The organism is Bradyrhizobium sp. LB14.3, from assembly GCF_040547985.1.
Lineage (GTDB): Bacteria > Pseudomonadota > Alphaproteobacteria > Rhizobiales > Xanthobacteraceae > Bradyrhizobium.
The window spans coordinates 57,672-224,921 of sequence record NZ_JBEPQT010000012.1 but is presented as its reverse complement, the minus strand read 5'-3'; the positions used below and the strand labels follow the sequence as shown (position 1 = coordinate 224,921).

At 63.1% G+C, this 167,250-nt stretch carries 140 protein-coding genes and 3 riboswitches (1 of these 143 cut by a window edge); of the genes, 78 read left to right on the top strand and 62 right to left on the bottom strand.

The features are described from left to right. The coding region (locus tag ABIB00_RS22585; RefSeq protein ID WP_354105903.1) for a hypothetical protein at positions 1-289 on the top strand (289 nt) is incomplete at its 5' end. A 975-nt stretch (positions 290-1,264) separates the two neighbouring features. On the opposite strand, the gene ABIB00_RS22580 is transcribed toward ABIB00_RS22585, so the two are convergent. Beyond that, positions 1,265-2,224, bottom strand: coding sequence for a hypothetical protein (locus tag ABIB00_RS22580; RefSeq protein ID WP_354105902.1), 960 nt, complete (start codon positions 2,222-2,224; stop codon positions 1,265-1,267). 708 nt (positions 2,225-2,932) lie between these two features. Continuing rightward, positions 2,933-3,337, bottom strand: coding sequence for a hypothetical protein (locus ABIB00_RS22575; protein WP_247340864.1), 405 nt, complete (start codon positions 3,335-3,337; stop codon positions 2,933-2,935). An 853-nt stretch (positions 3,338-4,190) separates the two neighbouring features. Between ABIB00_RS22575 and ABIB00_RS22570 the strand changes: the two genes are divergently transcribed. The 3 genes from ABIB00_RS22570 to ABIB00_RS22560 all read left to right on the top strand — a co-directional run bounded on the left by ABIB00_RS22570 (position 4,191) and on the right by ABIB00_RS22560 (position 7,164). Next, positions 4,191-6,056 carry a caspase family protein gene (locus tag ABIB00_RS22570; protein WP_354105901.1) on the top strand — a complete coding sequence of 622 codons (1,866 nt, stop codon included), beginning with the start codon at positions 4,191-4,193 and terminating at the stop codon, positions 6,054-6,056. A gap of 117 nt (positions 6,057-6,173) precedes the next feature. Beyond that, on the top strand, positions 6,174-6,683 hold the full coding sequence (locus tag ABIB00_RS22565) for a hypothetical protein (protein WP_354105900.1): 510 nt from the start codon (positions 6,174-6,176) through the stop codon (positions 6,681-6,683). A gap of 136 nt (positions 6,684-6,819) precedes the next feature. Next, positions 6,820-7,164 (top strand): hypothetical protein, encoded by a 345-nt coding sequence (locus tag ABIB00_RS22560; protein ID WP_354105899.1) that lies wholly within the window; start codon positions 6,820-6,822, stop codon positions 7,162-7,164. Positions 7,165-7,188: 24 nt separating this feature from the next. On the opposite strand, the gene ABIB00_RS22555 is transcribed toward ABIB00_RS22560, so the two are convergent. The 3 genes from ABIB00_RS22555 to ABIB00_RS22545 are packed head-to-tail and all read right to left on the bottom strand — an operon-like array spanning position 7,189 to position 11,420. Continuing rightward, complete coding sequence (locus ABIB00_RS22555; protein WP_354105898.1) at positions 7,189-7,836, bottom strand: DUF4384 domain-containing protein; 648 nt, start codon at positions 7,834-7,836, stop codon at positions 7,189-7,191. Between the two features lie 17 nt (positions 7,837-7,853). Continuing rightward, positions 7,854-9,638 (bottom strand): caspase family protein, encoded by a 1,785-nt coding sequence (locus ABIB00_RS22550; RefSeq protein WP_354105897.1) that lies wholly within the window; start codon positions 9,636-9,638, stop codon positions 7,854-7,856. Positions 9,639-9,695: 57 nt separating this feature from the next. Beyond that, complete coding sequence (locus ABIB00_RS22545) at positions 9,696-11,420, bottom strand: NHL repeat-containing protein (protein ID WP_354105896.1); 1,725 nt, start codon at positions 11,418-11,420, stop codon at positions 9,696-9,698. Here ABIB00_RS22545 and ABIB00_RS22540 point away from each other — a divergent pair. Both ABIB00_RS22540 and ABIB00_RS22535 read left to right on the top strand, forming a co-directional pair. After that, on the top strand, positions 11,419-11,862 hold the full coding sequence (locus tag ABIB00_RS22540; RefSeq protein ID WP_354105895.1) for a hypothetical protein: 444 nt from the start codon (positions 11,419-11,421) through the stop codon (positions 11,860-11,862). The two genes, ABIB00_RS22545 and ABIB00_RS22540, sit on opposite strands and share 2 nt — an antisense overlap. A 98-nt stretch (positions 11,863-11,960) precedes the next feature. After that, positions 11,961-12,944, top strand: a complete 984-nt coding sequence (locus ABIB00_RS22535; protein ID WP_354105894.1) for a DUF4424 domain-containing protein — start codon at positions 11,961-11,963, stop codon at positions 12,942-12,944. Positions 12,945-12,953: 9 nt separating this feature from the next. Here the strand turns inward: ABIB00_RS22535 and ABIB00_RS22530 are convergent, their stop codons facing one another. Genes ABIB00_RS22530 through ABIB00_RS22490 form a run of 9 tightly spaced genes read right to left on the bottom strand, consistent with a single transcriptional unit; the run spans position 12,954 to position 26,555 of the window. Next, positions 12,954-14,759, bottom strand: coding sequence for a serine/threonine-protein kinase (locus ABIB00_RS22530; protein ID WP_354105893.1), 1,806 nt, complete (start codon positions 14,757-14,759; stop codon positions 12,954-12,956). Beyond that, positions 14,756-15,532 carry a PP2C family protein-serine/threonine phosphatase gene (locus ABIB00_RS22525; RefSeq protein WP_247340877.1) on the bottom strand — a complete coding sequence of 259 codons (777 nt, stop codon included), beginning with the start codon at positions 15,530-15,532 and terminating at the stop codon, positions 14,756-14,758. Before ABIB00_RS22525 ends, ABIB00_RS22530 begins: the two co-directional genes overlap by 4 nt. A 6-nt stretch (positions 15,533-15,538) precedes the next feature. Then, positions 15,539-16,240 (bottom strand): type VI secretion system-associated protein TagF, encoded by a 702-nt coding sequence (gene tagF / locus ABIB00_RS22520; RefSeq protein WP_345947003.1) that lies wholly within the window; start codon positions 16,238-16,240, stop codon positions 15,539-15,541. Further along, a complete protein-coding gene (gene tssM / locus ABIB00_RS22515) occupies positions 16,237-19,773 on the bottom strand; it encodes a type VI secretion system membrane subunit TssM (RefSeq protein ID WP_354105892.1) in 3,537 nt (1,178 codons plus the stop codon). The genes tagF and tssM overlap by 4 nt, the downstream gene beginning before the upstream one ends. Positions 19,774-19,816: 43 nt before the next feature. After that, positions 19,817-21,343, bottom strand: a complete 1,527-nt coding sequence (gene tssL / locus ABIB00_RS22510; protein ID WP_354105891.1) for a type VI secretion system protein TssL, long form — start codon at positions 21,341-21,343, stop codon at positions 19,817-19,819. Next, complete coding sequence (gene tssK / locus ABIB00_RS22505) at positions 21,340-22,677, bottom strand: type VI secretion system baseplate subunit TssK (RefSeq protein ID WP_247448080.1); 1,338 nt, start codon at positions 22,675-22,677, stop codon at positions 21,340-21,342. The genes tssL and tssK overlap by 4 nt, the downstream gene beginning before the upstream one ends. Before the next feature lie 48 nt (positions 22,678-22,725). Next, a complete protein-coding gene (tagH, locus tag ABIB00_RS22500; protein ID WP_354105908.1) occupies positions 22,726-24,105 on the bottom strand; it encodes a type VI secretion system-associated FHA domain protein TagH in 1,380 nt (459 codons plus the stop codon). A 12-nt stretch (positions 24,106-24,117) separates the two neighbouring features. Then, the gene (locus tag ABIB00_RS22495) at positions 24,118-24,681 is read right to left on the bottom strand and encodes a DUF6931 family protein (RefSeq protein ID WP_247340882.1); all 564 of its coding nucleotides are present in this window, start codon (positions 24,679-24,681) and stop codon (positions 24,118-24,120) included. Between the two features lie 5 nt (positions 24,682-24,686). Next, positions 24,687-26,555 (bottom strand): type VI secretion system Vgr family protein, encoded by a 1,869-nt coding sequence (locus ABIB00_RS22490; protein ID WP_354105890.1) that lies wholly within the window; start codon positions 26,553-26,555, stop codon positions 24,687-24,689. A gap of 347 nt (positions 26,556-26,902) precedes the next feature. On the opposite strand from ABIB00_RS22490, the gene ABIB00_RS22485 reads away from it, so the two are divergent. The 9 genes from ABIB00_RS22485 to ABIB00_RS22445 all read left to right on the top strand — a co-directional run bounded on the left by ABIB00_RS22485 (position 26,903) and on the right by ABIB00_RS22445 (position 38,983). Beyond that, the gene (locus ABIB00_RS22485; RefSeq protein ID WP_354105907.1) at positions 26,903-28,216 is read left to right on the top strand and encodes a type VI secretion system protein TssA; all 1,314 of its coding nucleotides are present in this window, start codon (positions 26,903-26,905) and stop codon (positions 28,214-28,216) included. Between the two features lie 127 nt (positions 28,217-28,343). Next, entirely contained in the window at positions 28,344-28,871 is a 528-nt protein-coding gene (gene tssB / locus ABIB00_RS22480; protein ID WP_247340884.1) for a type VI secretion system contractile sheath small subunit, read from the top strand. Positions 28,872-28,887: 16 nt separating this feature from the next. Then, the gene (gene tssC, locus ABIB00_RS22475) at positions 28,888-30,390 is read left to right on the top strand and encodes a type VI secretion system contractile sheath large subunit (RefSeq protein WP_247340885.1); all 1,503 of its coding nucleotides are present in this window, start codon (positions 28,888-28,890) and stop codon (positions 30,388-30,390) included. Between the two features lie 50 nt (positions 30,391-30,440). Continuing rightward, entirely contained in the window at positions 30,441-30,926 is a 486-nt protein-coding gene (locus ABIB00_RS22470) for an Hcp family type VI secretion system effector (RefSeq protein ID WP_247340886.1), read from the top strand. Between the two features lie 182 nt (positions 30,927-31,108). After that, on the top strand, positions 31,109-31,657 hold the full coding sequence (gene tssE, locus ABIB00_RS22465; protein WP_354105889.1) for a type VI secretion system baseplate subunit TssE: 549 nt from the start codon (positions 31,109-31,111) through the stop codon (positions 31,655-31,657). Position 31,658: 1 nt separating this feature from the next. Beyond that, entirely contained in the window at positions 31,659-33,626 is a 1,968-nt protein-coding gene (gene tssF / locus ABIB00_RS22460) for a type VI secretion system baseplate subunit TssF (protein WP_354105888.1), read from the top strand. Continuing rightward, a complete protein-coding gene (tssG, locus tag ABIB00_RS22455; protein WP_354105887.1) occupies positions 33,590-34,654 on the top strand; it encodes a type VI secretion system baseplate subunit TssG in 1,065 nt (354 codons plus the stop codon). The genes tssF and tssG overlap by 37 nt, the downstream gene beginning before the upstream one ends. A gap of 97 nt (positions 34,655-34,751) precedes the next feature. Continuing rightward, positions 34,752-37,391 (top strand): type VI secretion system ATPase TssH, encoded by a 2,640-nt coding sequence (tssH, locus tag ABIB00_RS22450; RefSeq protein WP_354105886.1) that lies wholly within the window; start codon positions 34,752-34,754, stop codon positions 37,389-37,391. A gap of 5 nt (positions 37,392-37,396) precedes the next feature. After that, the gene (locus tag ABIB00_RS22445; protein WP_354105885.1) at positions 37,397-38,983 is read left to right on the top strand and encodes a class I SAM-dependent methyltransferase; all 1,587 of its coding nucleotides are present in this window, start codon (positions 37,397-37,399) and stop codon (positions 38,981-38,983) included. Positions 38,984-39,071: 88 nt separating this feature from the next. Here the strand turns inward: ABIB00_RS22445 and ABIB00_RS22440 are convergent, their stop codons facing one another. After that, positions 39,072-39,701, bottom strand: a complete 630-nt coding sequence (locus ABIB00_RS22440) for a hypothetical protein (protein ID WP_354043939.1) — start codon at positions 39,699-39,701, stop codon at positions 39,072-39,074. Positions 39,702-40,011: 310 nt separating this feature from the next. On the opposite strand from ABIB00_RS22440, the gene ABIB00_RS22435 reads away from it, so the two are divergent. The 3 genes from ABIB00_RS22435 to ABIB00_RS22425 all read left to right on the top strand — a co-directional run bounded on the left by ABIB00_RS22435 (position 40,012) and on the right by ABIB00_RS22425 (position 43,142). After that, positions 40,012-40,776, top strand: a complete 765-nt coding sequence (locus tag ABIB00_RS22435; protein WP_354105884.1) for a hypothetical protein — start codon at positions 40,012-40,014, stop codon at positions 40,774-40,776. A 212-nt stretch (positions 40,777-40,988) separates the two neighbouring features. After that, the gene (locus ABIB00_RS22430; RefSeq protein WP_354105883.1) at positions 40,989-41,987 is read left to right on the top strand and encodes a hypothetical protein; all 999 of its coding nucleotides are present in this window, start codon (positions 40,989-40,991) and stop codon (positions 41,985-41,987) included. Positions 41,988-42,401: 414 nt separating this feature from the next. Continuing rightward, the gene (locus tag ABIB00_RS22425; protein ID WP_354105882.1) at positions 42,402-43,142 is read left to right on the top strand and encodes a hypothetical protein; all 741 of its coding nucleotides are present in this window, start codon (positions 42,402-42,404) and stop codon (positions 43,140-43,142) included. Between the two features lie 200 nt (positions 43,143-43,342). On the opposite strand, the gene ABIB00_RS22420 is transcribed toward ABIB00_RS22425, so the two are convergent. From ABIB00_RS22420 to ABIB00_RS22375, 10 genes are all read right to left on the bottom strand, one after another. Continuing rightward, positions 43,343-43,528 carry a hypothetical protein gene (locus tag ABIB00_RS22420; protein WP_354105881.1) on the bottom strand — a complete coding sequence of 62 codons (186 nt, stop codon included), beginning with the start codon at positions 43,526-43,528 and terminating at the stop codon, positions 43,343-43,345. A gap of 486 nt (positions 43,529-44,014) precedes the next feature. Continuing rightward, positions 44,015-44,650 (bottom strand): response regulator transcription factor, encoded by a 636-nt coding sequence (locus ABIB00_RS22415; RefSeq protein WP_247444830.1) that lies wholly within the window; start codon positions 44,648-44,650, stop codon positions 44,015-44,017. A 154-nt stretch (positions 44,651-44,804) separates the two neighbouring features. Continuing rightward, a complete protein-coding gene (locus ABIB00_RS22410) occupies positions 44,805-45,422 on the bottom strand; it encodes a response regulator (protein WP_247340904.1) in 618 nt (205 codons plus the stop codon). 111 nt (positions 45,423-45,533) lie between these two features. After that, complete coding sequence (locus tag ABIB00_RS22405) at positions 45,534-46,265, bottom strand: sensor histidine kinase (protein WP_247444832.1); 732 nt, start codon at positions 46,263-46,265, stop codon at positions 45,534-45,536. A 749-nt stretch (positions 46,266-47,014) separates the two neighbouring features. Continuing rightward, positions 47,015-47,680, bottom strand: coding sequence for an outer membrane beta-barrel protein (locus ABIB00_RS22400; protein WP_247445011.1), 666 nt, complete (start codon positions 47,678-47,680; stop codon positions 47,015-47,017). 357 nt (positions 47,681-48,037) lie between these two features. Further along, entirely contained in the window at positions 48,038-48,220 is a 183-nt protein-coding gene (locus ABIB00_RS22395) for a hypothetical protein (protein WP_247444833.1), read from the bottom strand. A gap of 151 nt (positions 48,221-48,371) precedes the next feature. Next, positions 48,372-49,619 (bottom strand): arginine deiminase, encoded by a 1,248-nt coding sequence (gene arcA, locus ABIB00_RS22390; RefSeq protein WP_247340908.1) that lies wholly within the window; start codon positions 49,617-49,619, stop codon positions 48,372-48,374. 23 nt (positions 49,620-49,642) lie between these two features. After that, a complete protein-coding gene (locus ABIB00_RS22385; protein WP_354105880.1) occupies positions 49,643-51,076 on the bottom strand; it encodes a basic amino acid/polyamine antiporter in 1,434 nt (477 codons plus the stop codon). A 66-nt stretch (positions 51,077-51,142) separates the two neighbouring features. Next, entirely contained in the window at positions 51,143-54,256 is a 3,114-nt protein-coding gene (locus tag ABIB00_RS22380) for an efflux RND transporter permease subunit (RefSeq protein ID WP_354105879.1), read from the bottom strand. Then, positions 54,253-55,362, bottom strand: a complete 1,110-nt coding sequence (locus ABIB00_RS22375; RefSeq protein WP_354105878.1) for an efflux RND transporter periplasmic adaptor subunit — start codon at positions 55,360-55,362, stop codon at positions 54,253-54,255. The genes ABIB00_RS22380 and ABIB00_RS22375 overlap by 4 nt, the downstream gene beginning before the upstream one ends. A gap of 385 nt (positions 55,363-55,747) precedes the next feature. Between ABIB00_RS22375 and ABIB00_RS22370 the strand changes: the two genes are divergently transcribed. The 7 genes from ABIB00_RS22370 to ABIB00_RS22340 all read left to right on the top strand — a co-directional run bounded on the left by ABIB00_RS22370 (position 55,748) and on the right by ABIB00_RS22340 (position 60,567). Continuing rightward, a complete protein-coding gene (locus ABIB00_RS22370; RefSeq protein WP_249803911.1) occupies positions 55,748-56,269 on the top strand; it encodes a Na+/H+ antiporter subunit E in 522 nt (173 codons plus the stop codon). Next, positions 56,262-56,552: an MrpF/PhaF family protein gene (locus ABIB00_RS22365; protein WP_247340912.1), complete on the top strand. Its 291-nt coding sequence runs from the start codon at positions 56,262-56,264 to the stop codon at positions 56,550-56,552. Before ABIB00_RS22370 ends, ABIB00_RS22365 begins: the two co-directional genes overlap by 8 nt. Then, entirely contained in the window at positions 56,549-56,839 is a 291-nt protein-coding gene (locus tag ABIB00_RS22360) for a cation:proton antiporter (protein ID WP_247340913.1), read from the top strand. Before ABIB00_RS22365 ends, ABIB00_RS22360 begins: the two co-directional genes overlap by 4 nt. After that, positions 56,836-57,774: a hydrogen gas-evolving membrane-bound hydrogenase subunit E gene (gene mbhE / locus ABIB00_RS22355; protein ID WP_354105877.1), complete on the top strand. Its 939-nt coding sequence runs from the start codon at positions 56,836-56,838 to the stop codon at positions 57,772-57,774. Before ABIB00_RS22360 ends, mbhE begins: the two co-directional genes overlap by 4 nt. A 2-nt stretch (positions 57,775-57,776) precedes the next feature. After that, the gene (locus tag ABIB00_RS22350; RefSeq protein ID WP_247340915.1) at positions 57,777-58,118 is read left to right on the top strand and encodes an NADH-quinone oxidoreductase subunit K; all 342 of its coding nucleotides are present in this window, start codon (positions 57,777-57,779) and stop codon (positions 58,116-58,118) included. A gap of 200 nt (positions 58,119-58,318) precedes the next feature. Then, complete coding sequence (locus tag ABIB00_RS22345) at positions 58,319-59,890, top strand: complex I subunit 5 family protein (protein ID WP_354105876.1); 1,572 nt, start codon at positions 58,319-58,321, stop codon at positions 59,888-59,890. 173 nt (positions 59,891-60,063) lie between these two features. After that, the gene (locus ABIB00_RS22340; RefSeq protein WP_247444838.1) at positions 60,064-60,567 is read left to right on the top strand and encodes a DUF1269 domain-containing protein; all 504 of its coding nucleotides are present in this window, start codon (positions 60,064-60,066) and stop codon (positions 60,565-60,567) included. A 224-nt stretch (positions 60,568-60,791) separates the two neighbouring features. Here ABIB00_RS22340 and ABIB00_RS22335 read toward each other — a convergent pair whose 3' ends face one another. Beyond that, positions 60,792-61,502: a Bax inhibitor-1/YccA family protein gene (locus ABIB00_RS22335; protein WP_354043987.1), complete on the bottom strand. Its 711-nt coding sequence runs from the start codon at positions 61,500-61,502 to the stop codon at positions 60,792-60,794. Positions 61,503-61,723: 221 nt separating this feature from the next. Here ABIB00_RS22335 and ABIB00_RS22330 point away from each other — a divergent pair, with 221 nt between their 5' ends. From ABIB00_RS22330 to ABIB00_RS22290, 9 genes are all read left to right on the top strand, one after another. After that, positions 61,724-61,918, top strand: coding sequence for a DUF6894 family protein (locus ABIB00_RS22330; RefSeq protein ID WP_354105875.1), 195 nt, complete (start codon positions 61,724-61,726; stop codon positions 61,916-61,918). Between the two features lie 193 nt (positions 61,919-62,111). Further along, complete coding sequence (locus ABIB00_RS22325) at positions 62,112-63,551, top strand: basic amino acid/polyamine antiporter (protein WP_354105874.1); 1,440 nt, start codon at positions 62,112-62,114, stop codon at positions 63,549-63,551. Between the two features lie 295 nt (positions 63,552-63,846). Next, complete coding sequence (locus ABIB00_RS22320) at positions 63,847-64,959, top strand: AI-2E family transporter (protein ID WP_354105873.1); 1,113 nt, start codon at positions 63,847-63,849, stop codon at positions 64,957-64,959. 8 nt (positions 64,960-64,967) lie between these two features. Then, positions 64,968-65,567 (top strand): hypothetical protein, encoded by a 600-nt coding sequence (locus ABIB00_RS22315; RefSeq protein WP_354105872.1) that lies wholly within the window; start codon positions 64,968-64,970, stop codon positions 65,565-65,567. After that, positions 65,568-66,053 (top strand): DUF992 domain-containing protein, encoded by a 486-nt coding sequence (locus tag ABIB00_RS22310; RefSeq protein WP_354105871.1) that lies wholly within the window; start codon positions 65,568-65,570, stop codon positions 66,051-66,053. It abuts the gene before it with no gap. A 35-nt stretch (positions 66,054-66,088) separates the two neighbouring features. After that, a complete protein-coding gene (locus ABIB00_RS22305; RefSeq protein WP_354105870.1) occupies positions 66,089-67,333 on the top strand; it encodes an efflux RND transporter periplasmic adaptor subunit in 1,245 nt (414 codons plus the stop codon). Then, positions 67,330-70,458, top strand: a complete 3,129-nt coding sequence (locus tag ABIB00_RS22300) for an efflux RND transporter permease subunit (protein ID WP_354105869.1) — start codon at positions 67,330-67,332, stop codon at positions 70,456-70,458. Before ABIB00_RS22305 ends, ABIB00_RS22300 begins: the two co-directional genes overlap by 4 nt. A gap of 149 nt (positions 70,459-70,607) precedes the next feature. Continuing rightward, a complete protein-coding gene (locus ABIB00_RS22295; RefSeq protein WP_354044012.1) occupies positions 70,608-71,180 on the top strand; it encodes an HdeD family acid-resistance protein in 573 nt (190 codons plus the stop codon). Positions 71,181-71,203: 23 nt separating this feature from the next. Continuing rightward, positions 71,204-71,470, top strand: a complete 267-nt coding sequence (locus ABIB00_RS22290) for a twin-arginine translocation signal domain-containing protein (protein WP_247444849.1) — start codon at positions 71,204-71,206, stop codon at positions 71,468-71,470. Between the two features lie 187 nt (positions 71,471-71,657). On the opposite strand, the gene ABIB00_RS22285 is transcribed toward ABIB00_RS22290, so the two are convergent. The 8 genes from ABIB00_RS22285 to ABIB00_RS22250 all read right to left on the bottom strand — a co-directional run bounded on the left by ABIB00_RS22285 (position 71,658) and on the right by ABIB00_RS22250 (position 79,998). Further along, entirely contained in the window at positions 71,658-72,785 is a 1,128-nt protein-coding gene (locus ABIB00_RS22285) for a mandelate racemase/muconate lactonizing enzyme family protein (protein WP_354105868.1), read from the bottom strand. A gap of 48 nt (positions 72,786-72,833) precedes the next feature. Beyond that, positions 72,834-73,871 (bottom strand): tagatose 1,6-diphosphate aldolase, encoded by a 1,038-nt coding sequence (locus ABIB00_RS22280; protein WP_354105867.1) that lies wholly within the window; start codon positions 73,869-73,871, stop codon positions 72,834-72,836. Further along, a complete protein-coding gene (locus ABIB00_RS22275; RefSeq protein ID WP_354105866.1) occupies positions 73,868-74,827 on the bottom strand; it encodes a sugar kinase in 960 nt (319 codons plus the stop codon). Before ABIB00_RS22275 ends, ABIB00_RS22280 begins: the two co-directional genes overlap by 4 nt. Beyond that, the gene (locus ABIB00_RS22270) at positions 74,824-75,897 is read right to left on the bottom strand and encodes an ABC transporter ATP-binding protein (RefSeq protein WP_247444853.1); all 1,074 of its coding nucleotides are present in this window, start codon (positions 75,895-75,897) and stop codon (positions 74,824-74,826) included. The genes ABIB00_RS22275 and ABIB00_RS22270 overlap by 4 nt, the downstream gene beginning before the upstream one ends. 6 nt (positions 75,898-75,903) lie before the next feature. Further along, positions 75,904-76,908 carry a zinc-dependent alcohol dehydrogenase family protein gene (locus tag ABIB00_RS22265; RefSeq protein ID WP_354105865.1) on the bottom strand — a complete coding sequence of 335 codons (1,005 nt, stop codon included), beginning with the start codon at positions 76,906-76,908 and terminating at the stop codon, positions 75,904-75,906. Positions 76,909-76,915: 7 nt separating this feature from the next. Beyond that, positions 76,916-77,743, bottom strand: coding sequence for a carbohydrate ABC transporter permease (locus ABIB00_RS22260; RefSeq protein ID WP_354105864.1), 828 nt, complete (start codon positions 77,741-77,743; stop codon positions 76,916-76,918). Positions 77,744-77,747: 4 nt separating this feature from the next. Further along, positions 77,748-78,587, bottom strand: coding sequence for a carbohydrate ABC transporter permease (locus ABIB00_RS22255; protein WP_247444856.1), 840 nt, complete (start codon positions 78,585-78,587; stop codon positions 77,748-77,750). Positions 78,588-78,696: 109 nt separating this feature from the next. Next, complete coding sequence (locus ABIB00_RS22250; protein ID WP_354105863.1) at positions 78,697-79,998, bottom strand: ABC transporter substrate-binding protein; 1,302 nt, start codon at positions 79,996-79,998, stop codon at positions 78,697-78,699. Between the two features lie 198 nt (positions 79,999-80,196). On the opposite strand from ABIB00_RS22250, the gene ABIB00_RS22245 reads away from it, so the two are divergent. The 22 genes from ABIB00_RS22245 to ABIB00_RS22140 all read left to right on the top strand — a co-directional run bounded on the left by ABIB00_RS22245 (position 80,197) and on the right by ABIB00_RS22140 (position 104,415). Next, complete coding sequence (locus ABIB00_RS22245; protein WP_247444858.1) at positions 80,197-81,231, top strand: LacI family DNA-binding transcriptional regulator; 1,035 nt, start codon at positions 80,197-80,199, stop codon at positions 81,229-81,231. 15 nt (positions 81,232-81,246) lie between these two features. Next, the gene (locus tag ABIB00_RS22240) at positions 81,247-81,981 is read left to right on the top strand and encodes an SDR family NAD(P)-dependent oxidoreductase (protein ID WP_354105862.1); all 735 of its coding nucleotides are present in this window, start codon (positions 81,247-81,249) and stop codon (positions 81,979-81,981) included. A 313-nt stretch (positions 81,982-82,294) separates the two neighbouring features. Beyond that, positions 82,295-83,545, top strand: a complete 1,251-nt coding sequence (locus ABIB00_RS22235) for an ABC transporter substrate-binding protein (RefSeq protein WP_354105861.1) — start codon at positions 82,295-82,297, stop codon at positions 83,543-83,545. Between the two features lie 130 nt (positions 83,546-83,675). Continuing rightward, the gene (locus ABIB00_RS22230) at positions 83,676-84,503 is read left to right on the top strand and encodes a helix-turn-helix transcriptional regulator (RefSeq protein WP_354105860.1); all 828 of its coding nucleotides are present in this window, start codon (positions 83,676-83,678) and stop codon (positions 84,501-84,503) included. Between the two features lie 200 nt (positions 84,504-84,703). After that, the gene (locus ABIB00_RS22225) at positions 84,704-85,714 is read left to right on the top strand and encodes a branched-chain amino acid ABC transporter permease (protein WP_247444862.1); all 1,011 of its coding nucleotides are present in this window, start codon (positions 84,704-84,706) and stop codon (positions 85,712-85,714) included. Position 85,715: 1 nt separating this feature from the next. Continuing rightward, entirely contained in the window at positions 85,716-86,849 is a 1,134-nt protein-coding gene (locus tag ABIB00_RS22220; protein ID WP_354105859.1) for a branched-chain amino acid ABC transporter permease, read from the top strand. Beyond that, a complete protein-coding gene (locus ABIB00_RS22215) occupies positions 86,842-87,624 on the top strand; it encodes an ABC transporter ATP-binding protein (protein ID WP_354105906.1) in 783 nt (260 codons plus the stop codon). The genes ABIB00_RS22220 and ABIB00_RS22215 overlap by 8 nt, the downstream gene beginning before the upstream one ends. Further along, positions 87,617-89,830 (top strand): ABC transporter permease, encoded by a 2,214-nt coding sequence (locus tag ABIB00_RS22210; RefSeq protein ID WP_354105858.1) that lies wholly within the window; start codon positions 87,617-87,619, stop codon positions 89,828-89,830. The genes ABIB00_RS22215 and ABIB00_RS22210 overlap by 8 nt, the downstream gene beginning before the upstream one ends. 3 nt (positions 89,831-89,833) lie before the next feature. Then, positions 89,834-90,667: a phosphoenolpyruvate hydrolase family protein gene (locus tag ABIB00_RS22205; protein WP_247340947.1), complete on the top strand. Its 834-nt coding sequence runs from the start codon at positions 89,834-89,836 to the stop codon at positions 90,665-90,667. A 25-nt stretch (positions 90,668-90,692) separates the two neighbouring features. Beyond that, positions 90,693-93,590, top strand: coding sequence for a flotillin family protein (locus ABIB00_RS22200; RefSeq protein WP_354105857.1), 2,898 nt, complete (start codon positions 90,693-90,695; stop codon positions 93,588-93,590). Between the two features lie 9 nt (positions 93,591-93,599). Beyond that, positions 93,600-94,037 carry an SRPBCC family protein gene (locus ABIB00_RS22195; RefSeq protein WP_247340951.1) on the top strand — a complete coding sequence of 146 codons (438 nt, stop codon included), beginning with the start codon at positions 93,600-93,602 and terminating at the stop codon, positions 94,035-94,037. Positions 94,038-94,042: 5 nt separating this feature from the next. Continuing rightward, complete coding sequence (locus ABIB00_RS22190; protein WP_354105856.1) at positions 94,043-94,492, top strand: SRPBCC family protein; 450 nt, start codon at positions 94,043-94,045, stop codon at positions 94,490-94,492. Continuing rightward, the gene (locus ABIB00_RS22185) at positions 94,489-95,307 is read left to right on the top strand and encodes an FAD binding domain-containing protein (RefSeq protein WP_247340956.1); all 819 of its coding nucleotides are present in this window, start codon (positions 94,489-94,491) and stop codon (positions 95,305-95,307) included. The genes ABIB00_RS22190 and ABIB00_RS22185 overlap by 4 nt, the downstream gene beginning before the upstream one ends. Positions 95,308-95,312: 5 nt before the next feature. Further along, positions 95,313-95,789, top strand: coding sequence for a (2Fe-2S)-binding protein (locus ABIB00_RS22180; RefSeq protein WP_354044079.1), 477 nt, complete (start codon positions 95,313-95,315; stop codon positions 95,787-95,789). Positions 95,790-95,800: 11 nt separating this feature from the next. Then, positions 95,801-97,390, top strand: a complete 1,590-nt coding sequence (locus ABIB00_RS22175; protein ID WP_354105855.1) for a xanthine dehydrogenase family protein molybdopterin-binding subunit — start codon at positions 95,801-95,803, stop codon at positions 97,388-97,390. Position 97,391: 1 nt separating this feature from the next. Continuing rightward, positions 97,392-98,414: a xanthine dehydrogenase family protein molybdopterin-binding subunit gene (locus tag ABIB00_RS22170; protein WP_354105854.1), complete on the top strand. Its 1,023-nt coding sequence runs from the start codon at positions 97,392-97,394 to the stop codon at positions 98,412-98,414. A 7-nt stretch (positions 98,415-98,421) separates the two neighbouring features. Further along, positions 98,422-99,303, top strand: a complete 882-nt coding sequence (locus ABIB00_RS22165; protein ID WP_279659800.1) for an AAA family ATPase — start codon at positions 98,422-98,424, stop codon at positions 99,301-99,303. After that, on the top strand, positions 99,300-100,421 hold the full coding sequence (locus ABIB00_RS22160) for a vWA domain-containing protein (RefSeq protein WP_354105853.1): 1,122 nt from the start codon (positions 99,300-99,302) through the stop codon (positions 100,419-100,421). Before ABIB00_RS22165 ends, ABIB00_RS22160 begins: the two co-directional genes overlap by 4 nt. Beyond that, a complete protein-coding gene (locus ABIB00_RS22155) occupies positions 100,418-101,302 on the top strand; it encodes an amidohydrolase family protein (protein ID WP_354105852.1) in 885 nt (294 codons plus the stop codon). The genes ABIB00_RS22160 and ABIB00_RS22155 overlap by 4 nt, the downstream gene beginning before the upstream one ends. Positions 101,303-101,344: 42 nt before the next feature. Then, the gene (locus ABIB00_RS22150; protein WP_247340972.1) at positions 101,345-102,193 is read left to right on the top strand and encodes an MBL fold metallo-hydrolase; all 849 of its coding nucleotides are present in this window, start codon (positions 101,345-101,347) and stop codon (positions 102,191-102,193) included. Positions 102,194-102,210: 17 nt separating this feature from the next. Further along, on the top strand, positions 102,211-103,785 hold the full coding sequence (locus ABIB00_RS22145; RefSeq protein WP_247444870.1) for an isochorismatase family protein: 1,575 nt from the start codon (positions 102,211-102,213) through the stop codon (positions 103,783-103,785). A gap of 3 nt (positions 103,786-103,788) precedes the next feature. Further along, positions 103,789-104,415: an FMN-dependent NADH-azoreductase gene (locus ABIB00_RS22140; RefSeq protein WP_354105851.1), complete on the top strand. Its 627-nt coding sequence runs from the start codon at positions 103,789-103,791 to the stop codon at positions 104,413-104,415. 175 nt (positions 104,416-104,590) lie between these two features. Here the strand turns inward: ABIB00_RS22140 and ABIB00_RS22135 are convergent, their stop codons facing one another. From ABIB00_RS22135 to ABIB00_RS22125, 3 genes are all read right to left on the bottom strand, one after another. Further along, positions 104,591-105,739: an ABC transporter substrate-binding protein gene (locus ABIB00_RS22135; RefSeq protein WP_354105850.1), complete on the bottom strand. Its 1,149-nt coding sequence runs from the start codon at positions 105,737-105,739 to the stop codon at positions 104,591-104,593. A gap of 984 nt (positions 105,740-106,723) precedes the next feature. Continuing rightward, a complete protein-coding gene (locus tag ABIB00_RS22130; RefSeq protein WP_354105849.1) occupies positions 106,724-107,749 on the bottom strand; it encodes a glycoside hydrolase family 5 protein in 1,026 nt (341 codons plus the stop codon). Continuing rightward, on the bottom strand, positions 107,746-109,056 hold the full coding sequence (locus ABIB00_RS22125; RefSeq protein ID WP_354105848.1) for an O-antigen ligase family protein: 1,311 nt from the start codon (positions 109,054-109,056) through the stop codon (positions 107,746-107,748). The genes ABIB00_RS22130 and ABIB00_RS22125 overlap by 4 nt, the downstream gene beginning before the upstream one ends. Positions 109,057-109,279: 223 nt before the next feature. Between ABIB00_RS22125 and ABIB00_RS22120 the strand changes: the two genes are divergently transcribed. Further along, on the top strand, positions 109,280-110,416 hold the full coding sequence (locus ABIB00_RS22120) for a GNAT family N-acetyltransferase (RefSeq protein WP_354105847.1): 1,137 nt from the start codon (positions 109,280-109,282) through the stop codon (positions 110,414-110,416). A gap of 30 nt (positions 110,417-110,446) precedes the next feature. Here the strand turns inward: ABIB00_RS22120 and ABIB00_RS22115 are convergent, their stop codons facing one another. Then, positions 110,447-111,670 carry an FAD-dependent oxidoreductase gene (locus tag ABIB00_RS22115; RefSeq protein ID WP_354105846.1) on the bottom strand — a complete coding sequence of 408 codons (1,224 nt, stop codon included), beginning with the start codon at positions 111,668-111,670 and terminating at the stop codon, positions 110,447-110,449. Between the two features lie 463 nt (positions 111,671-112,133). On the opposite strand from ABIB00_RS22115, the gene ABIB00_RS22110 reads away from it, so the two are divergent. After that, entirely contained in the window at positions 112,134-113,480 is a 1,347-nt protein-coding gene (locus tag ABIB00_RS22110; protein ID WP_354105845.1) for a lipopolysaccharide biosynthesis protein, read from the top strand. Positions 113,481-113,534: 54 nt separating this feature from the next. Here ABIB00_RS22110 and ABIB00_RS22105 read toward each other — a convergent pair whose 3' ends face one another. Further along, positions 113,535-115,628 (bottom strand): Wzz/FepE/Etk N-terminal domain-containing protein, encoded by a 2,094-nt coding sequence (locus ABIB00_RS22105; protein WP_354105844.1) that lies wholly within the window; start codon positions 115,626-115,628, stop codon positions 113,535-113,537. Between the two features lie 283 nt (positions 115,629-115,911). Between ABIB00_RS22105 and ABIB00_RS22100 the strand changes: the two genes are divergently transcribed. Continuing rightward, on the top strand, positions 115,912-117,087 hold the full coding sequence (locus ABIB00_RS22100) for a glycosyltransferase family 4 protein (RefSeq protein WP_354105843.1): 1,176 nt from the start codon (positions 115,912-115,914) through the stop codon (positions 117,085-117,087). A 30-nt stretch (positions 117,088-117,117) separates the two neighbouring features. Then, entirely contained in the window at positions 117,118-118,653 is a 1,536-nt protein-coding gene (locus tag ABIB00_RS22095; RefSeq protein ID WP_354105842.1) for a glucosamine inositolphosphorylceramide transferase family protein, read from the top strand. A 58-nt stretch (positions 118,654-118,711) separates the two neighbouring features. Here the strand turns inward: ABIB00_RS22095 and ABIB00_RS22090 are convergent, their stop codons facing one another. After that, positions 118,712-119,635, bottom strand: coding sequence for a LysR family transcriptional regulator (locus tag ABIB00_RS22090; protein WP_354105841.1), 924 nt, complete (start codon positions 119,633-119,635; stop codon positions 118,712-118,714). A 108-nt stretch (positions 119,636-119,743) separates the two neighbouring features. Here ABIB00_RS22090 and ABIB00_RS22085 point away from each other — a divergent pair, with 108 nt between their 5' ends. From ABIB00_RS22085 to ABIB00_RS22035, 11 genes are all read left to right on the top strand, one after another. Further along, positions 119,744-120,067, top strand: coding sequence for a Dabb family protein (locus ABIB00_RS22085; protein ID WP_247350212.1), 324 nt, complete (start codon positions 119,744-119,746; stop codon positions 120,065-120,067). Then, positions 120,064-121,143, top strand: a complete 1,080-nt coding sequence (locus ABIB00_RS22080; RefSeq protein ID WP_354105840.1) for a maleylacetate reductase — start codon at positions 120,064-120,066, stop codon at positions 121,141-121,143. The genes ABIB00_RS22085 and ABIB00_RS22080 overlap by 4 nt, the downstream gene beginning before the upstream one ends. Positions 121,144-121,147: 4 nt before the next feature. After that, on the top strand, positions 121,148-122,521 hold the full coding sequence (locus tag ABIB00_RS22075; RefSeq protein ID WP_354105839.1) for an amidohydrolase family protein: 1,374 nt from the start codon (positions 121,148-121,150) through the stop codon (positions 122,519-122,521). Between the two features lie 20 nt (positions 122,522-122,541). Then, positions 122,542-123,444, top strand: coding sequence for an NAD(P)-dependent oxidoreductase (locus tag ABIB00_RS22070; protein ID WP_354105838.1), 903 nt, complete (start codon positions 122,542-122,544; stop codon positions 123,442-123,444). A gap of 15 nt (positions 123,445-123,459) precedes the next feature. Next, complete coding sequence (locus ABIB00_RS22065; RefSeq protein WP_354105837.1) at positions 123,460-124,344, top strand: intradiol ring-cleavage dioxygenase; 885 nt, start codon at positions 123,460-123,462, stop codon at positions 124,342-124,344. 57 nt (positions 124,345-124,401) lie between these two features. Continuing rightward, entirely contained in the window at positions 124,402-125,796 is a 1,395-nt protein-coding gene (locus tag ABIB00_RS22060) for an FAD-linked oxidase C-terminal domain-containing protein (RefSeq protein WP_354105836.1), read from the top strand. Next, entirely contained in the window at positions 125,793-127,319 is a 1,527-nt protein-coding gene (locus tag ABIB00_RS22055; RefSeq protein ID WP_354105835.1) for a sugar ABC transporter ATP-binding protein, read from the top strand. Before ABIB00_RS22060 ends, ABIB00_RS22055 begins: the two co-directional genes overlap by 4 nt. Further along, positions 127,312-128,262 carry an ABC transporter permease gene (locus tag ABIB00_RS22050; RefSeq protein ID WP_354044164.1) on the top strand — a complete coding sequence of 317 codons (951 nt, stop codon included), beginning with the start codon at positions 127,312-127,314 and terminating at the stop codon, positions 128,260-128,262. The genes ABIB00_RS22055 and ABIB00_RS22050 overlap by 8 nt, the downstream gene beginning before the upstream one ends. Beyond that, positions 128,259-129,236, top strand: coding sequence for an ABC transporter permease (locus ABIB00_RS22045; protein WP_354105834.1), 978 nt, complete (start codon positions 128,259-128,261; stop codon positions 129,234-129,236). Before ABIB00_RS22050 ends, ABIB00_RS22045 begins: the two co-directional genes overlap by 4 nt. 41 nt (positions 129,237-129,277) lie before the next feature. Next, positions 129,278-130,264: a sugar ABC transporter substrate-binding protein gene (locus tag ABIB00_RS22040; RefSeq protein ID WP_354105833.1), complete on the top strand. Its 987-nt coding sequence runs from the start codon at positions 129,278-129,280 to the stop codon at positions 130,262-130,264. 75 nt (positions 130,265-130,339) lie between these two features. Next, a complete protein-coding gene (locus tag ABIB00_RS22035) occupies positions 130,340-130,627 on the top strand; it encodes a YciI family protein (protein WP_354044173.1) in 288 nt (95 codons plus the stop codon). On the opposite strand, the gene ABIB00_RS22030 is transcribed toward ABIB00_RS22035, so the two are convergent. The 3 genes from ABIB00_RS22030 to ABIB00_RS22020 all read right to left on the bottom strand — a co-directional run bounded on the left by ABIB00_RS22030 (position 130,599) and on the right by ABIB00_RS22020 (position 134,829). Then, positions 130,599-130,940 (bottom strand): hypothetical protein, encoded by a 342-nt coding sequence (locus ABIB00_RS22030; protein ID WP_354105909.1) that lies wholly within the window; start codon positions 130,938-130,940, stop codon positions 130,599-130,601. The genes ABIB00_RS22035 and ABIB00_RS22030 overlap by 29 nt on opposite strands. 63 nt (positions 130,941-131,003) lie before the next feature. Next, positions 131,004-132,473 (bottom strand): PepSY domain-containing protein, encoded by a 1,470-nt coding sequence (locus ABIB00_RS22025; protein WP_354105832.1) that lies wholly within the window; start codon positions 132,471-132,473, stop codon positions 131,004-131,006. Between the two features lie 10 nt (positions 132,474-132,483). Then, entirely contained in the window at positions 132,484-134,829 is a 2,346-nt protein-coding gene (locus ABIB00_RS22020; RefSeq protein WP_354105831.1) for a TonB-dependent receptor, read from the bottom strand. 113 nt (positions 134,830-134,942) lie between these two features. Next, a riboswitch (cobalamin riboswitch) is annotated at positions 134,943-135,144 on the bottom strand. A 70-nt stretch (positions 135,145-135,214) separates the two neighbouring features. On the opposite strand from ABIB00_RS22020, the gene ABIB00_RS22015 reads away from it, so the two are divergent. After that, on the top strand, positions 135,215-135,787 hold the full coding sequence (locus ABIB00_RS22015) for a histidine phosphatase family protein (RefSeq protein ID WP_354105830.1): 573 nt from the start codon (positions 135,215-135,217) through the stop codon (positions 135,785-135,787). Here ABIB00_RS22015 and cobT read toward each other — a convergent pair whose 3' ends face one another. The 8 genes from cobT to cbiT form a co-directional block, all read right to left on the bottom strand. Then, a complete protein-coding gene (gene cobT / locus ABIB00_RS22010; protein ID WP_247350189.1) occupies positions 135,788-136,840 on the bottom strand; it encodes a nicotinate-nucleotide--dimethylbenzimidazole phosphoribosyltransferase in 1,053 nt (350 codons plus the stop codon). It lies immediately after the preceding gene. Between the two features lie 15 nt (positions 136,841-136,855). Further along, the gene (gene cobF, locus ABIB00_RS22005; protein ID WP_354105829.1) at positions 136,856-137,605 is read right to left on the bottom strand and encodes a precorrin-6A synthase (deacetylating); all 750 of its coding nucleotides are present in this window, start codon (positions 137,603-137,605) and stop codon (positions 136,856-136,858) included. Between the two features lie 46 nt (positions 137,606-137,651). After that, positions 137,652-138,329, bottom strand: a complete 678-nt coding sequence (locus ABIB00_RS22000) for an energy-coupling factor ABC transporter permease (protein ID WP_247350185.1) — start codon at positions 138,327-138,329, stop codon at positions 137,652-137,654. 37 nt (positions 138,330-138,366) lie between these two features. Beyond that, positions 138,367-138,586: riboswitch (cobalamin riboswitch) on the bottom strand. Positions 138,587-138,631: 45 nt separating this feature from the next. Continuing rightward, positions 138,632-139,363 (bottom strand): uroporphyrinogen-III C-methyltransferase, encoded by a 732-nt coding sequence (gene cobA, locus ABIB00_RS21995; RefSeq protein WP_354105828.1) that lies wholly within the window; start codon positions 139,361-139,363, stop codon positions 138,632-138,634. After that, positions 139,360-140,670 carry a cobyrinic acid a,c-diamide synthase CobB gene (locus ABIB00_RS21990; RefSeq protein ID WP_247350182.1) on the bottom strand — a complete coding sequence of 437 codons (1,311 nt, stop codon included), beginning with the start codon at positions 140,668-140,670 and terminating at the stop codon, positions 139,360-139,362. Before ABIB00_RS21990 ends, cobA begins: the two co-directional genes overlap by 4 nt. Further along, complete coding sequence (cobM, locus tag ABIB00_RS21985) at positions 140,670-141,452, bottom strand: precorrin-4 C(11)-methyltransferase (protein WP_247350180.1); 783 nt, start codon at positions 141,450-141,452, stop codon at positions 140,670-140,672. The genes ABIB00_RS21990 and cobM overlap by 1 nt, the downstream gene beginning before the upstream one ends. After that, complete coding sequence (locus ABIB00_RS21980; RefSeq protein ID WP_247350178.1) at positions 141,449-141,817, bottom strand: cobalamin biosynthesis protein; 369 nt, start codon at positions 141,815-141,817, stop codon at positions 141,449-141,451. Before ABIB00_RS21980 ends, cobM begins: the two co-directional genes overlap by 4 nt. Next, positions 141,814-142,995 (bottom strand): precorrin-6Y C5,15-methyltransferase (decarboxylating) subunit CbiT, encoded by a 1,182-nt coding sequence (cbiT, locus tag ABIB00_RS21975; RefSeq protein ID WP_247350176.1) that lies wholly within the window; start codon positions 142,993-142,995, stop codon positions 141,814-141,816. Before cbiT ends, ABIB00_RS21980 begins: the two co-directional genes overlap by 4 nt. On the opposite strand from cbiT, the gene ABIB00_RS21970 reads away from it, so the two are divergent. Continuing rightward, the gene (locus ABIB00_RS21970; RefSeq protein WP_247350174.1) at positions 142,994-143,740 is read left to right on the top strand and encodes a cobalt-precorrin-6A reductase; all 747 of its coding nucleotides are present in this window, start codon (positions 142,994-142,996) and stop codon (positions 143,738-143,740) included. The genes cbiT and ABIB00_RS21970 overlap by 2 nt on opposite strands. Here ABIB00_RS21970 and cobJ read toward each other — a convergent pair. From cobJ to ABIB00_RS21935, 7 genes are read right to left on the bottom strand one after another with little or no spacing between them, the layout of a single operon-like run. Further along, positions 143,716-144,450, bottom strand: a complete 735-nt coding sequence (cobJ, locus tag ABIB00_RS21965) for a precorrin-3B C(17)-methyltransferase (RefSeq protein WP_247350171.1) — start codon at positions 144,448-144,450, stop codon at positions 143,716-143,718. The genes ABIB00_RS21970 and cobJ overlap by 25 nt on opposite strands. Beyond that, positions 144,447-145,178, bottom strand: a complete 732-nt coding sequence (locus ABIB00_RS21960) for a precorrin-2 C(20)-methyltransferase (RefSeq protein WP_247350169.1) — start codon at positions 145,176-145,178, stop codon at positions 144,447-144,449. Before ABIB00_RS21960 ends, cobJ begins: the two co-directional genes overlap by 4 nt. 2 nt (positions 145,179-145,180) lie before the next feature. Further along, positions 145,181-145,810, bottom strand: a complete 630-nt coding sequence (locus ABIB00_RS21955) for a precorrin-8X methylmutase (RefSeq protein ID WP_247350166.1) — start codon at positions 145,808-145,810, stop codon at positions 145,181-145,183. After that, positions 145,810-146,970 (bottom strand): precorrin-3B synthase, encoded by a 1,161-nt coding sequence (gene cobG, locus ABIB00_RS21950; protein WP_354105827.1) that lies wholly within the window; start codon positions 146,968-146,970, stop codon positions 145,810-145,812. Before cobG ends, ABIB00_RS21955 begins: the two co-directional genes overlap by 1 nt. Then, a complete protein-coding gene (cobN, locus tag ABIB00_RS21945) occupies positions 146,967-150,215 on the bottom strand; it encodes a cobaltochelatase subunit CobN (protein WP_354105826.1) in 3,249 nt (1,082 codons plus the stop codon). Before cobN ends, cobG begins: the two co-directional genes overlap by 4 nt. Next, on the bottom strand, positions 150,215-151,249 hold the full coding sequence (cobW, locus tag ABIB00_RS21940; protein ID WP_354044233.1) for a cobalamin biosynthesis protein CobW: 1,035 nt from the start codon (positions 151,247-151,249) through the stop codon (positions 150,215-150,217). Before cobW ends, cobN begins: the two co-directional genes overlap by 1 nt. Continuing rightward, positions 151,246-151,620, bottom strand: coding sequence for a DUF1636 family protein (locus ABIB00_RS21935; protein WP_247350160.1), 375 nt, complete (start codon positions 151,618-151,620; stop codon positions 151,246-151,248). Before ABIB00_RS21935 ends, cobW begins: the two co-directional genes overlap by 4 nt. Positions 151,621-151,715: 95 nt before the next feature. After that, a riboswitch (cobalamin riboswitch) is annotated at positions 151,716-151,935 on the bottom strand. 40 nt (positions 151,936-151,975) lie between these two features. Here ABIB00_RS21935 and cobO point away from each other — a divergent pair. Further along, on the top strand, positions 151,976-152,611 hold the full coding sequence (gene cobO / locus ABIB00_RS21930) for a cob(I)yrinic acid a,c-diamide adenosyltransferase (RefSeq protein ID WP_354105825.1): 636 nt from the start codon (positions 151,976-151,978) through the stop codon (positions 152,609-152,611). A 10-nt stretch (positions 152,612-152,621) separates the two neighbouring features. Beyond that, positions 152,622-154,070, top strand: coding sequence for a cobyric acid synthase (locus ABIB00_RS21925; protein WP_354105824.1), 1,449 nt, complete (start codon positions 152,622-152,624; stop codon positions 154,068-154,070). Here ABIB00_RS21925 and cobD read toward each other — a convergent pair. Both cobD and cbiB read right to left on the bottom strand, forming a co-directional pair. Then, positions 154,059-155,024 carry a threonine-phosphate decarboxylase CobD gene (gene cobD, locus ABIB00_RS21920; protein ID WP_354105823.1) on the bottom strand — a complete coding sequence of 322 codons (966 nt, stop codon included), beginning with the start codon at positions 155,022-155,024 and terminating at the stop codon, positions 154,059-154,061. The two genes, ABIB00_RS21925 and cobD, sit on opposite strands and share 12 nt — an antisense overlap. 11 nt (positions 155,025-155,035) lie before the next feature. Then, positions 155,036-155,977 (bottom strand): adenosylcobinamide-phosphate synthase CbiB, encoded by a 942-nt coding sequence (gene cbiB, locus ABIB00_RS21915; protein WP_354105822.1) that lies wholly within the window; start codon positions 155,975-155,977, stop codon positions 155,036-155,038. A 121-nt stretch (positions 155,978-156,098) separates the two neighbouring features. Here cbiB and cobU point away from each other — a divergent pair, with 121 nt between their 5' ends. The 3 genes from cobU to bluB are packed head-to-tail and all read left to right on the top strand — an operon-like array spanning position 156,099 to position 158,018. After that, positions 156,099-156,602 carry a bifunctional adenosylcobinamide kinase/adenosylcobinamide-phosphate guanylyltransferase gene (cobU, locus tag ABIB00_RS21910; protein WP_354105821.1) on the top strand — a complete coding sequence of 168 codons (504 nt, stop codon included), beginning with the start codon at positions 156,099-156,101 and terminating at the stop codon, positions 156,600-156,602. Then, on the top strand, positions 156,599-157,381 hold the full coding sequence (gene cobS / locus ABIB00_RS21905; protein ID WP_354105820.1) for an adenosylcobinamide-GDP ribazoletransferase: 783 nt from the start codon (positions 156,599-156,601) through the stop codon (positions 157,379-157,381). The genes cobU and cobS overlap by 4 nt, the downstream gene beginning before the upstream one ends. Positions 157,382-157,385: 4 nt before the next feature. Beyond that, positions 157,386-158,018, top strand: a complete 633-nt coding sequence (bluB, locus tag ABIB00_RS21900; RefSeq protein WP_354105819.1) for a 5,6-dimethylbenzimidazole synthase — start codon at positions 157,386-157,388, stop codon at positions 158,016-158,018. Between the two features lie 16 nt (positions 158,019-158,034). On the opposite strand, the gene ABIB00_RS21895 is transcribed toward bluB, so the two are convergent. Then, entirely contained in the window at positions 158,035-159,729 is a 1,695-nt protein-coding gene (locus tag ABIB00_RS21895) for a ShlB/FhaC/HecB family hemolysin secretion/activation protein (protein ID WP_354105818.1), read from the bottom strand. 11 nt (positions 159,730-159,740) lie between these two features. Continuing rightward, positions 159,741-167,250: the 3' portion of a leukotoxin LktA family filamentous adhesin gene (locus ABIB00_RS21890; RefSeq protein WP_354105817.1), read on the bottom strand. Its footprint extends 8,846 nt past the window's final position; the window shows 7,510 of its 16,356 coding nt (coding positions 8,847-16,356); the start codon falls outside the window, past its right edge; the stop codon is at positions 159,741-159,743.

Here is a 167,250-nt window from a genome sequence, read left to right as displayed (position 1 = left end):
TCGCCCATTGGGCGTCAGTCAAAACGAATCGGTCCATCCCAAGCTTGAATCACAACCAAGCCCCGATGAGAATCCTGAATCCCAACAGACCCTAGATCATTGGCGGCCGGTTCTAGACTATGACGCGTTCGTGGCGAACGCTGATCTTTTTGTTGCCGCAGACTTGCCAGGCCCCAACGACGTAGATGCTATGACGATGGAGCCACTAACAGCTGTCGACGACGCGAGCTTCATCCCGCGGATAAAGAACAATATGAACGTGCCGAAATGGCTTAAAGACCTCCTCTAACGCTCCCAGGAAAACAGGCAACGAGCGCAAAATCGGAACAACGTGCTCTACTCGTTGCGCCAACATGGTTGGCTGATGAAATCGCAAAACTACTGCCGCCAACTTTTCGCGATGCCTTGACCCTCGCATTGGGCGACGAGCTCAGGATACCCCGTGACGCCTCTTGATGCCATTGGCAACGTACATGTGGTCTCTGCCGTCCTTGATCGATTAGGCGCGCGATATTCGCAGCCTCCACCACCTCGATAAACGCGACAGAACGACACCTTCGTTCGAAGGAGCACAATCGCGCAGATTGGCGTAGTACGTTGCGCTGCGCGTGAGTGACCCAATGCACACCAAATTGCGACATCAATCGCCTGCGCACGCTGCTGAACCAGATCGGTACTGCATTTGGTACTGCATGGCGCCCAACGACCGTGCCTAAGCACTGATTGCGCTTCGCTTTTTGAGATGTCCCGGTCCAATCCATCATCGGGGCGCAAGAAAATTTCCAACGTAAGTCATTCATTTCGTTGATCTGTTTCGTCTTCACCCGGTCCTATGACGGATCGAGCCAATCTTTATTAACACTTAGTTGCTCGGCAAATCGGCGCTTCGTCACTGGAGCAGTTCTTTTCTCCATTCACATGCAACGCGAGCGCCCCAAAGAAGACGCTAAGAACATCCCACATTCAACCGAAATCAAGAATCAGCTTTGGCAAATGAAATCAATGTTGATCCAAGGCTTCGAGGGAGAAATCACATGCGCCGCAACATGAGCGTGGTCGGGGAAACTCCTCAATAGAGCGTGAGCAGCATGATGAAATTGGACCACATGGCCGGTCAACCCGCATCAAATCAAGCACGTTGGGCACGAGCACTCCATAACTGCGACCGGATTCTGCGCCCGCTCGGTCTGGAGACGTCATGCAACGCATCGAGCGAAAGCTCGCCTCGCCGATGGCGGCTAAAGGTTATGATGAGCCGGTTCACTCACGGCCCGCCAAACGGCTTCGGTCGCTCTAGCGGGACGAAAGCGCTCAAATGGGCTGGGTATGTCGACGCGCCGCCGCCTATGGTCGTGCCCGTGCTGATGCTCAAGTAGACGTCCTTCACTCCCCTGGGCGTTTCCAGCAGGATCCAGTTCTTGCTTACATCCCCTATGCCGATAGTCGTAAAGCGCATCGACTTGCCGAACTGCGAACAGGAGATTGGCTTTTCGGTCGTAAACGAATTCCAGGGGCCATGCAGGGTACCCGATCTGCCGCCGGTCTTCGGAAGGGTTAAGCCAAAGCCCAGGCCGACCGCCGCATAGACGTAGGTGCACTTCAAATTGTTTTCCGTGTCCCATATGGAGAACAACGCGCTGGCAAACGCAATCCCGGCTCCAGCCCTGCCCTTCACGATGCGCTTGATGGCCGCTCTCGCTGCAAACGAGATCGAACCGTCGACCTCAAGCAGCATGGCTATCTTGAAATTTCGACTGACCTTTGGTTTCGGCGGAACGGGCCGCGGCAAATCTGGCTTTATGATCGGTTCGAAATAGACCTTAGGCAGCACCCAAAGGACCACGGATCTATCGTTGTCTTCGTCCAGCCTGTGATTTGCCGTCTGCGTATTGCCGATCGCGTGCGTCTGCATTTGCTCCGGGTGGATGCCCATCTCGGACAGAGACTTCGCGACCGTAATCACGCGGTTGGCTGATGTCGTCATATTCCAATCAGCCGTACCGATCCGGCTCGCGGATCCCGTCATCCAGATATGACCAGCGTCGTGCTCCAGCAGGGGAACCACTTTGTTCTTCAGAAATTCGGAGTGCTCTGTCTTCAAGCCCCGAAACTGGTAGCCGGCAAAGTCATCGAAATCGAAATTCCAAAGCCGCGCGTGCAGAACCCCCACTCCCGAAAAATCCAGATCGACGTCAACCTTGCCCCGACCAGTTCTGTGGAACATGTCTCTTCAACCTGCAATCGACAAATAGGAACTCGTCGGTGATCGGCCGGACGGCGCAGGACCACCTTGTTTTTAGTGCTGGCAAGAAAAGAGAGGTTCATGAAATCGACAGCTGCAACGAAGGTTGTGATCTTGTTCCCATTTCGATCTGGCACCGAAGCAGTATGGGCTTGTGCAATACGCGACATCACTGTCGCGATCGGAGCAGCGACGATCTAAGAGAGTCGCGACAGGACGGGCCCTGGAATTCGCACAGCACGACGACTTCGCGGAATCGCCCGAGACTTGGAGGCCCCTACCCAACCGCTGTTAAAGCAGCGCATCTGGATAATATCTTTACCGGCTTGCTCTACGTCTGCCTGATCGCCCATCAAAATAGAGCGAAACAGTAAGCGTCGTCCAGCAACCGCAGCGCAATATCCCGGAAGCACTTGATATGGTCGTTGGTGATTTCATCGTTGGGGTCATTTGCGTATCAATTGCGGATGGCTTTTCGCAAAGCGGGCGAAGTGGTTACGAGCGTGAGCGCAATCATGGACTCTCGCGCTCAACGCCTGGATTGGAGCGACGAGGATCTCGCGAATAGGAACCTGGCGTCGTATCCTTGATCTGCTCCCTCTTTAAGGCTGTCGCCGCCATGGCCCGTTTCCCGCGGGCGCGCGATCTGCAGAACGACGGAGGTGACGACTTCTGCGGTCGGCCGCCGACTTATCCGCCAAATCGCTTGACCAGCTTTGAGCCCTTGGCTGCATCAATCTGCTGGCCCGTCAGGTCAGAGCCGACGCTCAATCCTATCGTCATGAGGTTCTTGACACGCTGCGCCGCCTGCTTCTCATTGGAATAGTCGATCTCGACGTGATCGAGGCTCATCAGATGGCCCAGCTCGTGAGCCCAGGCGCGTCCATTGGCGTGGTCATTGCCATACCATTGGACGAAGCTTGCCGGCTCCGGTTGGCTATTGGGGTATGAGCTTCCGCCGGCGGACAGATTTTCAATCGAATTGACGAGGTAGATGTGGACGGCATTGTCCGGATCGTGCCGAGAGGCAAGAACGCCCAGCAATCGCTGATCATTGCTGCGCGCGCTCTTTGCCATGTCGAGCGGCTTCTCCATCAAGCAATCGCTGATCACGAACGCGATCTTGGCCTTTGACCAGATCGTATTGACCACGTCGAGCGCCTTCTTGGCCGTCTCGCTGCTCCATTGCCCGGGCTCAACGTTCCCCCTCTCGGCAAATGGCGTGATGTAAACCCTCAACGGAATTGGCATCAGCTTCTCCGAAGTTCGGAATTGCGATTGTATCCCCGTGCGCCGTCCTTCGAGATGGACTTACATTCAGCGCTTTCTGATCAAGGCGACTTGTGCTCCTGCGACCTTCCGGTAGCGGCGATCGACTGGTTGACCATGGCCAGCCTTCGCAATTCGGAGGACCTTCATTTCAACTCTACCGCAGGAACAATTTCCGGGCCGAGCGCTCCGGCGAGAACATGAAGGTGACGATCGCCTGGGGAGATGGAAAGCCGAACTGACCGGCTCCTGACCTCCGTGCAAGCTGTAACCGAGACGATCGACCCGCAAGCCGGTCCCCCAAGACTTCACGTCCCCTCGATCTGCCGTCAGCGGAACTTTCGTTTGAACTAAGCCAGAGCCTTCTGCCGCGCTGTCGCGAGCGCACCATAGGATGCAATAATCGTGTAATTTCAAAAACTTAATTCATTCGCGCGAGACATAGGCACTGGCGGGTACCCATCATCCACACGAAACCGCCCACAGCGCCGGGCCGCGATTATCTTCCGTGCCTTTTGAACGCGTCCGCATTTCAAGACAACACATAGGAATGGATCGGGCTTGAGATTGGTACTGTAGGCCGATAGGTAGCCGCCACTAGCGTACGAATTCAGTAATTATTTCTTACGCGGCCGTCCTCGCGACGTTACCATTCTATGGGCATAGTTGGGTGTTCGCCATGAGATTATACAGGCGCCTTCGAATTTTGCTTCTCCTTGCCGCTTCGCTGTTACTGGCAGCTCAACCAGCCTGGGCGACCAAGCGCGTGGCTTTGGTGGTTGGCAATGCCAACTATCAGAACGCCCCTCTGCTCCCAAACCCGGCCAACGACGCTGCGGCCATCACCGCAACTTTGAAGGAGGCAGGTTTCGATGTGGTTGACTCAAGGCTCAACCTCGCCGCAACTGATATGCGGCGGGCCCTGAGAGAATTCGCCGATCAGGCTCGCAATGCGGACATAGCCCTGGTGTACTATGCTGGTCACGGTATCGAGATCGACGGGACAAACTATCTGATCCCGACCGACGCCAGACTCGAACGTGACACTGATATCTATGACGAAGCATTCTCGCTCGACCGCGTCCTGCTGGCAATCGAGCCTGCGAAACAGTTGCGCGTGGTGATCGTCGACGCGTGCCGCAACAATCCGTTTGCCGATTCGATGAAGCGTACAGTTGCCTCTCGATCAATCAGCCGCGGGCTGGCCAGGGTCGAACCCGCCGTCTCCAACACGCTGATCGCGTTTGCCGCGAAAGCCGGACTAACCGCACTCGATGGCAACAGCAAGAATAGTCCGTATGCGACGGCTCTCGTAAAGTATATCGCAAAGCCGGGGCTCGACTTGCGCAGGGCCTTCGGCTTCGTCCGCGATGATGTCTTGCAAGCCACGGGCAACCGACAGGAGCCCTATGTCTACGGCTCGCTGGGCGGCGAAGACGTTGCACTTGTTCCCGCTGCCAAGGCTGATGAGCCGGTGCAAGCAGCCAATCCCCAGGCAGAAATTCGTCGCGATTACGAATTGGCCTTGCAGCTACGCAACAAGCCCGCTCTGAACGCGTTCCTGGACCAGCATCCGGACGGATACTACGCAAATCTGGCGAAGCTGCAGCTTAATCAGCTCGATGCTGAGGACGCACGCGTCGCGGCAACAGCGAAGGCGCAGCAGGCTGAACAGCAGAAAACTCGCCTGATGTCGCAGGGCGCCCAGCGTGCCGACCAGGAGAAGGCGGCCGCGGATCTGAAGGCTGCGGAAGAGGCCCGAATTGCCGCCGAGAAGGCGAAGCAGGCGGCTCAGGAGCAGGCCACCGAGGCGGAACGGAAACGGACTGCGTCCGAATCTACAATCGTCGCTGCTCTCTCCGGGAATAAGCCGGCTGTTGGGAGTGCCTTCGCGGATAATCCTACAGCCGCTGCACCCGCTGACGACAATACGCCGCCAAAGCTTGCCGCACTCAGCGCCGAGCCGCGCCAGACCGATATCGCAAAAGCCGATATCACCAAGTCCGTACAAAGCGAATTGAACCGCGTCGGCTGCTTCACCGGTACCATAGATGGCCAATGGAATGCGGCCTCACAGCGCTCGTTGGCTCTGTTCAACCGGCACGCGGGAACGAAATTTGATGCCAAGCTCGCAAGTCTCGACGCGCTTGACGCAATCAAACTCAAGCCAACCCGGGTCTGTCCCGTGATCTGCGATCATGGCTACAAGGCTAACGGCGACCAGTGCGTCAGGATCACGTGTGCCGAGGGCTCGTTCCTCAACGATGACAACGAATGCGAGAAGCGGCGCGGAAAGAAGCCAGTTGCCAAGCGCAACACGGACGAAGGTTCGTCACGTGCCGATCGTTCGGCGCGCGAAAGATCTGAGCCCATGGCGGACGTTCCGCGGCGACAAGCCACTGCGAAGGCAAGTGGCGGAGGCGGCAGCGGCCAGGTTGTTTGTGACCAATATTTGTGCCGTCAGGTCCGTCGCGGCTGCCACCTCGACTACCGTGGCGGGGGAGGCCCGGGTGGCAACACCGGGAATGTCGAGGTATGCAATTAGCAAGGCGCGAGTTCGCCACGCCAATAGGAAGCCGTATCGAGGATATGGCGAACAATTGAGTGCAACATCGGGTCGGCCCAAGTCCACGTCCGATCTGGTCGACGCGGAGCGACCTTCGTGGTGGCGTGTGAGCTCGAACAGAAGGACGCCACCTCCTTTCCAGGGGTGACGCTCTTTACGAAGCGGCTAGCGCCCGGCATGAAGCCGACGGCGGTCTATCTTCCGCCAAAGCACGTAACCACTGCCACCAAGCTCGATATCGTAATCTGGCTGCATGGCTTCTACGTCAAAGACCACGAATTCCTGTTTCACAACAATCCAGCGCGGCTCCGCGAACAAGTTCGGGGTTCCGGCAAGGACGTCGTGCTCGTAGCGCCTTTTCTGGGCTATGAATATGCCGTTGGCGATACCTTTGCTGGAAATTACAGCGTCAAGGATCTGGCAACGTCGAACTGGGGGAACGCTACCTCGAGGAAATTCTTGGAGCTCTGGCCCAGTTCCTGGGAGGCTCTTCGACGTCCATTCCTCAACTCCAAATTGGCAAGCTCATCATTGCATGCCACTCCGGCGGTGGTAACGGCATGCGCAATCTGGTCGGAACCCTCGGAAAGTATCAGGCGAAGCTGACTGCTTGTTGGGGATTTGACTGTCTTTACGGCGCCAAGGCGCGGCCAGACGATGCGACCTTCTGGTATCAGGGCTGGCTGGACAGAGCGACCCTGCGCTTGAGATCGTGTATGGTCCGTCAACGCTGCCGCAGTCCGTGAAGTTGGATCTGATAGGACGCGGGCTGGCGATCTCCGACGGCAATCAAGCGCATCCTCAGCGCCCGGCCCTCAAGAACCTCCGCGTGACCGTAGGTCACTACGATCAGTTCCCGGCATTCGGTCAGATGGTCAGAGTCGCCGATCTGGACGAAGCTTTCGTGGATCGGTTCATGCTACCTCAGGTCGCCGACCAACCACGGTTGCATCAGAAGCCTGCGCCGGCGAGTGGTGAGTTCCACCAACACGCGATTTCCAATGCTCGCAGCGCGTTTCCCTTCCCCAGCGACATTCATTACATGATCGCCCGCGGCGGCTTCTTCAGCCGGCTCAGCAAGCTTTGAGCTGGGCGACTCGTCCGGACGAGTTCACCTGATGGAATAGGGTTTGACGTCGAACGACCAATTGTTCGGCAACAGCTTTCCGCTGGCGTTGTCCAGCACGCGCAGCTCACTGGTCCAGGCCGATAGATAGCTCAACGCGTCGGCCTGACCTTCCAGCTTGCGGGGCATGTCCGGCAAATCGAGCAATTGCACGCGCTGCTCGCTCAGGATGGCGATCATGACTGCGGACCCCGTCGGCGGTGCGACGACATATTCAAAACCACGCTGCCGCGCCGCCGGAGCAGGGACGACAAATTCGACACCCGGCTTGACGAGATTGATGTCGCGTTGGTTCGATTGCGCCAATAGCTCGGGGGTCGGAAAGATCTGGGACATCCGCCCTTCCGCGTCGACGTCGACCAAAATGAGATATCCAGGCTTCCTGGCGGTGACGCCGAACGAGACCTTGCCGCCGACGTTGACGGTCTGACTCGGCAGGATCTGAAGGGACACACTCGCGGTATTGGTCTGCCTGCGCACCGCTTGTACGGGCCAAAGCCAACGTGCGTACGTCGTGCCGACATGCAACGAGCCCGTCGGCAACGGTGCTGCGGACGCAGCTCCGCTACCCGCCAGTAGCAGCAGGAATGCGAGCCATGGTCGCTCCTGGCGGATCGGCTGCAATGACGGCATGGCCTGCCCCCTAAGAGTCAGGGAGCACTGAAGAAGCCGATCGAGGCGATTCGCGCGTCCGCGGGCAAGTAACGCTCGAGACTCCTGATCACCTGCCCCGAGGCGCGACGCCGGTTGAACTGCACCAGGGCTGTCTCAAGATCGACCATGCGTTGCTGCGAGGTCACCGCAACGATCTGTTCCGCACCGAACGGCTCGCCGACCCTGAGCGGTAGGCGCAAACTCGCCGATCGGGCCAACGCCGCATCAGCACCCACCGGATACAACAATTGGATGGTGCCATCGCCGGACACATTGAACAGCAGCACCGCCCTTGATGCCACATCAGACAGGTCAACTTCGATGGTCTGGCCAGCACGTTGTTGGCGATCGTCTGGCCAAATACGCATCACCTGCGGCGACCGGGTCGCAATGCGCTTGAGTTCACGAATTGCCGCAGTCCGATCAATCACCGTCGGCAGGCTGGCAACGTCCATCCCATAGGCGACCACATCACCCCAAGCGATCACGTCGTGCGACACTGGATCCCAGATCAGGTCGGGATTATCCGTCGGTTGAACAGCCTGCACGGGAACATCTTTTGGCTTCACGCTTACAAAATAACTCGTCTTGCTGTCGAGCGCCGCCAGCCGGATTGGTGCAGCGAGGCGGAGGGACCCCGGCGCGTCGCCAGTCGAAAGTTCCTTGGTCGCCCCGGCAAGGGTCGGAACGGCTGGTGCCTTGGCCGTGACAACCGACGGTGCGGGCGCCTGTCCCTCGACGGGCACGGGCACCCCGGCTCCGGCGAGACCCGAGGCCGCTCTCGCGGCCGGCCCCTGAATCAGCACGACACCGCGCGTCAATCCGAAGGCGACGTCGGTATCCGGCGTCTGAGCTGGCGATGATATGGTCACGATGTTCTGGCGCTGGTCCGAGAGCTGATAGACCACCTGCCGAACATTGCTGAAAAGCTCCTTAAGCGTCACCTTCCCATCGTGGTTGATGTCCGCGCTGCCTTCCACCGCACGCGCGACCGCATAGCTCAGAGCCCCGCGTAGGCCATCGATGCCAGGGATGCGGACTTCCGGCGCCTTGGTGTAGCGGTCCACCGCAGCCAGAAACGCCGTGTGGTCAAGGTCAAGTTCAGACTTCGGATCGTTGCTGTCCGACACCGGCTTCAGTTCATCGACCAGCAACGTGTAGCGCGGGACCTGCCGGAAGCTCATCTCAGCGGCACGCGGATCGATATCGCGCACCATACCGCCGCCGTGGCAGGTATCAGCCACGAAGATCACCCTCGCTCCGCGCAGCTCGAACTGCCGGATGAAATGGTTGAACTCGCTGCCCAGAACACGCTCAGCGGACCCGGTTGGCGTGATTTCAAAGCCTGGCAGCAGGAACACGTTCTCCATCCCGTCCGGCTCCGCGCCCTTGAGGCGCTCCGGCTCCTGGGTGCCATGACCGGCGATCGACAGAAAGATGAGGTCGTTGTTCTTGGTCCGCTCCACCAGTGCACTGATCTCGCGCAGGACGCCTGCCCTGTCGGCCTGGGCGTTAGTCAGTTCGATGACGTCGTCAACCCCCATGGATTTCAGGCTGGTCACGATGTCCGTGGCGTCAGCGACCGCACCCTTCAATTTGCGCACGTGCTGGTAGTCGTCGATCCCGATCACGAGCGCGCGCACTGCCGCCCCGTCTGGATTGCTGATCGACAAATCTCCTGCCGCATGCGCTTGCGGGATTGCCAGTCCGATCAACGCAGCGAGCCCGACGGTGGCGCATAGCCGCCCGATCCCGCAATCAAGTCCTCTGGGCATCCGCATCGTGATCCACCTCGACATCATGCCTACCCATTTTGTAGCTCTGGCGACACGCTGGGTTCAGCGCCTTTTGCTTGCCGTTTTGCGGCCCGCCGGCGGTTGTTCGGTCTCCTGATAGGCGCCCGCTGAAACCGTCGTCTGATCATCCGCGAACGCCCGAAAGCGGACCGGAACATAGCCGCGCGCGAGCAGGCTCGCCAACGGATAGACGTTGCGACAGACGCGGCCGTTGCAGCCACCGGTCGAGGACTCCATCACCTCAGCCTTGCGATCGGGCGTGAACCGCAGGAACAACATCACATGCGAGCCCGGCTTGTTCAGCGCATCACCGGGCCTCAGGTCCCAAGGATTTGCCACGGGCGCTGCGATCGCGGGGATGGCGGCAGTCGTGTAGTGGACGGAGAGCCCCCACGCGGCGCTGACGAATGCCGAACAGTCGACGCCAGCCACATCCGGCCGTGGCGCATTGCGAGTGCACACATTGCCAGCCAGCGTTCCGCTCTCGATCCGCTGCCGGAAGTTCGCGAGCGAACCGTGGCAGCCCCAGCAATAGGGTACGCCGCGCACCTCCTGGTTCACTTTTCCCTGCAGATACCACGGCCGACGAACACGGCTGAAGCCACTGCATTGGCTATCGGGATCGTTGCCGTAGTTCGCCTGCGTCAATTTCCACTGGATGCCTTCGAACGCAAACGCGGTCTCGATCGCCTGCTGGCGATTGGACGGCCTCACGGCGGCCGAAGCGTCAAATTTGACGTCGGATTGTGGTGCCGGCGCTGTTGTCGTTCGCGACGGCCGCACGTCGATAATCGAGGCATTGGTCAGAGGTCGGAACCCGACGCCCACCACTTCGATACCGTCCGGCTTGGTTCGCAGGAAATAGACGTCGCCATCACCCGAAACCGTGACGAACCGTCTGGTCAGCGGCGTATTTTCCAGAGGAAGCTCATAGATTCCCTCGAGACGCCCATTCGCGGCATAGCGTGCGACGAACGTGGAGGCGTTCTTTCCCGATGGCGGAACGTCCTCGGCCAGCACGTAGAAGCGGTCGCTGTTGTCGATCTCGAGAAACTCCACCGTGCCGAGTTGGTTGCGCACGCGCAGGCCGAGCTGGCCGATGGTCTCGTTGGTGACCATGGTCTGGATCTCGACCCGTACGCTGGCATTGCCCTTGTCAGGAATGATATCGGCGATCACCGAGCCCTTGCTTCGGGAAGCCACATATTGCCGGTCGGGCTGCCGAGTCATCTTGGTGATGGCCGCGCGGGTGTTCTGACCGAGCAGGTCTGCCGCGCTGCCGGGCGCCTGCGATCCCATCTGGGCGAAAGCGGAGACGGCGACCTGGTCGTCCGCCCCACGGCTCGAGACCTCCTCAAGCTGGATCACGTCACCACCGAGTCCGCGGGTGGATTGCCCCGGCGCTGCCTTCAGCGTCCGTACGCCGCCGTCCCAAACCATTATGTCGTCATCGTGGACGACGAGATCAGTCGGCTGGACGTCTTCAGGCATCTTGAGGACGTCAGGATAGGAATTTGGCTGTTTCGGGTCAAACTGGAGGATGCGACCGTTGATCTGATCGAGCACAAAAAGGTTGCCCTGCCCGTTGGCGCTGAGTGCTTGCGGTCCCGCGAGTTCCACGTCCTCGCTGGCCGGGACGATGCCGACCATGGAAGCAGCCGAACCGCCGGCAAAGCTGCGTACGACAATATCGTCGGCGTGCGCCTTGGTTCCGGAAAGGCCAGCGCCAACGATGAAGACCCAGATCCAATGATTTGGACGAAGCATGTTCGCCTCAATGTACCCCGAACCGATCGCCGCGTCGGATCGACTAATCCGAGATGCCGTTGATGCGGCGCGTCAATTAGTGGTGAGCAATCTCAATCACGTTCAATTCTATCACTGGACGGTGATCGTCCGAAATTTCCTCAGCTTGCGGTGGAAAACCATGGCCCGGAATAGATTTGAGCAAGTGAACGAAGTCCAGTCCGACGCGATCACGCTACTCCTGAAACGCGACAATGATGGCGCCTCCGGATCGATCGTGCTGCCTGCCGCCGCGAGCCAGGGACGGCTGACCACCGACCAGGTCAGCGCGCAATTGCCGGCTCAGGATGCTTTTCGCAGCGCGATCCGGCTTGCAAACGACGTCAAGCTCGCGCTCGTGGTGTGCGATCCAGACGGGGTCTGGAAGCCCGACTGGGGCGATCTTTATCAGCCGATCGATTGACCCGCATCGGATGGAGCCAGCATATGCTGCGACGCCGCATAGAGACCAGATTGCCGAACGGACCCTCCACCCGACTGTCGTTCCGGATACGGGCCCTGATGGTCGCGCTGCTGGTTGCGACAGGCTCGCCGGCACGCGCCAACGACTCGGCTGCGGAATTATCGATCGGTGGGCTCCAGTTGGTACGCACCAATGACGTGGCCATGGAGAGCGAGAACCTTCGTATCGCGCTCGACAGGATCAGCGTTCGCTACCAATTCGCCAACGTCACCGCCAAGCCAGTCACGCTTACTGTTGCCTTTCCGCTGCCCGACATCGACCTGTCGGAGGCTGAGAACGTTGCACTGCCGTCAAATGATCCGATCAACTTCGTCGACTTCGAGACCAAGGTCGACGGCAACCTAGCGCCGCTGACCGTCGATCAGCGCGCCGTGGTTGGCAACAGGGATGTCAGTGCCCTGCTCCGCGAACTCAAGTTGCCGCTGCTGCCGATTGGTGGCCGCGAGATCCGGGTGACCGATCTACCCGCGGCGACCCGGACCCGGCTCGTGGACGACGGACTTCTGGTGCCTGCCGGAATGAGCGACAACGGTCGCCAGCAGTACGCGCCGGGTTGGGTTATCAAGACCTCGGCTGTGCGCCAGCAGGTGTTTCCGCCCATACGCGCCGTCACGGTCGAACACCAGTACCGGCCGAGCGTCGGCTCCAGTCCTGACACCATTCTGCGCTCGAGCCTGCGCCGCAGCAGCGCACTCGGTCAGGAAGTCGCGCGTTACCGGAAAGAATACTGCGTCCAGGATACGTTCCTCGCCGAGCTCGATAAGCGCGCGGGCGGTAACCAGACCAACAGCGCGAATCTGCAGGAGCGGCGCATATCGTACGTGCTCAAGACCGGCGCGAATTGGGCTGGGCCGATCCGGTCATTCAAGCTGATTATCGACCCAGGCGGCAGCGACCGTTTGGTGAGCTTCTGTCCTGGGCGGCTAAAGGCCTCGTCGGCTACTGGAAACACGCTTGAATATACGGCAAGCGACTTCAAGCCGGATGCCGACCTGAAAATCCTGGTGATCGGAACATTCTGAGCGTGCCGGTCAATTGGTGAGCAGCACGTAGCGCGCGGCCGCGATGACAGTCACCTTGTTGCGCTGAGCCTCGCTTAGCGCCTGCAGGAAGAACGTGTCGGCCGCCATCGGTCGCGGCTGGCGCAATGAGTCCAGAACCTGCGGGACCGCCACGACCAACAGCAATTGCGGACCGCTCGCGCGCGCTGTCGGGAGCGTAAACGAAAGTGAGTCGATGCCCGGCTTCAGAAGATAAGACAGGCTCTGGACTTCGCCGCGATCCGACACCATGAGCAGCTCCACCACGCGGTTGGCAAAGTTCTCAATGGTCCCATTGAGGATTTCACCGCCCTTCAGCTCTGTCGCTGACAAGGTGATGCGTGGCATTCGCGCCTGATCGCTCCCGACCTGATTCAAGAACTTGACGGCTGGGCATTGCGCTTGGGTCACTTGCCTGACGCCGACCGAAGCCTCGAAACCCTGATCACGCCGAAACGCTTTGTCGAAGGTATCGAATGGGGCGGTCGAGGCACCGAACCCTTCGATGACAGCGGCATTTGGGCTCACGGCAATCGGCAAGACGAAGAAGCAGTCACCGCCGGAATATTGGGCCACGTATTTGCGGATGCGCTCAGCGCGCCCCGCCCCATCGAGTGCCGCAGACGGCGTCGCCGTCGGCTGCGCTGACAACTTCCCCGGCTCTTGGCGTTCGGGCTGTGGTCCAGCGGGCTCGATCGTCGGCGGCGCCATTGTTCCGGCGAGTTTCGGAGGTGGCGGCAAGACCGCGCGGCCTGGCGCTGACCAGACCAGCTTGTAGAAGGCATATCCACCGCCGACCAGCAGCAACAGAGCCGCGACGCCCGCCCCCAGCCGTAGGCTGCGCGGACTCCGCGCGGTCGACGGCATACGGTCCTGCGGCGCCGGCGCCGCGCTTTCCGGCCGCCGTAGCGGATCGAAGCCATATAACGCCGCGGCCGGCGTCTGGGCCAAACCGGCCGGCGTCCAGCTGTTGACCTCCCCCATGGTCGGGCGCAATGCCGGGTCAGGCTGCAGCATCCGCTCCAGCAAAGGCCGAATGCGCATATCCACCGCGCCGAGATCGGGCACTCGCCGGCGCTTCTCCACCAGTTGAAACTGGCTGCCGCCCATGTCGAGTTTCTGTCCGGTCAGTGCATGGAACAACACAAGACCGAGGCTGTAGACATCGGATTTCGCCGTCACGTCATTGCCGTACAACCCTACTTGCTCCGGCGATGCGTAGTTGTCCTTGCCAGCGAAGCCCGAGCCGATGATGGTCTTGTCACCCATCTGGGTCGACCGGGCGATGCCGAAGTCGATGATCTTGGCCCGCCTGACGTCGTCGAGCGGAACGATGATGTTGTCCGGAGACACGTCGCGATGAATGATGCCGTGCTCATGGGCGGCCTCCAGTCCCGATGCGACACGCTGCATCAGCCTGATCAGCGCCTCGAAGGTCAACGGCCCATCATCGAGCATGTTCGAGAGCGAGCGGCCATTCACGAACTCCATCGCGAGATAAGGTCGCTGCAGCACCGGCTCCACGGTAAATAGGAAGTAGCGAACGATCGCGTCATGCGGAAGATTGTGGAGTGCCGCGGCCTCTCGACGGAACAGCGCGAGCGCGGCCTCGTTATCAACCACGTCGGGCAGTAGCATTTTCACCGCAACAGGCGATCCAGTCTGAATCTCACGGCATTTGTAGACCTCACCCATGCCGCCCGCGCCGATCACCGCTTCGATCTCGTAAATGCCGTTGAGACGGGTGCCGGGCGGCACGCCGTGATAGGACGATCGGAACGGATCGTTAGGAGTCATGGTTGCGGCTCCCGATTGAGCGGAGATCTTGTCGTCTCCTGAGATCGTGGCGTCAGCAGTCGCACGATCACAATCGTCAAATTGTCAAGCCCGCCACGAACAAGAGCCAGCGCGAGCATGTCATCGCAAGCCGCCTGGGCGCGTCGCGTAGCCGCGTGCTGCAGGATCTCGTCGTCCTGCACGTGCCTGGTCAGGCCATCGCTGCAGATCACGAAAATATCCTCCGGCTCGGCCGGGCCTGTCACCACCTCAAATTCCGGATCATCGGCGACACCGACGGCACGCGTAATGGCATTGCTCGGCCAATCATTCACGTCTTCGCGCGACAGCGCACCTTCTGCGATCAGCTCCTCCAGTTCGCTGTGATCATGCGACACCTGGCGAATTGCGCCGCGACTGATAAGGTAGACCCGGCTGTCACCCGCCCATATGCAGGCATAGTAACTATCGCGAACGAGCAGAACCGCCGCTGTGGTCCCGACGGTGGCACCCTGTCGTTCATGACTAAGCGCCAGTATCTGCTGGTTTGCGCTGAAAAGCCGCTCCTCGCATTCCGCGAGCAGGTCTGCGGCTGATTCTGGCGTGCCGATCGCGTCAAGCGACTGCACTACGATGCGACTGGCGAGATCACCGGCCTCGTGCCCCCCCATACCGTCGGCGACCGCCCACAGGCCAACGTCGGTTCGTACCAAACATGAATCCTCGTTCCGCTCCCGCACCCGTCCGGCATGGGTGACGCTACCAACATCGAACAAGGACGGAATATGCACCATCGCGCGTCATCCATTCCCCGATGCCGCGAGGCCGAGATCACCGGTCAGCAGCGTGACGTAGTGAAACGGATCTGGCAATCCGCGACAACTCAGCGCCATTGGCGGGAAGCCTTCCCCTCCGGCGGTCCACCAGAAGCTAGCCGCGGCGTAGACCTGTGGGTTGGCAGCGCAAAGTGCTGCAAACGACCCTGCGAAGGCTTCGACCGCCGAAGCCCTCCCCATTGCCGCAGTACCAAGCGACGTGACCGGCGGATCGCCGGCGATGGTCTCCTGCAGTCGTGGCACCGCAAGCCGATCCAATGCATCGGAGATCTGCTCGAAGGTTGCGGCCCGATCCAGGGTCGAAAGCAGGAACGCCTCCACTTGCCCGAACCATTCGTCCTGCGGATCAATGCTCGGCGGCGGCAGCGAGACGGCCTCGCCGGTCACCGCATGCAGGGTCAAGGGATAGTATCGCCCCACCCCATCGAGCGAGGGCATGATCGCACCCGCCACTGTCGTGCCGCAGATCGCGGCGCCGAGCCAAAACCGCCAGACCGGCGCGGTCAGAAAGGCCTGCTGCCATCCTGGGCCAAGCTGGTGGCGACTTGCTGACAGCGCAGCCTGTACCCATGGCTCCCAGGCTTCCAGGAAGCTGCGCGGGGTCGCGATCGCGATGAAATCGCGCTTCGCACCGATTTTGCCGAATATCCCGCAACGCATGGTCATATCCCGGTCGGGCAACGAAACTCGCGCAGCACTGACAGGTTCAGCGGGTTGCGCAACGATCCAGTCGAAATTTGATAGTTGAGCTCGCGCCCGGCGACGATGAAACTCGCGCTGGCCGTTTCCGCTTTCACCACTAACGAGCCTGCCTCCAGCATCCGAAACAACGACCAGGGACCAATGCGCTCAAGCACGGATGGCGGGCCGGTGTCGTTACTGACTGAAATTGCCGTTCGCGGCGCTGGGCCCGGCCATAGGACGGTAGTCGGCGAGTTGCTCTGCGGCTGTGGCGGTGGCGTAGGTTGCGGGCCGCCGAACAAGGACGAAGGGGCCGATCCGGGAATGGTTGGGCTCGCAATCGTGGTGCCACCGATCTCGGTCTTAACTGTCACGCCTGGCCCCGGTGCCCCAGGGGGTCGGATCGCGAATGAAACGGCGGGCACACCGCCGCCCGTCTGGAAGAACGCATCCCGGATATAAGCCGCATTCTGGAATTGTTTGAGCGTGTCGGGCGAGAACGACCGACCAACGGGGCTCTCCTTTCGCCAAGCCCAGTCCGACCGCGACGTGTCGGCATAAGCTGCCAGGTACTGGGTGAAGAACCTGTCCATAACGCCATTCGGACTAAACAATTTGGCAAAATCCGCGAGCGGAACTTCCTGGCCGCTGCCGCGGATAAACGGGTAGCGGTTAGTCACGGTCTGTTGGCAGACCGGCGTGACCTGATCGCGCAACGTTTGCAGGATTTGCCCGGCGGTCGAAGCCGCGATGCTGCCTTCGAACTCCGCGGCTGCTGCTCGCAGCATGTCGGAGAATGGCGGCGGCATGCGCGAGGCATTGTTGCGGAGCGCTGCGACCTGGGTCTGAAGCGCGGCTGTGGCCTGTGCGGTCAGTTGGGGATTCTCGATGATTAGCGTCAGGTTCTGCGCGATGTCGTTCAGGTTCGCGACGGTCGAGTCGATCGGCCGGCGGGTGCTCTCGCCTTCGAGCGCCGCGTGGTAAGGTTTGAACTGCGCCTCGATCATCGCGCCAGGCGGTCCATCCTGGGCATTCGTGAAGAGTGCTGGCGCCGGTGCGGCAGCTGGAGCCGAAGCGCTCGCCGGCTTCGCCCGTTCCTTGGTCAGCACCGTCTCGTCGCGCACCGATTCCAGAATTTGCCGCATCGGCGAGGTCGGCGCCGAAAGCGCCCGCAGCACCTCATATTTCGGCTTGTCGGCGAGCAGCTTCTTCAGGCGCAGGCTCCCGAGCGCCGTTCGCCAGGTCGTCACGAAATCGTTGGAATAGATGCTGAGCAGATCGCCGGCCAGATTGTCGTACTGCTGGTCGATGGCCGACTGCTGGCCGGCATCTCCCAAAACCCATCGCTCCCGCTTCATCCGCTCTGACAATCCGGACAGCCGGGCAACGAACTTCTGATGGAAGCCGTTATACGTGAAAAATTCAGGTACCCGTACGGCGTCCAAAGGCTGCCCCGTCGTGGTTTCGAACACGACACCCATGTCGGGGCCGCCATGGCGGCTGGCGATCCAGTCGCCGGCGATCGATGCGCGAGCCTCTGATTTCAGAAACTCGTAGGCTCGTTGCGACACGCTCAGGCGCGCCAAGGAGCTTTGGGCCTGCTTGATCAACCGGCCGTCGAGTTCGACCAGCGGCTGCTGTTCGGTCTCGAGGTCGAACATTGCCACGAGGTTCTCGTCGAGCAGACGCCGCCCTTCCGCGTTGGTGGCGCCAGGATAGAGGTTATCCGCCCAGTCACGTTGCATCCAGGAGCGGATCAGCTCGCGGTCCGGCGACTGCAGGCCGCCGACCATCAGATAGACCTTGAGCGCCTCATAGACGAAAGCAGGCTCGTTTATGCGCGCATTGAGCTGCTCCTCCAGGCGATACAGCAGGCGCGGCCGGAACATGCGCTCAAGCGCGGTATGATAGGCCGCTTTCGAGGGCGACAGCAGCCGGGCGTGCTGACTGAGCCCGTAGCGAGCCGACAGAGGCACCGACTCGCCGCGCGATCCGTAGCCTGCGGGGGCGTTGCGGAGGCGGTAGAGTAGCGGCAGCACCTTGTCGAGATCAGGATCGGCAATCAATGTCTGCTTGATAAGTGGTGCGCCGGCGGCTGCATACTCGCTATCCGCCTGCAGGCTTTGCTCGATCAAATCGGAGTTCCGCTTGTAGCTCATCAGCCAAGCTGCGATCAGTCCGATCGAGACCAGACCGATCAATGACAGGGCTGCGGCCTTCAGGATCAGCGTGCGGCGCACCGCGGCACGGTCGGTCGAGACCCAGTCGGCTTCGCCGATGATGACCTTGGAAATCAGATCGGCGAGGAAGAAGCTCTTGCCCGTGCCCGAATAGGATCCGGAACCGATCTCCTCGGCGCCGAACGTGCGTGCCAGCGACCCGATCAATTGGTCGATCGGCGTGCCCTGCTGCGTACCCGAGGTAAAGTAGAAGCCGCGCAGGTTCGCGTTCACGTGATAGCGCGTCGGCTCGAAGATCAGGTTGAGAAAATCGTGGATCTGGGGCTTGAGCCGCGCCATCTGTGCCGGAAAGCCGAACAATTGCACGCGGTGCTGGGGCGTCGGCTCGTCCTGCAGACGGTCGAGCGTCTCCTCGCTCAGGCGCTCCAGCAGACGATCGAACTCGACCGGGATCTGCCCCACGAGATTCTGGGTTTTGTCGGCGGTCTGGAACGTGGCACCCCAGACCTGGCGGCGGCCGGCCTCCCCGAGATAGGCGAAATACTCGGTGAAGCCGGCAACGAGATCCGCTTTGGTAAATAGCGCGTAGACCGGGAAGCTGACCTTGAGCCTCTGATGCAGCTCGAGCAGGCGCATCCTGATGGCATCGGCATGAAGTGCGAGCTCCTGCTTCGGCAGCGTCAGGATGTCTTCGATACTGATGGCGACAAGGACGCCGTTGATCGGTTGGCGCGACCGGCTTTTCTTTAGGATGTCCAGGAACGCCAGCCAGCTGTCCTTGTCGGCCTTGCTGTTGGAGTCCTGGGTGGTGTAGCGGCCGGCGGTATCGATCAGCACCGCCTCCTCTGTAAACCACCAATCGCAGTAGCGGGTACCGCCGACCCCTGCGATCGCCGCGGGCGTCGCCCCGCGGGCGAGCGGAAATTTGAGCCCGGAATTGACCAGCGCCGTGGTCTTGCCGGCGCCGGGCGGACCGATGATGACGTACCAGGGGAGATCGTAGAGATAGCCCGACTTGTTGCCGCTGGCGGTCTTCAGCGTCGCGAGCGCATCCTTCATGCGCTCCTTGAGCACCGGTTCATCGCTGACGGGCTGGTCTGCACCAGCGATGCCATCGGCAATCTCCTTGGCACCCTTGCGCCGCTTGAACAGATTGAGGCCAACGATGCCTGCCACGGCCGTGGTGAGCAGCAGAATAGCGATCTGCCGGACGATATGGTTCTCCAGCGGCCGCCAATCGCCGAACGCGATGAAGGGACCGGCGAAATAGATCACCGCTCCGAGCGAACTGAGCCCGACTCCGTAGAGAACGATGCGGAGAATGTCCTTGGCAAGCATCTAACCGTACCCGTCGCAAACCACCCGATCCGGCGGTGTGTGCCTATTCGCTGCGTTCGATAAAGATCTCGACGCGCCGGTTCTTGGCGCGTCCCTCGGGTGTTGTGTTGCTGGCGATTGGCGCATCTGCTCCTTTGCCCTCGACGTCGACGCGCGAACCATCGGTCAAACCAGGTTTCAGTGCCGCGGCAACCGCCTTGGCGCGCTCGACCGACAACTCGAAATTGGTCGGGAAGCGGACTGTGCGGATCGGCGAACTGTCAGTATGGCCGACGACCCGGATCCGTCCCGGCTCCTTGTCGAGGGTTGCTGCGACGCGGAGTGCGATCGGCTTGAAGCCGTCGAGGATGGTCGCCTGGCCCGACGCAAACAAGGCTAGGTCGCAGACCCTGATCACGATGAAGCTGGGGGTCTGGTCCGCCGTCATGGCACAGGCGGTGTTCTCCTTCGCGAGCGCATTGCGGATGCGTTGCAACTGGGTAATGCGATCCGGCGGCGGCGGAGGCGGCGGCGGTGGGGGTGGTGCAACGACCTGACGCTTGAGCTCGATCGGGCCGGCCGGATGGAGCGCGAGCGCCACCTCGGCAGCATTCTCTGCCCGCCCAGCGAGGAGCGTCCGCAGAACGAAATAGGACCCGGTCAGGAGCGCGGCAACGACGGCTGCCACGAGCCAGACCGGAACACGCAGACGTTGCCGGCGTCCCGCCAGCGCCTGCCCGCGCCAGTTGGGCGACAGGTCGCTCATCGTTTTCGGTCGGACCCGGCGCAGCAATTCATAGAGGTTGCGCTGGATCAGTTGCAGGTTCGCAACTCCGCCCCCTGACGTCCGGTGGATGCCCTGAAAACCAAGCGCAAGGCAGGTGTGCTGAAGTTCGAGGACCGGATAGTTGACCAGTGGATCAACCTTCAAATGGTCGAGGATCTCAAAGAAACGGACGCCGCCGACACGCTCGCCGAAGAACCGGCTCAGCATCGAATATTGCGTCCAGACGTGACGCTCTTCGGTTGGGATGTGCTGCACGATATCGTCGGCAGTGGCACACAGGATGTATTTCGCTGTGTTGGCTTGGTGCTCGGAAATGCCCGCTGAACGGATGTCCTTCTCAAAGAATTTGATCGCGTCCGCGACCTGCTCCATCAGGCTGGCGAATGACGCTCGCATGAGCGCCACCCGCAATCGACCGAGCAGTTGCAGCAACGGGCCCGCAGCGCGCATCACCGGATTGGCATTTGGCGCGACCAGATCGTCAACGCGCAACGGCGGCCCTGGCGGCAACATGGGTTGCGGCACGTGGCCTTGCGCGGGTGTCGAGATCCATTCCTCGGCTGGATGGCTGGCCGGGGCGGAGGCGTAGTTCGAGCCCTGTGGAACGGGAGAAAAGGATGATGGTGGCGCTGGCGCGCCGGGAGAGGGTACGGGTGATGGCGAATAGGCCGGGCGTGCTGCAGGCCCCTCGCCCGGCGGAGGCTGAGAGGTCGGCGCCGGCGGCAACTTCCCGCCGGGATTGGGACGGATGATCGTCCGTTCGCCCCGGCCGAAAGGATTGACCGGCTTGTCCTTGTCGCTCATGGCCTGTCTTCCAGGATAGCCCAAAGATACAGCTCAAGCTCGGGCCAGTCGCCGGAAAAGTGCATTCCGATCGACGCAGCCGTACTGAACTCGGGCCACAGCGGCGACTTGCGGTCGAGATAGAAATAGACGTGATCCGTGATGGCCCGGATATGCGGCGGCGGCGTCGGCAAATGCGCCAGCGTCAGGCCCGGCAGGTTTGCGTGCACGATCTCGTTCATCTTGGTGTTCGGCCCGACCTTGAACAGGTGCGGGAAATCGTTCTGGATCTCCACAAGCGGCCGCCGTGCGGCAACCTCCAGCACCAGGGTCGCATTTCGGAATAGCGCTCGATCGCGGATCGGCGATACGAACGCATTCTGTGCGCGCTCGATGATCTCCAGGCGGATCGCCCGCCTGCCCAGCCGCGCGCTCAAGAAGTCCTGGATGTCGCTGACCAAGGGTGTGAAGACGTTCTCGATATCGTCGTGATTGTACGCCGGATAGTTGCGCGCCCGCCGTTCCGCCGTGGAAAACGTCGCAAGTTCACCCGCGAACCTCAGCAATTCCTCGTACAGGCGCTCGGGGTGCACGCTGCCGGAGCGCTGGAAATGAGTCAGCACGGGAATGGTACGGTTCAGCACTTGCAGGACCAGATAGTCGACGCTCTGCAACCCACCACCGGATGACGGATCGACCGCGTAACGCGCCAGCTCGTCGAGTTTAGTCTCAACCCAGCCGATGATGCGGTTGAGCCAGCCATCGATGATCGGATGCGCGGCGCAGACCAGCATCGGCGGCACGAACTTGTCGTCGAACAGGATGTTCTTGTCGCGCACCTCGAGAATGCGCGCGATGCCGAGGCCCATGTATCCGGGCTTGCTCGTCTTGCGCAGTTCGAACGACAAGCGCGGATAAGCGATGTCGATCTCTTCCTCGATGCGTAGCGCCGAGGTCGAGTCAATGAAGGTTTCCGAAGTACGGACATAGCGACTGGCGCTGTCGGTGCGGTCCTCGTCGACCTCGCGGGTGTTTGGCGCCGCGACCGGCATCATCAGCCAGACGATCTGGCCTGCGGCCGTCTCCGGCACATCGATCGATTCGGGTATTGGGCTGTCCGCAGGAATATCGAAGGGCGTACCGTCCGGCATGACGCCGGACGCATTCCGCACCGCGAATTTGCTCTGTTCGGTAAGATCCTTATCGATCTCTAACTGGGCAAAGCCCCAGGGGTATGGTGTCGTGTAGCGAACGCGCTTTTCCAGCAAGTGTTCGATGTAGCGGTCGTTCTGCTGCAGATGATGCGGCCGCAGAAACAGACCTTCCGACCAGAAAACCTTGCTGTACCAAGACATTCCTACATCCACTTAGAAATTGTCGGCAACCGCGTGGTTGCCGAAAGTTTACTTTGAACCGGGCTTGTCACCGCGGTCGTAATAGTCCGAGAAAAGCAACATAAAGGTTTCGATCGGCGCGCTGTTGTCGCGGCCAAGATGCGCCTTCCAGCGCGTCAAGAACTCGTCCCAGAGTTTGCCCTTGTTCGTGCCGAGCCAGGAGCTTGCGCCACGCTGAAGCTCGAGCTCGCGCGCCATCAGCGTCGGATCTATGCCCGCAATCAGCTCATGGACAGCGTGCTGCATCGCCATATAGGTCCTCAATTGATGTGACTTGAGATCACTGAAGCCCTGTGCAAAGGCGCGCTGTGCGTCGAGATAGCTGCGCGTCGGCGGCCCAAAGAGAATGCGCATCGCTTCTTCCGAGGTCGGCGAGAATTTCAGCGGATTATTTTCGAGCGCTTGGACGGTGGTCTGGCTGGTGCTACGGGTCAGCTGCTTGGCTTGGGTTCGCGCCTGCAGCAGCGCCATCAGATTGTCCACGGTCACACGCAAGATGATGCCAAGCTGTTCGGCGAGTTCGGCATCGGACTTGCTGGCAAAGAAGTTGTCCGGCAATCCTGCAGCGCGAGCCACCAGTCGCGCGAAGTCGGTCCCACCGACTGGCTTGGCCGTGACAGGGCCCTCGTCTGCTGCTTGCGCCGGGCGCGGCGTCTCAACCTGCGGGTGCGATGGCGATGCTAGCGGCTGGGCGACGGCTGGTTCATCATCGATCCACACCGACGGCCGGCGTGGAGTCGGCATGGCTGGCGGCCGCTCGACTTGCGGTTTCGGCGCGGTGACCGGACCGGCTGCCCAGTTCATGTCGTCGTCCTGCACGGACGGTTGGTACGGAGACATCGGCGATGACCGTCGAAATGGGTCCACACCCGGCGCCGGGACGCTCGCCGCCCAATCCAGGAACCCCGGATTGACGGGCCGCGGAGCCTCGCGTGGCTTCTTCAACAATTGCGGATCGATCGGCGGCGGAACGTCACGATCGGCCGTCCAAAGCTCTCCGTAATCCGCATGCTGCTGGCCCGAGGGTTCGTGCAGTTGCGCCTCATGGTGTGGGGTGCGCCCGCCAGCCTCAGCCTCCAGCGAAACTCCGATGATGTAGTGGCCGATCGTGAGCCGATCGCCGTCGCGCAAGCGGTGCGGCCCGCGTATGCGCTGGTCGGCACCATTGAGAAAGGTGCCGTTGGTCGAGACGTCGTGCAGCCAATAGCCACCGTCGCGAAAGTGCACCTCGCAATGCTTTCCGGAAATCGTCCGCGCCGGATCCGGCAGCGTCCAGTCGAGGTGACGGTCCCGGCCAATATCGACCGAACGCCTGCCGGTGACCGTAAACGACACAGGTCCGCCGTCCGGAAGATTCGGTTCGTTCTCGATATTAAAGCGCAGCACCATCACATCGTCTCGTTAGCGCGGAGGGCGCGGTTCGCCGCGTGCCAATTGAATACCATCCTCCAGGCATGACGTCATTATCTGGTCCCGGGAGTCACGGGGGAGCCGGCAGAGGCCAATCAGCAGTGCTGTACGCACCGCCCGTGCGGCCTGATCTGGCTTGGCTTCCACGGGCGCAAATTCCGGGGGAACCACGCTTCCACCGGACCAGCCGGCCGCCAGCGCCAGCCACGTTGCTGGCTGCTCAGGATCGTTGGCATTGCCGACAGCCAGCGCCTTGTTCCGGGACTGCTCGTCCGGTTGCCGGACCCAGGTCTCCACAATATTGAGCGACCTGCTATCGCTGGCATCGAAATGGTCGAACATCCGTCGCAGAGAGCGACATCCCCAGCCAATTGCCACGCGCCTTGGAAGCAGGTAGGCACAGTAAGACACGGCGGGGTGCCAATTGCACGCGTCGGCGGCCTCCTGAAGGAAATCCAGCGAAGGCTTGTCAGCGTCGGCTCTGCCGACATCATAGCGCGCCAAGGGATAGGCCTGAAACAGATCCTGTACCGTGCCGAATCTAACCTGCCCCATGATCGTCAACCGACAAGAGTTGGAGTGCCGTGAGCGACCAGCGGACCGCCGGCAGCAAGCGCCATGCCGGCCTGCGCTGTCATGGCGATCGTCGGCGCGTTGATGACGATACCCGCCGGGGTCAGGATAATCTGGCTCGGACCAACCTGCAGGGTGATATTGGCGTTGGCCATGAGCGTGATGCTGATGCCCGCATTGACGGACTGGTCCATGGCCAGCGTGATGTGCTGACCGCCCAATTCGATATCGAGTTTGTCATTGCCTTTCTTGAGCGTGGTCTTGCGGGTGTCGCCGCCGAATGCAGCTTCGCCGATGGTCCGTGTCTCGGTGTCGCGGACCGTCACGTCATGGTCCTTCTCGGCATGCACCGTGATCTTCTCGGATCCCTTCTTGTCCTCGAAATTCCACTCGTTGAAGCCGCCGCCGCCTTTGGTGGAGTCGGACTTCAATCCCGCAATCGTCTTCTTCGACGGCAGATCGTAGGGCAGCTTGTATTCGTCGTTGTACACGGTGCCGATCACCAGGGGCCGGTCCGGATCCCCTTCCAGGAATTCGACAACGACTTCCTGCCCGACGCGTGGGATGATCTGACCGCCCCAGCGCTTGCCAGACCAAACCTGGGCGACACGCAACCGGCACGACCGCTTCTTCTTGCGATCCCAGAAAAAGCGGACGTAGATTTCGCCGAGCGACTCGACGTCGATTTCCTCGCTCGAATTGTCGTCTTTGGTCACCACCTTGGCAGTCTGGATGCCATTGATCCTTGGCTTCGGGGTCAGCATCGGCGCTCGAAACGGCCGATCGCTCGGCAGAAACTCGTAGCTGCCGAAATAAACGTGTTGCCCGGCGTCGCTCGGACCGCCGGTGCGATAAGATTCGATCGAGAACGAGTGCGTGGCTCGCACCACGAGATAATCCACGTTCTGCGAATCCTTGGAGTGCTTTTCAAGTTTCGTTAGCCCACCGGGGAACAGGTTGACGGCGTCGCCATTGCCGCGGCGCCTCCGGTCCATTGCCTGCTCGGCCTGAAGCTGGATTTTCGCGTAGCGCTCGCCGTCGGACTTTTCCTTGAACTTCCCTGGATAGTCGTAAAACTCCATCTCCGACCGAGTGTAGTGCTCGGAGCCCTTGGCGTCGCTGATCATCTGCGCGTTGGGCTTCTGATAGTTGTAGTCGTTGAGCTCGATCTTGCCGGTCCGAAACCGGCGCTCCGAGACCCATTCGTAGATATGCTGCTCGCCTCGACGATCGGCCCCCGTCAATGGGATATAGGGAATCGCAGCAAGACCGTTGATTGGGCTATGCGACGATTTGGAGTCCGCCAACACCAGCGTATGTTTGCCGCCCTCGTGCTTGAAGAAGTAGTAGATGCCGTGCTGTTCCATCAGCCGGCACACGAAATTCATGTCAGTCTCCCGGTACTGAACGCAATATTCGAGCTTCGGACAGGACCCCTCTTCGGTCAGTTTGGATTCATAATCGGTGAAGCCGCGTTCGTTGAAGACCTCCTTGATGATGTCCGGCGCTTTCTTGTCCTGAAAGATCCGACAATCGGTGGTTCGCGACAACAGCCAAAACCAAGGCCTCAGCACGATCCGGTAGCTGAAATAGTCGTTGTTTACCCCGAGCCACTGGGCCTCCGTCAGAATGCCACTGAACTCGCGCTCCTTTTCATGCAGCTTTATCGTCAGCGTACATTGCTGACCAATGGCTCGGTCGAAGTCGAGGTCGGCATCCTCACTGAGACACTCGATGCGATACTCGAACAGTTCACTGAGACCTTCCGAGCCTTCGAATCCGGCAAAAACCAGAACGTCTTTGCCAAGAGGCGTCTTGAGTTCGCAGAGGCGGGTATCCTGAGTAAGCTGGCCCATGTGGGCTTAAACTCCCTCCTTCGATCGAATGACCCGCTGCAAAGAGCTGATCAGACGTTATGCAAGAACCGCGGAAATCCTGCCTGCCACTGGCAGTGCCGGCAAGTCCGCCCCGGGGCTGGGCCTCCTGACGTTTCACGACAGCCGTCCAAAGAACCACCCTGGCCATCAAGTAGTCGGCCCCAAGAGCTTGCCGGTTCACGCGAAAATGGCATCTTCGGAAATGAACCAAGATCAGCAGGCATCTGACCCATAGGTATAGAATCGGATCATACGCCCCCGCGAGATCCCCTAGTCGTCACGGGCTCGGCAGCGGGGCCGTGACCGAGCAGATGGACGATCCTCGCATGCTTGATGTCGCCTCCCTGACGCTGCCCATTACCGCTGACGATCCCTGCGGGCCGGATCTCGACGCCATCGGAGACGTCCAATATCTGAACTTCTTCGCAGGTGCGGAATCCCTGCTGCCAATGTCGTTCTTCGAGGTCGTCAATGCCAATGGGGAGCGTGGACGCTTCGATCCAAAGGCAGTCGATTTTGCCGGCCAATTTGCCGCCGCACAGCCCCTTCTGGCGCGTACCCGCGATCTGCGCCTAAACCTGCTGCTGGCCAAGTTTTCAATCCTCAACCGCGACCTCGACGGCTTTCTTTACTGCCTGAGGGCGACCAACTTGCTGCTGCGCGAGCAGTGGGAAGCGGTGCATCCGAAGGGCGAGGACGGCGACTACGCGCTTCGGGCCGTCACGGTCGAAGCAATCGACGTGTTTCCGACCGTGATCAACCCGCTCCAGTTCCTTCCCCTGATTGAGAACCGCAGACACGGCAACCTCAACTACCGTGCTTATCAAATCGCCCAGGGCGAAATTCCCGCCGGTGACGCCGACGCCGACGGGCTCGATCTCGCGACCATCGAGCGCATCGTCAGCGAGACCGATCTCGACACTCTCAAGGCAACAAGCGCGCGGTGCTCCGCGGTCGCTGCTGAAATCGCAGGCATCAAGGCGACCTGGCGTGAGAAGATGAACTCGGGGCAACCTATCAGCCTCGACAGGCTCTCCGGTTTGGTTAACGGCATGGCTGCCTGGCTTGCGGGTCTTGTCGCGTTGCGTGATCCCGCGGCGATTACCGCAACTGCGGAAGATGCCGGTTCCGTCGATATACAGGTGCCGCTGGACACCACCGGGATGTTGGCTTCATCTGCACAGGCGTCCGCAGCGCTCGGCGCAGCGGCCGCCTATTTTGCCCGAATGGAACCATCCAACCCGGCGCTGTTGCTGGTACGTCAAGCGCAGGAGATGGTCGGCAAATCATTTATTGAAGTGATGCGGATGCTGGTGCCGTCCCACGTGGAGAGCGCTGCGATCAACATCGGGCGGGACAAGGTCTTCGAGCTGCCGATCGAACGGATGGCGGAGCTCGCGATCTCGCTCTCATCGACGACCGATGAGAGCGCCCAAGATATTGTTTTTTCGGTGGAAAACAGAGCGCAGGCCTTGGGTCTGCTGACGAAGGTGGCGTCGTTTTTCCGAACCGCGGAGCCGTCCAGCCCGATCCCCTTTTTGGTCGATCGCGCGCGCGATCTTGCACAACGAGATTTCCTCAGCCTTTTGAATGATGTTTTACCTGAGGGAGCGCTTAAAACAATCGACAGATCGCGTTGAACCGAGCTTTCGGTCGAGGGCACTAATTGGACACAAGCATGTTTGCCGACCGCAGCAACTTGAAGCGCCCTAGTCAATCTGCGTCGCGCAAATTCGATGTTTAAAGCGATTTCGTAGTGAGGGAACCATGGCTACAGACAGCGGTCAAAAATTCATTCGACGAAACCGCGCACCGCGCGTGCACATCACATACGAAGATCCTTATGACGCCGAGCGACTTATAGAACTGCCGTTCGTCATGGGCGTCCTCTCCGACCTTTCCGGCAATAACCCTGGCGTCGAGAAGACGAAGGTCGAGGAGCGTAAATTCCTCGAGTTCGACATGGACAATTTCGACAACCGCATGGCCGCAATCCAGCCCGGCGTGACGGCGCGCGTCGCCAATCGCCTCAGCGATGGATCCGACGAAAAGATCTCGGTCAACCTGCACTTCAACAAGATGGCAGACTTCACTCCGGTGGCAGTCGCCCGCCAGGTGCCGGCCACCGCCAAGCTGCTCGAGGCGCGCGAACAACTCGCCAACCTGCTGCGCTACATGGATGGCAAGGTGGCCGCCGAGGACCAGCTGAAAAAACTTCTCGCCGATCCTCAACTGATGGCAGCGCTGCGGGAACGCGCGACAAGCCAGTCGACCGAACCTGGCACCGAGAGCTAAGGAAGGAATGGGGACCATGGCAAAAGAAGCTGTTCACAAAGAGAGCACTACCCAGGTCAAAACCGTCGAAGCTGATGAGTTTGCCAGCCTGCTGAAGCAAAGCTTCAAACCGCGCACTGAACGTGCTGCAACCGAAGTCGAAAACGCCGTATCCACGCTCGTTCAAGAGGCGTTGAAGGATACGAGCGTCATCAAGTCGGACGTCCTCGATACCATCGAGGAGATGATCGCGCGGATCGACCAGAAACTGACCGCGCAAATGAACGAGATTCTTCATACACCTGAGTTCCAGGCGATCGAAAGTGCGTGGCGCGGCCTCCACTACCTCGTCTTCAATTCCGAGACCGACGCCAACCTGAAGATCCGGGTGATGAACGTCTCCAAGAACGAGCTGTATCGGAATCTGCGGCTTTATCCCGATGCACGCTGGGACCAGAGCCCCCTTTTCAAGCAGATCTATGAGTATGAATTCGGCCAGCTGGGTGGCGAGCCTTTCGGCTGCCTGATCGGCGATTATTATTTCAGTCACCTCCCCACCGATGTACAACTGCTCCGCGATCTCAGCAAGATCGCCGGCGCCGCACACGCCCCCTTCTTCAGCGGCGCCGAGCCGACGCTGATGGGAATGGACTCTTGGACCGAGCTGTCCAACCCTCGCGACATCGGCAAGGTGTTCGACACGCCGGAATATGCCGCATGGAAGGGACTGCGCGATCAGGACGACTCGCGCTATCTCGGCCTGTGCATGCCGCGCGCGCTCGGCCGCCTCCCCTACGGCGCGAAATCGGAGCCCGTGGAAGAGTTCGCCTTCGAAGAGGAGACGGACGGACACACCGGCGACAAATACGGCTGGATCAACGCCGCCTACGCAATGGCGGTCAACATCAACCGCGCCTTCAAGGAGTTTGGCTGGTGCACGCGCATCCGCGGTGTGCAGTCCGGCGGCGAAGTTATCAACCTGCCGACGCACACATTCCCGACCGATGACGGCGGCGTCGACCTGAAATGCCCGACCGAAATCGCAATCAGTGATCGCCGCGAGCACGAACTTGCAAAGGCGGGCCTCATCCCGCTGATCCATCGCAAGAACACCGACAAGGCTGCCTTCATCGGCGCCCAGTCACTCTACAAGCCGAAGAAGTACTTCGGCGAAAAGGGCGTGGATGCCACCGCGTCCGACAACCTGTCGTCACGACTACCTTACATGTTCGCAGTGTCCCGCTTTGCGCACTATCTGAAGTGCATGGTTCGCGACAAGATCGGATCCATGAAGGAGAAGGATGAGCTGACGATCTGGCTGCAAACCTGGATCAACGAATACGTTGATGCCAACCCAGCCCTCTCGTCAGAAGCTCAGAAAGCGCGCAAGCCACTGGCCGCTGCGAAGGTTGAAGTCATCGCAAACGAGGAGAATCCGGGATATTACAACGCGCGCTTCTTTCTTCGTCCACACTTTCAGTTGGAGGCGATGGACGTCGGCCTCAGCCTGGTTTCACGCCTACCCGGCCCCGGTTCCTGACGCCGCAACATCGCAACCGTAACCACGCAGAAATTTGAGAGGACTATGCTATGGCTGTCGACATCTTCTTGAAACTCGACCCGATCAAGGGCGAGTCGCTGGACGACAAGCACAAGGACGAAATCGATATTTTGAGCTGGTCTTTCGGCGAGAGCCAGTCAGGCACTTTCCACAGCGGTTCGGGCGGCGGCGCCGGCAAGGTCAGCATCCAGGATCTGCACTTCACGCACTTCGTCGACAAGGCCACGCCGGAGCTTTTCAAAGTCTGTGCGAACGGCAAGCACATTGATACGGCCATTCTCACGGTCCGCAAGGCGGGTGAAAATCCGCTGGAGTATCTCAAGATCGAGATGAAGCACATTCTGGTCTCGAGTGTATCGACGGGCGGATCGCACGGCGAAGATCGCCTCACCGAAAACGTGAGTCTGAATTTCGCGAAGGTCAAGATGACGTACAAGACCCAGACGGAAAAAGGCGGCGCTGGAGCGGCGCCGGTGTTTGGCTGGGACGTTCCCGCCAACAAGGAATGGGCCTGATTGTCGGCTTCTGCTTGGCGCCGGTTGCGATTAGCGCGAACCGGCGCCGCACGGTGCGATTGCGGTTGACGTCTCGGCGGGAGCGGTCGCGAGCCCGACCGCCTGCCGAGGCGACATCATCATGGAGACCAGCTGATGCTCCGCGAAAGGGCATAGCGAGCCTGGCGTCTTGGGGACGGTAAATGACCATTACTCCAAAGAGGGATCGTCTCTCTCCCCCGCTAATGCTGGCCTTTCGCTTGGCTCATGAAGCTCGCGATGCGCGCAAGAAGCTCAATTTGCGCGATGAATTCGGTGAACGGGTCATTGCCGGGCGGCGTAGCGCAGGCCGCTTTCCGATCTCGGAAACGCTGTTGCGGCGGGAGGTCTCTCATGACCTTGAAACACTTCTCAATACCATTGCTCTGGAATCGACCCTGGATCTGAGCGACCGGGATTGCGTCCGGACATCGATCCTGAACTACGGCTTCCCCGATATCGCCCACCGCTCGATCGACGAGGTTACGGACGACGAACTCACCGACGCGTTGCGCGAGACGCTAGCGACCTACGAGCCCAGACTGGATCGCAAGACGATCCGGGTTCGTCGCGACGGCTCGGTCGGTCCTGAGCAGCTGAAGCTGCGCTTCATCGTTCACGCCGACCTCAAAGCTGAGCCGCTCAACGTCCCCGTGGAATTTATCGCCGACGTCGACCTCGACAGCGGCGACATCCAGATCAATCGACTTTAGCATGAATCGCGAATTCCTCGATTTCTACAATCGTGAACTGTCATTGCTGTACGAGCAGGCGGGAGATTTCGCCGAAGAATATCCAGGTATCGCAGAGCGCCTCGGCGGCCTGATCCGGGACCGCTCGGACCCGATGATCACGGGACTGCTGGAAGGCGCTGCGTTTCTTGCCGCCCGCGTTCAGCTCAAGCTCAAGCACGAGTTCCCGGAATTCACTGCAAACCTGCTCGAGCAACTGGTACCGAACTATCTTGCGCCGACACCTTCGGCCATGCTGGTCACCGCCCGGCCACCCTATGCCGACCCGGCGCTGCGCGACGGCAGGAAGATCGCGCGCGGCGCCTATTTCGACGCGACCTATCGCGAGAGAGAACGAAGTCTTTCCTGCCGGTTTCGACTTTGCCGCGACATCGTGCTCTGGCCATTTGACGTCACAAGCGCCGAGTATTTCTCGACGGCGGGCGCTCTGCAAGCGCTCGGTATCCCGGTCGGCAGTGATGTCATCGCGGGGCTGAGGCTATCGTTGACCCATCGTAGTGCGGCCCGGCTCGACGAGGAGCCGCCGGACGCAGAGGCCCGGACCAAGCCGGAAACCTGGTTCGCAGGCTGCCGCGTGAGCGAGCTTCCGATCTACCTGTCCGGTGCGGAATCCGACGCCATCGCGCTTTACGAGCAATTGATCTCGAATTGCAGGGGGGTCTACTTCCGGCATCTCGACGACTTCGGCGATCCGGTGGTGACTCGTGCCCCCCATGACAGCGTGCAGCAAATTGGCTTCGACGAGAACGAGTCTCTGTTTCCTAACGACAACCGGATCTTTCGTGGCTCGGAGCTGCTGCGAGAATATTTCATGTTTCCACGCAAGTTCCTCGGCATTAACCTCACCGGACTTCGCAGCGTGATGTCACGGCTGCGCAGCAAATCGATCGATATTGTCTTCGCATTCGATGAACATAATTCACGGTTGGCCGCCTCGGTGCGCCCCGAGACGTTCAGGCTCTATACCGCGCCGGCGATCAATCTGTTCGAGAAGACGAGTGATCGCATTCCGGTCAAGTCGAATACGCACGAGTACCATGTGGTGCCAGATCGCAGCCGCTATCTGGAATACGAACCGCACCAGGTGCTCGAAGTCTACGCGCACCTTCCGGCAGAGAAGGATAAGCGGCCCGTGCGCCCGCTATATTCGGCCGCCGTCGACCGGACCAGCGGGTCGGTCGACGGGCTTTATTTTACCGTCCGCCGCTTACCTCGGCGCCGCACAGTGGAAGAAAAGACATACGGTTCTTCCTCCGACTACACCGGGACGGACATGTTCCTGTCACTGCTCGAGCCCGGTGAATTGAGCGGCAAAGGCTCTGTCGCCGAACTGAGCGTTCGGGCTCTCTGCTCCAATCGCCATCTCACGGAGCACTTGCCGGTCGGCCAGGGCGGCGCCGATTTTCGCCTGCTGGACGACACATCCCTTGATCTGATGTGCGTCGCCGGTCCCACGCCGCCGCGCGAGCCGGTGGTGGCCCAATTGCGCAGCCGCAGCGAAATCGCCAACAGCGGGATTGTCAGCTGGCGGCTGATCAACATGCTCAGCCTCAACTATCTTGGCCTCGTCGAGCGCGGTGGCGGCAAGAACGCCGCAGCGCTGCGCGAGATGCTGTCCTTGTTCGCCGACCAATTCGACGACGCCACGGAACGCAAGATCCGCGGCGTGCGCAGCATAGAAAGCCGCCCCGTGGTGCGGCGCGTGCGTGAGCGCACCGGCAGCGGCGCAGCACGGGGCCTGGAGATTACCGTCACGCTCGACGAGAAAGCATTTGAGGGCAGCGGCGTATTTTTGCTCGGGGCGGTGCTGGAACGCTTCTTCGCCGACTATTCCGGCTTCAACACCTTCACCCAGACGGTCATCTCGACGCCGGAGCGCGGCGAGATCATGCGATGGCCGCCGCGCATGGGCACGCGGAGACCGCTATGACGCTGATCGACCAGATGAAGGCCGAGCCCTGGCGTTTCGATTTCTTCCATACGTTACGCCAGTTCGAGCGCGCCAACCCGGATCGACCGCGGATCGGTGACAGTGCCGCGCGCCGCGACGAATATATCGAACTCGGCCAAGCGCCTTATCTGGAGTTCCCCGCCTCGAACCTCGCGGCAGTGGACGACCAGAGTGGCAGGCTCAGGATACTCGTCAAATTTCTCGGCCTTTTGGGCCCGCAGGGCGCCCTGCCCATTGCCACCACCGATGAAAGTCTCAGCTGGTGGCTGATGCGGGATGACGCCTTCCCGCGCTTTCTTGACCTCCTCAACGGACGCTTCCTGCAACTCTTCTTTCGTGCCTGGGCCGATGCGCGCCCGATCGCGCAGCATGACCGCCCCGCGGAGGATCGCTTCATCGCCTATGTCGGCTCCTTCACCGGCTTGGGCTCCGCTGTTTTCGCCGATCGCGATACGGTACCTGACATGGCGAAGCTCAGCTTCGCTGGACTGATCGCGCCCAGGGCGAAGTGTGCATCACGGTTGACGCGGTTCCTGCAAGGACTGTTCGAGGTCAAAGTCGAGATCGACGAATTCGTCGGCACCTGGCTCTCATTCGACCCAAGTCACTGCAGCCGGCTCGGCGGAACGCATGCGAGGCTCGGTCAGGACGCCCTTCTGGGCTCGCGCGTGTTCAGCGTCGAGGACAAGATCAGAGTTCGGGTCTTTGTCAGAACATTTGCTCAGTACGAACAATTCCTGCCGACCGAAACACCCAACCTGTCGGAGCCACTGGCCGACGCCGTTTTCTTCTATATCGGCGACGAATTGGAATGGGAGGTCGAGCTCGCCATTCCTGCGGGAGAGGTTGTACCGGTCAGGCTCGGACAAAGTGGTCGACTTGGATGGACCTCCTGGGTCTCACCGAACTGGGCCTCCACGGAAGAATATCGCCGCGATGCCCGCTTTCAGCTCGGCGAGCGATTGAGAGCCCGCCGGAGCGCCGCAGCCAATGCCGCGGCGATTTGAACCTATCCATCGCGCTGATCGCCTAATGCTATGGAATTTGAAGCAATTTCCGCATGATGGCGAGCATCCGCGGAGGAATTGAGCAGGAGGAGCCGCCGTGACCGACATCAGCATTGAAGCTGTAACGGGCAAGCTGAACCGGGCCGGCTATGATGCCTTCATACAGGCCCTGCGCCACGCAAAGAGCGCCGGCAATCGCAACGTCGAGCTTGCGCACTGGCTGTTTCATATTCTGCAGCAGGAGCGCAACGATCTCAGCCTCTCGGTCGATCACTACAAGCTCGACCGCGCGCGCTTATTGTCCGACCTTGCCGGCGTGATCAGCGGCTTTTCTAAGAACGAGACCGACATGCCGGGCGTCGCGAATTCGGTCATCGATCTGCTCGATCGCGGCTGGCACTATGCCACGCTCTTCTTTGGCGAGACTCAAATCCGCACCGGTCATCTGCTTGTGGCAGGCCTGAAATCGAACGATATTCGTCGCACGCTGAACAACCTCTCGCGGGAATTTGCCAAGGTCAACGTCGACGCACTGGCGGCGGAACGCCGCGCTGTCTGGACCGGCTCCGACGAGGAGACCATGCGGCCGATGGACGGTTCGGGCCTGGTTGGCGCCGGCACGGAAGGCGCGGCCCAAGCGGGTCGGAAGGGCACGACGCCGCTCGACCGGTTCTCCCAGGACCTCACCGCCAAGGCCAAATCGGGCGAAATGGATCCGATCCTTGGCCGGGACGAAGAAATCCGCCAACTGATCGACGTGTTGATGCGTCGGCGGCAGAACAATCCAATTCTCACCGGCGAGGCTGGCGTCGGCAAGACCGCAGTTGTCGAAGGCTTCGCGCAGCGCATTGCCGCGGGCGACGTGCCGCCACCGCTACGCAATGTAAGGCTCTGCGCACTCGACATCGGCCTGATGCAAGCCGGCGCCTCCATGAAGGGCGAGTTCGAGCAGCGTTTGCGGTCGGTGATTGACGAGGTGCAGAGCTCACCTACCCCCATCATCATGTTCATCGATGAGGCCCACACACTGATCGGCGCCGGCGGCGCGGCCGGCACCGGCGATGCGGCCAATCTCCTGAAACCTCCCCTCGCTCGTGGCACGCTGCGCACAATCGCCGCCACCACATGGGCGGAATATCGCCAGTACATCGAGAAGGATCCCGCGCTCACCCGGCGCTTCCAGCCAATCCAGATCGACGAACCTGATGTGGAGACCTGCTGCATCATGCTGCGCGGACTTCTCGGTCCGATGGAAAAGCACCACGGTGTTCGCATTTCGGATGCTGCGATCGTCGCAGCGGTCAACCTGTCCCACCGCTACATTCCTTCGCGGCAGTTGCCGGACAAGGCGGTCAGCCTGCTTGACACCGCCTCGGCACGCGTGGCCATCAGCCAGAGCGCGACGCCGGCCCTGATCGAGGATGCACGCGTTGCGATTGCCGCTCGTGAAGCTGAGAGATCAGCACTCGTCAGCGACAGCGACCTTGGGGTAGATGACAACGAGCGCATTGTCGCGATCGCCAACGACATCGCCGCACTGAAAGACAAGCTGACGAACCTCGATGCCGATTGGGCGGTCGAGCAGGAGCTCTTCAAGGACATCCGCAGCATTCGTGAAATCCTGTCCGGGCCCAAGGAAGGCGAAGATCCGGCTGCCAGGCGCGCGGAGCTGCGCAGCAAGTTCGACACACTTGAGACCATCAATCCGGAAAAGCGAATGGTCTATGCCCATGTAGATCAGCAGTCGGTGGCGTCCGTTGTCTCTGATTGGACCGGCATCCCGGTCGGCCGGATGATGCGCGACGAGATCGAAACCGTGCTGAAGCTACCGGAGATCCTCAACCGCCGCGTCGTCGGCCAGTCCCATGGGCTGACGATGATCGCCAAGCGAATTGAGACCAGCCGCGCCAAGCTGGACAACCCGTCGAAACCGATCGGCGTGTTCATGCTGGCTGGCCCGTCCGGTGTGGGCAAGACCGAAACCGCCCTGGCGCTTGCCGAGACTCTTTATGGCGGCGAGCAAAACATGATTACGATCAACATGTCAGAGTTCCAGGAAGCGCACACCGTCTCGACCTTGAAAGGCGCACCTCCCGGCTATGTCGGCTATGGCGAAGGTGGGCGCCTCACCGAGGCCGTCCGGCGCAAGCCCTATAGCGTCATTCTGCTCGACGAGGTGGAGAAAGCTCATCCCGACGTCCATGAAATCTTCTTTCAGGTATTCGACAAAGGAACCATGGAGGACGGCAATGGGCGGCGGATCGACTTCAAGAACACTTTGATCATCCTTACCACAAACGTCGGCACCGATCTGATCATGGGCCTATCACGCGATCCAAAGTATCGCGACGAGCCGGAAGAGCTCGCCAGGATGTTAAGGCCGGAGTTGCTGAAGGTGTTCCCAGCGGCGCTGCTCGGACGCATCGTCTCGATACCGTACTTCCCGCTGTCGGACGAGATGCTGTCCGGGATCGTGCGTTTGCAACTCGACCGCATCGGACGGCGCCTTCGCGACAATCATAACGCGACCTTCGGTTATGACGACGCGGTCGTCGAGCACATTGTGTCGCGTTGCAACGACCCGGACTCCGGTGGGCGAATGATTGACAACATCATCACCAACACCCTGCTCCCCGAGCTGTCGCGCGAATTCCTCAGCAAGTCGCTCGCCAAGGAAGAGGTGAAGGAAGCACGCGTCTCGATCGAGAACGACAAGTTCGCATATTCGTGGAATTGAGCACGATGAACATTCAAGCCGAGCATCGTCACCCGAACATCGGTCCAACGCCATACGACGAGGTCTACTACCCGGGTCATGTTTATGGGCTTACTCATCCCAACCATCTTGCTACCATGGCCGCCGTTTACGGCATGCAGCCGGCGCCGGTCGAGCGTTGCCGGGTGCTGGAGCTTGGCTGCGGCGTCGGCGGCAACCTGTTGCCGATGGCCTTTCAATACCCGAACAGCGAATTCGTCGGTGTCGACCTGAGCGGCGTGACGATCGAGCGCGGCCAGCAAAATGTCGCTACATTGGGCCTGGAGAACATCAAGCTTCTCCACTGCGACATCATGAATGTCGATGCAAGCTTCGGACGGTTCGACTACATCATCGCGCACGGCGTTTATTCCTGGGTGCCACCGGCAGTGCGCGAGAAGATGATGATGGTCTTCAAGCAGAACCTGGCTCCGCGCGGGGTCTGCTACGTCAGCTACAACGCGCACCCATTCTCGCATCTTCGCGACATGGTCCGCGACATGATGCGGTATCACACCCGCCGCCTCACCGGCATGGAGGAGAAGGTAGGACAGGCCCGCGCGATCCTGAAGTTCCTGAGCGACGGCTCCAAGGCCGACTCGGTGCACGGCGCGGTTATGCGCGACCAGTACAACCGCGTCCTCAAGTCGCCCGACGAGCTTTTATTTCACGACGATCTCGATGATGGCGCCGAGGCCTTCCTGCTGCATGAGGTCGCCGAAGACGCAAGCCGCCATGGCCTGCAATACCTGGGCGACGCTGATTTTTCACGACGCTATCTTGCCGGCTATTCCGAGGAGGTTCGCGCAGCGCTGCAGCGCTTCCCGGAAAGCGAGTTCATGGCGCGCGATCAATATCAGGACTTCATCGACGGCAATGGTTTTCGGCGCACCTTGCTCTGCCACAACAGCATTTCGCTATCCCGCCAGATCGACCTCGATTTCGTTACCCGGTTCCATTTGCTGAGCACGACCAACCCGGTCCATTCCGACTCCTGCGTGACAGACGATTCCGCGATGGAATTCGAGAACCAGGACGGCAGCAGGGTCACGCTAATCAATCCGCTCTTGAAGGCCGCGTATCTATGTCTCGGCCGAGCTTGGCCGCGGGCATTATCATTCGACGAGATGCTCGATGGCGCCCGCGCGCTGCTGGGCAACCGGCAGGCATATGATGACCAAAAGGTGTTGACTGAGGCGATGTTCATCCTGGCTTGCAGCGGCGAGGTTTCGTTCCTGCTGTCGCGTCCCTTTTTGTTGAAGGAAGCTACGGAGCATCCGCAGGCCAGCCTGCTCGCGCGAAGACAAGCGCAAACAGGTCCGCTGGTCACCAATCTCCTCCACCAAACAGTGCAGTTGGAGGACGACCGGACCAGGGATTTCCTGCAATTGCTCGACGGTGCGCGGACCATCGACCAGATCACGGCCGAAATGACCGAAAAATTCGGCCCTACCATTCGGATAGGCCAGAAGGATGGAGCCGGGCAGCCAGCCGAGCCGTTACTGCTGTCAATGCGAGAAAGCGTACAACGCTCGCTTGCGATGGTCGGCAAGCTGGGCCTGCTGGTCGCGTGACGCGCTCAAGTGCACGGCTCCGTTGGCGATGAACGGCAGGAGTTGGAAGCTCCTGCCGTTTCCTGAAACGGATGCGGTCCCCGGCACTCTAGCCGTCGTGGGTATATTGCTGGCCGAGGAGCCATCCCGTGAGAATACCGCCGGGGCCGCTGGTATAGACCGGATCAAAGCCAACACCTGCGCGCAGCATTTTCCATTCATGCTCCCCGACCCAGGGAATCCCGGGATCGCCCTTCTGATACTGGGACAGCAGTGTTCGGGCGACTTCTGCGGCATTGGCGTAGATCGGCCCGTTGGCCCAGCGAGGGCGGGGCAGGCCAGTCATGCGGCAATAGAGCGCCGTGCAGACATAGGCAGACGCCTCTTCCGCATTGGCATCAAGGCCGGTACGCAACAGATCGTATGCCGCGTGCAGGCTCTCGTGGACGATATAGGCTGCGTCCAGCCGGCCCGTCGCCGACACGACCTCAAGCGTATTAGCCGCAACCGCTGTGCCGTCGGCTCGGGTTCGCGCGACATCGTTATATTGCGCAGCAACACCCGCTGCGAGATCGGTCGGAACCGCGACTGTGACCTGCCCCAACCGGATCGCCCGGGCAACGTGATGAAACGTTTGCGGCGCAATCGTCACGTGGCTGCCGCGGATCGGAAACCGGAAGCGCATGCGTGCGACCGCCGGGCCATTGAGCACGTCTAATACCCTGCTCCGCAGTGACATTGATCGTCCTCACTGTTCACACTACCCCACGGATGGTGGTCGCCGTTTCCGATCGGCAGGTTCAAACACTGCGCTGGCGCGACATGACTTCGCATGACCTGGGCCGGGCGCCAGCTTCATCGAATGCGCCGGCATTGAACCCGAACCCGTTCGGGCGAGACTAATCTGAGGCGAGGATTGCCGCGGAAGGCGCCCCATGACGACGACCGATCCGACGACGACCGACACTTACCGGAAGATCGCGGCACGGCTGACCATGTTTCGGCCGCAGATCGATTTGACAAAGTATTTTGCGGGGCCCAACCCGGATGTGCGGCTCTACGACGAAAAGCCCTACATCCGACACCAACTCGAGAAGTATGGTGTCGCGGCTGCGACGAACACACTCGATGGCGTCACCTTCCTGCCGAAGCACTGGCGAGATCTGACCAAGACGCTGCGTATCGCCAAGACGCCGGAAGGATTCGACGCCTTCGCCGAAGGCCAAAGTGCCGAGAAGCCATCGCACTGGGCTCTTGACCTGTCGATGGCCGCCACAATCGGCAAGGGATTTCGGGAGATCTGGCGTCCAAAGCTCTCCGACAGGCCGCTCTCAACGCGCGATCTTCCGGGGCGGCACGGTTTCGGGCTTGGACGCGATCGCGGACAGTGGGGCGACGCCTACAGCTCGCAATTCGGCAAGGACCCGCAGCCACAAGACATCACCTCGCTACATTTCGCGGTGGCACCCGATCGGGTAAACGTTCACATCGACGAAACGGGCTTCGCGTTCGAGGGTGTAGGTGGTGCACTGACGGTGGGCCCAAACTTTTTGCATCACGCCGGCAATGAACTGTTCTGGAAGAGCAACAAGCATATACCGCAATGGGCGGCAGAGCATATCGACCTGATTCTGCCGAACAGCGCGAACGACTTTTCGCGCCTGGGCATTTCGGTCGACATGTACCAGCGCAAAGATTTGCGTGTCACGGTCACCGGCTCCTGCGGAATTTTCGGCGGTTTCGAGTGCTCGGGAACCGTGAGCATCAGCGGAACGCATGATCTGCTCGGTTCGAGCTCAAAGGGCCGGCGCTAAAGCGGATATTGTTCGTTCGACATTGCTCCTTGTCTACGCCTTCATGCTACGAATGAGGCTCCTCGATTTGCCACTGCCAGTTCGCGCATCGAATGAATGGAACCATCGAACCGCCTCGAGGTAGTGGCGACCAATAGATATTGGTGGCGAGAACGCGTAGTTCCGCAGGAATCAGCAGGGGAGGCTTTACATTGCCGAACCAGGAAAGGCCCTTGAAGCCTGTCGTCGAAAGCTATGTACCGCCAGCAGGAATCCGGCACGCGGTGACGGCGGGCGAGACTTGGATATCCCTCGCCAAGCGGATCGGCATCGACCCCTGGGATCTCATCGAGTTCAACTTTCCGGGCATCAAGTTCGTCAAACAGCGCGATTTCCAACAAGCCACACGACAGGTGAACTGGTACCTGGCCGAGTATGTCGGCTGCCGCACGATGTCGCCCGACCGCCAGAATTTTGCGTTCTCTTCCGGTACGACCGGCGGGAAAGGTGGGTGGCGAGGGGGATTCATCTATCTGCCGCCAGGTACGCCGCCTCCCCCGCCGATCGCGCCCACTCCACCGGTTGCACCCACCCCAGCGGCTCCGACCCCGCCGGCATGTGAAGGAAGCCGACCGGACTTCGCGCGCGTGCTGGACGTCAGCGAGCGGAATTTCGCGCGCAACGTCTTTGGCCCGACGCTGCCGCCGTGGGAGACAATTGCGATTACCAATGGCCTGGGAGCAGGCGGAAGACCGTGGACGAACGATGGGCCGTTCTTTAGGGGAAGCAATCCCATGGTGCCAAGCATGCGGTATGCCATCAATCTTGGCAATGTCGCGTTCAGTAACATGGCATCGCCTAACCCCACCTTCGGCCTCTTGTGCGACGACTTCGGTCGCATCTGCGACCTCTTCGTGCACGAAATGACCCACGTGTGGCAGGCGTTCAACGATTCAAACTGGACGATGGCGCGCTCCTTCTGGGCGCAGACAGTCGGTGCCGGCTACGAGTACACGCCGGGCGATACCTGGGACTCATACAACGTCGAGCAACAGGCACACATCGTTGAAGATTGGCACAAGTACAAGATCAGTGATCCGATGCTTGCGGAGGAACGCTATCCGTACGTCCGGCTCGTGATCCGCTCTGGACGCCTCACTTTTCCTCGCGGGCTGGATCTGGTGGCGTTGAAAAAGGATCTTCAAGATCTGCGCGCAAGGCACCTGGACTAGAAATCTCGGTCACTTCTTGCACCACAAACGAAACATGCCCGGGAGTGGACACCATAGCCGAAGTGATATTTTTCTTTCCAGTGGCATGGAAAGCTTGTCCTTGGACAAGCAACTCGTCACCAACTTCAACGCATGGTGAGAGCACTCGTTCTCGGCATCCCTTCAGCACGTTGAGGCTGCGGTCAGCGCCGGCACTTCGTTGAATTCCGAACGCCTGTTTAAGAGCCTGCGCTATCTGCGACAATGTCGGCTTGGACCGCAATATCGGACGCCTGCGCTGCGGTTGAGAGCCAGAACCGGGCTTGCCGCATCGCCAAAAACTGCGCTGGCACCGCATGAGGTTCCGCCTACGAAATTGAACCGTCATCAATCGAGCGGGGACTAACCTTTCAGCGCGGCTGGGTCTGACCGCAAGTGAGAAAAGGCCGCGAATCCGCAGCAGCCGAATACCTCATATGGAACGTCTCCATGTCCGACACCCATACACGCGACCCCTCGTGGAAAACCGATTTGATCTGGCACTATTTCCACGCCGTCAGTACGGCGGCCAAGGTGCCCACCTATCGCAAGTTCTACAGCAACCAAGACCCGAGCGACGAATTGGACAACCGCCATCGCGTCTATGAAATGCTGGTGGATGAGCCGCTGCACACCCATCCCACGCTGTCGACGACCTCGACGGACGAGTCGATGGAAAATTACAAGAAGAGCAAGCTGCCATGGAACCAGAACAATGGCGGCTTCCTCAAAGCGGTGAACAATGAATATTGGTGCGGTTCGATCCTCAAGATCGTGTTCGTCCGCTATATGGGCTGGAAAATGGCCGAACCGACGGCGCGCGACCAAGTGAGCGTGGGAAGGGATCCCAGCAAAGCGGTGGATTGGACAATCAAGAATCTCGAAAACAAGATGCCGGTACGGGCGTCCCTCGGCGGCGCCCATTATGTCGGCATCGTCGGCCACCGCACTACGGGGGCCGACAACAAGGTCACCGAGTTTCTGTGCCTCGACCCATGGGCCTATGGCATCGACGGCGGCAATCAGGCCATGAAATATGCCGGTACGTCGACCGCCTTTCTCGGGATCAGCAAACGCGACGGCGCGACATGGACCTATAGCAACAAGGCCGTCGCCTTCGTCGAACGGCCATCCTAGGAAATTATGGCAGCGAGTTGCCATCATGCTCGCTCGGCGCCGAGCTGTTTTAGTCGTCTACGAAATAGGATGTTTCTGAAACCCCACCAAGTGCCGATTGATCTCAGTCACTAAAAGCTGGGACAACTGGTAAGTCTGTCCAGAAACACAATTGGTCGTATCCTGAAGAGGCGCTCGAGGGTCGCTTCAAAAGGACCATTTCAAAAATCAACTGTGATCAGTTCACGGCGCATGAAATCAAATACATCGCGCTGATTCAGCGGTATCGTATCGCCAAAGATCTTGTCCGCGAAGCCCGCGAAAACCCGGCAAGCGCGCGCCGCAAAATGCATCTGGTCGTGCGTCTCCCGGATGATCTCGTGGTCCGAGTTCTCCATGATCGCCATGCGCTCAGTCTGCGCGTCGAGCAGGTCGGCGCACGCCCCTCTAGAGAGCCTCGTTCCTGCTCTAACCGATCGGAATAGTTGGCGAGAGCGCTCATTTCTCCGGAGGACGCAGCGGGCCGTCCGCCCACTTGCGCGCTGCAGGATCACGCAGCGGGTCGTCGTCGCATTTGGCGCAGACGTAGCGCAGCCGTCCCTCCGCTGCTTCGTCCGGCAACCCCTTCATTGGCCTGCCACAGCCAGGGCAAGACTTTCGGACCGCATAGCGCCGTGCCATCATTGTTTTATTTTCCCCGCAAGGGCAGTCTAGTCCCGCAATGATGGCGAACTCAACCGGATCGCGGAAACTTGTCCGGCTGGGGGACCTTAAATGCGTCTGCGCCGGCCGCCCGGTCCGGATCCTCGGAATTCGCTGCCAGCATGCGCGTGTGCTTCGACGAGACGACGAAAACTAGCCTCGGAGCGCAGGGTCGGTCGCTGTCGTCGCACTCATGGCGCGACCAGTTTCTTCCGGATCGCATAGCGAACAAGCTCCGCCGTCGATGACATCCCGAGCTTGCGCATCGCCGCGGCGCGATGGGTCTCGATGGTTTTCACACTCAATTTCAAGATGGCGCTGATCGATTTGTTCGTATGCCCCTCCGCAATGAGCTGGACCACGCTCTGTTCCCGCGAGGTGAGCAGTACGCCCGACTTGTTCTGCTTGTTGAGTTGGAAGTCCCGCAGAAGCTTTTCCAGCAACACGCCAGTGAAGTACGGCCTGCGATCAAGCAAGGCGTCAATCGCGGATATCAGGTGCTCTCTAGCATCAGACTTGAACAGGAAGCCGCGAACGCCGGCCAGAATGGCCTCCGTCAACAGTTCCTCGCTGTCATGCATCGTCAGGATCAACACCTCAGTTCGCATATGCATAGCGCTGAGGCGGCGACTCACTTCGAGTCCATTCATGAACGGCATCGAGTAATCGGCGATCAGGACGTCCGCACGCGTTTCGATCGCCAAAGCCAGGGCCTGCTCGCCGTCGCAAGCCTCGCCGCCGACGACCCAATCGGAGCGCATCTGGACGATCGCGCGCAGCCCCGACCGTACAACCTCATGATCATCGGCAATGACGATGCGCTTCACGACGGCGCTCCCGTATGTCGACCCAGAACCTATCGGGCAATCAACGGAGATGACTGGCAGCCAAGTCGGCTGACTGTATCGACCCTCTTCCGGAAAGTTATCCCACAAAACCCTGAGATCGGGTCGCGGATGTCCCGATCGCCGGAATGCTCCATCACTCGTCGACCAGTTTGGCTCTAACCGCGTATCGGACCAGACCGGCTGTCGAGTTCACATCGAGCTTCCGCATCGCGGCGGCCCGGTGAGCTTCTGTGGTCTTCACACTGAGGTTCAAGATGGCACTGATGCCCTTGTTGCTATATCCGTCGGCAACGAGCTTGACGACCAGTTGCTCGCGGGGCGTCAGCCTCGCCTCATCGAGCGGCGCGCAATCCATATGGTCAACCCCGCTTCCAACGCCGAACGACTTGTGAACCAGGAGTGAATCGACAGCCGCAAGCAGCAGCTTGTTCGCCTCCGACTTCGACAAGAAGGCCCGCGCACCGGCCTGATAGGCCTGCTGCGCCAGCAGGCTAGAGCTGTGAACGGTAAAGATCAGGACCTCGGTGGGGAGCGAGCACTCCCTGATCCGCCGGGTCACCTCAACTCCGGTCATGCGCGGCATGGAGAAATCCAGAATGGCGACATGCGGCCTGCTCTCGATCGCGGCGGCAACTGCCTTTCTGCCGTCGCTCACCTCCGCCACGACCTCCCAATCGGCACGTTGCCCAAGCACCGCTCGGATACCTGAACGGACAGCCTCATGATCATCGGCGATCAGGATACGTTTCATGCAAAGTGCTCCTGCTTCGATCGCCGCCGCTTCGAGTACCGCAAGCCGATGGCCATATCGGAGCGCGACGGTCGCCCGACGGATCTCGTCCTTGGAGATGCGCGTCGGCTCTCATGACTGCAACAACAAGCGCCGCTTGTGCCGCTTCGCCTCGTTGCGAACCGGGATAACCGCGTACAACGTGGTCCCGGAGCTTTCCGGATCGGATCGAATCTCGAGGCTGCCGCCAAGGCGCGCGAGCCTCTCCCTCATGGCGGGAATGCCGACACCCATCGACGTCGTTCCGCCGCCTCGTTCAGCGCGGTGAGCCGCGAAGCCGCGTCCATTGTCGCTGATGGTCAGTCGAAACTGCCCGCGGGTTGCCTGGACGAGGATTTTGACCTCCGTCGCGCTCGCGTGCCGGAATATGTTCGCGAGTCCTTCCTGAACGATCCGCAGCAATGCCCTTTGGCTGTCGTATGACAGCCCGTCCACTCCAGCGTCGACGACGCTCCGGGCGCGCAAGGCGGTGCGCGCAGCAAAGCCGCGGACATAGCACTCGATCGTCGCCTTCAGTCCTTCCTCCATCACGTCCTGTGGATGCAGCAAATATGTAAGCGAGCGGATATCCCTCAGAGCGCGGTCGATCGATGCATCAACGTCGTCGCAAAGCCTATCGACGCCGTTTGCTCCGCCGACGCAGGCGCGGATTCGCATCAACCCAAGACTTGCCGCGACCAAATATTGACAAGTCGAATCATGAAGTTCCGAGGCAATCCGCTGCTGAATACCCTCCTGTATGGAAGCCAAATCACGACCGGTTGGGTTATCCGGCTGTTCTTCAGAAGACTCAAGAACGCTCATCCGGTGTCGACCGAGGCGCTTCGCGGTTCCATGTGGCTTCAACAGGCTCGCAGGAAGGCTGCACGGCTTCATTGGACGCATCCAGCTTTTAAGTCCGTCCTGGACATCGACTGTCGCAATCGACGACCTAGATAATGACCCGTTCAACATGTCCCATGAGGGCCGCAATTCGACGCGCACCCCTAAGGGAATGACGTGCACTATCATACCTCCTGGTTTTCCATACAACCAAGGGGTTAATCATAATACTTCAAAACCTGCGCATGACTGACATGAGTTTTCGTCCGGTATATGCAGTTTGTGCCAATCGCTGGAACCAACGCGATAAAATGAGACAATGACTGCTAAAATTCTTCGTCGCGCATCCGGACACGACCGAACGTCACCTTACGGTCCAGACCATCAGGGACGAGCTTTATGGAAATGCAGGGTGGCGTCGTTTCTGGCACATCGCCAGATGCCCGAACTACCGCACGACGACGTCCTATCGACCGCTATCTTTGGCTGAGCCCGACTTCTTCTTCGTCCGAGAGACCGGAGGAGTTTGCGGGGCCGGTACTATCACCAGTGGATGAGCGGGAACTCGCAGGCGATTCTGCCCGATGTCATCCCGGAGCGCGTCGGTATCCATGCGCTGGCTCCGCTCGACGGAATCACGGGGGTCCGCCAACGCGGCGGTTGCCGCCGTCATTCCGAAAACCGTCCACAGCAGGACGAAGAGTCGTCTCGTTGACATTTCGTATTCTTTCTCAGAAGGCGAAGTCGAGCCGCGGACCGATCCGAAGATCCCTGTAGTGCCGAATCGGAACGTTGGACGTCCGGGCCTCGTACAGCACCGTGGTCGTGAGCGACAGATTGCTCGCGAAATTATACTTCAGACCGATATCCGCCGAATAGAGCTGGTCCTGCCGTCCTGAATTCAATCCATCGGTGAACCAATAGGCTTCGAACAGAGGCGAGCTCACGACCGACCATTTGGAGTCGAGCTGCACTTCGATTCCGAGAACGGCATCGAAGCGCCAGCGGCGCGCTTCCGCAAGATCGGAAAACCGGTAGGTCAGCAGCAACAATGGCGACAGGGTGACGTTGTTGATACGAAAGTCGCGGGCCACCGATCCCATCACGTCGTTCGAGGTAAACGCGAGGCCGCGGTAGACGCCGTCGAAGTCGTAACGATTTTCGTAGATCGCCGAGAACCGCCAGCCATTCCAGTTCTCGGTCAATCGTCCTCCCAAGCGGGCGATTGCGGCATTCCCGTCCTTCTCCGTTGCGAATGCCTCATACTGCGCGCGGGCATAGAGGCGATAGGACAGGTCGTTCGTCAGGTATCCGTCCAGTCTGGCGCTGATATCGGGCTCGTAATAACCATCCGACTTGCGGGCGTCGCGCGTGAACAGAGCGTTGTCGGTAAACATCGACGACACGGAACCGACCACACTCCACGAAGGCAGCGGCAGTGCCGGCGGATCCGCCCTGAACTCTTTCAGGTCCACGTCCGCGGCCACTGCAGCAGTGGCACCCAAGGCTCCAACCAGCTGCAGAAGAACTCCAGATACACGCATCTGAACCTCGAGACTGTCGGCCCCGCCTTCCCCAACGACGCGACCATAGGCCCCGCAGTAGTTGTGTCAAGCGACGCCGACAACGCACGACCCTTTCGCGGAATGTTGTTACTGCCTGACCACACAATCTCGGATCACACAAGCTCGGAGACTGCCGAAAGAAACGTGCACATCGCTTCCTAAACCGCGCCACCGTAGACCGGCGCAGATTCATTCTGGGAGAGGTCCATCTCCGAGCATCAATGAAGCAAGCCATCCGACTGCCAGACAGATCGCGAGGATGACGATGCCGATGATCAGTGAGCGGCGCCCGGCCTTAAACAGCGCCTGCGTGGGGTCGAGCGTGTGAAACAGCTGCAAGGAAGGCGAGAGCCTCGTGACGATCCTGCCCATTGCGGGCTCGGGGCCGTCGATGCAAGCTCCTGCATGTGCCGAGGCCGCTGAACGGCCGCGAGGCCGGCCGAGCTTCCCGAACTCACGGCCTCCGATGCCTTGGGCTTCGCCCAGGCTTCATCCTGGCTTCACCCGCCAGGGTGCCTCTGCGCTAGTAGTCCACGGCGTCACGGATGATCGGGCACGTCATGCAGTGGCCGCCACCGCGACCACGGCCCAGTTCCGCCCCGACGATGGTGATGACCTCGATACCTTCTTTGCGCAGCAGTGTGTTGGTGTAGGTGTTTCGATCGTACGCGTACACCACGCCTGGCGACGCACAGACGAGGTTGGCGCCGCTGTCCCATTGCGTGCGCTCGCGCTGATAATCGCTTCCTCCCGCCTCGACCACACGAAGCTTCTTAAGACCCAGCGCTTCCTCGACGACACTGACGAATGGCTTGTTCTCGGGGTGCAACTCGACGCCACTCGGTTGGTCGCTCGGGCGATAGGAGTAGGCGCGGGTCTGATTGATGAAGTCGGGCGCGGTCAGTACGCAGTCGCGGTCGGCGAAGGTGAACACAGTGTCGAGATGCATGGCTGCGCGGATCTTGGGCATCGCCGCGACGATCACGCGTTCGGCCGCCTTCTTCGCAAACAGCGTCGCCGCGAGTTGGCTGATCGCCTGACGGGATGTACGTTCGCTCATCCCGATCAGCACGACTCCTTTGCCGATCGGCATCACGTCGCCGCCCTCCAGAGTAGCCAGCCCATGGTCGTGCGTGGGGTCGCCCCACCAGACATTGACCTTGCCGGCGAAATCAGGATGGAACTTGTAGATCGCGGTTGTGAGGATCGTTTCCTCGTGTCTGGCCGGCCAATAAAGCGAGTTGAGCGTCACGCCTCCATAGATCCAGCAGGTGGTGTCGCGCGTGTACAGCGTGTTCGGCAGCGGCGGCAGCAGGTACTCGGTGGCACCCGCCGCCTCCTTGACCATCTTGATCGCCTGGCCGCCATGCTCTTCAGGAAAGTCATGAGTCGACAGGCCACCGATCAAGGTTTCCGCAAGCGCGCGATTGTCGAGGCCGGAAAGGTAGCTCCTCAATTCGTCGATGAAGCCGAGCCCGACCTGATTGGGCACGACCTGATTGTCGAGTATCCACTTTTTACCCTCCGGTACCGCCACCGTTTCGGCCAGAAGGTTGTGCATTTCCACCACATCGACGCCCCGGTCGCGCATCTTGGTGACGAAGTCGAAATGGTCACGCTTGGCGTTCTCCACCCAGAGAACATCATCGAACAGCAACTGATCGCAGTTCGACGGCGTGAGCCGCTGATGCGCCCGACCTGGCGAGCACACCATCACCTTCCGGAGCTGACCGACCTCCGAATGAACGCCGAAGGCTGAGGAATTCGCCATTGGTGGCTCCTTTCGTACTGGGGCTAGATGCTGATATAGCCGGTAGCGAGGCCATGGATACCGACGACACATCCGATCACCGCCACCGCGAACAAGACCCATTCGGCCGGCGTGAAGAGCTGTTTGCCCTGTTCTTTCCGCGTGATGTAGTACAGGATCGTGCCGGGGGCGTAGATGATGAAGCCGAGCAGCAGGAACTTCGTCCCGCCGGCGAACAACAGGAATATCGTGTAGATCGTCGCCAGAACCGCAATGATGGTGTCCTTGCGGAGGTCGCGCGGGTCCTTTTCGTAAGTCTCTCTGCGAAAAACCAGCATCAACGCAAAGGCCGCTGACAGAAAGTACGGAATCAACGAGAGGTGGCTGCAGAGCGACAGCGCGAAGGTGAAGGCGTCGTCTGAGAACAGCGTGGCGACGAGCACCACTTGAATCAGCAGCGTGGTCATCAGCAGCGCCGATGACGGCACTTGATTGGCGTTCTCTCGTGCCAGGAACGCCGGCATGTCCAGTTTTTTGGCGGCCACCGAAAGCACCTCGGCAGCCATCATCGTCCACGCCAGATAAGCGCCGAGAACCGAGACGATCACGCCGGCCCCGATCAACACCGCTCCCCAATGGCCGACCGCGGCCTCGAGCACGCCACCGACAGAGGGCTGGCGAAGCTGCGCGATCTCCGCGCGTGGCAGGACGCCGTAGGCCAATATCGACACCGACGCGAACAGCGCCAGCACGCCGAGAAATCCCGTGACGGTAGCGACACCCACGTCCTCGCGCTTCTCCGCAAAACGCGAATAGTTGCTCGCACCCTCGATGCCCAGGAACACGAAGACGGTCACCAGCATCGTCGCCTTGACCTGCTCGAACAGGTTACCATAGTCGCCCGCCGCGCCGCCCCAGAGGTTGTCCACGAACACGGACGGCTTGAGGAAGAAGATCGACAACACCACGAACAACAGCAGCGGAATGATCTTGGCGACCGTGACGATGGCGTTGATTCCGGCTGCTTCCTTCACGCCGCGCAGCACCAGAAAATGGAATGCCCATATCCCGACCGAGGAGATCAGGACTGCGGTCAAGGTATTGCCCTGGCCCAAAGCGGGAAAGAATGCGCCGAGCGTCGACTTGATCAGGATCCAGTAAGATACGTTGCCGACGCAGGCGCTGGCCCAGTAGCCGAACGCCGAAAAGAAGCCGACATACGGCCCGAATCCCGCCCGCGCATAGGCGTAGACACCGGCATCGAGATCCGGCTTGCGGTTGGCCAACGTCTGAAACACGAAGCAGAGCATCAGCATGCCGGCACCAGCAATGGCCCAGGCGATAAGGGCCCCGTAGATGCCCGTCGCCTGCGCGAAGTTGCGCGGTATCGAGAACACGCCGGCACCGACCATGCCGCCGACCACCATGGCTGTCAGGGTCCGCAGCGGCAATCTTTGGACGTCCTTATTGGTGGTCATTAGAAGCGTCCCGATTATCTGTCGTCACAGATGCACCCATCATGGAGCGGAAAAACATAGGGTTGACTACCTAGCCGATGACGAGGATTCCCCTATCCGGCTTTGCTTTGCCCCCTCTGACGGTTTGTGCAGAGCGGCGCCGCTGGCTCGCTCGGTCGCGCCGAACCACGCGACGTAAATCGTCGGCAAGAAGACGAGCGTAAGGACCGTCGCCACCAGCAAGCCGCCCATGATCGCGAACGCCATCGGTCCCCAAAACACCGTCGGCGCGATCGGGATCATCCCGAGGACGGTGGATACGGCCGTCAGCATGATCGGCCGGAACCGGGAGCTGCTGGCGTCGACTGCGGCGTCCCAGGGCGTCTTGCCAAGGGCGCGTTCCGCGTCGATCTGACCGATCAGGATGACCGCGTTCTTGCTGATCATGCCGAGGAGCGCGAGGACCCCCAGAATGGCGACGAAGCCAAGCGGCCTTCCGGACAACATCAACGCTGCGACGACCCCGATCAGCCCCAGGGGAGCCACGCTCAAGACCATGAACAGTCGAGGGAAGCTTTGGAGCTGCACCATGAGGACTGTGAACATGACCAATAGCATCACCGGCACGACCGCCAGCACGGATGCCTGCGACTTCTGACTTTCCTCCACTGTCCCACCCACCACCACGCTGTACGATCGCGGGAGCGTCTTCCGGAACTTCTCGATCGCCGGCAATAGCGAGGCGACCACGCTTTCCGGCAAGCTGTCACCGGCGATGGCGGCTTGGACCGTCAAGGTCGGAACCCGATCTCGCCTCCAGATGAGCGGAAACTCCTGGTCATACTCGAAGGACGCAAATTGGCTGAGAGGAACCGTTTGTCCGCCCGGCAGTCCCACTTGCAGATTGCGCAGACTGTCCAACGAGACCCTCTGCTCGTCGGTAGCCCGCGCCACCACGTTGACCAGGTAGATATCGTCACGGACCTGGGTGATGGGCGTGCCCGTGATGACGGCGTTCAGGACGGTCGCGGTTGCCTGCGAGCTCAGGCCGAGTTGTCGCGCCTCGTTTTGGTCGACATGGATGCGCACCTGTCGGTCGGGCTCCATCCAATCGAAATTCACCTGCTTGGTGTCCGCACTGGACGCGACGATTTTCCCGACCTGCAGCGCGATCTCGCGCACCCGCTCGACGTCAGGCCCGCTGACCCGATACTGGATCGGCCAACCGACCGGCGGCCCGAGCTCGAGCGGAGATACGAACGCGATGGCCTTGGGAAATTCTTCGGCGAGCAGCTTTTCAAGCTTGGAATGCAGGCGTTCGCGTGCGGCGACATCCTTCGCGATCACGACGGTCTGCGTGAAGAAGTCGTTCGGGAGCTGGACGTTGAGGGGCAGATAGAAGCGGATCGCACCCCGTCCGACGTAGGTGCTCCACCGCGCCACATCGAGGTCGCTCGCGAGCGCGGCATCGAGGCGCTTCGCCGCAGCTTCGCTCGCGTAGATCGAAGCGTTCTGAGGCAGGTTGACATCGACCAGCAGCTCCGGCCGATCCGACGAGGGAAAGAACTGCCGCGGGATCATCGGCATCGCCAGAACCGAGGCGACGAAGAGCGCCACCGAGATCGCAATGGTCAGCCATTTCGCGCGCATCGCCGATGTTAGGAAACTGCGGTAGATCCGGAAAATCCTGCCCGGGTCGGCTGAGTTGCCTTGCTTGGGCGGGACGAGGATCGCAGCGCCAAGCAGCGGCGTGAAAATGACCGCGACGAACCACGACACCAGCAGCGCGATCGTCACCACCGCGAACAGCGAGAACGTGTATTCGCCGGCCGAGCTTGCCGCAAAGCCGACCGGGATGAATCCCGCGATCGTCACCAGCGTGCCCGCGAGCATCGCCATCGCATGGGTCCGGTAGGCGAAGGTTGCCGCCTCGACTTTGCTGGCGCCCTCCGCCAGTTTGGTGAGGGTCGCGTCGGTCGTCGTCATCGCATCGTCGACCAGCAACGCGAGCGCGATAATCAGCGCGCCGAGCGATATCCGCTGCATGTCGATGCTCAGCAGACCCATGATCGGCAAGACGATCGCCAGCGTGAACGGTATGGCAAGCGCTATGATCAGGCCGGGTCGCACGCCGAGGCTGATGAAACTCACCACCATGATGATAGCGATCGCCTGAAGCAGCGAGACCATGAACTCCCGAATGGCGTGGTTGACCACGACGGGCTGATCCGCGACCACGCTTGGCTCGATCCCGATCGGGAGGTCCGCGGTAATCTGCGCCATCGCCTTGGTGATGTTCGCACCCAGCGCAAGAATATCCCCGCCGTCCCGCATGGCGATTGCGAGTCCTATCGCCGGCTTCCCATTGACCCGAAACATCGGGTGGGGCGGGTCCGTGTAACCGCGACGCACCCGCGCGATGTCGCTCAGGCGAAGCATACGTCCGCTCGCGGAAAAATTGATGTCGGCGATGTCCCGTTCCGACTGAAACCCGCCAGATACCCGTATCGAGATGCTGTCGGCGCTCGTCTGTATCGTTCCGGCCGGACGTACGATGTTTTGCGACTGGAGGGCCGCAATAAGGGCGGACCGATCAACTCCGAGTGCCGCAAGCTCCTTCGTGGAGAACTCGACGAAGATTACCTCGTCCTGTTCGCCCAGGAACTCGATCTTCGACACGTCAGGCACGAGAAGCAGCCTTGAGCGGATATCTTCGACCTGGTCGCGCAGCTCACGCTGGCTGAAGCCGTCGCTGGTAAAGCCGTAGATAATTCCGAAAGTATCGCCAAATTCGTCGTTGAACCCAGGCCCGATCACTCCGGCGGGTAGCGTATGGCGCATGTCGCCGATCGACTTGCGCACGTGGTACCAGGTGTCTGTGACCTCTCGTGCGCTGGCACTGCCTTTCAGATTCACGAAGACGGTCGAGACGCCTGCCCTGGTAAAACTTCGCAGGAAGTCGAGATGCGGCGTCTCCTGCAGGCGGCGTTCGAGGCGCTCCGTCACCTGCTTCATCGTTTCCTCGACGGACGCGCCCGGCCAAGCGGCCTGAACGACCATGGTCTTGATGATAAAGGCCGGATCTTCGTTGCGACCCAGGCGGAAATAGAACAGCCCACCCGCAACCACCGCGATGATCATCATATAGACAACCAGCGAACGGCTTTTCAGCGCCCAATCGGACAGATTGACCCCGCTCATTGCTCTGATCCGAGAACCCGGACTTTCTGGCCCGGATGAAGCGCCTGTACCCCAGCGGTAACAACGATCTCGCCGGTGTCCAATCCTTGCGAAATCACCGCCTGGGCCTCGTCGAACCGCAGAACGTCCACATTGCGCACCGACACCGTACTGGCGGTTGGATCGACGATCCACACGGCGGGTCGCTGGTTCATGCTCGTCAGGGCTGAGGCCGGAATATCGATCATCGGCCCCGCGCTCGTGCTCACCCGCCCGACGACCGTCGCACCAAGGCGCATCGCCGGCGGTGGGTCGGTCAGGCCGACCCTGACCTCGAAGGTCCTGGTCACGGCGTTGGCCTGCGCGCCAACCTCGCGGATGCGCCCCTTGGCCTTGATGGTCGGATCATCTGCCAGGTTGACCTCGACCTCCGGATCGGCCGAAGCCGATCTGACCAGTTGAGAGGGAACGTCGAAGACGGCATCGCGACCGTCTTGCCGCGCGATCCTCGCGATCATCTGTCCGGCCTGCACCACTTCCCCGGCTCCCTGACCGGTGGCGGTGATCACGCCTGGGGCATCGGCTTTCAGTTCGGTGAAGCCGACGAGGTCATGCGCGGCACTCAGCGCGGCTTCGGCGGCGTCGACTTGCGACCGCGCCGTTTGCTGGGCCTGCGTCGCGGCATCGTAGTTGACCCGTGTGGTCCAACCCTGCGCCAGGAGCGTCTCCTGACGGTCGAAATGATTGCGCGCCTGTGTCAGCTGCCCTTGTGCCGCGGCAAGCGACGCCTGTGCCTGGCGCAGCGCGTTCAACTCGTTCTGGGACTCCAATCGCGCCAGCACCTGACCGGCTTTGACCCGATCGCCGATCCTGGTGTCGTTGTTCAACAGCCGACCCGAGATCCGGAATGCCAGATTGACTTCATCTTCGGCTTCGATCCGTCCGGAGAACGTCAGGGGCGTCGTGAGCTTGCGCTTTTCCACGGTCGTCGTGCGCACTATACGAGGCGCTGGCGTGTCATTCGCTGCCGTTTCCCTCCCGCAGGCTGCCAGCACCGGCGAGAGCGCCGTCAAAATGGCCATAGCTCTGATGCGTCTGAACGAGGAATGGCTGCCGCGCTTGAACATGAGCTCTTCCGTTCCCGGTGTGAAACGTCGCCTGGCAAATCGGCTTTCCGCAGGCCTCAGTCTTCCGACGATCCCCGCCGCCATTTTTGCCGGAAGCGCCGGTCCCGGACATCGGTAAATCTACCCGATGCGTCCGGATGTAATCGCGGTTTGCCCGGGTTCGCGGCTTGGGAGATTCCCGAGACCCGATTAGGCAATCACCCGATATCGCCGCCTACGCCCAGGACACATGATGGAATCGTCCGGCGAAGCACCGGCACGCTGGCGCCGGACGAACGACCTATGATGTATCGCTACGCGCAGTCGTGCACCAACGCGAAGGCTGATCCCTTCAGGTACCCTGTAGCCCGACGATGCGATGTGATGCCGATGGAGGATTTCCAGCATGAGCGGATCCTCAGGACAACGAAACGTGCCGGCGGGCACCATCACCCGAGGGTGGTGGTCGAGCGTTGCTTCGCGTGCGGTCGGGTTCGGCTGCCTCTGGCTCGTGCTCGCTGGCGCTCAGGTCGGAGACGTTCCTGCCGCAGCGGTCGCAATCGCGGTAGCAACCTGGACAAGCTTGTACTTGCTGGAGCCGGGCAGTTCGCGGCGGTCGCTCCCAGCCATTGCCCGTCTGGCGTCGCTTTTCCTGTATCACTCCGTCGTCGCCGGAATAGACGTGGCAGGCCGCGCGCTGAACCCCCGATTGCCTCTGCGTCCCGGGTTCGTAGCCTATCCGACGCGGCTGCCGCGAGGCGTGCGGCAAAACGTTTTCACGACACTGACCAGCCTGCTGCCCGGAACAGTGCCTGCCGGCGAGGAGAACGGACAGATCATCTATCACTGCCTCGATGTCACGCAGCCGGTCCTTGCCGATCTCGCCGCCGAAGAAGCGGCGCTCATTCGGGCCCTCTACAATGACTGAATTCCTGACCGCCGCCGTCGGCTTGATCCTGACGCTGCTGGCCCTCGGCCTGGTGTCGATATTGCGCGGTCCGGGCGATGCCGATCGGATGATGGCTGCGCAGCTGATCGGCACCGCGGGCATTGCCGTGCTGCTGCTCCTCGGCACCGTGACAGGCGTCCGGGCGGCCGTTGACGTGGCGTTGATCCTCGCGCTGCTCGCCACTTTCGCGTCTATCGCGTTCGTCAAAAAAGGGCTGTCCCGCCTGGAAAGCGACGGCGTCGGTTCGGCGGAGGGCAAATGAACCTCGCGCGGGACATCATGACGATTGCGTGCGTGTCGACGGGCGCGTTCTTCTTCCTGGCAGGTACAGTGGGCCTCCTTCGCTTCCCCGACACCTTGACCCGCCTCCACGCGCTGACCAAGGCGGACAACCTCGGCCTTGGATTCGTCGTGCTCGGGTTGCTCCCGCAAGCTGAAGGCCTTCGCGACGGGCTGAAGTTGATCAGCATCTGGATGTTCGCACTGCTGGCGGGCGCCACCGTCTCGCAATTGATCGCGCGCGCGGTGCGCCGAAGCGGGGCCAGATGAGCATCGCAACGGTCTTCGAGATCGCACTCGCCGCCGTGGTACTGGGCCTCGCCATCTGGACCATCGCCGTCCCCGAGACGTATTCGGCGACCGTCGGTTTCGTCGCCTACGGTCTCCTGGTTGCGCTGATCTGGGTCCGTCTCGACGCGGTCGATGTCGCACTGACGGAAGCCGCCATCGGCGGCGGCTTGGGCGGCGTTGTGCTGTTGGGTGCGGCTGCCCGGTTGGGCGATGCCGAGGCGACGGCAGCCGAACGACCAGACCGTTCTACACGTCTGATCGCCGCTATCCTGTCCGCATCGATCGCGGCAGCCCTGGCGTTCGCGATCCTGATCCTGCCCGATTATGCTCCGACCCTGGCACCGGCGGTCGTCGCGAATGCCGGGGCGACCGGAATGGCCAATCCGGTCACCAATGTCCTCATGGCATTTCGAGGGCTGGACACCATGCTCGAGAAGGTCGTGCTCCTGTTGGCCGTCGTGGGCGTCTGGTCGCTCGCGTCGGACCGGGCCTGGGGCGGCCGTCCGGGACCGCGTCACGAAGCCGACCCAAATGGCGTTCTCGCCTTCCTCGCCCGCCTGTTGCCCCCAGCGGGGATTGTCGTCGGCATTTACATGCTGTGGACAGGCGCCGATCACCCCGGCGGAGCATTTCAGGGCGGTGCGGTTCTCGCGTCCATGTGGCTGCTGGTCATCATGGCTGGATTGGCGGACACACCACCGGTGAGCAGCCGATGGCTACGGTTTATCCTGGTCGCCGGGCCCTGCCTGTTTCTTGTCGTTGGCCTCGGCGGGCTTTGTTTCGGAGCGGCCTTCCTCGCCTATCCGGTTGCGTTCGCCAAACCGCTAATTCTCGGCATCGAGGTCGCGATGATCCTCACGATCGCAGCGACCCTCGCCCTCCTCCTCGCCGGCGCGCCGGAAAGGAATACATAGCGATGAGCAGCGTATCGGTGTTCGGATTGTGCGCGGCCGCTGCGGTCGGGCTTGGGCTTTACGGCCTGATCACGAACCCGCAATCGCTCCGCAAGATCCTCGCGTTCAACTTGCTCGGCAGCGGCGTGTTCCTTCTGTTCGGGATCGTCGGACGGAGGGGGGCTGCGGCGGGTGTTGGCAACGATCCGGTGCCGCAGGCCCTGGTAATCACCGGGGTCGTGGTCGCGTTTTCCGCGACGGCAATGGCGATCGCCCTTTTGCTGCGGTTGTTCCACACCAGCGGCTCCACGACGCTCGGCAGTCGCGCGCCGACGAGCTCGCGTTCCGACGCGCCCGGCGGCTGATGATGGCCACTCCCTCCGCGCTGGCGACGACGGCGGCAGATCTCCTGCTGGTGCTGTTGATCGTCGTGCCAGTCGCGGGCGTGCTGCTGGCGTTCGCGCTCGGCGACCGCTATGTCCGGCGGGTCGCCTTCACGGTCATACCGGTCGGCTTAGCAATTTCCGGGAGCGTTCTCCTGGCGTTGCCGCAGAACGACGGTCACATGGTCTATCTGCTCGGTGCCTGGCCGCCACCTCTTGGGGTTGCCCTGCGCGCGGACGGATTGTCGGCGGTGATGCTCGCCGCCACGGCCATCGTAGTCTGTGCGGTCGCCATTTTTGCCGCAGCCGATTTTCGTCTTGCAGCAGGATACGGCCGGGCACCGTTCGCATTCTGGATTCTTCTGCTAGCGGTTTGGGCGGCGCTGAACACCATCTTCGTCGGAGGCGACCTCTTCACCCTTTACGTTGCCTTGGAATTACTGACGTTCGCCGCGGTGCCGCTGGTCTCTCTGGAGGGCCAGGCGGAGACGCTTCAGGCAGCGTTGCGCTACCTTCTCTTCGCGTTGGTCGGGTCCGTCCTCTACCTGATGGGCACGGCGCTGCTCTACGGCCTCTACGGCACGCTCGATATCGTGCTGCTGTCTCATCGCGTCTCCACGGAGCCCGGCGCGCTGATTGCGGCAGCGTTGATGACGACCGGCCTCCTCGCCAAGACCGCGCTGTTTCCGCTACACCTCTGGCTGCCGCCCGCTCACGCCGGCGCCCCGGCCGCAGCGAGCGCGATCCTGTCCGGCCTGGTCGTGAAGGGATCGTTCTTCATCCTCCTGCGGGTGTGGTTCAACGTGCTGCCCGGCGTGCCCGGCTTTGCCGCTGCACAATTTCTCGCAGCGTTGGGAGCCGGCGCGATCGTGGTCGGAAGCATCGTCGCCCTGCGGCAGGAGCGCCTCAAGCTGCTCGTCGCATATTCGACAATGGCCCAGATCGGGTACCTTTTCCTGCTGTTTCCACTCGCTCTCGATGCCTCAGGACGGCTCGAAACGGGACAGGCCCTGGCGGGCGGATTGATGCAGGCGATCTCCCACGCCGCCGCGAAAGCGGCAATGTTCCTGGCAGTCGGGTCGATCTACGCAGGACTGGGCCATGATCGCATCACCGGGATCCGCGGCGCCGCACGCGCCCTGCCCTTGAGCGTCATGACCTTCGGGTTAGCCGGCTTCGCACTGATGGGAATTCAACCGAGCGGCGCGTCCCTCGCAAAGGAGTTGTTGCTCCAGGAGACGGCGAGGACGGGACAGTGGTGGTGGGCTGGCGTGCTCCAGGTCGGCGGGATGTTCACGGCCGCCTATACCGTTCTGGTACTTGCCCATGCGCTTTCGCCTTCGGATCACCCGGTCGCCCTTGTCGCGAAGCCGCCACGCGGCAGCGGTTTGGCGGCGCTTGCCTTGGCACTCTGCTCACTACTGCTTGGCCTGCTGCCATGGGAGCCGTATTTACCGATCACATATACCGTGGAATCGAAACTGTTCGGAGTCGAAGCGCTCGTCAAATTGCTCGTAACCGTGTTCGGAGGTGCCGCGCTTGCGATCCTGCTCAGCCCCTGGCCGCATCCCCTGGCGTTTTCGGCAGCCGGGAAAACGATCATGCAGCTGATCGCCCCCTTGCGGCGAACCTGTATCGGACTCGGCAGCCTCGTCGAAACGGGCGACGGCATTCTTCGCCAATGGTCGACGGCCACCATATCCCTCCTCCTGGTCGCGTTGCTGCTCGCCGCGCTGATGTTCGCCGCCAATTGAATCTCTAAGGCCGGCGAAGGATTCGCGTTCCGGCAGGTCCGGAACATCCTCCCTGCTCCCGAGGGTTTTCTCGGATGCCGGGCTGGCCTCTCACCTTCTAGTCTCGATGTCGCACCGTGCAGCCGGGATCAGTCCCTTCTGGACGAGCTACCTCAATGTGAACGGAGGCCTTCATGTCTGATCTTGTCGCGATCGTGTACCCGAGCGAGGCGAAGGCCGAGGACGTCCGCCAGCGGCTGCTCAAGTTGCAAAAAGAGTATCTGATCTCCATCAGCGATGCCGTCATCGCTGTGAAGACAGAAACAGGCAGCGTGAAGCTGAACCAGCTCGTCAACACCACGGCGACGGGCGCGATCTCCGGCAGCTTCTGGGGCCTCCTGATCGGCGTCCTCTTCCTCAATCCGATCATCGGTGTGGCGCTCGGCGCCGCGTCCGGAGCGCTGGGAGGCGCATTGACCGATTTCGGCATCAACGACGCGTTCGTGAAGGAGCTTTCGGCATCGCTCCACCCCGGCAACGCGGCCCTCTTCGTCCTGATCAAGAACATGACCGCCGACAAGGTCCTCAACGAGATCAAGGACGCCGGCGGGGTCGTGCTGAAGACCTCTCTGGACGAGACCAAGGAAAAGATCCTGCGTGACGCGCTCGCCAGCGCGGCGGAGCGACCGGCTTCCTGAAACCGCCGGTCTCTGCTTTCCAGCGTCGACCTGAGGTGAGGCGCGCCAGTCATTTCTCGTGCTTGAGAGGGAGGCCCTGGGTAGTCGCACAGGCGGCGCGCGCGGCTACGTTCGGTGCCGTGGATAAGCTCCTCGTCGTCGACATGGATGCAGTCGTTTCGGTCATTGATCGACGAGCAGGATAGCAAAGCCGGTCCGCGACAACGACCGCTCGAGCTTAGCCTTCAGCGCCGACCGCCCAAGAGGCGCAGGAGCATCATGAACAGATTGATGAAGTTCAGATAGAGCGACAGCGCCCCGATCACGGACTTGCGACCTGCCGTGGTCTCGTCGTCCCTGTTGTCATACATCGCCTTGATCCGCTGGGTGTCGTAGGCAGTGAGCCCCGCGAAGACACCGACGCCGACGATCGAGATCAACCAATCGAGTCCCGTCGACCTCAGGAAGAGGTTGATCAGGCTTGCGACGATGACGCCGATCAGGCCCATGAACAGGAAGCTCCCAAGCCCGGACAGATCTCGCCTTGTGGAGTAACCGAAGATGCTGAGCGCTCCGAACATTGCGGCCGCGATGAAGAAGACGCGCGTGATCGAGGCACTGGTGTAGATGTGCAGCACGATCGAGAGCGAGACACCGACCAGCGCGGCATAGACGAAGAACAACAGCCGCGCCGTTGCCGCCGACAGCGTATTGATGCGCGCTCCGATAAAAAACACCAGCCCGAGCGGAGCTAGAATGAAGACCCACATCAGCGGGCTCTCCAGCAATGCGGGACCGGTAACCTCATAAGTCAGCCACGCAACAACGGCGGTCAGGCCAACGCCCGCGGCCATATAGTTGTAGATGCGCAGCATGTAGGCGCGTAATCCAACGTCGATCGCAGGCGACGTGCCAGCCGTGGTCGAGAAAGTCGCGTTCGGATCATAGTCGGACATCGCTTGGCCTCCTCGCGTCTGGGCAGGAAGTATGCACAATACCGGCCGGCCTGCGATTGGAACATCAGCTGATCACCCGATCGCAGGCAGATACAATACCTATCTCCGGACGCTGGTGACCCGCGAGCCATAGCGTGCGCGCGAGTTCCTTATCCATTTTGCCTAGATTCCTTACACGTTTGTCACTGGTAGCTCGCGGCACAGCGGCTTACTCAATCCGCATGCGCTACTTTTTTCATATCGTGGACAAGTACGGGCTCTGCCTGGACGGGACCGGATATGAGCACGTGGATCAGGAAGCCGCGGTCGTACACGCCAGGCGTATCGCAGCAGAAATCGCAAAAGCAGGCGAATTCTGCCGCGCCAGCTTCGTGCTGATCGTCGCCGCGGCGCCTGGACCGGCCAGTCGGCATTAGAGCACAGCTCCTCCCCGCCGGCGTCCCGCTGCCGCGGGGTCGCCGTCGGGCCGATTTCCGACATTGCCCTCTACATGGAATCCCTGATGTTCCGACCGGGAGGTCGCTTCTAAGATCTCGACCAAGAGTGGCCGGTCCCGTTTCATTTCGAGGTCGCGCCCACTTCATCTCCGGCCGGAAAGCCATTCTCCTCATGGCTCCTTCGTCGAACGAGGTCGACCAAAAGCTTTCGCGTAGCGCGCTCATCGCGCTCGTGATCGGGTCGATGATCGGCTCCGGCATCTTCGCGCTGCCCGCATCGTTTGGACACGCCACGGGCGTCCTCGGGACGTTGATCGCCTGGATCATCGCGGGCACCGGCATGCTGATGCTCGCCTTCGTTTTTCAGGCGCTCTCCCGTCGTCGGCCGGACCTGGACGCCGGCATCTACGCCTATGCCAAGGCTGGCTTCGGTGAATATATCGGCTTCGCTTCGGCGGCCGGCTATTGGATCGGATGCTGCCTCGCAGACGTCGCCTGCCTCATCCTGATCAAGGCGACAATCGGCCAATTCCTTCCGATCTTCGGCGACGGCACGACGCCGGCGGCGATCGCATCGGCATCCCTCCTCCTGTGGAGCGTCCATTTCCTCGTACTGCGAGGCATCAAGAACGCCGCCACGCTCAACACGATTGCGACCTACGCCAAGATCATCCCGATCCTGCTTTTCATCGGCGTGGCGTTCATCGTCCTCGATCCGGACCTGATCTCGCAGAATTTCTGGGGGACCGAGCAGCCGGGCGCGGCAGCGGTGTCCTCACAGGTCCGAAGCACGATGTTGCTCACCGTATTCGTTTTCGTCGGAATCGAGGGTGCGAGCGTTTATTCGCGCTACGCCCGCGACCGCTCCGACATCGGATTTGCGACCGTCACCGGATTCCTGTCCGTTCTCTGCCTTCTCGTCCTTGTGACGATACTATCCTACGGGGTGCTGCCGCGACGGGAGCTCGCGGGCCTGCCGACACCGTCGATGGCCGGCGTGATGGAAGCGATGGTCGGGCGATGGGGCGGCATTTTCATCAGCCTGGCGTTGCTGGTCTCGATCCTCGGGAATTACCTCTCTTGGTCGCTGCTCGCTGCGGAGGTGCTGCATTCCGCGGCCGTCAACCGCACCATGCCCTCCTTTCTCGCGGTCGTGAACAAACACGAAGTCCCTGTCGGAGCACTCTGGCTCACCAACTGCGTCATCCAGGCCTTCGTTCTGGTCACCTGGTTCGCGGAGTACGCGTTCACGGTCGCCCTGAAGATGACCAGCGCGATGACGCTGATCCCCTATTTCCTGGTCGCGGCGTACGGCCTCAAACTGTCATATCTCGGCAATTCCTACCGTGCCGGCGAACGCGCCCGCACCGTCGACGGGATCCGCTCGGCGATCGCAACGCTCTACGCCATGGGCATGCTCTACGCGGGCGGTCCAACGTTTCTTCTGCTGTCATCGATACTCTACGCGCCGGGAACGGTTCTGTTCGTTCTGGCCAAGCGCGAGCGCAAGGAATCCGTCTTCAAGCCGTTCGAGGCGATCATCTTTGCCGCGATCACGCTCGCTGCTTGTGCCGGAGTTTATGCGCTGGCCGTGGGTGCAATCTCGATCTGAGGTGTTGGGACCAAATGGAGGCGAACATGAACGTCCGGCAGGTTTACGGCGCTCTGATCCTAATCGGGTCGATCGCGGCCGCGCAGCCGAGTTTCTCCCAAGCGCAATCGACCGCGTCGGCGCCGAAACCCGCAGCGACAGCGCCCGCAGTCGCCACACCAAATACGAATACGAACCCGACCAAGCATCGCCATTGGCGCCATCGCGGCGGCTCGCATCCTCACTATGGCAGCCGCCGTGTTCGTACCTGATGGGCGGATGCGCCGGTCCCAGCTGCAATCCCCGAGTTCCCCCGATGAGCGACGTGACGTCCGGACAAGAGCAACTCCACGAGAGCGCGATCCGCAGGACGCCGGCGGTCGAACACGGCCCGCGCAGCATTCTCGCAACGGGTCTCGCTCTGCTCGGCGTAAGCGTGGCCCTCTTTTTGATCTGGAAAACCATCTCGAGCCTGCTCATCATCTTCGCGGGCGTGCTGTTTGCAGCCCTTCTGGATGCCGCCGCAAGGGCGATTGCGCCTGTCGTCCGCCTCGGTCGTATCTGGCGCCTGACCTTGGTGCTGCTGCTGCTCACTGCGGCGGTCGGACTTGGCCTCGTGTGGGGAGCCGGCAAGCTTCCGGAGCAAACTCGTCTTCTGCTGAAGGTCATGGACAGCCAATTTGACGTCCTGCAGCAGCATCTTCTGACCTATGGCGTCGATCTGCTCGGTCCCGAATGGGGCCGGGATTTCACGCAATGGCTGGTCTCCGACCAAGGCCGGTTCTTCAGCCACGCCCAATTCGTCCTTGGCGGAGCGTCGAGCTTCCTGACTGGCGTGCTGGTGATCCTGTTCCTGGGCATCCTCTTCGCCTTCGATCCCGATAGCCACCGCGAAAGTCTCGTCATACTCGCGAAGCCGTCCTATCGCGCACGGATGCGCGGCGTGATGGACCAGATGGGAAGCGTCCTGCGGCTCTGGTTCGTAGGACAACTTATCCGCATCGTCCTGATGACGCTGTGCGTCTGGATCGCGCTCTACTGGATCGGGCTGCCTGGTCCCTTCCTGCTTGGTTTGCAGGCGGGCTTATCGAACTTCGTCCCGTATCTCGGGCCGATCGTCGCCGCAATTCCGATCGCGCTCGTCGCTATGCCGCTCGGAGGATCGCCGCTGATCTGGGCCGTCGTGGTGTATACCCTGATCCAGTCGATCGAAGGATACGTGATCGGCCCCCTGATCCAGCGCCAAGCCGTCGAAATCCCCCCGGCCTGGACTTTGGTGGCGATCGTGCTGCTGGGCGCCATGTTCGGCGTCATGGGCATCGCGCTCGCCATGCCACTCGTCGCGGTCGGCCGGGTCGCGATCATCAGGTTCTACGTCGAGGACTATCTCGGCGATCCCCCGCTGGTGGTCAACAAGGGACGATCCTGAGGTGCCGCATGAGCGAGCTCGAAGCTGAACGGAACGCCGCAACGGGTCCGCCGTCAATACATCCGGGGATGACCCGCTTGCTGTGGCAGCAGCTGCCCTACATCGTCGCGCTTGTGCTCGCCATTGCGGGCGTCGCCTACACCAATGCTTCGCATCAGCCTCTCGTCGGCTATTGGGAATTCCTTGCCCTTGCCATCGGCGTAGTCTGCGTCATCAACAAGTGGCCCGAGGTCGACGGCAGGGAGGAGCGCTGGCGGCTAATCTGGACCCAGGCGCTGCATTGGGTCGCCGTTCTGGTCGCGATGAACATCATGCTGATATCCGGAGTTCAGCAGTTGCTGCCGACGCCGGCGACAAGCCTGGTTCTCCTTACCTTGCTCGCGCTCGGGACATTCCTCGCCGGCGTCAGTCTCCAGTCCGCCCAGATCGCCTTCCTCGGCCTCGCGATGGGCATCACGGTTCCGGCGATATCCTGGTTGCAGCAATCCATCATCTTCTTCCTGTTGGGCGCCGTCCTGCTGATTGGCCTCGGTATCACGTTCTGGCTTCGTCAGGACCGCAGCCCAGCGAGTTTGCCCGACAACACTGGAAGCCAAACGGAGGCCTGAATGCGCATTAACCTGCTTCTCGCAATCATCTGCGGATCCGCTTTGATGTGCGCCGACGCCCTGCCCGCGCGCGCGGAAACGTTCAGAGTCGGCCGGCTCATATGCGCCAGCACACCACGCATTGGGCTGGTGCTTGGCTCCGCGCAGGAGCTTCGTTGCGTATTCACGACCACACGCCCGACTCGGCAGTACGTCTACGACGGGCGGATCAGGCGGGTTGGTCTCGACATCGGCGTGACCAGCGCCGGAAGCCTCTCATGGGCCGTCTTCGCCAGGAACTCGCGCGTCGGCCCCGGCACGCTGCGGGGGAGCTACGTGGGCGCGAGCGGCAATGTCGCGTTCGGTCCCGGGCTCGGAGCAAACGTTCTCATTGGAGGCTCTCGCCGGACGATTGCGCTCCAGCCGCTGTCGATCGAGCGATCAATCGGATTGAACCTTGCGGCGGGGATTACGAACCTGACACTCGGCCCGCGCGGACAGCGATAGCAGCTTGTCCCAAGCCCTGGAGCCGGGAGCGGACAATGGATATTGCGGAAATTTCGGTCAGGATGCTGGCGGCGAGTTTCCTGACATTCATCGCTGGCGGCATGGCCTTAGCACAGCCAGCCTCCAGCGCTCCGCCTGCTGTCGGCATCGTCGAAGCGATCAAGCGACCGATCACCGAGAGCAGCGAATTTCTTGGGCGGATCGAGGCGGTCAATCGGGTCAATATCGTGGCTCGCGTCACCGCGTTTCTGGAACAGCGACTGTTCGTCGACGGTGCCGAGCTCAAAAAGGGCGCTCCGCTCTACCGGCTCGAGCGCGGCCCGTTCGAGGCCGATCTTGCATCAAAGCAGGCGCAGGTGGCCCAGCTCCAGGCAATGCTTGAGAACGCCAAGCAGACGACCGAGCGCGCGCGTACGCTGCTCAGTGGGCCAGCCGGTCAGCAATCGACCTACGACGCAGCGATCGCCAACGAGCGCAGCCTGGAAGCCCAGGTCCAGGCCGCACAAGCACAAGTCAATGCGTCCCAGATCAACCTCGACTACACCATGATCAGCGCGCCGATCGACGGCAAGATCGGACGCACAGCCGTGACTGAAGGCAATGTCGTCGGTCCAAGCTCGGGCGTGCTGACCACGATCGTCAGCCAGGATCCGATGTACGTCACCTTCCCGGTGCCGCTGCGTCAGGCACTCGAACTGCGCGAACGTTATGGACCGCAAGGGGGTCTGGAAGCCGTGGTGATCCGGCTGCGACTGCCCAATGGCCGCATGTATGGCCAGTCCGGCAAGCTGAACTTTGTCGACAACACAATCGCCCAGAATACCGACACGATCACCGTGCGCGGCGAGATCGACAACCCGATCCTGCGCGCGCCGTCCGTCGCGGGCGTGACCGTCCACGAACTGACCGACGGCGAATTCGTTACGGTCGTCCTGGAAGGCATCCAGCCCATCGAGGTGTTGGCGGTCCCGCGTTCGGCGGTGCTATCCGATCAGCAGGGCAACTACGTTCTCATCGTCGGCACCGGCGACCAGGCCGAACAACGCCGTATCCAGCTTGGGCAGTCGACGCCCACCATCGCTTCCGTCATCAATGGCCTCGCCGCCGGCGACAAGGTCATCGTCGAAGGCCTGCAAAGGGTTCGTCCAGGTCAGGCGGTTTCGCCGGGTCCGGCCAGTGCGCTGATCCAGTCGAGCATGAAGGCCGGCGCAAGCGACGCACCCTCGTTGCCAGACCGTGGCGCCTCGACCGGCACGCGCCCGGAGGACAAAAAGCCATGATGTCCGCCGTCTTCATTGATCGCCCGCGACTTGCGATGGTCCTTGCCTTCATCATCACCATCGCAGGCGCGCTCGCGCTGACGCGGATCCCGGTGGCGCAGTTTCCGGACATCGTGCCGCCGCAGGTCACGGTCGCCGGCACTTTTCCCGGCGCGTCTGCCGAGGTCGTGGAGACCAGCGTCGCTCAGCCCCTCGAAGCGCAAGTGATCGGTGTCGATCGTGCGCTCTACATGAAATCGACCAGCGGCAACGACGGCAGCTACACCCTGACGGTGTCGTTTGCGCTCGGCACCGACCCCGATATCAACACCGTCAACGTCAACAACCGGGTGCAGAGCGCGCTGTCGCAATTGCCCACTGAGGTACAGCAGCAGGGCGTGACGGTGCAGAAGAAATCGTCGGCGATCCTGCAATTTCTGGTGCTGTACAGCGCCGAAGGTCAGCAGGACCCGCTGTTCATCACCAATTACGCGATCATCAATGTGCTTGACGCGATCTCCAGCACACCCGGCGTCGGCCAGGCTCACCTGTTCGCCAAGATGAATTACTCGATGCGGATCTGGTTCGATACGCAGCGGCTGACCAGCCTCAACCTCACGCCCTCGGACGTGATCGCAGCAATTCGCACGCAGAGCGTCCAGGCGCCGGTCGGCCGCATCGGTGCGCGTCCGATCAGCGACGACCAGCAATTCCAGTTCAACGTGCAGACCCTGGGGCGGCTCGCAACGGTCGACCAGTTCGCCAATATCGTGCTGCGCGCCAACCCGGACGGTTCGACGCTGCTCGTCAAGGACGTCGCTCGGGTCGAGATGGGCGCGCAGAACCTTGACAGCGAAGCGAGGATCGACGGGCGCGCTGCGGTGCCTCTCGCGATCTATCTGGCGCCGGGCGCCAATGCCGTAACGACCGCGCAGGCGGTCGCAGCCACCATGCAGCGGCTGTCCAAGCGATTCCCGACGGGGTTGAGCTATCTCGTGCAGTACGATTCCACGAGCTTCGTACGAGATACGATCTCGGAAGTTCTGCGGACGCTGGGCGAGGCATTCGTCCTTGTCGTGATCGTGGTTTATCTGTTTCTCGGCAATCTTCGCGCGACGCTGATACCGGCCGTTGCCGTGCCGGTCAGCCTGGTCGGCACCTTCGCCGTGTTGCTGATGCTCGGCTATTCAGCGAATACGGTGTCGCTGCTCGCAATGGTGCTCGCCATCGGCATCGTCGTGGATGACGCCATCGTCGTCGTGGAGAACGTCGAGCGTGTGATGGAGGAAGAACCGGATATTTCGCCGACCGAAGCCAGCAAGAAGGCCATGAGGCAGATCACGGCGCCGATTGTTGCGATCACGCTGGTGCTGCTCTCCGTCTTCGTTCCGATCGCATTCATTCCCGGCATTTCCGGCACGTTGTTTCGGCAGTTTGCGGTGACGATCAGCGCCGCCATGATAATCTCGGCGCTCAATGCGCTGACCCTGTCGCCCGCTTTGTGTGCGCTCATCCTACGGCATACCGGACCGCGGCGCGGCGTGATCGGACGCGTTCTTGACGGCATCGACTGGATTCGCGACCGCTACAGCGGCGGTGTACGACGTCTGCTGCGCGTGGCAAGCCTCTCTCTTATACTCGCCGCAATGTTCGCGGCCGGCATTTTCGGGATGTCGCACCTGACTCCGACGGGGTTCCTTCCCGAGGAAGACCAGGGCGCCTTCTTCACCTCGATACAACTGCCGGACGGCGCGTCTGTCGCGCGGACCAGCGAGGTCACCGGACAGATCGAGCGCGTCCTGACGCAGATGCCTGCGGTCGACCACGTCTTGGCCATCATAGGTTTCTCCCTGCTCGACGGGGCGTCCGAGCCCAACAGTGCGCTGGTGGTGACGCGCCTCAAGCCGTTTGCCGATCGCAAGGCGGCCGCGGATTCGGTGCAGGCGTTGATCCGGCAGACTTACGCAGCCGGCGCGCAAATCCGGCAGGCCAATGTGCTACCGTTCAATATGCCGCCGATCATCGGACTCTCGACCTCAGGCGGGTTCGAATACCAGCTCCAGGCGCTGGAAGGACAGGACCCAGCCGCGATTTCCAGTGTCACGAGTGCGTTGATCGGAGCGGCCAATGCCGATCCACGACTGACGCGCGTGTTCTCGACCTTCACCGCGACCAATCCATCGATCTATCTCGACATTGATCGCCGCAAGGCGCAGGCGCTCGGCGTGACCATCAGCGATATCTTCACCGCCCTTCAGGCGACGCTGGGCGGCATCTACGTCAACAACTTCAACCTCTATGGACGCACCTGGCAGGTCAACGTGCAGGGCGAGGCGCTCGACCGCGCCGACATTTCCGATATCTGGCGCATCTATGTGCGCAACAATACCGGTCAGATGGTTCCGATGCGGTCGCTCGCCGGCATCAAGATCGTAACCGGGCCTCAGGTCATCACCCGCTACAACAATTATCGCTCAGTGACGGTGAATGGCAGCCCGGCGCCAGGCGTCTCCTCGGGCACCGCGATAGCGGCCATGGCGGAGGTCTCCAATGCCGTACTGCCCGCGGGCTACAGTTTCGAGTGGACCGGCACCGCCTATCAGGAGCAACAGGCTTCAGGACAAACCGGAGCGGTGCTCGCGCTGGCCGTGCTGTTCGCCTATCTGTTCCTGGTGGCGCTCTATGAGAGCACGGTGATCCCGATCCCGGTGCTGCTGTCCGTCGTTGTCGGCGTGCTCGGCTCCTATATCGGGATCAAAATCGCCGGCCTCGATCTCGATCTGTATGGCCAGATTGGCCTCGTGGTGCTGATCGCGCTTGCCGCCAAGAACGGCATCCTGATCGTGGAATTCGCGAAGGAACGACGAGAAGCCGGGACGGAACTTGCGGAGGCCGCGATCGAGGGGGCGCATATGCGGTTCCGCGCGGTCATGATGACTTCGGTTGCCTTCATTCTCGGGCTGCTGCCGCTGGTGCTCGCAACCGGCGCCGCTGAACTGAGCCGCAGGGCGGTCGGGACCGCCGTCTTTGCCGGCATGCTCGGCGCAAGCTCGATCGGAATCTTTATGGTGCCAATGCTCTATGTGACATTCCAGCGCCTGCGCGAGCGCCTGAAGGCACGATCGGTTCCGGCGCGAACCACCTGACCCGCGCGTCCAGAACGCCGGGAAGCACTTTCCGGCAGGCTTCGGGACACCGCCAATATTCCCGCCGACACATTCAGGGTTTCATCGGATGTCGATGTTGCGCGGCGGCGACTAGCGTTTCCGTGGCGCTAACTTGATTGGCCGCCGGAATGCGGGAGGATGACGTGGCCACCTACGATAGCAGCCCCCAGGTAAAGACCTTTAGTTCTCCATCCCGGTGGACATGCGCGCTCCTTGGCGTCGTGATGATCGCGGCCGGCATCTTGGCGCTGGGCGACATCGTCTTCGCAACGATCATCAGCGTCAAGCTGATCGGGCTTACCGCAATCCTTGCCGGTGCATTCGAGATCATCCACGCCTTCTGGACGAAGGGATGGGGCGGATTCCTGTGGCAGATCCTGCTCGGCGCGCTCTATCTCGCGTTCGGGTTGCTGCTGCTCATGCAGCCGGCGGCCGGTGCCCTCATCCTGACCTCCCTGCTGGGCGCGGTTCTGTTGGCATCGGGCATCATCCGGTGCGTGCTGAGCTTTGCACATTGGCGACAGGGTGGCTGGCTGATGCTGGCTTCTGGCGTCATCGGGCTGCTCGCCGGCTTCCTGATCGTGTTTGGCTTCCCATCCATCAGCGTCTGGGCGCTTGGATTCCTGCTGGGAGTCGATCTGATTTCGCACGGGCTCGCTTGGCTGCTCTACGCGCTGCAATCCCCGCGGAGAGCCGCTTAACCTAACCCGAAGAGGAGAAAACCATGAACGCTCCCACCCGTCGCGATTTCCTCGGTCTCGCCCAGAACGCCGTCGCCGCTGGCGCGGTTGGCGCGATTGCACTTCGCTTCATCGGCACAGCGGAGGCGATGCCGGTCGCGTCCAACCCCGGACCTGCCGATAAGCGGCCCGACTTCGTGACGGAAGCGCAATGGGGTCCCGGTTGGGGGCCTCCGCCGCGCCGGCGTCGGCGCCGATGGGTTTGCTGGTGGCATCGCGGCCGCCGTGTTTGCGGCTGGCGCTGGTTCTAATCGGATCGACCGGTCCGCAAGCATCGACCATCTGCGCCTATGGGCATCGGCCGTGAGGATCGCCTACTCACCTAGGAGCCGCTGGGCCTCATTGCTAGCTTTCCACGCCTCGAAATCGTGGCCAAAGAAATCGAGCTCAATCAAGAGTGATCCACAGTGGCCAGAAGCCGACAGATCGCCCGCAAGTCTAAATGCTGCGATAGCGTTCGATATATGAAAGATCAGGCACTATTCCGAGCCCCGGATCCTGGTCCAATTCAACCGTGCCCTCCCTCACATTGAGGATCGGGCCACAAAACAGATCGCGCAACGGGTTGTCATTGGCATCGACTTCCAGCCAGCCATCGCCACCGATACCGGCGAGAACATGTGCGGACCCAAGCAAGCCGAGGCCGCCGCCGAGATAGTGCGGACAAAAGGTCTTGCCCGCCTTCAGAATGTCGCGAGCCAGTCCAGCGCAGGCGCTGAGCCCGCCCCACTTCGCGATATCGGGTTGGATCACACCGAGCACGTCTTCGGCCAGGGCCTCCTTGAAGCCTTCGACGCTCGAAATGTTTTCGCCGGCGGCAATCGGCATCTTCGCCTCGGCGCGCAGCTTGTGCCAATCCTCGCGCGGCCGATCGGCCCTGATGGGCTCTTCCAACCAGCGCAAATCAAATTCGGCAAGGCGCGGCATCATCTCCAGCGCCTGCGTGACTGACCAGCCTTGATTGGCATCAGTGGCGAGCATGTCGGCACCAACGATCGCGCGCAGTGCAGCCAGATTGGCGAGATCGGTCTCGGCTCCGAACCCGACCTTCAGCTTCAACGCGCGATGGCCGCGCTTGAGCGCGGCTTCGGCTGTTTGCGCGGCGCCGCCGGGATTGATGCCGCTGGCATAGACCTTGATCCTGCGCGACTGCCCGCCGAGAAGCCGCCACAGTGGCAAGCGCTGCCGACGCGCGGAGAGATCCCACAGAGCGAGATCGATGCCCGAAATCGCCTGCGCGAACGGGCCGGGCTCGCCGCATTGAAGCGCAAGCACCTCGGTGCCCTTGGTCAGGACCTCGAATGCCAGCGCGGGACTATCGAACTTGCGCCCTACGAGGCCGGGCGCGAGCACCTCGTTGACGAGCCGTGCGCGATGCTCCGCCCCCGGTGCGGGGAAGTTGGACCAGGCTTCGCCCCACCCCTCGACGCCGTCTTCGTCGACAGCACGAACGAAGACGGCGGGGCGGTTGAGCATTTTTCCGAACGACGTCACCACCGGCGTCGCCAACGGATAGCGATAGCAGAACGCCTCGATCGAGCGGATGGTGAAGCTGTCAGTCGTCATGTTGCAGATCCTGCGAGCGAGATCGGACCACGCTGAACTGCCACCCTCTCAATAGGCGCGCGCGAAGTCACCTTCCTGCTTGATATCAGTGAACACAGGAAAGCGCGCCTTCCACGGCGTGCCTTTGGCCGTGGTCAGTTCGCTGAGCCGTTCGAGCACGTTGAGGCCATCGTTGCGCAGGCTTGCCGACACCGCCGCGCGGTCCGGAAAATTCTTCAGGACGGCATCGAGCCAGATGGTGCGGCCGGCGAGGAAGCCGCCGGCGCCCGCAGCATAGGCGAAGTCGAGGACGCGCTCGAACTTTTCGGGCGCAGCGCCACCCGACAGCAGCACCCAGGGGATGTTGCGCTCGCGGCAGAGATCGCCAATCGAATCGAATTCCTTCTGCGCGGCTTTCGCTTGCGCACTGCCGTCGCGGGCCGGCAGGCTATTGGCCGCCAGCGGGCTCTCCAGCTTGAGGAGATCGACGCAGTATTCCGGCTTGGCAAACTCGCGGACGCTGTCGATGACGAGGCCCGGCAGCTTGCCCGGCGACTCCACGTAATCAGCGGTGTGATTGGCGCTGCCGAGGAACGGATAGACAAGCAGTTCGAGGACATAGGGAATGTCGTGGCGGGCGCAGTCCTCGCCGATCTCGCGGACAAACCGCTTCTGATGTTCGTTCACCGCGGCATCGGCATCCGGCCGGTACCAGGCCAGCACCTTGACGGCATCGCTCCCCATGGCACGGATTTTCTCCACGCTCCAGTTGGTGATTGCGCGTGACTTGCGACCGCCTGCGGTTTCTTCGACGCGATGCTCTTCCAGCGTCATGATCAGGCCGCAGCGCGGCGGCAGCAGATCGATCGCGGCAGGCACCGCGAAATTTGGGTCGAACAGCATCGAGCTGCAATGCGGCGCGAGGTTCTCGACCAGGAGACGCTTGGCCGCCGTCACGTCGGAATATTCGACCTGATCCCGCGCGATGCCTCTTGCTTTCGCGATAGCATCGAAAAGTGGCGGCCGCTGATCCAGCGCGACCATGCGAAAGTGGCCATCCGCGTCTGCGAGCCGTGCCAGGCCGCGGTTCTTTCCAATCGTTCTCATGGCTTCGTCCTCATGAATGCAAGACACTCGTTGATGGTGGGGATTCCGTTGCGGCCGCCGGCGTGGCGGCATTTCATCGCAGCTGTCGCTGCCGAAAACGCCATGGCGGCGCGCACATCGAGGCCGACGCCGATCGCAAGCGCATAGGCGCCGTGGAAGACGTCGCCCGCGCCGGTGGTGTCGACGACATCGACCGCAAACGCGGCCTGCTGGTGCAGTTGGCCATTCTCGTACCAGCTCACGCCCGCATCACCGCGCGTGACGGCGATGACATGGCAGCCGAAGCGCGCGAGCGAGGCAAGAGATTCATCTCTAGCCGAGCCGGCAAAGGATGTGAGCGCGGGTTCGGAGAAGATCGCGTGGTCGGTCAAGGGCAGCAGCCGCTCGAATACGTCGGCATCGGCCACGTCGCCGTCAAGCACCGCGGGAATGCCGCGCGCGCGGGCTTCACGGAACAACGTTGCGGCACCTTCGACCCAGCGCGGATCGGCCAGCACGGAGGATGCGCGGGCGACCGCTTCGAGCGGAAGCCAATCCGCAGCTTCCGGGAACAGGCCACGGAAGTTGACGATCTGCCGCTCACCCGAACGGTCGACGATGATTCCGGAGACGGAGGAGCGGCCGTCGGGAAACAGCCGGAAATTATCGACATCGACGCCTTCGGCAACAAACGCGGAGCGCATCTCCGCGCCCGCGGCATCATTGCCTGCCCGGCCCCAGAACGCGACGGAAGCGCCGAGCTTTGCCACCGCGACCGACGCATTGGCGGCCATGCCTCCGCCAAGGGTGCCGTAGCCGGCGGCCTTGATCTTCTCGCTTCCACCCGCGAACAGACGATCGACGCGCCAGACCTGGTCGAGCGCGGACAATCCCAGGCAGACCACCTGCACAGGCCGGGCCCCGGACGCCACGTCCGCCAGCGCCGACATATCTCCGATGTTCGCCGACGCGCTCACCGCAAGACCTGCCCGTTGGTCGCATCGAACAAATGGGTCTTGCCCGCCTGCGGACGCAGGCCGAGACGATCGCCGACCTTTGGCCGCAGGGACGGATCGACCCGCGCGATCGACGACACGCCGGCGAGATCGAAATGGATCAGCGTATCCGAGCCGAGCGGCTCGACGAGCTTGACGTTGATGGCGATGCCGTCGGCGGCATCGGGAGCAATCGTAAAATGTTCAGGGCGAATACCGACGACAGCGCTGCCGGCCTGCCGCAGGCGGCCCGCGGTCTCGCCATCCAACGGCAGCGTTGCTCCTCCTTGCGAAAGGATCGCACGCTCCTCGCGCCATTCTACGGCGAAGAAATTCATGGCGGGCGAGCCGATGAAGCCGGCCACGAACTGGTTGGCCGGCCGCTCGTAGACCGTCTCCGGCGTGTCATATTGCTGGATCGTGCCGCTCTGGAGTACGACGATCCGGTCCGCCATGGTCATGGCTTCGATCTGGTCATGGGTCACGAAGACCATGGTGGTCTTCAGCTCCTGCGACAGCGCCTTGATCTCCGCCCGCACCTGCCCGCGCAGTTTTGCGTCGAGATTGGACAGCGGTTCGTCGAACAGGAACGCCTTGGGATTGCGCACGATCGCGCGGCCCATGGCGACACGCTGGCGCTGACCGCCGGAGAGCTCCTTCGGCTTGCGGTCGAGATAGGGCTCGATGTGCAAAAGCGCGGCGGCGCGCTTCACCCGCGCATCGATCTCCGCCTTCGGCGTCCCCCGCAACTCCAGCGCAAACGACATATTGTCGTAGACGCGCATGTGCGGATAGAGCGCGTAGTCCTGGAACACCATCGCAATGTCGCGCCGCGCGGCCTGGACGCCGTTGACGCGCTTGTCGCCGATATAAAGGTCTCCCGATGAAATCGGCTCGAGGCCCGCAATGATGCGCAGCAGGGTCGACTTGCCGCAGCCGGACGGGCCGACGAACACTACGAATTCGTGGTCAGCGATCTCCAGATTGAGATCGGGGATCACGGTGAAATTGCCGTAGCGCTTGACGAGGTTACGGATCGATATCGAGGCCATGATCGTTTAATCCAGCGCCAGAACTGGCTTGATCAACTCGCCCTTGGCGAACCGCGCGAAATTCTCGGGCAGAGCCGACAGGCCGAACTCGCCATCGACGAGCACGCGGTACTCGTCCTTGTACTTGCGTAGCAACTCGACATTCGGCTCGAAGTCCGAGACCGGGAAATAGAAGGTCCGGATCATGTAAAAATCCTTGCGGCGGAACACCTTGCCTTCCTCGATAGTCCAGGGCGCGGCGTTCTCGCCGACCAACACCAGCGCGCCCCGCGGCAGCACGAGTTCGATCCCGAGGTTGCGCGCGGCATGCGCGCCGGAGCATTCCATGATGAGGGCAAAGCGTTTTGACGCATCGCCCACCGGATGCGCCTTCGCACCGAACGATTGCGCGATCTTCAGGCGCGCCGCGTTCGGATCGGCGATGTGGATGTCGTCGTAGCCGAGCGCACGGAGCGCCAGTACGACGCCGAGACCGACAGGTCCTGCTCCCATCACGAGAACCGGCCCCGCCTCGCCCGGCGGCACCACGCGGCTGACAAAGCGCACGGCGTGGCCGGACGTGCCGATGGTGTCGAGCAGGAGCGGCGCGAGGCTGTCCTCGACATCGTCGGGCACCGGAAGCAGGCAATTTTCCGGCACCGGCACATATTCGGCATAGCCGCCGGGCCTGTTCCAACCGATCAGGCTGGAGACTTCGAGGCACATCTGGGTATCGCCGCGCTTGCAGGCGGCACAGTGATCGCAATGCAAGGGAATATAGACGGCGCAACGGCGGCCATGCAGGCGGTGACCGGGCTGCTCGACGACGCCGAAAATCTCGTGGCCAGCGGTGAACTCGGCGCCCTTGTGCCAGAGCTTGAAGTCCGAACCGCACAGCGCGGTGCGCGAGACACGCACGAGGAGCTCGCCTGCCCCGACGTCAGGCATCGCCACCCGCTCGATGGTGATGCGGTCGTGGCCGTGGAAGACCGCCGCCTGCATGATCGAATTCGGTCGTGGTGACAAATTCATCAGATACCTAACCTTTCACCGCACCGAGCGTCAGCCCAGACACCAGCCAGCGCTGAACCAGGGCGGCCAGCACCAGCGGCGGCAATGCGATCAACGTCGCCGCGGCCATGAGGGCGCCCCATTGCGTCGAGCCTTCGCCGATGAAGTTGAAGGCCGCCGCGATCAGCGTCTTGGTGTCACCATTCGAGAGCACCAGCGCAAACAGGAAGTAGTTCCACGAGAATACAAAGGCGAGGATCGCGGCGACGGCGACGCCGGATGCCACCAGCGGCAGCGCGATACGCCAAAGGATGCGCGTAACGCTGCATCCATCGACCTGCGCCGCCTCGAAGATGCTGCGCGGGATACCATCGAACGACGGCAGCAGTACCCAGATCACGATCGGCAGCGTGATGACCGCGTGGCTGAGGATCAGCGCCGTGTACGATCCGATCATGCCGACCTGCCTGAACATGACGTACCACGGCAGCAGGAACAGCGTGCCGGGCGCCATGCGCGCCGCGAGCGTCAGGATCGCCGGCCACGTAATCCGCGTCCAGGACACGGCGAAAGCGGCAGGAATTCCGAACAGCAGCCCGAGCGCAGTCGAGCCGATGGTGACGATGAGGCTGTTGAGGGCATAGCTCAGGAACGGCGTGGTCTTCGTCAGCTCGACATAGTTATCCAGCGTCGGCGTAAAGACCAGCGTCGGCGGATAGGCCGTCACCTCGAACGATGGCTTGAACGAGGACAGCACCATCCAGACCGTGGGCGCCATGATGATGATTCCGGCCAGCACGAGCTGCACCAGATTGAGCCAGCGGATCCAGCGATCGGTGTTGACTGCGTCCGTCATGGTGTCACCATGCCACCGCGCCGCGAAGGCGGTTGAAGGCGAGCACGGCGCCGAACACGATCGCTGTCAGCGTCAGCATCAGCGCGCTGGCATAGCCGATGTTGAAGAATTCGAAGCCGACCCGGAAGCCATAGATGTTGAGCGTGTTCGAGGCGTTGCCCGGGCCGCCCTGGGTGGTGATGTAGATGATGTCGAAGAAGCGCAGGAGATCGACGCTGCGCAGGATCGCCGCGGTGACGATCGTCGGCAGCAGCAGCGGCAGCGTGATGCGCTGGAACGTCTTGAATGGAGTTGCGCCGTCGATTTGCGCGGCTTCGTAGACGCTCGGTGGCAAGGATTGCAGGCCACCCAGCACGATCAAAGCGACATAAGGAGTCCACTGCCAGCTGTCGATCAGTGCGATGGTCGGAATGACCAGTGACGGCGATGCCAGCCAGTCGGACGGCGGCAGGCCTAACGACTGGAGGATATAGTTGGCCGCACCCAGCGAAGGATCGAGGATCACCAGCCACATCATGCCGGCCACCACCGGCGGCATCATGAACGGCGAGATGAATAGCGAGCGCACGATTCCGGGCAAGCGCTTGGCGTGGAACAGCACCAGCGCGAGCCAGACCCCGAAGACGAGTTGGAGCATCAGCGACAGCACGAACAGCGCAATGGTGATCCACAGCCCGTGCCAGAATTCGTAGTCGGAGATCAGCTTGGAGTAATTGGCGAGGCCGGCAAAGGATTGCTTGCCGGTCGAGGAGAAAGTCTGGAAGCCGAGCCAGATCGTATAGACGACCGGAAACGCGATCATCGCGACCGTGAAGATCACGGCCGGCGCCGAGAGGGCCGACATTTCCAGTCGCTGTCGGTCCCGCGTTATTGTCGCAGCCGCATCAGACATGCGTCCGTGTCCTTGATCGGTTGAGATTCCGGTCGGCACGAAGCCGACCGGCATCGGGCCGTTACTTCTGTGCGATCAGCGCGTCGAGCGCCTTGTCGGCGTCAGCACAAGCCTGGTCGATCGGCTTCTGCTTCAGGATGAGATCCTGCACGGCTTGGCCGATGAACTCGCGCGACTCGGGGTTGGCGACCATGGGATAGCCGACCTCGGAGGAGCCCTTGGTGGCGAGCACGTCGAGCGCGGCCTGCCATTCCTTGCGCACCGGTTCTTCGTCGATCCACTTGCGATATTCAGGATCCTTGGCGACGGACGGGCGCGGCGGAGCGATGCCCTGGAGCGCCATCTTCTTCTGCACCTCGGGGCTGGTCGCCCATTGCACGAAATACCAGGCTGCGTCCGGCTGCCTGCTGTGCGAGGACACTGCCATGCCCCAGCCGATCGTGGTTGGCACCTGCCCGGCCTCGCCCGCCGGGAACGGCAAGAGTCCCGTATCCTTGAGGCGCGCGCCGCCTTCCATCACCGTGCGCAACTCATTCGACGATTCAAACGCCATCGCAGCGCGGCCGCTGCGGTAGAGCGCGGAAATCTGCTGGAAGCTGTAGTTGACGACGCCGGGCGGTCCAAAGTCACGCAGCAGCCGGCTATAGGTGTCGAGTGCCTCCTTGCCCTTGGCCGAGCAGAGGTTCGACTTGCCGGCCGCGATGTAGCTGCCGCCGACATTGTGCAGCACATTGCTGAAAGTGTAAGCGATCGCAGGCTTGAGGCCGCGCGAGACGAACGGCGTGACCGCGCTGTCGCAGGTCTTGATCTTCTCGGCCGCGGCCTCGACGTCCTTGATGGTTTTCGGCGCCTCGATGCCGCATTTCTTGAAGATGTCGGTGCGGTAATAGAAGATAGGACCTTCGATGTTCATGGGCATGCTGGTCAGCTTGCCGCCGAATGTCGCAGCCTTCAGGAGGGCCTGGCTCAGCCCGGCCGGGTCGTATTCCGTGGCGACATCGTTCTTGGCCATCGCGGTGAGGTCCCCGTACCAACCGGCGGCGGCGAACTGTTCGCCTTCACGCGAGGGCAGCGTCATGAACACGTCGACCTCGTCGCTGCTCGCATTCATGACCGTGACCAGACGCTGGCGCATCTGCTGTTCCTGATAGCCGTCGACCTTTAGCGTCATGCCGGTCAGCTTTTCGAAATCGGCCTTGTAGGTCAGCAGCGCCTGCGAGACCGGATTGTTGTTGGCAAGAAAGGTGACCGTCTTGCCCTTGAATTTCATCCAGTCGAAATCGGCCGCGCGCGCCTGCGCACCGGCGGCGGCAATAGCGAGAACCGGCAACGCGACGTGCGTCACGAGCATCCTGGCCTTCATCGAACTCTCCTCCCGGTTGGCCCGCCTTAAGCTGGCGGACCTTTTTGAACGCGATCTGTTTGAACATTAGCTGAAAACGGTTACATCCTAAGCATCACATCGGCCCTGTCAAGCGATGGACAAACCGCACAATCTAGGGCAGATTTACAACATCGCCGCTACCCAACGGCCGCCTGAAGTCAATGTAACGTTACATTTATGAGACTGACGAACGCCAAATCTGTGAAGCAGGGCATCCGCGCCGTTGCGGCCCGCGCCGGCGTCTCGACCGCGTCGGTCTCGCGCGTTCTCAACAACCCCGACGCGGTAAGTCCCTCTTTACGCGCGCGCATCACGCAGGCCATCGAGGCACTCGGCTACATCCCGCATGCACCGGCGCGCATCCTGTCGTCGCGGCGCTCGCGCACACTGGGCGCGATCGTGCCGACGATCGACAATACGATGTTCGCACGCGGTATCGCCTCGCTTCAGCAGTATCTCTCCTCGGTTGGATACATGCTGTTTCTCACCACCAGCGGCTATGATCTCGATGTCGAATTACAGCAGGCGCGCAACCTGATCAGCCGCGGTGTCGATGGCCTCGTGCTTCGCGGCGACTGCCATCATGACGGGTTGCGCAAGCTGCTCGCGGACAATGCAGTGCCCTTCATCAATGTCGGCATCTATCAGCCGGACCGGCCCTACCCCTGTGTCGGAACCGACAACGAAGCTGCCGCGCACCGCGCAGCCACGCATGTCATCGAACTCGGCCATCGCCGCATCGGAATCGTCTCGGCCCTCCAGCGCAACAACGACCGCGCCAGCGCCCGCGTTGCCGGCTTTCACCGCGCGCTCACGGAAAACGGCCTCGAACGCCCCCCGCAATGGCACGTCGAGGTGCCCTATACGCTGGACGACGCGCGCGAGGCGGCGCGCTATCTCCTCAATCTGAGTGATCGTCCAACGGCCGTGGTGTGCGGCAACGACGTTATCGCCTACGGCGTCCTGCTCGAGGCTGAACGCAGCGGTTTTTCGGTGCCGCGCGATCTATCAGTCGTCGGCTTCGACGACCTCGACTGGAGCCGCCATTTGCGACCTAGCTTGACCACGATCCATGTTCCGACCGGAGAAACCTGGCAGCGCGCAGGCGAATATCTGGTGCGCAGCCTCGCTGGCGAGCAAACCATCATGCATCGAGAGATCGATTTTTCGCTGGTAGTCCGCGAATCGACAGCTTCGCCTCCCAAATCCTGAAGTGAGATCCTTGCGATGAACTCAAGCTTTTCTCTTGCCCCCGGCTTTCATGCCGTGGTGATCGGCGGGGCCGGCGACATCGGCGCCGCAATCAGCAACCAGTTTTGCGACCTCGGCGCAACGGTGACTGCAACAGGTGCCAACGAGACCGATCTTGCGCGCACCCTGCTGAAATCGCGTACCGGGCTCACGCTCGCATCGCTCGACGTCACGAACGACGACGCTGTCACCTCTTTCTCCCGACAGCACGAGCGCGTCGACGCGCTGATCAACTGCGCCGGGATTCTCGCGCGCGACAAGGAATTCGAAATCGAGACCTTCATGAAGGTGCTCGACGTCAATCTCACCGGCACGTTCCGAACCTGCATGGCGTTCCGTCCGCTGCTCGCCGAGAGAGGAGGGTCGATCGTCAACATCGCCTCGATGAATGCCACGCTGGCGCTGCCGCGGATTCCCGCCTACTGCGCCAGCAAAGGCGGCGTCGTGATGCTGACCAAGGCGCTCGCCTTGAAATGGGCCGAGGAAGGTATCCGCGTCAATGCCGTGGCGCCCGGCTATATCGAAACGGCGATCAACGCGGCCGGCCGCACCGATCTCGCACATTATCGGCGCATCGCCGACCGCACCGCGTTCAAGCGCTGGGGGCAACCGGAAGACATTGCAGGCGCCGTTGCCTTCCTCTGCATGCCGGCCTCGCAATACGCGACCGGAACGGTTGTTGCCGTAGACGGCGGTTTCTTGGCGGGATGATTGACCCGACGCTCCCGGCCAAAAGGGCTTCGCATTAGCCAGAACTGACGCGTCCGAGCCTGCAACAAGCACGCTGCTCGTTCATCTCTTTGCCGAAGACATGCGCGAGAGTGCACCGCAGAACGATTTGCGACGCAACATTCAAAATGAGACTGGCCGTTAAGCCGCGCCCGGCTCCGACACGTGCGCTGCATCCGAGTTCGGTTAGCTTCCATTTCAAGAACCGCCAGCCTCGCCAAAACGCCGCACCGCGCGGCGGGACGTGCGAGGATGCGGTAAAAAACCGCGACAAGAACGCCCAGGGAGGGGAGCAATGTTGAAAAGCAGTCTAGGACTGATCGCGTTGAGCAGCCTGTTACTTTCGGGCACCGCCTTCGCACAGGAGAAGATCAAGGTCGGCGTCACCGCGACGCTCGAAGGCACCTACACCGTGCTCGGCGAGGACGGTATCCGCGGCTTCCAGACGGCCCTCAACGTGCTCGGCAAGAAGGTCGGCGACAAGGAACTCGAATTTGTCATCGCCTCGACCGACGCGACGCCCGACTCCGCAGTCCGGGCCGTACGAAAACTGATCGAGCAGGACAAGGTGCAGATTCTGCTGTCGCCGCTGTCCGGAGACGAAGGCATCGCGGTCAAGAATTTTGCAAAGACCCATCCCGAGCTGACCTTCATCAACGCCGCCTCCGGTGCCCAGGAAACGACCTATGTCGATCCGGCTCCGAATTTCTTCCGCTACAACATGGACGGCGCGCAATGGCAGGTCGGCCTCGGAAAATACGCCTTTGAGGAAAAGAAGTATCGCAAGATCGCCACCGTCGGCGAAGACTACTCCTTCATCTACACCCAGGTATTCGGCCTCGTACTCGAATTCTGCGGTGCCGGCGGACAGGTCACCAACCGGCAATGGGTGCCGCTCGGCACCAAGGACTTTGCCTCGGTCATCGCCGCGCTGCCCGACGACGTCGATGCAATCTATCTCGGCCTCGGCGGCGCCGACGCCGTCAACTTCCTCAATCAGTACCAACAGGCCGGCGGCAAGGCGCATCTGATGGGCGGCTCGATCATGATCGACCAGACCATCCTGTCGTCCAAGGGCAACGCCAAGAACGCGCTGGTCGGCACGCTGGCCGCGAGCGGCCAGGCCGACACCTGGGAAAACCCCGGTTGGCAGAAGTTCGTGAAGGACTATCAGGACGCCTTCCCGCCCAACAAGCGCTTCCCGAGCCCCTCGCTGCTCGCCACCAACTATTACGGCTCGACCATGGCGCTGATCCTGGCGCTGCGTCAGGTCAACGGTGATCTCTCCAACAACCAGGCCAAGTACAAGGAAGCACTCGCCAAGATCGAACTCGACGCCCCCAACGGCAAGATCAAGCTGGACTCCAACCGCCAGGCGATCGGCACCAATTTCGTCACCGAGGTCGTCGACGACGGAAAGGGCGCGCTGTTTTCAAAGGTCGTGAAGGTGATTCCGAACGTCAACCAGACGCTCGGCTACGATCCCGCGGTGTTCGCCAAGATCGGTTTGCCAAGCCGTACAGTACCGGAATGTAAGAAGTACTGACGTAGTCTCGTTCGCGAGCGATGGCGGACTTGGGAGAGATTTGCAAGGCGCGGACTTCGTGCGCCCTTGCATTCTCTCCCTGGTTGTTGAACGCTACCAAAAAACGACAAGAGTTTTTGGGAGGGAAGGCATGAGCCGGGCGCTCGCCGTCTTCCACGGCCGCTTTGGCCGGGCGACGGTCTATCAGTTGAACCGCCCTTTCAACATCCACGCACATCGCGAAGGTCATCTGATCTTCCATGTCGGGGGACGTCCCGCTTGCATCGACGTCAGCGAGGGACATTACGAACTCACCGAAGGTTCTGTCGTCGCGGTCAATCCATGGGAGCCGCATAATTTCCTCCCATCCGATCTGGAAGGCGGCGCCGTTTTCTTCGTACTCTATGTCAATGCGGAGTGGTTCGCGCCCGATGCGCCCGGCGCCGACCGCCTGCGCTTCGGCCGTACCCAGTTCACGCGGTCGGTTGCGCTGGACAAGCATATCAGGCACGCAGCCGCCCTCGTGTGCGGCGCACCCTCGCTCAACAGCCTCGATGGCGAGCTGAGAGGTCTGATCGATATCTGTTACGACGAAAGCTGGCAGCAGGCCGCGACCGCGCGTGATCCGCGCGCAAACGGCTCCGTCACAGATTTTCGCGTGCGCAAGTGCATCAAGATGATGTCGGAGAGTCCCGGCGCCGAGATCGAGCTCGACACTATCGCGCGCGAATCCGGCCTGTCGCGGCCGCATTTCTATCGGCTATTCCGCACCCAGACCGGCGTCACCCCACACCTCTATCTCAACACGCTGATGATGGAGCAGGCGCTGGAGGCGCTGGTGGCGAGCGAAGCGCCGATCGCCGATATCGGCTTCGACCTCGGCTTCTCATCGCAGAGCGGATTCACCCGCTTCTTCGCCGCCAATGTCGGCATGGCGCCGACCGATTATCGCCGCGCGGCCAAGGTTTTGCGCACCTGACGGCACGCGAAAAGATACTCACGATCAAGTGCCTCCCTTATGGCCGCATTAGGATGCGCCAAACGCGGTCCCGAAAAGAGGATCGCACTCGATAGGGAGCGCACGTTCATGGCAGGGCTTGCGGCCGGCAACGGTCTGCGTGCCCCTTCGCCCCGCTTGCGGGGTGAGAGTTGGGGTGACGTGAAGACGGAGCGGCGATCATGACCCGCTTTGTCGAACGCCATCCCGCCTGGGCACTGATTGTCATCATCGCGATCGCGGTGGCGCTTTGGCTGATTTTCGCGGTGTGGCCGCAGGGCCTTGAAGAGGCGATCGGCCGCAAGCGCGTCTTCCTCAACGCCGTCTTCAACGGCATCACGCTCGGCGGGCTCTACTTCCTGGTCGCCAGCGGTTTTACGCTGATTTTCGGCCTGATGCGCAACGTCAACCTCGCGCACGGCTCGCTCTATTTGTTCGGCGGCTATGTCGGCTACGCCATCAGCGCCTCGACCGGCTCATGGGTTCTCAGCTTCATCGTCGCCTTCATCCTGACGGCACTGGTCGGCGTCCTGCTTCAGGTCCTCGTCTTCCGCCGCATGGAGGGCCAGGACCTGCGCCAGACCATGGTGACGATCGGCCTTTCGATCGTGTTCGCCGATTTGATGCTGTGGGCCTGCGGCGGCGATTTCTATCAGATTCAGACCCCGAACTGGCTGATCGGACCTGTGGAGCTGCCGCTGGTCACCGCGATCAAATCATCAGGCGAGCCGGTCTATCTGCGCTATCCCTTGGTCCGGCTCGTGATCTTCGCCGCCTCCGTCGTGATCGGCGTGGCGATGTGGCTGGCGCTCAACCGCACGCGCATCGGCATGATCATCCGCGCCGGCGTTGACGATCGCGACATCCTGGCTGCGACCGGAGTGCGGATCCAGCTCGTCTTCGTGGTGGTGTTCGCGCTCGGCGCCGGGCTCGCCGGCATCGCCGGCGTCGTCGGCGGGACTTTCCAGTCGCTCTCGCCCGGCGAGGATATCCGCTTCCTGCTCGCCTCCCTCGTTGTCGTGATCGTCGGTGGCATGGGCTCGATCCCGGGAGCCGCGCTGGGCGCGCTTATCATCGGCCTCGCCGAGCAGCTCGGCTCGGTCTACATCCCGACCTACGCTATCGTCGTGACCTTCCTGATCATGGTGCTGGTGCTGGCAATTCGGCCGCAGGGCCTGTTGGCGAGGCGCTGACATGTCCCTCGCTCACGACGCCCACGTCACGGTTCGTCCCACGGCTGCGGTTCAGGGCTCCAAATTGCGCGGATGGCCGGAGATCGACAATCCAGCGGCCTGGACCGTCGCGGCCATTCTCCTGATCATGCCGCTGATCGCCAACGGCTTCTTCCTGATCGAGATCTTCGCGACCGCGCTGATTCTCGGAATCATGGCGCTGAGTCTGATGTTTCTTGCCGGCTATGGCGGCATGGTCAGCCTGATGCAGCTCACCATCGCTGGTTTCTCGGCCTATATGGTCGCGGTGTTCGGCGTCAGCGGCAACGCCAATATCAGCCTGGGCTGGCCGTGGTGGCTCGCGGTTCCGATGGCACTCGCGCTGGCGACCATGTTCGGCACGCTTGGCGGCGCGCTGGCCGTGCGCACTGAAGGTATCTACACCATCATGATCACGCTCGCGATCGGCGCGGCGTTCTATTATTTCACCAACCAGAACTGGGCGATCTTCAACGGTCATACCGGCATCAACACCGTTGCCACGCCGCATTTCTGGGGCGTCAACTGGCGCGCCGACATTCCCTACTACTATATCGTGCTCGCGGTTGCCGCACTCTGCTACTTCGCCGTCGACTACATCCCTCGCGCCCCGTTCGGCCTGGCGCTGCAAGGTGTGCGCGACAATCCCCGCCGCATGGCGGCACTCGGCTTCCACGTCAATGCGCACCGCGTCGCGGCTTACGCCTTCGCGTCCTTTGTCGCGGCGCTGGCCGGGGTGCTCCAAGTCTGGAATTATGGACAGATCTCGCCGGGATCCGTGAGCGTTGCAGCCTGCATCGATATCCTCATCATCGCAGTGGTCGGCGGCATCACGCGGCCCATCGGTCCCTTTATCGGCGCGCTGATCTTCGTGCTGCTGCGCACCTTCGCCCTCGACTTCCTGGTCAAGCTGGGGCTCGACGGCAACCGCTTCCGGCTCCTGATCGGCCTTGGCTTCCTCGCCATCGTGTTCTGGTCCTCGGACGGCGTCATCGGGCTCTGGCAGAGCTGGCGGCAGCGCCAACGTTCCGGCGCGGTCAGTTCAAGCGGCCGACGTGGCCGAGTATCTGGCCAAGGATCTGGCCAAGGATCTGGCCAAGGATCCAGCCATGGATAGCGTCGCGCAACGCCTCTCTGCCGTCGGTGCCGGCGCAGCGCTGGAGCTTCGCGGCGTGACGCGCATGTTCGGCGCGCTCGCGGCGCTCACCGACGTCACCATTACCGTCCGCCCCGGCGAACGGCGCGCCGTGCTCGGCTCCAACGGCGCCGGCAAGACCACGCTGTTCAACTGCATCACCGGCGACTTCCCGCCTTCTTCCGGCACCATCCGCTTCTTCGGCGAGGACGTCACGCAGTTCCCGCCCTATGAGCGAATCCGCCGCGGCCTGCGCCGGACTTACCAGATCTCCGCGCTGTTCCCCGGCCTCACAGTCCAGGACAATGTCTATCTCGCTTGCCGTGGCGTCTCACGGGGGCGCTTCTCGTTTCTCCGCCCCGGCCAGAACGACGCGCTGATGCACGCGGCCGAAAATCTCGTGCAGGCCGTCCATCTCACGGGCGTGAAGGATCAGCACGTTGCCGAGCTCGCACATGGCCAGCAGCGCCAGCTCGAGATCGCACTGGCGCTTGCCGGCGCGCCTCGCTTCGTCCTGTTCGATGAACCGGCCGCAGGACTGTCGCCGACCGAGCGTGCCGAGCTGATCGAGATATTGACCTCACTGCCGGCGCATATCGGCTACATCATCATCGAGCACGACATGGACGTGGCCCTGCGCGTCGTCGAGAGCGTCACGATGATGCACAACGGGCGTATCTTCAAGGAAGGCCGTCCGCAGGAGATCGAGTCCGATCCCGAGGTGCAGGAGCTTTACCTCGGAGGCGGCCATGAGTGAGGCCCGCCGATCCGCAGCCGCGCTCGAAGTCCGCGGCCTGGACGTCTACTACGGCCATTCGCATGCGCTGCAGGGCGTGGACCTGACGCTCGAGGCCGGCGTGTTCTCGGTCGTCGGCCGCAACGGCATGGGCAAGACCACTCTGTGCAAGGCCATCATGGGGCTGGCGCCGGTCAGCGGCGGCTCGATCCGCGTCCGCGGCGATGACATTACCCGGCGGCCGCCCGCCCACATAGCCCGACTCGGCGTCGGCTACGTCCCGCAAGGACGGCGCCTGTGGCGTTCGCTCAGCGTCGACGAGCATCTGCAGCTTGCTGCAGGCTTGCGCCGCGGCGCCTGGACGGTCGAGCGCATCTACGAGACGTTTCCGCGATTGGCCGAGCGCAAGAATCACGGCGGCGGCCAACTCTCCGGCGGCGAGCAACAGATGCTCGCGATCTCGCGCGCATTGCTCACCAACCCGCGGCTCCTGATCATGGACGAACCCACCGAGGGGCTTGCGCCTGTTATCGTCGCCCAGGTCGAGGAGATGCTGCTACAGCTTGGCGAGGACGGCGACATGTCCGTCCTTGTGATCGAGCAGAATATTGGCGTGGCGACCGCCGTGTCGCGCAACGTCGCCATCATGGTCAACGGTCGCGTCAACCGCATCATCGATTCGGCGCGGCTGGCCGCCGACCGCGAACTGCAGCAGCGCCTGCTCGGCGTCGGATTGCACGCCGAGCTCGAGCTCGACCTCGACGCGCCGGCAGCGGGTACGGAGGCGAAGCCCGCCCCGCGGCAAGCGCGCCCAGGCGGCGCGATCCGCATCTACATGTCGAACCCGACGCCGCCGACGCGCTGGTCGCAGCCGGTGCCGATCGCTCGCATCGAGGCGGCCGCCCGTACGTTCTCGACACAGGCGATGCGTCTCGACGAGACGGCACGGCGCAGGCGCGAACCGGTCGCGGCGCAAACGCAGGGCCACCCGGTCGTGCTCGTCGTCGGTACGCTCGACACCAAGGGCACGGAGCTCCGCTTCATCCGCGACATCATCACGGGGGCCGGCCTGCGCACGCGATTGGTCGATGTCTCCACCAGCGGCAGGCACGCGGCCAGCGACGTCTCCGCCCAGGAGATCGCCTTGAACCATGGTCGGGGCGGATCGGCGGTGTTCGGACCCGACCGCGGCGCCGCCGTCACCGCGATGGCCGAGGCGTTCGCCAGCTGGCTGCGGCGCCAGAGCAATGTTGCCGGCGTGATTTCGGCGGGCGGCTCGGGCGCGGCCTCACTGGTCGCACCGGGTATGCGGACCCTTCCTGTCGGGGTGCCGAAGCTGATCATCTCGTCCGTCGCCTCCGGCGACGTCGGGCCCTATGTCGGTCCCGCGGACATCACCATGATGCATTCGGTCGCCGACGTGCAGGGCCTCAACTCGATTTCACGCGCCGTGCTCGCCAATGGCGCCAACGCGCTGGCCGGCATGGTCAAGGCGCGCCTCGAACAGCATGCACGCAAGGATCGCGGCGACAGCGGATTGCCGTCGGTCGGCATCACCATGTTCGGGGTCACGACGCCGGCGGTACAGAAGATCGCGGCCGGCCTGGGCGAGGATTTCGAGTGCATCGTCTTCCACGCCACCGGCGTTGGCGGCCGCTCAATGGAGAAGCTCGTCGATTCCGGACAGCTCGCAGGCGTCATCGACCTCACGACCACGGAGGTCGGCGATCTCCTGATGGGCGGCGTGTTTCCGGCAACCGACGACCGCTTTGGCGCCATCATCCGCGGCCGGGTGCCTTACATCGGCTCGGTGGGCGCATTGGACATGGTGAATTTCGGTGCCCCCGAGACCATCCCGGAGCGCTACCGCGGCAGGAAATTCCACGCCCACAACCCGCAGGTCACCCTGATGCGGACCACGGCGGAGGAGAACGAGCGCATGGGGCAATGGGTCGCCGATCGGCTCAACCGGATGGACGGCCCGGTGCGCTTCTTCCTGCCCGAGGGCGGCGTCTCCGCGCTCGACGCGCGAGGACAGCCATTCTGGGATCCGGACGCCGATGCGGCGCTGTTCCGCGCGCTGGAACGGAACGTGCGGCAGACCGCCAACCGTCAGCTCATCCGCGTCTCCAAGAACATCAACGATCCCGAGTTCGCCTCCACCATTGTCGGCGCGTTCCGAACATTGTTCGGCCGCACCGGGGCGCGCCGGAGACTAGCGAGGTGACCGATGGCCCGGTTTGAACGCGCAGCACTGTTGAAACGATTCCGCGACATGGCCAGGCGCGGCGAGCCCATCGTCGGCGGCGGCGCAGGCACCGGCCTGTCGGCCAAATGCGAGGAGGCCGGCGGTGTCGACCTCATCGTCATCTACAATTCCGGTCGCTACCGCATGGCCGGCCGCGGCTCGCTCGCGGGACTGATGGCTTACGGCGACGCCAACGCCATCGTGCTGGAAATGGCCGGCGAAGTGCTGCCCGTCGTGACCAGGACGCCAGTGCTCGCAGGCGTCAACGGAACCGATCCGTTCCGCGACATGGATCTTTTCCTGGATCAGTTGAAGGCGCTCGGCTTCGCCGGCGTGCAGAACTTTCCGACCGTCGGCCTCATCGACGGTGTGTTCCGCGCCAACCTCGAAGAGACCGGCATGTCCTATGCGCTGGAGATCGACATGATCGCAAAGGCGCGCGAGAAGGACCTGCTGACGACGCCCTACGTCTTCAGCGAGAAGGAAGCCGCCGCGATGGCGATCGCGGGCGCGGATATCATCGTCTGTCATCTAGGCCTGACGACCGGGGGCACCATCGGCGCGCAGACCGCGCTCAAGCTGAAGGATTGCCCAGCGCACATCGACACCTGGGCCTCCGCCGCGCTCAGCGTCAATCCAGACATTCTGGTGCTCGCTCATGGCGGACCGATTGCCGATCCGGACGATGCCGATTTCATCATGAGGAATACGCGCCACTGCCACGGCTTCTACGGCGCCTCCTCGATGGAGCGGCTGCCGGTCGAGCGGGCGCTGACGGATCAGGTGCGCAAATTCAAGGCGATCGGCGCGCGATAACGCCGGAAGGACGAGGGAGAGAAACATGTCAGGGACTTTAGTCGGTGAATTGATCCTCTGGCTGATCGTCGCCGTCGTGGTGATCGTGGTCGGCGTCTACATCGTGAACTGGCTCTATCACCGCTCGTCCAAGGAGACCTCATTCGTCCGGACCGGCCTGCTCGGTGAGCGCGTCGTGATCAACGGCGGCGCGTTCGTGCTGCCTTTCATCCACGACTACACGCCGGTCAACATGAACGTGCAGCCGATGGGCATCGTGCGCTCCCGGCAGGACGCCGTGATCACCCGTGACCGTATGCGCGTCGACATCGAGGCCGATTTCTATGTTCGCGTCCAGGCGACCCGCGAAGCCGTGTCCATCGCGGCCGCCACGCTCGGCCGCCGAACCATGGAGCCCGAACAGCTCCACGCCCTCCTTGCCGGAAAATTCATCTCAGCTATTCGTTCCGTCGCCTCGGAGATGACTCTTGAGCAGATGCACGAGCAGCGCGGTGAGTACGTCGCCCGCCTCAAGGCGAACGCGGCAGAGGCCCTCGCCCAGAACGGACTCGAGCTGGAATCGGTCGCGATCACCGATCTCGACCAGACCGATCTCGAATTCTTCAACCCCTCGAACCGCTTCGACGCCGAAGGTCTGACACGGCTGATGGAGGACATCGAGGCGAAGCGCAAGCTGCGCAACGATATCGAGCAGGATTCGATGATCAAGATCCGCTCCCGCAATTTGGAGGCAGAGCGGCAGGCCCTTGAGATCGAGCGCGAAAGCGAAACGGCGCGCCTCGAGCAGGAGCGCGACATCGAGATGCGCCGCGCCCTGCAACGCACCGAGGTCGCGCGTGAGCGGGCCCTGCGCGAGACCGAAGCCGAGCAGGCGCAGATTTCCGCCCGCGAGACTATCGAGAAGGCGCGCATCGCCAACGACCAGGCGATCGCCGAAGCCCGCATCGCCTCGGAGCGTGAGACCCGTCAGCGGGAGATCGAGCGCACCCGGACCATCGAAGAGAAGGAGCTGCTCGCACGGGAGGAGATCGAGAAGACCCGGATCGCCAACCAGCGCTCGATCGATACCAGCCGCATCGCCTCCGAGCGCGAGGTGCGCCAGCGCGAAATCGAGCGGATGCGGACCATCGAGGAAGCCGAGATTGCCGCCCGCGAGGCGATCGAGAAAGCGCGCATCCAGCAGGACCGCGTGGTGACCGACGCCCGCATCGCCAACGAAGAGGAGACCCGGCGCCGCGAGATCGAGCGGACCCGCGCCGTGGACGAAGCCGAGATCGCGGCCCGCGAGGCGACCGAAAAGGCCCGCATCGCCCAGACCATGATCGTCAATGTCGAGCGTATCGCATCTGATGAGCGCACCCGCGCGTTGGAGATCCAGCAGGTGCGTATCACCCAGGAAGCCGAGATTGAGGCGCAACGCGCCGTCGAGAGCGCGCGCATCACCCGTGAGCACAGGCTCGCCGCCGAGCGCATCGCGGCCGAGCAGAATACCCGTCAGTTGGAGATCGAACGCAACCAGACGCTGGAAGTCGCAGGGGTCGCAGCGCGCGAAGCGACGGAAGCTGCCCGTATCACCCAGGAAGAACGTGTTCGTTCCCTGGAAATCGCCCGCAACCGCGTCGTCGAGGAAGCCGACATTGCCTCCCGCGAAGCCATCGAGGCCGCCCGGATTGCGCAGGAGAAGTCCGTTGCAGCCGAGCGTATTCAGGCCGAGCGTGACACGCGCACGCTCGAGATCGAGCGCACCGCCGTGCTCGAGGCCGCCGAGTTGAAGCGTCGCGACGCCATCGAGCGACAGCGCATCGGCGTCGATCTCGCGCTCGAAGCCGAGCGGATCACTTCCTCCAGGAAACGCGAGGTGCTCAATATCGAGCATAAGAAGGCGATCGAGATCGCGGATGAGGACCGCGTCATTGCGCTCTCGACCAAGAAGTCCGAGCGCATCGACGCCGACCGCCAAGTTAAGCAGGCCGAGATCGTCGCACGCAAGGAGCTCGAGACCACGGACGTCTCGCGCGAGCAAGCGCTGGAGGCGGCGCGGATCGAACGCCGCCGTTCGATCGAACAACTCGAGGTCGCCCGCGTCCAGTCGCTCCAGGAGTCCGAGATTGCCGCGCGCGAAGAGGTCGAGCGCGCCCGCATCGCATCCGATCGCGGCCTGGACGAGGCCCGCATCGGCCGCGAGCGCGAGCTGCGCAAACTCGAAATCAATCGCGAGAAGGAGGTCGAGACCGTTTTGATGGAGAAGGCGATTGCGATCCACCTGAAGTCGTTGGAGGAATCCGCGGCCAAAACCTCGGCCGAGGAGGCGCGTGTGCATGCGACCGAAGCCACCGAGCGCGTCATCACCGCGCGCGAGAGCGAGATCGCGAAGCGCCGGAAGACCGTGGAGATCCTGATCGCCGAGAAGCAGGCTGAGGAAACGCGAATTGCCGCGGAAGCCGAGCGCATCCGCGCCGCGGTCGAGGCCGAGGCGCAGCGTATGCTCAACGAGGCCGAAAATGTACTGACCGACCAGGCACGCTACTCGCTGTTCCGCAGAAAGCTGCTCGACCGCATCGAGGGCATCGTCCGCGAGAGCGTCAAGCCGATGGAGAAGATCGAGGGCATCCGCATCCTTCAGGTCGATGGCCTCAACGGCAATGGCCATGGCGGCAATGGCGGCCGCAGCGCCACCGACGAGGTGATCGACTCGGCGCTGCGTTACCGCGTCCAGGCGCCGCTGATCGACTCGCTTCTGGCGGACATCGGCGTCGAAGGCGGCAGTCTCGCCAAGATGCCGGGCCTGATCCGGGAAGCGCGCGACATGCAGGGCATCAAGGAGTCCGCGCGTAAAGGCGGCGGCGAGAAGCCGGCTGCTGCGCCCTCGCCTTCGGCCGACGGCGAGCCGCCCGCCGAGCGCAGCCCCCGGAAGAAGGGCTGAGGTCGCACCATGGCCCGCGTCTACATCTCAACCGTCGTCAACGCGCGCAACGACCGCGTCTGGGCGCGGGTGCGCGACTTCAACGGTCTGCCGAACTGGCATCCCGCGATTGCGGAAAGCCGCATCGAGGGCGGCGAGCCCTCCGACAAGATCGGCTGCGTCAGGGATTTTCGCCTGCGTAACGGCGATCGTATCCGGGAAAAGCTGCTCGGCCTGTCCGATTACGACATGTTCTGCACCTACTCGATCCTCGAATCCCCGATGGGGGTCGAGAACTACGTCGCGACGCTACGGCTGACGCCGGTCACGGATGGCGACCAGACCTTCATGGAATGGACCGCAGAGTTCGACTGCGCACCCGAACGGGAGGCGGAACTCGTCGGAAATATCGGCGGCGGCGTGTTCCAGGGCGGCTTCGACGCCCTCAAGCGCCAGTTCGGAGGGTGAGCGCCGTGCCGCATGTCGTCAAGAGCACGATCCTGGATGCGCCGACCGGTTCCGTGTGGGCCGTGCTGCGCGATTTCAACGGGCACGATCGCTGGCATCCGGCGATCGCAGCCTCCACGATCGAGCGTGCGCAGGCCTCGGACAAGATCGGCTGTGTCAGGCGCTTCAAGCTGCAGGACGGCTCGGAGCTGCGCGAGCAGTTGCTGACGCTGTCGGATCTGGAGCAGACCTTCAGCTATTGCCTGCTCGATACGCCGGTCCCGATGTTCAACTACGTGGCCCATGTCCGCCTGCTGCCCGTGACGGACGGCGACCGCACCTTCTGGCACTGGGAATCCCGCTTCTCGACGCGGCCGGAGGACAAGGACCGCATCACGCACATGGTCGCGGAAGACATCTACCAGGCGGGATTCGAAGCGATGCGCCGGCACCTCAAGGAGGCTGTGTCAACATGACTGTGACGGTGAAGACCTTCACGAGTTCAAGCGAGGCCGCCGCCGCGCTGTCGTCCGATCGCAACGCGCGCTATCTCGGCGGCGGCACGCTCGTGATGCGCGCACTGAACGAAGGCGACATCTCGCTCTCGACCGTCGTGCGCGCCAATGACCAAGCCTTGACGCGCATCGACCCATCCGGCCCGCGGATCACCCTGGGTGCTGGCGTAACTTTCGCCCGGATTCTGGGCGAGCGCGACCTCGCTTTCCTACACGCCCCTGCCCGCTCGATTGGTGGTCCGGCGGTCCGCAACATGGGTACGGTGGGTGGCAATCTGTTCGCGCCCAATCCCTATGGTGATTTCACCGTCGCCCTGCTTGCACTCGATGCCACGGTGGCCCTGCAAGGCGGCTTTGGGTCGCGCGACATTCCGATTGAGGAGTTTTTGCAATCGCGCGAGAGGCAGGCGGGCACGCTCGTCTTGTCGGTATCCTGCACGCGTCCGACAAGCGCAGAAGCTTTTCATTACCGCAAGATCGCACGGATCAAGCCCAAAGGCGGCTCGGTCATCACGCTGGCCGCACATCTGCCGATCAGTGGCGGACGGATCGCCGGGGCGCGCATTGCATTGGGATCGATGGCGCCGACGCAAATACGTGCGCGGGCGGCCGAACGCGCCTTGGAAGGCCGCTCGCTCGACGCCGCGACCGTCGAGGCCGCAGCCGCGGCAGCCGCGGAAGGAACATCGCCGTCTGACAACGCGCTCAGTAGCGCCTGGTACCGCCGCGAGATCGTCGGCGTGCATCTGCGTCGTCTTCTCTTGGGTCAGGAATAGATCGTATGGCCAAGACTGCCCTGCAATTTCGTCACAACAGCAGCGATGTCGCCATCTTCGTTGACGGCGGAACCAACCTGCTCGTGGCGCTTCGCGAATTGATCGGCGACATGACGCCGAAGTTCGGCTGCGGACAAGGGGGCTGCGGCACGTGCAGCGTCCTGATCGACGGCGAACTCCATCTCTCCTGTCTGACGCTGGCCGAGACCGTCGCCGGCCGCTCCGTCGAGACGCTGGATAGCCTGAAGCAGGGACCCAACCTCCATCCGCTGCAACGCGCCTTCGCCGAGAATTTTGCCGCCCAGTGCGGCTATTGCACGCCGGGCATGCTGATGGCGGCCAAGGCGTTGCTCGACCGCAATCCCTCTCCGAGTCGCGCCGAAGTCGTCGAGGCGATCTCCGGCAACATCTGCCGCTGCACCGGCTACGAGCCGATCATCAACGCCATCCTCGCCGCCTCCGGCGGCCGGGCAAGCGCCTAAGGGACCAGACCATGCTGGAATTGCGCAAGGACATTTTCGCCGACGAGCGCGACGACAATCTCAAGGAGATCGGCAAGGGCACCCAGCGCCAGGACATGCTCGGCCATGTCACGGGCACGTCGAGCTATTTCAACGACCACAAGCTCCAGGGCATGCTGCACCTGAAAGTCGTCCGCTCGACCCATTCGCATGCAAGAATCCGGAGAATCGACACCGCGGACGCCGAACGCTCAGCCGGCGTGCGCCGGATCATCCGCGGCTCCGACGTGCCCCGCAATCTCAACACGCTCTTGAGCCTGATCAATTTCGGCAAGGACGACGAACCGTCGCTGGCCATCGACAAGGTCCGCTACAAGGGTGAACCGATCCTGGCCATCGTCGCCGACAGCGAGCGCGAGGCCTTCGAGGCGATCGCGAAGGTGCGGATCGACTATGAGCCCCTGCCGGCCGTGTTCGACGTCGAAGATGCGCTGAAGGCCGGCGCGCCGATCGTCAACGATACTTATCCGAAGAATGCCTTCATTTACCACGACGTTTATGACCACCAGAAACTCCGCTTCGGCGACGCCGATGCCGCCCTCGCGACCGCCGATCACGTGCTCGAACAGCGCTACCAGATGTCGCCTATCGAGCACGCGCCGACCGAAACCAACGGATCGATCGCGGCGCCCGACACCAACGGCCGCTATGTCGTCTATACGTCGACGCAGGCGCTGTTCTTCTCGGTTGACACCTGCGCCAAGATCCTCGACGTCCCCTCCAACACCTTTCATTTCATTGGCGGCACCGTCGGCGGGGGCTTTGGCGGCAAGGTGGACACGCTGACCGAACCTTTATGCATCCTGGGCGCGATGCTGACGGGACGTCCCGTGCGCTACGTGTTCGGACGCGAAGAGGAGATGCAATATGGCCCGCCGCGCGGCGCCGAGCGCATCTACATCAAGGACGGCGTGATGCGCGACGGCCGTGTCGTCGCTCGCAAGATCCGGACATATTTCGACAGCGGCGCATATACGCGGCTCTCGAGCTATGCCGCAGTGAAATGCGCAGCCCACCTGCCCGGCCCCTACACTATCCCGAACGTCTATGGCGACGTCTACTGCGTCTTCACCAACCGCACGCCGGCGACCGCAATGCGCGGCTTCGGCGTCACTGCAATGGATTTTGCGATCGAGTGCCAGATGGACAAGCTGGCGCATCTCGTCAGCATGGATCCGATGGAGTTCCGCATCCTCAACGCCTATCGAGACGGCGACATGAAGGCCCATCGGCGCGAGGCCAAGAACACGGCGCTGATCGAGTGCGTCCAGGTCGCGGCCGAGAAAGCCAAATGGCCGATCCGCGACGAGTTCAAGCGCGCCTCCTCCCGCAAGGACGGGGGCGGCAGTCGGGCCGCCATCCCGCGGACGCCTGCCGACACCAACGCGGGGACAACCGCGCCGGCGCAGCAGCGCACGAGCTATGATCGCCTGCCGACGGCCGCGTCGCGCGAACCACCGCGCGAGCCGCCACCACCCGCACCGCCGCCGTCACCGCGACCGGCGTCGCCCTCGCATGGAGCGGGCCGGTTCTCATCCGTGTTCGGCACCAGGAGACGTTGAGATGACCCGACATCGCGGACGCGGCATCGCATCGATCAATTATCCCATCGGCATGAACCTCGGTGGCGATCCCAGCCAGGCCCTGGTCCATTCCAATCCAAGCGGCAAGTTCACCGTGGCGCTGTCGTCGATCGACCTCGGCCAGGGCATGAAGTCGGTGACGCGGCAGATCTGCGCAGAGACGCTCGGCGTGCCCGTCGAGGACGTCTATGTCGACACCGCCGATTCCGACACGGGCCCGCATTGCATGGGCTCGTTCGCCTCGCGCGGCACCCATCGCGTCGGCAATGCCGTGATGGCGGCGGCGCGCGAGGCGCGCGGCGTGATGATGGAGGCCGCCGCCGAGGAGCTCGAGGTCAATGCCGCCGATCTCGAAACCGACGGGCGTGGCAACATCCACGTCAAGGGCGCACCGCACCGCTCGATCTCCACCAAGGAGGTCGCCATCGCCGCGCAGTTCAAACAGGGCAAGACTATCGCGGGCCGCGGCATCTTCCTGGTGCCGCTATCCAACGTCGATCCCGAGACTGGCGAGATGTCGCCGGCAACCTGCTACGCCCATGCCTGTCTTGTCGCCGAGGTCGAGGTCGACGACGAGACCGGCGAGGTCACGATGATCCGCATGGACTCTGCCTACGAACTCGGCCGTGCGCTCAATCCGCGCCTGGTCGAGCAACAGCTCGTCGGTGGCGCCTGGATGGGCGTCAGTCACGCGCTCTACGAGACGCCCGAACCCTATTATCCCGACCCAATCCACGGCCCTCGCGATTTCGTCGAATATGTCATGCCTGGCCCCGGCGACATCTGCCCGCACGACATCGCCGTGTTGGAACGCCCCGCTCCCGATGGCCCCTTCGGCGCCAAGGGCCCCGGCGAAATGTGCGCGAATCCCGTGTTGCCGGCCGTCGCGAACGCCATCTTCAACGCCGTCGGCGTCCGCATCGACGACCTGCCGATTACGCCGGAGAAAGTGCTGCGCGCGATCAAGGCCGAGGGCGGCGCACGCCCTCAGGCGCGGCGCTGAGGTTTCAATGGCCGTCCGCAGCAACATCGTCGGCATCGATAGCCCCGAGGCACTGGAGAAGGCGCTTCGGGCGGCCTATTACCTCGCCGACGAGGGACTGGCGACCGCAGCCTATCTCGGTCTGGCACTCGGCAAGCCATTACTGCTCGAAGGTGCGCCGGGCGTCGGCAAGACCGAGGCCGCCAAAGCCATTGCCGCTGTCCTCGGTCGCCGGCTGATCCGCCTGCAATGCTACGAAGGCATCGACGCGTCCGCCGCGCTGTACGAATGGAACTATCCGCGCCAGATGCTCGCCATCCGCCAGGCCGGCGATGAGAGCATCGATATCTACGGCGAAGCGTTTCTGATCGAGCGGCCGATGCTGGCGACGCTGCGCGCGCCCGACTCGACTGTGCTGCTGATCGACGAAATCGATCGCGCCGACCAGGAGTTCGAAGCCTTTCTCCTCGAATTCCTGTCCGACTTCCAGATCTCGATCCCGGAGCGCGGTACGGTACGCGCCTCGGAGCGCCCGGTCGTCGTCCTTACCTCAAACCGCACGCGGGATCTTCATGAGGCCTTGCGGAGACGCTGCGTCTATCACTGGATCGACTATCCTTCCGCCGAGCGCGAAGCACGCATCGTGATGATGCGGGCCTCCAGCGTCGCCGAGGGGACCGCGCGGGCCGTCGTCGCGGCCGTCGAGAAGCTGCGACGCGAGCCGCTTAGCAAGGCGCCGGGGATCGCCGAGGCCGTCGACTGGGCTGAAGCCGCCACGCTGCTGCACAAGGGCGGCGCGCGCTGGCCCGATGCCTTCAGGCGTTCGATCGGCGTTGCGCTGAAAGACGAGGAGGATCTGCACTTCATTTCGCCGCGCCTCGACGCCCTGCTGGCGGAGGCCTCTGCATGAGCACCGAACCCGGACTGCCGCGCGCTGCGCGTGTCTTCATCTCCTTCGTAGGGTTGTTGCGAACGAACAGGTTTGCCGTCGCACCGGAACAGACGACCTCGTTCCTGGCCGCGATCCAGCTGCTCGGCCCACGCAGCCTGGAAGACATTCGGCAGGCAGCCCTCGCAACACTGGCGCCTCCGCCGGAACGTCGTGCCACGTTCGACCGGCTTTTCGATCTGCACTTTCGCGGAAACGAGGCAGTCGAGCGCGTCGATGACGGGGAGGACGACGAGACTGTTCGGCTGCAAGAGGAGGTCCGCGGAGACGATGAGCCGTTGATGTCGGACGAGGCCAACGAGTCCGGTCTCGCAGCTGCGCGCGCGGAAGCCCTGGTCGAGCGCCGCTTTGCGCAGCTCTCGACCACTGATGCGCTGCGCCGGCTGTCCCGTGAGGCGCCCAGGCGCCTGCCGAAGCGGCGCGGCCATCGCCGCATGCGGGCCCGCCGGGGGCCCTACGCCGATTTGCGCCGCACCCTGCGTGACTCTGTACGCAGCGACGGCGAAATCCTTCGGCTGGGGCGTTTGAAGCGTCGGCAGCGCCCACGCAAGGTGCTGCTCCTGATCGACGTCTCCGGCTCGATGAAGACCCGCACCGAAGAGAACATGAAGCTCGCGCACGCGCTGGTGCAGGCGGCGCCCAATGTCGAGGTCTTCACCTTCGGCACGCGGCTGACCCGGATCACCCGCCCGTTACGTCTCAGGCGCCGCGAGCAGGCGCTCAACGCCGCAGCCTATCTGGTCAGCGACTGGGACGGCGGCACCCGAATCGGCGACGCGCTTCAGGCCTTTCTCGCCATACCCCGCTTCGGCGGATATGCGCGCGGCGCCGCCGTGATCATCGTTTCCGACGGTCTGGAGCGGGGCGAACCCGATGCGCTGCGCGATGCGGTAGCGAAACTGTCGCGCCGTGCGTGGCGCGTGAGCTGGCTGACGCCGCTCGCGGCCGGTCCCGGCTTTCGTCCGCAGACCGAAGCGCTGGTCGCAATCGAACGGTTCGTCGACGACCTCGTCGACGGCGGATCGAGCGCGTCGATCGTCGCGCATGTGCTGGCGCTGGGACAAAGGAGAGTTGCGTGACCGACATCGTCGATGGGCACCATCATATCTGGCGCCAGGCCGACCTGCCCTGGCTGGTCGGTTCGATGCAGCCGCGCATCTTCGGACCATATGAGCCGATTCGACGCGATTACCCGATCGAGGAATATCTCGGCGACCTCAAAGGCAGCGGCGTCACCCGCTCGGTCTATGTCCAGACCAACTGGTCCAATGACCGCTTCGAGGACGAGGCCGCTTGGGTGCAGCAGACCGCCGAGGCGCACGGCTGGCCGCATGCCATCGTGGCTTACGCCGATTTCTCAGTGGACGACGTGCGTCCGCAACTCGACCGCCTGAAGCGCTATTCCCTCGTACGCGGCGTCCGCATGCAACTTCATTGGCACGAGAACCCGCTTTATCGCTTTGCGGCCCGCCCCGATCTCTGCACCGATCCCGTGGTACGGCGCAACATCGCCCGCCTTGCGGACTATGGTTTGAGTTTTGACCTCCAGGTGTTCACGCCGCAGATGCCGGACGCCGCACACCTTGCGGAAGCCTGTCCCAAAGTGACCTTTATCCTCCAGCACGCCGGCATGCTGGAGAACCTTTCACCCTCAGGTCGCGCGGCGTGGCGCGCCGGGATGGCCCGCCTCGCCGCCTGCCCGAACGTCGTGTCGAAACTGTCGGGGCTCGGAACCTTCATCCACCGCAACGATCCCGCACATATCGCATCCGTCCTGACCGACACGATTGCGATCTTCGGCGCCGAACGCTGCTTGTTCGGCTCTAATTTTCCAATCGAGAAATTGTGGACCAGTTATCGCGAGCTGATCGATGCGTTCCGTGCCGCCGCAGCGCCGCTGCGAGATGATCAGCGCGAAGCCATTTTCAAGACAACCGCCATGCGCGTCTATCGGCTCTGAGCGCCGAGGAAACGAACGAGAACGGACACAGGGAGGGACAGAATGCCGCTGGAAATCAAGATCCTGGACTATGGCGATATCGAGCTGGAATCGAGCTTTCTGGTTCTCGGCCACGACTGCGGCCGCACCCGCCGTGTCCTCACCCTCGGCTTCCTGATCCTCGGCGGCAAATATCCGGTCGTGGTAGATACGGGTTACCGCTCCAACCAGATCATGGAAACGCTGGGGATGCGCGGCCTGCAGTATCACGAGCACATGATCGAGAACCAGCTTGCGCGGCACGGCGTGCGCATGGGCGATGTGCGCTTCGTCTGCCACACCCATCTGCATATCGACCACGCCGGCAAGGACGATCTGTTCCCGATGAACACGACCGTCGTCGTCAACCGCCGCGAGCTCGAGTATTCCGTGTCCGGCCTGATGCATCCGCAATATCCGGCGCCGGACATCAAGCATCTGATCGACCGTCTGCACACCAAGAGCGCGCTGCGCTTTCTCGACCTCGAGATCACGGGTCCCATCGAGCTGATGCCGGGCGTCTACTGCGACGCAGCGAATGCGCACACCGAGGGCTCGATGAACATCATCGTCGAGACCGCCGACGGCATTGCTACCATCTGCGGCGACGTCATCTATGACTTCAACGACCAGATCGTGACGCCTTTCAACGAGATCCACGACTGGGAGCCGCGCACCACGGGCAATCACGGCACCACCAAGCGCGCCGAGAAGGCCGCCATCAAAAAGCTGCTCAGCAATTCGCGCTATCTGCTGCCGGTCCACGACCGTCCCGCCAAGATCGAGGGCGGCAACGTCGTCGGCCGGCTGCACGACCAGGTCCCCGGACCGATCGTGCAGTCTGTGCCCCAGCGCAACTGGTTTCCGGCCTAGACACCAGAGGATGGACGATGACGCACGTCACCTTGCGCTCCGAATTCGAGACCCTGATCGACCCCTACGCGCCGGTCGCGCAGGTCGGCACCGGTTTTGACTTCACGGAGGGACCGATCTGGCATCCGGTCGATCATTATCTGCTGTTTTCGGACATGCCGGGCGACGTGCGCCGGCGCTGGGATGCGCGGCGCGGCATCGCCGAAGTCAAACGGCCGTCGAACAAATGCAACGGCATGACCTATGACGCCGAGCTCAATTTGATCGTTTGCGAGCACGCGACATCGTCGTTGATCCGCGAGCGGCCGGACGGACGGCGCGAGGTGCTGGCCTCGCACTTTGGGGGACAGGAACTCAACAGCCCCAACGACGTCTGCGTGCACTCCTCCGGCGCGATCTATTTCTCTGATCCCTGGTATGGCCGCATGCCGGTCTATGGCGTCGAGCGGCCGAGGCAGCTCGGCTTCCAGGGCGTTTATCGCGTCGTGCCCGGCGCCGACCCGAAGTTGGTCGTTGACCGCAATCTATTCGACCAGCCGAACGGGCTGTGCTTCTCGCCCGACGAGAAACTGCTCTATGTCAACGACACCGTGCAGGCACTGATCCGCGTATTCGACGTCAACGGCGACGGCTCGCTGTCTGGTGCGCGTGTGTTCGCGAGCGGCATCCGCTCCGAGCTCGAGCCCGGCTTGCCCGACGGCATGAAGTGCGACCAGCACGGCAATGTCTGGGTCACTGCACCCGGCGGGATCTGGGTCTATTCGCCGCGGAGCGAGCTGCTCGGCAAGCTCCGCGTGCCTGAACTGGTCGCCAACCTCGCCTGGGGCGGGCCGGATTTCCGCACCCTCTATCTGACTTCGACGCATTCGGTCTACGCGATCCCGACCAAGGTCGGCCCGCGTCATGAGCCCTATATGAGCGGACGGCGGAGTGGCAGCGGTACAGGCACTGGCACCGCGCCAGCAGCGCCGATCGTGGCCGACAGCGAGATGCAGCTCGACCCGCGACGCTGTGCCATGATCATCCAGGATCTCCAGAACGACGTCATCATGGACGGCGGCGCATTCGCCGATTCCGGCGCACCAGGTCACGCGAAGCAGCAGCAAGTCGTCGAAAACGTCCGGCGTCTTGCGGAAGCTGCGCGGGCCCGCGGCGTCGCTATCATCCATGTCTGGTTCGTGGTCGAAGCCGGCGCGCCCGGCGTGACGCTGAATGCGCCGCTGTTCGAGGGTCTCGTCGACAGCAAGGCGATGGTGCGCGGAAGCTGGGGGGCCGCGCCGGTGTCAGGTCTCGAGCCACGGCCTGGCGATTTCGTGGTCGAGAAGGTGCGAATGAGCGCCTGGGAGGGCACGCGGCTCGAAACGATCCTGAAAGCCACCGGCCGCGACATGATCATCAACACCGGCGCCTGGACCAACATGTCGGTCGAGCACACGGCACGGACCGGTGCCGACAAGGGCTACTTCATGGTGGTTCCTGAGGATTGCTGCTCCACCATGAACGCCGATTGGCACGCTGCATCGATCAACTTCGCCATGCAAAACGTTGCCGTCGTGACCAAGGCCGATGCAGTCATCAAAGCGCTGGGATGAGCGGTGGCAAAGCTCCTGCACCTGTCCTGCTCGCCCCGCAGCGACTCATGGTCGAGCGCCGGCGCACACGTCTTCGTTGACGGCTTTCGCCGGGTACGGCCCGATTGGGACGTGGATGTCATGGATCTCTGGCGGGAGCGGCTGCCGGAATTTTCAGGCCCTATCGTCGAGGCCAAATATGCACGGATGAAGGCGGAAGCCTTCAACGACGCGCAGCGGGACAGCTTTGCGGAGGCCGAGCGTGTGGCGCTCCGCTTGGCGCTTGCCGATCGGGTGCTGATCTCGACTCCCATGTGGAACTTCAGCATTCCCTATAAGCTCAAGCAATGGTTCGACGTTATCGTCCAGCCCGGGCTCACCTTCCGATTCGACCCATCCCTGGGATATATCCCGTTGCTGAAGGACCGGCCAACCATCGTCATCATCGCCAGTGGCAGCGATTTCGCCACCGGAATGAACCGCGGTCGCATCGACATGGCAACGCCGTACCTGCGCGAAATTTTGCGTTTTGTCGGGATCAGCAATGTCCGTTTCGTACCGATCGGGCCAACCATCGGACCGCTACAGCCCATCGAGGCTTCCCGCGAACGAGCCCATCAACGCCTGGCCGCAATGGCCGCGAGGTTCTGATGCACTCCGCAAGCGAACTCTAAGTCAGGGCAGATTGTCGCGCAGGAAAATATCGATGCGGATACGCTCCTGATCAGGGCTGATGTTCATGAGTGCAACCGCCAAATGGCGAAAGATCATCAAGGCCGCCGGAATCGAGCCGCAATAATCCGGCGAAGATTCCGTCCGGGCGCCGCTACTTTGCCAGGCGGAATTTCCCGCCTTCCACCTTGATCAGAAAGGCGGAGCGTTCGTCGTAGCCGTTGTGATCGGCCTTGCTCATGTTCGACAGCCCATTGTTGAGATAGATGTTCTGCCCGCGCTCGAGCGCGTCCCGCAGAGCCGCGCGAAATTCGGTTGTGCCGGGCTTTGCCGTCTTCAGCGCATCCGGTGCAGCTCTTCCAATCAGCGCGACGACATCCCAAAGGTGGGCAGCGAACATGTTGGGCTTTTGCCCGTTCGCCGCTTCATACGCGGTCACGAATTCCTCCGTCGAGCGACGGAACGGATCTCCTGTGGGAAGATCGGCAGCAATGGTAAAGGCCTCGCCTGCAAATACGGCACCTTCGACGTTCGCGCCCCCGAGCTTGATGAACTCCTCACTGGCCACGCCGTGTGTTTGAAATATCTTCCCAGCGTATCCGCGCTCGCGGAGCGCCTGCTGCGGCAAGACCGCCGGAGTTCCTGCGGAAGCAATGAAGACGGCATCGGGATTGGTCGACATCACCTTGAGCGCCTGACCGGTGACGCTCGTGTCTGCGCGCGCATAGACCTCATGTGTGGTCACGGTCAGACCCAGAGCGGGCGCGAGGCGGCTCACCTCCTTGTAGTAGCCTTCGCCGTACCCATCCGAAACGCCGATATAGCCGAGCGTCTTCACGCCCGATTTCGCGATATGCTTGAGGATGGCGGCCGCCATGAGGTCATCATTGGGAACGACCTTGAAGGCCCAGGCGCGCTTCTCGTCCATCGGTTGAACTATCGCGGTAGCGGCGGCGAGCGCCAGCAGCGGCGTCTTCGATTCGAGCGCGATATCCAGCATCGGCATGGTCACCGGGGTCAGCGAGGAGCCGACCAGCACGTCGACCTTGTCCTGGATCACGAGGCGGCGTGCGTTCTGAACCCCTTTGGTCGAATCTGATTCGTCGTCCAGGGTGATATAGGTGACCTTCTCTCCAGCGATCTCTTTCGGAAGAGCTGCAACCGTCTTGAGCTGCGGCTGCCCCAGCGCGGATCCCGGGCCGCTTGCCGAGATCACAACTCCAATTTTAATCTCCGCGTTCGCCGTATTTCCATAAAGGACGCATGCCACAAGAATCGAAGCTCGCGCGAAACCGATCTTCATGTCCTGTTTCCTCCTCGTCCGCTTTCGTCCGACATACGCGCTTGCTCCTGCGGTCCTGAGCAACCGGGCGGACCACCGTAAGCGGACCGGAGGAACGTGTCTGTCCCTAGCGTTAGGGACAAGACATCGGTGCCCGAGCGTCTGCGCAGGCTTCGGACGCACGGCCGCGCTCTCGCGACGCATGGCGCCCGAGCTTTGCTTCATCGCTTCACCCTCTTGTCCAGGAGGGCGCAGGGAAGGCCGGGTGCCGGCTGGCACCCGCGGTCCGCTGCGCGAAAGTGTAGCGCAAGGAAACCGCACAGCAGCATACAGGTGTAGCCAAATCACTCGGCCTTCCCTGCGCAGTGGCTTTACGGCGTATGCCGTGCTCTCCCGGGAGCCGAGTTCCTGTTGGCCTCCCTCGCCTTCACGAAAGTCGCGGACACCGCGCCGGTTGACGCGAATGCCGCCTCCGCCAAGGCTTGACCGTAGCAACGACGGCCAGGACCACACGGTTTTGCCGTACGCACGGCTCGCTTGTCGCCACCGGTTTCGACGACGTTGTGCACGTTGCCGCCGACCTGATGACGAGACGAACCTGACAGCGCCGCTCGTCGGCACGAAGTTCTGGGCTCACGGAGAGCAATCCGCCCTGCCCGCACTTTCGCGCCCGACGCTGCCGCGTCCACCGCAAGCCCGGCCCTACGGCCATCACGACACATGGTCGCCCCTCAAGGGTGAGCCGGGATGGGCGACACATACGCCATTTCCGAATTTCGGTAAAGTGGAATATTTTTGCCGGAAGGGGTTGACGGGGTGCTGAGTGTTTTGCCCGACAGGTCTGAGCGCGACAATCGTTCCGCGAGGTGAATTGGTTCCGCTTGACGCAACCCACCTCGCCGAGCTGACTTTCTCACTGTCGCCTGAAGGCAATCGCGATCTGGCTGATATTTGCGGCAAGCTTGGAGGTGCAGCAAACTGTGCAGAAGAATCGGGCGCGCGATTTCAACGCGTTGGCGGCATCAAGGCGCGCAGGATGCCCGGCTTCCAGGCCTGACGTGCGCTGTCGAAGGCCGCGAAGTCGTGATCGAATTGCCAGTAGGCCCATGCCCAGCCAAGTCTGTCGGCGCTTCTCGCCACGAACGACAAATAGCGCTCGCGACTGTCGGATGGCGCACGCTCGTACACTCCGAACTCACCGAGATAAACCGGACGCTTCTCTTTCACCGCCCATACGCTCATCTTCTTGAAATCGGCGGTCGCCTTCGCTTCGTCGTCCGGGCTGCCCCAATCCAGGGGCCCGATCCGCGAAAACGTCGGAGACCAGGGCGCGCCCTGATGGGTGAACCGTATCGGCGCGTAATAATGGAACGTGACGATGAGATGCCTGTCGTCGGCCGGCAGAGCCAGTTCGTCGACCGGGATCTCATCCGTGTTGAGGACGGCGGCAATGACCGGCCGTTCGGGATTGGTGCGGCGGATGATGCCGAGACATTCGTTGAGGAGCGAATTCCAGCTGGCGGACGTCATTTCTCCACCAGGCTCATTCAAGACCTCAAAGACGAGCGCCGGATATTTGCCGGCATAGCGCTCGGCGATCTGCCGCCAGAACGCTCTGAGCTTCTCGCCGCATTCGGAAACGTCGCGTTGGCAAAGGTGGGTATCGTGCTCATCGACGATGGGAACGAGTTTCCTTGCAAGAACGTCCTCGATGACGGCGTCGAGCCGCCTCAGGACGATCTCGTCCAGGACATTCCCGGGGCCCATGAACTTGAAGCCGAAAAAATTGATCCTGACGTGCGAGAACCCGGCCTTCTTGATTGAGGTCAAATTGTTCAGGCGAAATGGCGCGTTTTGGCCACCTTCCCAGATTCCATCGTAGCCGAGAATGTTGATGCCGCGACCCAGTTTTGGCATATCGCGGGAGGCGGGCTGCTCGGCCCCATGGGCGTGGGACAACAGCGAAGTAAAGAAAAATGCCGTTGCTGCAAGATTGAAGCTTCTCGGCCAACGAGCGCGTACGGCAGTCATCCTGCATCCATTGGTAAAGACTGCAATTCCGTCGATTGCACCGGTCTGCACGTCGCGAAGAAAAACCCCACCAGGAGCACCGATGTGAACATCGTCGAGCGAAGGAATGTCGTCTCCGTGAAATTGGTCTGAAAGCTGAGGACGACGAATCCGATGATGAGAGCACAGTGCGATCGGTCGATCGTGCGTGCGGAAATGAGATGGAGGATCTTGTGCGAGAACAGCAGGACGCTCGCGGCAAATAGCGTGTACCCCAGAAATCCCGTTTCCATCAGGATCGCGATGTAGCCGCTGTGATAATTGTCGAGCACCCAGCCGTGGTTCTGTTCGAAATAATCGTAGATCGACGGGATCGTCCAGAAGCCGTTGATGCCGAAGCCGAGCAACGGCGCATCGTCAAAATGGCTTATCGCGTAGTGCCAGATGAAGGTCCGCTCGGTAAAATCGACACTCGCGTCGCCGATATGGATGGCGTCATATCCCGTCGCATAAAAATACAGGATCAGTAATCCGGCCAGAATGCACATGACGAAGGGCAGGAGCGCATAGAGCCTCATGCAGCCGACCGACCACATCGAGGTCACGAGCATTGCGCAAGCAGCCAGGGCGACAGCACCGGCGCCGCGCGATTCCGACGCGAGGACGCATGTTGACGCCAGCAGGAATATAACGAGGAAGGCCAGCCACCCCTGGCCCGTCATCTTCCGGTAGCAGGCAAGGAACATCAGATAGGCACCCACGAAACCAAGTGTCTGCTTGGATTCGTAGACGCCCTGCCATTGACCATTGTGCATCCAGCTGTGGTCGACCCCGATGTCGGGCACGGCGATCGCGCAGAAAGCCGATGCGGCGACCAGTATGAAAAGCCCATTGGCCGTGGTCCTCACGACCTCGTCCAGATCGACGCGCGTGACGAGACAGAATGCGCCGAACGTCGTCATCGCAAGCGCAGCGCTCTTCATGATCGCTGCGACGTTCAGGCTGGACCAGAACACCGAGACAACGGCGAAGCTGTAGAATGCGACCAGCGCCACCAGATCGGGATTGACCTGTAACCGCAGACGCGGCTGCACGAATGCACTAGCGTAGATCAGGACACCCCACATCAGAATGGCTATGGCCTGCTGCAGAAAGCTCAGCTCCGCCGGCAGCAGCCCGGCGTTGAAGATGCCCATCGATGCGACCACGTTGACGGTGATCGACCAGCTGATCGCCGCCCTGGCAATCCTCTCAGCGCCAACGCTGCGCGTCTTCCAGATCGCGCTCCCGGATGCCCCGGAATCCACCTCGGTGTACAGGCTGGCCATGAAACGACCTTCCTTAAGCGCGGTTAATTATTTGCTAGCGCAGGTCGATCTCCGCGCCACGAGGCCGCTCGGGCGCGAAATTTAAGGATTTGGTAACGATACGAACGTTGCTCGAAGCATTAATGCAAATCACACGCCGCCGGTGTCTCACCCGTAACGACCCTGCTATAAAGCACAGATCCGGCTCGATCGTCCCGAGCTATCTGGTTTTCCCTGGCTGCGCATGAACAGACCTAGCAACACGTTCGACATCGCCATCGAGCAGGGATTCGACTTCCTGTCGCCGGACTATGCGAAGCTGTTTGAAAACTCGGCCGCCACCGCGTTCCAGCATCCGCTCTGGCTGGATACCCTCTACACCAGGCTCGCGTCTCATGCAGGCGCAACTCCCCTGGTTGTCGCGGTCCGCCACCGCCCGACGGGCACCCTTGCGATGGTGCTGCCCTTGCTGCGGGTCCGGCGCGGCCCGATACGGACCGTCGAATTCGCCGACCTCCGCGTCTCCGACTATCTGGCGCCGGTGTGCAGCCCGCAGGTATTTTCCGAGCTGCTCAAGGACGAGAGTGCCTGCGCAGAAATCCGCTGCCTCGTCCGCCCGTTCGATCTGCTGCGAATGGCCAAGCTGCCAGACGGACGGCTTCCGATCGAGAACCTCCTGGCTACGCCCCGCCGCGTCGCGATGGACTCCAATGCCTACGCGAGCGTTCTGGTCGCGCCGTTCGAGCAATGGCGCGCCAGTGCGATGGATCGCTCCTATCAGAAGGAGCTCGCAAAAAAATCGAGGCAGCTCCAGAAGAAGGGCGACTTGAGTTTTTCATGCTGCAACGACGGCGCCTCCGTGATCGAGGCGCTGGACGTGATGAGGAAATTGCGCGGTCCGCGCTTTCAGGCACAAGGCGACGGAGACCTGCTCCAGCGCCCGGAATATTACGGCTTCTATTCCGAAATGGCGCTCCGCGGTCTCGGCTCCCTTGTCCGGCTTTATGCCATGAAGATGGACGGCGACGTGATCGCCGCCGTGCTCGGACTCTGCCATCAAGGCAGCTTCCTTGTCATCATGAGCGCCTTCGACATTGCCGGATACAAGAGCCAGTCCTTGGGCGCGCTGATGTTCGAGCAAGTGGCGAGGGATTGCATCGAGCGCGGGGATCGGATGCTCGATTTCACCATCGGTGACGAACCCTACAAGAAACTGTTCGGCGCGCAGCCTTCGCCGATGTGGGCGGTCACACAGGCGGGCAGCACCGTGGGCGCCATATCCTTGTTCGCCCTGAAACAGGCGCCCTGGCTGAAACTCGCCGCCAAGCGAATGTCGGAGTTCAGGCTCCTGCCGACCCGCACCTCGACGCCCACGCGCTGACCAGCGCGAGGTGCCGACAGGGTGCGGCTCTCAGGCGCGTAGCGCGCTTCGAACATGCGCGAGCCAGCCCGGCCGCATTTGATCGACCCGGTGGGTGAGACTGCGGCGCAGGAAGTGCAGCCGCCGCCGCACGTCCCAACCGATATCGTTGCGGGACGTCAGGGCCTGGCGGAAGCGCGCCATCTTCAGTGACTGCTGGTCCGCCGCGACTTTGTCGGGATCGGAATAGAACTCCGAAATCTTCTCCTTGCTCATGCCCTCGGTCTTGAGCCAACGCGGCGCATATTCGGTGCACAGGCGATCGACGTCCACCAGCAGCCGGGCAACGCCCGTGCCGGCGGCGGGGCAATTGGTCTGGAACGCATCGCCGATGAGCACGACGCCGGGCTGGAGATGTCCTTCCACGATGGACAGGTCCATCACCCAATTCTGCACCCGGTCGGTCACGTGAAAATCGCCAAGGTAAGGCCGCAATCCCGGCAGCAGGCGCAATACCGTCGCTTCAGGTTCGCGGCGTAGCTCGCGCATGATCGGATCGGCCGGGTCGCGGAACATGAAAAGGTTTGCGCGCATACCGGCACGCACGGGAAACAGGCTGAGATAATCGATGCCGTCCGCCGTGCGCTCGCCATAACAGGTCAGCGCTTCGAAATCGAACGGCGCTTCGTCCCGGCGGGCGATCGTGAAGCCGAACGAAACCGAATGGCGCTCGGCCAGCACGCGCCGCTTGATGCCGAGCTTGTAGCCGAGAACGCCCGCCATGCCCGTAGCCAGAACGACGAGACGCGCGTCGAGGCGCCTTCCGGAAGCGAGCTCGATATGCTGGATATCTTCGCTACAATTGACTGCAGTGACTTCGTCGACGATCAGGCTCGACGGATCAGGCAGTTGGCTGCGCGCCATGGCAACGAGATCGGCGTAGGGAAGCCCGTAAGCTTGGCCGACGCTGACATCGACCACCTTGCCTTCCCTGATATTGAGCACCTGATCATATCGGCAGGCCACGCGGTCGAGCGCATCGAGGAAACCCAGCTTGCGCAACATGACCAGCTGATGGCCGCCGATTTTCTCGACCCGAAACTCGTCCGGATAGACCGCGCGCTTGTCGACGAGAGCGACACGATGCCCTGCCCGCGCGAGCACCGCTGCCGCAAGCGATCCCGCCAGGCCGCCGCCGACGATCGCGATGTCGGCGACGATCGTCGCGGTCGCAGATCCAGCGCTCGGCTCGGTCAACTTGCTATCCAGCGTCATGGTCCAGGCTCCCACGGTCAACGATGGTTGCACGTGCAATTCTCTCGCCTGATGTCGCATCGCAGGACCAAACGCGATCATTTCTCGATATCTCGGTTAATGAAGCAGAGGGCTGCCCGGCTTGACGATATCCGGCACGCACCTTGCTGAGGATGCCCTGCAAACTTCGGTCTCCGGCAACTCGGCGTCCATTCCAGGCGAGCCAGTCCGCATTCAAACGGCTCATCTCGCCTTCATTGACCGTCGATGCGGCGCTATGCCGCCACGCGATCGGGCCGGGCTTTGCTTGATCTGGGACAGTTGGGTCAGCGATGTTCCATAGTGAAGCAGCCGGCATAGCCGCGACATCGCCGCGGCCGGCACGCGCATCGAGCCGCCCATTAACACTCGCGGTTTTTCGGCATGCTAGGCTTTCGGCTGTATCGGAAATGTCTCTCCAGGGGGAGTTACCCCTTAAATTCCCATGATCGATTCCATCGTCCAGTTCATGCGGCGCGACGTGACGCGCGGTGTTGCCGGAACCATCCTCCTCAAGGTTGGTAGCGGTGCGCTTGCGTTTGCGTTGTTCTCGCTGGCGGCACGAACGATGTCGCCCGATGGGTTCGGCATCTTTGCGACCTGGCTTTCGGTGGCCCAGATGGCGGCCGTCGTCGGGCTGGTCGGCCAGGAATCGCTGCTGGTGCGATTTCTGAACGAGTATCGGGTGGGAAATCAGCCCGATCTCACCAAAGGCGTTCTGCTATCGAGCCTCAGGATTTCCTCCGTCGCAATGCTGATTGCGATCGGCGCAACCGCGATCGGCGCGAACATCAGAGGCGATTCGTGGCTGCTGATCATCGCGGTGTCGGCCTACATCGCTGTGAATGCAGGACTGATGCTTGGCAGCCAGATCGCTCGCTCGCTGGTCAGCATTCTCATGGGAGAAGGAAACAGGGAGTTCTTCTGGCGCGTCAGCGTCGTGCTGTTTCTGCTCGCAATCATGTCCGGCCATCGGCAGCTCGATCCCGCCGAATTGATCGCCGTGATGACGATTGCCATGTCGGTCGGGCTGGTCGCGCAGACCATCGCGATTGCGCGAGCCCTGCCGGATTTCCGCGGCACGGCGGTGCGTTCCGAGACGTCGCGCTGGAGATCGAGCGCGCGCCATTTCTGGGTCGCGTCCATCCTGGAAGCAGCGAACCAGTATTTCGACGTCATTCTGGTCTACTGGATGCTGGACCCGGCAACCGCCGGAATTTATTTCGCCGCTTCGCGCCTGGCCAACATGTTCGCCATGCTGTCGGCCGCATTGTACAGTTTTGGCGCGCGGCGGCTCCCGTCACTGTACTTCAGCAAGAACCACGAGGAATTCGAGCGAACGTTACGGCTCATGGCGGAAGTGACCGCGCTGTGCGTGGTCAGCGGACTTCTCCTGGTCTGGGTTGGCGGTCCCCATCTTCTCAACCTGTTCGGGCCGCATTTCGCCGCGCAGCACTGGGTCCTGATCGTGCTCGCGATCGGGACGGCGTTCCAGGCGGCGGGCGGTCCATCTGCGGCGATCTTGCAGTTGATCGGCTATGAGCGCGAGTATGTCCCTGTCGTTGCCGCGAACGTGGCGTTGCGGCTGATCGGATTTCTCGTCCTCATTCCCTGGCTCGGCGTGCTTGGCGCAGCGATCTCGGCCACTGTGTCGCTCGCGCTCGCGACCATCGCCCTCAACATCCTCTGCCGCCGGCGAACCGGGGTCGATCCTTCGGTTCTGGGGCTTTTGCGCTTCTCGGCATCGAAGCGCGGCGCCTACGCGGTCCGCAGCGCGGAACCCGGCGAATAGACGTCTCCCTCAGTCAGGGCATTGCATGGCTCGGCAATCCGTTGCCGCGTGGCGTCAACCAGCCAGCCCCAGCACTTCGCCGCGACGGGACGCCGACGAGTCCGCCGGCACACGGTTGACGACGACGCCGGTCGGCACACCGACAAACCGGGAGAGCGCAGCAATAGCCCTGCGCATTGCGGCTGAATCGACCGCGTCTTCGCGAGCGACCAGGATGACAAGGTCGGCGTGATCCGCCAGCGCCGCCGCCTCCGGCTGCAAGGCCAGAGAGGTGGCGTGGACGACGATCAGATCGAACTCCGAACGAATATCGTCCGCGGGCTGTGGCTCGGGCTTCTTGCCGGCGCTCAGGAGCTCGTCGACGCTGCGAAAGTCCGCGGTGGTCATGCCGTCGGTCTGGCCGTTGGCGAGGCCAGCCCCGGCGCCGCCGAGGTCCGGCTCGACCCGGATCAGGACGCTCAGCTTCCCCGTGTTCACGGCCCATCGATTCAGCGACCGCGCGACGGTGTTGCCGCCGGCCTGCTTGCCGACCGACATCACGAGGACGACCTTGCCACGAGGCCCCGGCACCTTCTCCAGCCGCTCCAGCAGCGGACGCAGATGCGGACTGAGATCGAGTTCGGTCGTCGCGGAAACCGGCCCTTGCCAGATGTTTCTAGGGACTTCGCCGGGCGTCAGGTCGGGAATGCGAGCCCACACGGGCGGACGCGCCCAAGCCGCGGGCTGCCGCGGAGCCGGTTCGGACTCGCGGATATCAGGAGCGGATTTGTCCGATCCGCGTCCCGTGGCGGCGACGACCGCCGTCGATGTCAGCAGCGAACCGATCGCGAGAGCGGCGAGCAGCAAAGAGAGCGGTGGCAGGGTCGAGCGCAGCGGCGGAATGGCGGACGACGCAATCTTGGTCTGAGAGCTCTGCAACAGGCGCTGCTCGTTCGTTGTCTTGGAGCGCGAGAGGAACTGCTCGTAGATGTTTCTGTTGGCTTCGGCGTCGCGCTGCAGCTCCTGGAGCCGGACCAGAGCCTGACCGTCGACCAGAAGCTGCGATTCCGCCGCCTTCATCTGCCCTTCCAGCGCCTTCTGCTGCTCACGCTGGGCCTCGTATTCCGATTTTGCGGTGTCGACGCCCTTGGTCCGCTCGACCTCGATCTGCCTGTTCAGATCGGTCAATTGGCTGTACGACATGACAAGGTCGGGATGGCGATCGCCGAACACCGCCCGCTTCTGCGCAATCTGGTCATTGAGCGCCGACCGCTGTGCGCGCAGAGCGCTCAGGAGATCCTGCTTGACGGGGCTCTCGACATTCGCCTTCACGTCGCGCTGCGCCTGCTCGTAGCGGGCCTTCGCCTCTTCCGTCCGGGCGCGCGCAGCGGCAACCTGCTGCGACAGTTCGGTGACCCGCAATTGCTGGGTGGTGGAATCCTTGCCCGCGTTGACGATCCTGTGCTCGAGTTTGAACGTGGCCACGGCGTCCTCTGACGTCTTCAACCGTTCGTTCAATGATTTGAGCCGGCCACTGAGCCAGTCGGCGGCCTCGTCGGTCGCATCGGTGCGGCTGCGGCCCTGGCTGGCGACGAACGCCTCGGCGATCGCATTGGCGTAGTAGGCCGCCCGCTCCGGCCGGCTCGAGGTGAAGCGGATGGCGATGACATAGGTCAGTCCGCGACGGGAAATGTCGAGGCGGTTGCGGAATCTCTCGAGCAGGCGCGCGGGGTCGGTGTGTCCCCCGGAAATGTCTTCGTCGTCGCGAATCTTGAGCTGCTCGATCAGCGGCTTCAGAAAGCCGTCGGACTTCGCCACTTCGACCAGGCTTTGCAGCGCGGCGCTATCCTGCCCGATACCCGGCAGAACGTCCTGCTCCGTGGTCACGCGTTGCTCGCGGGGATCGACCACGACCAGCGCGGTCGCTGCGTACCGAACCGGAATCACCAGGAGAACGACGACGCCAAGGGCAAAAATCGCGACTGCGAACGTCAGGATGCGGCGAGCGTTGTCCTGCAAGAAGGAGAGCGCACCCGCGGCCGTGAGCGCACCGCCAGAGCGTGCGGCGGTTTCACGAGCCTCGCCGTTCGACGCATTTCGAGTCAGCCACGACGCGGCGACACCGGTCGATCCGGAACTTGTCGGGTCTGCACGGCGACCGAACGTCATGGATTTTACTCGGATTCAACTGGCGAACACTGTTCAGTGGCCTACTCCAACGTAAATATCTATGGTTAATCCGCGGTTACCCGCGCCTCATCCGACCATGACCAATTGGTTAACGCGCTCGCTTCATTTGGTTGGGAACCAGCGGAATTCTCTCGCGAACGGTGCCCATCCGGCAGGCCGCGCATTAACTCCGTTTATTGCTAGTCGGTGTCCGCGCGATGCCCGCATGGTAGCTACGGAGTCAAGAAGGTGAACATTTCGTTTCATCAATGGATCGGGATCCGTGCTCCATTACCAGCCAAACAAGGAGTTGGGCGAGACGGCTGCGACAGCACTCCCGCCGCCCGAGGGCAGCGGACGAAAGCTGCACGTGCTTCTCGTACAGACCCAGGCCGAGAACGCCGGTGCGCAGGAGATCTCGCGACTGCTTGGCGCCGGGCTGACCTCGCGGGGCTACCGGGTCACCAATCTGTTTTTCTTCCGCAAGTCGGATTCGTTCGATGAGCCGCCTGATACGGTCTATTGCGCATCGCACCGGCCGGGACATCCGCTGGCACTGCTGCAAACGCTGTGGACGCTCGGCCGCCATATCAGGGCCACCAGGCCCGACGCCGTTCTGACGTTTCAGCACTTCGGCAATGTCATCGGCGCCGGCGTGGCGCGCCTCGTCTGCCGTGCGCCCGTTATCGCCAATCAGGTTTCATCGGCGCTGTCGATGAGCTGGCCGGTCCGTGCGGCCGACATCGTCATGGGAAGCCTCGGCTTCTTCGACCGCATCACGCTCAACTCGCTGGACATGCAGCGCGAGTATTCGCGCTACCCGAGGGCTTATCGGTCGCGCATGGTGCATGTCCCGCACGGCTTCGACGACAAGGCCCTCACCCTGTCGAAGCAAGCTGCGCGACAGAAATTCAATCTGCCGCCGGATGCCGTCCTGCTCGGCTGCGCAGCAAGATTGCACCCGCACAAGCGGCTCGATGCGGCGATACGCCTGTTGCCGGATCAACCATCCTGGCACCTCGCACTCGCCGGCCAGGGAGCCGACGAGGCCCGGCTGACGCAGTTGGCGGATGAGTTGAATGTCTCGGACAGGCTGCATCTGCTCGGCGAAATCACCCCGCGGCAGATGGCGGAGTTTCTCGCCGCTCTCGACGTGTTTGTATTTCCGACCCAGGCAGAGACCTTCGGTCTGGCCGCTGTGGAGGCCGCGAACGCAGGCGTTCCCTCGGTCGTCACCGATCTTCCGGTCTTGCGCGAAGTGTTGTCCGTCGAAGGAAAGCCGACAGCGCTGTTCGTTGATGCCTCCGATCACACGAAGCTGTCGGCAGCCGTCTCCAGGCTGCTGACGGACCAACAACTGAGTGACGAACTGCGACAAAACGCCAAAGGCCTGAAGCTGCGCTATTCGGTGGATGCCATGGTGGACGAATACGTTCGAATTCTCGGCCAGGTCATTTGACCGGGTCGCATTGAAACGGATTGGCTCGACATGATCATCGAGTTTCGCTGTGAAACTGAGCATGCGCGGCGGTGGATGGGCCGCGAGACGCTGTCGGTCGACGGCCGGGATGTACCGGTTCAGATCGCATGGACGGCAACGGCCGAGCCGCGCCCCACCGGTCTCGACGCGCTGTTCGAGCTCGAACGTTTGGTGTTGCACAAGGGCAAGCACAGCGGCGCCGACAGGCTGAAGATCAGTCCGGAACGGATGCAGGCTCGCGCCGGCACGGCCGACATAATCGTCGATTTCACCGGCGCCGCGCGGGATCCGAACTGCTCCGCCCGGCAGTATCTCCGCCCGCTGTTCAACGGAGCCGCAGGCGAAAACGCAGCCCTTGCCGCCATTCTCGCCGGCGACCTGCCGGTGATCGAAATCGTGGACGAGGTCGACGGTGCAGTCCTCGATCGCGGCCACCCCTCCGCCGAAATCGCGGCCGGTCTGAGCGGCGGCCTCGAAACGGTCATGGCGCGAACCCTGACCATGGTTGCGGCCATCCTGTCGGGAAGGCCGCGCATCGTGCCGCAGCTGGCACGCCCGGCCCGAGCCGGCAACGGCCGCCCGCCAGCGGCGTACGTCGCGCGTGGCCTCGCCGTATCGATTGCCAAGGAGATCTATCGCCTCTGCTGCTATGCCCCGCATTGGCATGTCGGATGGCGCTTCAATGATGGCGCAGGCGTCTGGCAGACCGGAGATCTCTCCGGGCCCGGCTGGAACGTCCTTGCAGATCCCGGAAACCACTTCTACGCCGATCCCTTCCCGATCACCTGGCAGGGGCGAACATTCGTCTTCTTTGAAGACCTCGACCACCGGGTTGGAAAAGGCATCGTGTCGGCGATCGAGTTCAACGACGCCGGCCCGGTCGGAGAGGTCGTCCCCGTGCTGGAGGAGCCTTGGCACCTCTCATATCCGTTCCTCATCGAGGACGATGGTGCGTTGTGGATGATCCCGGAGAGTTCGACCAATGGGGACGTCGCCATCTACAAATGCGTTCGGTTTCCGGACAAATGGGAACGGCACGCGACGCTGCTTTCGGGCTTCGAACTGGCTGATGCGACGATCACGCGGCACAACGGCTTGAACTATCTGTTCGGGGCCTGGCGCGACGGCACCGGCGGGTACTCGGATTCGCTGGCGATCTATTACGCCGAGCACCTCATGGGCCCGTGGTTGCCGCATGCCAGCAACCCCGTCCTGATCGACCGCGCGAGCACGCGACCTGCGGGGAATTTCATTACCGTCAATGACCGATTGTGGCGACCGGTCCAGGATTGTGCTGGCGGATACGGGGCAGCGCTCGCCTTGGCGGAAATCGTCGAGTTGTCACCGACGACGTTCAAGCAGATCGTCCGCCACTCCCTGAGGCCCGGACCGGCCTGGCCCGGCAGGAAGCTGCACACCTTGAACCGCTGCGGCCGGCTCGAGGTGATCGACGGATCGCGTGTCCAACCCAAGACCCGTGCCTTCACGAGCAAATTTCCATCGCGCGTTTTGTCGCCGCGGACCAGCGCAAACTCGGCACACTGATCGATCGGCTCGCCAGTCAACTGCCGGATCATGGCGGTCGAAACTCAAAGCGTTCGTCTCACTTCGCCGCGTCGATCCAGATCCCGGGCTGCGAATGCTCGCGGATGTGAGCGACCAGGAAGTCGGAAAAGACCCTGATCTTGGCGGGCAGTCCGGCACGGTTCTGGTAAGCGATGTTCATCGTCAGCAGCGGCAGCTCCCAGTCCATCAGAACCGGAACGAGACGACCCGCCGCGATATCGCTTTGCACGATATAGAGCGGCTGGATGAGAATGCCGAGCCCTGCAAGTGCGGCGCCGCGGATGACTTGGCCGTCATTGCTGTCGAGCGTCGGCGTGATGCGGACAGTCTGCGCGCCGTTGCCCTTGCGCAGCCGCAGCGAATAAGGATCGTTGGCGAGATTGTAGACCAGCATGTTGTGGCGCGCGAGATCGGCGGGCTGTTCCGGCTCGCCACAGCTTGCGAGATACGAGGGCGCAGCAGCAAGCACGCGCCGCATCTGGCCGATGCGGCGGACGATGATGTTCGAATCCGGCTCCTGCTCGCGCGTCCTGATCGCCACGTCGATTCCGGCCTCGATGAAATCGGAGTACCGATTGGCGGTGGTGATCTGCATGTTGAGCTTCGGATAGCGCGCGCGGAAGGCCGGCAGCATCGGCGCCAGATAGATCACAGCAAAGGACAGCGAACTCGTGACCCGCAGTGTGCCTTGCGGCGACAGCGCGCGGTCGCTGACGATGTCCTCGGCCTCCGCCAATTCGCTCAAGACCCGGCTGGAGCGCTCCAGCAGCTCCTGCCCCGCCTCCGTCAACCACAGCCGGCGGGTGTTGCGCTCGATCAGCCGGACCGCAAGCCGCTCCTCGAGCGCGCTGAGGTGGCGGCTCGCGGCAGCATTCGACATCCGCAGGGCTTCGGCAGCTTTGGACAGGCTGCCGAGTTCGGCCGTCTTGGCAAACACTTCGAGTTGGAGCAGGCGGTCCATTTTTTCGCAAATAGAAAAAGAGACTTGCAATTATTGGCCTTTATTTCCGCATCCCGCAAGTCAAAATGGCGCCAACACAAGCAAGATAGCAGGCGAGGAAACAGGGAAATGTCGGGCCCGATCAGGCACATCGTGATGTGGCGGCTGCGCGGGGAGACGCCAGCGGAGCGTTCCGCCGCCCGGATCAAGGTCAAAACCCTGTTCGAGGGGCTGCGCGGCAGGATCGACGGCCTCACCCATATCGAGGTCGGCGTGGATGTCAGCGATGTCGACTACGCCTGCGACGTCGTCCTGTTCTCCGAATTCACCGACCACGCCTCGCTCCAGGCCTACGCCACCCACCCGGAACATTTGCGCGTGCGCGAGGCGCTGGGCGACTTGCGGATCGGGCGCTTTCAGGTCGATTATCCCATCAAAGAGACCGGCGCATGATCGGTACGTTCACCTTTGAAAACCTGCCCTGCCGCGTCGTGTTCGGCAGCGGAACGCTGGCCTCGGCCAAAACCGAGGTCGAGCGGCTCGGCGGCAAGCGCGCGCTGGTGCTGACGACGCCGCAGCAGGAGGCGCAAGGCAAGAGCCTGGGCGCTGCACTCGGCTCGCTCTATGCCGGCATCTTTCCGGGCGCGACCATGCATACGCCGGTCGAGGTCACGGAGCGGGCGCTCGCCGAGATGAAGGCATGCGAGGCCGACTGCGTCGTTTCGCTCGGCGGCGGATCGACCACGGGCCTCGGCAAGGCGCTCGCCTTACGCACGGGTGTGAACCAGCTCTGCATTCCCACAACCTATGCAGGTTCGGAGATGACGCCGATCGTCGGCCAGACCGAGAACGGCCTGAAGACCACCGTACGCGACGCCGCCATCCTGCCGGAGACCGTGATCTACGATGTCGATCTCACTTTGACGCTGCCGGCGAGCCTGGCTGCGACCTCGGGCATCAATGCGATCGCACATGCAGTCGAGGCGCTCTATGCGCGCGACACCAATCCGGTCACGTCGCTGATGGCGGAAGAAGGCATTCGCGCGCTGGCACGTGCCCTGCCCGCCATCGCCGCCAAGAGTGACGACCGCGAGGCCCGCACCGAAGCGCTCTATGGCGCCTGGCTATGCGGCATCTGTCTCGGCACCGTCGGCATGGCGCTTCATCACAAGCTCTGCCACACGCTCGGCGGCACCTTCGATCTGCCGCATGCCGAAACCCACACCATCGTGCTGCCGCATGCGCTGGCCTACAACGCGCCGGCCGCGCCCGATGCGATGGCACGCATCTCGCGCGCGATCGGTACTGCCGATGCGTCGCGCGGGCTCTACGATCTCGCAAAGCGGCTAGGTGCAAAGCTCGCACTACGCGACATCGGCATGCCCGAAGGCGGCATCGACAAGGCTGCCGACCTGGCCGTCACCAACGCCTACTGGAACCCGCGGCCGCTCGAGCGCAACGCCATCCGCGACCTGATCGCACGCGCCTGGGCCGGCGAGCCGCCCGCCGACGTCAAAGCGGTGGCTTGATTCCATGCGGCGCACGCTGATCAAATCCGCGGTCATCATCAGCATGGATGACGCGATCGGCGATTTCAGCACTGGCGACGTGCTGATCGAGCGCAACCGCATCGTCGACGTGCGCCCATCGATCGACGTCGGCAGCAGCGCGGCCGAAACGGAGATTGTGGACGGCACCGGGCGCATCGTCATCCCCGGCCTGATCAACGCGCATATGCACACCTGGCAGACGGCTCTGCGCGGCTATGCCGCCAACTGGACGCTGCTGGAATATTTCCGCCGCATGCATGCCGGGCTCGCGACCGTATTCCGGCCCGAGGATATCTACATCGCGACGCTGGTCGGCGCGTTGAACCAGATCAATTGCGGCACCACGACGCTGGTGGATTGGTGCCACAACAATCCGACGCCTGATCACACCGACGCTGCGGTGCGCGGCCTGATCGAGAGCGGCATCCGCGCTGCCTTCTTCCACGGTTCGCCAAAGCCCGAGCCGAAACCGGGCGAGCGGCACTTCTCGGAGGTGCCGCATCCACGCCGCGAGGTCGAGCGGCTGCTGGCGGGGCCCCTCACCGACCGCGACGGCCTCGTCACGCTTGGGCTCGCGATCCTCGGCCCGCATTATTCGACGCTCGACGTCGCCATGCACGATTTCCGCATGGCGCGGGAGCTCAAGCTGATCGCATCGATGCATCAGGGCGGCGGTCCCGCGAAGACGCCTGATGGCTGGGAGAAGCTGATCGAGGCCGGCCTCGTCGGCGCCGGAATCAACATCGTCCATGGCAACGACCTGCCTGACGGTCTGCTGGACCGGATGGTCGACCTCGGCGTGTCCTTCTCGGTGACGCCGGAGAACGAGATGATCCAGGGCCATGGCTTTCCGATCACTGGACGGCTGCTCAAGCGCGGGGTGCGGCCGACCATCGGCATCGATCTGGAATCCGTGCTCGCCGGCGATCTCTTCTCCGCTGCGCGCGTTGCGCTCTCGACGCAGCGATCGCTCGACAACGCCGAGTCGCGAAAGGTCAACGGCACCATTCCGGCGACGACCACGATCCCCGTCCGCGAGGCGCTACGCTGGATCACGACGGAAGGCGCGCGCATGCTCGGCCGCGAGAACCAGATCGGCTCGCTGACGCCGGGCAAGCTCGCCGACCTCGTCATCATCAATGCGAGCGATCTCAACCTCGTCCCGGTGCACGATCCCGTCGCAGCGGTCGTGATGCAGACGAGCCTTGCCAATATCGAGGCCGTGATGATCGGCGGCGTGTGGAAGAAGCGGAACGGGCGGCTGCTGGCCGACGGTCTGGAGGCAAAAAAGGAACTGCTCGTGCAATCCGGCCGGCGGCTGGTGCACGACATCGAACGACAGGGACACGCCGCCTGAGGGCGTCAAGGACAACAACAATGACAGACGCGCTAGAGAACATCGCTTTTATCGGGATCGGCAAGATGGGCCTGCCGATGTCGGTGCTCGTCGCCAAGGCCGGTTACGCCGTGACCGCGTTCGACCGGAGCGACGCACGGCTCAGCGAGGCGCGCGCGCAAGGCATCTCGATTGCCGCTTCACCGGCCGAGGCCGTGCGCGGAAAGGCCGCGATCGTCACGTCGCTGCCGGACGACACGGCGTTGCGCGGCGCGATGCTCGGCGCGACCGGCCTCATCGCCGCAATGGCGCCGGCAGCCGTATTGATCGAGACCAGCACCGTGAGCGTCGAAGCCTCCACGGAAGTTGCAATCGCCGCGCAGGCGCGCGGCATTGCCTATCTGCGGGCGCCGGTCTCGGGCAACGCCAGCATCGTTCACACCGGCGCGCTGAGCTGCTTCGTCTCTGGTCCGAAGGACGCCTACGAGAACGCAAAGCCGCTGCTCGCCGCCTTCACGCGCGCGCAGACCTATCTAGGGCCCGGCGAGGAAGCGCGATATGCGAAGCTTGCGGTCAATCTGATGATCGCGGTGTCGGCCGCCATGATGGCGGAGAGCCTGGCGCTGGCGCGCAAGGGCGGCATCGGCTGGCAGGACATTCTGAAAGTTCTCGATGACAGCGCGGTCGCCTCACCGATGGTGAAGTACAAGACCGCGCCGTTGCGTAACCGCGATTTCGACTCGACTTTCTCCTGCAAGCAGATGGCCAAGGATCTCGACTTGATCCTCGGCGCCGGCCACGCCGTCGGCGTTCCGCTTCAGCTCGCGGCTCAAGTGCGCGAAACCTATGGCTCGCTGGTGGCGCAGGGCGACGGCGACGCTGACTTCATCGCGACCGTCAAGCACCTGGAACGATTGTCCGGGCTTGGCGAACCCAAGCTCTGATCGGCGGAGGCACACATGCGTAACTTCAACGAGAACACGATCACCGACGCGGTACTGGAGCGGATCGCAGGCGCGACCGATCCGCGGATCAAGCAGGTCAGCGAGGCGCTGGTGCGCCACCTTCATGCCTTCGTCCGCGAGGTGCGACCGACTCAGAAGGAATGGGACTACGGCATCGACTTCCTGACCCGCACCGGCCACATGTGCGACGACAAACGCCAGGAGTTCATCCTGCTGTCGGACGCGCTCGGCGTCTCCATGCTGGTCGACGCGATCAACCATCCGGTGCCGGAAGGCGCGACCGAAACCACGGTACTCGGCCCGTTCTTCGTGCAGGCGTCGCCCGAGAAAAACAACGGCGCCGATATCTCCGGTCCGATGGAGGGCGACCCGATGCTGGTGACCGGCTCGGTCTCGACCGTCGACGGACGGCCGCTTGCCGGCGCCGTCGTGGACGTCTGGCATTCCGACGATGATGGCTATTACGACGTGCAGCAGCTCGACAAGATCGGCGATCTCGCGATGCGCGGGCGCTTCCACACCGACCAGAACGGTCGCTTCAATTTCTGGTCGATCAAGCCTGCGGCGTATCCGATCCCGCATGACGGCCCGGTCGGCGACATGCTGGAGGTCCAGGGCCGCCATCCCTGGCGTCCCGCGCATGTGCATTTCATGATCTCGGCGCCCGGTTTCGAGCAGCTCGTGACCCATGTGTTCGTCGCCGGCGACCAATATCTCGACTCTGACGTGGTGTTCGGCGTCAAGGACAGCCTGATCCGGGAATTTGTGCGCTGCCCGCCCAGCCGTGCGCCGGATGGTCGCATGGTGGACAGCGAGTATTTTCATCTCAACTATGATTTCGGCCTGAAGCAGGTCGCGAGCAGCGCAAGAGCCGCTTAAGCTGAACGACGGCGGACCAGACAAGAGTCCGGCAACAGGGGCAGACAGGGAGCAAGGATGGGACCGCTGGTCAGCACGAGCATATTGGCCGATCGCCTCACGGGCATGATCGGCCTGCGCGCGAGCGTCGCGCGTGGCGTGCTCGATCAGCATGGGCAGAGCGAGTCGCATTATCGCAACCTGCCGCCCGACATCGTCGTCTTCCCTGAAACCACGCAGGAAGTCGCCGAAATCGTCAAGCTGTGCGCCGGTGCGAATATGCCCATCGTGCCGTTCGGCGCCGGGACCTCGCTCGAAGGCAATGCGGCCGCGGTCGCGGGTGGCGTCTGCTTCGACTTCGCACGCATGAACAAGGTGCTGACGGTGCACGAGAGCGACATGGATGTCGTGGTGCAGCCGGGAATCACCCGGAAGCAGCTCAATGCGGAACTGCGCGGCACCGGACTTTTCTTTCCGATCGATCCCGGCGCCGACGCCTCGATCGGCGGCATGACGTCCACGCGCGCCTCCGGCACCATGGCGGTGCGCTACGGCACCATGAAGGACAACGTCATGGCGCTGGAGGTGGTGCTCGCCGACGGCCGCGTGATCCGGACCGCCAGGCGCGCGCGCAAGTCGGCCGCCGGCTATGATCTGACGCGGATGTTCGTCGGCGCCGAGGGCACGCTCGGAATCATCACCGAGATCACGCTGAAGGTGCATCCGGTGCCGCAGGCGATCTCGGCCGCGGTGTGCAGCTTCGACACCCTGCACGAGGCCGTCGACACCGCAATCTCCGTGATCCAGTCGGCGATCCCCGTGGCGCGTATCGAGCTGCTCGACGACGTCATGATGCGCGGTATCAACGCTTACGCAAAACTCGGCTATCGCGAAGCCCCGACCCTGTTCTTCGAATTCCACGGCTCCGAGACCTCCGTCGCCGAGCAGGCCGAGGCCGCGCAGGCCATTGCCTCCGACCATGACGGCCATGGCTTTGCCTGGGCGAAAGCGCCGGAGGATCGCAGCCGGCTCTGGCACGCCCGCGACAACACGCTCTATGCGGGCCTCGGCTTACGCCCCGGCGCGCGTGCTGTGATCACGGATGTCTGCGTGCCGATCTCGCGGCTGGCGGAATGCCTGACCGAAACCCGGCGCGACGCGGACGAGCACGGTTTTACGGCGCCCATCGTCGGCCACGTCGGCGACGGCAATTTCCACATGCTGATCCTGATCGACCCGGCAAAGCCGGCGGAAGTCGAAGGCGCCAAAGCGCTGCAGGCCCGCATGGTCGCCCGCGCCATCGCCATGGACGGCACCTGCACCGGCGAACACGGCATCGGGCTCGGCAAGATCGACTATCTCGCTGACGAACTCGGCGAGGCCGTCGATGTGATGCGGTCGATCAAGCAGGCGCTCGACCCCAACGGCCTGATGAATCCCGGAAAGATCTTTGCAAGCGGAGCGCGCGCATGAGCACCGCCGCATTGGCCATTGAACCCACCTCACCTGCCCCGCTGCTGGAGCTGCGCGGCATCAGCAAGGAATTTCCCGGCGTCAAGGCACTCGACGACGTGTCCTTTGCCGTCTTCCCCGGGGAAGTCCATATGTTGCTTGGCGAAAACGGCGCCGGCAAGTCGAGCCTGATGAAGGTGCTGTGCGGCGCCTACCGCGCCGATGCCGGCGAGTTCTACTACAAGGGCGAGCCGGTCGCGATCGACTCGACCGCGGATGCGCAGAAGCTCGGCATTGCCGTGATCTTTCAGGAATTCTCGCTCGTCCCCCATCTCGACATCGCCCAGAATATCTTCCTCGGCCGCGAGCCGCGGGGGCGCATTCCCGGCACGATCGATCGACGCAAGATCCTCGCCGACGCCAGGCATGTGCTTGGCATGATCGGGTTTGAGATCAATCCCTCCACCATTGTCGACAAGTTAGGGGTGGCGCAGCAGCAGATGGTCGAGATCGCGAAAGCGATCAGCCAGAACGCCCGCATCCTCGTGATGGACGAGCCGACCGCGGCGCTGTCAGACCGAGAGACCGAGTTGCTGTTCGCGCTGATCGCGCGGCTGAAGGCCGGCGGCGTCTCCATCGTCTACATCTCGCACCGCATGGCCGAGGTGTTCGCGCTCGGTGACCGCATCACGGTGCTGCGCGATGGCCGCCGCATCGACGGCGTTCGCCCTACCGACGTCACGCCGGACCAGCTCGTCCGCATGATGGTCGGTCGCAACGTGGACATGACCTATCCGCGTAATTTTTCCGACAAGCCCGGCGAGCTGCTGCTCGAGGTCAAGGGGCTGAGCGCCTCGACCGGAATCTCGGACATCAATATCGAGGTGCGCCGAGGCGAGATCGTCGGTCTGTGCGGCCTGGTCGGATCGGGCCGCAGCGAGGTCGCGCGCGCCATCTTCGGCGCCGATCCCGTGAGCTCAGGCGAGATCTTCTTCGACGGCAAGGCTATGTCCGGCGAACCGGATCTTGCCGCCCGCCGCGGCATCGCGCTGATCCCGGAGAGCCGCAAGAGCGAGGGCCTCGCGCTGCTGCGGTCGGTCAGTGACAATCTGGTGGTATCGGCGCTGCGAAAGCTGTTTCCGAGCGGCCTGTTCGACCAGCGTGGCGCGCAGCGCACTTCCGACGGCTTGATCCGGCAGCTGCGCATCGCGACGCCAAGCGCACGCCAGACTGTCGGCCTTCTTTCCGGCGGCAACCAGCAGAAGGTCGTGATCGGCAAATGGCTGGCTGCGGGATCAAAGCTCTTCATCTTCGACGAGCCGACCCGGGGCATCGACATCGGTGCCAAGTCTGAAATCTTTGCCCTGATCGATCGCCTTGTCGCGGAAGGCGCGGCGGCGCTGATGATCTCGTCCGAGCAGGTCGAGATCTGCCATGTCTGCGACCGCGCCTATGTGATGCGCGAGGGGCGCATCGCCGGGCACCTGACGCGCAGCGAGCTCACCGAGGAGAACATCGTGCGACTGGGGATGCATCATGCGTGAGGCCGCGGTCGTTTCACAGTCCAATCCACTGCAACGCATTCCCGGCGTCGCCATCGTGCTGGTGCTTCTGATCGCGGTGTTCGGCGCCATCGCGCCCGGCTTCCTGTCCGTCGCCAACCTCTCCAACGTGCTGGTGCAGTCGACCATCCTGACCATGCTCGCGCTGCCGATGACGCTGATTATCATGACCGAGGGGCTTGACCTGTCGATGGGCGCGGTGCTGACGCTGACCTCGCTCTGCGTCGCCATCGTTTCGCTCGCGACCCACTCGATGCTGCTGGGCCTCGGCGCGGGCCTGCTGGTCGGCGCGGCCTTCGGCACCGTCAACGGCTGGCTGGTCGCCATCCTCGGCATCCCGCCCTTCGTCGCGACGCTCGGCACCCTCGGCATGGCGCAAGGCCTGTCGCTGATCGTCAGTGACGGCCAGAGCGTGGTCGGCATTCCCCACAGCGTGCGCGACATCTATTCGGCGACGCTGCTGGGCATTCCCGTGCCGATCGTGATGGCGCTGGTGACCTATGCGGCGTTCCACGGCCTGCTCTATCACACCCGCTTCGGCACCTACATCTTCGCACTCGGCGGCAACCGGGAGGCGCTGCGCTATGCCGGCCTCTCGCCGAACCGGCTGCTGATCGCGGTCTACGCGATCGGCGGCGCCATGGCCGGCATCGCCGGTCTCTTGATGACTGCGCGCATGAATTCCGGCCACCCGACGGCGGGCCTCGGTCTCGAATTCGATGCGATCGCCGCCGTTGCGGTCGGCGGCACCTCGTTCGAGCGCGGCAATGGCTGGCTTCTCGGCACCGTGCTCGGTGTCGTCTCGGTTGGTGTCTTACGCAATGGGCTGAACCTGATCTCGATGCCCTCCTCGGTGCAGGTCGCAAGCGTTGGCGTGCTCGTCATCGTCGCGCTGTTTCTGGATGGCCTGCGGAGCCGCGCATGACCGACATCAGCAAAGACGCCATCGCGCCGCCGCGCTCGTTCCTGTCGCAGGACGCGATCCAGGTATTCTATCGCCTGCTCGCGGCGCTGCTGATCTGCGCGGTGCTGGCGGTGCTCAGCGATTCCTTCCTGAGCCTCGGCAACATCCTCAACGTGCTCAGGCAGGCGAGCCTGACCTTCTTCATCGCCTCCGGCCTAACCCTGGTGGTGTTGACCGCGGGCCTCGATCTCTCTGTCGGCGCCAATGTCGCGCTGTCGGCCTGCATCGCCGGCACCGTGATCCACAAGACCGGCTCGCCCGCGCTCGGCATCCTCACCGGGCTTGCCTGCGGCGGCATCGTTGGGCTCCTCAACGGAATCATGGTCACGGCGCTGCGCATCCCCTCCTTCATTGCCACCTACGGCATGCTCTGGGTGCTGAACGGCCTCACCTATTGGTACATGGCGGGCGAGACCCTGCACGGCTTCCCGGCGGGCTTCCGCCAGATCGGCAGCGGCTATCTGGTCGGCCTGCCGATCCCGGTCTACCTGCTGCTGGTGTTCCTCGGGATCGGAACGCTGTTTGCGCAGCGAACGATCTGGGGTCAGGAGATCTATGCGATCGGCGCCAATCCGGTCGCGGCACGGCTCTCCGGCATTCCGGTCGCGCGGCGCCTGCTGCTGGTCTACGCGGTATCAGGCACCATGGCGGGGCTCGCCTCGATCATCTTCCTGTCGCGGCTCAATTCGGCCGAGGCCGACATCGGCGAAAGCCTGACACTGCCCGCGATCGCAGCGGTGCTGATCGGCGGCACCTCGCTGTTCGGCGGCGTCGGCACAGTCTTCGGCACCTTTATCGGCGCGCTGATCCTGACGCTGGTGCTGAACGGCATGAACCTGTTGTCGGTCAGCGCCAACTGGCAGCCGCTCGTCACCGGCATCATCGTCATTCTCGCGGTCTGGCTCGACATGAAGACCCGCCGCCGCGCGCAATGAGTTCTGGAGTTCCAACAAGCAAAATGAGGGATGGAGACAACATGAATAAGAAACTGGGTTACCTGACGTATTATTTGACGCTGCCGCTGCTGATGGCGGCCGCGTTCACCACCGAGGTTCGCGCCGACGGCGAGACCATCGCCGTCTTCACCAAGAACCAGACCAACCCGTTCTTCCAGACGGTGCGGGTCGGCGCCGACAACATGGCGAAGACCCTGAACGCGAAGACGCTGCAGTACATTCCGACCAAGCCTGACTCTATCCCAGAACAGCTCAGCCAGATCGAAGACGTCGTGGTGAAGAAGCCGAGCGCCATCGTCTTCACGCCGGTCGACTACAAGGCGATGGTGCCGGGGGTTGAGAAGATCAACGAAGCCAAGATCCCCGTTATCAACATCACCGACCGCTCCGCCGGCGGCAAGTTCCTCTCCTTCGTCGGCGCCGACGATTACAGCCTCGGGCGCGAGACCGCGCGCTTCCTGCTCAAGACGCTGGGCGGCAAGGGCAACATCGTCATCATCGAGGGCGTCAAGGGCTCGCTGACCAATGTCGACCGCGTCCGCGGTTTCAACGACGCGCTGAAGGAAAACGCCGGCGCAAAACTGCTGGCCTCGCAGCCCGGCAACTATCAGCGGCTCCAGGCGCTCCAGGTGATGGAGAATTTGATGCAGTCGAACGCGCAGATCGACGGCGTACTCGCCGCCAACGACGCCATGGCGGTCGGCGCGATCGAGGCGCTCGACGGCGCCAACCGCAAGGCGCAGGTGATCGGCATCAATGGCACCAAGGAAGCGATCGACGCGATCAAGTCCGGCAAGCTGCTCGCGAGCGGCGACTACAACGGATTTTTCCAGGGATGCCTCGGCACCATGATGGCGATCCGATCCTTGCGCAACCAGCCCGTCATCGCCGAGATCGTGCTGAAGCCGACCGTCATCACCAAGGACAATTACCAGCCGTTCGACGTGCCGCTGGAGCAGCGCAACTGCCCGACTTTCGAAGAAGCCGGCAAGCTCGGCGGCAAGTAAGCGTATCCATCAAGACAAACATGGACGGCCGCCGTCGCGGCCGTCCCAAGAATCCGAGCAGGAAACGGAAACATCATGCTGTTCGCCATTCACGCCATCGACCGCACTGGCGCGCTGCCGACGCGGCTCGCCAATTACGACGCCCATAAATCCTTCCTGAGCGACACCTCGCGCTTCGGCGTCAAGATCGTGATGTCAGGGCCGCTCGTCTCCGACGACGGCGAGAGGATGATCGGCAGCCTGTTCCTGATCGAGGCGCCCGGCCGCAGCGAAGTCGAAGCCTTCAACCGAGCCGATCCGTTTGCGGCGGCCGACATCTGGGAAAAGGTCACGATCACCGGCTTCCTGCGCCGCCAAGGCTGAGGGCGGGCAAAACCAAAAACGCGAAAACAACCCCATGCACAGTAGAACGAGGTTGTTTTTGCTTGCCAAGCCCACCGGCCGGCTCGTGGCGGACATGGATCCGGAACGAAATTTTGGAGCACAACTGCTGTGATGGTGGATCGTCGTCGACCTTGAGCCGGTCGTAGGTCATGAAAATCTTGATTGATCCATGCCCCTGCTTCACCAGCGCCGGAATGTGCTCCTCGACCGTTTCCTTGGTACCATCGGCGATGATCATATGAAATGTGTAGATGGCGACGTCGGCTTCAAAGACGTCGGTCAGCTGCGTCACAGAGGTCTCCGTCACTTAATGGCCCCATGTTTCGAGAATTCGGCCGGACGCGCAAGTCCCCGGCTATGCGTTTCGGCCGCTGCGGCCCGGCCCAATAGCTCGGACTGACAATGAGAACCGCAACCGGCGCCAGCCGATGACGATCCCGGTGACCGAGAACACCAGTCCCAACATACATAGTCCGACAATCAGAACATCGCGTAGACGTGGATGCGCCATCAGGGCGGGAAAATCCAGCGTGTGCAGCGCGCCGTAGAACCAGCGATAAGCCCGCCGCGACGAATCCAGCCTTTGCAGCAAATTGCCGTCGGCGCCGTCGATGTCGAACCAGAGGTCGCCGCAGCGCGACCGATAGACCGGGGCACCCGGGACGGTGGACTGCGCGGGATAGTCGTCGCTGTCGGCAAGTACGGACGGTACGCCGCAGCCGGCCGCGAGGCGCGCGGTCAGCCCCCGGAGCTCGTGCGCATCCAGAAATCCCGTTGATCTATCGCGGGGCGCATCGCCTGCCTCGATCAAGGTCTGGCCGGCAAGGCCCATCCGATCCCGTCGATAGAGATTGCCGTTGAAGGCAAACCATTCGATTTCACGGGCCGACAGCGATATTGGCTGCCGATTGAGCGATGCGGCCGCCGTCCAATTCGGTGAAGCGTTCATCACGCCGGCTTCTGCCGAGGTCAGTTGCCCGCGCGAGAACAGCCGCCCGTGATCCATGGAGAGCCAGCCACTGAAAATCCATGTCAGCACGAAGACCGTCGCCGCGAGTCCGATCAGATGATGCAGGGCATGCCAGCCACGATAGGGTGAGCCGATCAGACCTCCGCGAAGCTTGATCCGCGTAAGGCCGAGCACAGCGCCAAGCAAAGCTGCGATCAGGGCCAGCAGCGACAGGGTCCAGACCACGCGATCCCACAGCCACCAGTTGCTTCGCAGGATCGTTGGATAGATCCAGTGCAGCACGCTGCCGACGAGATTCCAGCCGCGCTCGCTGCGCGTCGTATCCAAAACGATCTCGCCGGTGAGCGAGGAGACGTAGACCTCCGTTGCGGCGGCGTCGCCGAGAGCAATGCGAAACAAGGGCCGATGGCGGTCAAAGCCGTTCGGCACGCTCCATTGGTCATAGCCCGCGCGCGCGACAATCGCGGCCCGCGCGGCATCGAGTCCGCGGCTGCGAGCGTGATCTCGCGCAATAGCCAGTGCAATGTCGGAAGACGCGACCGACGCGTCGCCCCCATCGGAGGCGCGGACTGCGCCTGCACGCGATGGCGCCGAGACGATATAGACAGGTCCGTCGCTGCGCTGGATCAGGCGAACGCGCGTCGCATCCCCGATCCCGCTCGCGGTCACCGCATCGGCAACCGCGATCCTCACCTCTGCGCGATCCACCGGCGCCAGTCCGGCAAAGCGTTCCGCTTCCGTCAGCGACGGAAACGGAACGAAGTGCATCACGATTCCCGTCGCGAACCACATCGCAAACAGCAGGCAGAACGCGATCCCGAGCCATCGATGCAGCAGGACGATCACGCTCATCATGGTCAGCATCCTACCATTTGAACGCAGCCGAGATCTCATAGGTGCGCGGCGCGCCCAGGAGGATCTGGTCGGGATAGAACGGATCGCCCCAGATCGCATAACGCTTGTCGGCGATGTTGCGCACGCGGAAGGTCAGGCGGGCCTGGTCGACCGCATCGAACACCGTTTTGGGGATGTCGACGAAGGCGTAGACGTCCGCGACGGTGTAGGCCTTCATCGTCACGACGTTGGCATCGGTGTTGTAGCGGTCGCCGACATGGCGGCCGGTGATGCCGAGCTCCACCGGCCAGGGCGTGAAGAGGCGCCAGGAGGCACCGGCGTTCGCGACGATGCGCGGCACATTCGGCGGCGTATTGCCGGAGAACGAGCCGCCGACAAAATTGTAATCGGCATAGCGCGCATCGACATAGGCGATGTTGCCCCAGAGACGCAGAGGCTCGATCGGCCGCACGGATGCCGCCAGCTCCACACCCTTCGACTCCTGCCGCCCGGCGAGGTTGAGCTGCATGCCGCCGGCCGCGGCATAGACGTTCTTGCGCAGGATGTCATAGGCCGAGAACGACCACTCTGCCCGGTTGTCCCAGAACAGGTGCTTGACGCCGGTCTCATAGGTGCGCGCAGTGGTCAGGTTGAGCGGATCGGTCGGACTGAGCAGGAAGATGTTGTTGGCTGCGATGTCGGCGCCGGTGGCGTACTGGCTGAAGAAGGTCAGACCCGGAACGGCTTCCCACGTGTAACCGATACGCCCCGTTGTCGGGACCCAGGATTTCGAGAACGGGAAGTTCGCGTTCTCCAGCCCGGTCTTGTCGGTCGAGTTGCGGTCGAGCCCGATATGCTCGACGCGGAGGCCGCCGACCAGCGCGAAGCTGCGCGTCAACTTCAGCCGGTCCTCGAACGACAGTGCCTCGTTGTCGATGCGGGCGGTCTGCTGCTTGGTCGTGAGCAGGCCGTAATAGCCGCGGTCGGGATTGACCAGGGAGACATCGTCGTTCGGGAAGTTTGCCGCGCCCGGCCTGACGAAGTCGAGATAACTCGACGAAAGCGTCGTGACCAAGCGGTTGTCGAAGCCGGCGATGTTGGCATCCCAGATCAAGTCGGTGATGTTGCCGGCAAGGCGCTGGCTGTGCGCGACATAGAAGCGCTCGCGATACACCCTGTTCGTCGTGGAGTCGAACGCCTCAACTTCATTGTTGAACCAGGTGCGTTCTGCACCATAACCATAGGCCTGGCTTTTCAGCGTCAGGTCAGGCGCAAGCCTCAGCTCGAAGCCACCGCGCAGCCACACCTCCTGCGCCACGTTTCGATTGTCGAGGACGTTGTAGTTGGTGTTGAAAGTGCGGTCGTCGATGGTGACAGCCCCAAGATCAGTCCTGTTGAAGTAATTGCCCGAAACGATCCCCGTCGTCGCATGCGAGCCGCTGAAGGCGATCGGCACCAGCGGTGCACCCCAATAGGCTTTCGAACGGTCTTCCCGATACTCGATCGCGCCCCAGATCTTGAGACTGTCCGAAATGCGGTAGTTGAGCTGGCCGGAGACGTCGAGCGTCTTGGTGTTGGTGTCGTCGGCAAAGCCGTTGAGCGAAGCACGGCTGACATCGAAGCGATAGTCGAGTCCCGCTACGTTGGTGCTGCCGCCCGAACCGTAATGCGCGCCGAACGAGTTCAGCGAGTCCCAGGAGAAATCGGCTTCGTTCCGGATTGGTCCGGTGTGCGGCTGCTTGGTGACGGTGTTGATCGCGCCACCGGCGGCACCTTCGCCCGAGATCAGCGAGGCCGGGCCTTTCAGGAATTCCACTGCTTCGAGATTGGCCGTGTCCATGATCCGCGAAGTCATGTTCTGCGGGCCGATCTTGATGCCGTTGTAGAGCGTGTTGATCTGGCTATTGGTGAAGCCGCGCATCGAGAACGCCGCAGGCTCGGCCGGGTTATCCCCTGAGGTGACGCCGACGGCGCCCTGCGCAACCTCGGAAACAGTGCGATAGCCCTGCTCGCGCATAGTTTTCGCTGAAATCACCTCGACGGTGGCGGGGATCTCCCGCACGGTTAGACCAAGACGCGAGGCGCTCTCGGGGACAGCATTGGTGTTGAGCGGCGTTTGCGCCGCTGCGGTCGGTACGACAGGCTTGGGCGCTACGGATGCAGTCGCAGGCCGGCGCGCTGCTGCGCGGCGTGGGCTCTGCGCTTCCCGGGCGGCCGGCCTGGCCAGCTTCCGGGGACGAGCGGGCGATATCTCGACGGGCGGCAGAGGTTCGCGAACCTGCTGCGCCATCGCAGCGGGCAGATCAAGGACGGCAAGGGATGTGAGCGCAGCGGACGCAAGGAAATTGCGCAGCCGGATGGCATGGACGGAAAACATGGTTCAGACCTCGGTATGACGTCAGTGGCACGTCACAGCGAACGAGGTCTCACCTTGGCTTGTCAGCCTTCCGATGAAGCCGAATGTCTGTACTCCCCGACCGACATCTTCGCGTGTGACCACGGCTGACGGCAGGTCTCCTGGCTCGCGGGTCACTACCTTGCGTCGCCTTCCCGGGACCGAGATACCCAGTGGCTCGTGACGCAAGATTCGCCGCTTACAGTTGCGGGGGCAGCCACGGCATTGGGGACAAAGTCCCCGCACCGCATTCCCTTTTCATCCCCTCTCGGGGAAACCGTCACGAGCATCTAGGATTACGATCCAGACAGAGTCAATGTGCCAGCAGGCGTTATTGCCACAACGACCAACTTCCTTGGAGATAAGCATGGAAGGCGAGACCTTCCTCTGGCTGATACGGCATGCGCCCGTCGACGGGATCGCCGGGACGATCCATGCAGCCGATGCGCCGGCCGATCTCGGCGGTCGCGCGCAGTTGGAGGCGCTGCGGCAGCGTCTGCCGCAGAACGCCACGAGCTTTGCGAGCCCGTCGCGGCGCACGGTCGAGACGGCCCGCGTGCTGGGGCTAGAACCCGAGTTGGTGGGCGAATTCAGCGAGCAGGATTTCGGTGCCTGGACCGGTCGTCGGCATGACGATCTCGCAGCGACCGGAGGAGGCGCCTATGCGCAGTTCTGGAACGATCCGGCGCACGGACGGCCGCCGGGCGGCGAAAGCTTTGAGGATCAGGTCACGCGCGTCCGGCTGGGGCTCTCGCGGATCGGAGCCGGATCGGCCACGCTCGTCGTGCATTCCGGCACCATCCGCGCGGCGCTGTGCATTTCGCTGGATCTGACGCCTCAAGCGGCCCTGCGCTTTGTCATCGATCCGCTGTCGCTGACCCGGATCGACCGGCTCACGACCGGCTGGCGCGTCGTCTCCGTCAACCAGCGGATGCTTTGATCAGGCCGGACGATCCGGCACATTGGCCTGCGCAAAGGTCGCCATGCCGTTGTGGAGAGCGCAGGCGGATCGCACCAATGGCAGCGCGATGGCCCCGCCCGATCCTTCGCCGAGCCTGAGATCGAGGCTGATCAGCGGTTGCACGTTCAGCGCGCGCAGCACCAGCCGGTGCCCCTGCTCCGCCGATTGATGCGATGACAACAAGAATGGCTGGCAAGAGGGGTTGAGCCGCGTCGCCGCCAGCGCCGCCACCGACACGATGAAGCCATCGAGCAGCACAGGGATGCGGCGCTGCGCAGCCGCAATGATGGCGCCGCAGATGGCTGCGATTTCGAGGCCGCCGACGGCGCACAAGATTTTCTCGGGCGAAGCGCCCGCAACGCCATGGTGTGCAATCGCAGCGTTGATCACCCGCGCCTTGTGCGCACGGCCGGCCGCGTCGACGCCGGTTCCGCTGCCCGCGATCTCCTCGGCACCCATGCCGAGCAGGCTCGCCGCAATCGCCGCCGATGTCGTGGTATTGCCGATGCCCATCTCACCGAAGATCAGGAGATCGGGCTTGCTGGCCGCGGCGCGAGCAACTGCGCGCTGACCGGCTTCGAAGGCAAACGCCAGCTCCGCGGGGGTGAGCGCAGCTTCGACGCTGAAATCCCGCGTGCCGCTACGCGGCTTGTCGGTAACGATTCCCGCCATCTCCTGCTGCGCCAGCGTGCCGGCGTCGACGACCTCCAGGTTTGATCCCAGTTCACGCGCAAGCACCGAGATCGCGGCGCCGCCGGAGGCAAAATTCGCCAGCATCGCGATGGTCACTTGTTGCGGATAGGCCGAGACGCCCTGCGCGACAATGCCGTGATCGCCGGCGAAGATGATGATCGGCACCCGCGCCGCGCGCGGCTGCTCAGTTGCTTGCAGGCCCGCAAGCTCGATCGCGAGCTGCTCGAGCCGTCCGAGCGCGCCGGCCGGTTTCGTCAATTGCGCCTGCCGCGCGACCGCCGCCTCGCGATGGACTGCCGAAATATCGGGGCACTGTTGGTAGACCCATTCGGGGAGCATGTTGCCTCGCTTGCCTTACGGCCTGCGCTTGAGGATGTAACTGTCCATGATCCAGCCATGCCGCTCGCGCGCCTCTTGCCGCACGGCGACGATACGCGGGCCGATCTCGGCCAGCACGCCGGACATGATGACCTGATCCGGCATGCCGAGATAGGCGCCCCACCAGATGTGAAGCCCTTCCGGATCGAGCGACTGGAACGCCGTGCCGCCGTCGAGCATCACCACCACGGTATCGACACCTTGCGGCCAGCCGCCATCGCGCAAGCGGCGGCCCGTCGTCACCAGGAATGGCTCGCCGATATCATTGAGCGGTAGCGCATGCGCCGCGCACAGCGCCTGGATCGAGGTGATGCCGGGCACGACCTCGATCTCAGGCAAGGGATTGAGCCGCCGCGCAATGCGCAGCGAAGAATCATAAAGCGATGGATCGCCCCAGATCAGCAGCGCGACCTTGCCGTCAGCTTCGAGATGATCTGCGATGGCCTGCGACCAGGTCTCGGCCACGGCATCGTGCCAATCGTCCACGCCCTTGCGGTAGTCCGCTTCAGCCGCATCGCGCACGGGAAGATCGAACTCGGCGATGCGCGTCGTGTCGCTGGTGAGCACATCCGCGCAGATCGTCCGCCTGAGATCGGCGAGATCGGATTTTGCGGTCCCCTTGCGGGGGATCAGGACGAGATCGGCCGCGTTGATCGCAGCGATCGCGGCGCGCGTCAGCTGCTCGGGATTGCCGCAACCGATGCCTATCAGGGAGAGCGTGAACATCGAGGCTGCGAAGGGCGACCATGACAGCCGCCCATTCGCTTGTCTCTCAGGCCGCGCTATGCAAACGCGGGGTGACGAGGCCGGGCGCGGTGACGCCGCGCAACGACTTTGCCAGCGCCAGCACGCCGAGATCGGCGAGCGGCTCGATCACGATGACCAGCGCGTAGGACGCCGCGAACGTCGCGATGTTGGCGAGGTTGGTCGCGCCGAAGCCGGAGCCATAGAGCGCCCAGAACGCCACCCAGGCGATGACGCCGAACTGATACGTCGTCGAAAGCGCCAGTGCCTGGCGGTACTTCAGATCGACATAGGCGGTGTTGCGCGAAATGATCCGCGTGGCGATCGCCTGGATCGCGAACAGCGGCACCAGGAGCGTGGTGACGTTCATGCCATATTGCGGCAGGTCGGGCGGCTCGAAGAAGATGCCCTGGAACAGCAGGCCGAACGCGAGGCCGAAGGCCGCTGGCGCAGCACCGAACAGCAGGAACAGGGTCGAGCCGAGGATGAAGTGCACTTCGGACACGCCGACCGGGAAGTGCGGCAGGATCTCGAAGAAGACGAACACGAGGCCCGTGGTGGCGAGCGTGCGCGCCGCGAACGACGTGATACCCTGCTCGCGCACGGTCTCGACCGCGAGCTTCAACGCAACGCCGCCGACGGCGATGCCGGTTGCGTAGCTCAACACGAGCTTGGCGTCCGAGACTAGTCCGGGTTCGATATGCATGGCTCAGATCCTTCTTGCCGTCACACCCGACGGCCGTGGCCTAAAAACGTGCAGGGCCGGTCTCCTGGCTCGCGGTTCACTGGGAGTCTCCGGCCTTCCCGAACCCTGCGGCCCAGTGGCTGATCGAAGTCCCTCACCGCTTACAGTCGCGGGGGCGGCTGGGGTTTTGGGCGCCGCAACTGGGTCCGCCCATCCCCATTCCCGATTATGCTCCGGCGCTTTGCGCCGCGTCGAGCACCATGCCTCTCCTGTGTGCCTCTTTCGCAAGCCGGGCGTCAAGGGGCGAAGGGCGGCCGAGGCCGTCATGACGGATATTCCCCCGCCAGCGCGCCGAACAGGATCACGGCCGCCGTGGAGGCCGCCCCGCCCCGCGCAAGCTGCTCGGCAAGCTCCGAAATGGTGGTGCGGACCAATCGTTCATCGGGACGGCCGAGGGATTCGGCGAACAAGGCCGGCGTGGTTGGGGAGAGCCCATGCCCTATCAATTTTGCGACAAGCGCCGGAAACGTGCGGCGGCCCATATAGACCACGGTCGTCGCCTCCGGATCCGCCAGCGCCGCCCAGTTGAGGTCTGGCGGCAGCTCGCCCGTGACGTCCGCGCCGGTGATGAACTGCACCCGGCGCGAGGTATAGCGCCGGGTCAGGGGAATCCCGGCCTGGGCCGCAGCGACGCAGGCCGTGGTGACGCCCGGAATGATCTCATAGCCGATGCCCGCTTCGCGGAGCGTCTCGAGCTCCTCCTCGAGCCGGCCGAAGATACCGGCATCGCCCGACTTCAGGCGAACCACGCGCACACCGGTTGCGGCGTAGTCGACCAGGAGGCGGTTAACGTGGTGCTGCTTGGTCGAAGGCCGCCTTGCCCGCTTTCCCACCGCGACGAGATTGGCGCCGGGACGGGCCAGATCGAGGATCGCGCCCGAAGCAAGATCATCATAGAGCACGACGTCGGCCTCGCGCAGCCGCGCGGCACCCTTGAGCGTGAGGAGCTCGGGATCGCCGGGGCCGGCGGAGACGAAGGAGACAAAACCGCTCACCGGTCCTCCGCGATCAGATGAAAGAACGTGCCGGTGGCTTGTCCCCGCCGCGAGCCGGTCTCGATGATGACCGCACCTGTCGCGTCGTGCACGACCGCTAGCGGCGTGTCGGGCTGCGCGAGGATCGTCGAATAGTGGAATTCATGGCCACGCAGGCGTGCACCCGCCTGATGACCCGGCATCGGCGCTGTGAGTTCGGCCAAGCGATAGCCCAGATGCATGCGGCGTTTGGCAAAGCTCGTCTCCAGGCCGAGCAAGCCCGTCATCTCGTGGCGGATACCGTCGGCGTCGGTCAAAGCGGTACCCAGCACCATATAGCCTCCGCATTCGCCGTGCACCGGCCGCGTCGCTGCGAAGGCGCGTAATCCGCTGCGGAAGCGCGCATTGGCCGCGATCTTCCCGGCTTGGAGCTCGGGATAACCGCCGGGCAGCCAGCACACATCGGCGCCCGGATCAGGACCTTCGTCAGCCAGCGGCGAGAATGTCGATATCTCCGCACCCGCCGCGCGCCACGCTTCCAGCATATGCGGATAGACGAAGGAGAACGCAGCGTCACGGGCAAGCGCAATGCGCTGGCCGGGCGGCGTCGCGTTCACGCCGCTTGCGGCAGGTTGCGGCGACCAGCTGGCAGCCGATTGCAGCACCGCATCGAGATCGACATGCTCGGCGACGAAGCGGGCGGCCTCGTCGATCAACTTGCCGATCTCCGCTTGCTCCTCGGCCTGCACCAGTCCGAGATGCCGCTTCGGCAGGCTGATCTCGGCATGGCGCGGCAGCGCGCCGAACACGGCAATGCCGGCATCCAGCAGCGCACGCCGCACGAGGGCTTCATGGCGCGGGCTGGCAACGCGATTGAGCACGACGCCTGCAAGGCGCACGCCGGGACGATAGTCGCGAAGGCCTGCGGCGATGGCTGCCGCCGTCTGTGCCTGTCCCGAGGGATCGATCACCAGCAGCACCGGCCAGTCCAGCATCTCTGCAATGTCGGCGGTCGCCCCGGTACCGCAGACGCCCCGCGCGGCGACGCCGTCGAACAGGCCCATCGAGCCTTCGGCCAGCACGACATCGGCGTCAGTGCCGCGGCTGACGAGATGCGAGATCGTCCCGCGATCCATCGCCCAGCTGTCGACATTGACGGAGGCGCGTCCCGTAGCGGCCGCATGAAACGCAGGGTCGATATAGTCAGGCCCGCTCTTGAAGCACTGCACCCGCAATCCGCTATTGCGCCAAGCGCGAGCGAGCGCCAGCGTCAGCGTCGTCTTGCCGACGCCCGAGGCCGGCGCGGAGATGACGAGCCCTGCCGCCATCACGACACCTCCGGAAAACGCGGCTCTGCGCCCACGGGGCGATAGCGGCGGTCATAATCGGCGGCATAGAGACGGCTCTCGGAAAAATCCGCCGAGCCCAGCGTCTTGCCGACCAGGATCAATGCGGTGCGCTCCATCTCGCCGCCGACAGCGGCGTCGAGCGTTGCCAACGTGGCGCGGACGATGCGCTGGTCGGGCCAGCTCGCACGCCAGACGATCGCGACCGGGCAATCCGCGCCGTAATGCGGCGTCAGCTCGGCGACAATCTTGTCGAGCAAATGGATCGACAAATGGATCGCGAGCACCGCGCCGGTGGCGGCGAAGGCGGCGAGCTTCTCGCCTTCGGGCATTGCACTGGCACGGCCCGGCGTGCGCGTCAGCACCACGGTCTGGGCAAGGCCGGGCAGCGTCAGCTCGGCCTCCAATGCGGCTGCGGCGGCCGAGAAGGACGGCACGCCGGGCGTGACGGTGTAGGGAATGCCGAGCGCGCGCAGGCGGCGGAGCTGCTCACCCATCGCCGACCAGATCGAGAGGTCGCCCGAATGCAGCCGCGCGATGTCTTTGCCGTCAGCATGCGCGGCAGCGATCTCCGCGACGATCTCGTCGAGCGACAGCGGCGCGGTGTTGACGATGCGCGCGCCGGGCGGGCAATGCGCCAGCACGCCCTCCGGCACCAGCGAGCCGGCATAGAGGCAGACCGGGCACGTGGCGATCAGATCGCGGCCGCGCAGTGTCAGCAAATCGGGAGCGCCCGGTCCGGCGCCGATGAAATGCACCGTCATGCGCCGTCTCCTTCCGCGATCGCCGCGGTCGCGGTGCGATCCTGCGAGACCACCCGCGTCGCGATCAGTCGCGCGCGAGGTCCAGCTGCCACGAGCGCTGCGGCCTCGGCGACCGATCCCGTCCCGAACTTTTCTGCGACGAGTTCTGACTGTGTCGGCGTATCGATGCCGGCCAGCATTTCGGCGGCGATCGCCTTGATCGGCACGCCGCATTCATGCGCGAGCTGCTTCAGCACCTCCGCGTCGGCCTTGTCGCTGACAGTCGCCACCGCTGCGAGGCCCTCGGCACCACCGGCCGCCAGAAGCGCCTCGCGCAACGAAGCCAGCGTGACGCCCCGCTTGAATCCGAGCCCGGCGACCTTCATCGGACCGCACTCCATTGCACCACCGGCCGCGCCGCTTCCCAGGACCGGTAGCGGCCGAGCGGAGCGGCATGTGCGATCTCGACCCGCATCAAGTCGCCACCATGGCGCTGGTGCAGCTCACCGAGCAGCGCTTCCGTCTCCAGCGTCACCGCATGCGCAACGAGTCGCGTTCCGGGCGCGAGGCGCGACCAGGCGGCGTCGAACATCGCGACGTCGAGACCGCCACCGATGAAGACGGCATCCGGCACTTCCAGCGCAACCAGAGCTTCGGGCGCCTTTCCCGTGATGACTGTGATCCGATGTGCCAACCCGAACGCCGCAGCATTGTTGCGAATGTTCGCGGCACGATCCTCGCGCGCCTCGATCGCGATCACCGTACCGCCGCACAGCGCCCACTCAACCGAGATCGAGCCCGAACCGGCGCCGATGTCCCACAGCCGGTCACCGGGACGCGGCGCCAGCGCCGAAAGCGCGAGCGCACGGACCGGATGCTTGGTGATCTGGCCGTCATGGACGAAGAAATCGTCTGATAGTCCCGAGCTGCGAGGAAGGCCCTGCATGCCCGCCGCCTCAACGGCCACTGCAACCAGGCTCTCGGCAAGATCACCCGCAAAGCTATCGGCGCGATGCTCGTTGATACTTTCGCGCGGTCCGCCGAGCGCGGCGAGCGTCCAGAATGACGAGGCACCCCAACCGCGCGCCGTCAGCCATTTCGCGAGATCGCCGGCCGCCTTGCCGTCGCGTACGAGACAAATAATGCGCGCACCTCGCGCCAGATGCGGCACGAGACGCTCGAATGGTGCGGCGTGGAGACCGAGACAGGCAATTGCTTCGAGGCGCCAGCCTAGTCGCGCGGCGGCTAGCGAGAAGGTCGACGGCGCGGAATGCGCAATCCACTCGCCGGCATCGAGCTTCTCGGCAAGGCCCGCGCCAGCGCCGTACCAGAACGGATCGCCGGAGGCGAGCACCGCCGTCGGGCGGCCGCGGCGGCTCAGCACGACATCTGCATCGAACGGCACGGGCCATGGGCGACCCCGGCTGGTCACACCGGCAAGCGCGAGGTGCCGTTCCCCGCCGAAGACGGTTTCAGCATTGGCAAGCGCCTTTCGGCTTGCTTCGGACAGCCCGGCAAGGCCATCTTCGCCGATACCGATAATGGTCAGCCAGGGATCAGCCATGACGCGCGCGCTCGTTCTGGGCGGAACGGCCGATGCAAGCCTGCTTGCGGCGGAGATTGCGCGCGCAGGCATCGATGCCGTCTATTCCTATGGCGGCCGCACCCGTGCACCTGCCAATCAGCCGCTGCCGACCCGGATCGGCGGTTTTGGCGGCGTCAGCGGACTTGCTGACTACGTTCGCCGTGAAGGTATCACGCATGTGGTCGATGCGACGCACCCCTTCGCGGCCGGGATGAGCCGCAACGCGGTTGAGGCGTGCGCGGAAACCGGAACGCCGCTGATCGCTCTTGAGCGTGCGCCATGGACCAAGATTCCCGGCGACAACTGGATCGAGGTCGCAGATGTCAACGCAGCCGTCGCCGCGCTGCCCGACGCGCCGGCAAACATATTCCTCGCCATCGGCCGCCAGCACATCGCACCATTCGCGGCCAAGCCGCAGCACGCCTATACGCTGAGATTCGTTGATCCGCCCGAAGCGCCTCGGCCCTTCGCCGCGGACGTCATCGTGTCGCGTGGGCCGTTCACGCTTGAGGGCGAGCTGGAAATGATGCGCGCGCGAGGTATCACCCGGATCGTCGCCCGCAATTCGGGCGGCGACGGCGCGCGCGCCAAGATCGACGCAGCCCGGATGCTGGCCCTGCCCGTGATCGTGATCTCGCGGCCGGAACTCCCCGAGCGCCAACGGGTGGAGAGCGTGGCCGAGATCATGGCGTGGCTCGGTCATCGCACCTGCCTCGGCGCATAGACCCAGCGGCCGACGCGGCGGGTCTGCGAATTACCGACTATCACCAGCGTGCGCATGTCGGCCATCTCCGGCGTCGCCTCGTTCAGCCTGACGGTCTCGATGTTTTCGTCAGCAGCGCTGATGGCACGCGCGAAGATCACGAGGCGCTCGCCGCAGCCGGCCTCGTTCAGCACCGCAAGCGCACGGCCAAACCCTTCCGGCCGGTTCGCCGAGCGCGGATTGTACATCGCAATGGCAAAATCGGCATCCGCCGCGAGCCGCAGGCGCTTCTCGATCACGGCCCACGGCTTGAGATTGTCCGACAGGTTGATCGCACAGAAATCATGGCCAAGCGGCGCGCCGGCGCGCGCGGCAGCCGCCAGCATCGCAGTGATGCCGGGCAGCACACGGATCGGCAGCTCCTGCCATTGCGGCGCCTGTTCGAGCGCCTCGAACACGGCGGAGGCCATCGCGAAGACGCCGGGATCGCCGGAGGACACGACGACGACCTGGCCGCCTTCGGCCGCGAGCCGCAGCGCCTCGCTCGCACGCTGCAGCTCTTCGCGATTGTCGGACGGATGCAGCTTGAGCCCCGGCCGCGGTGGCACCCGCGCGACATAGGGCGCGTAGCCCAGAATGTCGGTCGCGGCGGCAAGCGCGGCGGAGACCTCGGGCGTCACCAGCGCATCACTGCCCGGCCCAAGACCCGCAATGGTCAGGGTTCCCGTCATTCGGCGGCGTCCGGATGCCGGCCCTTGCCGTGCACGAGCACGATCGCGAAATAGGGACAGTCGGCGGCATCGATCTCCGCGAGCCGCACCACGCGCTCTCCCGGCATGGTGCCGCGCTCGACCAACCAGGCATCGTCCAGCCGTCCGGCGGCAGCGAGCGCGCGGCGCACCTTTGCGAGATTGCGCCCGGTCTTCATGATCACAAGTGCATCGGAATCGCGCATGCGGCGTGCAAGCTCGTCCTCGGCGAGCGTGCCCATCAGCACCGTCGTCACGTCGTCGCCGAGCGCGATCGGCTGTCCCACGCCATTCCAGCAACCGACCATGCCGGGAATGCCCGCGATCACCACGATCTCGACGCGGGTTTGCAGGCGCGTGTGCAGATGCATGAAAGAGCCGTAGAAGTAAGGATCGCCCTCGCAGAGCACGACGACATCGACCCCGCGCGCCAGCCGCGCCAGGCGCTCCGCCCATTCGTCGTAGAAACCGGAAAGCAGCTGGACATATTCAGGCGCGTCGAAGGCGATCTCGGTCGTAACAGGATATTCCATGGGATATTCGGTGACGTCGGCAGCCAGCATGCCCTCGACGATGCGGCGCGCCTGGCCGGGCCGGCCCTTCTTGCGAAAATAGGCAACGTGTTTCGCGCCGCGCACCATGCGGTCGGCACGCACGCTCATCAGATCGGGATCACCGGGGCCGAGACCGCAGCAGATGATGCGTCCCATCGCTATTCGCTCCGGCTCGCCAGCGCGTTCACGGCGGCGACCGTGATCGCGGAACCGCCGAGGCGGCCCTCGACCGCGAGCGCCGGCGCCGGCGGATCGGCCATCAGCGCAGCCTTGGATTCGGTGGCGCCGACGAAGCCCACGGGACAGCCGATGATCGCCGCTGGCCGGGGACAGTCGCGGTGCTCCAGCATGTTGAGCAGATGAAACAATGCGGTCGGCGCGTTGCCGATCGCCACGATCGCGCCATCGAGATGCGGGCGCCACAATTCGAGAGCCGCAGCCGAACGGGTGTTGCGCATGGATTGCGCGAGCGCGGGAACGGTCTCGTCGCCCAACGTGCAGATGACAGCATTGGCCGCGGGAAGCCGCGCGCGCGTAATTCCTTCGGAGACCATGCGCGCGTCGCACAGGATCGGTGCGCCCTTCTGCAGGGCCGCGCGCGCGGCTGTCGCCATGCCGGGCGTGAAGCGGATATGCGCCTCCAGGCCGACCATGCCGGCGGCATGGATCATCCGCACCACCACCTGTTCCTCGTCCGGCGAAAAGCGCGCAAGATCCGTCTCAGCCCGGATAGTGGCGAAGGATTGCCGATAGATCGCAGCGCCGTCGGTCTCGTAGAGATGCGGCATCAATGCCCTCCCATCAGAATGGAGGGATCTCTGACGATATCGTCGCGGCTCAGCCCCCGCAGGATGGGCTCATCGCGTGTCGACCCAGCGCGCACGAGATCGAAGCCTGCGCCGGTCGCGACCAGAGTGATGGCGGCCGCACCGGAATGGGCGCAGCCCTTGGCGCAACCAGAGACGTGGAGCCGTGCGGCCGCGCCGATGTTCGGAGCCAGGGCCGCGGCCAGACCGCGGGTATCGGCATGCGCCTCGCGACAGCGTGGCGCGCCGCTGCAGGCTATCACGCGTAGCGCAGGATCGTAGGCCTCGGTGATCAGGCCAGTCGCGTTCGGCATCACCCGCTTGCCTTCGCTCAAAACCATCCGCCACGGCGTCATGCGCAGCGCATGTCCGAAACCGGCGAACTGGTCGAGCGTCGCATGCGCCATCTGTCCGAAGGCGACGCCGACCATCGCACCTTGCGAATAGAGGCCTGGACGCGCCGCGGCCATGATCGGCGCCGGCTCGGCATCGCCGAGCAATGCCGCCGGCAGGGTCGCACCGGCCAGATGCGCCGCCATCCGCCCTCGCCCGCCCCTGGCGCCGCCTGAGATCACGAACCAGTTGGCGAGCGCGAGCGCGGTGGTCACGGCTTCGCCGCGCACGACGGAGCGGCCGAGTTTGTCGCCATCGGCCCGCACCAGCAGTCCGCCCGATCGATCGCGCTCCATTCGTACGTCCGCGGAATCGCCCGCAAGCACACGTGAGGTGCCGTCATCAATGGCGAAGCCGAACTTGGTTGGAAGTTCGAGCTTGCTGTCAGCGAGCGCCTCCTCAAGCTCGGCGGCGAGCGATTGTGTCGCGTCTCCGGCACGCCAGAACGGCGTCACAAGAATGTTGCGACGGGATTCGGTGTCAGCGTCGGGGTCGAGCAGCGCCAGTTCCGAAAGGCCGTCGAGCAGCAGCCTGTGGCTGGTGTCGCTGACGCCCCTGATCTGGAGATTGGCCCGACTGGTCACGTCGATCAGGCCGTTGCCATGGCGTTCGGCGAGACGGGCCAGTCCAGAGATTTGTGCAGCATCGAGCCGTCCGCCGAACGGACGTACACGAACCACGAGCCCGTCGCCCGATTGCATCGGGCGCAGCGCGCCGGGACACCAGCCCTTGACCACGGAAGCGCTCATGATGCCTCCCGCAGCGCAGCCGCGATCGAATTGCGGCGCGTTCGCCAGAGCGAGGCCTCATGCAGGCGCGTGAAACAGGTCTCCATCGCGGCCAGCGCTGCCGGATTTTCGCGGGCCATGAAGGCGCGGACGTCGTCGTGGCCAAGCGTCGCATCGTAGTAGAGGTCGAACAGATGCGGCGGCACCGCGCCGGCCAGATGCGCGAAGGCCGCCATGTGCTCGAGCGTTGCCGTGATCTCGGCCGCCCCGCGAAAACCGTGGCGCATCATGCCGGCGATCCAGGCCGGGTTGGCCGCGCGCGCGCGGACCACGCGCGAAATTTCCTCGGTCAGCGTACGCGCATGCGGTTGCTCGGGTCGCGTCGTGTCGAGATGATAGAGCGATGGTCCTGCCGCGCCGAGATGCGCTGCGGCCGCCGCAATGCCGGCTTCATGGGCGGCATAGTCGGCCGCGAGCAGAAGATCGGTTTCCGGCAAATCTTGCACGTGCACGAAAGCATCGGCGGATGCGAGCCGCGATTCGATGCCGGCGCGATCGGGCTTGATCGCGCCGTCCGCGGAGAATGCCCAGGACGATGCCGAGAGCCACGCTTCGCCGGCGGATTCGCGCGTCTCGGGCGTGAAGGCATTCGGAATGGCCGACAGGCCGACGCCGTATTGTCCGGGGCGCGGCGCGAACACGCGCGACGTGCGATGGCGATACGGATTTTCATCGCCCTCGTCCTCGCGGGTCGCCAGCGCCTCGGAGGCGGCTTCGAACAATTGCGCGAGGCCGGCGAAGACATCGCGAAACAGGCCCGAGACACGCAGCGTGACGTCGATGCGGGGGCGGCCAAGCTCGGCCGGCGCGATGATGTCGTAGCCGGTCACACGGCCGGAGGCGTGATCCCAGCGCGGCGCAAGACCGGCCAGATGCAGCGCCATCGCAAACTCTTCGCCCGCAGTACGCATCGTCGCCGAGCCCCAGAGATCGACGACAAGGCCCTTCGGCCAGTCGCCGTGATCCTGCAGATGACGACGTAGCAATTCTTCCGCGAGCTTGATGCCTTGGGCATGCGCCGACGGCGTCGGCACCGCGCGCGGATCGACAGCAAAGAGATTGCGTCCGGTGGGCAGCACGTCCTGGCGCCCGCGATAGGGCGAACCTGACGGCCCCGGCGCGACACGCTGTCCTGCAAGCACGGCCCGCAGAGCGTCTCGTTCCGCGTCGCCGCAGGGTCCGCGGCCGAACACGTGCAGGCCGTCGCCGAACTGGCTTTCCTTGAGATCGCAGACGAAGCGGTCGATCCGCGGGATCGCTTCGGCCGGTGCGGCCGCAGCATCGAGGCCAAGATCGTCTTCGAGGCCAGCCGCGCGTGCCTCGTCACGGATCGCGGCGATCAAGCGTTGGCGGCGGGCGGGATCGAGGCCATCGGCAGTCGAATATTCATCGAGAAGCTGTTCGAGCCTGCGCAACCCGTCCGGCACCGCTGATGCTGCCAGTGGTGGCGGCAGATGGCCGATGGTGACGGCGCCGATGCGCCGTTTGGCCTGCGCGGCTTCGCCGGGATCGTTGACGATGAAGGGATAGATAACGGGCAAATCGCCGGTCAGGGCTTCCGGCCAGCACGTCTGCGACAGCGCCACTGATTTTCCGGGCAGCCATTCCAGCGTGCCATGCGCGCCCATGTGCACGACGGCATCACAGCCCTGCCCCCGCAGCCAGAGATAGAACGCGACATAGGCGTGGCGCGGCGTGCGGGCGAGATCGTGATAGTCGGAATCGCGCGTGGTCGCATCGCCACGCTCCGGCTGAACCGCGATGATCGATTGGCCGCACGCGATGGCCGCGAAATGAAACGCGCCGTCGCGGCAGCTTGGATCATCCTCCGGCGCGCCCCAGGCTTGCGCGAGATCATCCTGCAAGACTTGCGGAAGGCGCGAGAGCGCCGCGCGGTAATCGGCAATGCTCCAGCTCAAGGTCTGCTTGAGCAGCGTTTCGCCGAGTCCATGGACCGGCGCGACATCGAAGCCGGCCTCCGCGAGGTCGGACAGCAACGCTTCGACGGAAGCAAGCGCATCGAGACCGACCGCATGCGCGATCTGGTGCGGACGACCCGGATAGTTCGAGAGCACGAGCGCCAACCGCTTGCCGGCAGCCGGCTTCTCGGCAAGGCGCCGCCAGGCTGCAACATGCGCGGCGACGGCGTTCACGCGCTCTTCATCCGCGCGATGCGCAAGATGCGAGAATTGCAGATCGGGATCGCGCATCGCGGCCGATTTGAAGCTCACCACACCCGCGAACAGACGGCCGTCGACCTCGGGCAGCACAACATGCATCGCGAGATCGCCGGGCGACAGACCACGCAGCGACTCGGTCCAGTCCTCCCGCCGCACCGATGAGAGCGCGACCTGGAACACCGGACAGGATGCAGCATCGAACGGCGTCGTGCCGTCCTCGCCCATCGCCGAGAACGCCGTCGCATTGACGATCGCAGCCGGAGGGTTCTTCGCGAAATACGTCCCAAGCCAATCCGCAACGCCTGCAGCCTTCAGCGAGGTGACGAATACGCCATGCGCATCAAATCCCTTCTCGCGCAGCGCGGCAATCAGGGCATCGACCGGGGCGGTGTCCGCGGCGGTGAGATAGGAGCGATAGAACGTCACCAGCGCGCGCGGCTTCCCCTCGGAGGCCGACGGCGCCCCAATGACGCCCCGCCCGGGGTCGTAAAAACCCATCTCGGGAACGTTCATCTCGCCGATAACCGGCCCGGCATAGAGACCGGAGGCCAGCGCGAGCTGCGCGATCGCCGCTTGCGCCGCGACGGGGCCGCCGGTGTCGCAGAGCACCTTGAGCCGCCGCAGCGTCGAGACCGGCAAGGTCGAATATGCGTCCAGCCGCGTGTCGTCGCGGCCGTCGGCCGGCAGCACGGCCAGGACGATGCCGCGATCCTTCGCCAGTTGCTGCAGAGCCGCGAGCCCATACGCCCAATAGGACTCACCGCCGATCAGACGCACCAGAATGCCGCGCGCCCGCGACAACGTACGCTCGATATAGGTGTCGACCGAAAGCGGATGACGGAGCTCTGCGAGATTGACGAGCCGCAGCGACGGCAGAGTGTCGCGGCCGCGGCGCCAGCCGGCCGCGAACGCCGCAAGATCCGAATCCGAATACGAGAGCACCACGAGATCGGCCGGATCCTGGCCGATGTCCCTTGGCGTCGCGGTCTCCTCGAGACCGCGGCTCTCGCGGAAGACGACGTGCATCAGATACCGAGTCCCGCCTTGATCGCGGCTTCATCAATATTTCCGTGCTCGCCGATCACGACGAGCTTTGACTGCCTGTGACCAGCGCCCCAGGGCTTGTCGAACTGGTGGCGCACGCGTTCACCGACTGCTTGCAGCAGCAAGCGCATCGGCTTGCCCGCAACCGCGATGTAACCCTTGGCGCGCAGCACGTTTTGCTCGCGCGCGAGACGCTGGACCGACGCGACCAGCGCATCGACATCGGCGACTTCAGGAAGATCGATCACGACCGAAGCAAAATCATCGTGCTCGTGCTCTTCCTCGCCGTCATGATGCGAGGGGCGCGCAGCAAGATCATTCTCGGCGGCAGCGCCGAGACCGAGGATGAGGCGCGCGTCGATCGCGCCATCGGTCACCGGCAACATCGGCACGCGGCGCGGCATCTCGGCGGTGATCGCCGCCTTGGCCGCTTCGAGGCCTGCCGCGCCCGCAAGATCCGCCTTGGTCAGCAGCACGATGTCCGCGCAGGCGATCTGGTCCTCGAACACCTCCGACAGCGGCGTCTCGTGATCGAGATTTTTGTCCGCCGCGCGCTGCGCTTCGACAGCAATCGGGTCGGGCGCGAAGCGACCAGCGGCGACAGCTTCGGCATCGGCCAGCGCGATTACGCCGTCGACCGTGATGCGCGAACGGATCTCCGGCCAGTCAAATGCCTTCAGCAACGGCTTTGGCAGCGCCAGGCCCGAGGTTTCGATCAGGATGTGATCGGGCCTTACCGGCCGCGACAGCAACTTCTCCATGGTCGGAATGAAATCGTCGGCAACGGTGCAGCAGATGCAGCCATTGGCGAGCTCGATGATGTTCTCTTCCGGACAATTGGCGTCGGCACAGGATTTCAGGATCTCGCCGTCAACGCCCTGGCTGCCGAACTCGTTGACGAGCACCGCAAGCTTCTTGCCGTTGGCGTTGGCGAGCAGATGCTGGATCAGCGTCGTCTTGCCGGAGCCGAGAAATCCCGTGACCACCGTGACCGGGACTTTTGCGAGCGAATTCATTCGGCGGCCTCCGGCACGACGGCCATGGGGGGAATGCGGGCAAGCGATTGCTTGCGGAAGATCTCGGGACGGCTGCGCCAGGGCACGAGGCCGTCGGGCGCGGCGGCATAGGCGGCGGCGCCCGCGACCACGTCGGGCGCATTCGCATCCGACAGGCGACCATAGACATAAGACCAGCGGCCGGGCGCGCTGAGCGCGACCGAGCAGCCTTGGCTGCATGCAGACAGGCATTCGACCGGAACTACATTGACGCCGTCGGGCACGCCGGCATCGAGGATCGCACCATGCAGGCGCTTGCCGGGTGTCGCCTCGCCTTCGCCGAGCGTCTCCCCGGCACGGCAGGTGATGCAGACGTGAAGTGTGACGGTCATCGCCTCTTCCAGAATAAACGGCGGGAAGCGAAGAGGCGCACGAACCATTCTTGCGAAGGCCCGCTTCCCCGTCGCGGAACACCCCGTCCGCCGGTCCAAAATCGTCCGCGCTGGCAGGTCTCCCGGCTTCCGGAGCAGGGTTTCCCCTTCGATCCCCGCCTTCCCGATCCCCAAGGGGGGTCAGTGGCTTCGGGCATCTCTCCGGTCACGGTCGCGGGGGCGGCTGCATTTTGGAACCAAATCTTGCCGATTCGGACCCTATCGCATTCCCTCTTCGCCTGTCGTAGGACAGGAACCAACGCCGGGCCACCATTTGCCCCCGGCCGCCTCTTGTCAAGCCGAAGGACCCCGTCCGATGACGCCCGAACCGGATACCCAAACGGTCGACGAGACCGATGCCCGCCACGCCTCGAAAATGGCGAAGAAGAAGGTCGCCCGCGACAAGATCATGGCGACCAAGAGCGGTGAAAAGGGCCTCATCATCGTCCACACCGGCGCCGGCAAGGGCAAGTCCTCCTCCGCCTTCGGCATGATCGTCCGCTGCGTCGCCCATGGCTTCCCCTGCGCGGTCGTGCAATTCATCAAGGGCGCCTGGGACACCGGCGAGCGTCGCATGCTCACCGGCCATTTCGGCGACCTCTGCCAGTTCCACGCCATGGGCGAAGGCTTCACCTGGGAGACGCAGGACCGCGCCCGCGACATCGCCGCAGCGCGCGCCGGCTGGGAGAAGGCCAAGGAGCTGATTCTCGACCACAACCTGCGCATGGTCGTGCTCGACGAGATCAACATCGCGCTGCGCTACGACTATCTCGACATCGCCGAGGTCGTCGATTTTCTGGCTACGCAGAAGCCGCCGATGACGCATGTCGTGCTCACGGGACGCAACGCCAAGGACGAGCTGATCGAGATCGCCGACCTCGTCACCGAGATGACGCTGGTCAAGCATCCCTTCCGCTCCGGCATCAAGGCGCAAGCCGGCGTCGAGTTCTGAGAAACTCGCGATGGCGCGCGCATTGATGATCCAGGGGGCCGGCTCGGACGTGGGCAAGTCGCTCATCGTCGCCGGCCTCGCGCGCGCCTTCACGCGACGCGGCCTGCGCGTGCTCCCGTTCAAGCCGCAGAACATGTCGAACAATGCGGCCGTGACCGTCGACGGCGGCGAGATCGGCCGCGCCCAGGCGCTCCAGGCGCTCGCCGCCGGCGTCGAGCCGCACACCGACATGAACCCGGTGCTGCTGAAGCCCGAGACCGATGTCGGCGCGCAGGTGATCGTGCAGGGGAAACGCATCGCGACCGCGCGCGCGCGTGAATATGCGGCGATGAAGCCGTCATTGATGGGCGCCGTGCTGGAGAGCTTTGGGCGGCTGAAGGTGCGCGCCGATCTCGTGCTGGTCGAAGGCGCCGGCAGTCCGGCCGAGCTGAACTTACGCGAGGCCGACATCGCCAATATGGGTTTTGCACGCAAGGCCGACGTGCCGGTCGTGCTGGTTGGCGACATCGACCGCGGCGGCGTCATCGCGCAACTCGTCGGCATCAAGACGGTGATCGACCCGGACGATGCCGCGATGATCCAGGGTTTTGTCATCAACAAGTTCCGCGGCGATCCCACGCTGTTCGATGACGGCTACAAGCTGATCGAAGAAAAGACCACATGGCGCGGCTTTGGCGTGCTGCCCTGGTTCACGCGCGCCGGCGAGCTGCCGGCGGAGGACGCGTTGGGCCTGAGCGATGCGCGCAAGCCGGGGCAATGCAAGATCGCATGTCTCGTGCTGTCGCGGATCGCCAATTTCGACGATCTCGATCCGCTAAAACTCGAACCTGGCGTCGATCTCTTGATGGTGCGGCCGGGCGAAGCCATCCCCGGCGACGTGAGGCTCGTCATCATTCCCGGCTCGAAATCCACCCGCGGCGACCTTGCCTTCCTGCGCGCGCAGGGCTGGGACATTGATCTCCTGGCGCATTACCGCAGAGGCGGCCATGTGCTCGGCCTCTGCGGCGGCTATCAGATGCTCGGAAACAGCGTCACTGACCCCGGTGGGATCGAGGGCCCTGCGGGCGACACCCCAGGTCTCGGACTTCTGGACGTGACAACGGTGATGAGCCCGCAGAAGACGCTGACCCGCGTCGCGGCCGTGCACGCCGCCACGGATCAGCCGATCGAGGCCTACGAAATCCACATCGGCCGCACCGACGGACCCGACCGCGCGTGCCCATTCGCAAAGCTGAACGGCGAACCGGAAGGCGCGATCTCGCGCGACGGACGCGTGCAGGGCAGCTATCTGCACGGCCTTTTCAGGTCGGATGATTTCCGCAAGGCGTTTTTGGCAAAGCTAGACATTCCCGCAGGCGACGAGCCGTATCACGCCAGGGTCGAGAGTGCGCTCGATGCCCTCGCCGATCACATCGAGCAACATCTCGACGTCGACGGCCTGCTCGCGCTAGCGCGCTAGAGCCTCGGCCAGGCGCGTCCATTCGGATTCGCTGCCCGGAAGCCCGAGGCGCAGCCATGTCGGCTCTCGCGCGAACACGCGCGACCAGATACGGCGACGCGCCAGCCTCTCCTGCGCGGCGAGCGCGTCGGGTGTCTCGTAGAGACGAAACAGTGGCGTCCCGCCAACGAGCGTCCAGCCTTGCGACTGCACCATGGCGTCGAGGCGAACGCAGTCTCGCGCGAGCCGCGCGGATGTGGCTTCCGCCCAGGCATCGTCACGCAGAGCGCGGCAGCCAATCGCGATCGCCGCTCCCGAGACCGGCCACGGCCCCGACATCGACGCGAGCCTGGCAATATCGGACTCATTGCCGAGCGCGAAGCCGAGCCGCAGGCCGGCAAGGCCATAGAACTTTCCGAAGGAGCGCAGGATCAGCAGCCCCGGCCGATCTGCTTCCGGCGCGAGCGACAGTTGCGGGTCCATATCGGCAAAACTCTCGTCGATGGCGAGACGGCCGACGCGCGGCAGCAGCTCCAGCAAATCCTTTGACGGATGGCACCGGCCGTCGGGATTATTGGGATTGACGACAATGGCGAGGTCCGCGCCGGCCAGCGCCTCGAGTGCGCTGACCTCTTCCACCTCCCAGCCCGCAGCCGAGAGGACCCCGGCATATTCGTTGTACGTCGGCGCGAGGATGCGCGCGCAGCCGGGTCGTGCGAATTGCGGCAGCAGTTGAATTGCGGCCTGTGCGCCGCCAAGCGCAACGACCGCCGCGCGGCTGCGGTAAGCGTGCCGCGCCGCCTGATGCAGCGCCTCGATCTCGGATCGCGACGGTAAGGCATTCCATGCGCGCGAGCTCACCTCGCCCACGGGATAAGGCAGGCGGTTGATCCCCGTCGACAGATCGATCCAGTCCTCGGCGCGACCGCCGAAACGCTGCTGGGCCAGATCGAGATTTCCACCGTGCTCGCGCATGCGCTGTTCTTTCACGCGAAGACTAGGATCGCAAGGATTCCGGCGAGCAGCAGCATGGCGCGGCGGTAAACCATCAGCCCCGCGCCGATGTCGGCGGCGAGCGGATCGCGCGCACCTTCATTCAGCCATGGCTCGTTCGTGGTGCTGCCGTGATAGATGCGCGGACCGCTGAGCCGCACACCAAGCGCGCCGGCCATGGCCGCTTCCGGCCAGCCGGCATTCGGCGAGCGATGACGGCGTGCATCCCGCATCATGCAAGACAACGCCTCGGATCGCTGTGGCGCAAGCAGCACGAACAGAAATCCGGTCAGCCGCGCCGGAATGAAATTGGCGACATCGTCGATGCGCGCCGCCGCCCAGCCGAAGGCTTCGTGCCGTTCGTTGCGATGACCGATCATGGAGTCCAGTGTGTTGATCGCCTTGTAGCCCAAGATGCCGGGCAGACCGAACAGCGCGCCCCAGAACACGGGTGCGACAATGCCGTCGGATGCATTCTCGGCGAGGCTCTCGATCGCCGCGCGCGCGATGCCGCCCTCGTCGAGCGTCAGGGGATCGCGGCCAACGATGCGCGAGACCGCGTCGCGTGCGGCGGCGATATCACCGGCCCGCATGGGATTTGCGACGGCAGCAACGTGGTCGAGCAAGGAGCGCAAGGCGACCAGCGGCCAGGCCAGGACGCCGACCAGCACGACCTGGATCCAGCCCAAGGGCAGCAAGGACTGAAGCGCCCAACCGAGCGCGACGGCGAGCGCGATCACGACGAGTGCGCCGGCAACGCCCGCGGCCCGGCGAAGCGCCGGCGGATCGGACGCGCGATTCCAGGCGCTGTCGATGGCAGAGATCAGCCGGCCCAGCCAAGTGACGGGATGGCCGATCCGCGCGAACAACCACGACGGCCAGCCCAACAGGGCATCCACCGCCATCGCCACGACCATCGCACCGGCAAAACCCACGCACGCCTCCTGTCCCGCCCCTGTTGCGCAAACCCCGGCCGGAGCGCAAGCCCCCGGCTGGCGGATTTCGGCTTTGTCTTTGCCCAAGTTTGGTGATTAGTGCTGGCCGACAGGAGACTTTATGGCCGTCATTTTGATCACCGGCGGAGCACGGTCGGGCAAGAGCAAGCGTGCGGAAATGCGCACGCGCGCCTTTCCCGGGCAGCCGGTCTATGTCGCAACGGCCCAGGCTCTCGATGCGGAAATGGAGGCGCGCATCGCCAAGCATCGCGCGCGCCGCGGAACCGACTGGATGGAACGCGAAGTGCCGCTCGATCTCGTGCCCGCGCTCGTCGCAACCGACGGCGGCGGCGCAAGGCTGGTCGATTGCCTGACGCTGTGGCTCTCCAACCTCATGCACGCGGGACGCGACTGGGAGCGGGAGATGACAGAGCTTGCCGGCTCCTTGCCCCGCCTGAAGAGCCCCGTCGTCTTCGTCACCAATGAAGTCGGCCTTGGTATCGTGCCCGACAACGCGTTGGCGCGCAGCTTTCACGATGCCGCCGGGATCATGAACCAGACCATCGCGGCGGTGGCCGACGAGGTCGAGTTCGTTGTCGCCGGCCTGCCGATGAAACTGAAATGACGCCGCGCGCCGAGCTTCTGCGGGACATCATCGCCGATCTCAGGATCGCGGCGTCCTTTGTCACGATCCTGCCGGTGGCATCGTCGAAGCCAGCGGGCGACGGGGCCATCGCGCGCGCGACCTGGGCGCTTCCCGTTGCGGGGCTGGCCGTCGGGCTTACCGGCGCTATGGTTTATGCGATCGCCAGCCGGTTCGGCCTGACACCGCACCTTGCCGCCCTGCTCGCGCTGGCCGCGACCGCCCTCATCACCGGCGCGCTGCATGAGGACGGCCTTGCCGATACTGCCGACGGGCTCGGCGGCGGCCGCACGCGCGAGCGCAAGCTCGAGATCATGCGCGACAGCCGGATCGGCACCTATGGCGTCTGCGCGCTGATCCTGTCGTTCGGCCTGCGCTGGAGCGCGCTCGCGGCGATCGCCAATCCGTGGGCCGTCATGCTCGCAATGTGCGCTGCGCACATCGCGGCCCGCGCGGGCGTGCCGGCCTTCATGTCGCAGGTCGCGCCTGCGCGACCTGACGGCTTGTCGGCAAGTGCGGGATCTCCGCCGGGCCGCAGCGTCGCCATCGCCATCGCTGTTGGAACGCTCGCGCTCGCCCTTACGCTCGGACCGGGCAAGGCGCTCGTCAGCCTGATCCTGCTCTCCCTCGCCGGCCTGATGCTGGCGCGACTTGCCATCCGCCAGATCGGCGGGCAAACCGGCGACATCCTCGGAGCGTTCGAGCAGAGCGGCGAAATCCTCATTCTACTGGTGGCGGCATCCTTCCGGATGGGAGGCTGATCATATGGTCGAGTTCGACGGCACCTTCCGTCAGCACTTGCGCGAACTATTCGTGTGGCGCCGCGACGTGCGCCGCTTCCGCAGCGATCCTTTGCAGGACGGCGCCATCGATCGCCTGATCGAGACGGCCTGTCTCTCACCCTCGGTCGGCCTCAGCCAGCCCTGGCGCTTCGTCATCGTCGATGACGCCGCACGGCGCCGAGCCGTGATCGACGACTTCAAAGCGTGCAACGCCGCCGCGCTGAATGCCTACGCCGGTGAGCGCGCAGCGCGCTATGCCACGCTGAAACTGTCGGGTCTCGAACAGGCCCCCGGCCACCTCGCCGTGTTCGCCGACAAGGCAAGCGACATCGGTCACGGCCTCGGCCGCGCAACGATGCCGGAGACGACGGAATATTCCGTGGTTGCGGCAATCACCGCGATGTGGCTCGCCGCGCGCGCCGAAGGCATCGGGCTTGGCTGGGTATCGATCCTCAATCCGGATCGCATCCACGCCATTCTCGACGTGCCTGATACCTGGAAGTTCATCGCCTATCTCTGCATCGGCTATCCCGAACTCGAATGCGACCAGCCCGAGCTGGAGCAGGCGAAATGGGAGCAGCGCCGCGGCGCGGAAGAATTCACGCTGCGGCGTTAAGCGCGTCCCATACGCCCTACGACTTGCTCCTGCCGGCAATTGCCGCCACCGGCGCGGGATTTTCCGGCTTCTGGAACATCAACAACGGCCGGAGAATGACGCGGCCATAGGCCTCGTAGTGGTTCTGGGTCGAGACGGCCATCTTCAGCGGGGTCGCGTAATTGGCCTCGAACGTCAGGAACGACGCATAGGTCCAGGAAAAGCCGACGCCGACCGAACCCAGCTCGGTGATGCCGGGAAATGTCGAATATACCGCGCCCCAGTCGGTGAAGATGTAGGTGTCAAATCCCCTGAGCCATGACGACCAATTGTAGTGCAGCTCGGCGTTGAAGTAATAGCCGCTGTCACCGGACGCCGAGTTGGAGGGATAACCGCGCACGGTGGTGGGGCCACCGATCGAAAAAATCTGGTCGCCCGGCAGCAGCTTCTCCTGCGTGTATTGCCAGCTCGCCAGCACATTGGTGCTGAAATTCGCCGGGCCTGCGGCGCTGGTCGCGATCAACGAGCCGGTATAGGTGTTGAACGCGCGGTTGTTGCCAAGCACATGGTCTTGCCACTCGATGTAGTTCACGGCCGGCGAGACAGTGATCGAATAGGTGTTGCCGGAATTGGTCACCGAGAGGCCCGCCGTGGCCTTGTCGTAATGATCCTGGGTCACGGCGACCGTGGCGAAGCGGCTGACCGTCTTGCCCTCGGTCTCCGCGGCGTTGAGCAGCACCAGCCAGTTCTGCGTCACCCAGACCGGTTGGCTGAAATTGACCGCGGCCTGGCTTGAGCGTCCGGTGACGTCGAGCGCGACGAACGGGCCCTGGATGATCTTGATCTTGCCTTCGGTGTAGCTGACACCGACGCGGCCACCCCAGGGATTGACCGGAACGCTGTAGGCGGCGTTGCCGTTGAGATTACCGTCGGAACGGACACCGTAGAAGGTCAGGCGGTCGTCGACGCCGAACAGACCGTGGCGCTTGTAGAAGGCCCCACCCTCCCAACGCCCGGTGTTTTCCGCGCCCTGATTGTCGGTGAAGAGCTGCAGGGTGTCGATCGGCGGCTCGATCACCGCGAACTGGAGATCGGTCAGGCCGAAGCTCGTGCCGGGCTGGAGCAGCGCCTTGATCTGCACGTCGTTGGTTCGGTTGAACCAGATCACATCGCGATTGAGTTGTGGAACGTCGAGGACCTCGCCTTCAGGCTCCTTCACGCGCTGAAGGATGTAGTCGGTGCGCGTCTGCTTGTTACCCTCGATGGTCGTCTTCTGGAGCCGGCCTTCGGTCAGCTTGACGCGGACGATGCCGCCCTTGGCATCCTGCTCGGGCAGCGTCGCTATGCCCGTGACGATGCCGCGCTCGGTGTAGATGGCATTGATGTCGGCGACGAGCTGCAACAGCGAGGCGATGTCGACGTTCTTGCCGACATACTTCTTCGCGATCTCGTCGAGCTCGGCCGGCGTGATGAACTTCGAGCCGTCGAACTCGACCTTGCGCAGGCGGAATTTGGGGCCGCCCGGCTTCAGGAGCTGGGACTTTTCCCGCTCACCGCCGATCACCGCCGGCCCGTTGAGCTTCGGCGGCGCGCTCTGCTGTTCGAGCTGCCGGCGCTGCCGGTCGACGTCGTTCTGGATCACGCCGGGATTGATCGAGGGCACCTGCGCGCGTGCGGGAGCGATGCAGCAAGCTGCCAGCCCAACCCCAAATGCTGCCCCCAGAATCCGCATTCCAAATCCCGTTACCATGCCTGTGCCAGACGGCCAATCGGCGGCCTCGCCGTCTCGACCGCCGCATCCTTCCAGCCCGTGCGCCCCACGCGCTGCCCCTGGCGGCGCAGCTTGCGCATGTCGTTCAGTCCTTCGATGTTGACGGCCGGGCCGGACCCGACGGTCTCGACCGGCCGCGGCGTCAGCAGCGCGTCGAGCCGCGCCTGGCCTGACAGACCGAGCAGGTAGAACGTCCCCCCGTCCTTCTTCGCGAGCCAGGTCTCGATGCTCTCCTTGCCCTCGCCGTCAACCGGGATGTTGCGCACCATGCTCGCGCCGGTGAAGTCGTTGCAGCAGGTGTGGGTCGGACCGTAGTTGGTGACGGTCGCCGAGACGTCGCCGGTGTAGAACACCACATAGGCGTTGCTGACATTGGCGTTGCCGACCTGGCTCATCGTGAACACGCCGCCCGGCTGATAAAGCTGGAGCGACGGCCCGTTCGTCGGTGCCGGCGAACGGTTGTCCAGCAGCACCTGCTGGGTGGCGGTGGTGAGCATGAGCTGGCCCGGCACATAGCCGTTCAGGATCGCCACGGAGTGCGCATCGGTCAGGAAGTTCGCGTCCACCACCCTGAACTGGTTGATGATGATGGTGTCCGGATCGATCGAGATGTTGGCGTATTTCGCGGTACCGCCATTGTAGCCGGTGATGTTCATGATCAGAGGAACCGACGGGTTCGAGCGGACCTGCTCGCCCTTGACGTCCATGGTATCGGCGGCGAGGTCGAGCTCCTTGACCACGCTGACCCAATTGATGGTCAGGTCGCCCGACGAAATCAGCTTGATCACATTGCCACTGATCCGGTCGAACGAGACCCCTCCGGCCACATCGAAATGCGTATCGCCGTTGGCGGAGATCGATCCGCCGCGGAGCGAGCCGGTGTCGGACTTGACGTCGATGCCGCCGGCATCGCCCGGGATTCCCGTCGTGGTCAGCTGCCTGAAGACGATGTCGTCCACGGCATGCAAGGTCTGCGTGCCGCCGCTGGTGGCGGTGCCGAGCGTGATCCCTCCAGCCGTCGCAGTGATGCCGAGCGTGCCGCCGACATTGAGATTGTCCCACCTGACAACGGTGCCCTGCAGAAGTGCGTTGCCGGTCGAAGCCGTGAGGTTATGACCGGTGTTCGCGCCCGCCGCGAGCAGTCTTGCCGAGCCGTTGGCCGAGACCGAACCCAGCGTCGTCACGCCGCCCGAGATCACCGTCTGCGCCAGGATGGAGCCGTTATCGGCCGTGACATTGATGTTGCCGACGTCGCCGCTGTAGCCGGTTGCCGCGAGCGACTTGAACGTCACGTTCTGGGTGGCGTGGACCGTCTGCGACCCGCTGCTGTCGGCGGTGCCGATGACGATGCTGCCGTTGTTCGCCACGGCGCTGAAGGAGCCGCTCGCGCCCGCCGCCGTGCCCGCCAGCACCTGGTCGAGCGTCAGGCCACCGGTGCCGAGGATGTCCACGCTGCCCTTGACCGCGGAGAGCAGGCTCGCCTCGGTGTCGGTCAGAGCCTTCAGGTAGATGCCGCCGGCACTCGTGCTTGCCGCCAGCCGCGCGGCGCTGAAGATGAACCGGCTTGTCGCGTTGCCGATGCCGTTGGATGCGCTCAGCGCGACTTCGGCGCCCGAGCCGGCGGCGACGAACTTGGTCTGACCATCGCCGTTGTCGATGATCGCCCCCAGCGAGGCGACGCCGCCGGCGGTGACGATGATCGAAGGCGCATTCGAGGCCGCCGCATAGGACAGCGACGAATTCAGCTGGCCGATGGTCGCGTCGCCGGTGGTGGTCACGGAGATCACGTCGGCCGCGTTGATGGCGGCGTAAGCTCCCATCGACAGTGTCGCGGCCACCAGTGTCACTCCGTCCGAGCTGCTGGTCGCCGTCACAGGCGCCGTGCTGGTGCCGGCCGTGAAAGTCATGCCGCGGTTGGCAAGCAGTTGCATCAGGCCGCCGCTGGTGATGTCCGCATTGATGGTGAGCACGCCGCGCGGAACGTTCAGCGTCAGTGCTCCGCCAGCCGTCAGCGTTCCATAGGTGCCGCCCGTGCCGACCACGAGATCGCCGGTGACCGCGAGGATGCTGAGATCGCCGACCGCCGAGCCGGTCACGGCGCCGGAGATATTCACCTGCACGGGCTGGAAGGTCGAGCCGTTGAAGCTGATGCTGCCGCCGGCACGCAGATCGAGGTCGGTGCCCAGAATGTGGATCGCGGTACGGTCTGAGAAGCCGGATTCGGCGTAGATGCTGCCGGTCGCCGCGAGCTGAATTGCATTGCCGGCGGCAATGTTGCCGAGGATGAGATCGCCGGTGGTCTGCTTCACATAGATGCCCTGCGCCGACGAGACCTGGTCGAGCTGATCGTTGCTCGGATCGGCGAACGCGATCTGGATCGCGTTTGCATTGGCTGCGGGATTGCTTCCGGCGGCCCCGGGGGCACCGACATTGCCGTGCTCGGCGATCAGGGTCAGGTTGCCGATATCGCCGGAGATCACGGGCGTACCGGTCACGCCGGCGGCGGCGGTGATGCTGGTCACGGCGTCGAGCTTGACGTCGCCACGGCCGGTCACTTCGATGCCGTTGGCCTGCGCGGCCGCGATCGGGCCGTAGTTCGCAGTGATACCGCCGAGCGTAAGGCTGTTCTTGCTGCCGAGATAGACATTCGTCAGCGCCTTGGCCGAGATCGCGATCGGGTTGTCGACGACGACGAGGTTCTGCTGCGACAGGCTGACCGTATAGGTCACGACATGGGTCGTCGGGTCGGTGACCGCGCCGACAGTGAGCTGACCGGGGCCGGCGGTCGCGAGCAATCCCCTCTGCTCGGTCGTCAGCGACGAGGAATCGACGCTGGTGAAAGTGAACGCCTGCGGCGCGGCCGAATTGCCGACCGAACCGTGCGGCGCGTAGAGCATGATCTGGTTGGCGCTGACATTGGCCACGACGTTCTCGTCGATCGGCGGCGGTGCGGCGCCGACGGCCGACGACGAGACGGTGTAGGCGAGCTGGCTCTGCGTCCATTGCGCGCCCGCGGTGATGATGCCGTAGACCCTCTCGGTCGATGCGAGCGTGTAAGTGTAATTCGCACTGTAGGTCGTGAGCGCCGTTTGCAGCGCCGTATTGCTCGGCAGGCGCTGATTGGCTGTCGTTACGCCGTCGAACAGCTTCGTGAACAGGGTCGACGACAACGAGCTGCCGAACACGGTCGCCAGCGGATCTGCCGGTGCGGTGCCGAGCAATGTCGTCAGCGAGGTCTTGAGCTCGTCGGTCGTGATCTTGCCGAGCAGGAACTGATCCCTCAGGAACCGCGTCGTGGCCTCGACCTTCATGTCCGTCGTCGAGACGTTCGCGGGGTCGATGCCGAGCTTGGCGGCCACTTGCGCCCGCAGCACCGTCAGCCCCACCGAAGTCGGGTTGTAGGTGCTGCCGTTCGTGAACGCGATGTTCTTGAGCTGGAAGTAGTCGTTGTAGGCCGACGTCACCATCGACTGGTAGCTGTTGACGGCGTTGGTGGCGGCGTTGCCGCTGAGCAGGTCGAGGCTGGCCCAGACGTCCTGCAGATGCTGGCTCTGCGCCTGGGTGAGACCAACCGCTGCCCTTCCATTCAGGATGCTCGCCTGGTTGCCGTCCGAGCCGGCGGCCTCCAGGAACACCGGGCCGCCGCTCGACTGGACCGTGCCGAGGCGCAAATCGCCCTTGGACTGCACGATGTAGGTGCCGGTGGCCGAGGCGCTGTCGAGAACCCCGCCGTCGACGCTGCCGCCGGCCTGCGTCGTGCCCGTCGCCTGGATCACCAGCGGATTGATATTGGTAAGCGTGCTCGCGCCATTGACGACGCTGCTCGTCGCGCCGATCGCGCCGGCGGTGGAGTTGATCTCGACGTTCTTGCCGATCACGACGGGGTTGGCGACGTCGTAGGGCGAGGCCGAGTTGATGTCCCCGGTCGCCGAGATAAAGACACTGCCCTGCGGCGTGCTGCCCGCCGAATTTACCATCACCTGATTGATCGAAAGCGAGCCGATGGCCGCGATCGCGATGTCGTGGTCGATCGAACTCGCCGTCAGGCTGCCGCCATAGACCTGCACCTGGACGGGAACACCGTTCGCGCCGATCGTGCCGATGCCGCCGTCCGCCGAGAGAATTACGCTCCGGCCCGATATCATCGGGTTGTTCGCGTTCGTGCCGCTGGTGATGGCCGAATTGGCCCCGGTGGCGTTGACCGTCGTCGTGCCCGAGAGGTTGTTGATCGGACCGTTGACGACGATGCCGGAGTTCGAAGTGACCAGAACCGTGCTGTTGCCGCCGCCGCTGAACGAGATGTTGATCGGGTTCGACGCCTTGACCGTATTGGTCAGCGTCAGTGTCAGGTGATCGTAGATCTCCTGGTACCAATTGTACTGACCGTCCGCGCCGCAGCACTTCTCGGGATGGGTGTTGCCGCCGCCGGTGTGATAGGAACCGGTCGCGGTGACGACTTCCTGGAAGTTCGAGATCTGTGGGCCAGTGCTGCCGCCGCCGCCCTGGGCCTGCTGCACGTCCGAAACCAGGCTGATGGTGCGGGTCCAGTTCTGCCCGGTGGCCGCGTTGGGCGTATAGTGCCAGCCGTAGTCGAACTGCGTCGAGTCCGTCGGACGATCCAGCGTAGCCGTATCGACCCACTGGTAGAACATGTTTGCCTTGGTCGCGTACTGGATGCCTGCCGTGCCACTGAGGCTGGTCAGCATCGTGTCGGTGTATTGGCTCGCATTGACGCCGCTCGTTTGATACGTCGACACCTGCTGGCCGCCCGCAGCGGAAGGATTGTAGACGTACCACGTCGTCTGCTGCTTGAGCTGATCGACGATCTCGATCACGCTCGGTGCGCTGACGCCGGTATTGATGGTGTTGGTGACGAGTTGCAGGCCGGTTGTGTTGTTGACCGTGATCGAGCCGGCGCCACCTTTGACCGCGATAGTGCCCTGGGAGACACCATCCTGAGTCGACGTCGAGATGATTTTGCCGTTCAGATAGACGTAGCCGCCCGAGCCCTGCACCACGCCGTTCACGAGGATCTGGTCGGTGAGCGCGTTGTACTTGACCCCGATCTTGATGTCGCCTGCGGCCTCCGTCGTCGCGGAGGCCGTGATGTCGTAATAGCTGCCGTTCCGCGCGTTGACCTGGGCCTGGGCAAAGTCCGCTCCCGCATTGCGGCTCTTGAGGTCGTTGATGGCGGTCAACGTGGTCCCGCCGATGTCGACCGAGTAATCGCTGCTCGTGCCGCTCTGGATCGTGCCGTTGATGTTGATGACCCCCGCCGAGATGATGATCGCCTTGCCGAAGATGAAGGGCGCGTTATCGGGCGTTTGGTACCCCGTGGGCGCGGTCGAGCTCCAGTTCGAGGACGAGTTGGATTGCGCGGTCCTCGGCGTGATCACGTCGGGCTGGATATTGACGACCTGGAAATAGGCAGAGCACCCCGCGCAATTGAATGGCGAGTAGAACGTAGACGTGTGGTTGGTGGTGGTGGTGTTGCCCTGGGAATCTGTCGAGGTCGTGGTGTAGTCGTAGGTCGAGTTGCTGTAGACGCCCTGGCCGGTATAGGTATCCCGCTCCCACGGCGCGGTGGTGATGGTCTGGCGCGTCGGCCCTTCCATCTGCCCGAGCACGGTGGTGCTCCCAACGCTGCCGGCGTTGGGGTTGCCGCTACCCGGCGCCCCCGATCCCATCGGCAGGAAGATCGCCGAATAGAGCGACAGGCCGTCGTAATACAGTTCCAGCATGCGCGCAGTGAAGATCGTGCTGTTGGCGGCCGTTTGCTGAACGCCGTTGTTGCCGTCGACGCAGCAGTAGTAGAAATACGGGTGACCGGCTCCCCCTGCGATATGCGGAGCGGTCGCGTAATCGCCATAGGCGCCGAGATAGGTCGCCGCCGCCATCACCGCCGTCAGCGTGTCGTCGTCAGCCGGCTTGAATTCGACGCCGGCCCATTGCGAGAGAACATCGTGGTTGGAGGTGTAAAAGCTGCCAATGCCGCCGAGGAAGACGAACGAGCCGTTGGGCGCCACCATCTGGACGGTCGCGGCATTGAGTGACTGCGACGCGACGATGCTGCCGAGATTGTTGGTGATCTTGAGCAGGCCGTTCTCGTTGTTGACGGCACCGTCGAAATAGATGTCGGGCGTGCGGGTCAGCTGGTTGCCGTTCTGGTCGACGCCGAGCCCGCTGGAGGGATCCAGTCGGTTGTAGGTGGCCGAGATGTCGATGATCGGCGTCGCGCTCGGCGTGGCGGTGAAGGTCACGTTGGAGTGCGAATCCGGGTCGACATGGTCGATCTGGCGGTAGGTGATGTTTCCTCCGGTTACATTGGTGACCGTGAGGTTGGCCAGGTCCATGAAGTCGAGACCCCTGTTCTCGATCTTGATCATCGGCGAACTGCGCGCGATCACCGCCGGCGCAGTCGGATTCGTGCCGCTGTTTCCAGTCAGCTTCTGCGCCAGGATCGAGACGTTGCCGGCGGACACCAGCATATCGCCGAATGCGAAGGCATTGCCGGTGGAGTCGGAGGTGTACGGCGCCTGCTGGATCAACGCGTTGATCTGGCGCTGGAAGTCGCCGGTCGGATCGGTGCCTGACGGCGACATCGTGGCGGGCGCCGCGGGCGTCGCCGCCGCCAGCTGTGAGCGAATTTGCGTCTCGGTCAGACCGGTCAGCGTGACGAGCTGGTTGACGACACTCTGGTAGGGATTGAAGCCGCCGACGATGGTGTACTGGACCACCTGGTGGTTCCAGCTCATCATCGGGTTGAAGTGGTCGACGTCGGCGACATATTCGAGGGTAGGTGTCGACGAACCGCCGGACAGCAGTGACGAGTAGGGACTCGTCGTGCTCGCGGTCGGCGTGCTCGCACCTATGTCGATCGTAATGGTGATATCGTTGTTGATGCCCGCCACCACCAGGCCATTGAGCGCGACATCGCCGGTTCCGCTGGTGTGGCTGTGGTTATCGCTGTTCTTGGCGCTGAAGATGTCCAGATACGGATTGTAGTTGCTGCCGTTGCCGGAGGCCGTGACCTGACCCTGGGTCGCTCCCAGGGAAATGTTCTGTACGCCGAGCACGCTCGAGGTGTTGGCGAGCGTCAGGCTTGTGGTGTCATCTGCATTGGCCGTGCCGCGGTAGAGCGTCGAGATCGGAATCGCGGTGTTGTTGTAGACAACCGTCGTCGCGGTTGCCTGCACGCTGCTGAAGATGATGGTATCGCCCGACATGCCGGCAAAAATGTTGATCTGGCCCCAGGCCTCGACCTTGGCGTTGTTGCCGACATTGACGGCCTGGTTGGCGTGCACCCAGGTGTTGGTGCTGGCGCCGACGCCGGCGATCGCGCCGTAGAGGCTGGCATTGGCATTGTTGGCCGCCGCCATCTTCGCCGCCGAACCAATATAGATCTTGCCGACGCTGAAGAGTTCGCGGGCGTTGATGTTGACCGCGAGCGTGGCGTTTGCCGTCATGTTGGATTCGGCGCCG

What these genes read in the sequence shown, in the direction of transcription:
- ABIB00_RS22065 (WP_354105837.1), top strand. Translation starts at nt 123,460, where the DNA reads ATGCGTAACTTCAACGAGAACACGATCACCGACGCGGTACTGGAGCGG.
- cobT (WP_247350189.1), bottom strand. Translation starts at nt 136,840, where the DNA reads ATGCTCCCCGAATGGGTCTACCAACAGTGCCCCGATATTTCGGCAGTC.
- ABIB00_RS22530 (WP_354105893.1), bottom strand. Translation starts at nt 14,759, where the DNA reads ATGACTCCTAACGATCCGTTCCGATCGTCCTATCACGGCGTGCCGCCC.
- mbhE (WP_354105877.1), top strand. Translation starts at nt 56,836, where the DNA reads ATGAGCATCGCAACGGTCTTCGAGATCGCACTCGCCGCCGTGGTACTG.
- ABIB00_RS22085 (WP_247350212.1), top strand. Translation starts at nt 119,744, where the DNA reads ATGTCGGGCCCGATCAGGCACATCGTGATGTGGCGGCTGCGCGGGGAG.
- ABIB00_RS22310 (WP_354105871.1), top strand. Translation starts at nt 65,568, where the DNA reads ATGCGCATTAACCTGCTTCTCGCAATCATCTGCGGATCCGCTTTGATG.
- ABIB00_RS21955 (WP_247350166.1), bottom strand. Translation starts at nt 145,810, where the DNA reads ATGCCGCATCTCTACGAGACCGACGGCGCTGCGATCTATCGGCAATCC.
- ABIB00_RS22165 (WP_279659800.1), top strand. Translation starts at nt 98,422, where the DNA reads ATGGCCGTCCGCAGCAACATCGTCGGCATCGATAGCCCCGAGGCACTG.
- tssE (WP_354105889.1), top strand. Translation starts at nt 31,109, where the DNA reads ATGACCATTACTCCAAAGAGGGATCGTCTCTCTCCCCCGCTAATGCTG.
- ABIB00_RS22250 (WP_354105863.1), bottom strand. Translation starts at nt 79,998, where the DNA reads ATGAAGGCCAGGATGCTCGTGACGCACGTCGCGTTGCCGGTTCTCGCT.
- ABIB00_RS22280 (WP_354105867.1), bottom strand. Translation starts at nt 73,871, where the DNA reads ATGAGAACGATTGGAAAGAACCGCGGCCTGGCACGGCTCGCAGACGCG.
- ABIB00_RS22225 (WP_247444862.1), top strand. Translation starts at nt 84,704, where the DNA reads ATGACCCGCTTTGTCGAACGCCATCCCGCCTGGGCACTGATTGTCATC.
- ABIB00_RS22305 (WP_354105870.1), top strand. Translation starts at nt 66,089, where the DNA reads ATGGATATTGCGGAAATTTCGGTCAGGATGCTGGCGGCGAGTTTCCTG.
- ABIB00_RS21980 (WP_247350178.1), bottom strand. Translation starts at nt 141,817, where the DNA reads ATGAAGGTCGCCGGGCTCGGATTCAAGCGGGGCGTCACGCTGGCTTCG.
- ABIB00_RS22120 (WP_354105847.1), top strand. Translation starts at nt 109,280, where the DNA reads ATGAACAGACCTAGCAACACGTTCGACATCGCCATCGAGCAGGGATTC.
- ABIB00_RS22180 (WP_354044079.1), top strand. Translation starts at nt 95,313, where the DNA reads ATGGCCAAGACTGCCCTGCAATTTCGTCACAACAGCAGCGATGTCGCC.
- ABIB00_RS22340 (WP_247444838.1), top strand. Translation starts at nt 60,064, where the DNA reads ATGTCTGATCTTGTCGCGATCGTGTACCCGAGCGAGGCGAAGGCCGAG.
- ABIB00_RS22200 (WP_354105857.1), top strand. Translation starts at nt 90,693, where the DNA reads ATGTCAGGGACTTTAGTCGGTGAATTGATCCTCTGGCTGATCGTCGCC.
- cobD (WP_354105823.1), bottom strand. Translation starts at nt 155,024, where the DNA reads ATGCGCGAGCACGGTGGAAATCTCGATCTGGCCCAGCAGCGTTTCGGC.
- tssK (WP_247448080.1), bottom strand. Translation starts at nt 22,677, where the DNA reads ATGTCTTGGTACAGCAAGGTTTTCTGGTCGGAAGGTCTGTTTCTGCGG.
- tssM (WP_354105892.1), bottom strand. Translation starts at nt 19,773, where the DNA reads ATGCTTGCCAAGGACATTCTCCGCATCGTTCTCTACGGAGTCGGGCTC.
- ABIB00_RS22350 (WP_247340915.1), top strand. Translation starts at nt 57,777, where the DNA reads ATGAGCAGCGTATCGGTGTTCGGATTGTGCGCGGCCGCTGCGGTCGGG.
- ABIB00_RS22135 (WP_354105850.1), bottom strand. Translation starts at nt 105,739, where the DNA reads ATGAAGATCGGTTTCGCGCGAGCTTCGATTCTTGTGGCATGCGTCCTT.
- ABIB00_RS22330 (WP_354105875.1), top strand. Translation starts at nt 61,724, where the DNA reads ATGCGCTACTTTTTTCATATCGTGGACAAGTACGGGCTCTGCCTGGAC.
- ABIB00_RS22150 (WP_247340972.1), top strand. Translation starts at nt 101,345, where the DNA reads ATGCCGCTGGAAATCAAGATCCTGGACTATGGCGATATCGAGCTGGAA.
- cobF (WP_354105829.1), bottom strand. Translation starts at nt 137,605, where the DNA reads ATGTTCACGCTCTCCCTGATAGGCATCGGTTGCGGCAATCCCGAGCAG.
- ABIB00_RS22075 (WP_354105839.1), top strand. Translation starts at nt 121,148, where the DNA reads ATGCGGCGCACGCTGATCAAATCCGCGGTCATCATCAGCATGGATGAC.
- ABIB00_RS22395 (WP_247444833.1), bottom strand. Translation starts at nt 48,220, where the DNA reads ATGGGCAGGATCGTCACGAGGCTCTCGCCTTCCTTGCAGCTGTTTCAC.
- ABIB00_RS22260 (WP_354105864.1), bottom strand. Translation starts at nt 77,743, where the DNA reads ATGACGGACGCAGTCAACACCGATCGCTGGATCCGCTGGCTCAATCTG.
- tssB (WP_247340884.1), top strand. Translation starts at nt 28,344, where the DNA reads ATGGCTACAGACAGCGGTCAAAAATTCATTCGACGAAACCGCGCACCG.
- ABIB00_RS22545 (WP_354105896.1), bottom strand. Translation starts at nt 11,420, where the DNA reads ATGCTTCGTCCAAATCATTGGATCTGGGTCTTCATCGTTGGCGCTGGC.
- ABIB00_RS22570 (WP_354105901.1), top strand. Translation starts at nt 4,191, where the DNA reads ATGAGATTATACAGGCGCCTTCGAATTTTGCTTCTCCTTGCCGCTTCG.
- ABIB00_RS22080 (WP_354105840.1), top strand. Translation starts at nt 120,064, where the DNA reads ATGATCGGTACGTTCACCTTTGAAAACCTGCCCTGCCGCGTCGTGTTC.
- ABIB00_RS22235 (WP_354105861.1), top strand. Translation starts at nt 82,295, where the DNA reads ATGTTGAAAAGCAGTCTAGGACTGATCGCGTTGAGCAGCCTGTTACTT.
- ABIB00_RS22265 (WP_354105865.1), bottom strand. Translation starts at nt 76,908, where the DNA reads ATGAATTTGTCACCACGACCGAATTCGATCATGCAGGCGGCGGTCTTC.
- ABIB00_RS22420 (WP_354105881.1), bottom strand. Translation starts at nt 43,528, where the DNA reads ATGGCGATCATGGAGAACTCGGACCACGAGATCATCCGGGAGACGCAC.
- cobW (WP_354044233.1), bottom strand. Translation starts at nt 151,249, where the DNA reads ATGAATTCGCTCGCAAAAGTCCCGGTCACGGTGGTCACGGGATTTCTC.
- ABIB00_RS22490 (WP_354105890.1), bottom strand. Translation starts at nt 26,555, where the DNA reads ATGGGCCAGCTTACTCAGGATACCCGCCTCTGCGAACTCAAGACGCCT.
- ABIB00_RS22285 (WP_354105868.1), bottom strand. Translation starts at nt 72,785, where the DNA reads ATGACGACTGACAGCTTCACCATCCGCTCGATCGAGGCGTTCTGCTAT.
- ABIB00_RS22020 (WP_354105831.1), bottom strand. Translation starts at nt 134,829, where the DNA reads ATGTTTTCCGTCCATGCCATCCGGCTGCGCAATTTCCTTGCGTCCGCT.
- cobU (WP_354105821.1), top strand. Translation starts at nt 156,099, where the DNA reads ATGGCCGTCATTTTGATCACCGGCGGAGCACGGTCGGGCAAGAGCAAG.
- ABIB00_RS22270 (WP_247444853.1), bottom strand. Translation starts at nt 75,897, where the DNA reads ATGGCCTCGATATCGATCCGTAACCTCGTCAAGCGCTACGGCAATTTC.
- ABIB00_RS22055 (WP_354105835.1), top strand. Translation starts at nt 125,793, where the DNA reads ATGAGCACCGCCGCATTGGCCATTGAACCCACCTCACCTGCCCCGCTG.
- ABIB00_RS22295 (WP_354044012.1), top strand. Translation starts at nt 70,608, where the DNA reads ATGCGGGAGGATGACGTGGCCACCTACGATAGCAGCCCCCAGGTAAAG.
- tssG (WP_354105887.1), top strand. Translation starts at nt 33,590, where the DNA reads ATGGCCGCCGCGCATGGGCACGCGGAGACCGCTATGACGCTGATCGAC.
- ABIB00_RS22175 (WP_354105855.1), top strand. Translation starts at nt 95,801, where the DNA reads ATGCTGGAATTGCGCAAGGACATTTTCGCCGACGAGCGCGACGACAAT.
- ABIB00_RS22045 (WP_354105834.1), top strand. Translation starts at nt 128,259, where the DNA reads ATGACCGACATCAGCAAAGACGCCATCGCGCCGCCGCGCTCGTTCCTG.
- ABIB00_RS22370 (WP_249803911.1), top strand. Translation starts at nt 55,748, where the DNA reads ATGAGCGGATCCTCAGGACAACGAAACGTGCCGGCGGGCACCATCACC.
- ABIB00_RS22580 (WP_354105902.1), bottom strand. Translation starts at nt 2,224, where the DNA reads ATGTTCCACAGAACTGGTCGGGGCAAGGTTGACGTCGATCTGGATTTT.
- ABIB00_RS22495 (WP_247340882.1), bottom strand. Translation starts at nt 24,681, where the DNA reads ATGGGGCAGGTTAGATTCGGCACGGTACAGGATCTGTTTCAGGCCTAT.
- ABIB00_RS21960 (WP_247350169.1), bottom strand. Translation starts at nt 145,178, where the DNA reads ATGGGACGCATCATCTGCTGCGGTCTCGGCCCCGGTGATCCCGATCTG.
- ABIB00_RS22060 (WP_354105836.1), top strand. Translation starts at nt 124,402, where the DNA reads ATGGGACCGCTGGTCAGCACGAGCATATTGGCCGATCGCCTCACGGGC.
- ABIB00_RS22170 (WP_354105854.1), top strand. Translation starts at nt 97,392, where the DNA reads ATGACCCGACATCGCGGACGCGGCATCGCATCGATCAATTATCCCATC.
- tagH (WP_354105908.1), bottom strand. Translation starts at nt 24,105, where the DNA reads ATGGTGCTGCGCTTTAATATCGAGAACGAACCGAATCTTCCGGACGGC.
- ABIB00_RS22210 (WP_354105858.1), top strand. Translation starts at nt 87,617, where the DNA reads ATGAGTGAGGCCCGCCGATCCGCAGCCGCGCTCGAAGTCCGCGGCCTG.
- ABIB00_RS22195 (WP_247340951.1), top strand. Translation starts at nt 93,600, where the DNA reads ATGGCCCGCGTCTACATCTCAACCGTCGTCAACGCGCGCAACGACCGC.
- ABIB00_RS22110 (WP_354105845.1), top strand. Translation starts at nt 112,134, where the DNA reads ATGATCGATTCCATCGTCCAGTTCATGCGGCGCGACGTGACGCGCGGT.
- tssC (WP_247340885.1), top strand. Translation starts at nt 28,888, where the DNA reads ATGGCAAAAGAAGCTGTTCACAAAGAGAGCACTACCCAGGTCAAAACC.
- arcA (WP_247340908.1), bottom strand. Translation starts at nt 49,619, where the DNA reads ATGGCGAATTCCTCAGCCTTCGGCGTTCATTCGGAGGTCGGTCAGCTC.
- ABIB00_RS21925 (WP_354105824.1), top strand. Translation starts at nt 152,622, where the DNA reads ATGGCGCGCGCATTGATGATCCAGGGGGCCGGCTCGGACGTGGGCAAG.
- tssL (WP_354105891.1), bottom strand. Translation starts at nt 21,343, where the DNA reads ATGAGCGACAAGGACAAGCCGGTCAATCCTTTCGGCCGGGGCGAACGG.
- cobO (WP_354105825.1), top strand. Translation starts at nt 151,976, where the DNA reads ATGACGCCCGAACCGGATACCCAAACGGTCGACGAGACCGATGCCCGC.
- cobS (WP_354105820.1), top strand. Translation starts at nt 156,599, where the DNA reads ATGACGCCGCGCGCCGAGCTTCTGCGGGACATCATCGCCGATCTCAGG.
- ABIB00_RS22380 (WP_354105879.1), bottom strand. Translation starts at nt 54,256, where the DNA reads ATGAGCGGGGTCAATCTGTCCGATTGGGCGCTGAAAAGCCGTTCGCTG.
- ABIB00_RS22365 (WP_247340912.1), top strand. Translation starts at nt 56,262, where the DNA reads ATGACTGAATTCCTGACCGCCGCCGTCGGCTTGATCCTGACGCTGCTG.
- ABIB00_RS22470 (WP_247340886.1), top strand. Translation starts at nt 30,441, where the DNA reads ATGGCTGTCGACATCTTCTTGAAACTCGACCCGATCAAGGGCGAGTCG.
- tagF (WP_345947003.1), bottom strand. Translation starts at nt 16,240, where the DNA reads ATGACCATGCGTTGCGGGATATTCGGCAAAATCGGTGCGAAGCGCGAT.
- cobN (WP_354105826.1), bottom strand. Translation starts at nt 150,215, where the DNA reads ATGCACGTCGTCTTCCGCGAGAGCCGCGGTCTCGAGGAGACCGCGACG.
- ABIB00_RS22540 (WP_354105895.1), top strand. Translation starts at nt 11,419, where the DNA reads ATGTTCGCCTCAATGTACCCCGAACCGATCGCCGCGTCGGATCGACTA.
- ABIB00_RS22220 (WP_354105859.1), top strand. Translation starts at nt 85,716, where the DNA reads ATGTCCCTCGCTCACGACGCCCACGTCACGGTTCGTCCCACGGCTGCG.
- ABIB00_RS22385 (WP_354105880.1), bottom strand. Translation starts at nt 51,076, where the DNA reads ATGACCACCAATAAGGACGTCCAAAGATTGCCGCTGCGGACCCTGACA.
- ABIB00_RS22345 (WP_354105876.1), top strand. Translation starts at nt 58,319, where the DNA reads ATGGTCTATCTGCTCGGTGCCTGGCCGCCACCTCTTGGGGTTGCCCTG.
- ABIB00_RS22145 (WP_247444870.1), top strand. Translation starts at nt 102,211, where the DNA reads ATGACGCACGTCACCTTGCGCTCCGAATTCGAGACCCTGATCGACCCC.
- ABIB00_RS22255 (WP_247444856.1), bottom strand. Translation starts at nt 78,587, where the DNA reads ATGTCGGCCCTCTCGGCGCCGGCCGTGATCTTCACGGTCGCGATGATC.
- ABIB00_RS21990 (WP_247350182.1), bottom strand. Translation starts at nt 140,670, where the DNA reads ATGGCGGCAGGGCTCGTCATCTCCGCGCCGGCCTCGGGCGTCGGCAAG.
- ABIB00_RS21935 (WP_247350160.1), bottom strand. Translation starts at nt 151,620, where the DNA reads ATGACCGTCACACTTCACGTCTGCATCACCTGCCGTGCCGGGGAGACG.
- ABIB00_RS22375 (WP_354105878.1), bottom strand. Translation starts at nt 55,362, where the DNA reads ATGTTCAAGCGCGGCAGCCATTCCTCGTTCAGACGCATCAGAGCTATG.
- cobJ (WP_247350171.1), bottom strand. Translation starts at nt 144,450, where the DNA reads ATGACGGGAACCCTGACCATTGCGGGTCTTGGGCCGGGCAGTGATGCG.
- ABIB00_RS22095 (WP_354105842.1), top strand. Translation starts at nt 117,118, where the DNA reads ATGATCATCGAGTTTCGCTGTGAAACTGAGCATGCGCGGCGGTGGATG.
- ABIB00_RS21895 (WP_354105818.1), bottom strand. Translation starts at nt 159,729, where the DNA reads ATGCGGATTCTGGGGGCAGCATTTGGGGTTGGGCTGGCAGCTTGCTGC.
- ABIB00_RS22550 (WP_354105897.1), bottom strand. Translation starts at nt 9,638, where the DNA reads ATGCGGATGCCCAGAGGACTTGATTGCGGGATCGGGCGGCTATGCGCC.
- ABIB00_RS22525 (WP_247340877.1), bottom strand. Translation starts at nt 15,532, where the DNA reads ATGGTGCATATTCCGTCCTTGTTCGATGTTGGTAGCGTCACCCATGCC.
- ABIB00_RS22335 (WP_354043987.1), bottom strand. Translation starts at nt 61,502, where the DNA reads ATGTCCGACTATGATCCGAACGCGACTTTCTCGACCACGGCTGGCACG.
- ABIB00_RS22300 (WP_354105869.1), top strand. Translation starts at nt 67,330, where the DNA reads ATGATGTCCGCCGTCTTCATTGATCGCCCGCGACTTGCGATGGTCCTT.
- ABIB00_RS22040 (WP_354105833.1), top strand. Translation starts at nt 129,278, where the DNA reads ATGAATAAGAAACTGGGTTACCTGACGTATTATTTGACGCTGCCGCTG.
- cobG (WP_354105827.1), bottom strand. Translation starts at nt 146,970, where the DNA reads ATGAGCGCTTCCGTGGTCAAGGGCTGGTGTCCCGGCGCGCTGCGCCCG.
- ABIB00_RS21970 (WP_247350174.1), top strand. Translation starts at nt 142,994, where the DNA reads ATGACGCGCGCGCTCGTTCTGGGCGGAACGGCCGATGCAAGCCTGCTT.
- ABIB00_RS22000 (WP_247350185.1), bottom strand. Translation starts at nt 138,329, where the DNA reads ATGCATATCGAACCCGGACTAGTCTCGGACGCCAAGCTCGTGTTGAGC.
- ABIB00_RS22485 (WP_354105907.1), top strand. Translation starts at nt 26,903, where the DNA reads ATGCTTGATGTCGCCTCCCTGACGCTGCCCATTACCGCTGACGATCCC.
- ABIB00_RS22090 (WP_354105841.1), bottom strand. Translation starts at nt 119,635, where the DNA reads ATGGACCGCCTGCTCCAACTCGAAGTGTTTGCCAAGACGGCCGAACTC.
- ABIB00_RS22445 (WP_354105885.1), top strand. Translation starts at nt 37,397, where the DNA reads ATGAACATTCAAGCCGAGCATCGTCACCCGAACATCGGTCCAACGCCA.
- ABIB00_RS22230 (WP_354105860.1), top strand. Translation starts at nt 83,676, where the DNA reads ATGAGCCGGGCGCTCGCCGTCTTCCACGGCCGCTTTGGCCGGGCGACG.
- ABIB00_RS22245 (WP_247444858.1), top strand. Translation starts at nt 80,197, where the DNA reads ATGAGACTGACGAACGCCAAATCTGTGAAGCAGGGCATCCGCGCCGTT.
- ABIB00_RS22125 (WP_354105848.1), bottom strand. Translation starts at nt 109,056, where the DNA reads ATGGCCAGCCTGTACACCGAGGTGGATTCCGGGGCATCCGGGAGCGCG.
- ABIB00_RS22035 (WP_354044173.1), top strand. Translation starts at nt 130,340, where the DNA reads ATGCTGTTCGCCATTCACGCCATCGACCGCACTGGCGCGCTGCCGACG.
- ABIB00_RS22405 (WP_247444832.1), bottom strand. Translation starts at nt 46,265, where the DNA reads ATGAGCGTTCTTGAGTCTTCTGAAGAACAGCCGGATAACCCAACCGGT.
- ABIB00_RS22320 (WP_354105873.1), top strand. Translation starts at nt 63,847, where the DNA reads ATGAGCGACGTGACGTCCGGACAAGAGCAACTCCACGAGAGCGCGATC.
- ABIB00_RS22185 (WP_247340956.1), top strand. Translation starts at nt 94,489, where the DNA reads ATGACTGTGACGGTGAAGACCTTCACGAGTTCAAGCGAGGCCGCCGCC.
- tssF (WP_354105888.1), top strand. Translation starts at nt 31,659, where the DNA reads ATGAATCGCGAATTCCTCGATTTCTACAATCGTGAACTGTCATTGCTG.
- ABIB00_RS22160 (WP_354105853.1), top strand. Translation starts at nt 99,300, where the DNA reads ATGAGCACCGAACCCGGACTGCCGCGCGCTGCGCGTGTCTTCATCTCC.
- cbiT (WP_247350176.1), bottom strand. Translation starts at nt 142,995, where the DNA reads ATGGCTGATCCCTGGCTGACCATTATCGGTATCGGCGAAGATGGCCTT.
- ABIB00_RS22070 (WP_354105838.1), top strand. Translation starts at nt 122,542, where the DNA reads ATGACAGACGCGCTAGAGAACATCGCTTTTATCGGGATCGGCAAGATG.
- ABIB00_RS22215 (WP_354105906.1), top strand. Translation starts at nt 86,842, where the DNA reads ATGGATAGCGTCGCGCAACGCCTCTCTGCCGTCGGTGCCGGCGCAGCG.
- ABIB00_RS22115 (WP_354105846.1), bottom strand. Translation starts at nt 111,670, where the DNA reads ATGACGCTGGATAGCAAGTTGACCGAGCCGAGCGCTGGATCTGCGACC.
- ABIB00_RS22205 (WP_247340947.1), top strand. Translation starts at nt 89,834, where the DNA reads ATGGCCCGGTTTGAACGCGCAGCACTGTTGAAACGATTCCGCGACATG.
- ABIB00_RS22025 (WP_354105832.1), bottom strand. Translation starts at nt 132,473, where the DNA reads ATGATGAGCGTGATCGTCCTGCTGCATCGATGGCTCGGGATCGCGTTC.
- ABIB00_RS22015 (WP_354105830.1), top strand. Translation starts at nt 135,215, where the DNA reads ATGGAAGGCGAGACCTTCCTCTGGCTGATACGGCATGCGCCCGTCGAC.
- ABIB00_RS22440 (WP_354043939.1), bottom strand. Translation starts at nt 39,701, where the DNA reads ATGTCACTGCGGAGCAGGGTATTAGACGTGCTCAATGGCCCGGCGGTC.
- ABIB00_RS22050 (WP_354044164.1), top strand. Translation starts at nt 127,312, where the DNA reads ATGCGTGAGGCCGCGGTCGTTTCACAGTCCAATCCACTGCAACGCATT.
- ABIB00_RS22315 (WP_354105872.1), top strand. Translation starts at nt 64,968, where the DNA reads ATGAGCGAGCTCGAAGCTGAACGGAACGCCGCAACGGGTCCGCCGTCA.
- cobM (WP_247350180.1), bottom strand. Translation starts at nt 141,452, where the DNA reads ATGACGGTGCATTTCATCGGCGCCGGACCGGGCGCTCCCGATTTGCTG.
- ABIB00_RS22555 (WP_354105898.1), bottom strand. Translation starts at nt 7,836, where the DNA reads ATGCCGTCATTGCAGCCGATCCGCCAGGAGCGACCATGGCTCGCATTC.
- ABIB00_RS22360 (WP_247340913.1), top strand. Translation starts at nt 56,549, where the DNA reads ATGAACCTCGCGCGGGACATCATGACGATTGCGTGCGTGTCGACGGGC.
- ABIB00_RS22240 (WP_354105862.1), top strand. Translation starts at nt 81,247, where the DNA reads ATGAACTCAAGCTTTTCTCTTGCCCCCGGCTTTCATGCCGTGGTGATC.
- ABIB00_RS22290 (WP_247444849.1), top strand. Translation starts at nt 71,204, where the DNA reads ATGAACGCTCCCACCCGTCGCGATTTCCTCGGTCTCGCCCAGAACGCC.
- ABIB00_RS22325 (WP_354105874.1), top strand. Translation starts at nt 62,112, where the DNA reads ATGGCTCCTTCGTCGAACGAGGTCGACCAAAAGCTTTCGCGTAGCGCG.
- ABIB00_RS22130 (WP_354105849.1), bottom strand. Translation starts at nt 107,749, where the DNA reads ATGACTGCCGTACGCGCTCGTTGGCCGAGAAGCTTCAATCTTGCAGCA.
- ABIB00_RS22105 (WP_354105844.1), bottom strand. Translation starts at nt 115,628, where the DNA reads ATGACGTTCGGTCGCCGTGCAGACCCGACAAGTTCCGGATCGACCGGT.
- ABIB00_RS22575 (WP_247340864.1), bottom strand. Translation starts at nt 3,337, where the DNA reads ATGGAGAAGCCGCTCGACATGGCAAAGAGCGCGCGCAGCAATGATCAG.
- ABIB00_RS22410 (WP_247340904.1), bottom strand. Translation starts at nt 45,422, where the DNA reads ATGAAACGTATCCTGATCGCCGATGATCATGAGGCTGTCCGTTCAGGT.
- ABIB00_RS22535 (WP_354105894.1), top strand. Translation starts at nt 11,961, where the DNA reads ATGGTCGCGCTGCTGGTTGCGACAGGCTCGCCGGCACGCGCCAACGAC.
- bluB (WP_354105819.1), top strand. Translation starts at nt 157,386, where the DNA reads ATGGTCGAGTTCGACGGCACCTTCCGTCAGCACTTGCGCGAACTATTC.
- ABIB00_RS22400 (WP_247445011.1), bottom strand. Translation starts at nt 47,680, where the DNA reads ATGTTTACCGACAACGCTCTGTTCACGCGCGACGCCCGCAAGTCGGAT.